Annotated in this window: 185 protein-coding genes, 1 tRNA gene, 2 pseudogenes and 4 riboswitches (1 of these 192 only partly in view); of the genes and pseudogenes, 135 read left to right on the plus strand and 53 right to left on the minus strand. The window is 39.2% G+C overall.

Annotated features, from left to right (window positions below; translation table 11 throughout):
• Together V7108_RS15635 and V7108_RS15640 are read left to right on the plus strand one after the other, a co-directional pair.
• A protein-coding gene (locus V7108_RS15635) for an ABC transporter ATP-binding protein (RefSeq protein WP_335568765.1) crosses the window boundary here: on the plus strand, positions 1 to 198 show its 3' portion. It extends 1557 nt beyond the left edge of the window; only the last 198 of its 1755 coding nucleotides appear in the window; the start codon falls outside the window, past its left edge; its stop codon occupies positions 196 to 198.
• 8 nt (positions 199 to 206) lie between these two features.
• A complete protein-coding gene (locus tag V7108_RS15640; protein WP_335568766.1) occupies positions 207 to 2027 on the plus strand; it encodes an ABC transporter ATP-binding protein in 1821 nt (606 codons plus the stop codon).
• A 141-nt stretch (positions 2028 to 2168) separates the two neighbouring features.
• Here V7108_RS15640 and V7108_RS15645 read toward each other — a convergent pair whose 3' ends face one another.
• Positions 2169 to 3227 (minus strand): sialidase family protein, encoded by a 1059-nt coding sequence (locus V7108_RS15645; protein WP_335568767.1) that lies wholly within the window; start codon positions 3225 to 3227, stop codon positions 2169 to 2171.
• Between the two features lie 108 nt (positions 3228 to 3335).
• Here V7108_RS15645 and V7108_RS26990 point away from each other — a divergent pair.
• From V7108_RS26990 to V7108_RS15720, 16 genes and pseudogenes are all read left to right on the plus strand, one after another.
• Positions 3336 to 3440, plus strand: a pseudogene (locus V7108_RS26990) (YitT family protein); the annotation flags it as partial.
• Between the two features lie 330 nt (positions 3441 to 3770).
• Positions 3771 to 6680: an extracellular solute-binding protein gene (locus tag V7108_RS15650; protein ID WP_335568768.1), complete on the plus strand. Its 2910-nt coding sequence runs from the start codon at positions 3771 to 3773 to the stop codon at positions 6678 to 6680.
• Positions 6655 to 7665 (plus strand): carbohydrate ABC transporter permease, encoded by a 1011-nt coding sequence (locus V7108_RS15655; RefSeq protein WP_335568769.1) that lies wholly within the window; start codon positions 6655 to 6657, stop codon positions 7663 to 7665. Before V7108_RS15650 ends, V7108_RS15655 begins: the two co-directional genes overlap by 26 nt.
• Entirely contained in the window at positions 7665 to 8525 is an 861-nt protein-coding gene (locus V7108_RS15660) for a carbohydrate ABC transporter permease (protein ID WP_335568770.1), read from the plus strand. The genes V7108_RS15655 and V7108_RS15660 overlap by 1 nt, the downstream gene beginning before the upstream one ends.
• 15 nt (positions 8526 to 8540) lie before the next feature.
• Complete coding sequence (locus tag V7108_RS15665; protein WP_335568771.1) at positions 8541 to 10025, plus strand: NHL repeat-containing protein; 1485 nt, start codon at positions 8541 to 8543, stop codon at positions 10023 to 10025.
• Entirely contained in the window at positions 10009 to 10635 is a 627-nt protein-coding gene (locus V7108_RS15670; protein WP_335568772.1) for a YIP1 family protein, read from the plus strand. Before V7108_RS15665 ends, V7108_RS15670 begins: the two co-directional genes overlap by 17 nt.
• A 13-nt stretch (positions 10636 to 10648) precedes the next feature.
• Positions 10649 to 13159: a DUF5696 domain-containing protein gene (locus tag V7108_RS15675; RefSeq protein WP_335568773.1), complete on the plus strand. Its 2511-nt coding sequence runs from the start codon at positions 10649 to 10651 to the stop codon at positions 13157 to 13159.
• The gene (locus V7108_RS15680) at positions 13152 to 14117 is read left to right on the plus strand and encodes a carbohydrate ABC transporter permease (protein WP_335568774.1); all 966 of its coding nucleotides are present in this window, start codon (positions 13152 to 13154) and stop codon (positions 14115 to 14117) included. Before V7108_RS15675 ends, V7108_RS15680 begins: the two co-directional genes overlap by 8 nt.
• A gap of 18 nt (positions 14118 to 14135) precedes the next feature.
• Positions 14136 to 15104, plus strand: coding sequence for a carbohydrate ABC transporter permease (locus tag V7108_RS15685; protein ID WP_335568775.1), 969 nt, complete (start codon positions 14136 to 14138; stop codon positions 15102 to 15104).
• Between the two features lie 375 nt (positions 15105 to 15479).
• A complete protein-coding gene (locus tag V7108_RS15690) occupies positions 15480 to 16970 on the plus strand; it encodes an ABC transporter substrate-binding protein (RefSeq protein WP_335568776.1) in 1491 nt (496 codons plus the stop codon).
• 66 nt (positions 16971 to 17036) lie between these two features.
• Positions 17037 to 17735, plus strand: coding sequence for a DUF624 domain-containing protein (locus V7108_RS15695; protein WP_335568777.1), 699 nt, complete (start codon positions 17037 to 17039; stop codon positions 17733 to 17735).
• A gap of 26 nt (positions 17736 to 17761) precedes the next feature.
• Positions 17762 to 18703, plus strand: a complete 942-nt coding sequence (locus tag V7108_RS15700) for an ABC transporter ATP-binding protein (protein ID WP_335568778.1) — start codon at positions 17762 to 17764, stop codon at positions 18701 to 18703.
• 2 nt (positions 18704 to 18705) lie between these two features.
• Positions 18706 to 19575, plus strand: a complete 870-nt coding sequence (locus V7108_RS15705; protein WP_335568779.1) for an ABC transporter permease — start codon at positions 18706 to 18708, stop codon at positions 19573 to 19575.
• 15 nt (positions 19576 to 19590) lie between these two features.
• Positions 19591 to 21021 (plus strand): GldG family protein, encoded by a 1431-nt coding sequence (locus V7108_RS15710; protein WP_335568780.1) that lies wholly within the window; start codon positions 19591 to 19593, stop codon positions 21019 to 21021.
• A 12-nt stretch (positions 21022 to 21033) separates the two neighbouring features.
• Positions 21034 to 22368 (plus strand): DUF4340 domain-containing protein, encoded by a 1335-nt coding sequence (locus V7108_RS15715; RefSeq protein ID WP_335568781.1) that lies wholly within the window; start codon positions 21034 to 21036, stop codon positions 22366 to 22368.
• Between the two features lie 34 nt (positions 22369 to 22402).
• Positions 22403 to 22759: a glyoxalase superfamily protein gene (locus V7108_RS15720; RefSeq protein ID WP_420489195.1), complete on the plus strand. Its 357-nt coding sequence runs from the start codon at positions 22403 to 22405 to the stop codon at positions 22757 to 22759.
• Positions 22760 to 22801: 42 nt separating this feature from the next.
• Here V7108_RS15720 and V7108_RS15725 read toward each other — a convergent pair whose 3' ends face one another.
• Positions 22802 to 25024: an AraC family transcriptional regulator gene (locus tag V7108_RS15725; RefSeq protein ID WP_335568783.1), complete on the minus strand. Its 2223-nt coding sequence runs from the start codon at positions 25022 to 25024 to the stop codon at positions 22802 to 22804.
• A 229-nt stretch (positions 25025 to 25253) separates the two neighbouring features.
• Between V7108_RS15725 and V7108_RS15730 the strand changes: the two genes are divergently transcribed.
• The 15 genes from V7108_RS15730 (at position 25254) to manA (ending at position 48734) form a co-directional block, all read left to right on the plus strand.
• Positions 25254 to 26834, plus strand: coding sequence for an extracellular solute-binding protein (locus tag V7108_RS15730; RefSeq protein ID WP_335568784.1), 1581 nt, complete (start codon positions 25254 to 25256; stop codon positions 26832 to 26834).
• Between the two features lie 82 nt (positions 26835 to 26916).
• Positions 26917 to 28296: a sulfatase gene (locus V7108_RS15735; RefSeq protein ID WP_335568785.1), complete on the plus strand. Its 1380-nt coding sequence runs from the start codon at positions 26917 to 26919 to the stop codon at positions 28294 to 28296.
• A gap of 280 nt (positions 28297 to 28576) precedes the next feature.
• Complete coding sequence (locus V7108_RS15740) at positions 28577 to 29560, plus strand: Gfo/Idh/MocA family protein (protein WP_335568786.1); 984 nt, start codon at positions 28577 to 28579, stop codon at positions 29558 to 29560.
• Between the two features lie 315 nt (positions 29561 to 29875).
• A complete protein-coding gene (locus V7108_RS15745) occupies positions 29876 to 30730 on the plus strand; it encodes a sugar phosphate isomerase/epimerase family protein (RefSeq protein ID WP_335568787.1) in 855 nt (284 codons plus the stop codon).
• Positions 30731 to 31143: 413 nt separating this feature from the next.
• Positions 31144 to 32421 carry an alpha-L-fucosidase gene (locus tag V7108_RS15750; protein ID WP_335568788.1) on the plus strand — a complete coding sequence of 426 codons (1278 nt, stop codon included), beginning with the start codon at positions 31144 to 31146 and terminating at the stop codon, positions 32419 to 32421.
• A 21-nt stretch (positions 32422 to 32442) separates the two neighbouring features.
• Entirely contained in the window at positions 32443 to 33522 is a 1080-nt protein-coding gene (locus tag V7108_RS15755; protein ID WP_335568789.1) for a Gfo/Idh/MocA family protein, read from the plus strand.
• A gap of 136 nt (positions 33523 to 33658) precedes the next feature.
• The gene (locus V7108_RS15760) at positions 33659 to 36754 is read left to right on the plus strand and encodes a beta-galactosidase (RefSeq protein ID WP_335568790.1); all 3096 of its coding nucleotides are present in this window, start codon (positions 33659 to 33661) and stop codon (positions 36752 to 36754) included.
• A 1-nt stretch (position 36755) separates the two neighbouring features.
• Entirely contained in the window at positions 36756 to 37649 is an 894-nt protein-coding gene (locus V7108_RS15765; protein WP_335568791.1) for a sugar phosphate isomerase/epimerase family protein, read from the plus strand.
• Entirely contained in the window at positions 37633 to 38511 is an 879-nt protein-coding gene (locus V7108_RS15770) for a sugar phosphate isomerase/epimerase family protein (protein WP_335568792.1), read from the plus strand. Before V7108_RS15765 ends, V7108_RS15770 begins: the two co-directional genes overlap by 17 nt.
• Positions 38512 to 38651: 140 nt before the next feature.
• Positions 38652 to 41345: an alpha-mannosidase gene (locus V7108_RS15775; RefSeq protein WP_335568793.1), complete on the plus strand. Its 2694-nt coding sequence runs from the start codon at positions 38652 to 38654 to the stop codon at positions 41343 to 41345.
• A gap of 17 nt (positions 41346 to 41362) precedes the next feature.
• Positions 41363 to 42697 carry a glycoside hydrolase family 125 protein gene (locus tag V7108_RS15780; RefSeq protein ID WP_335568794.1) on the plus strand — a complete coding sequence of 445 codons (1335 nt, stop codon included), beginning with the start codon at positions 41363 to 41365 and terminating at the stop codon, positions 42695 to 42697.
• Between the two features lie 85 nt (positions 42698 to 42782).
• Positions 42783 to 43646, plus strand: coding sequence for an ROK family protein (locus V7108_RS15785; RefSeq protein WP_335568795.1), 864 nt, complete (start codon positions 42783 to 42785; stop codon positions 43644 to 43646).
• A gap of 279 nt (positions 43647 to 43925) precedes the next feature.
• Positions 43926 to 47090, plus strand: coding sequence for a beta-galactosidase subunit alpha (ebgA, locus tag V7108_RS15790; protein WP_335568796.1), 3165 nt, complete (start codon positions 43926 to 43928; stop codon positions 47088 to 47090).
• Positions 47091 to 47241: 151 nt separating this feature from the next.
• The gene (locus V7108_RS15795; protein ID WP_335568797.1) at positions 47242 to 47769 is read left to right on the plus strand and encodes an NUDIX hydrolase; all 528 of its coding nucleotides are present in this window, start codon (positions 47242 to 47244) and stop codon (positions 47767 to 47769) included.
• 20 nt (positions 47770 to 47789) lie between these two features.
• Entirely contained in the window at positions 47790 to 48734 is a 945-nt protein-coding gene (gene manA, locus V7108_RS15800) for a mannose-6-phosphate isomerase, class I (protein ID WP_335568798.1), read from the plus strand.
• A 226-nt stretch (positions 48735 to 48960) separates the two neighbouring features.
• Here manA and V7108_RS15805 read toward each other — a convergent pair whose 3' ends face one another.
• Genes V7108_RS15805 through V7108_RS15820 form a run of 4 tightly spaced genes read right to left on the minus strand, consistent with a single transcriptional unit; the run spans position 48961 to position 52746 of the window.
• Entirely contained in the window at positions 48961 to 50169 is a 1209-nt protein-coding gene (locus V7108_RS15805; protein WP_335568799.1) for a M20 family metallopeptidase, read from the minus strand.
• A gap of 57 nt (positions 50170 to 50226) precedes the next feature.
• The gene (locus tag V7108_RS15810; protein WP_335568800.1) at positions 50227 to 51057 is read right to left on the minus strand and encodes a MetQ/NlpA family ABC transporter substrate-binding protein; all 831 of its coding nucleotides are present in this window, start codon (positions 51055 to 51057) and stop codon (positions 50227 to 50229) included.
• Between the two features lie 17 nt (positions 51058 to 51074).
• Positions 51075 to 51725 carry a methionine ABC transporter permease gene (locus V7108_RS15815; protein WP_335568801.1) on the minus strand — a complete coding sequence of 217 codons (651 nt, stop codon included), beginning with the start codon at positions 51723 to 51725 and terminating at the stop codon, positions 51075 to 51077.
• Entirely contained in the window at positions 51715 to 52746 is a 1032-nt protein-coding gene (locus V7108_RS15820) for a methionine ABC transporter ATP-binding protein (RefSeq protein WP_335568802.1), read from the minus strand. Before V7108_RS15820 ends, V7108_RS15815 begins: the two co-directional genes overlap by 11 nt.
• Before the next feature lie 88 nt (positions 52747 to 52834).
• Positions 52835 to 52937, minus strand: a riboswitch (SAM riboswitch).
• A 75-nt stretch (positions 52938 to 53012) separates the two neighbouring features.
• A riboswitch (SAM riboswitch) is annotated at positions 53013 to 53114 on the minus strand.
• A gap of 218 nt (positions 53115 to 53332) precedes the next feature.
• On the opposite strand from V7108_RS15820, the gene V7108_RS15825 reads away from it, so the two are divergent.
• Positions 53333 to 54214: a DMT family transporter gene (locus V7108_RS15825; RefSeq protein ID WP_335515520.1), complete on the plus strand. Its 882-nt coding sequence runs from the start codon at positions 53333 to 53335 to the stop codon at positions 54212 to 54214.
• Between the two features lie 36 nt (positions 54215 to 54250).
• On the opposite strand, the gene V7108_RS15830 is transcribed toward V7108_RS15825, so the two are convergent.
• The 3 genes from V7108_RS15830 to V7108_RS15840 all read right to left on the minus strand — a co-directional run bounded on the left by V7108_RS15830 (position 54251) and on the right by V7108_RS15840 (position 57003).
• Positions 54251 to 54445 carry a hypothetical protein gene (locus tag V7108_RS15830; protein WP_335568803.1) on the minus strand — a complete coding sequence of 65 codons (195 nt, stop codon included), beginning with the start codon at positions 54443 to 54445 and terminating at the stop codon, positions 54251 to 54253.
• A gap of 126 nt (positions 54446 to 54571) precedes the next feature.
• Complete coding sequence (locus V7108_RS15835; RefSeq protein WP_335568804.1) at positions 54572 to 55603, minus strand: alpha/beta hydrolase; 1032 nt, start codon at positions 55601 to 55603, stop codon at positions 54572 to 54574.
• A 101-nt stretch (positions 55604 to 55704) separates the two neighbouring features.
• On the minus strand, positions 55705 to 57003 hold the full coding sequence (locus V7108_RS15840) for an MFS transporter (protein WP_335568805.1): 1299 nt from the start codon (positions 57001 to 57003) through the stop codon (positions 55705 to 55707).
• A 175-nt stretch (positions 57004 to 57178) separates the two neighbouring features.
• Here V7108_RS15840 and V7108_RS15845 point away from each other — a divergent pair, with 175 nt between their 5' ends.
• Positions 57179 to 58393 carry a helix-turn-helix domain-containing protein gene (locus tag V7108_RS15845; RefSeq protein ID WP_335568806.1) on the plus strand — a complete coding sequence of 405 codons (1215 nt, stop codon included), beginning with the start codon at positions 57179 to 57181 and terminating at the stop codon, positions 58391 to 58393.
• Between the two features lie 245 nt (positions 58394 to 58638).
• The gene (locus V7108_RS15850; protein WP_335568807.1) at positions 58639 to 62754 is read left to right on the plus strand and encodes a phosphodiester glycosidase family protein; all 4116 of its coding nucleotides are present in this window, start codon (positions 58639 to 58641) and stop codon (positions 62752 to 62754) included.
• Positions 62755 to 62803: 49 nt separating this feature from the next.
• Here V7108_RS15850 and V7108_RS15855 read toward each other — a convergent pair whose 3' ends face one another.
• The gene (locus V7108_RS15855; protein ID WP_335568808.1) at positions 62804 to 64948 is read right to left on the minus strand and encodes an ABC transporter permease subunit; all 2145 of its coding nucleotides are present in this window, start codon (positions 64946 to 64948) and stop codon (positions 62804 to 62806) included.
• A gap of 219 nt (positions 64949 to 65167) precedes the next feature.
• On the opposite strand from V7108_RS15855, the gene galE reads away from it, so the two are divergent.
• Positions 65168 to 66139, plus strand: a complete 972-nt coding sequence (galE, locus tag V7108_RS15860; protein WP_335568809.1) for a UDP-glucose 4-epimerase GalE — start codon at positions 65168 to 65170, stop codon at positions 66137 to 66139.
• A gap of 214 nt (positions 66140 to 66353) precedes the next feature.
• Positions 66354 to 68459 carry a sensor domain-containing protein gene (locus V7108_RS15865; protein ID WP_335568810.1) on the plus strand — a complete coding sequence of 702 codons (2106 nt, stop codon included), beginning with the start codon at positions 66354 to 66356 and terminating at the stop codon, positions 68457 to 68459.
• Positions 68460 to 68496: 37 nt separating this feature from the next.
• On the opposite strand, the gene V7108_RS15870 is transcribed toward V7108_RS15865, so the two are convergent.
• The gene (locus tag V7108_RS15870) at positions 68497 to 68976 is read right to left on the minus strand and encodes a GNAT family N-acetyltransferase (RefSeq protein WP_335518125.1); all 480 of its coding nucleotides are present in this window, start codon (positions 68974 to 68976) and stop codon (positions 68497 to 68499) included.
• A gap of 66 nt (positions 68977 to 69042) precedes the next feature.
• The gene (locus V7108_RS15875; RefSeq protein ID WP_335568811.1) at positions 69043 to 69762 is read right to left on the minus strand and encodes a metallophosphoesterase family protein; all 720 of its coding nucleotides are present in this window, start codon (positions 69760 to 69762) and stop codon (positions 69043 to 69045) included.
• Between the two features lie 140 nt (positions 69763 to 69902).
• Between V7108_RS15875 and purU the strand changes: the two genes are divergently transcribed.
• Positions 69903 to 70802, plus strand: a complete 900-nt coding sequence (gene purU / locus V7108_RS15880; RefSeq protein WP_335568812.1) for a formyltetrahydrofolate deformylase — start codon at positions 69903 to 69905, stop codon at positions 70800 to 70802.
• Between the two features lie 60 nt (positions 70803 to 70862).
• Here the strand turns inward: purU and V7108_RS15885 are convergent, their stop codons facing one another.
• A complete protein-coding gene (locus V7108_RS15885) occupies positions 70863 to 71639 on the minus strand; it encodes a CPBP family intramembrane glutamic endopeptidase (protein WP_335568813.1) in 777 nt (258 codons plus the stop codon).
• A 188-nt stretch (positions 71640 to 71827) separates the two neighbouring features.
• On the opposite strand from V7108_RS15885, the gene V7108_RS15890 reads away from it, so the two are divergent.
• Both V7108_RS15890 and V7108_RS15895 read left to right on the plus strand, forming a co-directional pair.
• Entirely contained in the window at positions 71828 to 73012 is a 1185-nt protein-coding gene (locus V7108_RS15890; protein WP_335568814.1) for a sensor histidine kinase, read from the plus strand.
• A gap of 1 nt (position 73013) precedes the next feature.
• Positions 73014 to 73670, plus strand: a complete 657-nt coding sequence (locus tag V7108_RS15895) for a response regulator transcription factor (protein ID WP_335568815.1) — start codon at positions 73014 to 73016, stop codon at positions 73668 to 73670.
• Between the two features lie 155 nt (positions 73671 to 73825).
• Here V7108_RS15895 and V7108_RS15900 read toward each other — a convergent pair whose 3' ends face one another.
• From V7108_RS15900 to V7108_RS15915, 4 genes are all read right to left on the minus strand, one after another.
• Positions 73826 to 74821: an NAD-dependent epimerase gene (locus V7108_RS15900; RefSeq protein ID WP_335568816.1), complete on the minus strand. Its 996-nt coding sequence runs from the start codon at positions 74819 to 74821 to the stop codon at positions 73826 to 73828.
• Complete coding sequence (locus V7108_RS15905; protein ID WP_335568817.1) at positions 74818 to 76266, minus strand: hypothetical protein; 1449 nt, start codon at positions 76264 to 76266, stop codon at positions 74818 to 74820. The genes V7108_RS15900 and V7108_RS15905 overlap by 4 nt, the downstream gene beginning before the upstream one ends.
• Entirely contained in the window at positions 76263 to 77327 is a 1065-nt protein-coding gene (locus V7108_RS15910) for a glycosyltransferase (protein WP_335568818.1), read from the minus strand. The genes V7108_RS15905 and V7108_RS15910 overlap by 4 nt, the downstream gene beginning before the upstream one ends.
• Before the next feature lie 166 nt (positions 77328 to 77493).
• The gene (locus tag V7108_RS15915) at positions 77494 to 78093 is read right to left on the minus strand and encodes an NADPH-dependent FMN reductase (protein ID WP_335514723.1); all 600 of its coding nucleotides are present in this window, start codon (positions 78091 to 78093) and stop codon (positions 77494 to 77496) included.
• Positions 78094 to 78358: 265 nt separating this feature from the next.
• Between V7108_RS15915 and V7108_RS15920 the strand changes: the two genes are divergently transcribed.
• Both V7108_RS15920 and V7108_RS15925 read left to right on the plus strand, forming a co-directional pair.
• A complete protein-coding gene (locus V7108_RS15920; protein ID WP_335568819.1) occupies positions 78359 to 78529 on the plus strand; it encodes a hypothetical protein in 171 nt (56 codons plus the stop codon).
• A 135-nt stretch (positions 78530 to 78664) separates the two neighbouring features.
• Positions 78665 to 79000 carry a zinc ribbon domain-containing protein YjdM gene (locus V7108_RS15925; protein ID WP_335516561.1) on the plus strand — a complete coding sequence of 112 codons (336 nt, stop codon included), beginning with the start codon at positions 78665 to 78667 and terminating at the stop codon, positions 78998 to 79000.
• Positions 79001 to 79064: 64 nt separating this feature from the next.
• On the opposite strand, the gene V7108_RS15930 is transcribed toward V7108_RS15925, so the two are convergent.
• The 11 genes from V7108_RS15930 to V7108_RS15980 all read right to left on the minus strand — a co-directional run bounded on the left by V7108_RS15930 (position 79065) and on the right by V7108_RS15980 (position 90288).
• Positions 79065 to 80045 carry a glycerophosphodiester phosphodiesterase family protein gene (locus tag V7108_RS15930; RefSeq protein ID WP_335516558.1) on the minus strand — a complete coding sequence of 327 codons (981 nt, stop codon included), beginning with the start codon at positions 80043 to 80045 and terminating at the stop codon, positions 79065 to 79067.
• A gap of 182 nt (positions 80046 to 80227) precedes the next feature.
• Positions 80228 to 80458 carry a hypothetical protein gene (locus V7108_RS15935; RefSeq protein WP_335516555.1) on the minus strand — a complete coding sequence of 77 codons (231 nt, stop codon included), beginning with the start codon at positions 80456 to 80458 and terminating at the stop codon, positions 80228 to 80230.
• A 163-nt stretch (positions 80459 to 80621) separates the two neighbouring features.
• On the minus strand, positions 80622 to 83012 hold the full coding sequence (locus tag V7108_RS15940) for a DUF4084 domain-containing protein (RefSeq protein WP_335516552.1): 2391 nt from the start codon (positions 83010 to 83012) through the stop codon (positions 80622 to 80624).
• A 286-nt stretch (positions 83013 to 83298) separates the two neighbouring features.
• Positions 83299 to 83952 (minus strand): MOSC domain-containing protein, encoded by a 654-nt coding sequence (locus V7108_RS15945; protein WP_335516548.1) that lies wholly within the window; start codon positions 83950 to 83952, stop codon positions 83299 to 83301.
• An 89-nt stretch (positions 83953 to 84041) separates the two neighbouring features.
• Entirely contained in the window at positions 84042 to 85271 is a 1230-nt protein-coding gene (locus V7108_RS15950) for an ATP-binding protein (RefSeq protein WP_335516545.1), read from the minus strand.
• A 130-nt stretch (positions 85272 to 85401) separates the two neighbouring features.
• Positions 85402 to 86196: an SPOR domain-containing protein gene (locus V7108_RS15955; protein ID WP_335516543.1), complete on the minus strand. Its 795-nt coding sequence runs from the start codon at positions 86194 to 86196 to the stop codon at positions 85402 to 85404.
• A 118-nt stretch (positions 86197 to 86314) separates the two neighbouring features.
• Entirely contained in the window at positions 86315 to 87223 is a 909-nt protein-coding gene (locus V7108_RS15960; RefSeq protein ID WP_335516541.1) for a DMT family transporter, read from the minus strand.
• Positions 87224 to 87343: 120 nt separating this feature from the next.
• Entirely contained in the window at positions 87344 to 88555 is a 1212-nt protein-coding gene (locus V7108_RS15965; RefSeq protein ID WP_335516538.1) for an aminotransferase, read from the minus strand.
• Positions 88552 to 89055: an Lrp/AsnC family transcriptional regulator gene (locus V7108_RS15970; RefSeq protein WP_335516535.1), complete on the minus strand. Its 504-nt coding sequence runs from the start codon at positions 89053 to 89055 to the stop codon at positions 88552 to 88554. The genes V7108_RS15965 and V7108_RS15970 overlap by 4 nt, the downstream gene beginning before the upstream one ends.
• Before the next feature lie 172 nt (positions 89056 to 89227).
• Positions 89228 to 89794 carry an NUDIX hydrolase gene (locus tag V7108_RS15975; RefSeq protein WP_335568820.1) on the minus strand — a complete coding sequence of 189 codons (567 nt, stop codon included), beginning with the start codon at positions 89792 to 89794 and terminating at the stop codon, positions 89228 to 89230.
• Positions 89795 to 89859: 65 nt separating this feature from the next.
• The gene (locus V7108_RS15980; protein WP_335568821.1) at positions 89860 to 90288 is read right to left on the minus strand and encodes a VanZ family protein; all 429 of its coding nucleotides are present in this window, start codon (positions 90286 to 90288) and stop codon (positions 89860 to 89862) included.
• A gap of 147 nt (positions 90289 to 90435) precedes the next feature.
• On the opposite strand from V7108_RS15980, the gene V7108_RS15985 reads away from it, so the two are divergent.
• The 3 genes from V7108_RS15985 to V7108_RS15995 all read left to right on the plus strand — a co-directional run bounded on the left by V7108_RS15985 (position 90436) and on the right by V7108_RS15995 (position 92244).
• Positions 90436 to 90825 (plus strand): VOC family protein, encoded by a 390-nt coding sequence (locus V7108_RS15985; RefSeq protein WP_335568822.1) that lies wholly within the window; start codon positions 90436 to 90438, stop codon positions 90823 to 90825.
• Positions 90826 to 90875: 50 nt separating this feature from the next.
• On the plus strand, positions 90876 to 91769 hold the full coding sequence (locus V7108_RS15990; protein ID WP_335568823.1) for a GNAT family N-acetyltransferase: 894 nt from the start codon (positions 90876 to 90878) through the stop codon (positions 91767 to 91769).
• Between the two features lie 181 nt (positions 91770 to 91950).
• Positions 91951 to 92244 (plus strand): hypothetical protein, encoded by a 294-nt coding sequence (locus V7108_RS15995; RefSeq protein WP_335568824.1) that lies wholly within the window; start codon positions 91951 to 91953, stop codon positions 92242 to 92244.
• A gap of 69 nt (positions 92245 to 92313) precedes the next feature.
• Here V7108_RS15995 and V7108_RS16000 read toward each other — a convergent pair whose 3' ends face one another.
• Positions 92314 to 92538, minus strand: a complete 225-nt coding sequence (locus tag V7108_RS16000) for a hypothetical protein (protein ID WP_335568825.1) — start codon at positions 92536 to 92538, stop codon at positions 92314 to 92316.
• A gap of 15 nt (positions 92539 to 92553) precedes the next feature.
• Positions 92554 to 92742: a hypothetical protein gene (locus V7108_RS16005; protein ID WP_335568826.1), complete on the minus strand. Its 189-nt coding sequence runs from the start codon at positions 92740 to 92742 to the stop codon at positions 92554 to 92556.
• A 320-nt stretch (positions 92743 to 93062) separates the two neighbouring features.
• Between V7108_RS16005 and V7108_RS26930 the strand changes: the two genes are divergently transcribed.
• The 3 genes from V7108_RS26930 to V7108_RS16015 all read left to right on the plus strand — a co-directional run bounded on the left by V7108_RS26930 (position 93063) and on the right by V7108_RS16015 (position 94722).
• Complete coding sequence (locus V7108_RS26930; protein WP_420489196.1) at positions 93063 to 93353, plus strand: DUF5658 family protein; 291 nt, start codon at positions 93063 to 93065, stop codon at positions 93351 to 93353.
• Positions 93354 to 93546: 193 nt separating this feature from the next.
• The gene (locus V7108_RS16010; RefSeq protein ID WP_335568827.1) at positions 93547 to 94068 is read left to right on the plus strand and encodes a DUF6241 domain-containing protein; all 522 of its coding nucleotides are present in this window, start codon (positions 93547 to 93549) and stop codon (positions 94066 to 94068) included.
• Positions 94069 to 94251: 183 nt separating this feature from the next.
• Positions 94252 to 94722 (plus strand): hypothetical protein, encoded by a 471-nt coding sequence (locus tag V7108_RS16015; RefSeq protein WP_335568828.1) that lies wholly within the window; start codon positions 94252 to 94254, stop codon positions 94720 to 94722.
• 119 nt (positions 94723 to 94841) lie between these two features.
• Here the strand turns inward: V7108_RS16015 and V7108_RS16020 are convergent, their stop codons facing one another.
• Positions 94842 to 96884, minus strand: a complete 2043-nt coding sequence (locus V7108_RS16020; protein WP_335568829.1) for a molybdopterin-containing oxidoreductase family protein — start codon at positions 96882 to 96884, stop codon at positions 94842 to 94844.
• A gap of 559 nt (positions 96885 to 97443) precedes the next feature.
• A riboswitch (TPP riboswitch) is annotated at positions 97444 to 97542 on the plus strand.
• Positions 97543 to 97629: 87 nt separating this feature from the next.
• On the opposite strand from V7108_RS16020, the gene V7108_RS16025 reads away from it, so the two are divergent.
• From V7108_RS16025 to V7108_RS16040, 4 genes are read left to right on the plus strand one after another with little or no spacing between them, the layout of a single operon-like run.
• Entirely contained in the window at positions 97630 to 98229 is a 600-nt protein-coding gene (locus tag V7108_RS16025) for a YkoF family thiamine/hydroxymethylpyrimidine-binding protein (protein ID WP_335568830.1), read from the plus strand.
• On the plus strand, positions 98230 to 98811 hold the full coding sequence (locus V7108_RS16030; RefSeq protein ID WP_335509330.1) for an ECF transporter S component: 582 nt from the start codon (positions 98230 to 98232) through the stop codon (positions 98809 to 98811).
• Positions 98798 to 100417 carry an ABC transporter ATP-binding protein gene (locus V7108_RS16035; RefSeq protein ID WP_335568831.1) on the plus strand — a complete coding sequence of 540 codons (1620 nt, stop codon included), beginning with the start codon at positions 98798 to 98800 and terminating at the stop codon, positions 100415 to 100417. Before V7108_RS16030 ends, V7108_RS16035 begins: the two co-directional genes overlap by 14 nt.
• Positions 100404 to 101183: an energy-coupling factor transporter transmembrane component T family protein gene (locus tag V7108_RS16040; protein ID WP_335568832.1), complete on the plus strand. Its 780-nt coding sequence runs from the start codon at positions 100404 to 100406 to the stop codon at positions 101181 to 101183. The genes V7108_RS16035 and V7108_RS16040 overlap by 14 nt, the downstream gene beginning before the upstream one ends.
• Positions 101184 to 101263: 80 nt before the next feature.
• Here the strand turns inward: V7108_RS16040 and V7108_RS16045 are convergent, their stop codons facing one another.
• From V7108_RS16045 to V7108_RS16055, 3 genes are all read right to left on the minus strand, one after another.
• On the minus strand, positions 101264 to 101545 hold the full coding sequence (locus V7108_RS16045) for a DUF3221 domain-containing protein (RefSeq protein WP_335509324.1): 282 nt from the start codon (positions 101543 to 101545) through the stop codon (positions 101264 to 101266).
• 31 nt (positions 101546 to 101576) lie between these two features.
• A complete protein-coding gene (locus tag V7108_RS16050) occupies positions 101577 to 101993 on the minus strand; it encodes a DUF6376 family protein (protein ID WP_335568833.1) in 417 nt (138 codons plus the stop codon).
• A gap of 151 nt (positions 101994 to 102144) precedes the next feature.
• Positions 102145 to 102579, minus strand: a complete 435-nt coding sequence (locus V7108_RS16055; RefSeq protein ID WP_335568834.1) for a helix-turn-helix domain-containing protein — start codon at positions 102577 to 102579, stop codon at positions 102145 to 102147.
• A gap of 193 nt (positions 102580 to 102772) precedes the next feature.
• Here V7108_RS16055 and V7108_RS16060 point away from each other — a divergent pair, with 193 nt between their 5' ends.
• The 4 genes and pseudogenes from V7108_RS16060 (at position 102773) to V7108_RS16075 (ending at position 104861) form a co-directional block, all read left to right on the plus strand.
• Positions 102773 to 103387, plus strand: a complete 615-nt coding sequence (locus V7108_RS16060; protein WP_335568835.1) for a transposase — start codon at positions 102773 to 102775, stop codon at positions 103385 to 103387.
• The gene (locus V7108_RS16065; protein WP_335568836.1) at positions 103372 to 103941 is read left to right on the plus strand and encodes a magnesium chelatase domain-containing protein; all 570 of its coding nucleotides are present in this window, start codon (positions 103372 to 103374) and stop codon (positions 103939 to 103941) included. Before V7108_RS16060 ends, V7108_RS16065 begins: the two co-directional genes overlap by 16 nt.
• A gap of 50 nt (positions 103942 to 103991) precedes the next feature.
• Positions 103992 to 104485, plus strand: a pseudogene (locus tag V7108_RS16070) (ATP-binding protein); the annotation flags it as partial.
• 181 nt (positions 104486 to 104666) lie between these two features.
• Complete coding sequence (locus tag V7108_RS16075) at positions 104667 to 104861, plus strand: hypothetical protein (RefSeq protein ID WP_335568837.1); 195 nt, start codon at positions 104667 to 104669, stop codon at positions 104859 to 104861.
• A gap of 135 nt (positions 104862 to 104996) precedes the next feature.
• Here the strand turns inward: V7108_RS16075 and V7108_RS16080 are convergent, their stop codons facing one another.
• The 6 genes from V7108_RS16080 to V7108_RS16105 form a co-directional block, all read right to left on the minus strand.
• Positions 104997 to 106601, minus strand: a complete 1605-nt coding sequence (locus V7108_RS16080; RefSeq protein ID WP_335568838.1) for an aminotransferase class V-fold PLP-dependent enzyme — start codon at positions 106599 to 106601, stop codon at positions 104997 to 104999.
• Positions 106594 to 107160, minus strand: a complete 567-nt coding sequence (locus tag V7108_RS16085; protein WP_335509311.1) for a glycerol-3-phosphate acyltransferase — start codon at positions 107158 to 107160, stop codon at positions 106594 to 106596. The genes V7108_RS16080 and V7108_RS16085 overlap by 8 nt, the downstream gene beginning before the upstream one ends.
• A 207-nt stretch (positions 107161 to 107367) precedes the next feature.
• Positions 107368 to 107565: a hypothetical protein gene (locus tag V7108_RS16090; RefSeq protein ID WP_335568839.1), complete on the minus strand. Its 198-nt coding sequence runs from the start codon at positions 107563 to 107565 to the stop codon at positions 107368 to 107370.
• Positions 107566 to 107756: 191 nt separating this feature from the next.
• Complete coding sequence (locus tag V7108_RS16095; protein WP_335509307.1) at positions 107757 to 109151, minus strand: S1C family serine protease; 1395 nt, start codon at positions 109149 to 109151, stop codon at positions 107757 to 107759.
• A 241-nt stretch (positions 109152 to 109392) separates the two neighbouring features.
• Positions 109393 to 110205 (minus strand): zinc transporter ZupT, encoded by an 813-nt coding sequence (gene zupT, locus V7108_RS16100; protein WP_335509305.1) that lies wholly within the window; start codon positions 110203 to 110205, stop codon positions 109393 to 109395.
• Positions 110206 to 110402: 197 nt separating this feature from the next.
• Positions 110403 to 110768: a hypothetical protein gene (locus V7108_RS16105; RefSeq protein ID WP_335568840.1), complete on the minus strand. Its 366-nt coding sequence runs from the start codon at positions 110766 to 110768 to the stop codon at positions 110403 to 110405.
• Between the two features lie 374 nt (positions 110769 to 111142).
• On the opposite strand from V7108_RS16105, the gene V7108_RS16110 reads away from it, so the two are divergent.
• Complete coding sequence (locus V7108_RS16110; protein ID WP_335509301.1) at positions 111143 to 111799, plus strand: 5-bromo-4-chloroindolyl phosphate hydrolysis family protein; 657 nt, start codon at positions 111143 to 111145, stop codon at positions 111797 to 111799.
• Entirely contained in the window at positions 111796 to 112983 is a 1188-nt protein-coding gene (locus tag V7108_RS16115) for a toxic anion resistance protein (RefSeq protein WP_335509299.1), read from the plus strand. The genes V7108_RS16110 and V7108_RS16115 overlap by 4 nt, the downstream gene beginning before the upstream one ends.
• A gap of 208 nt (positions 112984 to 113191) precedes the next feature.
• Positions 113192 to 113276, plus strand: a riboswitch (cyclic di-GMP riboswitch).
• 539 nt (positions 113277 to 113815) lie between these two features.
• On the opposite strand, the gene V7108_RS16120 is transcribed toward V7108_RS16115, so the two are convergent.
• Positions 113816 to 114865 (minus strand): multicopper oxidase domain-containing protein, encoded by a 1050-nt coding sequence (locus V7108_RS16120; protein WP_335568841.1) that lies wholly within the window; start codon positions 114863 to 114865, stop codon positions 113816 to 113818.
• 211 nt (positions 114866 to 115076) lie between these two features.
• Here V7108_RS16120 and V7108_RS16125 point away from each other — a divergent pair, with 211 nt between their 5' ends.
• Complete coding sequence (locus tag V7108_RS16125; RefSeq protein WP_335568842.1) at positions 115077 to 115754, plus strand: copper homeostasis protein CutC; 678 nt, start codon at positions 115077 to 115079, stop codon at positions 115752 to 115754.
• 39 nt (positions 115755 to 115793) lie between these two features.
• Entirely contained in the window at positions 115794 to 115931 is a 138-nt protein-coding gene (locus V7108_RS16130) for a hypothetical protein (protein ID WP_335568843.1), read from the plus strand.
• 99 nt (positions 115932 to 116030) lie between these two features.
• On the opposite strand, the gene V7108_RS16135 is transcribed toward V7108_RS16130, so the two are convergent.
• Both V7108_RS16135 and V7108_RS16140 read right to left on the minus strand, forming a co-directional pair.
• Positions 116031 to 117737 (minus strand): hypothetical protein, encoded by a 1707-nt coding sequence (locus V7108_RS16135; RefSeq protein ID WP_335568844.1) that lies wholly within the window; start codon positions 117735 to 117737, stop codon positions 116031 to 116033.
• Positions 117738 to 117780: 43 nt separating this feature from the next.
• A complete protein-coding gene (locus V7108_RS16140) occupies positions 117781 to 118083 on the minus strand; it encodes a hypothetical protein (RefSeq protein WP_335515990.1) in 303 nt (100 codons plus the stop codon).
• Positions 118084 to 118344: 261 nt separating this feature from the next.
• Between V7108_RS16140 and wecB the strand changes: the two genes are divergently transcribed.
• The 4 genes from wecB (at position 118345) to V7108_RS16160 (ending at position 126127) form a co-directional block, all read left to right on the plus strand.
• Positions 118345 to 119493 (plus strand): non-hydrolyzing UDP-N-acetylglucosamine 2-epimerase, encoded by a 1149-nt coding sequence (wecB, locus tag V7108_RS16145; protein ID WP_335568845.1) that lies wholly within the window; start codon positions 118345 to 118347, stop codon positions 119491 to 119493.
• 85 nt (positions 119494 to 119578) lie between these two features.
• On the plus strand, positions 119579 to 120451 hold the full coding sequence (gene galU, locus V7108_RS16150; protein WP_335515996.1) for a UTP--glucose-1-phosphate uridylyltransferase GalU: 873 nt from the start codon (positions 119579 to 119581) through the stop codon (positions 120449 to 120451).
• Positions 120452 to 120749: 298 nt separating this feature from the next.
• Positions 120750 to 123566, plus strand: a complete 2817-nt coding sequence (locus tag V7108_RS16155; protein ID WP_335568846.1) for an SH3 domain-containing protein — start codon at positions 120750 to 120752, stop codon at positions 123564 to 123566.
• Positions 123567 to 123724: 158 nt separating this feature from the next.
• Positions 123725 to 126127, plus strand: coding sequence for an N-acetylmuramoyl-L-alanine amidase (locus V7108_RS16160; protein ID WP_335568889.1), 2403 nt, complete (start codon positions 123725 to 123727; stop codon positions 126125 to 126127).
• A 25-nt stretch (positions 126128 to 126152) separates the two neighbouring features.
• Here V7108_RS16160 and V7108_RS16165 read toward each other — a convergent pair whose 3' ends face one another.
• The gene (locus V7108_RS16165; protein WP_335568847.1) at positions 126153 to 127631 is read right to left on the minus strand and encodes an ArnT family glycosyltransferase; all 1479 of its coding nucleotides are present in this window, start codon (positions 127629 to 127631) and stop codon (positions 126153 to 126155) included.
• Positions 127632 to 127891: 260 nt separating this feature from the next.
• On the opposite strand from V7108_RS16165, the gene V7108_RS16170 reads away from it, so the two are divergent.
• The 3 genes from V7108_RS16170 (at position 127892) to V7108_RS16180 (ending at position 131867) form a co-directional block, all read left to right on the plus strand.
• Positions 127892 to 129265 (plus strand): oligosaccharide flippase family protein, encoded by a 1374-nt coding sequence (locus V7108_RS16170; RefSeq protein ID WP_335568848.1) that lies wholly within the window; start codon positions 127892 to 127894, stop codon positions 129263 to 129265.
• A 34-nt stretch (positions 129266 to 129299) separates the two neighbouring features.
• The gene (locus V7108_RS16175; protein WP_335520323.1) at positions 129300 to 130292 is read left to right on the plus strand and encodes a glycosyltransferase family 2 protein; all 993 of its coding nucleotides are present in this window, start codon (positions 129300 to 129302) and stop codon (positions 130290 to 130292) included.
• 306 nt (positions 130293 to 130598) lie between these two features.
• Entirely contained in the window at positions 130599 to 131867 is a 1269-nt protein-coding gene (locus tag V7108_RS16180) for a hypothetical protein (protein ID WP_335520320.1), read from the plus strand.
• A 51-nt stretch (positions 131868 to 131918) separates the two neighbouring features.
• On the opposite strand, the gene V7108_RS16185 is transcribed toward V7108_RS16180, so the two are convergent.
• Positions 131919 to 132314 (minus strand): GtrA family protein, encoded by a 396-nt coding sequence (locus V7108_RS16185; protein WP_335520317.1) that lies wholly within the window; start codon positions 132312 to 132314, stop codon positions 131919 to 131921.
• A gap of 148 nt (positions 132315 to 132462) precedes the next feature.
• Complete coding sequence (locus V7108_RS16190; protein ID WP_335568849.1) at positions 132463 to 133455, minus strand: LCP family glycopolymer transferase; 993 nt, start codon at positions 133453 to 133455, stop codon at positions 132463 to 132465.
• A gap of 350 nt (positions 133456 to 133805) precedes the next feature.
• On the opposite strand from V7108_RS16190, the gene V7108_RS16195 reads away from it, so the two are divergent.
• From V7108_RS16195 to V7108_RS16250, 12 genes are all read left to right on the plus strand, one after another.
• Positions 133806 to 134942 carry an SDR family NAD(P)-dependent oxidoreductase gene (locus V7108_RS16195; RefSeq protein WP_335513778.1) on the plus strand — a complete coding sequence of 379 codons (1137 nt, stop codon included), beginning with the start codon at positions 133806 to 133808 and terminating at the stop codon, positions 134940 to 134942.
• Between the two features lie 89 nt (positions 134943 to 135031).
• A complete protein-coding gene (locus tag V7108_RS16200; RefSeq protein WP_335513776.1) occupies positions 135032 to 135994 on the plus strand; it encodes a lipopolysaccharide biosynthesis protein in 963 nt (320 codons plus the stop codon).
• Positions 135991 to 136707 (plus strand): glycosyltransferase family 2 protein, encoded by a 717-nt coding sequence (locus tag V7108_RS16205; protein ID WP_335513774.1) that lies wholly within the window; start codon positions 135991 to 135993, stop codon positions 136705 to 136707. The genes V7108_RS16200 and V7108_RS16205 overlap by 4 nt, the downstream gene beginning before the upstream one ends.
• A 252-nt stretch (positions 136708 to 136959) precedes the next feature.
• The gene (locus V7108_RS16210; protein WP_335513772.1) at positions 136960 to 138015 is read left to right on the plus strand and encodes an acyltransferase family protein; all 1056 of its coding nucleotides are present in this window, start codon (positions 136960 to 136962) and stop codon (positions 138013 to 138015) included.
• An 84-nt stretch (positions 138016 to 138099) separates the two neighbouring features.
• On the plus strand, positions 138100 to 139464 hold the full coding sequence (locus V7108_RS16215) for an O-antigen ligase family protein (protein WP_335568850.1): 1365 nt from the start codon (positions 138100 to 138102) through the stop codon (positions 139462 to 139464).
• Entirely contained in the window at positions 139461 to 140297 is an 837-nt protein-coding gene (locus V7108_RS16220) for a glycosyltransferase (RefSeq protein WP_335568851.1), read from the plus strand. The genes V7108_RS16215 and V7108_RS16220 overlap by 4 nt, the downstream gene beginning before the upstream one ends.
• 262 nt (positions 140298 to 140559) lie before the next feature.
• On the plus strand, positions 140560 to 141432 hold the full coding sequence (gene rfbA, locus V7108_RS16225; RefSeq protein WP_335513765.1) for a glucose-1-phosphate thymidylyltransferase RfbA: 873 nt from the start codon (positions 140560 to 140562) through the stop codon (positions 141430 to 141432).
• A 19-nt stretch (positions 141433 to 141451) separates the two neighbouring features.
• The gene (rfbC, locus tag V7108_RS16230) at positions 141452 to 142012 is read left to right on the plus strand and encodes a dTDP-4-dehydrorhamnose 3,5-epimerase (protein WP_335568852.1); all 561 of its coding nucleotides are present in this window, start codon (positions 141452 to 141454) and stop codon (positions 142010 to 142012) included.
• Positions 142013 to 142023: 11 nt separating this feature from the next.
• Positions 142024 to 143046 (plus strand): dTDP-glucose 4,6-dehydratase, encoded by a 1023-nt coding sequence (gene rfbB, locus V7108_RS16235; protein WP_335513760.1) that lies wholly within the window; start codon positions 142024 to 142026, stop codon positions 143044 to 143046.
• Positions 143046 to 143891 (plus strand): dTDP-4-dehydrorhamnose reductase, encoded by an 846-nt coding sequence (rfbD, locus tag V7108_RS16240; RefSeq protein WP_335568853.1) that lies wholly within the window; start codon positions 143046 to 143048, stop codon positions 143889 to 143891. The genes rfbB and rfbD overlap by 1 nt, the downstream gene beginning before the upstream one ends.
• Before the next feature lie 396 nt (positions 143892 to 144287).
• On the plus strand, positions 144288 to 145361 hold the full coding sequence (locus tag V7108_RS16245; RefSeq protein WP_335568854.1) for a glycosyltransferase family 4 protein: 1074 nt from the start codon (positions 144288 to 144290) through the stop codon (positions 145359 to 145361).
• A gap of 129 nt (positions 145362 to 145490) precedes the next feature.
• Complete coding sequence (locus tag V7108_RS16250; protein ID WP_335520652.1) at positions 145491 to 146555, plus strand: glycosyltransferase family 4 protein; 1065 nt, start codon at positions 145491 to 145493, stop codon at positions 146553 to 146555.
• A gap of 55 nt (positions 146556 to 146610) precedes the next feature.
• On the opposite strand, the gene V7108_RS16255 is transcribed toward V7108_RS16250, so the two are convergent.
• Positions 146611 to 147246 carry a YigZ family protein gene (locus V7108_RS16255; RefSeq protein WP_335520649.1) on the minus strand — a complete coding sequence of 212 codons (636 nt, stop codon included), beginning with the start codon at positions 147244 to 147246 and terminating at the stop codon, positions 146611 to 146613.
• Between the two features lie 262 nt (positions 147247 to 147508).
• On the opposite strand from V7108_RS16255, the gene V7108_RS16260 reads away from it, so the two are divergent.
• The 6 genes from V7108_RS16260 (at position 147509) to V7108_RS16285 (ending at position 154045) form a co-directional block, all read left to right on the plus strand.
• On the plus strand, positions 147509 to 148654 hold the full coding sequence (locus V7108_RS16260) for a sensor histidine kinase (protein WP_335517289.1): 1146 nt from the start codon (positions 147509 to 147511) through the stop codon (positions 148652 to 148654).
• Between the two features lie 35 nt (positions 148655 to 148689).
• Positions 148690 to 149373, plus strand: coding sequence for a response regulator transcription factor (locus tag V7108_RS16265; RefSeq protein WP_335517295.1), 684 nt, complete (start codon positions 148690 to 148692; stop codon positions 149371 to 149373).
• Positions 149374 to 149687: 314 nt separating this feature from the next.
• Positions 149688 to 150527, plus strand: coding sequence for a DegV family protein (locus V7108_RS16270; RefSeq protein WP_335568890.1), 840 nt, complete (start codon positions 149688 to 149690; stop codon positions 150525 to 150527).
• A 193-nt stretch (positions 150528 to 150720) separates the two neighbouring features.
• Entirely contained in the window at positions 150721 to 151689 is a 969-nt protein-coding gene (locus V7108_RS16275; RefSeq protein WP_335568855.1) for an N-acetylmuramoyl-L-alanine amidase, read from the plus strand.
• Between the two features lie 170 nt (positions 151690 to 151859).
• Entirely contained in the window at positions 151860 to 153341 is a 1482-nt protein-coding gene (locus tag V7108_RS16280) for a DEAD/DEAH box helicase (protein ID WP_335568856.1), read from the plus strand.
• A complete protein-coding gene (locus V7108_RS16285; RefSeq protein ID WP_335568857.1) occupies positions 153338 to 154045 on the plus strand; it encodes a ComF family protein in 708 nt (235 codons plus the stop codon). Before V7108_RS16280 ends, V7108_RS16285 begins: the two co-directional genes overlap by 4 nt.
• A gap of 11 nt (positions 154046 to 154056) precedes the next feature.
• Here V7108_RS16285 and V7108_RS16290 read toward each other — a convergent pair whose 3' ends face one another.
• The gene (locus V7108_RS16290) at positions 154057 to 154560 is read right to left on the minus strand and encodes a spore coat protein (RefSeq protein ID WP_335568858.1); all 504 of its coding nucleotides are present in this window, start codon (positions 154558 to 154560) and stop codon (positions 154057 to 154059) included.
• A 253-nt stretch (positions 154561 to 154813) separates the two neighbouring features.
• On the opposite strand from V7108_RS16290, the gene hpf reads away from it, so the two are divergent.
• The 4 genes from hpf (at position 154814) to V7108_RS16310 (ending at position 159108) form a co-directional block, all read left to right on the plus strand.
• Positions 154814 to 155362, plus strand: coding sequence for a ribosome hibernation-promoting factor, HPF/YfiA family (hpf, locus tag V7108_RS16295; RefSeq protein ID WP_335510980.1), 549 nt, complete (start codon positions 154814 to 154816; stop codon positions 155360 to 155362).
• Between the two features lie 70 nt (positions 155363 to 155432).
• Complete coding sequence (locus tag V7108_RS16300; protein WP_335568859.1) at positions 155433 to 156275, plus strand: DUF1028 domain-containing protein; 843 nt, start codon at positions 155433 to 155435, stop codon at positions 156273 to 156275.
• Between the two features lie 315 nt (positions 156276 to 156590).
• The gene (locus tag V7108_RS16305; RefSeq protein ID WP_335510975.1) at positions 156591 to 156992 is read left to right on the plus strand and encodes a cbb3-type cytochrome c oxidase subunit I; all 402 of its coding nucleotides are present in this window, start codon (positions 156591 to 156593) and stop codon (positions 156990 to 156992) included.
• 166 nt (positions 156993 to 157158) lie between these two features.
• Positions 157159 to 159108 (plus strand): SEC-C metal-binding domain-containing protein, encoded by a 1950-nt coding sequence (locus V7108_RS16310; RefSeq protein ID WP_335568860.1) that lies wholly within the window; start codon positions 157159 to 157161, stop codon positions 159106 to 159108.
• A gap of 113 nt (positions 159109 to 159221) precedes the next feature.
• On the opposite strand, the gene V7108_RS16315 is transcribed toward V7108_RS16310, so the two are convergent.
• Both V7108_RS16315 and secA read right to left on the minus strand, forming a co-directional pair.
• Complete coding sequence (locus V7108_RS16315; protein ID WP_335568861.1) at positions 159222 to 159353, minus strand: hypothetical protein; 132 nt, start codon at positions 159351 to 159353, stop codon at positions 159222 to 159224.
• A gap of 172 nt (positions 159354 to 159525) precedes the next feature.
• Entirely contained in the window at positions 159526 to 162039 is a 2514-nt protein-coding gene (secA, locus tag V7108_RS16320) for a preprotein translocase subunit SecA (RefSeq protein ID WP_335568862.1), read from the minus strand.
• A 508-nt stretch (positions 162040 to 162547) separates the two neighbouring features.
• On the opposite strand from secA, the gene V7108_RS16325 reads away from it, so the two are divergent.
• The 24 genes from V7108_RS16325 to V7108_RS16440 all read left to right on the plus strand — a co-directional run bounded on the left by V7108_RS16325 (position 162548) and on the right by V7108_RS16440 (position 190987).
• Positions 162548 to 163927: a NapC/NirT family cytochrome c gene (locus V7108_RS16325; protein ID WP_335568863.1), complete on the plus strand. Its 1380-nt coding sequence runs from the start codon at positions 162548 to 162550 to the stop codon at positions 163925 to 163927.
• A 26-nt stretch (positions 163928 to 163953) separates the two neighbouring features.
• Positions 163954 to 165111 (plus strand): cytochrome c3 family protein, encoded by a 1158-nt coding sequence (locus tag V7108_RS16330; RefSeq protein WP_335568864.1) that lies wholly within the window; start codon positions 163954 to 163956, stop codon positions 165109 to 165111.
• Between the two features lie 138 nt (positions 165112 to 165249).
• Positions 165250 to 165951 carry a tetratricopeptide repeat protein gene (locus V7108_RS16335; RefSeq protein WP_335510965.1) on the plus strand — a complete coding sequence of 234 codons (702 nt, stop codon included), beginning with the start codon at positions 165250 to 165252 and terminating at the stop codon, positions 165949 to 165951.
• 16 nt (positions 165952 to 165967) lie between these two features.
• Positions 165968 to 166936, plus strand: coding sequence for a 6-bladed beta-propeller (locus V7108_RS16340; RefSeq protein ID WP_335568865.1), 969 nt, complete (start codon positions 165968 to 165970; stop codon positions 166934 to 166936).
• 245 nt (positions 166937 to 167181) lie between these two features.
• On the plus strand, positions 167182 to 168297 hold the full coding sequence (locus V7108_RS16345; RefSeq protein ID WP_335568866.1) for a cytochrome c3 family protein: 1116 nt from the start codon (positions 167182 to 167184) through the stop codon (positions 168295 to 168297).
• Between the two features lie 189 nt (positions 168298 to 168486).
• Positions 168487 to 169518 carry a cytochrome c3 family protein gene (locus tag V7108_RS16350; RefSeq protein ID WP_335568867.1) on the plus strand — a complete coding sequence of 344 codons (1032 nt, stop codon included), beginning with the start codon at positions 168487 to 168489 and terminating at the stop codon, positions 169516 to 169518.
• Between the two features lie 229 nt (positions 169519 to 169747).
• Entirely contained in the window at positions 169748 to 171511 is a 1764-nt protein-coding gene (locus tag V7108_RS16355; protein ID WP_335568868.1) for a hypothetical protein, read from the plus strand.
• A gap of 343 nt (positions 171512 to 171854) precedes the next feature.
• A protein-coding gene (prfB, locus tag V7108_RS16360) for a peptide chain release factor 2 (RefSeq protein ID WP_335568869.1) occupies positions 171855 to 172956 on the plus strand; the annotation gives its coding sequence in 2 pieces (ribosomal slippage) (positions 171855 to 171926 and positions 171928 to 172956; 1101 coding nt in all).
• Between the two features lie 267 nt (positions 172957 to 173223).
• Positions 173224 to 174087: a YitT family protein gene (locus tag V7108_RS16365; protein WP_335568870.1), complete on the plus strand. Its 864-nt coding sequence runs from the start codon at positions 173224 to 173226 to the stop codon at positions 174085 to 174087.
• Between the two features lie 52 nt (positions 174088 to 174139).
• On the plus strand, positions 174140 to 174463 hold the full coding sequence (cccB, locus tag V7108_RS16370; protein ID WP_335518149.1) for a cytochrome c551: 324 nt from the start codon (positions 174140 to 174142) through the stop codon (positions 174461 to 174463).
• Positions 174464 to 174759: 296 nt separating this feature from the next.
• Complete coding sequence (ftsE, locus tag V7108_RS16375) at positions 174760 to 175446, plus strand: cell division ATP-binding protein FtsE (protein WP_335514042.1); 687 nt, start codon at positions 174760 to 174762, stop codon at positions 175444 to 175446.
• Positions 175436 to 176329: a permease-like cell division protein FtsX gene (gene ftsX / locus V7108_RS16380; RefSeq protein ID WP_335514044.1), complete on the plus strand. Its 894-nt coding sequence runs from the start codon at positions 175436 to 175438 to the stop codon at positions 176327 to 176329. Before ftsE ends, ftsX begins: the two co-directional genes overlap by 11 nt.
• Before the next feature lie 104 nt (positions 176330 to 176433).
• Positions 176434 to 177750, plus strand: a complete 1317-nt coding sequence (locus V7108_RS16385; RefSeq protein WP_335514047.1) for a murein hydrolase activator EnvC family protein — start codon at positions 176434 to 176436, stop codon at positions 177748 to 177750.
• Positions 177751 to 177923: 173 nt separating this feature from the next.
• Positions 177924 to 179378: a S41 family peptidase gene (locus V7108_RS16390; protein ID WP_335514048.1), complete on the plus strand. Its 1455-nt coding sequence runs from the start codon at positions 177924 to 177926 to the stop codon at positions 179376 to 179378.
• Between the two features lie 252 nt (positions 179379 to 179630).
• Complete coding sequence (locus V7108_RS16395; protein WP_335514051.1) at positions 179631 to 180824, plus strand: PDZ domain-containing protein; 1194 nt, start codon at positions 179631 to 179633, stop codon at positions 180822 to 180824.
• Between the two features lie 122 nt (positions 180825 to 180946).
• A complete protein-coding gene (locus V7108_RS16400; RefSeq protein WP_335568871.1) occupies positions 180947 to 181528 on the plus strand; it encodes a putative ABC transporter permease in 582 nt (193 codons plus the stop codon).
• A 124-nt stretch (positions 181529 to 181652) separates the two neighbouring features.
• Positions 181653 to 182021 carry an ArsR/SmtB family transcription factor gene (locus tag V7108_RS16405; protein WP_335514079.1) on the plus strand — a complete coding sequence of 123 codons (369 nt, stop codon included), beginning with the start codon at positions 181653 to 181655 and terminating at the stop codon, positions 182019 to 182021.
• Between the two features lie 279 nt (positions 182022 to 182300).
• Positions 182301 to 183248, plus strand: coding sequence for a cation diffusion facilitator family transporter (locus tag V7108_RS16410; protein WP_335568872.1), 948 nt, complete (start codon positions 182301 to 182303; stop codon positions 183246 to 183248).
• 273 nt (positions 183249 to 183521) lie between these two features.
• Complete coding sequence (locus V7108_RS16415) at positions 183522 to 183761, plus strand: CsbA family protein (RefSeq protein WP_335516771.1); 240 nt, start codon at positions 183522 to 183524, stop codon at positions 183759 to 183761.
• A gap of 233 nt (positions 183762 to 183994) precedes the next feature.
• Complete coding sequence (uvrB, locus tag V7108_RS16420; RefSeq protein WP_335516769.1) at positions 183995 to 185974, plus strand: excinuclease ABC subunit UvrB; 1980 nt, start codon at positions 183995 to 183997, stop codon at positions 185972 to 185974.
• A 7-nt stretch (positions 185975 to 185981) separates the two neighbouring features.
• The gene (gene uvrA, locus V7108_RS16425; protein WP_335568873.1) at positions 185982 to 188852 is read left to right on the plus strand and encodes an excinuclease ABC subunit UvrA; all 2871 of its coding nucleotides are present in this window, start codon (positions 185982 to 185984) and stop codon (positions 188850 to 188852) included.
• A gap of 101 nt (positions 188853 to 188953) precedes the next feature.
• On the plus strand, positions 188954 to 189271 hold the full coding sequence (locus V7108_RS16430) for a DUF4870 domain-containing protein (protein WP_335516426.1): 318 nt from the start codon (positions 188954 to 188956) through the stop codon (positions 189269 to 189271).
• Positions 189272 to 189496: 225 nt separating this feature from the next.
• On the plus strand, positions 189497 to 190612 hold the full coding sequence (locus V7108_RS16435; RefSeq protein WP_335568874.1) for a DUF4097 family beta strand repeat-containing protein: 1116 nt from the start codon (positions 189497 to 189499) through the stop codon (positions 190610 to 190612).
• Positions 190613 to 190627: 15 nt separating this feature from the next.
• Positions 190628 to 190987, plus strand: coding sequence for a phage holin family protein (locus V7108_RS16440; protein ID WP_335516420.1), 360 nt, complete (start codon positions 190628 to 190630; stop codon positions 190985 to 190987).
• Positions 190988 to 191054: 67 nt separating this feature from the next.
• Here the strand turns inward: V7108_RS16440 and V7108_RS16445 are convergent, their stop codons facing one another.
• Together V7108_RS16445 and nagB are read right to left on the minus strand one after the other, a co-directional pair.
• On the minus strand, positions 191055 to 191777 hold the full coding sequence (locus V7108_RS16445; RefSeq protein WP_335568875.1) for a GntR family transcriptional regulator: 723 nt from the start codon (positions 191775 to 191777) through the stop codon (positions 191055 to 191057).
• A gap of 24 nt (positions 191778 to 191801) precedes the next feature.
• Complete coding sequence (nagB, locus tag V7108_RS16450; RefSeq protein ID WP_335516416.1) at positions 191802 to 192527, minus strand: glucosamine-6-phosphate deaminase; 726 nt, start codon at positions 192525 to 192527, stop codon at positions 191802 to 191804.
• A gap of 369 nt (positions 192528 to 192896) precedes the next feature.
• On the opposite strand from nagB, the gene hprK reads away from it, so the two are divergent.
• From hprK to V7108_RS16550, 20 genes are all read left to right on the plus strand, one after another.
• Positions 192897 to 193829 carry an HPr(Ser) kinase/phosphatase gene (hprK, locus tag V7108_RS16455; protein WP_335516413.1) on the plus strand — a complete coding sequence of 311 codons (933 nt, stop codon included), beginning with the start codon at positions 192897 to 192899 and terminating at the stop codon, positions 193827 to 193829.
• A gap of 181 nt (positions 193830 to 194010) precedes the next feature.
• Positions 194011 to 194841, plus strand: coding sequence for a prolipoprotein diacylglyceryl transferase (gene lgt / locus V7108_RS16460; RefSeq protein WP_335516410.1), 831 nt, complete (start codon positions 194011 to 194013; stop codon positions 194839 to 194841).
• Positions 194842 to 195047: 206 nt separating this feature from the next.
• On the plus strand, positions 195048 to 196001 hold the full coding sequence (locus V7108_RS16465) for a nucleoside recognition domain-containing protein (protein ID WP_335516406.1): 954 nt from the start codon (positions 195048 to 195050) through the stop codon (positions 195999 to 196001).
• Positions 195991 to 196638, plus strand: a complete 648-nt coding sequence (gene ppaX, locus V7108_RS16470) for a pyrophosphatase PpaX (protein WP_335516404.1) — start codon at positions 195991 to 195993, stop codon at positions 196636 to 196638. The genes V7108_RS16465 and ppaX overlap by 11 nt, the downstream gene beginning before the upstream one ends.
• 2 nt (positions 196639 to 196640) lie before the next feature.
• Positions 196641 to 197168, plus strand: a complete 528-nt coding sequence (locus V7108_RS16475) for an acyltransferase (RefSeq protein ID WP_335568876.1) — start codon at positions 196641 to 196643, stop codon at positions 197166 to 197168.
• A gap of 151 nt (positions 197169 to 197319) precedes the next feature.
• Positions 197320 to 198489, plus strand: coding sequence for an ATP phosphoribosyltransferase regulatory subunit (locus V7108_RS16480; RefSeq protein ID WP_335568877.1), 1170 nt, complete (start codon positions 197320 to 197322; stop codon positions 198487 to 198489).
• Positions 198486 to 199124: an ATP phosphoribosyltransferase gene (gene hisG, locus V7108_RS16485; protein WP_335516395.1), complete on the plus strand. Its 639-nt coding sequence runs from the start codon at positions 198486 to 198488 to the stop codon at positions 199122 to 199124. Before V7108_RS16480 ends, hisG begins: the two co-directional genes overlap by 4 nt.
• A gap of 1 nt (position 199125) precedes the next feature.
• A complete protein-coding gene (hisD, locus tag V7108_RS16490) occupies positions 199126 to 200397 on the plus strand; it encodes a histidinol dehydrogenase (RefSeq protein WP_335568878.1) in 1272 nt (423 codons plus the stop codon).
• Between the two features lie 213 nt (positions 200398 to 200610).
• Positions 200611 to 201198, plus strand: a complete 588-nt coding sequence (gene hisB, locus V7108_RS16495) for an imidazoleglycerol-phosphate dehydratase HisB (protein WP_335516389.1) — start codon at positions 200611 to 200613, stop codon at positions 201196 to 201198.
• Positions 201199 to 201825, plus strand: a complete 627-nt coding sequence (gene hisH, locus V7108_RS16500) for an imidazole glycerol phosphate synthase subunit HisH (RefSeq protein WP_335568879.1) — start codon at positions 201199 to 201201, stop codon at positions 201823 to 201825. It begins immediately after the preceding gene.
• Positions 201822 to 202550 (plus strand): 1-(5-phosphoribosyl)-5-[(5-phosphoribosylamino)methylideneamino]imidazole-4-carboxamide isomerase, encoded by a 729-nt coding sequence (gene hisA, locus V7108_RS16505; protein WP_335568880.1) that lies wholly within the window; start codon positions 201822 to 201824, stop codon positions 202548 to 202550. The genes hisH and hisA overlap by 4 nt, the downstream gene beginning before the upstream one ends.
• Complete coding sequence (gene hisF / locus V7108_RS16510) at positions 202547 to 203308, plus strand: imidazole glycerol phosphate synthase subunit HisF (protein ID WP_335568881.1); 762 nt, start codon at positions 202547 to 202549, stop codon at positions 203306 to 203308. Before hisA ends, hisF begins: the two co-directional genes overlap by 4 nt.
• Positions 203305 to 203916: a bifunctional phosphoribosyl-AMP cyclohydrolase/phosphoribosyl-ATP diphosphatase HisIE gene (gene hisIE / locus V7108_RS16515; RefSeq protein WP_335568882.1), complete on the plus strand. Its 612-nt coding sequence runs from the start codon at positions 203305 to 203307 to the stop codon at positions 203914 to 203916. The genes hisF and hisIE overlap by 4 nt, the downstream gene beginning before the upstream one ends.
• Positions 203917 to 204099: 183 nt before the next feature.
• Entirely contained in the window at positions 204100 to 205614 is a 1515-nt protein-coding gene (locus V7108_RS16520) for a tetratricopeptide repeat protein (RefSeq protein ID WP_335568883.1), read from the plus strand.
• Between the two features lie 346 nt (positions 205615 to 205960).
• Positions 205961 to 206911: a thioredoxin-disulfide reductase gene (gene trxB, locus V7108_RS16525; RefSeq protein WP_335568891.1), complete on the plus strand. Its 951-nt coding sequence runs from the start codon at positions 205961 to 205963 to the stop codon at positions 206909 to 206911.
• Between the two features lie 267 nt (positions 206912 to 207178).
• Positions 207179 to 207637, plus strand: coding sequence for an NUDIX hydrolase (locus V7108_RS16530; RefSeq protein ID WP_335568884.1), 459 nt, complete (start codon positions 207179 to 207181; stop codon positions 207635 to 207637).
• A 13-nt stretch (positions 207638 to 207650) separates the two neighbouring features.
• Positions 207651 to 208544 carry an RNase adapter RapZ gene (rapZ, locus tag V7108_RS16535; protein ID WP_335512503.1) on the plus strand — a complete coding sequence of 298 codons (894 nt, stop codon included), beginning with the start codon at positions 207651 to 207653 and terminating at the stop codon, positions 208542 to 208544.
• Complete coding sequence (locus V7108_RS16540) at positions 208541 to 209524, plus strand: gluconeogenesis factor YvcK family protein (RefSeq protein ID WP_335512505.1); 984 nt, start codon at positions 208541 to 208543, stop codon at positions 209522 to 209524. The genes rapZ and V7108_RS16540 overlap by 4 nt, the downstream gene beginning before the upstream one ends.
• A gap of 29 nt (positions 209525 to 209553) precedes the next feature.
• Positions 209554 to 210504, plus strand: coding sequence for a DNA-binding protein WhiA (gene whiA / locus V7108_RS16545; protein WP_335512506.1), 951 nt, complete (start codon positions 209554 to 209556; stop codon positions 210502 to 210504).
• Positions 210505 to 210528: 24 nt separating this feature from the next.
• Positions 210529 to 210786, plus strand: a complete 258-nt coding sequence (locus V7108_RS16550) for an HPr family phosphocarrier protein (protein ID WP_335512509.1) — start codon at positions 210529 to 210531, stop codon at positions 210784 to 210786.
• 583 nt (positions 210787 to 211369) lie between these two features.
• Here the strand turns inward: V7108_RS16550 and clpP are convergent.
• Positions 211370 to 211975, minus strand: a complete 606-nt coding sequence (gene clpP, locus V7108_RS16555; protein ID WP_335512511.1) for an ATP-dependent Clp endopeptidase proteolytic subunit ClpP — start codon at positions 211973 to 211975, stop codon at positions 211370 to 211372.
• A 200-nt stretch (positions 211976 to 212175) separates the two neighbouring features.
• Here clpP and V7108_RS16560 point away from each other — a divergent pair.
• Positions 212176 to 212247 (plus strand) — tRNA-Arg (locus V7108_RS16560).
• Positions 212248 to 212351 lie beyond the last annotated feature (104 nt).

Consider the following 212351-nt stretch of genomic DNA (forward strand, 5'->3'; position numbering starts at 1 on the left):
AAGGGGAGAACAACCTTTATTATTGCGCACCGAATCTCGTCGTTAAAACATGCCGATGAAATTTTAGTGCTGGAAGACGGAAAAATTGCTGAACGTGGAACACATGAACAGTTGGTAAACAACCATGGCTTGTACGAAAGAATTTATCATATTCAATATCAAGATCATGCAGCGATAATGGAAAAGGCAGTAAGGTAGGTGGAAATATGGAAGAAAAGCGTAAGAAACAATTAATATTAGAGCGGTTCCACTATTCAAATGAGCAAGTGATTGATAAAGCGTTTAACTGGCAGCAAATAGGGCGGTTATTGCAGTATGTAAAACCTTATGCGAAAACGTATCTGGCGCTTTCGTTTCTGGCTGTTATCCTATCAACGGCAATCCGGTTAATCATTCCGATTTTGATCGGTGTCTATACACTTGACCGGGCGATTATTGAAAAAGATACCGGACTGCTATTAAAATTAGTTTTCATCATTTCAGGATTATATTTACTGTCATATTTGGTCAATGCCTTAAGAATTCGCTGGATGAATAAGCTTGGGCAAAATGTCATTTATGATTTACGCAAGCATTTATTTACCCATGTTCAGTCATTATCCCATCGATTCTTTGACCAGCGCTCGGCCGGGTCGATTCTGGTACGGATTATGAATGACATTAACTCGCTTCAGGAGCTGTTCACGAATGGTGTTATTAATCTATTAACTGATTTTCTGCTGTTGTTGGCGGTCATTTTTATCTTATTCTCGTTGAATGCTAAACTCACGATTGCAATTATGGTTATATTACCAATCATGTTTTTCATATCAACAAGTCTGCGAAAAAAGATCCGATTATCGTGGCAGATGGTCCGGCTGAAGCAATCAAAAATTAACTCCCATTTGAATGAAAGCATTCAAGGGATTCGAGTCACACAGGTATATACCCAAGAAGATGAGAACATTCAATTTTTTAAGGGACTCAACCAAGAAAACTTTGACACATGGCAGGAAGCAGTCAAGAAAAATGCGATGTTTGGTCCATTTGTGGAAATGACGAATGCGATTGGAACGGCGATTCTGATTTGGTATGGTGCTTTTCTCGTGATGAACGGCGAAAGTACCATTGGGGAATTTGTTTCGTTTGCCTTTTATTTAGGGATGTTCTGGGAGCCGATTTCCCGTCTTGGTCAATTATATAACCAGCTCTTGATTGGAATGGCATCTTCCGAGCGGATATTTGAGTTTTTAGATGAACGGCCGCTTGTGGCAGAAGCCCCAAATGCTGTCGTGCTTCCTTCAATGAAGGGCAGGATTGAGTTTGAGGATGTAAAGTTTTCCTATGACGGAAAAAGAACGGCATTAAATGGCATTTCTTTATCGGTTCAGGCAGGTGAGACTGCCGCGCTTGTCGGGCACACTGGGTCAGGGAAGACAACAATTGCTAACTTGATAAGCAGATTTTATGATGCAACGGAAGGCGAGGTTAAAATCGATGGCCATTCGATTCAAGATCTTTCGATTGCCAGTTTGCGTTCGCAAATTAGTGTTGTTCTGCAAGACACATTTATTTTTTCAGGTACAATCATGGAAAACATCCGCTTTGGCAACCCAAGTGCGAGCGATGAGGAAGTAGTTGCGGCAGCGAAAGCTGTAGGTGCTGATTCTTTCATTACGAAACTTTCAAATGGGTACCATACAGAAGTGGAAGAGCGGGGTAATGTTTTGTCTGTTGGAGAACGCCAGCTTCTTTCTTTCGCAAGAGCACTTCTCGCTGATCCCAAAATTCTTATTCTCGATGAGGCAACCGCTAGTATTGATACAGAGACTGAAGTAAAGATTCAACAGGCATTAAAAACAATATTAAAAGGAAGAACAGCGATTATTATTGCACATAGGCTTTCGACAATCAGAGAGGCTGACAAGATTATTGTCCTCGATCATGGAAATATTCTTGAGCAAGGAAACCATGAGATATTGATGGCTAAACAAGGGGTTTACTACGAATTGGTAAAAGCACAATACAAAATGCTAGGTGTGGGTTGAATATTCAAAAGGGGCTGTGCCATATTGTCGTTTAAATGACTTTCTGGCACAGCCTTTTTATTTTTTGAGTGTAGAATAGCAATCTGTTTTTCTACATTCTGGATATGATACTTTTATATTTTTATTACTTTGATTTCCTTACTATTTTGTCTTGAATAGGAAATCGTCTTCCCGTACTGCATAACCGCGAATATATGCTTTCGGTGCATCATCAACAATGTAATTAACGATATAAATTTCCCCATCGTCAAACTGTATCCAATCAGAGTAACCAGTATCGGAAACAAGACTTCTATCAAAGTCGATTGGCAAAATTCTAGACCATTGTTCATTTCGATTTTCCGCCTTAGCAGAATCTTCATCTGTCAATGCTGCAAACAAGTTTTGTGTCCAGTAACCTAACCAACCTTTTCCACCTTGCATGAAACGATATGTAATCAACACGTTCCCATTTTGAAGTCTGCCTGCAACAGGACGGTGGCACCCTGGTAATGGTACACGATATGGCCCATCCCATGTTTCACCATAATCTTTTGAAATTGCTTTAAAACCATCCCACCCTTCACCCGAGTTTTCTCTTAAATAAGCTACGAGTGTTCCATCGGATAATGTTAGAATTGAGGCCTCACATAAATGCAGTCCTTCTTTACTTGCAACTGTAATTGGTCCAATCCAATCTGTACCTTGATTGTCGGAATACCATAATTGTTGTTCTAGGAATTCATGTTGTTTACTTTTTTTGTGGGTTGTTATTATCCACCTACCAGAATTTAACTCTAATAGATTATCAGGAACAATCCCAGTAACAGGCGTTTTTATTGGACCAACCCAATTATTACCTTCCACATCTCCAAAGTATAAGACATTTTCGGATTGATTGTAATTACCTTGAGCAAATCCTTCACTATGATTACTCATATTTACAACAACTACTAACCTGCCGTCATTAAGCCTTGTAAGTCCTACGCAGTCATAGTAGTAATTCAATCCTTCTGTTGACTCGGTTAATGGAAGTTTCTCGCCCCAAGTCCTGCCACGGTCTGTACTAATTGTATAGACGATACGAGTATAAGATCGATCACCATGGTGATTGCACTCAGTAAAGGCACAAATCAGGTTGCCAGCTGCTGTCAGAGCAACTCTAGGAAAAGCTTCGTAGACATTATTGTCTTTACTTATAGTGAATTTCTCAATTGCCATTTATTTTCCCTCCCTCAATTTAACCTAACCATACATAACTCTCCTGTAGTTTATATAGTCACAACTATTCATGTATATATGTCATTTTTGACAGGTATGTAGTGTTAAGTAATAAAACAGAAACTCATTGTTCAAGCAACAGATCCAAGTGCATTCATCGATATCCACGATGTTCGAGATGTGTTTGGAAAAGGATTTATTGATATTTCAAAAATTAATAGTGTAAAAAACGGGGAGCCCAAATTCAATAGGGCTCCCCGCTTTTTAATAGATAGGTATTGTTCCGCAATATGTGGATTTTGATATCCAGCCGTTTTTGTGTATCGACAATTTGACAAATTACCCTTTTGTTTCCAACCCTGATAAGGAAAAATATTGTGATATGCAATCTGCTGGAAATATACGTTTTGTAAGCATTTGCAAAACTGACACATGCAGAATAACCCACATATCCAAAAGTCTATATAAGGGGTGTTATGATCAATTTATCGAAAATTATGACGCTTTATGTTTCGAATCCTGTCGTGAAAGTGAGGTAGTAATGTGGCAAAAAAAATGGTCCGAAAGCTTTTCATCCTTCCCATTATCTTAGCACTTATCCTTTCGACCTATCTTCCTTTTCATAAAGGTAGTGCAGCTGAGAAGAAACCTACCGAGAAGGAAACGATCACAAATAGTTATGAAGAATATTTAGGGAAAGTAAAAGACAAGCGCCCAGACGAAACGATTGTGATTGAATATCAAAACCTATTGAATCGTGAAAACTATGAAAGTCTTGAATCCTATGAGGGACGTGATGGCATCTCGGTTGTGAGTCCCGAGGAAGGTACCATGAAATGGGAGTTCGATGTCGAAGAAGCCGGACTCTATAATGTGGAGATCGAGTATTACCCTTATAAAGGAAAAGGAATGAATATTGAAAGAGAATTGAAAATAAATGGGGAAATCCCGTTTCGAAATGCTCAATATTTATCGTTTTCCAGGGTGTGGAGAGACGCAACGAAGATCGAACAAGACGCAAACGAAAATGACATCCGTCCTTCTCAAGTGGAAGAGCCTAAATGGCAGACCACTTACTTCAATGATTATTTAGGTTATGAACAGGAGCCCTTCCGCTTTCACTTTGAAAAAGGAAAAAACACGATTGAGCTGACTTCGATTCAGGATACGATGTTAATTCGTTCACTTGTTCTAAAACAGCATGAGGAAATCCCGACGTACCAAGAATTGAAAGCGCATTACAAAAAGAACAATTATCAAAAAGTGAAGCTTGATCAAGAAATCAAAATCCAGGCGGAACAGGCAGCCTTTAAATCGGATCCGATGCTCTATCCGACCTTTGATCGCTCCACTCCAGCTACGGAACCAAGTGATCCAACGAAGATGCGCTTAAATACCATCGGCGGGGACACATGGAAAAGGGTTGGCCAATGGCTTATTTGGGAAGTTGAAGTTCCGGAATCCGGGCTTTATGAAATGGGATTGAAATATTGGCAAAACCTGAAAAGCGGTTCCTATGCAGCAAGAACATTAAAAATTGATGGAAAAATCCCATTTAAAGAAATGAAAAATATTTCATTTAATTATGACGCCGAATGGCAAGTCAATAAGCTTGAGGGCGATGAACCATTTTTCTTTTATTTAGAAAAAGGAAAACACGAGATCCAGCTAGAGGTTTCCCTTGGTGCTTTAGCCGAAACGATTAGCACCGTTGAAACCGACTTAATCAATCTAAACCAAGCTTACCGAGAGCTGTTGATGATTATCGGAAGTACCCCAGATTTATTTAGGGATTATCAGTTGGAAAAAAGAACGCCTGAAGCACTGAAAAAATTAAAAGGTGCCAAAGAGAGTTTAGAAAAGGTTTCCGCTGATTTAACGAAAAAAACCTCAAGGAAAGGTATGTCAACGGCGACATTGGATACGTTGGTTGTCCAATTAGGACAAATGGTTCAAGACCCAAGGACGATTCCAGAACGCTGGACCTCATTTCAAAATAACATATCCTCGCTTGGGGCATGGGTGTTAACGATGCAGGAAAATCCATTACAGCTTGATTATTTGTTTATCACTTCCAGCAATTTAGAAACACCTTCATCGACAGCGAATTTTATTAAAAGCGGCTGGTTTTCGACCCAATCCTTTTTCGGCTCATTCTTTGAGGATTACTCCAGTCTTGGTGGGACAAGCGGTAAGGATAGTATTACGGTTTGGGTGGCAAGCCGAGACCATGGTAATATTTTGAACTCGCTAGTTAAGAACTATTTTGAGGACCAATCTGGTATCGATGTTAACGTAGAGATTGTTGATGCTGCAACACTGCTGCCAGCAACCTTAGCAGGTCAAGGACCGGATGTAGCCCTAGGCGTTCCGATTGCCTCTCCTGTAAACTATGCGATTCGTGATGCGATTGTAGATATCAGTCAATTCCCAGATTATCAAGATATTGAAAAAAGGTTTTCACCGAGTGCGGTGGTTCCCTATGAATTGAACGGGGGAGTCTATGCGGTACCGGAAACACAAACATTTCCAATGATGTTTTATCGAAAAGATATTTTTGAAGAATTAGGAATTAAAAAGCCCGAAACATGGTCGGATTTATATGAAATCATGCCTTATATTCAGAAGAATCAAATGAATATCGGGATTCCGATAAATGGGGTGACAGGCACCGGTGCAGTAGCAGGAATTGAGTCGACGCTAAGTTCGTATACGATGTTCCTTTATCAAAATGGAGGACGTTTATATTCGGACAATGGAGAGGTCACGAAGTTGGATTCACCGGAAGCTGTTAAAGCCTTCCAGGATTGGACTTCATTATTTGTAGATTACTCGATACCAGTTCTCTATGATTTTGCCAACCGTTTTCGAACGGGTGAAATGCCGATTGGTATTGCCGATTACTCTACATTTAACTATCTGTCAGTCTTTGCCCCTGAATTAAAAGGTTTGTGGGAAATGGTACCGGTTCCGGGGACAAGGAAGTCTGATGGCACCATTGACCGTTCTGCCAGCAGTTCTGGTACAGCAACGATCCTCTTAAAAGCCTCGAAAAAGCAGGCAGAGGCGTGGGAGTTTATGAAATGGTGGACGTCTGCAGAGATACAGGCCAAGTTTGGTAAAGAGTTGGAGAGTATTATTGGTGTTGCTGCTAGATATGCGACTGCAAACCAGGAAGCGGTTGAAATCTTAGGATGGCCGTCAGCTGTCTACCGCAATCTTGAATCGCAATGGAAATGGGTGAAGGGAAATCCGGAGGTTCCAGGTGCCTACTTCACACCAAGGCATATCGAGAATGCCTTCCGCCGCGTTTACAACGACTTGGATGACTCGAGAGAAACGATTCTGGATTATAAACAAATCATTGATCGTGAGATTACCAATAAAAGAAAAGAGTTTGGCCTAGAAACCAATGAGGGGGGATCACATGAGGAACGGAACGCAATTGAATAAAGCCGAGTATGTCCATACCAATGAAGGAATCCATCATCCGAGCCTAGGTATCTCTCAAAAAGAAACACCCATTGGGATGTTGAAGGAAAGAATGAAAATTCTGGGCAAAAAAATAAAAAAGAATAAAATCTCCTATTTTTTTCTTGCACCTTTTGCCCTTATTTTCTTTGTGTTTTATGTCTTGCCTGTCGTCATTTCCATTGGGCTGAGCTTCACTTACTACAATATTTTAGAACCGCCTAAATTTATCGGCTGGCAAAACTATTTGAATCTGTTTGTATCGGATGATTTGTTCTTAAAGTCAATCAAAACAACCTTTTTGTTTGCCCTAATCACCGGTCCGATTGGATATATTGGTTCGTTTTTATTTGCCTGGTTTATTAATGAACTGCCGAGAAAGATTAGAACAATTTTGGTTGTCGTATTTTACGCTCCTTCGTTATCGGGGCAGGTGTTTGTTATTTGGGGAATCATTTTCAGTGGTGACCAGTACGGCTATATCAATGGTTTTCTGATGGAGCTTGGAATCATTAAGGAACCGATTCAATGGTTTACGAACCCAGACTATATCATGCCAGCTTTATTTATTGTTATTTTATGGACTAGTGTTGGAGCCGGGTTTTTGGCATTCGTTGCCGGACTTCAGACACTGGACAAAAGCTTGTTTGAAGCCGGCTATATTGATGGGGTAAGCAACAGATGGCAGGAATTATGGTTTATCACCTTGCCTCAGATGAGACCGCAACTCATGTTTGGCGCCATCTTAACCATTACCGGATCGTTTGCGATACACGATGTGATTGTTCCGCTGGCTGGTTTTCCTTCGATTGATTATGCAGCCCATACGATTGTTTCCCATTTAGTCGATTACGGTACAATCCGTTTTGAAATGGGCTATGCGTCAGCAATTGCAACCTTATTATTTATTGTGATGATTAGTTGTAATATTGTGATTCAAAAGATTTTGAAAAGGGTGGGGACATAATGGCCATTAAAATCAAAAAAAGAACCCCAAACCGTTCCTTATATGGTGATGTACTGAATGTTTTAGCGTTAATTGCTGTAGCTTCGTTTATGGCCTTGCCACTTGTCTATGCTGTCAATAATGCGTTCAAGCCGTTGGAAGAGCTTTTTCAATTCCCGCCAAAGTTTTTTGTCAGGAATCCAACCATGGATAATATTAGGGATTTATTTACATTAATGAATTCATCCTGGGTCCCTTTTACACGCTATATTTTTAACACTGTTTTTATCACTGTAGTTGGCTCATTGCTGCATCTAATCGTCGCTTCGTTAGCGGCGTTTGTTCTGGCAAAGCATAAATTTCCGGGACAAAAGCTTTTCTTTAGCATGGTCATCCTGGCCTTAATGTTTTCGCCGCATGTAACTGCGATTCCTAACTATTTGATCATGGCGAAAATCGGCTGGATAGACAGCTATCTTTCGTTAATTGTACCAGCTATTGCTGCACCACTTGGGATCTTTTTAATGAAGCAGTTTATGGAGCAAATCCCTGTTTCGTTACTGGAATCAGCAAGGCTGGATGGGGCCAGCGAATTTTATGTGTTTTGGAAAGTGGCGATGCCGCTCGTTAAACCGGCATGGCTAACCTTGCTAATCTTTTCGTTTCAAGCGCTATGGAGTTTAAATGGCGGTGCGTTTATTTATAATGAAGCACTGAAAACACTGCCAACAGCGTTAAATCAAATTGTTGCAACAGGTTTCTCCCGGGCAGGGGCGGCTTCAGCGATTGCCTTGTTTATGATGGTGGTTCCATTATCAGTCTTTATCGTTTCTCAAAGTAATGTTATTGAAACGATGTCGACTTCAGGGATTAAGGATTAAGGGGGTGTAGCTTAAATGTTAAGAAGGCTCTTGAAATATACGATGGTCGTACTACTTGTGATTCCCTTTTCAGGATTATTTAGTCAAATCGCAGCAGCAGATGCTCCTTATGAAAGCTACACCTATAACTTCTGGTTAGAACCGGTAAAAAGCCCAAGCCCTTATCTGCCTATATCAGAAATGAATGGAAAAGCGCTTGGTGCAGGTGAATTGAATGAACCAAGTGATTTGTTTATCACGAAGGATGGCACCATTTACGTTGTGGACTCTAAAAATAATCGTATTATTTCCTTTACTGAAGATCTTGAGTTTATCGGTGAAATTAAATCCTTCGATCATGGTGACAGCTTTAATCAGCCGCAAGGAATTTTTGTTACCAGTGAAGGCCATAAATACGTTGCGGATACGGAAAATCAAAGGATCGTCGAATTTGATCAAGACAACCAGTATGTCCGCAGTATTGAGAGACCGGAAACCCATTTGATATCCGATAAGACAGGATTTAGACCGATAAAAGTAGTGGTGGATGGTGCAGGAAGGATTTTTGCGATAGCGATTGGCGTAAACTCCGGGGTAATCGAGCTGAATCCGGATGGTTCCTTTCAAGGCTTCATGGGAGCATCGGAGGTTTCGGTTGACCCGCTGAAATATTTGTGGACCCGATATGTTGCGACAGAAGAACAAATTAAGAGAATGAAGCTGATTATTCCGACGGAATACAATAATCTCTTTCTTGATGAAAACGAGTTTTTATACGTCACCCTTGGAAACGTCAGCAAGAAGGACCAAGGGAAGGATGTGATCCGCCGTTTGAATCCTTCAGGCGTCAATGTTCTGCGTGATTTTGGCTATGGTCCCCCAATCGGTGATTATTACATGGCTAGTGCCAAGGATATTACTCAGTTCAGAGATATTTCCGTAACCGATTATCAAGTGTACAGCGCCTTAGACAGCAAAGATGGAAAAATCTTCACGTACGATTATGACGGAAATCTATTGTATGTATTTGGTTCAAACGGAAATCGATTAGGGAATTTCATGAATCCGGTTTCTATCGGTCAGTTCAAAGATAAGCTGTATGTTTTGGATAATAAGAAGAATGCCATTATTACCTTTGAACTAACAACGTACGGTAAGACAGTTAATGAGGCAATCAAGGCTCATTTCGAAGGCAACTATCAAGAGTCGGAAAAGAAATGGGAGGAAGTGCTTGCGTTAAATGCGAATTCTGATGTCGCTTATACCGGGCTTGGCAAAGTGTTCCTGCGCAATGAAGAAAATAAGCAGGCCATGGAATATTTTAAACTTGCAGATAACCGAAAGTACTATTCTAAAGCCTTTAGTAACTACCGGAGAGAGTATTTAGGCGAGAACTTTGGAGCGATAATGACCACTGTTCTTTCTGTAATCATCGGTATCTTGGTCATTAAGACCATCTTTAAGTCGAGGTGGATGTTCAAAAAGGTAAGGAAGGAGGCAGGAAATGAGTACCTATCTTAATGCATTAACCTATAGCTTACACCTCATCTTCCGTCCTTTTGATGGATTTTGGGATTTGAAACGGGAAAAAAGAGGCTCTCTTCCTGCTGCATTAACAATCACGTTCTTTGTCGTAGTTATATTTATGCTCCAGCGGCAATATACAGCCTTCCTGTTTAATTTTAATAATTTAAAAGAAATCAATATCTATTTAGAAATCACCAGTGTGTTAATCCCATTTATCTTATTTTGTACGGCCAATTGGTGTTTAACCTCGCTTGCTGATGGAGAAGGGACATTTAAGGATATTGTAATTGCAACCTCTTATTCGTTGACACCGATTATTCTTATCAATGCCCCATTAGTCGTTCTTTCGTATGTGATTAATTTTGAGGAAGGAGCTTTCTATTATTTCTTTCTTACACTTTCCTTGCTTTGGACGGCTGCATTGATTTTCTTTGGAACCATGGTTACACATCAGTATTCATTAAAAAGGACGTTATTAACGATTATTGGAATTATCATTGGCATGGGTTTAATGGTGTTTATCGCCTTGCTATTTATGAGCGTCATTCAACAAATCATTGGCTTTTTCTATATAATCTACAAAGAAATTCGATTCCGGGTGTAAAGGAGGGATGACATTGCAAAAATACATGATTCTGATACTGGTGTTGGTTCTATCTCTTGCGGCTGCCATCCCGCCCTCTGAAGCTGAAGCATCCGCGACCTCAATACATGAGGCAGCACTGAAGAAACAAGAAATGGTGTTAGTCAGTGAAAATGATGATTTGCAGTTTTATATGAACAAAAAAACAGCTGAGTTTGCGATTGTCACGAAAAAAGCCGATCAAATTTGGTATTCGAACCCCGTCAATGCGGAGTCAGATCCAGTTGCCACCTTAGAAAATAAAGAAAAACTGCGTGCACAACTATCAGTTAGATATCTTAATAAAAAGGTTCAAGAAGGGTTCTTAAACTCGTATACCGATGCAGTGAAAAATAATCAAGTCGAAATAAAGGAAATTGAAAATGGTGTCCGGGTGACATACACGTTGGGGAAAGAAATCGATGGGAATGTCATTCCGAAAAAAATTACTTATGAGCGAATGGAAAAATTCATCTCAAAAATGGATGAAAGGGATCAAAAGGAAGTCCTTCGGTTGTATCAGGAAGATGCTGAAGCGAATGTCTATATTCTACGTTCAAAAGCGCCGAGTTTTAAACAAAAGGCTGCAGAGCCATTATTTGCAGAAGCAGGATATACAACTGACGAATACAACAAGGATATTGAAGAGCATCAGGTAGAAGAAGCAGGAGGCGCCTTTTTTACGGTTCCCGTTGAATATACGCTCGATAAAGATTCCTTTAAAGCTGCGATTGACGGAAGTGGAATTGTCAATGGTGAATCAACTACCTTAACGGATATTAAGCTGCTAGAGTACTTTGGAGCGGCAGACACAAATGAATCTGGCTATGTATTTGTTCCAGATGGTTCTGGTTCACTGATCCATTTTAATAACGGCAAAAACAATGCTACAAGCTATATTGCAAACGTGTTTGGCAAGGATGAGACCCTTCATTATGATACGGACTCTGCCATCAATCACGATCTTGCGATACGCATGCCGGTGTTTGGCGTAAAAAAAGAAAATCAAGCGATGTTTGGTGTCATTAATCAAGGCTCCTCACATGCAAAAATCTATGGAGATGTGGCTGGGAAAACGAACTCCTACAATATAGCTCATGCTGAGTTCACGATTGTTCCTAATGGCAAAAGTACGCTGCAAAACCGGACAGGCAGCGGCGCATTGCAGCTTTATCAAAAAGAGCTCTATAAAGGGAAGTATCAGGTCCAATACTTTTTCCTAGATAGCGATCAAGCTGACTATTCCGGAATGGCACGCCAATATCAAACCTATTTAGAAGAAAATGGTGTATTGAAAAAGACAGAGCAGAAAAAGGATATCCCATTCTATGTAGAAGCATTAGGCGGCATCAATGTCCGGAAGACGTTACTCGGTATTCCATATAACGGGACAGAAGTTTTGACGACCTACGCACAGGTTGAAGAAATGATCAGTAAGGTAAAAGCCAATGATGTTGATAATATCAAATTGATTATGAATGGCTGGTTTAATGGCGGCATTCATCATGAGTTTCCGTCAGAAATCAATGAATTGAAGGGATTAAGCGAGAATAACTTTACCCGCCAATCATTGATTGACTATACAAAGAAGGAAAATATTCCGCTCTATTTCGAAGTAGACTTTGGTCATGTTTACCATGATAAGATGTTTGACGGATTTTCTAAGGATAGCCAAGCAGCAAGGTATTTTGATAATACGATTGCTGCGTTAAAAAGACAGAGTTTGGTGAAGGATGGGCTTGTTCAGCGAAAAAGTTCACTTCATCCTGAACAATACGTTCTAAATTCAGCTGACACGAAGGAGTTAATGAGTGAGTTCCTTCGAAGTGATAAAAACAATACGATTGAGAACGTATCACTTCGAACGATGGTCAATCATCTTTCTTCTAACTTTTCGTCCAATCATCTGATAGACCGGGAAGAAAGCTTGAACCATTATCATTCCGCTTTCGAATACTTAAAAAAACAAAAGCTTGATTTGTTAGGAAGAAATGCGAATAGTTATTCCTTTGGTTATTTAGATGACGTTGTTGAAGCTCCTATGTACTCCAATGAATATACGATTTTGGATGAAACCGTACCATTCTATCAAATGGTACTAAATGGATACGTTGAATATGCCGGAAATCCAATCAATTTAACCGATGATTTTCAAACCAATTATTTGAAGGCTGTAGAGACGGGTGCAGGCCTGTACTTTACTTGGATTTATAACGATAACCATAGGCTGAAGAACACTGGATTTGCTGATTATCATTCCGTTAACTTTGATGCCTGGTTTAATGTGGCAATGGAAAAGTACAAAGAAATGAATGAGAAATTAGCAAATACCCAGAATCAAAGAATCCTTCATCATGATCAGATTTTGGATGATGTTTTTAAAACAAGCTATGAAAATGGTGTCGATGTTTATGTGAATTATCGTGATCAAGCTGTTGAATTAGCCAATGGAGTTAAAGTAGAAGCAAAGGATTTTGCAGTGAAAGGCGGTGGAAGCGGTGAGTAAATCAAATTTGGTTGTTAGTACAAAGACTCAAATAAAGGTAATGAAAAAAAAGAAAAAAAGCTTAACATTAACGCAGCAAAGAGCACTATTTGGCTATTTATTTATTGCACCGTTTTTCGTCGGATTCATTTTGTTGTTCTTAACTCCGTTAATTCAATCATTAACCTTTAGTTTGAGCAAGTTAAGCGTGACTTCTTCCGGCTATCACTTAACCTATATTGGTCTTGAAAACTATGAAAAAGTGCTGAAGGTCAATCCGAACTTTGTACCGTCCTTACTGGCCAATGTGACGGAAATCATTTCACAGGTTCCGGTCATCATTATTTTTAGCTTTTTTGCAGCTAGTTTATTGAATCAAAAATTTAAAGGGAGAGCCTTTGCCCGAGCCATTTTCTTCTTGCCTGTTATTTTAACCTCGGGGATTGTTCTGGCGATTGAAAGTACTGATTTGCTTGTCAATTCTACCCAAGGGGCATCGAAAGAGGAAATTGAAAAATCAACAACGGCTTTGAAATTTCTTCAGTTTAAGCAGTTTCTGTATGCGATTAATATCCCAGGGCCGATTGTCGGCTTTCTGGTGGCAGCCGTGGATCAAATCTACGAAATTGTCATTGCTTCGGGCGTGCAAATCTTAATTTTTTTAGCTGGCTTGCAATCGGTTCCAAAATCATTATATGAAGCCTCCACTATGGACGGAGCCACCGGCTGGGAAAATTTTTGGAAGATTACCTTCCCGATGGTTAGTCCGTTAATAATTGTTAACCTGGTTTATACAATCATTAATACCTTTACAAGTGCTGACAATCAGATTATGTCGCTTGTCCGCCATACAATTTTCAGTCAATCAGAATTTGGAATTGGGTCAGCGATGGCTTGGGTTTATTTAGGTACAGTTGCGATTATTTTAACTGTCTTATCACTCATTGTTCTGAAGTTAACTTCAAGATATAAAACTTGATTTGGAGGTTAAATAGCCATGCAGCTGCAAGCAGTAAGTAAGCATTCCTATGAGGAACGAAAATACTTTTTCAAGAAACAAGTTGGCCGATATTTATGGGCCATCATCAGAGCGGTTATTATTTTTGGGATTTGTTTTATTATTTTACAGCCGCTCCTAACAAAAATCAGTGTGTCTTTTATGTCAGAGAGTGACCTTTACGATGCATCTGTTGTCTATATCTCAAGGGATTTCACTCTGGCAAACTATCAAAATGTGTTTGCGGCAATGGAATATGGAACTGTTTTTTTCCGGACGCTCGGACTGGCCTTACTAACCAGTATTCTGCAACTGATTTCTTGTACGATTGTTGGTTATGGATTTGCCCGTTTTAAATTTCCATTTAAAAATACGTTGTTTATGATTGTCATATTTTGTTTGTTGATTCCGCCACAGACCTTAATGCTTCCGTTGTTCTTCCATTTTCGTTTCTTTGATTTCTTTGGACTTTTTGGATGGATAACAGGAAAAGACGGTATTAATTTACTTGATACTTTATGGCCGTTTATTTTAACCTCTGTTACCGCTCAAGGTTTCAAGAATGGATTATACATCTTCTTAATGAGGCAGTATTTCAGCGGTATGCCGAATGAATTAGAGGAAGCGGCGTATATGGATGGATGTGGTGTGTTTAAAACCTTTTATAAAATCATGCTTCCAAGCGCAGTGCCGATGATGGTAACGATTCTCTTATTCGGATTTGTCTGGCAGTGGACAGATAACTTCTACTCCAATTTATATTTATCCGATTTCAAAGTAATGGCCACCTCGCTTGGAACACTGGCAAGCAAGTCATTTGCGACAGATTTAAGCTTTGTCAGTCCGGCGCTCGTTTCGATGGTGAATAACACAGGAACGATTTTAGTTGTCATCCCGCTATTCATTCTTTATTTCCTTGCACAGCGATATTTTGTCGAGAGTATCGAACGTTCCGGGATTGTTGGCTAAGAAGAATACGACTTTGAGAATTGTCTAGCTTCAGCGCCTAGGGGCTCGGGTCATAAGCTTGTCTAGTTGCGGCTCCTTGGGACTCGAGGAATAAGCCACCCCATGAAGAAGGCAAAAAGCGCCTTCTTGCATGGTTCGTCTTATTCCTTCGTCCCAGGACAGTCGCCTCCACATTTCTGACAATCCGTCGAGAAGGTTAAAGAGCAACCTTCACGCCGGCTCGTCTTATGCCTGTCGCCCCTGGGAAAAAATGAACTGATTTTTTCCTTGGTCAAGGCGCTTCAACTTTTCTATTAAGGGGGTGATTGCCAAGACAGCTAGATGTTTTTTCAGACAAGTTTTTTTATTAATTGACATTTGAAATGGGGGAAAAGTATGAAAAAGTTTGGTCGAGTATTGGCAGGTGCTTCTTTGGCATTGTTATTAGCGGCATGTTCGAGCGAAACAAGCAGTGAGCCGAACAAAGTGGAGAAGAAAGAGGCAGAGAAGCCGAAAGTAGAAGAAAAATATAACAAAGTGGTACCTGTTGAGGAGCTGGAGGATCGTGACTATGGCGGCTTAACCTTTAAATGGGCAGGACCAATGAGAACGATTGACCCTAACGCCAGCGAAGTAAAGGAAAAATGGCTGGAGAGAATTCAAGCACTTGAAAAGAAGTGGAATTTTAAATTTGAATCTGTCGAAATTCCTTATGATAGCATGGTTGGAGATTATATTCGTACGACATTAGCTGGTGACCCTGTTGGGGATATCGTGTATGTTCACGCTTTTAATTACTACCCTGCCTTCCCTGAAAATGGTATCGCATATCCTGTCAGTGATTTAAATGTTGTTGATTTTGATGATCCAAAATGGGTCCAATCAGCAAGAAAAACAAGTGAATATAAAGGGAAAACATATTCCGTTAGACCTGGAACAATGGAAACGGTAATCGTCCGTGATGGTATTTGGTGGAATAAAACACAATTTAAAAATCTAGGTTTGCCAAATCTATATGAAGTATACGAAAGCGGCGAGTGGACTTGGGACAAAATGTTTGAAATTGCTGAAGCAGCAACCAAAGATTTAGATAATGATGGTAAAGTTGATGTGTACGGACTAGGTGCCGACCGTCTTGCCTTCGATTTAATCTATAACAATGGTGCCGAAGCGATAAACAAGACAAAAGACGGTGTTGACGTTAATTTAAATGATCCGAAAATTGTTGAAGCATTAGAGTACTTCCAAAAGGTTCACAAAGACCATAAACGAGTATTCCTGCAGCCGAAAGAAGAAGGCGGTCAGGCAAGTGTCAGAAATGATTTTCGTGATGGAAGAGTTTTAATGGTTGCCCAAGACTGGTGGGTATCAACGAGTGATTTAAATGGCGGCAGAATGAAAGACGAGTATGGGTTTATTCCGTTCCCTGCAGGACCGTCAAATGAAAATCCGGAACAGCCAGTATCAGTAGGTCATGATGATTCAATGGAAATCATGCTGGGTACAGTGGAGAAACCAAAGGAAAAACTAGAAATTTGGGATGAAATCACGAACATCGGTACAGCAGAAGATTGGGAGCGTTGGACAAGAGAAGAGTATGAGACAGGAGCAAATGATGCTGAGTCTGTTGAGTACGCGATGCTGATGCACCAAAACGTTAAAACCAATTTAATTTACGGTTTTGGAGAGCTTAACGGAATTGTCAACAAATTATTCACAGACATTGCTTCAGGGGCTACAACCGTACAAACAGGCCTAGAAGCCGTTGACCCGCAAATCCAGGCAGCATTGAAGGATTTCCGTGATAACGGTGTAGACTTAGGTGTTACAGAAGAAGAAATTGAGCAAACAAAAGAAGAATTGAAGAAAGCAAAAGAAGGCCAGTAATTGACTATTTTAAGCGCCATACACCTCCCTAATGGGGTGTATGGCACTAAGTTAGGGGGCGTTATTATGAATGAAACGAATTATCTGCAGTTCTTTGACGGTAAGCTTTTCAAGGTGATGAACTATATTTACTGGATTTTTATGACCAGTACACTGTTTCTGCTAACGAATATCCTGCTAATCTTTTCCACTTATGCTTTGGTGATGGCAAGTAAGGAAATGCCAATTTCGATTTTCCATTTGATCATTATAGGCATCTTTACCATTCCTGTAGGACCGTCGCTCGCTGCCATGTATGATGTGATGAATAAGATTATACAAAACCAAGAAGTTTCCGTAATCAAGGACTTCTTCAAGGGATATCGCCGTCATTTTCGCCAATCGGTGGGTCTATCTTGTATTCTTGTCTTTTTAACCATCATCACTGTCATGAATTATTTTATTCTTCAGCAATCGCAAGATATGGGCTTTATGCTGCTGCCGCTGCTTGCTGTCATATCGCTGATAATGTGTGTCAGCTTATATACGTTTCAATTTGTTTCGTTAAAAAAATTTACCATGAAAGAGATTGGTAAGCTGTCGTTGTATTTTTCAATCAAGGAGTTTAAAACGACCATAATGATGCTCATCAGTGCAGCTCTATGTATCTATTTGATGCTATTGATCCCAACAGTCACCATCTTTCTGTTTCCAGGAATCTATTGTTTCGTCTCAACCTTTCTTTTGCAAAAAGTAAATAAAAAAATTGTTTCGTCCACCATCTGAAGATTTGATAGGAGAGAGGTAGAACTATGCTTGTGCTAAGAAATGTTTCTAAAGTCTATAAAGGAAAAATTGCGTTACATAATCTATCGCTTTCGATTAATAAAGGTGAGATTGTCGGTATTCTTGGAAGTAATGGTGCCGGTAAATCGACACTCATGAACATCATTACCGGCTATATTTCGATGTCAAGTGGAGATGTATTCATTGATGGGATGAATATCCTTGAAGAGTCTGATTTGATTAAAGAGAAAATTGGCTATTTGCCGGATACGCCCCCGCTCTATGAAGAGATGACCGTAAATGAGTATTTACAATTTGTTGCGAAAATAAAAAAACTTAAAAAAGTAACAAGAGAACACGAAATTAAAACAAAAATAGAAAAATTACATTTAGCCGATGTCCAAAATCGATTGATCAAGAATCTATCTAAAGGATACAAACAAAGAGTGGGTATCGCTCAAGCGATTCTCGGCAACCCGCCATTAATTGTTTTAGATGAGCCCACAGTTGGTCTTGACCCAACAGAATTAATCAATATTCGCAAGGTAATCAAAGAGTTGAGTGAAACATCCTTGGTGTTAATCAGTTCGCACATCTTAAGCGAAATTCATTCCGTCGCCAGCTACCTCGTCGTGATTGAAAATGGAGAAATGGTGAAGGCGGGTCCGATGAATTTACAATCCGGGGAAAGTCACCATCAACGATTGTATATCAGGATCAAAGGTGAGAACGCTGAAATTCAATCGATCCTTCAGAAAGTCGAAGGAATCCTATCGATAGAAGTACAGCCTGAGTCTGAAAAAGAATGCTGTGATTACAGCATATTATATAACCCAACAATTGATATTCGTGAAAAACTTTTTTTGCAGCTGGCAAACTATAGGCTGCCGATTTTAGAAATGAGAACGCAAGAAAACTCGCTTGAGGATTTATTTATGGAATTAATCCTCGAGAAAAAAGGGGTATAGGCATGACCATCATTTTAACGAAAGAATTAAAGGGCTTTTTCATGACTGGGTATGGGACAATGTTTATGGCCATCTATTTGTTTATCTTCGGATTATATTTCACCTTTATGAATGTTTTTCCAAATCCAAACAGTGTCCTAAGCTCGACCATCAACAATATGATTTTTATATTTATCCTAATCTTTCCAATGATTACGATGCGAAGCTTTGCCGAAGAGAAGAAAAACAAAACTGAGCCGCTTATTTTTACTTCGCCCATCCCTTTAAGGAATGTGGTGCTCGGTAAATACTTTGCGGTCATCGTGTTATTCCTGCTGACGATAACGATTACAGGCATTCATGCCGTTACACTTGGTTTCTTTACTGAAAATATCGATGTGAATTCCATCCTCACGTCTTATATCGGTTTTATTCTATTAGGCTCATCCTTTATCGCGATTGGAATTTTCATTTCCATAGTATCGGAAAATCAAATTGTTGCCGGTATTAGCTCATTAGGAGTCAGCATCATTTTATTCACCGTCTCTAGTGTTTCGGAGTTCATTCCAAGAGATTCGTTATCAGGCATGTTTTTCGTTGTCGTTTGTATTCTTGTTTTGAGTGGTATTATCTATTGGCTGCTAAAAAATATTTGGATCACACTGGTTACATTCGTACTTTTACTTGGGGGAACGATGGCGGTTTTCTTTTCACGAAAAATTCTTTTTGAAGGAATCATTCAAAAAACAATTAAACTGCTTTCAGTGACCAACTACAGTAATGAGTATTTTATTGGTGTGATTAGCTTATCTAGTATGGTTTACTATTTATCGATAATTTTCCTCTTTCTATTTTTTTCTTATGTCATTTTAGAAAGAAGAAGATGGAGTTAGGAAGGATGATATGTTGTGATTGCAGATAAAAAAATAGCAGAGCAATTTCATAAACGAAATTTAAAATATGGGAGTCTATCATTAGCGTTTATCGTAGTGGTTATTGCCATCGTAGTCATCGTCAATCTTTTTGCGATTAAGTATGATAAAAAATTCGATTTCACCAATAATAAAGTATTTACTTTATCCGCTGAAACGAAAATGATTTTAAAAGATTTAGAGGACGAAATCACCATCATTGTCCTTGAAAAGGCAGGAAGCGAGCACAGTACGACGGCAAGAATTGTTGAGAAATATCAGGATGCCTCAGGGAACATTACCGTCCAATACATCGATCCAGAGTTAAATCCGAATGTCCTTTATCAGTATGGTGACGATAGTAATCTGACGTTTGGTTCCATCATCGTCGAAAATGGCGGAAAGGTGAAAACGTTAAGTCCGATTGACCTTGTTTCGTTATCAGAGGATCAAAGTAAGGTGAAAGAAATTGCAACAGAGTCAAAAATAACAAGCGCAATCTTAAGTGTGAGTACAGATGGAGAAAGGATCATCTATACTACCGTTGGCCATGGGGAAGGACTATTGAATCATGAGGTTACAACCGCATTAGAAAATGAAAACTATACAATTGAGAAAATTAATTTATTAACCGATTCGCTCGAAGCTTCAGCGGAAAGCATTTTAATGATTCATAGTTTGAAAAAGGATATATCACAAGAAGAAGCAGTGAAAATCAAGGACTATATGAATGCAGGTGGAAAACTCCTTGTGATTGATGATTTGTATGATGCCGACCGAAGTAATTATGAAAATCTACTAAAGCTTAATGGAATTAACATCAATCGTTCAATCGCTTTTGAGAATGAAATGACCCACCGTTTGAATTCTGATAAATACTTGATGATTCCTGCGTTAGGGGAGCATCAAATTGTTGACTCGCTAAAAGCATCAAATTATAAAGCGATCGTTGCTTATGGTCAGCCGATCGAAGTATTAAAGGTAAAAAAAGATGATTTACTGATATCTCCTTTGCTCACCTCATCGAAGGAATCGTACAGTAAGTATCCGGATGTCATTAAAGAAAAACGTAATTTTGACCAGGAAGCAATGGATCCAACCGGTCCTTTTCATCTAGGAGCAGCCATTAGTAAAAAGGAAAATGCAGTAGAGAAGCCATCTATGGTTGTTTATTCCAGTTCGTTCTTCTTAAATGAAAATTTGTTGAAAAGCAGTAATAATGCAAATCTGGACTTGTTTGTGAATAGTGTCAATTGGCTTCAGGAAGGTAGTGAACAAATGCTCATCCGGCCAAAAGATGTTTCAAGCAGTCCGCTGGTCATGAATAATTTTCAGCAAATCATCATATCGATTATGTCTATTTTCTTCCTTCCAATTATCATTGCGATTCCAGGATTCTATTACTGGTATCGAAGACAACGGGCCTAAGGGGTGCGAACGATGAAAAAAAGAAAAATTGCCATTCTATTTTTACTTGCTGCTTGTTTTGGATTAAGTGCGGCCTTTCTCCTGTTATCGAATAACAATGATAATACGAAGCTAGTAGAGGCGAAACAACCGGCCACAATTGAACTTGCAAATCCTGAATCAATCACTGAATTTGCGATTCAGAATGCTAATGGTGTGTTTCAATTTACGAAAAAAGAAGAGCTGCTTTGGGCTGTAAACGGTGAAAGCTTACTAGATAACAAGGCAGATCAAATGCTGGAATGGCTTACAAAAGTAGAAATAAAAAGAACCATCGAGAACAAGAGCGGGGCTTTGGCTGAATTTGGTTTAAACGATGCCAAGACCCAAGTGACAATTTTGACGAAGGACCAGAAAGAAATCACGATTTTTATCGGAAACGAAACCGCAACGAAGGAAGGATATTATTTTAAGAAAGCAGGGGAGGATACGATTTATATTGTTTCTAACGAGGCAGCTCAAATCGTCAGCTTTTCCAATGATACATCCCCACAACAGACATTCTTTCAAGTTAGTTTAGTAAATATTGAGAAGCTGGAATACAGCTCGAAAAGCCAGCAATTTACGATTGCCCGCTTTGGGGAAAAGAAGGATAAAAACTTTAGTGATTACTATATTGAGCAGCCGTTTAAAACGAAACCGCAATTGGATATTTCAGTTCCTGAGTTTCCTGCTTTCATTGAATTTGTGAACGGTGCCATTCCTCTTACCGAAACAGAGGTAAAGAAGGAATTTGGTTTCGCTCAGCCCAACTTAGATGTATGGATCCAAACCATTGATGGCGAAGCAAAACGGATTATTGTCGGGGATGAGGTTGCTGAGGGCAGTAATCGTTATTTTATGAAATTCAACACTTCTAATCATGTATATGAAATGGAGATTGAACAACCTGATCAAATCTTCGGTCTTGATCCTGCTAAGCTGGCGATTCAGGCCCCGGTCTATGCGTTTATCAATAAGATAAAAAAGATTGAAATTGAGCACCAGGATAAGCGGTATGCTTTGAACCTTGAAGATATCAATCAGTATTATGTAAATAACCGAAAAGCAGATAAACAACTCATTAAAGATTTGTACTTGTCTCTATTAGAACTAAAGGCGGATACAAATATTGAGGAAAGAACAACTGGCGATTCCATCTTAACCGTGTCCGTCACCTATGCGGACAATGATGTGACCATGTTGAGCTATCAGGATTTTGATGAGCTTTTTTATTCCATTAGCCAAGATGGTCATACAGAATTTGTCATAGCAAAAGACAAATTCAACCGGGTTTTTGAATTATTGTCTAAGATTCAAATGGAATAATGGAGGTATTTCAGTGGAAAAAACAAATATTCATATGAAAAGTGTAACGCCGATTTTACGCATTTTTGATGTCGAGTTTGCAAAAGATTTTTATTTGAACTTTCTAGGGTTTTCAATAGACTGGGAGCATCGATATGGAGAAAACTTCCCGCTCTATTGTCAGGTGTCCAAAGGAAATTGTATCTTACATTTATCAGAACACTTTGGTGATGCCAGCCCGGGAACGACGCTTAGAATCGAAGTCGAAGGCATTGAACATTTTCATAAAACATTAATTTCGAAAGATTACAAGTATGCCAAACCTGGTCTTGAGATGGCTGATTGGGGCGACGCAGAATTACGTTTAGGCGACCCGTTTGGGAATAAGCTTGTATTCTATGAAAAAAAGTGAAGACGAAGAAGGCTGTCTCCGTTGGGACAGCCTCCTGTTTTATTAAGCTTCGGTTTTAACTTTTCGATATTCACCTGGTGTGATTCCAACGGTCGTTTTAAATTTTCTCGTGAAATTCGGGACATCGATATAGCCGACCTCTGAAATAATATCCTTTACTGGCAGCTTTGTTTCAATTAATTGTTTCTTCACTTCATTTAGCCGTAACTCCCATACATATTGAGAAAAGGTGATATTCGTTTCTTCTTTTATAAAGCGGCTCAAATAAGAAGTGGAAAGATTAAATTCGTTAGCGAGATTCTCCAAGCTTAAATCATATTGATTAAAATGTTCAGTGATATATTTAAAAATATTGGATTGAAGTACATTTTTTTGATTTTCTTTATTTTTATTTATTTCAATGCAGATTTCGTCGGTAAATTGGGCCAGTTTTTCTTCTAGTAGGTCGAGCGAATCGATATCGGTTAAATAATAGATTTTTTCAAGGTTAAAATTAATGTCTGCTTCGGTAACGGTTTTCAAAATCGTATTAATAATATCGTATTTCATGTGCCTGAATAAAAGTATGGATGAATGATGCTGCTTTAACCATTGAAAAAGAGATTTCGTCGATTCTTTAGCAATTTCGGCATTTCCTTGTTTATAGCTATGTGATAATTTTAGCAGATGCTCCTTAGGCAGCCATAGAGATGCTTGGGATTCTTTCATGGCCGAGAAGGAGGTAATACCTTGTTTTTCAGTCACCTTCCCACTCTCATGGGCGGCTGACGCCTCGATAAAGGATCGATTGATCTGTTCCTTTCCTTTATAGGTTTCTCCAACCCCAATGATGGCAGAAGGTTCTAGCTCCAACAGCATTTGCTCAAATTTGTCTAAAAACTGCTGCTTATCAGCTAAATGATTATTTTTCGATTTAACAATGAAAGCCAATACATTATCGTTGATTAACTCTACTTCATAAACATTTGTATCTGTCAGTAGCTGGTTTGCCATACACTCTAATTCTTCCAAATGGATGTCGCTTAAATGTAATTTTGGCAATGAAGCCGTCATGACAAAAAAGTAACCGTTATCAAAGTTCAACTGAAATGATTCAAATAATTCCTTTGCATGGTCGACCGCCTTCATCTGGCCTTGAAGAAGCATAATCAGACATTGGTCACGGATTAACGGTTCCTGTTTGGCAAATTTATCATGTAAAACCTCATGATTGATAAAGACGTTCTCAATTGATTTTTGTAAACTATCAAATTCGTTCTTATTTGTTGCTTGATAGTCAGTATCTTTTCCTTGGACAAAATCGATCAGTTTTTTAATCGGACCATATTGTCTAAAAGAAATATAGATTGAAATAATCGAAGTAGCAATGACAATGAAAGCAATCACTAATAAAATAAATGTTTTGAACTCTGAGACCTTGATAAAAAACTGTTCCGTCGGTATGACCGTAACGAAAGACCAGCTGCTCGTTTCAGATTTAACGGTTGCAATTGAATAGTTCACATTATTAATCTTAATTTCACTGATACCTGATTGATTCTTTACTATCTTTTCAATATCGGCACTATCTAAGCTTGAGTCTTTGCCATTTGCGTAAGTCTCAATCATTTCATTGTTTTGGTTAAGAATAAATACATTTCCTTCAAAGCTGCCTAGGCTGTTTCGAAGCATATCTTCAAAAAACGTCTCATCCAATTGTAATAGTAATGTCCCATTAGAATTACCTGATCCGGAGGTAAGCGGATACAAAAATACTGGCTGATGGGAAAATAATTTAAGATTGGCAGAGACTTGTGGAAAGTCGGCGTTCATGATCTCATTTGCTAATAAAGCTTGATCGGGATTTTGGAAACTAGACCGATATTTGAGAAAAATCTCTTTTGTCATTAACCCCTTTGATGAATACACTAATTGATGATTTTGATAAAAAAGATATAATTCCCTGATAATCGAACTGGTTTCTTTATACTTTTCCAGTTGCTTAATCGCATCTGATTGAAATTCGTTTTTCTCAATCATATATGGTGCTAATTTAGGATTATATGATATGAGAGATGCAGTCTTTTCCAGCTCTTTTAATCGGTTATCCGTGAGGGTTTTAATGTTTTTTAAATTATTGATGTTAGAAAGTTCAATTTCATCTCTTAAGCTGCTCACGGAATTTTGGTAAAAAATGAATGCCATTATAGAAAATGGAATAAGAAAAATTAACATATAGGAGAGTATGTATTTCAGCTGCAATCTGGATGGAACCTTGAACAACAATTATTCGCCTTCCCTTCTAAAACTAAGATACTATCATTATAAATAAAAATGATTAGTTAATGGAAAGATATGATAAAAATTTTTTTGTGAATAATAGGAATATTTTAATATATATTGGTAATTAAGGTAAATCTATTAAAAAAAATGCTATTCTTTGAGGAAGGATGTTTTGCAGGAAGAATTGAAAGGGTTTACATTTATTCGATAAACGTTAAAAGAGGAGAAGGAAATGAAAAAACGATTATTGGTATTATTAATTCTTTTACTACTAATAAGTGTATTATCAGCCTGCACAAATCAACGAGAACAAAATCAACAAAGTGAAGGAAGTCCCAAGCGACAGATTAACATCAATAAACAAGGATTTCCCATCGTAAATGATAAGATAACGCTTACGATGTTTGCTCCTAATATTGGGGTGTCCAAATGGGAAAACATGAAGTATTTCAAAGAAATGGAAAAGAAAACGAATATTCATTTTACCTTTCATACTCCGCCGCTGGAAAGCTTCGAAACTCGGAAAAAGCTCCTTTTTGCAAGTAATGAGCTGCCAGATATTCTTTATGCATCATCACTAAGCAATAGTGAAATTACGAAATATAGTGAACAAGGCTTATTAATCCCGTTGGAAGATTTAATCGAACAATACGCACCAAATATCCAAAAGATGTTTGAGCTGCTTCCAGATGTAAAAAAATCAATCACTGCTTTAGATGGTCATATCTATGCCTTGCCATCTGTTGATCAATCACTGCTATGGGGTCAGAGTCCGCTCTGGTATAACGGATCATTCTTAAGTGCATTAGGTGTAAGTAAACTTCCCGAGACTACTGATGAATTGTATGCATTATTAATAAGAATGAAAAATGAAGATCCCAATCAAAATGGGCAAAAAGATGAAATCCCAATTACTGCTTTGGAAATGTCGCACATTAATCAATGGTTTATGGGGTTCTTTGGTATTGTTTCTAATGCCCATGGAGTATATAACGGTCAAGTCAAATATGGTGCCATTCAGCCGGAGTATAAAGCTTATTTAGAATATATGCACCGATTATGGGCAGAGGGACTGCTTGACAATGAAACATTTTCGCAGTCGAATGAGCAAATGTTTTCAAAAGGAAATGATAATCGAGTTGGTCTATATGCGGGCTGGGGTCCGGGGGCTTTTTTAGGAAAGAATGATAGTGCCGAAAATCCAATGATGCAGCCTGTCAAAGCTGCAAACATCGAGAAGCCTGTGATTCCGATCAGCAGTGGTCAAAAAAGCGGCCAATTTGCGATTACCAATGTCAATCCTTCTCCTGAAGCCTCGATCCGCTGGATTGATTATTCCTATACCAGTGAAGGTTCCGCCTTCCTGCATTCCTTAGAAGAGGGAGATGTTTGGGAGTGGGCAAACAAAGAAAGAACGATACGAAAATACATTTCCGGACTGCCAAGGAATCATCGTGGAACGTTAACACCGAATTATGGAATTGCTGTACCGCAATGGACACGGACTTATTTTGCGAAATCGTTTAAAAATGAATTTTCGGAGTTCAATTATCGGGAAACCAAAACCAAAATTATGGCCAACGGACAGGTCCCATTTCCGAATTTATTCTTGCAGCCAGAAGAGCTTGATCGGGTGATGGGAATTTCTACGGTTTTAGATGATTATGTAAAGCAAATGGAAGAGAAATTTATTACCGGAGAAGAACCTTTGTCCAATTGGGGTTTATATGTTCAGACACTAAAGGATTTTGGTGTCGATCAACTGGTTGCAGTTTATCAAACCGCTTATGATCGATTTGTGAATGCCGAATAATTAAATATCATTTTGTATGCCTTTTCATCCTGCTGTGATGTAGAGGAAAAGATTATTAATCTAAAAGGTGGTTGTGCATTTCATGAGAATTCTCTATTTAGATTTAGACTCACTGCGTCCTGATCATTTAGGCTGCTATGGATACCATCGAAATACTTCGCCAAATATTGATGAGATTGCAAAGGATGGAGTGATATTTTCCAATTATTATTGTTCTGATGCGCCCTGTTTACCATCACGTTCAGCTTTAATGTCAGGGAAATTTGGTATTCATAATGGGGTGGTCGGTCATGGCGGAACTGCAGCTGATATGAGGCGTGAAGGACCAAGCCGCGGCTTTAGCGATCGATTAGCCAGAGAAAGTCTTCCAGGCTCACTGCGTCAGCTTGGTTTTAAAACGGCTACCATTAGCACATTTGCTGAAAGACATTCTGCCTGGACGTTCAATGCAGGTTTTAATGAAGTATTAAATATCGGCAGAAATGGCGGGGAATCCGCTGAACAAGTTCTCCCCGTTGCACTTAAATGGCTCGAGGATAATGGGGAAGCAGATAATTGGTTTTTACATTTGAATTTCTGGGATCCGCATACACCATATCGAACACCTGAGGATTTTGGCAATCCATTTGCCAATGAACCGATGCCTGAATGGTTAACGGAAGATGTCTTTAAGCTTCACCAACAGAAGGAGAATCAACACAGTATTAACCATATGAATGAGCTTGCAAAGACACATTATTACAGATGGCCGCGACATGGCAAGCAGATTGCAGCCTACGATGATCTACGAATGATTATTGACAACTATGATTGTGCCATCCGCTATATGGATGAACATGTCGGACAGGTACTGCGGAAGTTAGAAGAATTAGGTGTGATGGAAGATACGGCGATCCTGATTAGCGCTGATCATGGGGAAAATATGGGTGAGTTAGGTATTTACTCTGAGCATGGAACCGCTGACCAAGGAACATGTCGTATTCCCATGATTATCCGTTGGCCAAATGGCTTGAAGGGTACAGTCGATGAGGGATTACACTATCATCTAGATCTTGCCCCTACACTTGCAAGTTTACTAGGAGCACCAAAGGTTGAATCCTGGGATGGACAAAGCTATTCTGACAGTATTGTAAACGGCGGGCCTACAGGTAGAGAATATTTGGTTCTATCACAATGTGCACATGTTTGTCAGCGAAGTGTGCGATTTGGTGATTGGTTATATATCCGCTCGTATCATGATGGATATAATGGTTTCCCAAAAGAGATGTTGTTTAATTTAACCGAAGATCCGTATGAACAAGTAAATCTTGCCAAGGAAAGGCGCGATATATGTAAGGAAGCAGTTTATATCCTTAACGAATGGCATGATGAAATGATGTCTTCGATGGAATATGACGTTGACCCATTATGGACCGTGATGAAAGAAGGCGGGCCATTGCATGCAAGGGAATATAAAAAATAATTTGCAGAGAAACAGGATTAGGACATTGTTACAGTCCCAATCTACTAAATTTGAGAAGTTCAAGCTCTAATGTAAGAAACAACATACTGTACAAGAATTACATATCATTCTACAATGCCTTGCTGTCCGCTTGATTGCATAAGACAACCGCGGCAAATCCTACATATTTACCTTCGATGACAGTAGGCAGTAAGCTAGAGAAAATCTTGTAATTCTAAAAAGGGATTACTATAAAGAAATTGCAGGAAAAACATTTTAGTTCAGGCGAGGAGGAAGACGTTTGAGTAAAGTTCGTGTTGGATTTGTAGGGGCTGGTGGAATTGCTAATGTCCACCTGCAGCATGTTAGTAAAAATGAAATGGCCATGGTGACGGCGATTTGTGACATACATGAAGAAACGGTACTAGATAAAGTAAAGCAATATGGAGGGATCGCTTACACAAATGTGGATGAGATGCTTGAAAAAGAAGCGTTAGATGCATTATTTATTTCTGTACCGCCATTTGCTCATGGGGAAATGGAAGAAAAAGCTGCAAAAAAAGGTATTCACTTAATGGTGGAAAAACCATTGGGCCTTGACTATCAAACGGTTGCCAAAAAGGCAGAAGTTATCAAACAATCAGGAATTATCAACGGGGCAGGATATTGCCTGCGTTACTGGGAAACGGTTGCGAAGGCGAAGGAATACCTAAAGGATAAGAAACCCGCCATGGTCCGGGGCCATTATTTATCATCATTTGTCCCGACACCTTGGTACATTGAATGGGAGAAATCCGGAGGTCAGCTTGTTGAGCAATCGACACACATCGTTGATTTAGCGAGATATTTAGGCGGCGAGATTGAACAAGTCTATGCCAATATGAGCCTGCAGGTCCATAATGATGTCCCCAATATTAATATCCCAGATGTGACCTCCATGAATTTCGTGTATGACTCTGGAGCAGTTGGCCATATCGACAGTACCTTTGCTCAATTTGACCATCGGACAGGAATAGAAGTATTGGGAGAAGATTTTCGGGTTGTTATCGATGGCGGTAATTTGACAATCCTCGAAAAAGGGGCTGCACCTTTAAACTTCAAGGCAGAGTTGGATGTCTATGGAGTCCAAGACGACTTATTTATCGAGGCTATTATCAAAGGAGATCAGAATTTAATTTTATCCTCCTACGAGGAAGGCTTAAAGACACTAGCCGTAACGTTAGCAGCCAATCAGTCATATGAAACAGGACTGCCGGTGAAAGTTTCTACTATTACAAATTTTTAAGTTGTGTTAAAGGTTATTGTTGATTTTATTAATTCTAAGAATCTAATAGACGGAGAAATTTCGCTTATTTAATAATTATGATTAAAAATGGCTTAAATAGACGGAGAGATTCCGCCTATTGCCTCGATATACGTGAAAATGGAGGGTTTTTCTTTGCATAGACGGAAAAACTCCCCTTATTTACCCCGAAACAGGCTCCATTTTGAATTTAGCCGGAAAGTCTCCGCTTATTTTACTTTTGCTGGTTCGGGAGCGTAAATCAACAGCCTTATTTAACATAGCCAATATTTAAGAAAATTTGGGAGGTTAAATGAAATGAAACTTGGTATCAGTTCGTACAGCTTACAAGGCGCAATCAATTCGAAAGAAATGAGTATATTAGATGTCGTTCAATGGGTCGCTGACCATGGCGGAGAGCATGTGGAAATTGTACCGATTGGTTTTAGTTTGACTGATGATTTGTCATTGGCAGATTCAGTCCGTCAAAAAGCGGAAGAAGTGGGAATTGAAATTTCTAACTATGCCATCGGAGCAAACTTCCTGACCGACAATTTTGAAAAAGAAATTGAGCGGGTAAAAAAGGAAGTCGATATCGCTCATCGCCTTGGTGTAAAGCTGATGAGACATGATGTCGCGTGGAAGGCGCCAAACGAAATCTCGATTCGTGATTTTGAAAAAGATCTGCCAAAAATGACCGAAGCTTGCAGAGTCATTGCTGATTATGCTGCACAATTTGATATTGTGACAAGCGTGGAGAATCATGGTTACTATGTTCAAGCAAGTGATCGGGTGCAGCGTCTGATTCATGCGGTCGATAAGGAAAACTTTAAGACCACTTTAGATACTGGGAATTTCCTTTGCGTTGACGAAGACCCAGTAGCGGCAGTAAAGAAAAATATCTCATACGCATCCATGGTTCATGTGAAAGATTTTTATCAAAGATCGTCTTCGCTTGGCCTGGGAGAAGGCTGGTTCCCATCAAGCACCGGCAAGTATTTAAGAGGGGCGATCACAGGGCACGGGGATATCAATCTGCCTGAAGTCTTAAAGGTTATCAAACAATCGGGCTATGACGGCTATATTTCTATCGAATTCGAAGGAATGGAAGAATGCAAAAAAGCCGCAAAAATTAGCTTAGACAATGTGAAAACCATTTGGGAAGCAGTTTAAATCAGATTTTAGATTCATAGTGCCCCAAATCGGGATAAAGTTAGGGTTTCGGTCACTATGAAAGGTTCATAGTGACCCAAATCAAAAGAAAAACTTGGTTTCGGTCACTATGGAAGGATCATAGTGACCCAAATCGAGTGAAAACCTAGGTTTCGGTCACTATAAAAGGTTCATAGTGCCCCAAATCGAGTGAAAACCTAGGTTTCGGTCACTATGGAAGGTTCATAGTGCCCCAAATCGAAAGAAAAGCAAGGTTTTGGTCACTATAAAAGGTTCATAGTGCCCCAAATCGAAAAAAACTAGGTTTCGGTCACTATAAAAGGTTCATAGTGCCCCAAATCGAAAGAAAAACTAGGTTTCAGGCATTATAAAAGATTCATAATGCCCATTTCAAAAAAACGGTGGTGTTAACAATGAACGCAAGGGAAGAACGAGTAAAGTGGTTCATGGAGGATCGTTTTGGTTTGTTTATTCATTGGGGGCTGTATTCGATTCCGGCGAGAGGAGAATGGCTCCGTACCAATGAACGGTTAACCATTGAGGAATATCAACATTTTTTTGAGGAATTTAATCCTACCTACTATAATCCGCGTGAATGGGCTAAAGCAGCTAAAGCAGCAGGACAGAAATATGCTGTGTTAACCGCCAAGCACCATGATGGTTTCTGTCTGTTTGATAGTCAATTAACTGAATACAAGACAACCAATACACCAGCCGGCCGTGACTTAGTTAAGGAATATATTGAGGCATTTCGAGCGGAAGGAATAAAAGTAGGGCTATATTATTCCATTATTGACTGGCATCATCCGCATTTCCCTAAGTACGGGGACCGCTATCATCCGATGCGTGACAATGAGGAATATAAAGAGGAAGAAGTAGATTTTTCAAGATATCTTGCCTATTTCCATGGACAGGTTAAAGAATTATTAACGAACTATGGGAAAATTGATATTTTATGGTTCGACTTTTCCTATGATGATATGACAGGGGAAAAATGGGAAGCAACCAAGCTTATGGAAATGATACGGGAGTTGCAGCCGGAAATTCTGATAGATAACCGTTTGGGCGGCAATATTAAGTTAGCCCAGCCTGAAATCTATGCGGGGGATTTTTACTCTCCTGAACAAATTATCCCTGTTGGCGGGATCGTCAATCTGGATCATAAGCCGATTCCCTGGGAAGCCTGTATCACCTTGAATGATCATTGGGGTTATCATGCGAAGGATTTGAATTACAAATCTCCGAAACAAGTAATTCGCACATTGGTCGAGTGTGTCAGTAAGGGCGGTAATCTATTGCTAAATGTCGGTCCGAATGCCAAAGGGGAGATTCCTGAACACTCTTTGGAAATTTTACAGGTGGTCGGAAAGTGGATGAGGCAGAATGGGGAAAGCATTTATGGATGTAACGCTGCTGATTTACCGAAGCCAGAGTGGGGAAGGTATACCCGAAAAGGGAACTATTTATATGCCCATGTATTTGACCGTGGGATTGGTCCCATTTATTTTCAAGGATTAAAAGGCAGGATTAAAAAAGCCAGACTCCTTGCTGACGGAAGTGAACTGAAGGTGGAGGTTCCGTGGATGGCGGAGCAGTATTCAGATATTGAAAATGGTGCTTTTATTCATTTATCAGGAGCACAGCTGCCGGATGAAATGGATACCGTTATTGAACTTGAATTAATAGATTGATTGATTAGGAGGATGAAAAGGATGGGTAAATTAAAAATTGGTGTAATCGGGGCAGGTTCGATTTCAGATATGCATTTTCAGTCCTATGCAAAAAATGAACAGGTTGAAATCCATGCCATTTGTGATTTGAATGAAGAAAGGGCAGAGGAAAAAAAGAAAAAATACAATGCCGAAGTCATTTATACAAACTATGAAGACTTACTGAAGAACCCTCAAATTGATGCAGTGAGTATCTGTACATGGAATAATTCTCATGCGGAAATTGCGATTGCTGCTTTGAATGCAGGCAAACATGTATTAGTGGAAAAACCATTATGTAAAACGGTAGAGGAAGCGCTAAGGGTAGAGGAAGCGGTAAAGAAAAGTGGAAAAGTTCTTCAGGTAGGCTTTGTCCGCCGATTTGGAACCAATACAAAGGTTTTAAAATCCTTTATTGATTCTGGGGACCTTGGTGAAATTTATTATGCAAAAGCTTCAATTTTGAGACGTTTAGGAAACCCTGGCGGATGGTTTGCTGACAAGGAAAGATCGGGCGGCGGGCCGCTTATCGATATCGGTGTACACATCATTGATTTGTGCTGGTATTTAATGGGGAAACCAAAAGTAAAATCCATTAGCGGAAACACTTATTCGAAGCTTGGAAACCGGGCAAATATTGAAAACCTATCTTTCTATCAAGCAGCGGATTATGATCCAAGCATCAATAAAGTAGAAGACCTCGCCAATGCCCTGATCCGTTTTGAAAATGGTGCTTCCTTAATGATTGACGTCAGCTTTACCCTTCACCTTAAGAAGGATGAAACATCCATTAAGATCTTTGGCGATAAAGGCGGAGCAGAAATTGAACCTGAACTCGTTATTATAACAGAAAAAAATAATACGATATTAAATGCCCAGCCACAAATTGATTCGCTGTCCTTTGATTTCAACCAAGCATTCCAAAATGAAATTAACCATTTTGTTACGTGCTGCCAAGGTGAAGGACAAACGATCAGCCCAGTGGAAGACGGCGTGGAATTAATGAAAATATTATGCGGTATCTATGAATCAAGTGAAACAGGTAAGGAAATCTCTTTTGAACCATCCAATGTAACCGTTTAAACAAAAATAATAATTCCCCTTAATAAAAAAGGAGCAAAGAGGGAAAAAGCCGAAAATGAATCTTTTTCCTTCTCTTTGTACGATCCAACATTGGATGCAAAAAATACATATCCTGCAATAAAAAGGAGTTTGAATCTTGGTCTCAAATGTTGTGATTTTTTATGACGAAACCTTCCCTTTTGATGGTCAAAGGCCAACGAAAGAAATGATAAAGAAACTAAAAGAACATGCTTCTGTCATCAATGCGGCTGAGTTAAAGAATGCTTTTCAGACTAAAATAGACTGCTTTATTCATTTACACGGTTCCTATTTCCCAAAAAACGCATGGGGGTCTTTGACTGCTTATTTAAAAGAGGGGAAAGGGTTTGTTGGAATAGGCGGTGCCCCTTTCAGAAAGCCATGTAATCAAGTAAACGGTGAATGGATTCCGGAGCGGGAGCAAACCGCTTACCATGCTGAGCTAAATATCCATGAAGTATTAAAAGTTGATCGAAAGCCAATCGAGAAGTTGATTCATCATAACGATTTTCCGATTTTTAAAGATTATGAGGATCTATTTACCGTTCAGGATACAGCCAATTTTATACTTCATCCAACGAAGTCTTCGTCGATTGAACATGAAATGGGATCAGTTGGCCCGATAGATGCGCGAATATTTCCTTTATTGAAGGGCGTATCCAAGAGCGGACGGGAGGTATGTGCCCCGGCGGTTTTAATCGAAAACTATAAGGGTGTGTTTACCGGAGGAAGATGGGTTTTTATTAACCAGTTCGTATCAAGTGAGTTCTGGAATGATAAGGGCTGCCGTTTCTTAATGAATTTGGCTGATTATGCTGCAAGCGGCGTGATAGAACTTTGGTTGAAAACCAATTATGCCTCGTATGAGCACCATGAGGTCCCAATTATTACTTTTCAAGCTCAGTCCCTGCTAAAAGAGCATTTGAATTGGAGTTTAGAGCTTACCCTAACGAAAGACGGTAACATACTCGAGAAACAATCCTTATTGGTAGCGATTACAAAAGAGCTTCATATTCAGAAGGTCTATTTAAATAAGAAGGAATTTGATCCTGGCTATTATGAACTTACCTGCCGATTAACTAGTGATTTAGGTGAAGAAAGGGTTCTTCATCAAGGTTTTTGGTTTAGGGATCAAGAACTGCTAGAAAGCGGAGAGCCGCTTGTCTGCGGCAGAGATTACTTTTTGAAAAATAATCAGCCTTTCCCGGTGGTAGGTATGACATATATGACTTCCGATGTCGCCCGGTATTTTCTGTTCTTGCCAAATCCAAATGTCTGGAATAAAGATTTTGCTGCGATGAAAGCAGCAGGCATCAATTATGTCAGGACGGGGATTTGGACAGCGTGGCGCAACATGATGTTTGTTGACGGCCATATGGAAGAGAGTATTTTAAGAGCCATCGATGCCTTTATTCTAACGGCTAAACAACATGACATCGAATTAACCTTTAACTTTTTCTCGTTTACACCGGAGGAATGGGAAGGGAAAAACCCTTATCTTGATCCAAGAAGTGTCGAGGCACAAAAGCGATTCATCACAGCAATTGTTACGAGGCACCAGACAACAACGAATGTTCAGTGGGATTTAATCAATGAACCGTCTTTATTTGACCCGAATCAAACGTTTGCTGGACCAAGGACGCTTCAAGACCGCTTCGATGCGAGTGAGTATCGGGAATGGTTAAAGGCAAGACATGGTGAAATTGCTAAGCTTCAAGAACGCTGGAATCTGACACCGAATGAACTGCCGTCATTCGATCACGTAATGCCGCCGCAGACCAGGGAAATTAATACCCATATTCAAGATATGGCTGCGGGCAAAAGAGGATTGAAATGGTTAGATTACACGTTGTATACGATGGATAAGCATAATGAGTGGATTGGCAGGCTTTCCGGGACAATCAAGAAACTGGCAAAGGATCAACTAGTCACTGTCGGACAGGATGAAGCATTAATGGCGCAGCGTCCTTCACCATTTTTTTATGGCAAAGCCGTCGATTACACGACAAATCACACCTGGTGGTCAATGGACAATTTACTTTGGGATGGCATCTTTGCCAAGACGATTGATAAACCAAATTTGATTTCGGAAACCGGAATTATGTATGTGGAAAAACCGAATAACCAAGCAAAGCGTTCCGAGGAGGAGCTCCGCAATATTCTCGAAAGAAAGTATGCCTATGCCTTTGCTTCAGGGAGTGCGGGTGCGGTTCAATGGCTCTGGAATACCAATTATTTCATGAATAATATTAATGAATCGAATATTGGGGCGCTTCGTGCTGATGGGACTGAAAAGCCAGAAGCCAATGTTTCCTATGATTTTGGCCGCTTTATTAATAAAGTGGGATATTTATTTGAAAATCGGAAGCTGGAAGAGATTGTTGTGATTTTCCCATATTCCAATGACTTTTCCAATCGTAGATTTGCCTTTGATGCGACAACGAAATTAACGAGGGTACTAGCTTATGAGCTTAACCAGCCATTCCGGGCATTAAGTGAGTATGATGTATCGAGCTTAGCGGAAGAACCTCCAAAGGTAATCATGGTTCCGAGTCCACATAATTTCCGTTCGGAGACTTTAAAGGAAATACTGGATTTTGTGAAAACTTGCGATGTCACCCTGCTTTTTACGGGTCCTATGAGTCTTGATGAATACTGGAACGAAAGTGATCGGATGAAAGAAATAGCGGGTCCGACCCAACTTGTCAATGTCCTTCGTGAAGAAATGCTAGTCGTTGATCACAAAACACTTCCTTTTTCATTTGGTGATAAACGGATTGCGGAAGTCGTCAAGGAAATCTCCGAAGCAGGTATTTTAGAAGTGAAGGAGTATGACTTTGGAAAAGGAAAAATTATCTGGTCTCCGCTTCCAGTTGAATTAAATGAACGGAATGAGTCGATTTACGGATTATATCAATATAGTTTAAATCGTGCCGGTGTGTCGAAGCATTTAATTTGGCATGAAGGGGATTCTCCAGGTGTTTACGGCCGGAAACTAGATTTTGAAAATGGAAATCTGTTTATCTTTGTTTCTGAGTTCGGGGTAGATACAAAGGTAAAAATAACTGACCCTGAAACAGACCAAACATATGAATTTTTACTAGAATCGGAAAGAAGTGTTTTATTCGCTGCAGCCAAAACGGGAGAAATTATTGGTACATACCGTGAGGATGAAGTGAAGATAGAAAATATGCAGGTAAAAGGAGTGTTTTAAAATGAAAGTTGGAATCAGTTCTTATAGTCTTTTGAAGGATATTAATGCCGGGAAGCTGGATATTTTAGGTGTTGTACAGTGGGTAGCCGATAACGGCGGCGAGCACCTAGAGCTAGTACCTTATGGCTTCACGGTTGTCGATCAGCCAGAATTGGCCAACCAAATCAGGGAAAAAGCAAAAGCAGTCGGAATCGAACTATCTGCGTATTCTTTGCCAGCTAATTTCATTCAGCCAACAGAGGAAGCGTTTTATGCGGAAGTGGAGCGACTTAAGCAGCATATAGACATCGTAAATCGGATGGGAATCAAAATTATGCGTCATGACGTTACTGCGTTTCGTCTTGAACCAGATGAAATGACAATTCATCATTTTGAAAAGCATTTTGAACAAATGGTGCGAGGCAGTCAATTGCTTGCTGATTATGCCGCCCAATTTGGCATCACGACAACAATTGAAAACCACGGATTCAATGTGCAATCGAGCGACCGGGTGCAGCGGGTTATCCACGCCGTTAACCGAGCTAATTTTAAAAGTACAGTGGATGTCGGCAATTTCCTCTGTGCTGATGAAGATCCGCTTGTTGGCGTTAAGAAAAATATTGGCTATGCTGCTACCGTTCATTTTAAGGATTTTTATATTCGTCCTTATTATGAAAATCCAGGTGGCGGGGAATGGTTCCGTACGGTAAATGGCAATTACATGCGCGGCGCGATTGTTGGACATGGAGATTTAAATATTCGTGAACTCGTCAAGCTTGTAAAGGGATCCGGATATGACGGCTATCTTACGGTCGAATTTGAAGGCATGGAAGATTGTCAGGTTGGGACGAAGATCGGAATGGAAAATGTAAAAAGACTTTGGGATGAGGTGAAAGTTTATGAAACTGTCAAATAAAATCGGAATTATTGTGGACAGCCTCCGCTTGCCGCTTCGTGAAGGTTTAAAGACAGCTAAGGAGATGGGTGCAGATGGCGTTCAAATTTATGCCGTGGATGGAGAAATGGCTCCGGAAAATTTAACTTCTGGTGCTCGAAAGGAATTAAAGGATTACATCTCTTCATTAGGGTTAGAAATCTCTGCTCTTTGCGGTGATCTCGGGGGGCATGGATTTCAGGATTCAGAAATGAATCCGCAAAAAATTGAAAAATCAAAGAGAATCCTAGATTTAGCCGTTGAATTAGGAACGGATATTGTTACAACTCATATTGGGATTATTCCTGATGATCCTGCCACTCGTGTGTATGAGTCGATGCAAAAGGCATGTGAGGAATTAGGGGTATACGCAAAAAGCTTAAATGCTTATTTTGCGATTGAAACAGGCCCGGAAACTTCTTTAAGGCTGAAGACATTCTTGGATACTCTTAGCACAAATGGTGTTTCCGTCAATTTTGATCCGGCGAATATGGTCATGGTAACCGGAGACGATCCTGTTGAAGGAGTTAAGCTTTTGAAGGATTACATCGTTCATACTCATGTGAAGGATGGAGTCCGTAATAAACCGGTAGACCCTCGTGATGTTTATGGTGCACTTGGTTATGGCGGCGGAGTGGACCATGAACAAATTGCGAAGATGGTGACCGAAGGAGAATATTTCCGCGAGCTTCCGTTAGGTGAAGGGAAGGTTAACTTCCCAAGCTATTTCGCTGCTCTACAAGAAATCGGTTATCAAGGATACTTAACCATTGAACGAGAAGTAGGAACCAATCCACTTCATGATATCAGCGAAGCCATTTCCTTTATTAGTAGATTTAAATAATAGGGAAAAGTAATTACAGTAATACAGCAAGTTGTTTGATGAAAAGCGAAAATGGATGGATTGACTATACCATTTTCGCTTTTCGTTTTTTCTAAGTTTCCTTGGGACTATTACTGAATAAATAGAGGAGGGGGAGTGTCGTGAAGAAGACTGCCCATATTATCTCCCATTCACATTGGGACAGAGAGTGGTATTTGCCTTTTGAAAAACATCGCTATTACTTTATTAAGCTTATGAATGAACTGATTAATCAGTTTGAAAAGGAAGGAAATGCATTTCAAACCTTTCATCTAGATGGCCAAACCGTTCTTCTAGAGGATTATTTCGCGGTTCACCCGGAAAAACGTGACATCATTAAACAATTAATCGAAGAGAAAAAGCTCTTTATTGGACCGTGGTATGTATTGCAGGATGCTTTTTTAACCAGCTCTGAAGCCAACGTCCGGAACTTACTCATTGGCCTGAATGAAACAAAAGCCTATGGGCATGCTTCAAAAATTGGTTATTTCCCCGATACTTTTGGTATATACGGACAGGCGCCACAGCTTTTAAAGCAAGCGGGTATTGATACAGCGGCCTTCGGAAGAGGAGTCAAACCGACGGGCTTTAATAATACAGTTTCAGACTCCCCCGGATTTGAATCACCATTTTCCGAAATGATCTGGAAATCGCCGGATGGATCAAGTGTATTAGGAATATTATTTGCCAATTGGTATTCAAACGGCAATGAAATTCCTGTTGATGATGAGGAGGCGAAAGCGTTCTGGGATCGAAAGCTTCAAGATGCTGAAAAATATGCATCTACCAATCAATTGTTATTCATGAATGGCTGTGATCACCAGCCGCTGCAAAAAACAATTCCAGCGGCAATCGAAAAAGCCGCTGCCCTTTATCCAGATTACAACTTTAAACATTCCAGCTTTGACGAATATACAGAAGCACTAAAACAGAATCTGCCTGATAAGCTGCAGGTCATTGAGGGAGAATTACGGAATCAGCGGACGGACGGCTGGTCCACTCTCGTTAATACGGCGTCAGCACGTATTTACTTAAAGCAATGGAATCATCGCTGTCAAACATTATTGGAAAAAATTGCAGAACCGCTTGCGGCATTTGGCTTCTTATCAAAGGGTACGTATCCGCGGGAATATATTCGGTTTATGTGGAAATCACTGATGAAAAATCATCCGCATGACAGTATCTGTGGCTGCAGTGTCGATGAGGTTCATCGTGAAATGGTGACACGCTTTGAAAGTGTCATTCATATGGGTGAAGTATTTGTAAAAGAACAAGCAGCAGAGCTTGCAGCTGCGGTTGATACCTCTAAGACTCCGGATGGAGGAATTCCGCTTATCGTTATGAATACAACAGGATGGAACAAAAACGAGGTTGTCACGAAAATGGTTGATCTTGAAAAAGTATATTTTTCAGAAATGCCTTTAGGCAAAATTCCAACCTATTTAGAAGAAAAAGAACTGCCTGGATACAAGCTAATCGATGATCAAGGGAAAGTTTGCGAATTTCAGCTCGAGAGCACGAAGGTAGAATTTGGTTACGATTTACCAAATGATAAATTCCGCCAGCCTTTTTATGCGAAAAGAGCGATTCTATCATTCTATGCGGAAGATATTCCTGCCTTCGGATATAAGACCTTCTATTTCGTTCCTGATGAGCAGGCGTCAGAACAGCCAAATGTGCAGTCTCAGGCTGAAGCTGTTGAAATGGGAAATGAATTTGTCCATCTATTGTTTCATGAGGATGGTACTTATGATTTGACTTCTAAGGAATCGGGTCAAACCTTCCAAGGTCTCGGAATTTACGAGGATACAGGGGATATTGGCAACGAATATATGTTCAAGGAAGCAGCTGGGCTTGCGACAATCACGACAAAAGGTGTTCCAGCGGAATTTACATTCGTGGAAAGAAGTGCACTGCGAACCGTTCTAGAGTTTGAGCATAGGTTAAAGATTCCGGTTTCCGCGGACGACCGTTTAGCCATCGAACGCCATAAAATGATTTGGTATACGAACAGACAAGCGGGCAGATCAAGTGAAACAATCACGATTTCTCTAAAGACCATCGTTACGCTTGAAAAAGGTATGAAGGGACCAGCCTTCAAGCTTAATATTGACAATCAAGCAACGGATCACCGGCTCCGTGTCCTTTTCCCAACGGGGTTAAAAACAGGAACTCATCAAGCAGACAGTGTTTTTGAAATTGTGAATCGTCCAAATACACCGGAAAAGGAATGGAAGAATCCTAGTTTTTGTCACCATCTGCAGCGATTTGCCAGCTTAGCAGATGAAAAGGCGGGGCTGACTGTTGCAACCGATGGTCTGCAGGAATATGAAATTTTGCCAGAGGACGGAACAATCGCAATAACGGTACTCCGTTCGGTTGCTGAACTTGGGGACTGGGGATACTTCCCGACTCCGGAAGCGCAATGCTTAGGAAACCAGACTGCAGAATGGCTTGTTTTGCCTCATGAAAAGGATGTTATTACGTCAAAGGCCTTCGCCCCGGCGTATCAATATAAAGTTCCTCTCTATACAGTACAAACCGACTGTCATGGAGGAACGCTGCCAACTGCCCATCAGTTTGTTACTTTGGAGCAGGGAGGACTTGTATGGTCGTCGATGAAGGTTGCAGAGGAGCAGGATGATGTGATGATCCGCTGGTTTAATCCGTCTGGAAAAGGCGAGGTCCTGAAGGCTTCGATTCCTATGAATCACACATCCTATAAAAGTACGATTCTTGAGGAAAAAATGGAAGAATCACAGGAGCGATATGAGGTAGACGGTCACGAAATTATTACACTTGGATTTCAAAAATAGTGATTGGAGTGAAAAAAATGACAGTTACAATCCCGCAATCTTTAATCAAGCTAATTAATCATGTAAAAGAATTCTTTCCTAATGACGAAAAACTGCAGCAAATGTTCGAACAATGCTTTGTTAATACGTATGAAACAACATTGAAAAAACAAGAAGATGGAAAAACGTTCGTGATTACGGGTGACATTCCAGCGATGTGGTTACGAGACTCAGCAGCACAGGTAAGACCTTATTTGCTTGCAGCCGAAGAGGATGAAGAAATCGCTGATTTACTGGAAGGGGTTATTCGTCAGCAATTTGCTTTTATCTTACATGATCCTTATGCCAATGCCTTCAATGAAAGTGCAAATGGCCGCGGATATCAAACCGACCTTACGGAGATGACACCACATATTTGGGAGCGGAAATACGAGATTGACTCTCTTTGCTATCCTGTTCAGTTAGCTTATTTATTCTGGAAATCGACAGGACGTAACTCCCATTTTGATGAAACATTCCAAAATGTCATTGAAACGATTATCCGAGTTTGGCGGACTGAGCAGGATCATGAAAAACTATCTCCTTATCGCTTCGAGCGTTCTGATTGCCGTCAGTCCGATACGTTAATCCGCGATGGTAAAGGAGGTCGTGTTGTACCAACGGGAATGACATGGAGTGCATTCCGTCCGAGTGACGATGCCTGCACCTATGGCTACCTCGTACCTGCAAATATGTTTGCGGTTGTCGTTTTAGGTTATGCAGCAGAAATATGCGAGGAAGTTCTTCACAATACATCATTAAAAGAGGAATGCGTAAAGCTCCGTGATGAGATTCAAAAAGGGGTTGAACAATATGCGAGGTTTGACCACCCAATTTACGGTGATATGTATGTCTATGAAACAGATGGCGAAGGGCGGGTCAATTTAATGGATGACGCCAATGTTCCAAGCCTCTTGGCGGCGCCATATTTAGGATATCTCCCATTTGATGATTCGACGTATGTAAATACTCGTTCATTCCTTTTAAGCAGGGATAATCCGTATTATTATGAAGGGAAATATGCGAAGGGAATCGGCAGTCCGCATACCCCTGATCATTACATTTGGCATATTGCCCTTGCGATCCAAGGTATGACAACAACTGATGCAACGGAGCAGCAAAAGATCCTGTCATATTTTAAAAATACAGACGGCGGTACTAAATTTATGCACGAAGGATTTAATGCTGATTCTCCCGAAGAATTTACGAGGGATTGGTTTGCATGGGCAAACACGATGTTCAGCGAATTTGTGTTAAGTCTTACAGGGAAAGCGGTTAAAGGAAGCCCACTTTATTATCATGAACTGAAACATAAAGCCGTTGAAAAACATTAAACATCGCAGTCGGAGCTTGCCAATTTGATAATGAGGCAAACTTAATTGGGGCATTGTTACAGTTTTTGAAGGGAGGTTATCAAAAATGTTAGGAGCAATTGAAGCTGGTGGTACAAAGTTTGTTTGTGCCGTGGGGAATGAAGCAGGAGAAATCTTTGCACGTGAACAGATTCCTACTACTATTCCTCAGGAAACCATACCAAAAGTAATCGAGTTTTTTAAGCAATATCCTGTCAATGCGATTGGAATTGGATCCTTTGGTCCGATTAATGTAAATCGCGATAGTCCTACTTATGGATTTATCACTTCTACACCAAAACCAGGCTGGAGAGATTATCCATTTGTACAAACCATTAAGGATACTTTTGAAGTTCCTGTTGGTTTTAATACGGATGTAAATGCAGCTGCTCTTGGTGAGGCTGCTTTAGGAGCGGCCAAGGGGCTGGATAGCTGCTTGTATATAACGGTTGGAACAGGAATTGGAGCAGGAGCGCTTGTTCAGGGGCAGCTGCTTCAAGGACTGTCTCATCCTGAAATGGGGCATATTCTGGTAAGACGTCATCCAGAAGATCAATATCAAGGAAAATGTCCTTACCACAGTGATTGTTTAGAAGGTCTGGCAGCTGGCCCAGCAATTGAAGAGCGCTGGGGAACTAAGGGTGTCGACCTTGTTGACCGAAAGGAAGTTTGGGAAATGGAAGGCTATTATCTTGCCCAGGCTCTTATGCAATATGTACTCATCCTCTCACCAAAGAAGATTATCCTCGGCGGCGGTGTTATGCATCAAAAGCAAGTATACGATTCTATCTACAAAAATTTGAAAGAGTTATTGAATGATTACGTTACCTTACCTGGACTAGAGAATTATATTGTAAGTCCTAGTTTGGGTGATAATGCAGGAATTACAGGCTCTTTATTACTTGCCCGACAGGCTTTAATTGAAGCGTAACGATGACGTGGCGGATACGTTCATGTTAGAACTCGCCAGAGTTCTATTATTCTTAATAGGGTTTTGAATTGATAAAAAATTTAAAATAATATTATCGATAACAAAAAAGAATAAGACTTTTTTAGTGAATAATAGAAATATTTTAATAAGAGCTGAAAATCCAATAAATCTATCGAAATATGATGCTATTCTTTGGAGGAGTAGTTGTAAGGGTTTTCAATGGGGTTGTGAAAGAAAATATCACAATTCAAAAAAAGAAACTTTTTGGAGGTATTTTGAATGATTAAGAGAAATGATTGGGAAAACATTTCAGTTCTGCAAAAAGGAAGATTGCCTGAACGGGCGTACTTTCTATCGTTTCCCGACGACCATTCTGCTTTAACATATGAAAGAGGAAATTCCCAAGGATTTAAATTGTTAAATGGAAGCTGGAAGTTTCATTATGCTGAAAGTCCAGCCCTCGCTCCCGAGCATTTTTATCAAGATGATTTTGATGTGAGTGAATGGGATGAGCTCGTTGTTCCTTCTCATTGGCAGATGAATGGGTATGGAAAGCCGCATTATACCAATGTTCAGTACCCGTTTCCGGTGAATCCGCCGTATGTACCGACAGAAAACCCAACTGGATCGTACCGAAGAAGTTTTTACATCCCAACTGAATGGCTGACACAAAAAATCATCCTACGTTTCGAAGGCGTGGACAGTGCTTTCCATTTGTGGATCAATGGCGTGGAAGTCGGATATAGCCAGGGTAGCCGGATTCCGTCTGAATTTGATATCTCTGCTTATATTCATGAAGGCGAAAATACATTAGCCGTTAGAGTCTATCAATGGTCAGATGGCACCTATCTAGAGGATCAGGATATGTGGTGGTTAAGCGGGATTTTTAGGGATGTGTATTTACTAGCAAAACCTAAGGTTCATATTCAAGACTTTTTCGTCACCACCAACCTGGATGATCAGTATAAAAATGCCACTCTTTCCATTGACACGATGATTGAGAATGGCACCTATCAAGCATTGGAAAATTATCAGCTTGACTACCGCTTGCTTGATCAAGAAGGAAACTTGGTTGCAGTAAACTCAAAGCAGGTATTTCTGCCGAACGAGCAACAGGTTCATGTAAACATCGACATTCCGGTAGAAAATCCTGAAAAATGGTCAGCGGAACATCCGTATTTGTACCATTTATTGATTACCTTAAAGGACGTTGCTGGAAATACGATCGAGGTGATTCCGAATAAAACCGGATTCCGTTCGATAGAATTAAAGGATGGTGTTTTCCTCATAAATGGTGAAGCCATTAAATTCAAGGGTGTCAACCGCCATGACTCTCATCCAGATCTAGGACGGGCGGTGCCGCTCGATGCAATGGAGAAGGATGTCATCCTGATGAAACAGCATAATATCAATGCCGTTAGGACTGCTCATTATCCAAATGATCCAAGATTCTATGACCTCTGTGATGTTTATGGTCTTTATGTTATCGATGAAGCCGACTTAGAAACCCATGGCTTTGAACGTGCCGGCAATCGCGAGCAGTTAAGTGATGATCCCGTGTGGGAAGAAGCTTATTTAGATCGAGCAAAGCGAATGGTCGCACGCGATAAAAATCATCCATCAATCGTCATGTGGTCTTTAGGAAATGAGTCTGGTTATGGATGTAACCATGATGCGATGGCCAAATGGATGAAAGAAAATGATCCAACTCGCCTGGTTCATTATGAAGGTGAAACAAGGAGCATTATGGAAAAAGATGAGGATAACCCAAAAAGGGACCCACAAGCTTCCGATGTACATACTACGATGTACACCTCCATTGATATTATGGAACAGCTGGGGAAAAGAACAGATCTAAGCAAACCGCATATTCTTTGTGAATATATTCATGCGATGGGGAATGGCCCTGGCGGAATTAAGGAGTATTGGGACCTCTTTTACCAATACAAACGTTTACAGGGCGGTTTTGTCTGGGAATGGTGTGATCATGGAATCCGTCAATTTACCGAAGAGGGCGAAGAATACTTTGCTTACGGCGGCGATTTCGGTGATACCCCGAATGATTATAATTTTGTCATTGATGGGCTGGTAATGCCTGATCGAGAACCGTCACCAGGGTTAATTGAGTATAAAAAAGTGATTGAACCGGTTCATATAGAGGCCGTGGATTTGGCAGCGGGGAAGGTAAGCATCACGAACCGCTATGATTTTATTTCTTTACGTCATCTGAACCTGTCATGGTCGGTCGAGGCAGATGGCAGGGTTGTTGATAAAGGCATGCTGCCAGCTCCGGCTGCTGCACCAGGTGAAACAGTGACATTGGATATTCCGTTCAAGCTTCCTGAAACCATAAAGCCAGATACGGATTATTGGTTAAACCTTCAATTTACCCTAGCCGCTGATGCGCTATGGGCAAAAACGGGGCATGAAATTGCTTGGGCGCAGTTTGAATTGCCTGTTACAAGCAGTGTTGGAAGAAAGGAGATTCCGTCATTCTATCAACCGCTGACATGTCAAGAGAAGAATAATAAGCTGCTGGTACAGGGAGAAGAGTTCCGAGTAGAGTTTGATCTCGTTTATGGAACACTCGCTAAGTGGTCTTATCAAGGGATTGATCTTTTGGAGGAAGGACCGAAACTTCAATTATGGCGCGCGCTAATTGACAATGATCACCGTTCAGCGGCTGAATGGAAGCAATATGGCTTACATTGGCTTCAGCATCGTGTCGATGGTGTCAAGTGGCAGCAAGAGGCGGGCGATAAGCTTGTAATTACTGCAAACGTTCGGATTGCTCCACCAATTTTATTCTGGGGAATTACTGTCACCTACACGTATACGATTTATCGTAATGGCGAATTATCCATCAATGTAAAAGGCTGTCCAGAAGGAAATGGACCAAGTACCTTCCCGCGTCTTGGTTTACAAATGAAGCTGCCAGTTTATTTGGATGATGTATCTTGGTATGGACAAGGACCTGGTGAAGCCTACAGCGACAGCAGGCAAGCCAATCGAGTTGGCGTTTACGCTAAAAAAGTAGAAGAGCTGTATACTCCATACATTTATCCGCAGGAAAATGGTAATCGCCATGAAGTTCGCTGGGTATCGTTAACGAACACCAGCGGTATGGGTTTTGTCGCTGCAGGTGAGCCAACACTTGATTTCAGTGCTCACTATTATACAACGGAAAACCTAGATCAGGCACAGCATACGTATGATTTGAAAAAGCAGGATTTTATTACGTTTAATCTGGACCATCAGCAGCATGGTCTTGGATCTGCCAGCTGCGGGCCAGATGTGACGGAACCATATCGTTTAGTGAATAAAGAGTTCCAATTTGCTGTTCACTTAAAGCCATTTTCCACAAACGAGACTTCACAAGTGGAAATTAGCAAGTCGTTACGAGCAAAGCATAGCAAGAAGGAAAGCAGTATTCCTGTAGTATAAAGATTAGACGCAGCTTGTTTGTTAGAAGAACAAGCTGCGTTTTGTCATGATTTTTAAGGGGGGCAGACCCTTTGAAACAAGTACTTATAAGTCACCCACAGAGCGTTGATAGTGGCATATAGCATTTTTAAAAACATGGAGTGATTTGGAAATGAATTGGAGAATTATTAATTCTATTAAGGAAAAGACGGACCGGTTTGAGATTTCGATTGACAAGGTTGTTCTTCCAAATGGGGAGGAAAAGACATTTTCCTTTTTAGATTTTGCCAAGGGTGTCTGTATTCTTCCGATTACGAACAATCATGAGGTCGTTTCTTTGAAACAATATCGTCATGCTCTAAAAAGCTGGCAATGGGAATTACCTGCCGGGATGATTGATAGTGATGGAATATCTCCGATTGAAGTCGCTAAAAAAGAGCTTGAGGAAGAGACGGGCTATTTGGCAGAGCATTGGCTTGATTTAGGAAGCTTCTATCCGTCTCCTGGCTCGACGAAGGAGGAAATTTTTTTGTTTGCTGCTGCTGGCTTAACTCCCTCAGAACAAAAATTAGAAAACAGCGAACAAATTGAATTGCATACCATCACGATGCAGGAATTAAAAGAGCTGATAAGTAATGGAGATTTCAAGCATGGGGCAGGACTTGCGGCTGTTTTACGATATAAGTTTATGACGGATTAGTTTAATGGGAGGTTACTGATTTGCAACCGTTATTTTTAAAACCAGTTTTTAAGGAAAGAATCTGGGGCGGCACCGCTTTAAAGGATGAATTTGGCTATGAGATTCCAACGGATCATACAGGTGAGTGCTGGGCAATTTCAGCTCATCCAAAGGGTCCTTCAGTGATTGAAAAGGGGCAGTTTGCGGGTACGACGTTAAACAATCTATGGAAGGAACATCCTGAGCTTTTTGCGAATCCGAAGGAAGAGGTTTTTCCATTGTTGATTAAGTTGTTGGACGCGAACATGGATTTATCTGTACAAGTTCATCCGGACGATATGTATGCCAAGGTCCATGAAAACGGTGAGCTTGGGAAAACGGAATGCTGGTATATTATTGATTGTAAAGATGATGCGGATATGATTTTCGGACACAATGCCCGATCGAAGGAAGAATTGGTTGCGCAAATGAATGAGGGGAAATGGGATGAACTTCTGCGCCGTGTGAACATTAAACCTGGTGATTTTTTCTATGTTCCAAGCGGGACCATTCATGCCTTATGTGAGGGAACACTTGTGTTGGAAACGCAGCAAAGCTCGGACACCACCTACCGGGTATACGATTTTGACCGCCGGGATGCAGAAGGAAATTTGCGTGATTTGCATTTGGAAAAGGCGATTGACGTCATTACTTTTCCACATCTAGACGCAAAATACACGCCGCGGGTTAATGAACAGGCTGAGATAACGATTACCACTTTTGTGGAATCTGAGTTTTTCTCTGTTTTCAAATGGGATGTTCGAGGAAAAGCAGCGTTCCCTGCGCATGAACAGTTTTTACTGCTAAGTGTTATCAAGGGTGACGGGGTGCTTCTTCATAGAGACGAGCGGTACGAATTAAAAAAAGGGACAAATTTCATCATTCCAGTCGGGTTTGGCGCGTTTGAACTAGAAGGGCAATGTGAATTGATTGTGTCACATACGTAAGGTTGAGTAAAGCAAGGGTGAGTAATATTGACCTTTGATCTTCGGATACCTGCTGGTTGGACCGCTTTGGCTTGGGATTTTAGCTATCATCCTACTAATAGGTTAGAGATTTTAGTTGCAATAACAGGATTTTCTTGAGCTTGAAAAAGGAAGGGGGAATCCCCTTCCTTTTTAGTCCATTCATTACCTAGCAGCGACAATTTACTCCGATGGGCATTTTTATTATTTATTTTGATTCTGCAGCTTTTCTCTCTTTGAACTCTGCTTTGATTTGTGCCAATGTATCATCGTCCGTAATCAGTTTCAAAGCAGTTAGTGCCAATGCTTTTGCGCCTGTAATAAGGGCTTGATCGCCTCTTTGTGAAGCTGCGGCTTCTCTAAAAGGTACGGTATGTGCAACAAGGTCACTTGCTCCAATTTTAATATATGGATGAATCGTTGGGACGACTTGGCTGATGTTACCTGCGTCTGTTGAACCGATGCCTTTGTCCCCTTCAACAATCACGGTTTCGCCTAATTCTTCGACGACTTCCTTGAAAACGGCATCATAAGTTCTATTTAATAGAAGATTATCGACTTCATTTTGAAAAGCAATGACATTCAATTTAGCACCAGTAGCTAATGCCGCACCTTCTGCCACAGCTTTTACACGTCGTGTCACTTCGTTCAAACCAGAACGAGTGGCAGCACGAATGTAAAATCTTGCTTTTGCATATTCAGGGATAATGTTCGGTGCGTCGCCGCCATGTGTAATTATTCCATGGATGCGTACATCATCTTTCAGTTGCTGTCTTAAGGCATTAATGCCATTAAATAGCTGAATCACCGCATCTAAAGCATTAATTCCTTCGTGCGGGGAAGCGGCGGCATGTGCCGGCTTTCCGATAAATTCAAAGTCCAGTGGATCAACAGCAAGTGAGGTGCTGGTTAAACGTGTCTCACCATTTGGGTGAATCATGATGGCTGCGTCTATTCCTTCTACTAATCCATGTTTGACAAAGCTTCCTTTGGCACTGCCGTTTGGACCGCCTTCTTCAGCAGGGGTGCCAAACACAACTGCTTCTCCTCCAGTTTCTGCTAAAACCTTGCTTAATGCAATCGCTGCAGCCACGCTTGTTGTACCAATAATATTATGACCGCATGCATGTCCCAAACCTGGCAGGGCATCATATTCTGCTAGGAAAGCGATGGAGGGACCTGGTTTATCAGACTTTTTTCGAGCTACAAAAGACGTTTCATGTCCGGCAACCGCCTTTTCAACCTCAAAACCTTCTTTTAAAAGAATATCGGTCAGCAAGGCAGAAGCAAAAAATTCTTCGTTTCCGATCTCAGGCTTTTCATGGATTTGATGGCTTGTTGAAAGATAAAGCTCTTTATTTTCCTCTATATTTTGAATAATCGCTTCTTTTAATGAAGTTACTGTTTTTATTGTCATCGTCCTCTGCCTCCTATGTATAGAGGTTTTTACTGTGAGCAAAAACCTCCATGAAAATTACCATCCTATGTTGCTTAATGGTACGAATGTTGGGATCATATTGCCTTTGTACTCTTGGTTAATAAATTCTGCTGTATCTTCAGATTGGTAAAGTTCTGCTATTCTCTTATATGTTTTGTTGTCTTTGTCTTTCCCTTGGACCGCAATGATATTAAGGTAAGGTGTTGCAGTTTCACTTTCATGGAAAATCGCATCTTCTAATGGGCTAAGACCTGCATCATTCGCAATCCCATTATTGATTAAAGAAGCGGCAACGTCTGGCAATGCTCTTGGTGTTTGTGCTGGTACCATTGGGATAAATTCAATGTTTTTCGGGTTATCTTTAATTTGATTAAGATCACCATTTGCATCAAAATCTTTAGGTAATTTGATGAGCCCAGCTTCTTGAAGAAGTAGTAATGCACGGCCTTGGTTGGATGCATCGTTTGGAAGGGCAATTTTTGCCCCATCCGGAATGTCTTTAACATCTTTATATTTTTCAGAGTAAATTCCCATTGGTGCAAGAACAGTTGTCGCGATAGGCACTAGGTCCAGTTTGTGTTCTTTAATAAAAACATCAAAATAAGCAACGGTTTGGAATGAATTTAAATCGAGTTCGCCTTCAGCTAGAGCTGTATTCGGAGCAACGTAATCAGAGAATGAAACAATTTCGATATTGATTCCCTCTTTTTCAGCCTTTTTAGCTACAAAATCCCAAACACGCGTATCGGTTCCACTAACTCCAAGTTTAACAGTAGTTGATTCTTTACCTTCTGATGTTTTCTCAGCGCAGCCAGCGCCAATAATCACTAATGCAAGTACTATGATGGATAGTAAAAGTTTTTTCATGTTGATTTCCTCCTAAGTTATCTTCGTCTGATTTTTTTTGCTGCTATATTTCCTAATGACTGCAGGCCTTGAACCATTACAATCAGAATTAATACGGTAATAATCATCGTGACGGTGTCAAAACGCTGGTAGCCATAGGTGATGGCTAAATCCCCAATCCCGCCGCCTCCGACAGCACCTGCCATCGCCGAGGCTCCGACTAAACCGATGGTGGCAATCGTAAGAGCTAAAACGAGTGAACTGAGTGCTTCAGGAATGAGAAATTTGAAAATGATTTGCCCTGGGGTTGCCCCCATTGCTTCTGCAGCTTCGATGACGCCTGGATCCACTTCTAACAATGAATTTTCTACCAATCTTGCAATATAGGGACCGCAATAGAATACCAGTGGGACTACTGCTGCCGCTGTTCCAATCGATGTACCGACAATTAGCCTTGTGACTGGGATCATCGCTACTAGTAAAATAATGAACGGTACAGATCTGAAAACATTGATAATCCCATTCATGACGGTAAAGAACGGCAAATTTTGAAGCAGATGGCCTTTCCGTGTTACTACTAGTAAAATCCCCAGCGGCAAACCAAGAATAGTAGAGAACAAGAGCGAGAAGGCGACCATTTGAATGGTTTCAATTAAGGCTGAAATAATTTGCTCTGAATTAACTAGCATGTGCTGCCACTTCCTTTATGCTGATATTCTTCTCGTTGATATACGTTAACGCACGGATGACTTCTTTGTCAGAACCGATAAACTCAACAATTAGGTTTCCGAATGGAGTTCCTTGAAGCTCGGTAATATTACCGAACAAGACATTGATATGAATATCAAACTGTTTAGCCAGTTCGGATAATAACGGCTGACCTGCTGTACTGCCGACAAAATTAATTCGGAAAACTCTCTGCATTCCATCGTGCTTTTGGATAATTTCCTTTATGGAATCAGGCAGCTGGTCATTCATGACCGTGCTGACAAAATTCTTTGCTGTCGGTGTTTTCGGTGCAGAAAAGACATCAAACACTGAGCCTTTTTCAATGATTTTCCCAGCTTCGATTACAGCAACTCGGTCACAGATTTCTCTAATCACTGCCATCTCGTGCGTGATAATTAAAATGGTAATGTTGTACTCTTTATTGACTTTTTTGAGCAGCTGCAAGATCGAGCTGGTTGTTTGCGGATCAAGAGCAGAGGTTGCCTCATCACAAAGCAGGATCGATGGCTGAGTTGCCAATGCTCTAGCGATTCCGACACGCTGCTTTTGTCCCCCTGAAAGCTGGTCTGGATAATAGTCAGCTTTGTCAGCCAATCCGACAAATTTAAGTAATTCCTGAACCCGTTTTTTGATGGCGTCCTTGGGAAGTTTGGCTAGCGTGAGTGGCATTGCCACGTTTGCAAAAACTGTTTTTGAGTTTAGTAGATTAAAATGCTGAAAGATCATCCCGATATTTTTCTTAATCTCACGAACCTCTTTCACGGATAGAGAGGTGAGATCATGACCGTCAACAATGACCTTACCAGATGTGGGACGCTCTAATAGGTTTACACAGCGGATCAGAGAGCTTTTACCTGCACCGCTGAATCCGATCACTCCGAAAATCTCGCCCTTATTTATTTTCAAATCAATTCCATTCAACGCAGCAACCTGCTGGCCGCCACTTTCATAAACCTTTTGAAGATTTTGAAATTCGATCATGGTTTACCTCTCCTTTGTTAGAATATAAAAAACCCTCTTCTTGGAAATAAGAAGAGGGCATGCCAATGCAAAGCAAAGCTAGCAGCTCTTCTTATCTATCAAGTCACACTTGCTGGATTTGGCACAGTCACCATATAGGTTCCGCTGCCGAGGTGTCATAGGGCCAGTCCCTCAACCTCTCTTGATAAGAAAAATTATTATTCAGTTAAAAATAAAACCCTCTTCTAGAAATAGAAGAGGGCGAATTGATAAATTCATCAGTCCTCTTCTTATCTATCAAGTCATACTTGCTGGATTTGGCACAGTATCCATTTGGATCTGCTGCCGAGGTGTCGTAGGGCCAGTCCCTCAACCTCTCTTGATAAGAAGGTGTTTCATATATTCGTTTTTTAATATGTGTATTAATTTACCCCTAATAGATATATATGTCAACTGTTTTATTAAAATAATTTTTATTTTTAGGTAAATTGATATTTTAAAAAAGTATATGTTGATAGTTAGTTTTTAAAAAACAAACAATGAAAGTATTTACCATTCGTAAAACTATAACTATAATAATCCTATTGACTAACAGGGACGTGATTACATGCAGAAATATATGGGAGAGCTAGCCCTTACGGTTACTGCGATCATATGGGGAAGTGGATTTGTTGCCAGTGCGATAGCATTGGACCATTTTACCCCTTATCAAATTTTGGCGATAAGATTTATGATTGGTGCCATCATTTTAAGCGTGATCTTTCATAAAAGATTGAAAAATATTAATAAAGCCACCTTGATCCAAGGTGCTATTATTGGAGTCTTTTTATATGTAGCCTTCGCACTTCAAATCGTGGGACTTCAATATACGACTCCTTCCAAAAATGCCTTCTTAACGGCTGTGAATGTCGTGATTGTTCCGTTTATCGCATTTGTTATGTATAAGCGAAAAATCGATATGTATGAACTAATGGGCGCCGTTTTAGCAATGCTGGGTGTTGGGTTATTATCACTGAAGCTTTCCGCTGGGGTTAATATCGGGGATTTGCTGACACTAGGCTGCGCTTTTGGATTTGCGTTTCATATTTTTTATACGGCCAAATATGTAAAAGATTCGGACCCTGTCCTATTGACACTAATCCAAATGATGACCGCTGCAGCAATCGGAATCATTGTTGTACTTTTCAAGGGAGAAACCTCTTTTGCTTTTCAAAAAGAAGGTGTATTCTCAATTGTATATCTCGGTGTCTTTTCCACAACGATTGCTTATTTATTACAAACACTTGCACAGAAAATGATCACAGAAACAAAAGCTGCCATCATTCTTTCGACTGAATCATTCTGGGGTATGGTATTTTCGGTTGCGATTTTAGATGAAGCGATGACGCTAAAAATGGTGCTTGGTGCGATCCTCATACTTGTTGCCATCATCGTATCAGAAACAAAAATGCCTTTTTTAAAAAAGAAAAAGAAATTACTTAACTATTAATGAAAAAGAGAGCGAAAAATCGCTCTCTTTCTAAAACTATCTTCTTTTTGCTAAACGCAGGACCCCATGAATGATAAGAACCAAAGAGAATAAAAGGATAGCTAAGACACCAATGAGAACCACTAACGGACTTAACGGTGCAAGAAACCCTGTAAGCGGTACTCTTAATAAAGCGAAACCAGCGATGATACAGGATAAATATAAAAAAGGACTGCGATCCAACACACTCATGGCACACTCTCCTTTCTTGGGGTTACTTAATCGTATTCTGGGAGGAAGTTATTTATTTACCAGAATAGTAAATTAGGGCAAACTTACTATAATTTTGGAACTTTATTCCTGCTAGGTTAGTCATATTTATTTTATAAAAGTATCGGACATCCATTCATGAAATTTTTCCTTTTCTTCAAATTGTGGATAATGAGCGGATTGCTCAAAAGCAATAAATTCTTTTTTATTGGCTTTAATCCTATCAAAATATTTTTTTGCCGCATTAGATGAAGTCATATAATCATATTTACCCATGATAAAATAGAATGGTAATTCAAGCTCTGTTACTTTAGAAGGTAAAGGATTTTCTAATAGGTCATTTAACAACATCTTTTGAGAATAGCCCATCCCAACGTTATAACGAATTACATCTAATAAGTTATACTCAGTGCTGAGTAAAACACTTATGTTATCATCACCGAGGTCATCAATCATTCTTGAACTCCCGCCATATTTACTAACATAATTTCGTGGGACAACTGTATCGCCATCTTTGATATTCTCCGTCAATCCTTGCAGATATAAAACATCATCCGTATTTCCTGCCTTTTGAGCCTGTTCAATACTGTAGTTCAAACTATCAATCTCACTTTCTCTTATATCACTCATCTGCCCAATGCCAACATATGCTTCATACTTTTCAGGAGCTATATAGGCGGCTTGGGCTGCAATATAAGTGCCAAAAGAATGGCCTATCAATATAACCTTTTCTTTACCAAAACGGTCTGATATATAATCCGTTATCGCTAATAAGTCTTTTACCAATAAATCTGTTGAAAGATTAGAATAGTCCTCAAAAAAGTGATAGGATTTCCCGCTTGCTCTTTGATCGTAATGAACAACCGTAAAATTGGTTTCCAATAAGTCTTGATATTGATCGGCATACGGCATTTCTGGAGTTCCAGGCCCTCCATGTACAACCATTATAACTGGATTATCCTTATCATTGCCGCGTATCATCATTTCGTGATTACTTCCATTTATCTCTACTTGTTCCAATACACTAATACTGTTCTCACCTTTTATGTGCTGCGTCCATGTGGGAGAAAAAAGTCCTATCATTAGTATTAGTAAAATAACTACTCCGATAAATTTTATTGATTTTCTTATCCTTTTCATATAACACCCTTCTACTTTTATTTTAGCCAGAGGATGATGGCTGCGTGACTGAATTTTCTAGAATTACCGAAAAACCAGCCACATAGACACTCCCAATCCATCTAAAACGCTTCCGCTCTTTTCTTCACTACCTTTTCTTCCGCAAGTTCGGGATGAACTTTACGAATAACCGAGGGTCTTGCAAGAATAAGGACTACGGCTATAAATAATCCAGATGACAGGAGCAGAACCCATTGGGCGGGAAAGACATCGTATAATAATCCATACAATACCATTCCCAATGGAGACAATGCCATCGCAACTGTTTCAATGATGGAAAAAACCCGCCCCTTATATTCGTCCGCTATTTGTTTTTGCATCATCACTTGGGTTGGCGTATTGATGAAAACAATGCATGCCCCTAAACTTAATCCAAGAAGGATGTAGAAGCCAAACATTAGGTTGTAAGGCATGGCAATGAGTAAAGGTAAGATGGTACCTCCAATGATGATCCCTGTTAATATAAGCCCCTTTTTTGCTGCCAGCAGCGGATATTTTATCTCTTTACGGAGTGAGAGGTAAATCGATAGAAGGAGCATACCTGCTGCAAATGCGCCTTCTGCAAAACCAAAATGCTGAGATACCATTTTTAATTTTTCAATCAGGATATAGGAATAGCCAACCTGATAAGCACTCATAAGGAAATTAACCAATAATGCAATCCCTATAATGGTCATCAACAGCGGCTGCAATTTTAAGTATGCTACACCAGCCTTCATTCCTTGCCACATCGATTCTTTTGGTTTCTCAACTGTCACTGCCTGATGGGCTGTGAACAAAGTGAAATTCATCGTCGCTTCGAGAATAATGGCTATGGCCGAAGCTGCCATATAGAAAATGAGGAACACCGGCATCGAAATTACTCCATACAATAGTCCTCCAACTGCAGGGGAGGCAATGGCTGCAAAGGAAATCGACATCTGGTTTAATGACATGGCTTTTTGAATTCTTGCTTCGTCCACAAGACCGGTGATGGATGAGGTGAATGCTACGCTGGAGAATGTGGAAGTGAGTGCGACAATACTCGTCGTGATGTAAATAGCTGGCAGCGATAATCCTGTGGTGGCACTAACGACGAATAATCCGCCAATGGCTAAGGTGGTTGCGATTTGTGCGATAATGGCAATTCTTTTTCGAGGGTACTTATCAACGATATAACCGGCAAATGGCGAAACAATCGTACGAGGCAGAACATTACAAATAAGGTTTAGCGCAAAACTCTTGGCGGAGCCCGTTGCTTGTAAAATATAAAAACTAATGGCAAAGGAATAAACTTGTGAGCCAAAGGATGAAATCAATTTGCTAATGGTAAAGGTCCAAAGATGATAAGTTGCTTTTCTTAGCATCATCATGCTATCCATACTATCTCCTCTTTTCAGTGAAAAGTTTAATTTAATTAAACAAAGCATAACATGAAGTATTTTCCAAATCAAGAAAAAGTTTAATTAAATTAAACAAATGGGTTTGTGTCTTCCTAAACATGGTTATGTTTAATATAATTAAACAAATGTCAGTTTTGGAGGAGGTGCCCAAAATATGTTGGGAGACCGAATACGAAAAATTAGAAAACAGAAAAAGATGACGCTTGAAGCACTTGCAGGAGAAGGGCTGACGAAGGGGATGCTTAGCTTAATCGAGAACAATAAAGCGAAGCCTTCGATGGAAAGCTTGGCGTATATTGCAGAGAGACTGGAAGTGGAAGTAACCGATTTATTGGAGGAAATCAGCACACAGGAGTTAAGGGCCATTCTTGAAAAAGCAGAAAAGCTATATAATCAAAAGCTTACTGTTCCCTACAAGGAACTATTAACGCTGATTGAACCCTATATAGAGAAACTTACACAAGGTTACGAATCGTCCCGCCTGTTAGATATCTATGCACGCAGTCTCTACGAAGAAAAGTTGTCTGGCTGGGAGGAATATGCTGACCGGGCTGCGAACATGTATGACAAGATGAATGTAACAGCCAACCGTGCACAAATAGCGATTTTTCGTGCTATGGTGAAATTCATTCAACATGAGTATTTAAAGGCATTGGAGATTTTGGTAAGGGAACGAACAGACATTGAACTAAACCATGTCTACATGGATCCGATGACACGCGTAGATCTTGACTACCACGAAGCCATTTTACATTTTGCTATTGGTAACAATAAGACAGCAGGTGATGTGATGGAAAGCGCCATTGCTTTTTCAAAAGAACACCGAATCTTTTATCGGATTAATGATTTGTACAGACTTGGCGCGGGGCAGGCACTCATGTTTAAAGAGGAAGAGCAGCTAGAAGTTTATTTACAGAAGCTAAAACAATACGGGGAGTTTGCGGAGGATTTACCCTCCATTCTTATTCATGATTTAATCGTTGTCATGTCTCTGATTACTGTAAAACAGGAGTATGCTAAGGCACTTGCAATTATCGATTCTTATTTAGCCAACCCTGTCATGGAGGAGGTGGTGGAGGACTTGTATCAAATAGAAAAAGGAAAAGCCCTTTACGGCCTTAGGCAATTTTCGGAAGCCATTTCTTATTTCGATGCAGTAGAAACATCTACTACCACACACCATCCGTTTGATTTATCACTTTATTATGTTCGTTATTCTTATAAAGCATTATGCCACCGCGAACTTGGAGAGATAGAAAAAGCTCTGCAAGCGGCCCAGCTGGGGGTTAAAAATTTTGCAGGCCTTCCTGTTACCCCTTTTAAGGAATTTGCTATCATGACCCTTGAGACAATTAAAATGGATTCATGAAGCCTAAAACAGCAATAGAGCGACAGAGATTGAAGATTTAAACCAATTAATAATTGAAACACAGATGTAAGCCTAAACTTAAGGGCTTACATCTTTTTATTTTGCTTTTTGCAAAACCAGCCATAGGTCCTTTATCCCATTTTTTATTTTTTGCGTAATTCTTAATATTAAATAAATAGTAAATTAACAATCTTTAAATATCATAATATGAACGTGTTTTTTCAAACAAAAAAAGGAGGCGCATTATGAGGCAATTTTGGAAAAAGAGGGTTTTACCTATTACCCTATCTTTCGCTTTGGCAAGTAGTATTGTTTCACCAGTTTTTACATCCGCTTTAGGTACATTTGATTTAACTTCTTCCGTTGTTCAAACACCCATTAACATGTATCAAGCAGAGCTTGCACCTGGTGTGAAGGAAAAGCATTATAGTTTTGAAGGGAAAGACGGAAAAAAGATTGAGAGTTTTGTAGTAGATGTTGATGTACATAATCCTAGTGTTTCAATCGAAGCAGGTACTCCGAATGACGGAACCTCCTATGGACTTCAGCCCGTTAGGAAGCAAGCAGAAGCTGCAAATGGGGACAACCATAATGTCGTCGCTGCGGTAAACGCAGATTTTTATAATATGGCAACAGGTGAACCGAATGGGATCGTCTATAAAGACGGACAAGCTGTAAAATCTCAGAATGGGACCTGGCGATTCTTTGGAATGACCAAATCAGGTGAAGCTGTGATTGGTTCCTCAGCTGAATATGATGTATTGAAAGATCAATTACAAGAAGCTTTAGGCGGAAATGCCATCCTTGTGAAAAGTGGACAAATCTATCAAACTCCACAAACGGGCGCAGATAAAGAGCCGCGGACCGCTGTTGGAATCAAAGCAGACGGTGATGTATTTTTTGTGGTGATTGACGGAAGACAAGAACCGTATTCTACTGGTATTTCAATGCCTGATTTGGCGCAGTTAATGATTGATTTAGGAGCAGTCGATGCCTTAAACCTTGACGGCGGCGGTTCTTCTACTTTCCTTACTCGTGAACTTGGCGGTGATCAATTCGAATTAGACAACAAACCATCAGACCGTTCGGAACGTAGTGTAGCGAACTCTTGGCTGATTGTTACAAAAGAGCCATCTGATCATGTTTTTCAATCTGCACATATTGAACCCTATGATCAATCCTATACCCCTGGCTCTACGATTCAATTCACTGCAAAGGGAAGAGACAAATCAATGGCCTCAGCTGCTCTGCCTGCTTCCGGTCTATCTTGGGAGTTATCGGATTCCTCCTTCGGCAGCATTGATGAGAATGGAGTATTTACTTCAAACGGCAAAACAGGTCAATTCCATATTCTCTTGAGCTATCAAAATACGGAAGTTGGCAAAAGCATCATCGAAATAGCCAAGCCTGATGAACTGTCATTTTCCTCATCGGAATTGACCGTCGCTCGAAATAGTGAAACCAACTTAAACTTACTAGCAAAATTTCAAAAAAGAAATATAGACTGGAGTTTACAAGATATTACGTTTGAAATCCCTGAAGGAATGGGAACCATTGATGAATTGGGTGTGCTTCACACAGGAGATAAAAATGTTTCAGGTTCGATTATCGCTCACTTAAATGATTCTACTCTGTCAGCCCAAATAAAGGTGACCGTTGGGAAACTGCCTGAAGTCCTATTTGATTTTGAAAAGGATCTTGGAACCTGGAAAACATCAAGCGCTAACCGTGGAGAAAAAGTCTCACTTAGTCTAGCAAAATATCCAGCACCAGTTCGGTTTGGCAGTCAATCATTGAAAATGGATTTTGATTTAACAAATGCACAAACAGGTACCACCCTTGGAGCTTATGCAGGGCCTGGAACAAATACCCCAATTAATGATAGCCCGTCCAGCATCGGAATGTGGGTGTATGGAACGCCGGAAGCACAAGGCTATTGGCTGCGAATGATGATTGTCGATGGTAATGGCAAAAATCAGAGCATTAATCTTACCGGAGAAAAGCCGGGTATTGATTGGACAGGCTGGAAATACATCGAGGCTGAAATTCCTGCCAGCTTTACAGGTCCATTCAAGTTACATGCGACACAAGCAGTTCGACTAATGTCTACGAAATCAGGAATCACTGGTCCAATGACCAAAGGATCAATCTATATTGATAATATAAGAGCCGTATATGGAGAAAAATTCGATGATTTAAATCCTCCTGTCATTCAATCGCTCAACGTAGACGGTCAAGAATTCACTACAAATGTTGTCAATATTAGAGCAAACGTAAATGAATATGAAGATGATCCTTTTAAAACAGGAATCGACTGGGATAAAATTAGTATTTTCATAGATGGAAAGGATTTTTCAAAAACAGAAGGTCATTTTTCTTACGATATGGATGGTTCTGTCTCATTAAGCGGACTTAAATTTGCTGACGGGACTCATAAAGTAACGCTCATGGTTCCTGATAAATTTGGAAACCAAGCAATTAAAACCACCTATTTTACCGTGAACACTGGTTCAGTAAAGGTTGAAATCGCTAATAAACAAGAGCAAGCCTTGCTCGGTGATGTGTTTGAGCTTGTAGTGAAAGCGACGAATCCCGCGGAAATCACTGAATCTGTCATTAAATTACAGCTCGACAACAACTATCCGGTCGATGATGTTACTTTTTCAAGTGGGTTTAACTCTAGTACTTCAAGCTATGATGCCCTAACAGGGATTCTTACATTGAAGCTTGTGAATAGCAGTGAAACAGGCACTGCAGCAGATGCGGCAACCATTCAGGTCCGAATTCCTGAAACGACACAAGAAGGCAGCAAGTTGACTTACGAAATTGCAGAAGCTAATTTAAGCTATCGAACACCAAAAGAAGCAAGTTTTGTCTCCACTTTTTCAATGGAACCAGCGAGCGTGGAAGTTAAAGGTGCATTCGATATTGTCGCAGAACCTATTTTAATTGGGAAACCAGCTGTTATAACGGTAAAAAATAACCAATTCATCAGTGGTGCAGAGGTCTTCGCAATCATCGATGGCAGCAAACAGTCTGTTCCACTAGGAAAGACGGATGAAAAAGGTTCTCTTCGTGTTGATTCAATCACCACTGAAGTGAAGAAAATTGCTTTGTATGTAGTAAAAGATGGCAAGTATTCCTTTAAATTGAATACACAGACCTACCCTTCACTTGCTGCAGCAAAGGAAATCAAAAATGTGATTTCAACACCAACAGGTGACCCATATAAAGGAAAAGGCCTCACATGGATGTCGAGTCCACTTGCAAAGGACAAAGCAGTCATTCAATTTGCGAGAAAGAAGGATTATGAGAAGAAAGGTGACACTTCACTAGAAACAGTCACTGGTTCCACTAGTAACCAGGTATTCTCTGGTGAGCAGGAAATTACGAAAAACGGAATCGTTCGAGTGAATGAAGTAACCTTAACAAAATTACAACAAGGTACTACATATGTATATCGTGTTGGCGACGGGGAAAACTGGACAGAATTACAAGAATTCAACACGTTGAAAAGAAAGCAAACGTTCGAATTTGCTGTTTTAGGTGACACCCAATCCCCTGCTGATTTAAGTTTTTTCAATCAAATCCTTGGTGATTTAAATAAAAAAGACTTAGCGTTCATGATTCATGTCGGGGACCTGATTGATGAATCGGCGAAATTTGAGCAATGGGATGATACATTAGGAATCATGAGCGAATACAGCAAGATTCGTTCAACCGATCTTGTCGCAGCGCTAGGAAATCATGAATACATGGGAGACGCCGATGGACATTTAGCGAAGTCGATTTTTAACTCTCCTGAAAATGGACCGGAAGCTGACAAAGGCGGAACGTATTCGGTTGACTACAATAACATCCATATTAGTGTATTAGGCTTCACAAGCGATGCCGAGACTCTGAACCAGCAGCTCGAGTGGTTGAAAGAGGATGTGAAAAATTCCGACAAACCGTGGAAAATCCTTGTGACACACAAGCCACCTTACTACACAAATCCGTTTGGCGGAAATGAACTTATCAAGGAAAAGCTGCCGCCGGTTGTGGATGAATTAGGAATTGACATCGTCTTCTCTGGTCATGACCATTCGTATGGGAGAACGAAGAAATTAAAGGACGGCAAAGAAGACCCGAACGGTACGGTCTATGTAGTTGCTGGTACTACCGGTAAAAAACACTATGATGCAGTGGCAGATGAGAAATTCGACTTCGTCAACATGGAAAACATCGCTGTTTCCATGCAGGCAAAAGTAGACAAAGATCAAATCACCTTCTCCACCATCACCTCAGAAGGTGAAACCATCGATGAATTTACCGTCATAAACGAAGACTACTTCGATGAAGGCCAGATAGTCTCAGAGTAAAATATAAAAATATTCCCCGTACAGAAATGAGTGTACGGGGCATTTTTTTCTACATCCCTTGTTCAAAACCTCGTTTAAACCGTGGTTTTTTCCCTCGGTCAATCCTCCGAGCAACATCAGGTTCATCAAGACCTTCATTGTTTCCAATTACTTTAAAACTATCCTTCGAAATTTGATAGGAAGGAACTTCACTTGTGTTTATAGCCTTTTTCTTACGAGCTTTTGGAAGTTTATATAACACGCCAACCTTCACTTGCTGCATTTCTTTCACTCCCTGGATAATCAGTTGCATCGCAAAGATCGCCAGCATGAAGGCAGCTAAAATCCATAGGTACCAGTAACGGCCTGAAGCGATGGTAGTTCTCCCTAATTCACCAATTAATCCTGACCATTCATGGGTTATCGAAGTGGGCGGATCTGCCCCCATCGGGTCATAGCTAAGCTTTGTCCCGCCAAAGAAAAATTTAAAAATCCCTAAATGAATAAAGATTAATAATACTTGGATAAATTGAGTTCCCAATAAAATCGTTAACCGCGCCCCGATATGCGGGAAGATATGGCGCCAGAAGAGATGAAATTTGCTGCCGCCTAAAACACGCGCACTGGCGATAAATTCATAGTCTAGTACTCGCTTGATCTCTTTACCTAGTAAAACGGTTGTTAACGGAACGACCAATATAGTTAAGATAAACATCTCTAGTAAAATACGTTCGGTAAGGGTATAGGTGAATTCATAGCCAAAACCGGTAAATGCCGGCATTAATATTGGTGCAAGTAAGATGTAAGCAACCAAACTAAGCGGCAGAAAATGGATAGAATCTACGAGCTTTCCAAGCCATTGCTGCGTGCGGGGACCTAGGTGAAACGCATAAAAGATTCCAAACAAAAGGCCTCCAAGAACCCGCAATAAGGCAATTAACAAAGCAAAAATCAACGTATACTTCGCACCAATCACTAACTGGTCAAAGAGGCTGAACCCTAATTTGTCAGAACCAAAGAAAAAAGGCTTTGTTGGTGCATGCGGTGCCGCACCAAGTAGTTTTACGCCGTCTTCTGAGTAATAAAGCCGGACTTGATCCACATGATTATCGGTCGTAACCGAATAAATCAGACTATAGCTGATGGCTACTATAAAAAATAAGGCTCCAAGGGCAAACTTCCAATTTTTCATGTGTCTGGTAAATAAAAAGAGGAACAGCATGACCGGACGAAATGGTGATATTTTTCGAAGATTAATTGTTTTAAAAGAATATGCAATATTTCCAGTGGTTCTCTTTGTCCATGCCAGCACATTTTGCAATCGCCAATTTTTCCACCAGGAGGTTCGTCGTGTCTCATAGGATAACGGTTGTTCTTCATTTTGCCACATATCAATCAATTGAAATAAGAAGTAGAATGGTGTAAAAATAAGGGCAAGTGTAACGAATACAGTGATTGGTTGGAAGTTATCAAGTAAGTAATGCGTCAGTCCGTGGACATTGAATACTCGTTCGATAATAAATTGACTAGAAAGGGTTCCCCAAATAATAATCTTCATGTGGTGAAATGAAATGGGCATGATATTTTTTATTATATGCCTTACTAAAATATTAAACTTGTCTATTCCTTTACTTTTTGCGAAGGTGACATACACCTTTAAAAACTCTTCCTCAATCATGAGCAGCAGAAGTTTAAACATGGATACAAGGGGCAGGATCGACAATGTAACAATAGGTGCAAAATAAGCTTTTTCTTTAAAACTGGCCACGCTAAATAAATCAACGCCAAATGACTTAAAGATAAAAATAGATAATACTTGTAAAAGGGTGGCGACAATTAAGTCTGGTACTGACTCCAATACATCAAGCAGCTTTTTAATCGGATTCAACACCATGTTTGGCAGGAAGGGGGATCCTAGTGCCAGGAGTATCGCTACGATAAAACCTAATGACAGGGCACCTACTAAAATTTGCATCGAGTAAATAAATGCCGGCCCCATAATCTCCATCATGGGAGCACCGCCTGATTTTGAAACTTCCATTTTATAGATCCATGATTCAGGCTTAAACAAGTCTTTGCCGAATGAGAGTAATTGTTCGAAGTATCCTGGCGAATCTGGAACTTCTCTTGTAGAAAAATATTGTGGAAAAATACTTACGCAAAAGATGGAAAGAATCCCTAGTAAGTAATATGTAATTAAGTTAAGAATCCTCATAATCTCCCCCTGTTTAATTTCTCTTTAGATTACTACATTTATATAATAGAAAAGTGCCGATTAAAAGAAATTATATTCTAAATATTCCTCCCTTTCAACTTGCTATTTTCCAATTTTTTCTATGCGTAGATTCGACGTAATTGAGGTTTCTTACGTTTCAATAAATTTGTGATAAAATAAAAAGAGCGAAAAATTTTTCTGACATAAGGAGTAATGAATATGATTCTTGTCGTTGGCGGTGCTGGTTATATCGGCAGTCATCTTGTGATGGAGTTAGTGGATAAGGAAGACGTTATTGTATTAGATAATTTAACGACGGGTCATCGTGAAGCGATTGATGATAGGGCGATTTTTGTTAAGGGTGATCTTGGAAACGAAGAAGACCTGCAAATGATTTTCTCCAGCTATCCGATCAAGGCTGTTATGCATTTTGCTGCTTTCAGTTTGGTTGGAGAATCAGTGGTTGACCCACTCAAATATTATCAAAATAATGTAGCAGCGACTTTAACTCTATTAAGGGTGATGATGAAAAACAATGTAAAAAACTTTATTTTCTCATCTACTGCTGCAACATATGGAATACCAAATGTTGAGATTATCGATGAACAAACGGTAACATCACCGATTAACCCGTATGGCCATTCTAAATTGATGATTGAACAAATGCTTGCTGACTTTTCAAAAGCTTATGGTTTGCGCTATGTGGTTCTTCGTTATTTTAATGCGGCAGGTGCCCATAAATCTTCTAGGATTGGGGAAAGCCATGATCCAGAAACGCATTTAATTCCGATTATCCTGCAGCAGCTGTTGGGGCAGCGTGAAAAGGTAAGTGTTTTCGGATCAGATTATGATACACCAGATGGAACATGTATCCGGGATTACATCCATGTTACGGATTTAGCCAGCGCGCATATCCTTGCGCTGGATGCATTATTAACTGAGAAGAAAAATACAGAAATCTATAATTTAGGAAATGGACTTGGTTACTCGGTAAAAGAGGTCATAGAGACGTGTGAGAGAGTAACTGGGGTGAATGCAAAGGTTGAAATGGCCGACCGTCGTGCAGGGGATCCGGCTAGGCTCGTCGCTTCATCGCAAAAGATCTATAGCGAATTGGGCTGGAAAGCGGAGCGAAACTTAGAACAAATTATTGCTGATGCATGGAAATGGCATAAAAATCAACAGTATTAATTGAAAACCTTGTCTACAGAAGTAGGCAGGGTTTTTGACTATTATTCAAATTCTTTTTAAAAAATATGGCGAATTATTCATTGAACAAACCGAAAAAAATGTCTGATTTTGTTGATATCTATCACAGCTAATTCTTTGAATTTAGTATATGGTCACCTTAGTAGGAAAGATGGAAAAGTGGTTGAATCTCAGTGTCCTGGAAAGGAGTTTTCTTTTGAGAAATGAGATCAAAAAATCAGACTTAAATTCTTTTATTAAGGTTTGTAAGCCTTTACTTTTTGGCGTTCCATATCCTTGTTATGTAATGGATTTGGAGGGTAGTATTGTTTATTCGAATGAAGCAGTTCAAGAATTAACAGGTTATAAAAGACATCGTAATGATCATCGGAATTTTGTCTCGGTTTTAGAAGAAGAGGAGATTGATCGGACGATTAGGCATATTAATGCTGTTCTTAAAGGAGAAAGGTTGAGCTTCCAAACGAAGCTAAGACATCGTAACGGTCATAAATTGGCGGTAGATATTCTATCCATTCCTATTGAAGTAGATGGAATGATTCTTGGTATATGCGGCTATATTACAGATGTAAATCATGAAAATCCTCTAATATCTCCGCCCATGCGCAGTAATTGGGACAATATCTTTACGAGTATCGAAATCTGCTTGTGGTCTCTGGATGCGAAAACCATGGAGACGATTACGATGTCACCCGTTTGTGAGACCATTTTTGGCTACCACGAAGAGGAGTTTTTAAGAGAACCAGGTTTGTGGGAAGCACTTATCCTGCCGGATGATAAAAAAGGTGCATGCAAGCATATGGAGCTGGCCAGGAAAGGAAAGTCCTCGCTGCATGAGTACCGCATTGTTACCAAGAGCGGTGAGCAAAAATGGATGTCTGATTTTATTGTTCCGATTATTTCTGATTATTCCTATGAACCTTTTAGAATGGACCGGATTATCGTAGATATTACGAAGCGGAAAAAGGCAGAGGAAAAGTTAACGTATCTAGCTTTTCACGACTCCTTAACCGGTCTGCCAAACAGACGGAAGCTGGATCATGAGCTCCAAAAAGCGTTGACTGATGCAAAGGAAAACCAAAAACTGGTAGGAGTCATATTCTTGGATCTTGATCGATTTAAATATATCAATGACTCCCTTGGTCATAAAATGGGAGATAAGGTGTTACAGGTTATCGCAGAACGGTTGAGGGGCAGTGTGAGGAATGATGATGTTATTTCACGTCAAGGCGGGGATGAGTTTGTCATTTTGCTTAAAAATCTGGCAACGAAAGAGGCACTTCAGGAGACCGCGGCGAGAATTAACGGAGTCATCGCTAAACCTATTATGCTGCTCGGAAATGAATATGTACTGAGTGCAAGTATTGGGATGAGCATTTTCCCTGATCATGGATATGACGCAGAAGGATTAGTTCAGAAGGCGGACCATGCTATGTATCTTGCAAAAGAAAGCGGCGTGGGAATTCAGCCCTATGAAACGGGAATGACCACCAGTCTTTCACGTAAGCTGTTACTTGAACAATATCTTCATAAAGCTATAGAAAAGAATGAATTATACTTAGATTACCAACCGATTGTCGATGTTTACGGTAAACAAGTGATTGGGTTGGAAGCACTCCTTCGCTGGAAACATCCTGTTTTGGGGGCCATACCACCAGGAGAATTTATTCAAATTGCAGAAGAGTCCGATCTCATCATTAAATTAGGCAATTGGGTGTTGGAAACTGCATGTAAGCAGCGTAAACAATGGCTGGATATGAATTTGCCTCCTTTTTATGTATCAATAAATGTGCCCGCCAGGCAAATTAATCTTGAGTCTTTCTTAGATAGTGTTAAAGACGCGTTGGAGCGCTATCAGCTGCCGCCTAATCTACTAAAGATTGAAATTACAGAAAGAACGGCCATGACCAATGTCCAGAAAACCTTAAATACGATAAAAGAATTACAGGATATAGGCGTTGATCTCATTCTTGATGATTTTGGTGTCGGCTATTCTTCGATTAGTTACCTTGTTCAGTATCCGTTTAATACCATTAAAATTGATAAATCCTTTATTGACGGATTAAATAATAAAAATCAGCGATCGATATGCCGAACATTAGTGGCAATGGGAAAAAATCTAGGGATGAATGTGGTGGCTGAGGGCGTGGAAGAAATCGAGCAATATCAGTTTTTATGCAGTATTGGCTGTCATAATATGCAAGGCTACTATTTTAGCAGGCCGACGAGTGTTGAGTTAATAAAAACATTGTTTAATCAAGAACAGGAGGAGCTGCAAGGGAAATTTCAGTACTTGCTCGTATAAAAAAATGGCCGTTAACAGAATTGTCGACGGCCATTCCTTATGCTGTGAAATTTTTAACCATTGTAATAAAAGGGGTTGACCCTCTAGTAAACTTCACTTTTTTTATAAATCCAAGTTTTGTATAAAGATGAATAGCCCGTTTGTTAAATGATGCGACGGTTAAACGCAGGGATTCATCTTTAAAGGTTTCTTGAATATAGGAAAGAATAAACGTGAAGAATTCAGCACCAAAACCTTGACCAGTTAGGGCAGGATTCATGCCGATTCCAATATCATTCATATCCTCCAAATAGGCACCTACTGTGGAGCCGTATGGCACTCGGGCAGCACTTCCAACACAAAAGAAGCCAACCAATTCATTGCATTGATTTACCACGGCATAATAAGGGGCATCTAGTAATTCTTTAAGAGATTCAGCGCTTTCCTCATTATTATAAAAATCATAAGGTGCTTCATACTTCCACGTTAAGATTTGCTTTGCATATTCCTCATTCATATTCTTTACAAGTAACTTCATTTTTCCATTCTCCTATTAAGTAAAGTCAAAGCAAACACCTGCAATTATAGTCAGCAGCGTTTTTCCCTAAATTCTTGCACTTCGAATCACGTTACTCATCATTTCGGCATTTGGGTAATTACCTTCGTTATAGAGTGTGATGACACGTTCGCGGTCATAACTGACCCTTCTAATCGATGTCGTTACATGACCATCCGCGATTTCCACTAGTCCATAGGATGACTTTGTTAGTCCATCAAATGGCAACCCTACACTGCCGATATTCATAATTATTTTGCCATTTAGATACCGAATATAGGGCTTGTGGATATGTGCATAAACATAGATTTGGGCATTGGCTTCCTGCATTAAACTCGTTTCAATTTGGTTGTCATCTGCGTTGGGCGTTATAACATCAAATAAACTTGTTGGAGTTGCGTGGAAGGCAGAGATTTCAACGTCCTCAATGGTAAAGTTTAAGTGAGTGGGCAAATTCTCTAAATAACGAATGTCAGCTGGTTCTAGCTTCTGAACAATCCATTCTCGTTCAAGGTTCATTAATGCCAATGCTTTATCGGGGACTTCCCCCTCACGAACACCGCGCACTACCCATTCATCGGCATTTCCTTTAATTACCTCTGTATGTAAAGAGCGGACTAAATCAAGGGAGCGTTTCGGCTCCGGCCCACGGTAACAAATATCTCCTAGCACATAAATCTTATCAATCCCTAGATTTTCGATATCTTTGAGAACACCCTCCAGTGCAATGGCATTGCCATGAATATCAGAAATGAAAGCAATCTTCATATCGCAAAACCTCCTTATTAAAAAAAATTTTACCATTATTCTCTTGTGAAATCGAATTTGTGAAATTTTTTGAAAAGTCTTCGCTTAAATGGGCTGTCTGCTGTATAATCTTTTCTAATAATAATAGAGGAGATAGAACAATGAATTCATATATAAAGGACCAAATACAATCTTTTCAGCAGGTAAATCAAAACCGCGGCCGTCTGCTTGTGAGCTGCCCAGACCAGCCTGGTATTGTTTCAGCCATCTCAAACTTTTTGTTTTCTTATCAAGCGAATATCATTGAATCCAGCCAGTATTCAACCAACCCAGAAGGTGGAATATTTTTTATCCGGATTGAATTTGAATGCCCGGGATTAAAGGAAAAGGCGAAGGATATGGAAGGGCAGTTTGCGGCTATTGCTGAGCAGTTCTCGATGGTTTGGAAATTAACTCATGTGTATCAAGTGAAAAAGGCTGCTATCTTTGTATCAAAGGAACTTCACTGTCTGCTCGAGCTGTTATGGGAATGGCAAAGCGGGGATTTAATGGCGGATATTGCCCTTGTAATCAGTAATCATGAGGAAGCAAGAGATGCCGTTGAAAGCTTGAACATTCCGTTTTATTATATTCCAGCAAATAAAGATATTCGTGCCCAGGTAGAAGCCCAGCAGCTTCAATTATTAAAAGACTATGAGATTGATTTGGTGATATTGGCCCGCTATATGCAAATTTTAACGTCTGATTTTGTGGCTGCGAATCCAAACAAAATCATTAATATTCATCATTCCTTTTTACCTGCTTTTGTCGGGGCAAGACCCTATGAACGAGCACATGCCCGTGGTGTAAAACTAATTGGGGCAACCTCCCATTATGTAACCAATGACCTTGATGAAGGTCCGATTATTGAACAGGATATTGCCCGCGTTGGTCATCATGATGATGTTGACAATTTGAAAAAAATTGGACGCAGAATAGAAAGAAGTGTTTTGGCACGGGCAGTAAAGTGGCATATTGAAGATCGGATTATTGTCCACGAAAATAAAACAATTGTTTTCTAATAATTGGTTTGTTTAAAGAAGAGGATGACTCCATTTTTGAGTCATCCTCTTTCTTATAGACTACCTAGTCGATGTGCTGGCAAATTTAATCTGGTGCTGGTTTGTTTTTGACGTTTTTAATAAATATAGCGAGTATAGGAAAAATACTAAGTTGAGTAAAAGGAAAATACTTAACCATTGAATTGAATATTCTGTGCTATGCACGCCGTATGCTCCTGTTGCCCCATACTCTATCGCATCCAAAACAAAGTGGAAGGCGATGGCCGGGAGTAAGCTTTTATTTGCTAAAACCATTGCTGTTAATGCCATACCAGCGAAAAATGTCCATCCAAATTGGAATAGTCCGTATGTTAGATCACCGCCGACAAAGATATTACCAAGGTGTGAAATTCCAAATAATAGCGATGGAACAATGACCGCGAATGCCTTTCCAAATGGTAAAATAGTTCGGAGTAGAATTCCTCTGAATAGTATTTCTTCATTAACCGCAACGCCTGTAGCTGCAATAAGTAAGAGTGGAATATGCCCCAAGGTAGAATTAAAGCCCAAATAGAATGCCAATGTAATTGGGATAATTAGAGTTGGTAACCAAACATACCAATCTTTAAGAGAAGATGGCTTGGTTAAACCAATCTCTTTGTAAATTTTTACCCATTTCACTACCAAGATAACGCAAGTTGCATAAATCAGCATGATTAACCAGCCTAAATCCTTCTCGATTGTAAGTGCTGGATTAATAGATTGAATCCCCTTTACTGCAAACATTCCGATTAATCCTCTGCCAATCATAACTACAAGAAACAGCACCAAACCATGTCGATATAAAAAATTCTTCATTTTTATTTCCCCTTTTTTCTTCAATTTGTATCCTCATTATCTACGAGAAGCGGTCATACCTAAAAGTGAACTTCGTCATAAGGGGGTCATATGACTTTTTATGACCTCAGGATTTATTGCAAAAGGTGAAAGGGAATTGTGTGTGGAATATAGTATAGATAAAATTCATAAAAATGAAGGTGCTCTATATGCTGCCAATTCGAAATGAAACTCATTGGGTATATAAAACGGCGCAAATTACAAGAATCGGCTGGTTCGTTTTTCATTTATTGTTCATGGCTATATTTCTAGCCTCGCGGCCGTTCTTTTGGCTGATTCTGCCTTTGTTTTTTGCAGCGTTCCTTATTCCACAGTGGTCTGGATATAAGGTGGATAGTTTAGCTGTTAAAAACTATCCTTTACTAGAATTAATATTTAGCGGATTGTTCTTAATTGTCGGCTGCTATTTATTAGGAGAGTATTCATCTTTCTTGGCCTATCCTGCACTCTGTGCCGGAATTTACAGCAAGCCTGGTTCGGTGCGATGGCTTCTTTGGTCGGGATTTTCCGTTGTTCCATTTCTGGCCGTACTGGCAGTCGGATTAGATCATTTAGGTTTGGGTGTTATTGATGGATTCTTCTTTTTTGGTATCGGTATTTCTGTAGCGAAAGTCATTGAAGCGGAGAAGAAAACTCAGTTACTTCTAGAAGAAAACCGGAGGCAAAATCAACTTTTAGAGGAATATGCCAAGCAGATTGAAAAAGTCACTTTATTGGAGGAAAGAAACCGGCTGGCACGAGATCTTCATGATACGGTTGGGCACACCTTTACCTCCGTCATTATGGGGCTTGATGCCGCATCGTTTTTAATGAAAACATCCCCGGAACAAGCGCAGGAACAAGTGAATATGTTAAGCGATGTGATGAGAAAATCATTAGGAGAAATTAGAACGCAAATTCATCAGATTTCGCCGAGTGAAGATAGAGAGGAATTATCTTCCCAGTTGAAAAAGATTGCCGATGATTTTGCGCTTCATACGAAAACAGTGATTCATTTTGAGCATTCAGGACCAAAAGAAATGAGTATATCCTCTCAAGGAACTATTACCCTGATTCGCTGTCTTCAAGAGTCATTAACCAATGCTATTCGTCATGGGCATGCAAATGAAATTGTGATAACGCTAAAGGAAGAGCCCGAAAAGGTAATCCTGACAATTAAAGATAATGGCAAGGGAATGAGTGATATAAAATATGGATTTGGTCTTAGCGGAATGAAAGAGCGCCTGGAATCGCTCCAAGGAAATATACACATAAAGTCGAGTACAAATGAGGGGACGGTTGTGAGTTGTTTTTTACCTGTAATGGTAAACCGTTTGAGGGAGGAGCTTACTTAGGATGATAAAAGTGTTAATTGTGGATGACCAAGAGCTGATTACCGCGAGCCTTGCTATTGTACTCGGTGGGGAAGCAGACTTTGAGATCGTCGGTACAGCTGAAAACGGAAAAAGAGCCATTGATTCAACGGAAATGCTTTCTCCTGATGTAGTGCTGATGGATATACATATGCCGCTCATGAATGGAGTAGAGGCAACGGCTTATATAAAAAGGGAATTTCCTAGTGTTAAGGTGATGATTTTAACAACATTTGAGGAATTAGGGTATGTCAGAGAGGCGTTGGCTGCGGGAGCAGAGGGATATTTATTAAAAGCCATTCATCCTAAGGATCTTGCAGCAGGAATTAGACTTGTTCATCACGGTGGAACACTGATTACCCAGGAGATTGCCAAGCAATTGATAACCCAGTGGATTCAACCCTCTGGAAAAGAAGTAGAGTATAAAAGTAAAAAGAACCATTTTGGACTTACGGAAAGAGAAATTGAGGTTTTAAACGAACTTTCCAATGGTTTATCCAACCGTGAGATAGCAAGGAAGTTTTTCTTAACGGAAGGGACAGTGAAGAATTATATTTCCAATATTTATTCTAAATTAGATGTGACGGGAAGGCATAAAGCAGTGTTTAAGGCAAAAGAGCAAGGAATTATAAAACCTTAAAGTACCTTTCCAAAGAGGAATTCTAGCGAAACAGTTAAGGGCATTTAGAATTTTTTCTATGTGCCCGAACTTTTGTGAAGAAACAATTCGGGTGAAGTAGAAGCCAGCCACTTGCCCGAAACAAAAATCCCCTCTAACAAAGAGGGGATTGCTTTTTAAGAGTTATACTTTTTATACCATTCTACGAACTGACCTAACCCTTTTTCTAATGGGGTTGCAGGAGAGAACCCTGTTGCCTTCTGCAGATCGGTTATATCCGCGTAGGTCTCTTTTACGTCCCCCGGCTGCATTGGAAGGAAGTCAATTTTAGCTTTTTTGCCTATTAGATTCTCTAACGTATTAATAAAATCCATTAATCTAACGGGGTTATGGTTGCCGATATTGTAGATTTTGAAGGGAGCATGACTCGTACTAGGGTCGGGGATTCTGTTTGTGTCAGGTACTGGAGGATGATCGAGCAGTTTGATGATACCTTCGACAATATCATCAATATACGTGAAATCTCTCCGCAAATCGCCATTGTTATAAACGTTAATTGTGTTTCCTTCAATAATATCTTTTGTAAAGGAATAGTAGGCCATATCGGGTCTTCCCCACGGGCCATAGACCGTAAAAAAGCGAAGACCGGTGGTGGGAAGATTGAATAAGTGGCTGTATGTGTGTGCCATTAACTCATTCGACTTTTTTGTAGCTGCATAAATACTTACCGGATGGTCCACAGAGTCTAGGGTAGAGAAGGGGGTTTTTGTATTAGCTCCATAAACGGAACTGGACGATGCGTAGAGTAAGTGCTTCACTTGATGATGTCTGCATGCCTCAAGAATATTTACAAAACCAGCTAAGTTTGAATGAACATAAGATTGTGGATGGGTAAGACTGTACCGGACTCCAGCTTGAGCTGCTAAATGAATCACTATCGGGATTGATTGATTCTTAAAAAGTTTTGCTAATGAATCGTAATCAGCCAAATCAATTTTGTGAAATTGGAACTTTTCATTCCCCTCTACCAATTGTAAACGGCTTTTCTTTAACTCAACATCATAATATTCATTTAGGTTGTCCACACCAATGACATGATAATTGAGATCCAATAACCGTTTGGTAAGATGAAACCCAATGAAACCTGCCGCACCTGTCACTAGAATGTTCATTTTCTCTTACCGGATCCTTTTTTACGGTCGTTCTCATTACCATGCTCTTTGTTTTGTTTGCGATTCTTTTTATCATCGTCTTTTTTGCCGCGGTGGTCCTGATCACGATCCTGCCCTTTTTTATGGTTACGATCCTTCCCATTGTCCTTCCCTTTTTTGCGATCACGATCTTTGTTGCGGTCACGTCCCTTCTTACGATCATATCCCTTTTTATGCTCACGCCCTTTTTTATGGTTTGGCTCTGCTTTTCCTTCAATGTTGATGATTTCTAATTGAGCTTCTTCATCTGTGAGTGGGATCGGTGTTTTTGTCCATTCTGCATGTGTGGCAGGATCAAGAACCTTTACTTGCTCTAGGAAGGCATCAAGGAACCCTCTTTCGTGTAGATTTTGAAATAGCTCTAATGGTCGATTTTGTATTCGAGAGTATGAGTATACATGGTCAACCATTTTAAATCCGCTTTTGGTTACAAACACATGCCGTAATGGCGCATCAATTTGTTTGAATCCTGATTGTTTTTGGGATGTTAAAATCTTTAGTAAAAGTTGTGTCACAACAGGTGGAAGGGTAGTTTGTTTTTTTAGAAAGGTATTTAGGTCAGGTCCGCTTAAATATTCCATGACCACATAATTTTCTCCTGTTTCATAGACCTTTGGAATAAAGGAAAGTTTTTGATGAGATAGGAGAACATCTTTTTCTTGTTTGCAATGCTGCGGTTTCGGATAGATTTTCACGCACCGATTCTCTGAAACCCGATAGACTGCCCCTTGGTGACCTGCTCCAATTAAGGTTTGTGAGATGGCGCTGTCTACTTTTACTCCCTCACCATCTCCTCCCGGATCGACCGGAATATTTCGATAATCCATTTTGTTTTCATTAAAATACCTCTGCCACATTTCATAGGTCTCTGGTTCAAGCTTTTTAACCCAGGATAGGAAGGATTCCTTTAGCAGCATCATATTTAAATCTCGCAATAATTTTAACGGAACGGGGTGAATTCGCTTGAAGGCATTCACGTGGTCAATTAGTTTTAGGTCTTCATTTTTAAGAACAAAAATATGCCTTAGCGGGGCATCAACCATCGTGAATTTTGCTTTTTTCATTTCGCCTAAAATGTGTAAGAGTTTCCTTGCAATAGATTCCGGCATATGGGTGCAATTCCGGAGATATTCCTTTAAGGTAGGAGCATTAAAGTAGTCAATGACGTTATAATTTTCCCCATATTCATAAAGCCGCGGGAAAAAAGGTAAGCTCTTTCCTGCGTTCAATGCTTCCATTTCCATTTTGGCTTGAAGCGGATTGGTGTATATTTTTACACAACGATCCTCTGAAAGTTTAAAGACGGCTCCTTGTGCACCCATTCCGATTAAAGGATAGCTAGTGGGGTTAACAATCTCTAAGGTTTTGATTCCCTTGGTTACTTGAATGGATCTAAAATCTGTCATTTTGATCCCCCTAACAACTCATCATAATAATTGGCTTGAAGTAAGAGCTGCTTTTTCTGGTCAAAGTTCTGCTCTACTTTTTGGCGTGCAGAAAGGACATAGCTTTCCCATTTGTTGCGATTCAGTAACATAAATTCTAATGCCTGCGCTAGATGGTCAACATCGTTTTCCCTTACTAAAATTCCGTCTTTGTTATTGGTGATAATTTCCGGAATACCAGCATGGTTGGTGGTGAGGACGGGAATACCCGTTGCCATCGCCTCTTTTATTGTATTTGGAATTCCTTCCACATCCCCATTTGAAGAAGTTAAGCTGGGTGCACAGAAAAGGTCAGCTTGTGCCATTAATTCAGGGATTTGGCTTTTTGGAACGCGATTTAATAACTGAAAGGACGTGCCTAAATTTAAGTGTGCGGCAAACGATTTAAGCAGACCTTCTAATTCACCGCCGCCAATAATGGTCAATGTGGCCTTTGGAAATTTAGCTTTAATCTTTTTAAATGCCTGCATAAGAACATGGTGACCTTTCTTTTCTACTAATCTTCCAATGGAAATGATGTTTTGTGTGCCTTGGGATGTTCGTGGTTTAAATGGAAAAAGGTCAAGGTCGACACCGCCATATAGAACTCTGATTTTATCAGCTGGACATCCCCAAAGATTAATTCGCTGTGCTAAATACTGACACACAGGGAAAAATTGTTCTCCTTGTTCAAAAAGCATTTTCATGCCGTCTAAATAGCCTAAGGGCTGATTGGCAAGGGTTGCATCTCGTCCGCGGAAACTGGTGACGAGCGGCAGGTTGGTTTCTTCTTTAAAGGGTAGAAGTAAAAGACCTAATTGACCATGGTGTGCGTGGATAAGAGAGACATCATTCTTTCGTACATATTCTTTTGGTGAAAATATTTCACTATAATAGTGAACCTTCTCATTGAGAAGAGGCAGATTAACCATATACTTAGGCTGTCTGACCAAATGGATATAATCATAGCCCGGAATATCGCGAATCTGAGGAATATACTGAGTCGGGTCAACTCTTAAATTCATATGGATAACTTTTGACAATTGCCATTCTCCTTTCAAAAACTTATTATCCTTTAAAAATAAAATATGCAAGTAGAAAGGAGAGGCTTGGACAAATTGGAAAAAACAAAAGAACGCCAGAGTCTGATTTAGACTTTGGCGTTCTTTTGGAAAACCCCTGACTAATATAGCCGAGGGTCAAATTGTTTTATCGGATTGTTTTTAATGCGCCGCTCCAAGCGTTTACTTCGTCAAGCATTGCAGTCATATTTGTTTGGTGTAAATCTGCTGGTTTGAAGACAGATCCGTTTTCAAAGTCTGTGAATAATGACAATGTTGGATGTGTACGAACGTCAGCAACCTTTAACTCACCAAGGATTCCACGTAAGTGTTCAGCGGCACGAGCTCCACCAGTTGAACCATAGCTTACGATACCAGCAGCTTTGTCATTCCAAGCTTCACGTGCGAAATCTAAAGCATTCTTTAATGCACCTGTAATGCTGTGGTTGTATTCTTGAACAACGAATACGAATCCGTCTAAGCTTGCAAGTTTTTGATTCCAAGCAGCGATTCCTGGTTCTGAGCCATCTGTGGTACCTAAGAATGGTAGTTTGTAATCTGCGATATCTACGATTTCATAATCTGCATCTCCGCGTTGGTCAGCGATTCCTTTTACCCATTCGCCTACTTGTGGACTTACACGTCCATCACGTGTGCTTCCTAAAATAATACCGATTTTTAATTTAGTGTTTGTCATTGTTTCTTCCTCCTTAGTTGTTGTACCAAATAATTTGTTTAAAAAACCCATGCTGTGCACCCCTTGTTGTTTTTTATAAATCTATATAGGATTTTTTATTTCCAATTGTTTTGAATTAAAACATCATCAAATAATATATTTTTAATTCGAGATAAATATAATACATATTTCACTTATTGTCAACAAATTGAATTCAGTTTTTTGATTTCGTATGAAAGCTTCATCATTATGTTCATGAGAACCAATATTTATAAAGTGGTCACCATGAAGCCCAAAACATGATGGAGTGGGAGAATGTGGTCCTCATGGGAGGTTCATGAAGCCCAAAAATGGAAGAATGAGAGAATATGGTCCTCATGAGAGGTTCATGAAGCCCAAAAATGGAAGAATGAGAGAATATGGTCCTCATGGGAGGTTTATGAAGCCCAAAAATGGAAGAATGAGAGAATATGGTCCTCATGAGAGGTTCATGAAGCCCAAAAATTGAAAGAGTAAGAGTAAATGGTCTTCATGAATCCATGCTTTTGTCCGAACTGGTGGAACAATACTGTAATAGGTGGAATCTTTATGGGAAATCCACTATACTTGGATGAGATATTTAGGATAGAGGAGGAAAAACAACATGTCTAATTTGCCAAATTGTCCAAAATGTAATTCTGAATATACATATGAAGATGGAAGTCTCTTGATCTGTCCGGAATGCGGTCATGAGTGGAGTTTAGAAGCTGTTGCTGAAGAAGAAGAAAGAGTTATTAAAGATGCAAATGGTAATGTATTAAGCGATGGAGATACGGTAACGGTTATCAAGGACCTTAAAGTAAAGGGAAGCTCATCGACACTAAAACAAGGTACGAAGGTAAAAAATATTCGGCTTGTGGATGGGGATCACAATATTGACTGTAAAATTGATGGTTTTGGTGCCATGAGTTTAAAGTCCGAGTATGTGAAAAAATTATAAAAAAATGGCGCTCCTTTAATAAAGGAGCGCTTTTTAATAGTAAGTACCGAGCACTTCACAGATCTTATTTAAAATTGGGTGCAATTTCATCAATCCGATTGGTCCAAATCCCGCCGTTATAGTCGGCAGGTAGTCTTTCTAAATCCTCTGGTGTATCAAAGCCCTCTGACCAACCGCCATCACCAGCAACCACAATCACTCTCGTATCGACACTGTCCATTCGATTTAAGAATTTATCTGACCAGCCCCATAACCATGGTCCATATTTTTCTGGAATATGCAATTGTGTTTTCTCGCAGGCGGATGGGATATATCCAGTCCAGCCAACAGCGATATAAGGGAGAAGACAGCTTTTTAGTGCCGCCTTCGACATGACGCGGAGGTCTGGAAGTTCTTCTTTTATCGCGGCAATCGGCTGGTCACCACCATAAACAGTGATTTGACTTAATCGGTCTTCTGGCAGTTTAGCGAGTACATCAGCAAGCTGGATTCCTTCCTCAGGGTCATCACTTTTAATATGAATGAGTAATGATTCATCTGGAAAATGGGTTAATACTTCATCCAGTGATGGCATGAGACCCACACCCTTACCGCGAAAAGGATAGGTCTTTCCGTTATCTGCTGTATAACCATAGCCAATATCGAGCTGCTTTAATTCTGCCATCGTGTATTCCTTCGTCGTTCCTTCGGCATTTGTCCGGCATTCCAGCGTCCAGTCATGAAAAACAGCAAATTGCCCATCTTTTGTCGGTTTAATATCCAATTCCACGACATCCGCGCCATTTTCAAAAGCTGCCTCCATGGAAGGAATGGTATTTTCCAGATAAGGATGCTCAGGCGGGTATATTCGCTCTGCTGTACATGTTTCTCCCGTAATGCCCTCCATACTAAACGTTTGTCCAAGTCCGCGGTGTGCGAGAAGCAAAGGATCCCCTTTACGATCCTTTGCAAAAATGGAACTGTTGTTAAGAAAAATAAATAAAGACAGCAAGAGTAGAAATATAAATATTCGTTTAAGTATTTTTTTCAGTTTCGTTTCCTCCATTAGTGAATATTCAAGAAAAATGGCTAATCTAACTGGACTTAAAAAGGCTAACGGGCAGATATCTGCGAGAATCCAAATATATCTGTGTTAAATGAAATATATCTGTTTATATTCAAATATATCTGCGGAAGGCTAAAATATCAAAAAAAATGCTGACTGGAGATACCAATCAGCATTAAAAATTATATTCTCTTTTTTACATCTTCTCGAATAGATTCGATAAGTGTATCTGATAAATTTGCCGGAAGCGATGTTTCTTCCTCAAATACCCAGGAATTAATGATTTCAAGGTCCGCCTTTTTAAACGTAATGCTGTAATCCTTAAAATCGCAGGTAAACTCAGCGGTCACGTATTCCTCACTATCAAAATCATCATCAATGATCATGTTTGTTATTTCATATGTATTCACCATTTAGTCTCCTTTTAACATGCTTTAAAAATAGAGTTTACGAAAAAGAGTGGTTTATACATATTTATGGAAAGTAAATGTCTACCTGTTCTTTTTTGTTCCTTAGTGTGTAGTAGTTTGAAAAGTCTTAGTTTATGTAAGCATTTGGATATTGCTTTTCTTAACGTTAAGAGGTCGTTGTTATTTTGTTATTTTCAACGATGGCACTTAATTGGGTTACGGTTAGCGGTTTGCTATATAGGTCGCCCTGTACCACATCACATTGGAGTTCTTTTAGATAGTGCCACTGTTCAATTGTCTCAATTCCTTCCGCGACCACCGTTAACTCGAGACTATGTGCCAAACGAATAATTGTTTCTACAAAAGCCTTATCCTTTGGGGTTTTAATGATATCCTGATTAAATGGTTTAGGGATTTTCAAAGTGTTAATTGGAAATCTTTTTAGATAAACTAATGAGGAATATCCTGTGCCGAAGTCATCAATGGATATTCTTACCCCTAAATCTCTTAAAGCCTGCATTTTTTTTATGGCTGCTTCTGCATCCGTAAAAGCAACGCCCTCCGTAATTTCCAATTCCAAAAAGCTTGGATTAAATTCTGTTTTCTTTAAAGCATTTACTACCATTCCAACCAGGTCATCATGAAGGAATTGTACAGGGGATAGATTGACAGCAATCTTTAAATGAGTATGTCCTGAATCATGCCATGCTTTTCCCTGCATACAAGCTTGATTGAGTACCCATTCCCCTATTGGGATGATAAGACCGGATTCTTCTGCAACAGGTATAAAATGATTTGGTGAAATCAGTCCTGCTTCCATCGTATTCCACCGTATTAAAGTTTCAACCCCAACTATTTCCCCAGTAATTAAACTTACCTGCGGTTGATAATATAAAACAAATTCATCATTTTTAAGTGCTTTTCGCAGACCATTTTCTAATGCCATTTTTCTTGATATGGTTTTATTCATATCAATAGAAAAGAATTTGTAATTATCCCTTCCTTCTTCCTTCGCACGATACATGGCCATATCCGCATTTTTCATTAACTCTTCTGTATTTTTTCCGTCATTCGGATAAAATGCCACACCGATACTCATTGAGACATGTAATTCCTGCCCCGCTATAGTGATAGGCTTAGCAACAATCGACCGAATGCGTTCAATCAAAGGGATAATATCCTCCTCCGCCCGGATACGATTTAGGAGAATGGTAAATTCATCCCCGCCTTGCCGAGAAATCGTATCAATCTTGCGTACGCTCTTAGCCATTTGAGTAGAAACATGTTTTAAAAGTAAATCGCCAAATTCATGACCAAGTGTATCATTAATGTTTTTAAAACGGTCTAAATCAATGAAGATAACGGCTAGTTTAAAATGATTCCGTTTGGCCTCATCCATTGCCGTTACCAATCGTTCCAAAAACATTCTTCTATTTGGGAGACCGCTTAACACATCGTGGTAGGCCATATGTTTCATTCTTCGGACTGCTGAAAGCAGCTGTCGATTTTTAGAACTAAGTTCCTCCGTTCTTTCCCCGATTTTCAGCTCCAATTCCTCCGTCAAGTCATGGTACTTAGATAACAATGATTGATTTTCTATAGAGGTAGATACATGTCGTACGATTACGAGCAGGATGGCGACAGCTGAACCAATAATTAATCCTTTTGTCTCCTTATTTTGAAAAATCATTACCATAAATAAAAGAAGCACACTTATATAAGGCAATAGTAATGGTAAAGTAATCGATTCTGTTAAAGTATATATCTTATTTTTGTGGGGGGCAGGTTGTTCGCTCCGTTTACTATCCCCAACCGCAAGCGTGCCAGCAATGCCCATTAATAAAAGGGAAAGTGACCATATAGGTTGTAATAGAATTTCAGAAAAAGGTATATTCATTGTGTTTAAATAAAGAAGCATAGAATCCGCTATTACTTGAATGAATAAGCTTAATAGAATAAAAGCAGTAACCTTCATCGGGAAAAAGTTTTTCGAACCTAAATAGAAAATGATTCCACCAAAAAATAGAATCAAATCTCCGATAGGATAGCCTGTAGCTGCAATACTGGAAAAAGTAATTTGAGCGAGAATATCATGAATAATGAAATGCCAGCTAAAAGTAATCGCAACAGTCATAATAATAAAGGTATCCATGATAAGTTTTACAAGGTGCAGGTTTTCATTTTTTAACCGGATTTTGTAAATAAAGGAGAGCAGGTAAAATCCGATTTGGAACATGTAAAGGAGATCAGACCATCCTGGAAATGGTGCCTGATTATGTAAAACATATTCATAATAGCAGCTAGTCAAACCAGCCAATAAATTGCTGAACATACCAAGTGAGAACAAAAGCCAAACAATCTTTTCACGGGATTTCAAACTTTTGTATACGAAATATACAATGATTGATGCAGTGAGTGGGGCTGCTAGTAAAAATATATTCTCGCCAATTGTTTTCACAGCTTGGTCTTTGTGTGGGGAGTAGAGCCATACATAATATCCCAGAGTATGAAAAAGTGTAAAATAAATCATGAACTTTTTTCTGACTAACCAATCCATCCAAGACACTCCTATGATCAATAGATTATCGTCTTATCTCTAATTAACTCGAATAAAGTAAGACTATATTACCATATTATGTATTGAGTAATTGTCGAAAATTGTTATGAATGAGGTATTTTATCCTGAGTTTCCATAAATATCGGTTACAGTGAGGAGAAGAGGGGGTCTTTTTAGGGAATGGTAAAGAAGCTTCTCGACAAAATTTCCTGGAAAATATGAAATAAGTCGAAAACGGCTAGTATATTTCCTAACCGTTTTCGACTTATTTTCTAATAGACCTTCTTCACTTCTGGTGTTTCTCTTTTAAATCAAGGAGGTATTCTTTCCAACTAAATGCTAACTCATCCACACTCAATATTTTTTCGATTTTTTCCATAGAAGGTGGAGATTCATGGAAGTAGAGGTGGTGGATGGAGGAAACGGTGATTTGCTGAGGGTGTGAAACCAGCTTTTTTATCTGGGAATTAGACGTTATTTTTCCTTCCTCCAGTACTCTTAAAAAATACCCAGTATAGCCTGTTTTAATAATCTTTTTTAATAGAAGGTTGTTGTTATTGCGTTTATTAATGGTGGAGCAGGGATACCGACCTTGAGAGACCTGAAGAACAGCCTCACCTATTTGAAAGACATCTCCAATACAAACTTGGTCCTCCATCATACCAGCGACGGTTAGATTTTCTCCGAATGCAGAAGGAGTTAAGGCCTCACCCAATTCACTTTCCCAGTGTGAATAATGTTCAAAAGGGTACACGCAGACGACACGATCAGAACCACCGTGATACTCAGGGTTTGCAACCTGATCGCCATTTATTTCATTATAGGCGACAATAAGCTCATTACAAGGTAATTTCCAGATGCCAGAAACATAGGCTTCATTTTTATAAACTTTGTTATTAGGCAGCCCCTTACTTAAATAAACAATTTCTCTCGAATTCAATTGTTACTTCCCCTCCTTGGTGTTTATTTTACTACAAATCGCTGTAAAAAAAGAAGAAACCCTCTTTTCAAGAAGGCTCCTTCAATTTATTATATAAGGCTAAATACTGGCTGGGTGATCGTTGGCAAAATGATTTCAATGGTGGTGCCCTGATTTATTTCACTAGAAATCATTAATTGACCATTATGGCTTTCAATAATTTTATAACAGGTCATTAGGCCGAGGCCTGTGCCTTTTTCCTTTGTGGTATAAAAGGGTTCACCTAGTGTCGGAATTCGTTCCTTTGGGATACCAATTCCCTGATCGCTAATCTGAATGGAAATCTTTCCTTCGGCCTTTGCCTTTACCTTCACATCTATGTTCCCGCCGTCCGGCATGGCATCGATTGCATTTTTTAAAAGATTTAAAAAGACCTGCTTTAATTGATTTACCTCACAGCTTATTTTGGGCAAGTCACATTCGAATTCAACGAAAATTTGTACATTGTTTAAAATCGACTGAGAATTAATTAAGATGACAACATCTTTGATTAATTCTTTCACATCGCTTTCGGTAAAAACCGCCGCGGTAGGTTTGGCAAGAACAAGAAATTCCCCTACGATGTCATTGATTCGGTCAAGCTCTGACAGCACAATATCATAGTATTCATCTTGATGTTTTTCTGTTTTGAATAATTGAACGAAGCCTTTAATGGAGGTGAGCGGATTACGAATTTCATGTGCGATCCCTGCAGCCATTTGACCGAGAAGAGCTAATTTTTCCGATTTTTGCAGTAATTGTTCGGTCTGTTTTTTTCTTTCTGTGATATCTTTTCCAATTGAAAGGATAGCTTCCCTTCCGCCAAATGTAATGTACATTGAAGAACCTTCATAAATAAATGTAGAACCATCCACTCGTTTAAATTTGTATTCAATATTGGTTAAGGGAAGTTTTTCCTTTTTTACTTGTTTTAGACGTTCGATCAGTCGGTCCTTATATTCTGGAAAAAGATAGTTATAAATAGTGGTTCCAATTAATTCTTCCTTCTGATTTGCCCCTATCATAGTTACGGCTTCCTTATTCACATAGATTACCTTGTTATCTTGGTGAATAATAACGGCCCTTGGCAGTGAATCAATTAGTTGCTTATAACTGTCTTCACTCGCACGGGCTTGTTTCTCATAGAACCGTGCTCGATCGATTTGCCAGCCAACCATCCAAGCAATCCCAGTGAAAATAAGAAAGTCGATTGTAAAAAAACGATCATGTTTCACCAAGGTTTGAAAAGCTGAAAATGAAACAGATATTAATACAAGAGTGATTTGTCCCGATTTATTCATCATTTTCCCTCGTAGTTTTAAGGATTTGCTATTATCATAACACGAAGTTACTGGAAATTAGTAGAAGATTGGCATAATAATAGATAAAAAACAAAGGACAAATGCCCTTTGCTTATTAATCATCTCGGTATTAGGATTCAGCCATTCTTTTATATATGTGTAAGATTGATTGACCATAGGTGGTGCCGGGTACAGCCCATTTTCCGTTTAAAGATGTCCATGTTGGTGCAGATCCTCTATTAACTAAATGAAAGCGTGGATCTGCCAATGGGTATCGGTTTGGCAAGGCTGCTGTTGTTGCGTAAGCATATAAATGCTGAAGATGTGCTCGAACACCTTCCTCTGGCGTAGAGAAGCTAGCACCACGTTCTCCTCTGCCGGTTGCTCCGATTCCAGCAAAATTGTTTTGCCCATTTCTTACGTCACCTGTAAACCGAAAATAGTCTGTTTCAAGCATTGCTTGTGCAAAGGCAACATCACCTCTAATACCGTAATACTCTCCGAAACTTTTATAATACTCTCCTAGCAAAGGGGCATTGGGATTAATACTTCTGACAAAAGCGTTCATTTTTTCAGCAGAGAGTTGGACAGGACCTACTATTGAGGATGGATTTAGGTCAATGGATTGTGGGGCTGTGCTTGGATTTAAGATTGTGCTGCTATTGCTTATGCTAGTACTCGGGATTGTGCTGCTTACAGTATCACTTGTAATAAACGCATTTATTCCTGTTTTAGCCCTAATTTCTGCTACTCTTGCTTCTGCGTTTTCCCTTGTGGAAAAAGCGCCTGCCTGTACTCGAAACCAGGTCGCATCTTGGATATTTGTTGCTGCGATAAAGGATTGGATTTCCTTTGAACGAAGGAAGGCTACTCGTTCCTGGGCATTGTCTCTGGTTTTGAAAGATCCAGCAAATACTTTGTACATCTTCATCTCCTCCATTAATAAGATTTTTCTTTTTATCGTATGAAAAGAAGCGGGAGTGTGTTCGGGAGGATGGTCTAATGCCTGTATATGGAAAGAAAACCCCAGATGGAGGTTTTCTTTATGTCCCACTTTTAACAGTACTCCTAATATGAATCCTTCTTTGCTGCTGCATTAAAAAGAAGAAGACGCCGAGGAGAACGAGCATACCGCCTGCGATTTGCCAGCTGACAAGGTGCTCATCCAGCAAGATAACCGCCAAAATGGTTGCACCAACAGGTTCCCCTAGTATACTCATCGAAATGGTAGTAGCATTCACATAGTTTAACAGCCAGTTATTAATCACATGACTAATAGTCGGAACGGTTGCAAGCAGAAGGAAGATGCCCCACTCCTTGGCCGGGTAGCCGGTGAAAGCAACTGAGGTACTAAGGTTATAAATTGATAGAACAACAGCTGCTATGAAAAACACGCAAAAACTATAAATCCAGTGGGATACTTTTTTCACAATACTTTGGCCAATCAGCAAATAGCCAACGACGGCTATTACACTTAAAAAGGAGAGAATATCCCCAAGGATGGCGTCCGGGCTTAACGCTAAGTCACCCCAGCCAATCATCATTGCGCCAATAATGGCGATTCCCATTGTCATCAAAGCGGCAGCTGTTGTTCGTTCCTTAAATAGGAAGTAACCGCCTAGTAATGAGACAATCGGCTGCAGTGCAAGAATGATTGTCGAACTGGCAACGGTTGTTAATTTTAACGAGCCGAACCAAAGGACAAAATGTAAGGCTAAGAATAGACCAGAAAAAAATAAATACAACCAATCTGTGCTTGTAATTTTTTTAAACTCATCACGGTATTTCCAGACGATGGGCAGCATTAAAAGGCTGGCAAATATCATCCGGTACATGCTTAAAATCGAAGCAGGTGCATCGGACCATTTTACAAAAATGGCTGAAAAGGATATGGCAATAATTGAAATAATAAGCGGCAGGACAATCGATTTGGAATGATCTTGTTGTAGCATCTTTCTTTATCCTCTTTTCTCGGTGAAGTTTCCATGAATGATTTTACCACAATTATTGGTTTGTGGTTAGCAATGAAAAAAACGCCAACCCATGTATGTGAGGGGGTTGACGTTTTTTTGTTACTTTTTTGTATAAAGTTCTTCATTAGGAATTCCACTTTTTTCTAATGATTCTAGGAACCGTTGAATTCGTTTCACTGCTTCTTGGAGTTGTTCTAGAGAAGTGGCGTAGGAGCATCTTATATATCCTTCGCCGCTCTCGCCAAATGCACTTCCTGGTACGACTGCCACTTTTTCAGCAATCAGCAGCTGTTCTGCAAATTGTTCTGATGTCAGGCCTGTTTTTTTAATAGAAGGAAAGACATAGAAGGCACCGCCTGGAGTGTGACAGTCCAAACCAATATTGTTCAACGACTGTACAATGTAATTTCTTCTTCTGCGGTAACTTCTTCGCATGCTTTCCACTTCATGATAGGTATTTCGTAAAGCCTCAATGGCACCATGCTGCAGCATATGCGGTGCACACATGGTCGTATATTGTAAAATTTTCACCATTTGTTCTGTGAATGGCTGCGGGGCGGCTAAGAAACCTAATCGCCAGCCAGTCATGGCAAAACCTTTGGAAAAACCGTTGATTAAGATCGTTCGTTCGTACATGCCTTCAATTGAGGCAAAGCTAGTATATTCGTCATCATAGGTCAATTCTGCATAGATTTCATCGGACACGACAAGCAGGTCGTGTTTTTCAACCACAGCTGCAATGTTTGTAAGTTCTTCCTTGTTTAAATAAGTTCCCGTTGGGTTATTCGGTGAACATAACAATATGGCCTTTGTACGGCTGGTAATCGCATTTTCAATTTGTTCTGCTGTCAGTTTAAAGCCATTGCTTGGGTGTGTGGAGACAGGTATTGGCTTACCGCCAGCTAACGTGACTAATGGTGCATAGGAAACGAAAGCTGGTTCAATAATTAATACTTCGTCACCCGGATTTAGAATCGCACGGAAAGTAAGGTCAATCGCCTGGCTGGCACCAGCTGTCACAATCACTTGGTCAACCGGATTATACTGGACGCCAAATCGCTTGTTTAAATAGGTTGAAATTTCCTGTCTTAGTTCAAGTAATCCTGGATTTGCCGTATAAGATGTAAAGCCCTCTTCTAAAGATAGAATGGCGGCTTCGCGTATGCTCCACGGGGTGATAAAGTCTGGCTCGCCGACACCAAGGGAAATGACTCCTTTCATGGAGGCTGCCAGGTCAAAAAACTTTCTGATTCCAGATGGTTTTAACTCTTTCACCATTTCAGACAAATAATGTTGGTGTTCGTTTCTCATGGTGAAACCACCATTCGTCGATCACGATCATTGTTTTCGCCAAAAATAACGCCATCATGTTTATATTTTTTTAACATAAAGTGTGTGGTTGTAGAAATGACATTGTCGATAGTCGATAGCTTTTCCGATACAAAGCTTGCGATCTCACTCATGGTTTTGCCTTCAATGGTAATCGACAAGTCGTAGGCACCGGACATGAGATAAAGCGAAGTAACCTCAGGAAAACGATAGATTCTTTCCGCTACTTCATCAAAACCCACTCCGCGTTTCGGTGTCACCTTTACTTCAATCATCGCAACAATACTATCCTTGCCAGCTACCTTGCTCCAATCAATCAAAGCAGAATAACTCACAATCACCTTCTCATCCTCAAGCCTCTTAATAATTGCATTAACATCCTCAACACTCGAATTCACCATCAAAGCAATATCCTCAACAGGAATCTTATGATTCTCCTCCAAAATCGAAAGAATCTCCAGCTCCTCACCAGTTAACTTCATCTAACATCCCTCACATTCCTAAACTAATAATACATATCATACATCTTTTTTTGAATAAATAAAATATGCTGCGGTGCAGCTGCGGAGTTGTGGTGCCATTGTGGTGCCATTGTGGTGCCTGTCACCGCTCGTGGACACTGTCCACCCCAGACGGACAGTAAAGATTAACTCTCTACTTTTTTGATTTGGTTTCATGTTCTTTTTTGATCATATACCGTAAGACGGCGGCAAGTCCGGCTCCGTGTTTGAATTGCCCGCTATTTATTAACTGGTTTAGCTCAGTCATTTCAATTGCATGCAGGTCAATTTGTTCTGTGGCTTCTAGTCTTTGCTCTTTTTGAATTAGGTTGGTTGCAGCAAAAAGAAATATTTGTTCACTTGTTGACCCGGGTGAGGGGAAGACACTGCCTAGGTCTATCCAGTTAGCTGCCTGAAAGCCTGTTTCTTCCTCTAGCTCTCTTTTGGCTGCAGAGAGTGGGTCTTTGTCGTCGTGGTCAATGGCTCCTGCAGGTAATTCCCATTGCCATTCCTTCACAGCATGACGGTATTGTCGGATACAAATAACCCTTCCATCGTCCGTAATTGGTAATATACAAACACCATTTGAGAAATTCACATAAGAAAAGTGCATATCTGTACGATTAGGCAACGTTACATCTTCCTGTATGATTTCAAAACGATCAACTTGGACGTTCTGAACTTTGTTAATTTTCCACTCCACTACCAGCACCTCAGTCATTCTATTTTTCTCTATTTTTGCTTAAGTATGGAGGAAACTCAAGGGAAAAACGAGAGGAAATTGGATTAGTAAAATGGTTTTTTATTTACATTGAATGGTTTCGATTGATTATTCCAGAAAAGACTTGCCATCCCTATTGCAATAAAAACACCAACTAAATCAAAGCCGATATCAAAAATCCGGCCGCCTCTCGTGAAATATAGTTGAAGAACCTCGGTTAAAGCTGCAAAGGAAGCGGAAATAATCAATGCGGTTGATTTTGATTTGAACTTTATTAACAAAAGATGGGTAAGAATTTGAAAGACTACCGAATGTCCCAACTTTTGTAACAGCAAACGTCCGTTAAGATGGTAAGGTACTAAAAACTCAGAAAAACGAGGATGACCATCCCAATGAAACCTTACCACACCAGAAGAAATCAACTCATGAAAACTCGCAGTACAAGTAAAAATAAAAATAGCCATCATCCATACGAAAATTACCATACTCCTCATCGTTCAACCCACTCCTTATAAACCAAGTCTGAACGGGTAAAAGAGGTTTCATTCATAAATGGATGAATAAATGGATGAATAAATGGTACAATTTGCATAAATGGTGACAGGCACCCAAAACGACTGCACCAATAGGGAGGTTTTTTTATGGCGATTAGAAAGTTGGAGCATGTTGGTGTTATGGTGAGTGATTTGGAGAATTCTATTGATTTTTATCAAAATGTTTTAGGTTTGGATTTACTGGATAAGTTTGCAGCAAGTCCTGCTGTGGATTTGGCGTTTTTAGGTGACCGTGAAAGTGGTCAGGTTATTGTGGAACTTATTGCAGGAGAAAACAATGCCTTTCCTGATGAAGGGAAGGTTCATCATATAGCCTTTACGGTTGACTCTATTGAAGAAGAGATCGAACGTCTTAAAGGGTTAAAGGTCCCGTTCAGTAACGATGAAATCTCTACCTTGGCAAATGGAAGCAAGTATATATTCTTTAAAGGTCCTGATGGTGAAACTCTCGAGCTTTTTCAGCCGACAGCACAGTAATCTTACTGAATTGATAGGGACGATCCACTAAATATGGGAGTGTGCAATATATGAAAGTAACGGGGTTAGAAAAAGAGAGAGTTTGTGACTTTGTTGCTTATTGCAAGAAGCACCGAAAGGAATTGGATGATTCCTATTTATATGATAGTGATTTAGAGGAGTTTGAGGTGACGCTTGAAAATCCTACATATGTTCTTATAAATGAGCAGGAGGAAATTATTGGAGCTGCCTCGTTCGTGTTAGATGATTATCATAAACGGGGAAAAAGGGCGCGTTTTCGAATTTTCCATTCGGAAATGGAGAATATTCAATTTTATCAAGAAATGCTGCAGGCACTTTTAACACATACAACAGACTTGGAAAAGATATTTATCTTTATACCAGTTACAAATAAAAAATTGATAGAGATGATCGAAGGATTGAAGTTTTCTGTTGAAAGATTTTCTTTCCTCCTTGTAAGAGAAGATTTAGAAGTACCTCATGTTCATTTGCCTGATGGATATGAGCTTCGAGCTTTTCGCCCGGGAGAGGATGAAGAAAATTGGCGCCAAGTTCGGAATGCAGCTTTTGCAACCCTTAAAGGCAGTGAAACACCGATTACCATCGAAGGTGTTGCAGAATTGCTAACCCATCAAGACTACCTTGAAGGCGGCATGATGCTCCTTTTCCATCAGGGAAATCCTGTAGGGGTTATTAGAGGTGCCGATGATGAATATGAGGATGCTCCTATTATGAACATTGGGCCAGTCGCAATCCTACCTGCGTATCAAGGCAGCGGTTTAGGTCGAATATTGCTAAGGGCGGCTTTGGAATTTGCCAAGGAAAGTGGCTATAGACGTACCATTCTTAGTGTAAATGGAGAGAATGAACGGGCAAAAGCACTCTATATTCAGGAAGGTTTTAAACAGGTAGAGGCTGTTGCCTGTTATCATTATTTTGTTTAAAGGCCGCCGTGTTTTAAATCAGCGTTTTTCTATTTTTTTAGAGAAAGGCGCTTATTCGTTTTTCCAACCCTGTTTTGAGTTTACTATGATCGTCAGTTTATTCCTCATAATTTTTATTTATTTTTTTACGTTCCATTATCCCGTTAAGTTCCATATGCTTTATTAATAAGGGGTGAATGTAATGAAAAATGATCAATTTGACACAGAGACGTTAAAGCACATTCGGAGCCGGCTTGATACCATTTATTCGATAGCCAAGAAAAATTACAACGACAACCCTGAATTAATGGATACGATTGAAGGTTTAGCTCAAGTAGCTCTTATGTTTGCAAACATTAAACTACAGGAAGTAACCGATCTCGAAGAGACAAAAAGCCCTCAGGGATACATCCTGGCAAAGCTTTCTAACTCGTACTCTAGAATGACAGAGTATGAAAAACACAAGGTTAAAGACTTTCCAAAGTGGAAACTGTAATGAATCCAATACGTAGGGAAAAAAAACAGGAACTATCCTTTTATTCGGACAGTTCCTGTTTTTTTAACATTAGTAAACCGTATGAGTGTTTTTGCTTAGAGCCCCTAATTCACAAAGAATCGCGGCGTCACTATTTTCACACCAAGGCTCTTTCACTTTTCCTTCTTCAAAAATAAAGATCATAATTCCCGTTTCTTTTACCCGCTGGTTCGCTGAAGGGATATTGAACCATCCACCTTTATACGTCATCCAGCCTGTATACCGAACCACTAATTTATTTCCCTGCTCAATCATATCATTGATTTCCCATTAATCCTCTTGAAAAACAGAACGATACCAACTCATGAAATCCTTCATTTTTTCTCTTGAATTATCGCCATTTCTAGATTGATTCACAAAGTCAGGTGTGGTTAGTTCATCTATCACACGTAGATTACCCTCAGTAAAGTATTCATGAAACCATCTTTCCACGGTTGTCTTTTTTTCAATACTGACCATAATTTCTCCTCCGGACTTAACCATTTTTTTAAAATTTTAGCAAAAATACTATGAATAGGGATTATGGGCGATCATTTTCAGATTGCTTTTCGAGGTAAGAAAAATCGAGTTTTCTTTTTTTACCCGATGTAGTCAACACCATTTCAAGGCTTTACACATTCTTAATAGAGTATATGTATTGGGTAAGTTGTGAATAAGGAAATTAATGGAGAAAATTGTCTAACGATTATCACCATTGGCAGGCAGGAAATAACACCACCAAAAAGGAAATTATAACTTGTTCGTAATTAGGAACGATTTGAGGTGATAGTATATTGGTTTTGCTCTTTCATTATTTATCTATCTTAAATATTTTTGACGCCTTCATCACTTACTTTGGCTTAGAGAACTCTTACATACAAGAAATGAACCCATTGATGAGTAGAATCTATGAAGCAGACCCGGCACTGTTTATCATTTTAAAGCTGGCCTTTTCGCTGTGTCTTTACTTGTTTATTTTTTTAAAAAAGGTACCATCATCATCGCTTATTAAGGGACTAACAGTATTTGCTACAAGTTTCTATACATTGATTTTTTTCCTGCATTGCTACTGGCTCATTGTCCTAATTTAGGTGCCTCGCTTTTATAAGAAGGCACTTTTTCTATTGGGGGTCGCTGATTAATCATTTTCCATGTTTCTTATGTACCTTAATCCATTTCCAAATGAACGATATAGTATGTTAACCTAGCATAATTATGTATAATAAAAAGAAATTGGGGTTTGCATAATACGAGATACATAGAAAATATTAAGAGGAGAGAGCCATGAAGAAGTTTAGAGTGGCGGGTTCTATCATTGGAATTCTAGCATGTATAATAGGAGTTTATTTTTATTTAAATGATGATGGCGGGCTAAAATTGAATGTAAAGAAAAATGACCCCGTTACGACGAAAGAGGCTGAAACTAAAATTGAAAAGGGTTTTGAAGCACCTCTGTCTAGTAAAGTAGTGGAGGAATATGAATCGATGAGTGAAGGGAAATTAATCCAAGAGGTCCACAATATGACCCACCAAAAGGTGAAGGCCGACAAAAAATGGGGAGCATCTGAAATAACCGCTGAAAAAGTCGAGAAACTCTATGAAGTCATTAAAAACAAAGACTTTAAAAAAAGCAGTAACAAACAAATGCTGCTGGACATCTTGGAACCTTGGAGAATAAAAGACTTCACCAACGCCGTAAGCGCTCACAACCGCATATGGAACTATCAAAACGGAAACATCGGAAAAGCCACCCGGCTCCTCACCCCGAAAGAAGAACTAAAATATATAGAAGATGAATTTAGATAAAAGTGATATTGACGATGACAGTGGGTGGTGGCAGTTAATGGTGACAGTTAATGGTGACAGGCACCGCTCGTGGACACTGTCCGTCTGAGGTGGACAGTGCGAATTACAAGGAACTTCGTTAATATTCGGTAGAAGCTGGACATAGCCTTTAGTAATGGGAGTCTTTATTTAAAGGAGAAACAGATGTCTAGAAAATCGCTGAAGTTAAAAGGGCTTGTAATGGGAGTGGCGCTGCTTGTATTTATGGTTATAATTTTTATGTTAATCAAGGGAGCTGTGATGACGCCGGATAAACAGGCGGCAGCTGTTATTGAGAAGTTTTACATGTATGAACAAGAAGGGGAATTTTCCTCGTCCTGGAACCTTTTTCATTCAACGATGAAGGAAAGGTTCGGCAAAGGAGCTTACATTCAAGACCGAGCGCATGTTTTCATGAATCATTTTGGTGTGGAGACCTTCGCCTTTTCTAGGGGTGAACCTGAACATATCAAAGAATGGAAAATGTCCAAAACAGGACCTGCCATGAAAAATGTCTACAAAATTATCGTCACCCAAACCTATAAAGGAAAATACGGAAACTTCAATCTGGAGCAGGAAGTCTTTGCAGTTATGGAAAAAGAGGAATGGAAGATTGCTTGGGATTATAATCAGTAAATTGCTGTGACAAATTGCAGTGACAATTACGTTGTCAAATAAGGTGACAGGCACCGCCGTTGGCGGTGCCTGTCACCTTTTATGCACTTTTCTAGCTTTATGCATATTTAAATGTATATTCACTTTTGCGTTGCTGTATATTTTTCCACGCTGACCCGGCCCGAGAAGAAGGTGGCTCCTCCGCCCATGTCGGCGATTCGGTCTGGTGTGAGGGTGTTTACCTGTTGTTTTGTGCCTTCTAAATCTGCCCAGAGTCCTTGGGTGACGACTACCCCTGGAAGGACATTTTCTCCTACACTCACCTTTAGCAGGCATTCACCGCGCTGGTTCCAAACACGGACCTGTTCACCATCCTCTATACCTGACGCCTCGGCATCCCTCCGATTCATATGCAATCGAGGTTCTTTTTCAAGGTCGATGTGCTTTTGAATATTTGAGAAAGTTGAGTTTAAGAAATTATGATTTGGAGCTGGAACAAAATGATAAGGATGATCTCCATCATGAACGATTGGGATATAGGTTGGCAGTGGAGGATGTCCATTTGCCTTCATCCGCGTTGAATACAACTCTATTTTCCCGCATGGTGTTCGCAGCTTGCCAGGAAACAAGGGTGTCACCTTTGCTTTTACAAACTGCTTTTCCAGTAAGGTTTCATAATCTACTTCACCCAAATATGGGCTAGGCGCTCGCTCGACGGCTTGCTTAATCATTTCGCTTTCAGTTTCCTCAAATGCTGCCTCTTCAAATCCCATTCCTTTTGCCAGCAGGCGGAAAACATCGACATTCGATTTTGACTCTCCATATGGTTCTATGACTGGCTGCTGAATTTGTATAAAATGATGCCAGTAGGACGTATAAATGTCCATATTCTCAAAAGACGATGTTGCAGGTAATACGATATCAGCATATTTTGCAGTTTCGGTTAAAAATAAATCATGAGCAACCACGAATAAATCCTCGCGTTCGAGACCTTTTCTCACTTTTTGGCCTTCTGGTGCAACCACTGCAGGGTTACTGCTGTAAACAAAAAGTGATTTTACTGGAGGATCCAATGTCAGCAGAGCCTCCCCAAGCTGATTCATGTTAATTGTCCGTGTCTGTTTATTTTTCAATAATCTTGGCAGCTGCAATTTTAACGAGTTAATAGTAAGATATCCTGAATTGCCTTTAATCGCCCCGCCGCCTTTGATAAGCCATTGACCTGTTAATGCCGGAAGACAAGAAACCGTTCGGACAAACATGCCGCCATTGTCATGATGCTGCGGCCCGTTACCAATTCGAATAAATGAGGGGGAGGTTTGACCATACATTCTAGCAAGTTTATAAATATCCTCAACGGGAACCCCGGTTATCTCTGAAACTGTCATAGGATCGTACTGAATGACATGCTCGCGCAGTTCTTCATAACCGACAGTATATTGCTGGAGGAAGGAAACATCCACCATGTTTTCAGCAAATAAAATATGCATAATTCCAAGAGCTAGAGCACTATCGGTACCCGGTAAAATAGGAATAAACCAATCTGCCAATCTGCCAGTTTGATTTTTATGAACGTCAATCACGACAATTTTGGCGCCATTTTCCTTCCGTGCTTTTTGAGCTAATACCATTTGGTGCATATTGGTGCTTGCAGCATTAATCCCCCAAAATAAGATGAGCTTCGAATGAATCGTATCTTCTGGATCGGTTCCAAAACTGCCACCCATCGTATATTGATAGCCGACAGCGCCGGCAGATGAACAAATACTCCGGTCAAGCTGTGACGCACCCAAACGGTTGAAGAATCGACGGTCCATTCCTTCTGCATTCAGTCGGCCCATGTTTCCATAAAAGCTATAAGGAAGGATGCTTTCAGGTCCGTCCGTTTCGATTAGCTTTTTCCACTTGGAGGTTATCGTTTCAATCGCTTCCTCCCAGCTAATCCGTTCAAATCTACCTTCCCCCTTTGCTTCTATTCGCCTCATCGGATATCTTAATCTGTTTTCATCATAAATCCGTTCCGTCATATTACGAACCTTATTACAGATATTCCCCTTGGTCACAGGATGCTCCGGGTCGCCCTCCACCTTAACCACTTTTCCATCAACCTTTTGTAAGAGCAATCCACATTGATCCGGACAATCCAACGGGCAGACAGATTTGAAAATTCCATCCTGCTTCATCCTCACAAAACCCCTCTTTCACGGTGCCTGTCACCAAAGTTGAAACGCAGTTTCAACCATTTATACATCATTGTATATTTTTTTATCATATGACAGCTTATTAGGTTAGGCAAGTGAATATAATCTTGGATAGAATAAATAGATTTAGAGTGTTATTGGCAAATAATTATTTCCGAATAAATTCATAAGAAATGAATTGTTGTGCTTTTATAGAACAGTTAAAGGTAAAATACCAACCATTATTTTATGACTCTATATGCTCTCCGTTCAGCATATTCGGAACAAGGAATACAAACCTTAATAACCTTCCCGTTATCATCAATATAACTCCTTAAAGGTCTAACCTTCCGCTTACAGAACACACATCTATTGAAAAAAATATCCCAAAAAGCCATCGATCTTCCCCCATATAAAAAGTCCTGTATTATATTATTCTAGTGGAATCTCTGAAGTGTCCGCCTGGGGTGGACAATGTCCACGGGCGGTGCCTGTCACCATATCTCTTTACAAGTTGAAAGATTTATCTTAAGATTATGGCAACAATGAAAATTGCATAAGGTTTTTGCACTAGGGGAGCTTTTTGGCTGAGAGGATGTTTGTCCGACCCTTATGACCCGATCTAGATAATACTAGCGTGGGGAAGTGCAGGAGAAGCTTATCATGAACTTTTAATGATGATATGATTCGACTGCATCCCCATGGGGTGCAGTTTTTTTGTTGCCAAAAAATGAATGGGGGAATAAGTATGTCTAATTTTTGCGGTACGAGTGAAATTACGGGAGCACGGTTTTCAATTTATCCAATGTCTGATAGGTTTGTAAATATTATTTTATTAGCACTTAAAGAAGTAGATACATCAAAGGTTTGGATGGAAACGGACGATGTAAGCACATGTGTGCGCGGAAGATCTGAGCACGTATTTGATGTGGTAAAAGCTATTTTCCTAGAATCATCAAAAAACGGCGATCATGTTGTTCTTCAAGCAACTTTTTCAAATGGCTGTCCAGGGGATTCAGCGGGTGATGTTTATCTTTCGGAAAGCCCTGAACGTTTAAACGAAGAAAAATCACTACATATCCAACAAGAAGTCGCGGTCCAATTTGCACTCTATCCAATGGGGATCCCTACCTACATGAATGTCATCATGGATGCAGTAAAACTTGGCCAAGAACAAGGTACTTTCACTAAAGGTGTTCACTACGCATCAAGACTTGATGGTAATGCAAACAAAGTATTTAAAACGCTGGAGGATGCTTTTCAAGTTGCACACGAAAGTGATTCAACCCATATTGTAATGACGGTTGCGATGTCGGCCAACAGTCCATCCAAAAAGGGGGATAAATAAATGCTCGCAAAATGGAAATTACGTGAAGTCATCGTTTTATCCGTACTTGCTGTTGTTTTTGCAGTCGTTTATCTTTTGTTCCTCCAGCTCGGAAATGTCCTATTCGGACTTTTCGGATTGATTGGCTATGACATGATTTTCGGAATTTGGTTCATCGTCTCGATTATTGCTGCCTATATTATCCGTAAGCCTGGAGCAGCGTTCCTCTCAGAAACCGTTGCGGCAACCGTTGAAGTCATGCTAGGAAATGCCGTAGGACCGCAGTTAATCGTTTCCGGCATGATCCAAGGTTTAGGTGCCGAAGCAGTCTTTGCAGCAACGAAATGGAAGAACTATTCCACTTGGGTTTTAATGGCAGCAGGAATGGGCTCGTCGGTGTTTAGCTTTGCTTGGGGCTTTTATGTATCAGGATTTGCGGCACTTTCGCCAGGTTATGTCACAGCCATGTTCTTTGTTCGCCTATTGAGTGGAGCATTACTGGCAGGGTTACTTGGCAAGTATCTAAGTGAAGGGCTGGCAAAAACAGGTGCCTTAAACAGTTTTCCGTTAGGAAAGGAATACAAACGCAATGTCACCATTTAGGCATCAAATTGAAGCTGAGGGGTTGGGATTCAGCTATGAAGACCGTGAAATTTTCACAGATCTAACGTTTTCAGTCGAAAAAAATCAAGCTCTTTTACTCCTAGGTCCAAGCGGCTCTGGAAAAAGTACGCTTGCCTTCTGCCTCAATAAGTTGTACCCAGAAGCTGTTGATGGTGTATTGAAGGGGAGCCTAACGTTTGAAGGAAAAAAGCTGGATGAGTTTAAACCAGGTGAACTGAACCAAAAAATAGGAATTGTGTTTCAAGACCCGGAAAGCCAATTCTGTATGCTGACGGTGGAAGAGGAAGTGGCGTTTGGCTTGGAGAACTTCCATGTGCCGCGCCAAGAAATGGAAGCAAAGATTCACTATGCCCTGGCTCTGGTGGGGTTGCAGGATGAGAAAAAAACGGTTATCCATACACTTTCGGGAGGGCAAAAGCAGAAACTTGCACTTGCCTGCGTGTTGGCCCTCCAACCGGAGGTCATTATTCTTGATGAGCCGACGGCGAACCTAGATCCGCTGTCGAGCACGGAACTGGTTGAGACAATCACTATGTTAAGGAACGAGCATCCGTTTACACTGATTGTCATTGAACACAAATTGGATGATTGGGTAGAGATGATGGACCGCTGTCTCGTCATTGATTCAAGTGGAATGGTGCTTTTCGATGGAACGCCAGCAGAATGTTTTGGTGAATTCACACCATATTTACAAAAAGAAGGCATTTGGCTGCCAAAAGTAGTGGAAGCAGCGATGGCAGCTAAAAAGGCTGGTATTTTTAAAGGGGAAAGACTTCCGCTCCGAAAGCAAGAATTAATAGCGGGGCTTAAGAATTCGGCTGATTTTCTTAAAAAATCAAACCCTGCCACTGTTAAAGATGAACCACTCCTTGAAGTCAAGGGTCTCTTTGCCCGCGGGTACTTAAAAAATATTCATTTAAGTATACGTAAAGGAGAGCTGACTGCACTTGTTGGTGCGAATGGTTCTGGAAAGACGACGTTATCAAAATGTTTAGCAGGACTCATTCCGCTTACGCAAGGAGAAATCCACTTTTGCGACGTTCCACTCTCCAAATGGAGGGAGAAGGAATTATATAAAAAGCTGGGATATGTGTTTCAAAATCCGGAGCATCAGTTTATTACCGATAGTGTTTATGAGGAAATTGCCTTTGGCTTGGAAGACCCCGCAGCCGTGAAATCCATTCTTGAAAAAATGGGGCTGCTTAAACACGCAGGCGCCCATCCTTTTACCCTTAGTCAAGGCCAGAAGCGGCGGTTAAGCGTCGCAACCATGCTCATTCATGAACAGGAACTGCTTATCCTTGATGAACCAACATTTGGGCAGGATGCTAACACCGCTCATGAAATCATGGAAATCCTTGAAGAAAAAGTTGGCGCAGTGTTCATGATTACCCATGATATGGAGTTGGTTGACCAGTATGCTGACACCGTCCATGTGTTAGATGGGGGAGAGATAATTTTCTCCGGTACACCTGAATCGTTGTGGGAAAATCATGAAGTCGTAGACCGGGCTAGGTTAAAGCTTCCGTTTCGGAAACAACTGGAAAATGAACTGGTAAGGAGCGAGATGCATGTTACTACATGAGATGAATCCAAGTATAAAGGCATTTGCTGTCGTCATTTCCATCCTGATTCTATCAGTGTTTTTTGATCCCATAACACCACTTATTATTATCCTTTTAACTGTGACGGCAACCTTTCTGTTAGCTACCGTTTCTTTTAAAAAATGGCTGCTGTTATTTGCTCCGTTTTTATTTATCGCATTCATTTATGTATGGTCAACCATGTTGTTCCCGCGGCTTCAGGAAGGGGATAACGTCATCTGGGAATGGGGATTTTTGACGATGACAGCAGAAGGCTTCCGAAGAGGAGTTTCCCTTGGACTTAGGGTGTTAAGCTTTGCTACGTTATCAATCATGTTTACGTTAACGACAAAGCCAACCGATTTTCTCCTAAGTTTAATGCAGCAATGCAAGCTTCCGCCTAAGCTTGCCTATGGAATCATGGCAGGATACCGATTTCTGCCGTTAATAAAGGAAGAATTCCAGACCCTGCAGAATGCTCACCGAGTCAGGGGAGTCGCCAAAGCACGTACCATTTCGGAAAAAGTAAAGCAGCTAAAAAGATATGTAATTCCGCTCCTTGCGGGAGCGATTCGAAAAGCAGAGCGTACGGCACTTGCGATGGAATCAAAAGGCTTTACTGGAGAAAAAAATCGGATATTCTACCGCGAGATTACAGTTACCAAAATCGACTGGCTCTTTTTCGTTCTCATGATTAGCGCCGTCCTTCTAAGTGCCTTTATTTCTTGGAAACTAGGATATTTACAATTTTATAATGGTGAACTATGAATACAAATAAGGAATACATCAATGCTTGATTGTTGGTTTATCAACAGAAGAAAACAGGCTGAAAGCTCAGCCTGTTTTTATTATTTCAAGATTTCAATCCTTAAAGATTTACCTTGTAATGGATAGGATTCTCTCAATTTTCCATCTGTCCAAACGGCAACAGTTTGCCCTTTTTCAAAGGTATTAGTCTCGCTTTCTTTAGGGAGCGAAAGCCAGATTAATCCTACTTTCTCATCCTCTACTAAAATCCTGCTGCTTTCTACATCTATAACCGTTCCTTTAATATCGTATTCTCCTTTTATATTGCAGCCCGTTAGTACCATGAAAAATAAAATGAGTGTAAGGATTAGGTGTTTTTTCATGGCGTTTTACCTCCCCTTGTTTGGAGTTGATCTATTCACCACTTAGCTGTTGAATCTGGTCAATAATGCTGGTGATGTCTTGTACAGACTGGAATAGTTCGGTATTTTCAAGAATAGCAGGATCAAGGAGACCATCTTTGAAATTAGTCAAATAGGTTTCGATTTCAGTAAGAATGGCGCTGTTTCGTTCAACAATTTGCTGGTGGAGCTCAGCAGCTATATCGGGAGCCTGCAGGTCACTAAACGATTCGACCGTTTGCTGCATATCTTGAAGCAGAGCTTGTAGATCTTCTGCTGCTTGAATGTCACTAACAGCTTGTTGCGCAAGTGCAGGAGCTTCATTCGCAAAATCAGTAGCAGCAGATAAATAATCAGTAGCTTCATTTATATAAGAAAGTGTATCCTGTGCGTCATTAAGAAACGAACATCCCCCAAGCAGCAACAACATGCTGGCAGAAAATACAATCAGTAAATTCTTCAGAGTAAATCCTCCTTTTGATTATGCGTTTTTATGGTGCCTCTATGGTGCCTGTCACCGCCCGTGGACAAAAGTACCGTTTTGTCCGTGTGGAGTGGACAGTTGGGATTGAAGCTTTATTTTATTTAGGTATAATGTCGTATTTAATACAGAGCTTCCGAATTGAGGTTGTTGGTCCATTCTCAATGGTGTTTATTTTCGCTTTAAATGGATGTTTGGTAATCTTATTTTTGAAGTTATGTGTTTTTTTCTTTTGTAGAACCAGTTTTCTTTGTTTGTCTCTCTGCTTCGCTAATTCATATTTCTTATTAACCCTATTAAAATAATCTATATTTTCCTTATGAATTTCATCTATTAATTCAGAAGCTTCCATTTTAAATACCTTAGCCAAATAAAAAAAGACTCCGAGACCTATATCTGGATACATATTAGCTTCCAGTTCTCGAATAAACTCGACGTCCTCGTCAATAAGTTCAGCAACATCTTCAATTGAAAGCTGTCTTTCGATTCTTAATCTTTGTATTACTTTGCCAGTCTCAAATTCTCCTAAATCCATTCGTATTACCCCTTCCTAACTCAATTATACAGATATCTTCCTTTTAAGTGAAATGAATGAAATTTCTTTATCAAAAGGAAGAGGATTTTTGGGAAGGATGTCGAATGATATAATTTATTCTAACTATCTTCCTCGTTTTTCAACTTTACCAATTTCCTATCAACTCAAATCCAATTAAATAGGAGTGACCGTAATGGGTCGAAAACGCCGCACATGGTTTCAAGGTGCAAAATACCATATTACAAGTAGAGGTAATCGGAAATCTTCACTTTTTTATGATGATGAGGACCACACAAAGTACCTAAGTCTTTTAAAAGAAACGAAAAACACCTTTTCCTTTACCCTTCATGCCTTCTGCTTAATGACCAATCACACACATCTCCAGCTTGAAACCTCAGACACTTCTCCAACCATTATCATGAGCCATCTCAATACCAAATACGCCAAATACTTTAATAAAAAATACGACTACAGTGGACATGTATTTGAAAAGCGTTACGGAGCTGAATTACTTGATTCCCTTGATTATGAATTTGATGTAAGCAAATATATCCATCTAAATCCATTGAAGGCAGGACTTGTCGATGAACTGGAGGATTACCCTTGGAGCAGTTACAACGCATATGTTAATGGAGAGGCATCCCGACTCGTTGACACCAAACATCTGCTTTCCTATTTTCCATCACCCGCAACGCAACATTACGAGGAATATGTTAAAACTCCTCTAATGGATCTTTTTTTACTCGATAATGGAAAAGTCATGATGATACCAAGAAAGACGGAGGAAAATCCATGTGTGCAAAAGTAACAAGTATTGGTCTTAAAGGCATGGAAGGTTATCGTGTAAATGTGGAAGTGAAGACGTTTGTTGGAAATGATTCTATTCGAATTGTAGGTCTGCCGGATGCCGCAGTTAAGGAATCGAAAGAAAGGATTATTGTCGCACTAAGGTCATTAGGATATTCTGTTCATGGTCAAAAAATTATCATTAATCTTTCGCCTTCTGAACAAAAGAAAAGCGGCCCAATGTTTGACCTGCCTATTGCAATTGGTGTGCTAGTAAGTCTGAATGAACTAGTGATTTCGATACCTGAGAATTCTGGATTCATCGGAGCGTTATCATTAGACGGAGCAATTGTGCCTATTGAAGGAATGCTTCCTGCCGTGTTAGCTGCTAAAAAGGCAGGATTACAAAGGCTTTACATGCCGTATGACGAAAAGCTACTATACCTGGATTTTCATGATTTAGAAATTACTTATATTAGTTCACTGAATGATGTGATAGATAACTTAGAGGGAAGAGGGGAGATATTTATAAGATCCCCAAAATTGATAAAATTGAACAACATTTCAATAACCTGATTGACTTTAAACAAATCATTGGACATCGAGATATCAAAAGGGCGTTAGAAGTGACAGCAGCAGGGGAACATCATGTCTTGATGACAGGACCGCCTGGCTGTGGTAAAAGTATACTTGCAGAAAGCTTTCCCTCTATTTTACCCCCATTGTAAAAGAAGCCCAACTTGAAATAATCGCACTGCATCAATTAAGCGGCACCCACTATCCTAACTCCAAAACACCGCCATTCCGAAATCCTCATCATTCTGCCTCTGGAATCTCCATTATTGGCGGTGGGACTTATCCAAAACCCGGTGAGATTTCTTTAGCCCATCGCGGTGTTTTATTCCTTGATGAAATTGCTGAGTTTCCGAAAAAAACACTTGATATGCTCCGCCAGCCATTTGAAAATGGAAAAATTACCATCAGCCGTACACATGCCACACTTACTTATCCAGCTTCTTTTATTTTAATTGCAGCCATGAATCCATGCCCGTGCGGCTATGCTGGTTCCAATACCCATTACTGTACCTGTACACCTAGGCAGACACTTTCCTATCAAAATAAAATATCGGGTCCGCTCCGGGACCGATTTGATATTCATCTTAAAAGCAACCATGTTGACCTAGAAAGTAAGATGGAAGGAGGAGGGATTTCTTCAGAATATGTTCGAGGCAAAGGTGAGGAAACTAGGAATCGTCAATACGAACGGTATGGGAAAAAACTATGCAATAGCAGAGTTAGTTATGATACCCTGCAAAAAAACAAGCCCATTAACACTAGAGCAGGAAAGGGTCCTTCACCAACTTGCAGCCAAGAAAAACTGGAGCAATCGTACCCAAATCAAAATCATCCGCCTGGCTCGAACCATTTCTGATCTGGAGGGAAACAGTGAAATAACCGACCAAAGTATTTGGGAGGCTGTAAAACTTCGAAGGTGAAACGAAAGGAAAAAAAGGTGACAGGCACCGCTCGTGGACACTTTCCACCCCAGGTGGACACTTTCCACCCCAGGTGGACACTTGCCCCCTAAGAAAGTCACCACCTTAAAAATGGTAGTGACTTTGCCTCTATTTTTAGATTTTAATAGTTTTTTGTTGGGCGGCTGTTTTTTCGTAAGTGATGACGCGGTTTAAGAGGCTGGTCATTTTTTCAAGATCAACTGTTTCGTAGTGGTCGATGCAAGCAATCTGAATCCAGTTTCTACGCTGAAGATAGTCACTTTCATAGTGCAGCTGATAGCCATGATTGTATAATATATCTCCAATCACAACAGAAGAAAATGAAGGCGGTACCTCAATCGTAAGAATGATAGGTGAGCTGTGCTCTTCACTAACGATGGTAAAGTCCAATTGTTTAAGTTGCTTCTTTAAAAAGGAGTGTGTTTCCACCACTTTTTCAAATGTTTCACTCGTAATATCCTCTAATGCAGCTAGAAGAGCTTCTAAAAGGTTAGAGGAGTGCGAAAAAGGAATACTTTCCTTAGCCATATACGTTCCTAAATCAAGATATTTCGGAAGTGTGGATGACGGCTGCACCTCGTGGTGATGGAAGACAAACGAAAGTCCTGATAGAGCACGGATTGCTTTACCACTAACACCCGTTGCCAAATAAACTCCTTTTAAATCGATTTCCATTGCTCCTAAAGAGCTAATACAATCAAGACAAAGCTTCAGTTGGTGCCGAGCAGAGATTTCCTTCAACATACCAAGATCATTAAGCATTCCAGAGGATGTTTCGCTGTGCACTGCCCATATCCAAGTCGTTTCCTGGGATACTTTTTCCAGTACTTCAAAACGGGTAAAAGGTTCTCCCCAGTCTTTTTGAAGCACGTCAAAATGGAGTCCAAATCTACTAGCCTGCTCTACTAATCGGCTGCCAAATTCACCATTCGTTAAAATAAGCCCCCGGCCGCTTTCTAAAGAAAGTTGACCCGCCACTACATCATTGGCAAGTGTTCCAGACCCTAGGAAAATTTGAACATATCTACTTTTCACAAGTTGGCCAAGTTTGGTCTTCGCTTTATCGATTTTTTCCTTATAAAGGTCTGACCGATGAGAAATCGGGGTTTTCCCTAATGCGGTCATGACTTTTTCAGAAACTTGAACGGGACCAGGCAAGAAGGGGATCGTCGGTGGAAGGATTCTGCCGGCAATCGACCCGTCAAACGTTTTCTTCGTTAAATACATGGGCTGGAAAAGTGCCTCTGCAGTTCCTGTTAATTTAGCAAAGGGCTGAAATCCTAATTGGCCGTAAAGCTTCAATTGGCGAACTGTCCCTGAAATGAGCGCAATATCGTAGCCCTTTTTTATGCAATATTTGATTAAAAACTGTGTGAGACCTAAAAAGACTCTTCCATTACGAAATTCCTTTTTGACTGATAAAAGTCTAACTTCACAAGGTGAATTTATTGAAAATGGGAGTGACTGTTCTACAGGACCGATTTTTTTATCAAGTGAAAATGGTCGGTTATTGCGTACTGCAGCCATACCAATTACTTCATTTTCTTTTATACAAATAATATATGTATTTTCAGCATGAAATTGATCCACTAATTTTTGCTCTTCATTTTTTTGATGCTGCGGAATTTCCTCTGAAAAAGTTTGATAATTTAAGCGATGAATTTGTTCAAATTCATCACGAGAGGTTGCAATTTTGAAAAAAAACTCGTGCTTACTCATTAGGTTTCAGCCTTTCCTTGAGATTTTCTGCATGTGCGGCGTAAAGCATAGCGATTATACCTAATGCTATCGTGCAACTTGGCCAATCATTATTTTTTATAAATAGTACCACTGGGATAAATAGAAATGCTCCTAAACCTGCTAACGTAAAGCTTTTCAAAAAAGTGTAGAAGATTGAAAATCCCAGGATAATTACTGGAACCATAATGGGATCAAAGGTAATGATACCACCGATGAAGGTTGAAATCCCTTTACCGCCTTTGAATTTTAGGGTAACTGGTTTGATATGACCAATAATGGCAAGTGCTAACCCTAATAGTTGAATAGTTTCTGAGAATTGTAAGTAACGGGCCGCTAGGATCACAAGTGCACCTTTTAGGGCATCCCCAAGGAAAATGAGAACAAAGGCCGTTTTGCCGTGTTGGCGTCCAGCATTTCTTGCTCCGACATTACCACTTCCCTGTACCCTGATATCCTTATGATAAAAAATCTTTGTGATTAGAAAACCAAACATAACACTTCCTATAAAATAGGAAAGAACTAAGTACAGCCATATCATTTAAAACACACCCTTTAAGAGTTCTGGGTCAGGCATAAATTATGAATTTATTACCATCCATTATAATATGATTTTGGAATTATTCACATACCTTGTTCATACATCCTTCAAAAAGAACAAATATAAGACTGCAGCTCCTTAATCGATTGGAGGAATCGGCTAGACATATGAAAAGAAAAACATCCTCCAACTTGAGGATGCTTTCAATTAGTCTCCGCCGCCCCCGCCTGAGTCTCCGCCGCCTGAGTCGCTATCAGAGCTATAGGCGTGATCATGGCTATAGTCATTGTCATTGTCATTTTCATAGTTATAATGGCGGCTTTTGCTGCTACTACGATTTGGAAAAATTAAAAAGGCTAAAATAATAGACAAAACACCAAAAAATACCTGTTCAGAAAATATCAAATACACCCCAAAAATAAAAATGAGGAAACCTACCAATCGTAAAAACCCTCTCAGAAGACATTCCCCCCAAAAAAAGATACATATATAAATAGATATTATCTACTATCGCTTTTTATACGTTTTAATTTGAGGGGTGCCTGTCACCATTTATTCATATTACTTCAATTATACATCGATTTATGCAGCCAGATTTATTCTTCGTCTTTTTTCTGTTGTTTCTTTTGCTGTTCTTGCAGTGCTAGGATGATGTCCTGGACGTCGATTTTCCCATCGTTGTTTAGGTCTGGGATTGTGTTTTCTGGTAAAGTTGAAGTAGGCGGGGCAGATGGTGTCTGCGGTGCTGCAGTCACAGCCGCAGCGGCAGTGGCAGCTCTGTTTTTCGGCTTAAAGACAAAGGTAAACACTAATAGCAGAATAACTAATAATGTTGCAACTCCATCTAAGATATAGAAAATGGTTTTATAATCGGACCATAATATTTTGCTGTCGTCCGTTCTTTGCTCGGAATTCGTGATGAACTTTTTGATTTCGGAGTGGTTTGGATAAAGTCTTTGAACTGCTTCAAATTTTTCAAGAGCGTTCTCATAATAGCCGCCCCAATAAAGCTCCAACCCTTCCTTATAAAGTTTATCGGTGTTGCTAGATGTATTCTTTGCTCCTGCTTGGTTTGTAAATTCCTTTACGGTATTTACTGGAACGGAGAAGTTAAAACCTTGAACCTCTTGACCATTTACCGTGTCGCCTCTAAAGGTAAGAAGGCCAATAATTTCTCCTTTTTCATTGATAACGGGTCCACCGCTATTTCCATGTGTGGCAGCTGCGTTAATTTGAATAACAGGGCTTCCTTGCTCTGTTTTCTTATCAGTAGCAGAAATTTGCCCGGCATTCATGGAAGATACAAGAGAGGAATCAGGTGATAATAAATCAGAATCTGCAGCAGCAGGGTAGCCGCTTACCCAAATATTATCTTGGTTTTGAATATTATCAGAGTTTCCAAGCTTTAAAGTAGGAAGGTTTTTCCCTTCAATCTTGAGTACAGCAACATCTTTCCCTTCATTGATTGGTGCACCATAACTTTTCACTTCACCGTCAAGTATGTCACCGCCTGGTAAAATGACTTTAATAACTTTTTGGACCTGAGTATATTGCGTGTAGGTTAACATGTATTCATAAGCCGTGTCATAGCTTACCTGAAAATAGTCTGCGATGATGGTCACAAGCTGATTAAATGCTGCATTGGCAATATCATCATCTTCCATTTGTGCTGCTTCTACCACATGAGCATTGGTAACAATATATCCATCAGAGCTAATGATTGCCCCTGAACCAGAACCACCCACAACGGATTGGTAGTTTAATTGATTCAAAATAGCTTCTACTTCAGGATCATTTGGATTGTTAAACTGCCATCCCACAACAGAGTACCCAAGAATTCGAACAACCGCTGGCTTCGAGTATTCTGCAAGCTTCTGTGCTTGAGAAATAGTCGAAGAGTTTGGTTTAATACCCATTAGAACAAAAGAAGCCACAATCACTCCAATAAGTATCAAACTAAGCGGAATTGTAAATAGGGCCCTTTTCAACAAATAAATTCACCTCTTCTATAAAATTGGAAAATTCCATGTAGTATATGCCCTCAAGCGAATAACGAAACTTTGTACCTAAAAATAAATATTTTGGTGCCTGTATGGGTGCCTGTCACCAAGGTGACACCTAAAAGGTGTTCACCACTCGTGGATACTCTCACCCCATCAGCTGGACTGTTGACGGCTATTCAAAAACAAAAAGCCAGCAAGCGCTGGCTTTTGATTTTGAATAAGCTGTTGTTTAGATGAACAGTAAAAGGCTGATTGCCATGACGGCCATACCTGCAATCAGTCCGTAGATAGATAGGTGGGTTTCGTCATATCTTTTTGCTGCAGGTAATAATTCATCAAGGGAGATGAACACCATTATTCCTGCAACGGCTGCGAAGATAATCCCAAACATAACATCATTCAGGAAAGGCATTAAGAAAAGATAAGCTACTACCGCACCAATAGGTTCAGATAAACCAGACAAGAATGATAGTTTAAAAGCTTTTTTCTTATCTCCGGTAGCAAAGTAGACAGGTACGGAAACGGCAATCCCCTCTGGGATGTTATGAATGGCTATCGCAACAGCGATGGCAATCCCGAGTGCAGGGTCCTGTAGGGCAGAAGTGAAGGTCGCGATCCCCTCTGGAAAGTTATGAATACCAATAGCAAGTGCTGTAAATGTCCCCATCTTTAATAAGTCAGGCTTCTTTCCATCGCTAATATTTGGCTGATTCATGTCTTCAACCGTTTTTAATTCATGTGGGTTTGATTGTTTTGGGATAAATTTATCAATGGCGGCGATCAGAAGCATACCTCCGAAAAATCCTCCAACGGTTAACCAGTTCCCTGGGACAACACCCAGTGAGTCCACAAGCGCGACCTTTGCTTTTACAAAGATTTCTACCATGGACACATAAATCATTACACCGGCCGAAAATCCAAGGGTAACAGATAAAAATTTTGTATTTGTATGTGATGTGAAAAACGCAAGCAGACTTCCTATGCCTGTTGCAAGGCCAGCAAATAATGTCAGCCCAAATGCTAATAGCAGATTCTCTGTCATAGTTCTCTTCTCCCTTTATTTAAAGTAATAATTTTAAAGTTTGGAATAGTAATATATATGCATAAACACTAAAATGTTTCCTTTGAGAAACATTTTACACCTACCGAAACAAAAAAACAGTAAAAATTTTTGGAAAATAGAAAAAAGCGTGAGGGTTCTTGAATATTATCAAGCCCATCACGCTTTGCTTATCTATATTAGTAGAATCCGCCGCCATACCCGCCTCCGTAACCACTCATGCCAGGGCCATACCCTGAACCATACATGCCATACCCTGGCCCATATCCTCCAGGATAACCACCTGGGTTTCCATATCCACCATACCCGCCATATCCACCTAGACTTGATCCTAAATAACCTAATCCAAGTCCGAGCAGTCCAGCACCAACATTACCTAAATTAAATCCACCATGATGTCCGCCGCCATGATGTCCACCGCCATGATGTCCGCCGCCATGATGTCCACCACCATGGTGTCCACCGCCATGATGTCCATCGCCATGGTGTCCACCGCCATGATGTCCAAATCGAAAGTTAACAGGCATTTCAAATGGTTGATACATTTGATTATCTCGCTCCTCTATCTATAAATTTTTATTGTGATACCTTAATATCCTATGTATAACTGGGTATTCCTCTTGGACTAAGGCCCAGCTTATACATAACAGCTGAAACGAAAGAACACTGTCCGTCTGAGGTGGACAGTGTCCACGAGCGGTGCCTGTCACCCATGTCACCGCCATCACAAAAAAACATCAAAATACGTCTTAGGTCTTAGTCTTTTTTACGTTTGTGGTCTATGGAAAGCAGGAGTTTTATGGTGTATTGTTGAAGTAATGGAAGGTTTGTTACTTTTCTAGCATTTAGTATTTATTGAAACATTTCCGTTGTTCATTCGTATGTAAATAAAGGATTTATTAGTCAGGAGTCGATTATGATGAACCGATTTTTATCGTTTCTTGTTCAGAGTGTAGTCACTGTTCCAACCGCAGCCATTGCATGGTTTACCAGCTATTTTGCTTTCAATCAGACATTTTTGCTTTCATCAGCGATCGCATTAGGAGGCGGGGTCATCGTCTACAATATTACCTCCGCCGTTATGACGTCCCGCTTTTTGAAAAAACATCAGCTCACTAGAAAAGAATATCGTTATATAAAGAAGAATTTGGATGAAGCCAAACAAAAAATTAATCGTCTAAACAAATCGTTATTTACAATTCGTGATCTTTCAACAGTAAAACAGAGACTGGACGTACTCCGTATTACGAGGAAAATACAAAATATGACAAAGTCAGAGCCAAGGCGATTTTATAAAGCCGAGAAATTTTACTTTTCTCATTTAGATTCAGTCGTTGAGCTAACAGAGAAATATCGTTTCTTATCCCAACAGCCGAAGAAAAGCCATGAGATTGATGTTTCCTTATATGAGACGCGTCAAACCTTAACAGACCTAACTAAGGCACTAGAAGAGGATCTCTATCATGTCATTTCAGACGATGTGGATTCCCTGAATTTTGAAATTGATGTGGCGAAACATTCCATCAAAAAAATAAACGATACTAAAACTATAGATGAAAGCAGGAGGTTAAAATGAGCGGAAATAACTCACCTCAGTTCAATAAAAATGGAAATTTATTAGATGATATTCTAGCCAACCCGTTCGGTGACACCGAGCTTGTCCCACAACAAGAAGCACAGCAGGTCTCCCAGCTTCAGGAAGCAAAGCCAACAAAACTTATTGATGTGATCCCTGAGGAAAATCGGGCAAAAGCCTATCAGCTCGCTGAACAAATTGACCCGAGAAACCATCAGGCAATGATTACCTACGGTTCCCAGGCACAAGGTAAGCTATTAAGCTTTTCGCACACCATGCTCGAGCATGTGCAGAAAAAGGATATTGGTGAGGTAGGCGAAATCATCAGCGATCTAATGAAGAGATTGGATGAGGTTAATCCAGATGAGTTAAAGGATGGAAAGCCATCCTTTTTCGGGCGTTTGTTTGGAAAAATTTCTAACTCCATGCAAGAAGTGCTGTCAAAATATCAAAAGACCGGTGCACAGATTGACCGTATTAGTGTGAAACTTGATCGCAGCAAGAACGTGCTGTTATCAGACATTAAATTATTGGAACAGCTATATGAAACAAATAAAGAATATTTCCATGCCTTAAATGTCTATATTGCAGCGGGCGAAATTAAGCTGGAAGAGCTCCATCAAAAAACCATTCCTGAAATGAAACGGGCCGCAGAGGCAACAAGTGATCAAATGAAGTTCCAAGAAGTTAACGATATGATTCAGTTTGCAGACCGTTTGGATAAACGCTTATACGATTTAAAATTGAGCCGTGAAATCACCATTCAGAGTGCTCCACAAATCCGCTTAATACAAAACACGAACCAGGCGCTTGTGGAAAAAATACAATCTTCCATTATGACAGCGATTCCGCTTTGGAAAAATCAAGTTGCCATTGCACTTACTCTTATTCGTCAGCGTCATGCAGTCGAAGCTCAGAAAAAAGTATCGCAGACTACAAATGAGTTATTATTAAAAAACGCTGAAATGCTGAAGACGAACACGATTGAGACGGCAAAAGAAAATGAACGCGGTCTCGTTGATATTGAAACACTTAAGAAGACTCAGGAAAACTTAATCACTACGCTTGAAGAAACCATGCGCATTCAAGAAGAAGGGCGTCACAAACGCCGTCTAGCTGAACAAGAGCTAGCTAATATGGAAAACGATTTGAGAGTAAAACTATTAGAAATAAAGGGTAATTAAAGTAGGCTCTTATCGTAAAGATTGTAGTTAAATAAAGAAGATTTTAACGTGGAATTGTTATTTTGGGCTTTTAGATTTAGTTTCTAACGTATTTATAAAAATTAGGCAGAGCAGCATACCAAAAAAATAGAAAACGCACACAAAGTAGTGCGAAGGTCTCTTTATTATATTGAGCTTGTATAATATAGTTCTTATTAACAACATAAATCGTACGAAACGGCAAAACTATTGAAAAATGGTGACGCAAAACTATAGGGGCTAATGTTTTAGGACGATGCCAGCCAGTTACCGAACACGATCCTCTGCGATTTATGTAAATCAATTGAGGAGGTTTTCTTTGTGCTGTTAAAAAATGTATTTTTAAGGGGTAAATATTACTATCATCTTTTTCAATATCATCACATTGAAATGCTAAAAAATGATTGTTTAATTGATGAGCTTAAATGCGAACTAAAAGTGAAATCCTTATACCATAATAGTAAAGCCATTGAACTTGGTGCAAGAATATAAACGTGTAGCCCGGGGAATTCCCTGGGCTATCTTTCTGTTTTCAAGAATTAGTTGTGGATAATGCAGTGGATAACTGTGGGTAACTGGATAACTACTGTGTATAACTATTGTCGGTTTGGGGATATTTTTTAATCTGACGTGGATAACCTCTTAATAACTATAACAAAAGTGTTTTATCTGTGGGTAATTTCCCTGAAGCTGTTGATAACTACTATTTGATTAGAATTCCAGCATTTTATAAAAAGTGAGAAGCACCGGAAATGTCCTGCACCGATGCTTTCTGTCCGTCTTTCTAGCTCCAGCGCGCTTACGCTTTTCTTTGTTAGTGTGACATACCCTGACTGCCATCATCAAGGCCGTCTTTTGTAACTTTGATAATTCCAACCGCCCCTTTGGTTGCGTGGTTGAATTGGTGGGTAACAATGGGATAACTGCCTTCTTTGGTAACAGTGAATTCAACAACAGCACCTCCACTGGCCGGAAGCATTACCGTCTGCAAGCCTTTCATGAGATTAAATGGATTCCCATCGATATAAACGTTGTCAAAGACGGTGCCGACAACGTGGAAGCTGCTAACTTCATTTGGCCCCACATTGTTAACGTAAATCCTAATTTTGTCGCCAACCTTGGCTAGGAGTGGAGTGTCGACCAACGCACCAACTGTACCGTTTGTATTCAAATCGCCCTCTGTTAAAGCTTTAGCTGAAAATACAACATTACTAGGGACACCATTGGTAAAATCCTCAAGGTCATTGTACTTATACCATTCATTTTGTACAATCACAAATTCGCGGTCAATTTCACTATCAGTTGGGTAGCCATTTTTAGGCTTAACAATAATGGTACCATGCATTCCGTTTGCGATATGAGATAAAACAGGCTTCGTTCCACAATGATACATGAAAACTCCGGGATTATTAGCTGGGTAGGTAAAGCTGCCAGATTCATTTGGCATTACATCAATAAAATCCTTTGAAGGAGAGGCGTGAACTGCATGAAAGTCCATACTATGCGGGATGGCCGGATCCATATTTTTTAAGGTAAAGTTAATGGTATCTCCTTCATTTACCACAATTACTGGTCCAGGGGCTTCGCCATTAAATGTCCATGCTTTATATATAAAATCCTTGGTAATTTCGATGTCGGTAATCTGTGCGGTCATTTCAACATTAACTTCGTGTTCACCAACACGTTCTATGCTGAGTGGAATGGGTGTTTGGTTGAGATTTTTATGAGGTTCAATAACTTGTGAGGAGGTATTCGTTTTCGCATTCGCAACTTGATGTTCCAATGGATCTTTTCCTGCATTACAAGCACCTAAAAATAAAACAGAACTGAACATAATCGCTGCAAATTTTACGATTTTTCTCATTTAGATCCTACCCCTTTTATATAATTTGTTTACACTTTCATTGTAAATTTTGTAAAAATTATCCTAGTGATTCCAATCACTGATTTTTCTGAATATAGTGAACAAATTGTGAAATGTTGAGCAATTAAAAGTACCGATAAGTTATTTATGTTAATTAAGCTGTTAAAGAAACTTTTTGCTAAAATGGATAATGAAACAGGAGGGATTAAACATGATGATTGAATACATAGCAGTAACAGTGGAGGATGCAAAATTCATTGAGAAATCCGGGGCAGACCGTATTGAATTGGTTTCGGGATTAACGGAGGGAGGTCTAACCCCAAGCTACGGGTTAATCGACAAGGTGGTCAAAAGTGTCAGAATTCCAGTAAACGTTATGGTGAGACCACATGGACAATCGTTTTGTTACTCAGAAGATGACATTGCAATTATGAAAAATGATATCCGTATGATTCAATCATTAGGGGCAAATGGTGTTGTCTTCGGTATGTTGGATAAGGAAGGGAATGTTGACTTCCGCCAGCTAGAAGAGTTATTAACGGAAGCAGGAACAATGGAGGTAACCTTTCATAGAGCCATCGACAGTTCCAGTAACATAGTGGAAAACGCTGAAAAATTGGATCGCTATAATGAAATCACTACCATCTTAACTTCAGGTGGTTATGGTGAGTGGAATTCACGAATCGAAACCTTGTTAAACATGAAAGCGGTTTGCAGAAACACGGATATTCTAATAGGAAGCGGGCTTTCAAAGGAGAATATCCGAGAGGTTCATGAGCAGGTGGGGACCAATTGTTACCACTTTGGCACAGCGATAAGAGAGGACCAAAGCATATTAAAAAACGTTTCCTTAGAAAAAGCGCTTGAGATCGTTCATACCTTGAAATAATTGGGCATATTAAAAACAACCTATTATTTGGAGGACACCATGAATAAAGAAAAAGGCAAAACCAGCGAAGGCCTCAACCAAATCTTCGAAATCATCAATGCCAAAGGTGATGACGGAGAACTAAAACAAATCGTCCAAAACAACGATAGCAAACAGCAGACCGGAAAAAATGCATAAAAGAGTGCATAAATAGGAATAAATGAATAAATGGTGCCTGTCACCGTCCGTGGACAGTGGACACGGACGGTGACAGGCACCCATTCATTGGCATCCCATCTATTGTTTTACAAATTGTTGGTTTATGTATGCGTACTTTTCTGATTGACCTTGGTCGCCGATAAGTTCTAGTATATTTTCTATTAACTTAGGAGTAGACATCCCTTTTACTGTTATGTCTGTTCGGAGACTTATGTTACCATTTTCAGAAATTGGACTGTACACCCATACAAACGATTCAAATGTTTGGCTGAGTGCCATAATGACAATTTCAGGGTTGCCACTATTATCAAAATCGTATGCTGCATGATAAAGGGAATAGCCTTCTTTTAAGGACCCGTTTTCATCAAATGGTGAAACCTCAGATTCAATTATCAGATCAAAGCTGGTTTCAACAGTTTGGCTATCCTTTAATACTAGGCTTTTACCTCCGTTTGGATTTCCTTGCCCAAACGTTAATTGCTGTTGTTGTCCATCTGCAGTAAATACAAAGGGGCTCTCACTATCCCATCGTATAAAAGGCTCTAATGGCGGTTCTGGTAATGATGACTTCTTTTGCTCATTTACTCCAGCGGTACCTGTGTTAGAGGCAGCTGCCTTTTCCTTATTATCTGTAAGCAGGTCATACACAAGGTACAGACCACTTCCAGCAACAAGGGTAAAGCAGAGGACAAACGATAAATGAATACCACGCTTCTTAAAAAACTTAATGGCTGGATTTGCGGTTTCATTCTGTACTTCGGTTATCAACTTTCTAAAGCTGCCAGTTGAAATCTGTTGAAGTTCTTCCCTAGCACCTTTATTCTTCCAAATCGATCTTGGGTGAGATTTTAAGTAAACCTTCAAAGCTCGATAGTAGTGATGATCCAATTGAAGGCTTTTGGCTGTCCACTTAATAAACGATATCAGTTGTTCCTCATCTGCATTTTTACTCAAATACGCAAATAATTGCGGGTACTGATAACTTCCTTCCTCATTAGCAAACGCAGCGAGTATATGCTGGAAGTATTCAGTAGAAAGATTGCACCGCAGCACATTTCTTATTACTGCTTGCAACTCCTCCCGAAGAGAAGGGGTTACCTCCTGAAGCAGCAAAGCCGCGGAAATTCCTGGTGTGTGAAATAGATGCTGTAGTACCATCATGCTTTTGTATTTATGGAGGATGCGTTTATCCTTAAGCTCATGCTCGTTAAGCTTCCCGGATGTTACCTCTCTAAAAGCAGCAATTTCCTTGAGCGTAATTTTCTGTAAATCAAGTTTGTCCAGTAAGGCAATTTCTGAATAAACCATCATTTTATCTTTTATTTTAGTGAAATCAACTTCAGGATTGTTCAACGTAAAGGCCTTCACCCTGCTGGCTGCTATAAAAATATCAGGAGAATCGCCGACAGCATTAGCCGTTTTTTGGATCGCAAGTATTTGAAAGTACACATTCTTAAGAAAATAGGGGTATGTTTCAAGTAGGTTCGTAATTTTGTTTAAAATCTCTTCGACACTAGTAAGGTTGATCTTCTCATCAAGGTAACCCTTCAAAAGATCGGTGTAATCACGGTTTTGATTTATAAACAGTATTACTGACTTGTGGATAACAGGATGATTCTCAATCATTCCCCAAAATTTAAGGAAAGTTGGATGGCTGTGGTAATATTCAAGGGTGTTTAGAATCAAAGCAAGCTCAATATCTGTAAGGGACATTTTGTTAGATTCGAGCACGTCTTTAAATGATTCAATGTTATACTCTGAGTTTTTTTTCTCATAGAAGCTCACTTTCCCCGTCTCCTTTTTCAGTTTCTACTATTAATATAGTAAATTACATTTCTTTTTTAGAAATGGGTATAAATTTATTAAAGATTCCGATACACGTTATCTGACCTAAGCCAATTTCGGTAAAATCTGTTTTATAGACTGATAAAATGAAGTAATCTGAATGTGTTGTTCCCATATCAAAAACCTTTTCCCCTGCGAATGAAAGAATACCCTTCTCTACAATAGTAGAAGATTGATCCATTGCTTCATGAGTAATCCACTCTAAGTAAGTTGAACGTTCAGGGTTTGTTTCTGTTAATACAAATACAATCACTATCAATAGAATAATAGAAATGATCCGTTTCACCTTTTAACCCCTATTCTAATATTTTCAAATTCTTCCATAAATTTAGTATAAATCTCAAAAATTTGAATGTAAATATAATTTGGAAGAGAATTCCTTAGTTCTACTTCGCAGTATTAGGTGAAATGGCAGAAACGAAAAAATCATTGAAGACGCCAGTTTTGATGAAGTAGTCAGTTATAGTGCTTTTAGTCATCTATTTTGTTATTATTTAGATGGTTGTAACATTTTGTCAAAGTAATGATCATCCATGTGGAGGTTTTTATGAAGAATCAGTTAAAAGTGATGACTGTTTTTGGGACGAGACCAGAAGCGATTAAAATGGCTCCCCTTGTAAAAGAATTAGCGAACTATAATGAAAAAATCGATTCAATTGTAACCGTTACGGCGCAACATAGAGAAATGCTTGATCAAGTCTTAAACATTTTTGATATTAAACCAGATTATGACTTAAATATCATGAAAGACCGCCAATCCTTAATTGATGTAACGACCCGATGCTTAGAAGGATTGAACAAAGTATTTCAAGAGGTTAAACCTGATATCGTGTTGGTCCATGGTGATACCTCAACTACGTTTGTCGCAAGTTTGGCTGCCTTTTATAACTCTATTCCAATTGGGCATGTCGAGGCTGGCCTGCGGACAAGGAATAAATACTCTCCTTACCCTGAAGAAATGAACCGTCAGCTTACAGGAGTATTAGCCGATTTGCATTTTTCACCAACAACTCAATCGAAAGAAAACCTATTGGTTGAAAATAAGCGGGAAGACTCAATTTTTGTTACAGGAAATACTGCCATTGATGCGTTAAAAACTACTGTAAAAGACCATTATTCCCATCCCGTATTAGATAATCTTGGCAGTGATCGGTTAGTATTGATGACCGCACATCGTAGAGAAAATCTAGGGAAACCAATGGAAAATATGTTTAATGCCATCAGAAGATTGGTTGAAAAGCACGAAGATATTCAGGTGGTATATCCAGTTCATATGAACCCCGTTGTACGAGAAATCGCGAATAGAGTGCTGGGTGAAAATAATCGTATCCACCTAATTGAGCCATTAGATGTCATCGATTTTCATAATTTTGCTTCCAGGGCCTATTTGATTCTAACCGATTCTGGCGGTGTCCAAGAAGAAGCACCTTCCTTAGGAGTTCCGGTGCTTGTTTTAAGAGATACAACGGAGCGGCCGGAAGGAGTTACGGCAGGTACACTAAAGCTTGCTGGTACAGATGAAGAGACCATTTACCAGCTTGCGGATGAACTGCTGTCCGATAAAGAAGCGCACGACATAATGAGCAAAGCGTCTAATCCATATGGTGATGGACAGGCTTCCGAAAGAATTGTGAAGGCAATACTCTATCATTTTAATCTGACGAATGAAAAGCCGGTAGACTTTGGAGATTTCTAAAAAAAGAAAGAAAACCAATTGTATTCGGGAATAATGGTAATAGGCGCTTTATATTAAAATGAGGAAAGGAAGGGGAAAGATAACCATGCAAAAGGTGAGAAAGGCTATTATCCCAGCTGCAGGTCTTGGAACACGTTTCTTACCAGCTACAAAAGCAATGCCAAAAGAAATGTTGCCCATTGTAGATAAGCCAACGATCCAATACATAGTAGAGGAAGCAATTGAATCTGGAATTGAAGATATCATAATCGTAACAGGAAAAGGGAAAAGATCCATTGAAGATCATTTTGATTATGCCTTTGAACTTGAACAAACTTTGCTTAGCAAAGGAAAGCTCGAACTTTTAGAAAAAGTACAAGAACCATCAAGGATGGTGGATATACACTATATTAGACAAAAGGAACCTAAAGGGCTCGGACATGCGGTATGGTGTGCTCGTAATTTTATTGGCAATGAACCATTTGCTGTTTTACTAGGAGATGATATTGTTCAAGCAGATACCCCATGTTTGAAACAACTAATAAATGAGCACGATCGAACACATTCTTCTGTTATCGGGGTAAAAAAGGTACCGGAAAATGAAACAAACCGTTATGGGATTATTGACCCTATCCATCAAGATGGACGTTCCTTCCAAGTTCAAAATTTTGTAGAAAAGCCAAAATTAGGAACTGCGCCATCGAATTTAGCGATTATTGGAAGGTATATTTTTACCCCTGAAATTTTTATGTTCTTAGAAAAACAGGAAATCGGGGCCGGGGGCGAAATTCAGCTGACAGATGCTATCCAAAATCTAAATCATATTCAACGTGTTTTTGCCTATGAATTTGAAGGTGAAAGATATGATGTAGGAGAAAAGCTGGGCTTTATTGAAACCACAATTGAATTTGCTCTTCAAAAGGAAGAATTGAGGGAAGATTTAATAAAGTTTATGGCGAAAAAACTTGAAACTTTATAAACGATAAAAAATAACTCTCCGGTCTAATCAGGAGGGTTATTTTTTATTCTGGAGAAATGACTGAAAATATCAATTAATTTCTACTATATTGATGGTGAAAAATACTAATTACAAATATTGATAATTTATTACAAAAAATGACTAGGTATGATATTATTCTACCTAGAAAGAGAGTATTATAGTTTCTTGCGCTATTTATTATGCTAGACTAATAGTATGTATGAAAATATGAAGCTTGTCGATTTAAGTTATTATTCATATTTTTATGTATAAAATATTTTTTATAGGAGTATGATACATGCGAGGAAAGTTGGTTCTAACAGGTATGCTGTTTGTGGGTTCTACTATTCTTTCAGATGGATCAATTGCTTTTGCCAATAATAATGCGAATTCATTTATTGTTGAAGAAGTAAAACCTGGAATAGTTAATGAACAAAGTACAGTCGTATCTGAAAGCAAAGATGGTACTTTAATAGAAAAAGAAGAATCAATTGGAGAAAGTGGCAGTCCAACTGAGGAAGTTTCTTCCAAAGACAACTTAACAATTACTGAGGAAGAAACCAACCCAGTAATAAAAGAAGGTACTTCAGAGTCAATACAAACTTTTTCAACTCAGTCGATACAAAATCCCTCAGTTAAATACTCAACTCATGTTGAAAATATCGGTTGGTTAGGAAATGTGTCTGATGGAAAAATGTCAGGTACAGCAGGCAAGTCATTGCGATTGGAAGGTATAAAGATATCATTAGGTAATGCACCCTATTCCGGAGGTATCACTTACAAGACACATGTTCAAGATTATGGCTGGTTAAATAATGTATCCGACGGAGCATTATCTGGAACAACTGGTGAAGCTAAACGTTTAGAAGCGATCCAAATTAATTTGACCGGTGAAATGGCAAAGCATTACGATATTTATTACCGTGTCCATGCAGAAACCTATGGTTGGCTCGATTGGGCTAAAAACGGGGCATCTGCTGGTACACAAGGATTAACGAAACGCTTGGAAGCCATTGAGATTGTCTTAGTGGCAAAAGGTGGAGCTGCACCAGGTGCGACAAATAGACCATTAATTATTGATCCATCTGTCGTTTATTCTACTCATGTTCAAGATTATGGGTGGTTAGCGGGTGTATCTAATGGAAAAATGTCCGGAACACAAGGACAAGCAAAACGAATGGAAGCCATTAAGATTTCATTGAAAAATTCTCCTTACTTTGGAAGTATTACTTATAATACCCATGTTCAAGATTATGGCTGGTTAAGAAATGCATCAAATGGAGCCATATCTGGAACATCAGGTGAAGCTAAACGTCTAGAAGCGATTCAAATTAATTTGACTGGCGAAATGGCGCAGCATTACGATATTTATTACCGTGTCCATGCAGAAACTTATGGTTGGCTTGATTGGGCTAAAAATGGGGCATCTGCTGGTACACAAGGACTATCGAAGCGCTTGGAAGCCATTGAGGTTGTCCTAGTAGCGAAAGGTGGAGCAGCACCAGGTTCTACCAAAAATCCATTTATTATGGATCCATCTGTTGTTTATACTACCCATGTTCAAGATTACGGTTGGTTAGCGAATGTATCTGATGGAGAAATGTCAGGAACACAAGGCCAGGCAAAACGAATGGAGGCCATAAAGATTTCATTAAAGAATACTCCATATATTGGAGGTATTTCTTATAGGACCCATGTTCAAGACTATGGCTGGTTAACGAATGTAACGAATGGAGCATTATCTGGAACATCTGGTAAAAGTAAACGTTTAGAAGCGATCGAAATGCAATTGACTGGCGAAATGGCACAACATTACGATATTTATTACCGTGTCCATGCAGAAACCTATGGTTGGCTCGACTGGGCTAAAAATGGGGCATCTGCTGGTACAAAAGGGCTCTCGAAGCGCTTGGAAGCCATTGAGATTGTTCTAGTGGCAAAAGGTGGAGGAGCACCAGGTGCAACTAATAAACCGTTTATTGAGCCAGCTTTAACTTATGTAACGAATAACTATAATATGACGTTAAATAATGCACTAAATATGCAAATGAAGGTTACTCCACAGACTGATAAATATAGAGATGCTCCTGCTTATGTTAGCAGTCAATACATCAATGTATTCAATGCTGGTAAGATAAGTGGAAGCAGTGTAAACCTTAGAACCTCTCCAGATACGGTTAGTAAAATCGCTGCAAACGTTGGTAATGGGACGATTTTCAAACTACTGGATAATAATGTGACGGGTGAACAGGTTTCAGGTAGTACAAAATGGTATAAAATTGAATACAACGGGGAAATTTTGTACGTGCATAGTAGTCTTGCCACAGCTAATTTAAGAATGGGTCAGGTAACAGAGGGTCCACTTAATATTAGAGCTGATAAGAGTGCAACTAGTCATATTTACAGTTCAGTAAAAGCAGGCACTCTATTAACTATTTTGGAAGAAGATAAGAGTGGCTGGTATAGAGTAAGCTGGGGTAGTTGGCGTAACGCAAAATCCGCAGATGTGCTGCCTTATTTGGACCCAACTAAGTTTATTAACGATGAAAAGCAAAGATTCCAATTTATGAGCCTTACAAAAACTAGCGGGGTATCAAAAGAGACGTTAAATAAATACCTTGTCGGAAAAGGAATTTTAGAAGGTCAGGGGCAGGCATTCATTGATGCGGGAATTAAATATGGAATTAATGAAGTATATTTAATGGCACATACTTTGTTAGAAACAGGACATGGTACTTCTACTCTTGCAAAAGGAATAGAATATCAGGGTAAGAAGGTTTATAACATGTACGGTGTTGGAGCACTTGATCATTGTCCAGATGAATGTGGAGCTGAAACAGCTTTTGAAAAAGGTTGGTTTAGCCCTTACGATGCAATCGTGGGTGGTGCTTTCTTTATTGACAATGGTTATTTGGGTGGTAATAACTACTATGGCGTAGTCCAAAATACAATATATGAAATGCGTTGGAATCCAGAAGTAATGGCTACTCTAGGTAGTGCTGGACATCAATATGCAACAGATATTGGCTGGGCTTATAAACAAGTTTCAGCGATGTATGATGTTTATAAAATACAACCATATAACATTACTTTAGAAATACCAGTATATAAATAAGACAATATCTGTAAAGAGCTGTCCTCAAAAGTTGAGGGCAGTTTTTTTTATTTCTAAAAATTCTTAAACAAAATTCAACAAATTTTTTAGATTAATACCCAAAATAATACAAAAAACCTATATAATAGTTTAGAAGGAGGGGAAATATTGTTGTGTTAATGAAAAAGTACATAGTGTTTATTCTTTTTTGTCTTGTAATGTCATCTCTTTATTCTCCTAATCTAGCATTCTCACAGGAGTTTAATTCAGGTGACATTAATGCTGAATATGTTGAAACAATCGAAAAGACAAACATATTTAACATAGATGAAAAAATAGTAGGAGAATTCGAACCTGCTACTCAGGTAAGAATCGATACGATACAGGATGGAAAAGTTTACTTTCAGTGGGATGGAGAATTGGCCTATATTGAAGAAAACTCGACCAAAGTTGTCACTTTCGAAAATATTCAATCAGTAGGAAATCAAGATAATATTGTTAAATCAGGAGACGAAGAATTACCAAGTCCAAGTATCGAACAAAGCAAAACTTCATTGCAGAAAAGTAATATCGTTCCTGAACCTGCACCTTCACTTTTAGCAGTTGAAAGTCCTTCGATTAGTTATACCTCTCATGTACAAGACTTCGGCTGGCAAAACAAAGTTTCTGATGGAAATATGTCAGGTACAGAAGGACAAGCAAAACGATTAGAAAGTATTAAAATTTCAGTTGGTAATGTACAAGATTTGGGTGTGAAATACTCTACGCATGTAGAAGACTATGGTTGGTTAGGGTATGTTTCTAATGGAGAAAAAAGCGGAACTACAGGAGAAAGCAAACGATTAGAAGCTATAAAAATCGAACTAACTGGATCAAAGGCTAAAAATTATGATATTTATTATCGCGTTCATGCAGAAAAATATGGCTGGATGAAATGGGTGAAGAACGGTGAGATGGCAGGAACTAGTGGTGAAGCAAAGCGTTTGGAAGCTATTAAAATTATAATTGTAGAAAAGGGTTCCTTACCACCTGGTATCGATTCTAATACTCCAGAAGCACCTGTCAAATTAATCCCCTCAGTCGTATATAAGACCCATGTACAAGATAAAGGTTGGTTGGATCCTGTAACAGATGGGAAAGTAAGTGGAACACAAGGGCAGGCAAAACGTTTAGAAGCAATCACTATAAATTTGCAAAATTCACCTTATAGCGGTGATATTAAATATTCAACTCAAATACAAGATAATGTCTGGGGAAGTCCTGTTCTAAATGGTGGAGTATCTGGAACAATTGGACAAAGCAAACGAATAGAAGCTATAAAAATTGAGTTGACTGGTGAAATTGCAATTTACTATGATGTTTACTATCGCGTTCACTCTGAGACGTTTGGCTGGTTAGGCTGGGCAAAAAATGGTAAAGCTGCAGGCACCAATTTGCTATCAAAACGCTTGGAAGCCATTCAGATAGTTCTAGTTGAAAAGAATGGAGAGGCACCTAGCACATCAGTTGCGCCGTTTTTAACAAGACCATCAGTTGTTTATTCATCGCATGTTGAAACATATAGTTGGTTGGATTATGTATCAGATGGTGCGATGAGTGGGACTCAAGGTAAAGCGAAACGATTAGAAGCAATTGTCATTAATTTAAAAAATAATCCATATCGTGGAGGAATTACCTACTCAACCCATGTTCAAGACTATGGCTGGATGGAAACCGTATCCAATGGGCAAGTTTCCGGTACATTGGGACAAAGTAAACGGGTAGAAGCCATTAAAATGGAGTTAACGGGTGATTTAGCAAATGACTTTGATATTTACTACCGTGTTCACTCACAAGATTATGGCTGGCTAGGCTGGGCAAGAAATGGGATGAAAGCTGGCACTGAAGGTTTGGCAAAACGATTAGAAGCCGTAGAAATTAAGTTAGTTCCTAAGGGAAAAGGTGCACCAGTTAGTGAAAAAGAGTCATTCAAGCAACTTAGGCAGTCAATTAAAGTATTTTTAGACCCTGGTCATGGTGGATATGATCCCGGGGCAGTTTATGGCCCTTATCATGAAGCAGACTTGAATTTAGCTGTTGCGAAAAAGGTCGAATCCATATTATCGACCCGCGGCTATCAAGTATATATGTCTCGTCATAACGATACCGCTTTAGGATTGCTGGATCGTCCGCAAATGGCTAATGATTTAGCTGCAGATATTTTCGTTAGTATTCATACAAATGCAACAGCTGGTGGACCAACTTCTGTTACTGGTATTGAGTCTTATTACTATGAATTTGACCCTGATTACCCTTCAAAAATAAATCAAGATATGCATGATAATTCTGAAAGAATTGCAAGAAGTGTTACACTAACTACATTAATACAAGATAACATGGTTAGTTATACAGGGGCTGTTGATCGTGGAATAGATGGTAATACATTAGCCGTTATACGTGAATCTGCTATGCCTGCAACTTTAGTAGAAATGGGTTTCATTAATAACTCAAGCGACCGTCAAAAATTATTTACTGATTCTTATCAAAACAAATTAGCACAGGCAATTGCAGACGGAATAGTTGAGTACTTTAAAATTTATTAATTTCAGGGACTAGAAATCAATATTTCTAGTCCCTTTTTTCTTTAATGGGCTGTAAATATCCTATGGAACTTAAAATTATTAGCACAGGTGTCAGACTGACAATATATCGCGATCGTGTTTCCCAAAGAAGAAAGAAAAAGAAAAACCCGATTAACGATATCATGGCAAAAGTGAAAAAATCATTGTTTCTTCTTTCTGTTTTCCAATGGAAAAAGGAAAAAAATAGTACCCCGCCCAACAGGAGTAAATGCTGTATGCGTGCATACCCTAGCAATAAAATTCCGGACTTTCCGTCTGTAAGCGCCTGAAAGTTGCTTGGTATTATTGGATTGCGGCTTAGCTTGTTTAAAGAGAAATAGGTACCATCGGCCCAAGTACTTGTTAATTTCTTCGAGATAAAAGACACATTTCCCATTAAACCTCGACTCTTAATCCGTTTTTTCGATTCTGTCACGTGAAACTTAATGAGTTCCTCCCTCGGTTTTTCCTGGATATTATTTAGTGTATATCTAAAATCAGTATCGTTGAACATGCCGTGGCTTTGGTCATTTTGACCCATTAAAAACCAGTGGGTTATAGGGAATCTATATTTATCTACATTATTTTTATCCAAGATATTGCTATCAAATATCCAGCTATTAAATAATGTTTTTACGACAAAAAATAGTAAGATTGGCAGGATAGCAAGGGATTTTTTCCAGTTTTTCATGTGGATAAAAAGTGTAATGCTTAAAGCAATCATAAAAACAATCATTGATCCTTTTAAAAGGACACCGAAAGACATGATAACCGAAGAAAGAATTAGCAGAATGACATTATAACGAAATGAATGATTCTTTTTCATAGCTAGTATGAGCATTGGAACAAGCAAAAAGGGCAATGAAATTGTATCCGTATAAACGATAGGTGAGTAAAAAATGTAGGGAAAAAAGAATATCCCTAAAATAAATCCATAAAGTCCAATTTCCTTGCTCCCAACCTTTGTTCCAAGCAGGTAAATCATGTACTGGCTAATCGTAATGAGAATGAGATTGATCACTTGATAAACTAGTAAATTGGGCGAGAAAATTTTACCTAAAAACGCCATCAAACAAACAGCAAAAACATTATTGGGATAGAATTCAAAATACGATACAAGCTTTCCTGTTTGAAGAAGATGTTTTGATTCATCAACCAATATACCAAAATCCCAGCTTGGATTAATATTTAAATACTTTAACACCAATATTTGTAGAACGATACTAGTAAGTAAGAGGGGAATGACGATTTTCTTAGTATTTATATTGCGAAGGGTCCGAGTGAGTAGTTTCCTTAACAGGAATAAAAATAGAATCAGCGTTATAGACAAAATAATAGTATAGGTATTAAAATACTTTGGTGCCTGGAAACTTAAAGTATCGAAGCTAGAACTATTAAGTATGTTCAGTATCATAATAATTAGGATTAAAAAAGCAAAAATTGTATATATGAACTTCTCCAGCCATAATGTCACTTTGTTTAGCACATTCGTTACTCCTTCAATAAGTTATTATTGTGGGAAGGTTTTTAATCTTGCAATATAGACCATTATAGTATTGTCAATAGTTTTTGACGATATATGTATACCCTGAAAATATAATTAAGGAAATAATATAGGATATTAATATTAAATAAAAAGTTCCTGGGGGAAATATTGAATTTGTTGCATGATTTTAATGGTATAATATTAAACGTTGATTTTCTTTGGTTTGTCATGGGATTCTCAGAATACTTTATTAGAAAGATGTGATTCAAATACTAAAGAATGGTTTTTGGAACTTATTTGGTACAGTGTTTATTATTCTTAGCGGAGCAATTTTAACATTGGTAGCACCAAAAATTCTAACTGTAGAACAATTCGGGTTATGGAGGATGTTTATTCTTTATTCCACATATGCGGGAATTCTTCATTTAGGTGTAGCAGATGGATATCTGTTAAATAATGTTTCTAAGTCAATTTCCAATGCTTTTAACAGTCTTAGGCGGAGCATGCCATTTTTAATTGTTCAGCAAATTCTTATATCAGCAATTATCTATTTCATCCTTTTACTATACATAAATGATAAGCAGCTGCTTTTTATTGCAGCTAGTGTGTTGATTTTTTCTATTACAATTAATCTGAGAACCCTCGTTGATAATTTTTTGATTATCAGTAAGGATTTTAGAAGGTCAAACATTGTAAAAATAATGGAGAAGGCGTTATTTCTTTTAGTATTATTCGCCTTTTTGACTTTCGGGAAGATTAGTTATCAGTTATTAATAGGTTTATTTATTTTTGCTTCACTTAGTGCATTGATTTTCCTCATTATATTGGTTAAACCTAAAATAGAACTATCAAAAGGAATTGTAAAGGATAATATTTCAGATATTAAAATAGGAAGTCAGCTTTTATCTAGCAATATTTTGATTATCTTGTTATTTAACATAGATAGTGTTTTTGTAAATATGTACTTGGGTATTAAGTCATTTGCAATTTTCTCATTCGCTATAACAATTATAATGCTAATTAACCAGTTTGCAGAATCGATATCACAAGTCCTTTTTCCGTATTTAGCTACTGATTTGCGAAATAAATTATTTAGTGCAAACATTATGGTTGTCAGTGGTATGTTTGGTTTATGGGTATTAATTTTACAGTTTTCTTTTTTATTTCTACCATTAATAAATATTGTTTTTCCTGAATATGCAGAGAGCGAAATGATTATCTTTATTTATTTAATTACCTCGTTATTTACATTAATTATTCGTATTTCGCAAAATAATTTATTTAAAGTACTCAATGCTCAAATTGTTTTTGTAAGAATCGAGGTTATAGTACTTTTATTATTAATCGTACTTTTATTTATTTTCAATTCCAACATGAGTACCACGGTGATTTCAATATTAATTTTAATTACACGATTTGTTTGGTTTTTAATGAACGAAATTTATCTTAAAAGTGACAAAAGGTTTTTATTAAAGATTGTCACTGGTTTTTTATTGTATGGTGGAATCTATGTAAGTATTTATTTTTATGTAGAAAATATATACTTGAGGTTCATCTTATTTACTATTATTGCATTGCCGCTCTATATTGTAGGTTTTAAAAATTTTTACAAAAAAAGAAAATTATCGCAATAAAATAGAGCTTATTAAAACTAGGAGTGAAAAAATGATTAACTTACCGAAATTAACAATCGTTGTTCCTTGTTACAATGAAGAAGCTACTTTAGAGGAAACTACTAAAGAACTTACAAGGGTTATGGACGAATTAGTCGAGGGGAATAAAGTAAATAAAGAAAGTATTATCTTTTATGTTGATGATGGGAGTTCAGATAATACATGGGGGATTATTGAAGAAAAAACTGAAAAAAATCCTTATGTTCAGGGATTAAAGTTGAGCAGGAATTTTGGTCATCAAGGAGCACTCATTGCTGGGTTAGAAACCGCAAGAAAGTTTTCAGATTGTGTGATTTCTATAGATGCTGACCTGCAAGATGATGTTGATGTTATTAAAGAGTTTGTTGGAAAGTATCAAGAAGGTTATGAAATTGTATATGGTGTAAGAGATAAAAGGGATACGGATACACCATTTAAAAGAAATACTGCTTTATGGTTTTACAGTTTAATGGAAAAATTGGGTGTCAAATTAGTGCCCAATCATGCAGATTATCGTTTGATGAGTAAAACAGCGTTAGATGAATTTGTTAAATATCAGGAAGAAAATTTATTTATTCGGGGAATTATCCCTCTTCTAGGTTTTAAAACAGCAAAAGTCTATTACAATCGAAAAGAAAGATTTGCGGGTGAATCTAAGTATCCATTAAAGAAAATGATCGCTTTCGCATTAGAAGGAATCACATCCTTTAGTGTAGCCCCAATACGAGCTGTCTCTTTCCTAGGGTTGATAATGGTTTTAATTGGATTTGGAATTGCTGTTTATACTTTATTTTCAAAGATTTTTTCCTATACAGTAAGTGGTTGGACTTCTTTAATGTTATCTATATGGATTGTCGGTGGAGTCCAGTTAATAGCTCTGGGGATTATCGGAGAATATATTGGGAAAATATTCAAAGAAGCGAAAAGAAGGCCGAGATATACAATCGAACATAATAGTTATTATGAGAAACAAAAAGTAACACCAATGGATCGTATGAAAAGTAAGTAAGTATTTTGAAGGGAAGTCTTACGATTAATGCTCAACATGCAAAGGAATAATAAACGATTTTTTGAACAACCATATCTTTTTTTTCTTATCTACTCTATTTTTATAATGTTATTTTTTACCCATTCTTCTCCTCTTTTTGCGATGCATTATTGGGTTGATTCTAATTCATTTTTTACTGTTGGAAAAGGGATGGTGAATGGGTTAGTTCCTTATCGCGATCTTTTTGAACAAAAGGGACCGTTTTTATACGGATTACATGCTATAGCTTCTTTAATTTCTGATACTAGCTTTTTGGGAGTATACCTTTTGGAAGCAATTGTGATGTTTTTAAATCTTAGTATGGCATATAAAATATCACGACTTTACTTAAATTGGCTGCCGTCCGTGGTTGTTGCTCTTTTTCTCCCAATTTTCCTGTTAAATCAAGGCTCATTTGCATTTGGTGATAGTGCAGAGGAGTTTTCAATTCCATTTTTAATGACATTTCTATATATTATTTTAAAACATTTTAAACTTCAATCTGATACACCATTTTCATGGAAGGTCTTTTTCATTAATGGTCTGCTGATTGGCTGTGTTTTCTGGATCAAATATACTCTTGTCGGAATTTGGATAGGTTTTTACCTGGCAGTTTTAATTATTTGTATCAGTAAAAAGAGCTGGAGAGAATTGTTAAACGCAGTAGTTTTTACTTTTTTTGGACTTGTGATTGCTACCCTTCCATGGTTCGTCTATTTTGGAATCAATCATGCGATAAAAGATGTTATTGATGTTTATATCAAATTTAATCTCTTTACTTATTCTTCAGAGTTAGGAACACTAGGGAAATTACTAAATTCTGCAGTCATATTTGGAAGGGCATTTAATGGTAATATTGAGGGGAAAATCCTAATGCTCATTGGGATGACGGCCTTTATATTTACAAAAAAGTATCTTGTGAATGCAAACCAGAAGTGGTTTTTCTATTGTTCTGTTGTATTTACAATTGTAGGAGTTTATTTTGGAGGCAGATCATACCCCTATTATTTCTTAATCATAACTCCTTTTTCTTTATTTGGGTTGATTGCAATTGCTGATTTTATTCAAAATAAACTTAAACCAGAGATTGAAGGGCTAAATAAAGGTCGATGGTTTTCGCTATCCATTGTTGCGCTGACGGCGTTTTACCTGTGCTTTGGAGTGAATGCCAACATCGAATATTCTAAGTTTTATATGAAGGATCCGCTGCCACAACAAACTTTTGCGAATATCATGCGGCAGGAACCTAACCCGACATTGCTAAATTACGGGGCCTTAGATGGTGGTTTTTACTTAGCGGCCGATATTACACCGAATATCCGCTATTTCCAAAGTCAAAATATTGATCATGCGCTTTATCCGGAAAATATGGACGAGCAGCATCGATATATTAAAGAAGGACTCGTTCAATTTGTTGTCGTTCGATTGTTTGGGCTGACACCTCCAGAACAAGTTGATATTCCTCACCTTGCAGATCGATATGAGTTGGTAAGCCAACAAGACCAATTGCTAGGAGGTACACAGTTCAGGTACCTGCTTTATAAGAAAGTTAAATAATAAATGTTAGGAAGGGGCCAGCACAGTTTGTGCTGGCCCTCTTTATTGGTGTCAATTATTAAACGTCCAGATTTTGTTTAAAAAATAATTGTAAAAAACATTAAAAAACGTCACGACTACTTGAGCGAAAAATTCTGATATATCAAAAATATCTACTAAACAATAAAGTAACAATAAATTAATTAGCAGTGATGAAAGGTAAACACCTATAAATTTTAAGGCTTGATTTACATTTCTCTTCTGTTTAAAAACAAAAGCAGAACTGAGAATATATCCATTTAAGAGCCCTGCACAATAGGCAATGGTGCTAGCAAGTAAGTAGTGAATACCAAGCTTTAACAAAAGGTAATATACAACCAATGAAATGGTCGTGTTTGTTACCCCAACTATACAAAATTTTAAAAACTGTCCGTACTTTTGAAGAGACACATTAATATTATTCAACATAGAATCCTTCCGTTTCTTTCTCTATTATTAATTTAATAATGTAAATTTGAAAAAAGACCTCAATTTTAATATTACCCAATAAAACTGCTTTATTTTGTCCATAGAATGAAAAACTCCTTTATTCTGAATATAAAGGAGTTTTGCTTGTTTAATTGTTATTTAAGATTGCAACAATTGTTTCTTCTGGTAATCCTAAGTGTGCACGCAATTCATTTGATAACATTTGTCTTGTATCTTCTGTTACCATGTAATACCAAACACTATTAATTATCTTTCCAGAGCCTTCAATTTCAAGTTTATCCATTGTTTCAGCTGCTGGCTTATAGGAAGACTGCATGCGAATGATTTCATTTAAGGTTAAGTTTGTTTTAATATTATTCTCAAGCGCATCTAGGATATCTGTATAATTAGTTAAGGTAGAGAGTGACTTCCCTTTATCAATAATCTTAGAGATTACCTCACGCTGGCGTTCGCCCCGGCCAATATCACCTCGAGGGTCTTCTTTTCTCATTCGAGCATAAGATAATGCTTCTATTCCATCTAAATGCTGAGGACCTTCTTCCAAGGTTACTCCATCAAGTTCAAAGGCATATTGATTATCAACATCAATTCCGCCAACTGCATCCACAATATCCTTAAAGCCCTGCATGTTTACTTCAATATAATAATCTATTGGGATATTTAAAAAGTTTTCAACGGTATCAATACTCATCTCGATACCGCCAAAAGCATAGGCGTGGTTAATTTTGTCGATTCGATCTTTCTTTGTTTTCGTCTTATCTATTAATTGTGTACGTGTATCCCTAGGAATACTTAATATTTTAGTAGTTTTTGTTTCAGGATTAACCGTAATGACTAACATTGAATCGGTCCGGCCGTTGTCACCTTCACGTTCATCGACACCAACCATTAAGATTGAAATTGGATCTTTTTCTTGGACTTCAATCTTCTCCTCCCGCTTTTCAGAAACTTCTCTTGAAATGGGATTATTCATTTTATCAACAGCACTAGCTACATCTGAATATACATTATAAAAATATAAACCACTGCCTGCTAACATGAAGAAAATAATTAAAAGAGTGACTCTGAACCAATTACCTTTCTTTTTCTTCTGTTTTCTCACCGCTCTAGTAATGTTCATATATAGTATTCTCCTTAATTAAAGGGGTTATTTTTTTGTAAAAATCAACCATTAAGCATAAAATAAATTATAACCCCGAAATTAAAGAAGTTCAACTGGAAATAAAAATCCGAAGGAAAAAAGTACAATATCTGACAGGATTCTGTTATAATTTTGTTTTGTTACGTTAACGGCCCGAAAATACCTTGACGAAGATTGTAGAATATTTCGGGAAAATGAATGAATAGTAAGGCGTTGTTAAGAATAATCACAAATAGCTGCAGGAAATTTTTTGTTCCATACATATAGACGTTAAAGTTAAAAAGTTGTTACATGTCTTAAAGAATAAAACAGGAAAGAAGGAAGCTATAATGTTAAAAAATGTTTTAATTACCGGCGGGGCAGGATTCATTGGCAGTAGTTTAGCCTTAAGATTATTAGAAAGAGGATATGAGGTAACAGTTCTCGATAATTTATCGCCGCAAATTCATGGTGAAGATGGTACCTCATCAGAACTTTTTTTGAAAATTAGAGATAAAGTCAACTTTATAAAAGGGGACGTTGTAAATAGCGATGACTGGAGAAAAGCATTAAAGGGACAAGATGTTGTGGTTCATTTAGCAGCCGAAACAGGTACTGGTCAATCTATGTATGAAATTAATAAATATATTGAAGTAAATGTTAAAGGAACTTCAAATTTATTAGATATATTAACAAATGAAGAACATCAAATAAAAAAAATTGTGGTAGCAGCTTCAAGGGCGATTTACGGAGAAGGAATGTACCATTGCACAGAGCATGGAACAGTATACCCTGTTGAAAGAATAGAAGCAGATATGAGTAAGGGTGATTTTGAAGTAAAATGCCCAATCTGTAATCGGAACGTTGAAGTAATGGCCACCACAGAAGAGACTAAAATTCATCCAACTTCTGTTTATGGAATTACCAAACAAATGCAGGAACAAATGTGTATGGTGGTCGGAAAATCTTTAAATATTCCCGTTGTAGGATATCGTTATCAAAATGTTTACGGCCCTGGGCAATCATTAAAGAATCCATATACAGGAATTCTTTCCATTTTCTCAACGATTATTAAAAACAACAATAATATTAACATTTTTGAAGATGGTTTAGAATCTAGAGACTTTGTTTTTATTGACGATATTGTAGATGCGACTATTTTGGGTATTGAAAAAGAAGAGGCAAACTTTGAAAGCTTTAATGTAGGTACTGGTGTTGCTACAACTGTAATCGAAGTCGCGAATGTCTTGAAGGAAAAATACCAGTCGGATACAGAAATTAATATTAGCGGCAATTTCCGCCTAGGTGATATTAGACATAATTATGCTGATTTGACTAAAGTACATGAAAAATTAGGTTTTGTTCCTAAAGTTAGCTTTGAAGAAGGTATTAGTAAATTTGTTGAGTGGGTTAACCAACAAGAAGTTGTTGAGGACCGTTATCAAAAATCAATAGAAGAAATGAAGAAAAAAGGGTTATATAAATAATGAAAGCTGAGCTAAAAAATAAAAAGATTTTGTTTTTATGTCCTTTATTTTTTAATTATCATAAAAAATTGATGCGGGCGATGGAATCTATGGGTGCTCAAGTCGATTATTTCGATGAGCGCCCATCCAATACGTTTCTTTCAAAAGCATTATTAAGATTAAATCGGAATTTTGTAACCGTACAAATTAACAAATATTACGAAGAAATTACATCAAAAATCAAAGATAAACAATATGATTACGTGTTTATTTGTCAGGCTGAAGCAACACCGAAATCTTTTTTGCAAGATGTGAGGCAAATGAATCCCGATGCACGATTAATGCTCATGCTATGGGATTCAGTAGCTAATAAAGTAAATACGCTTGAAAAATTAGACCTTTTTGATGAAGTCTTTTCATTTGATAAAAAGGATTGCGATCAATTTGGGTTAACCTTTCGTCCCTTGTTTTTTGATAAGGAATATGAAGAGCTTGCAAAGGATGAAACTGAGCTTGTCTACGATTTGTTTTTTGTTGGTACCGTCCATAGTGACCGGTATTTGATATTAAACGAAGTTAGAAAACAATTTGCAACTAATAACTTAAATGTTTTCTACTATCTCTATATTCCAAGTAAAATTATGTATTACCAACGAAAATTATTTACAAATGAATTAAAAGGCAGCCAGATATCAGATTTTTCTTATGAAGGGCTGCCAAGTGAACAATTAACGGCTAAATTAAAGCAATCTAAGGCAGTTGTGGATATTCAACATCCAAAACAAACAGGTTTAACCATGAGGACGATTGAAATGTTGGGTGCAAATAAAAAGATTATCACCACGAATACGGATATTCAAAATTATGATTTCTATCACCCGAATAATATTTGTGTGGTCGATCGAAATCATGTAGTGGTACCCAGCGAATTTATGACCACTCCATTTGTACCAGTGGATGAAAAAATTAAAGAGCGTTACACGATTAATTATTTTGTTTTAGATGTACTAGGGTTAACGGAAGAAAAGCAACATGGTTTTTATCTCGAGAGAAGTGGTGGGGGAAAGCAATGAAGGTTTCTGTAGCAATGGCCACTTATAATGGAGAAAAATATTTACAGCAGCAAGTGGATAGTATCCTTTCACAATTAAGCAGTGAGGATGAGTTGATTATATCTGATGATCATTCTTCAGATGGTACGCTTTCGATTATTGAGAAATATATGAAAGAAGATTCAAGGGTGAAGTTGTTCTTTAATGAAGAAAAAGGGGTAACTTCAAATTTTGAAAATGCGATCAAACGCACATCGAATGATATTATCTTTTTAAGTGACCAAGACGATATTTGGAAGCCAGAAAAGGTAAAAACTGTACTATCTTACTACGAAAAAAATCCTAAAGTTCAGATGATTATGTCTGATATAACCGTAGTTGATGATGAACTCAATCCAACAATTGATTCTTTTTATGCATTTAGAGGAAGTCGATCAGGTGTTATTAAAAACATCATAAAAAATAGTTATATTGGCTGTGCCATGTCTTTTAGGAAGGAACTAAAGGCTAAAATCCTGCCAATTCCAAGAAACGTCCCTATGCATGATATGTGGATTGGGTTGGTTGCTGATATGAATAAATCTGCATTACTGATACCTGAAAAATTAATTTATTATCGAAGACATGAGTCGACAGTAACAAGTGTTGAAAACAAATCTTCTTTGAAGGAAAAAATTCTGTGGAGATTTCAAATTTCATCCTTATTATTAAATGCATTTATTAAAAATAACTAGGAAATTACTGTAGAAAAGCGGGATCATTCTCATGAATGGTTCCTTATTTTTTACTAACCAACCTTATGGAAAAATAAGTGATACAAATTCCAATGAGTTAATGCTATAATCTTTTTTGTGTTTATATTAAATATTTTTGTCGGATTTTGGAAAATTAATTTTACATTTGGATTCATTACACAGAAGTTTTGCTCTTTAAATAATTCGCATTATATTTACACCCTAAGATAAAAATAAAGGGGATGGTAAAGCTTGATATCACGTAAAAATATTGAACAATGCATAGATGAAAGAAAAAACAATCTAGATATTATTCGATTTTTCGCCGCTACTTTAGTTATTCTCTCACATGCTTATCCACTTACCACTGGTAACAATGCATCTGAGCCCTTTGCAATTTGGACAAATGGAGGAATGACTTTTGGAGAGCTAGCGGTTGCAATCTTTTTTGTTATTAGTGGATTTCTTATTACTCAAAGCTTCGACCGTTCAAAGAATCCAATAAATTACTTTAAAGCTAGAACTTTGAGGATTTTCCCTGGACTTATATTTGTAGTGTTATTATCGGTTTTTGTCCTTGGTCCAATTATGACAGAAGTCAGTTTAATGAACTACTTTAAGGACCGAGACACCTTCGAGTATTTGCAAACAATCTCTTTATACTGGATGCAATACGACCTGCCGGGTGTTTTTGAGAAAAATATATGGCCGGCAGCGGTAAATGGTTCCTTATGGACGTTATGGTATGAGTTTTTCTTTTATATTGTCGTTGCTGTTCTTGGTGTGACAAGGCTTCTCGATAGAAGAGTTGTTTTGCTTGGGTTTATTCTTAGTACTGTTCTATATTTCTTAGGAAAAGGCGGTTTTTATACCGATTTATTCCGCTATTTTAGTGCGGGTATGGTTGTTTATCTTTTTCGCAAACAAATCTATTTAAACGGCTGGTTCGCCTTGTTATCTTTTATATTAATGATTATTTCAGCAATAGTAGGTTATTTTGAATATGCGTTTTCTATTTTTGGAACATATCTCATTTTTTATGTGGCTTTTGATTCAGCAGTAAAATTCCATAACTTTGGGAAATTTGGAGATTTTTCCTACGGCATTTATATTTATGCATTTCCAATCCAACAAGTTATGACTCACATTTTTAATAATCAGCTGACACCAATAGAAAACTTTTTATTATCTTTCCCAGTAACGCTGGTGTTTGCAATCATTTCTTGGTACTTAGTTGAGAAGAGGGCGTTAAAGTATAAAAAGGTTTCAATTAAATCACTGCTAGAAAAAAGGAAAGTGTATGTTTAATATCTGATTTACACATAGAGAATTTATATAGGAGGCCATCCTTACACGTTTAGAGGTGCCGATAGGAATAGGAGAGGTTTGATTATGAATAGGTTTGAGAAAATATTACTAACGGTTTTTTTCGTAGAGCTATTCGTTGGCGGTGGTGGAAGGCTGATTGATTTTGGTGTGTTATCGATTCGGCAAGTTCTATTCATACTGTTAATAGTAACGTTTATATTCCGGATTGTGAAAGAGAAGGCATGGTTTAATACACGTATTAACACCTTTTTTCGAATCAATCCAGTTACAATTGGGGTATATACCTTAATAGTTTGGTTTGCAGCAAGTGCAGTAATAGGACTTGTAAATGGTCATCCGCTATCGATTGTAATGATGGACTTTCTAAGGGTAGCTTTCTTCGGTTTATATTTTCCATTAGCATATTATATCTCGAATGAACGTTTTACCTTAAACCGTATTATTAGATTATTGAAGTATAGTGCGCTCGTGGTTGCCATCTTTACAATCACGGTGTCACTATTGGGGAAAACAGTTTTTGCAGCCAATTTTAAGCCGTTTTATGATTTTATGAACTGGATGATGAATGATGATCTATTTTTCCGTCCAAGCAATAGTGTTTTTTATAAGAGTCATCTTTTTGTTTTAATCGGTCTTATTCTTTCGTTTAATGATTTATTGAACAAAAACTATCGTAAACTTGAAATTGCAATTGTTATTCTGGGTTCAATTTCTGTTCTTTGGTCGGAAACTAGAGGATTTTTGCTCGCCTTTATGTTAAGTGTTCTAATGATTATTGTTTTGGATGTTAAGGTGATTGTGGATCCGATTAAAGGATTATCAAACAAGATTAAGAAAATGATTCAATCCAAACAATTTATTAGAAAATTTACGATTTCCCTTCTAGTATTGGTGGCTGTTCCGTTTTTGTTTGAATACATGACGCTTGAACGATTTGAAGTAGTAACTGTTGAGGATACATCAGAGTATCAAGAGGGTGAGGCAAATGGAACTACATCTGGTAAAACGAAAACACAAGTGAACGATGTCAGTGTAAATGCACGGATGGAATTTATTGTTGCATCCAAAGAAATACTAGCCAATCCTAAAAACCTTATTCTTGGCTTAGGTTATGGGTCTGCAGTTGCCGGAAGAGAAGATGGATTGGAAATGAGTTTTCTCGATATTTTATTGGAACAAGGTTTAATTGGTTTCGCTATTTGGTGCTACTTATTTTTAATCATTTACATTAATTATTATAAGGCGTACAAACAGGATTATAAGATTTCTGCATTGGATATTTCATTATTGTCTGCATTTATGGGATTACTGCTATTAACAAACATTAATCCTTTCATTAATAATCCAATTGGTATTTGTTTCTTTTTAATTATGCTCGTTGTATCGCAATCAAAGAAAGAATTGAGCGCAAATGAGGGGTTCAAATGAAACTAACAATGGTATTAGTCTTGTACAAGCTTAAGCCAGAGGAAAGTAAAACGTTTCAAACGTTAAAGCAAATTCTGGGGTCAAAAAATAATACCCTCAAAAATATCGAGTTAATTTTATATGATAATAGTCCGTCAAAGCAGGACTTTACCCCCCTTAGTCATGAGGGGATACATACTACTTATTACCATGATCCCCGTAATTTGGGGATTGCTGCAGCTTATAATTATGCTTGGGCAGCTGCAAAACAAAATAATAGCCAGTGGCTGCTGCTGCTCGACCATGATACAGAATTAACTTATGATTATTTTAATTCAATTTTAAACTTATCCGAAGTCCCTGAAAAAGTAGTCGCGGTTGTTCCAAAAATTAATAGTGAAAATATTATGATTTCTCCCGTTTATAGTAACTCACTCCGTCCGTTAAAACAGGAACGGCCCTCTCCTGGTGTTCAGGAGCAGCCAGTCATGGCAATAAATTCAGGTGCATTAATTGCAGTCAATTTTTTAAATGAAATAAATGGTTTTAATGAAGACTTTCCACTTGATTACTTAGATCATTGGTTATTTTTCAAGATTTATGAAAAGGGACGGAAGGTTTTTTTGATCAACGTTTCATTAGAGCATGAGTTATCGGTATTAGATTATACAAGAGTTTCATTACAACGTTATCAAAGTATTTTGGAATCGGAAGTCAATTTCTATAAAAACTTTAAAAAAGATTTATTGCCTAAATATCGAATTCAATTGGCAAAGCGCTTCCTCAAACAACTACTAACTGTAAGGGATAAGGAAGTTGCTTTAAAAACCTTTAAAAAGTTATTTTCTCTTTAGTAAGTCAAACGGATCCTTTTTTAATTTGATTTCTTTGTATAAAAGAGGTCCTTTTTCTATGTGTAAACATATTTTAATGATCTTATGGGAATATTTAAAAAAACGTCAGTATTCCCGCAATGTTTATGTTAAAATTATAACTTTTTTCTAACAATCATGTTAATAATTGTCTTTATTAGATAACCTTCTTTATAATGGGGAATGGAAAACATGTCAGTTTTTGTAGAAAAATCATATAAAGTATGAAATTGGAGGGGTTTACGTGAAAGGTATTATTCTAGCAGGCGGCAGTGGAACTAGACTTTATCCTTTAACAAAGGTAGTTTCAAAGCAATTATTACCTGTTTATGACAAACCAATGATCTATTATCCACTATCAGTTTTAATGTTAGCAGGAATAAAGGATATATTGATTATATCTACACCAGAAGATACAGCACGTTTTGAACAAATCTTAGGTGATGGTTCTGATTTAGGCATGAACTTTACATATAAAATTCAGCCAGAACCGGGTGGATTAGCACAAGCCTTCATTTTAGGCGATGAGTTTATCGGAGACGATAACGTAGCACTGGTGCTTGGAGATAATATTTTCTATGGTCATGGCTTAACAGAATTATTAAAAAGAGCTGCAGCCCGGGAAACTGGAGCAACCGTCTTTGGATATTATGTGAACGATCCAGAGCGTTTCGGTGTTGTAGAATTTGATAAAGATGGAAAAGCGATTTCGATTGAAGAGAAGCCTGATGTACCTAAGTCTAATTATGCTGTCACAGGTTTATATTTTTATGATAATCGTGTCGTTGACATTGCAAAAAGTATTGCACCGTCACCTCGTGGTGAATTGGAAATTACCGATATAAACAAAGCCTATCTTGAGATGGGTGAACTAAAAGTTGAACTTCTTGGACGCGGGTATGCTTGGTTAGATACTGGTACACATGCTTCCTTGCTTGAAGCCTCTCAATTTATTGAAACAGTAGAGAAAAGACAATCCTTAAAAATTGCTTGTCTGGAAGAAATTGCTTTCAAGATGGGCTATATTACAAAAGAGAAGTTGATAGAGTTAGCAGAGCCATTAAAGAAAAATCAATATGGTCAATACTTAATTAAAGTTGCGAACCAAGGACGATAATGAATAGGTGGGTATACACATGAAAATTATTAAAACAAAAATACCTGACTTGAAAATTTTGGAACCAAAGGTTTTTGGTGATCACCGCGGGTATTTTATGGAGAGTTATAATAAAGACTTATTTGAATCATTAGGATTACATTATGATTTTGTTCAAGATAATCAATCGTTATCTGCTGCAGTTGGAACACTCCGCGGATTACATTTTCAATTGAATCCTAAAGCACAAACAAAGGTCGTTCGCTGCGTAACAGGTGCGATCTATGACGTTGCTGTTGATATTCGCCAGGGTTCCCCTACATATGGACAATGGGTGGGTGTAATTTTAAGCGAGTACAATAAGCGTCAGCTTGTTGTTCCGAAGGGATTTGCACATGGATTTTGTACAATCGTACCGGATACCACTGTTGCTTATAAGGTGGATGAATATTATTCTCCTGAGCATGATGGCGGTATTCTTTGGAATGATCCAGAGTTAGGAATCGATTGGCCGACAGAGAATCCGATTTTATCTGATAAGGATACCAAGCACCCAACATTGAGTGCAGCAACTCATCTAAATTTTGTGTACGAGAAATAGGAGGCATTGCAATGAAGTTATTAGTTACAGGCGGAGCGGGCTTTATTGGCAGCAATTTTGTCCGTTATATGGTAAATAAATACCCTGAATATAATATCGTTAACCTAGATTTGTTAACGTATGCTGGAAATCTTGAAAATCTAAAAGATATTGAAAATGCAGCTAACTATAAATTCGTTCGTGGGGATATTGCAGACCGTGAATTTATCAATGGTCTTTTTAAAGAAGAGAAGTTCGATTATGTGTTGAACTTTGCTGCTGAATCCCATGTTGACCGTAGTATCACGGATCCAGGAATCTTTGTACAGACCAATATTCAAGGAACTTTGGCGTTACTTGATGCTGCAAAGACTTTTGGTGTGACAAAATACCTTCAAGTATCAACAGATGAAGTATATGGTACTTTAGGTGAGACAGGCTATTTCACAGAAGAAACTCCTTTAGCGGCAAACAGCCCGTATAGTGCTAGTAAAGCTGGTGCAGACCTGCTCGTTCGTGCATACCATGAGACATTTGGTCTGCCTGTGAATATTACACGCTGTTCGAATAACTACGGACCGTTCCATTTCCCTGAAAAGCTTATACCGCTAATGATCATCAATGCTCTACATGATAAGGAACTTCCAATCTATGGAGATGGATTGAACATTCGTGATTGGCTTCACGTTGAAGACCATTGCCAGGCAATTGATCTTGTCCTTCACAAAGGACGTAATGGAGAAGTGTACAATGTCGGCGGCAATAATGAACGTACAAACATCGAAATTGTAAAAACTATACTAAACCATCTTAATAAGCCAGAGTCTCTAATGAAGTTTGTTACGGACCGCCCGGGTCATGACCGCCGTTATGCGATTGATGCGACAAAGCTTCGTACCGAACTTGGCTGGTCACCAAAGTATAATTTTGAAACAGGAATCGAACAAACGATCAACTGGTATTTAAATAACCGTGAGTGGTGGGAAAATATTATTTCTGGTGAATATCAGGACTATGTGAAATCCCAATATGGCGACAGATTAGAGGTAGAATAATGAAGGTTGTTGTAACAGGTGCAGCTGGTCAATTGGGTCAGGATGTTCTTTTGGAGTTGGAGCGAAAGAATCATCAAGCGTTCGGTGCCGACCGGCTGCAATTAGATATTACCAAAGAAGAGGATGTTCTTGCTTATATAAGTGAAGTAAAGCCAGACGTGATTCTTCACTGTGCGGCTTACACGAATGTGGATGCTGCTGAGGAAAACGAAGATGCGGCTTATCAAGTTAATGCTGCTGGTACAGAATACCTAGCGAAAGCGGCTAAACAGGTTGGTGCAAAACTTCTTTATGTTAGCACTGATTATGTCTTTGATGGCACAGCATCTAAACCCTACGAGGTTGATGAACCAACAAAACCGCTAGGTGCCTATGGAAGAACAAAATTAGCGGGTGAGCAGCTTTTACAAAAGCACCTAGATGAATTTTTCATTGTTCGTACCGCATGGGTATTTGGTGTTTATGGAAATAATTTTGTTAAAACCATGATCCGTCTAGGCAAAGAACGAGGAGAAGTCGGTGTCGTTCATGATCAAGTTGGCTCACCAACCTATACCGCTGATTTAGCCCAGTTCATGGTCGAATTAATGGAGACAGACAAATATGGAATTTATCATGCAACGAACAGTGGAATTTGTTCTTGGTATGAATTTGCAGTGGAAATATTTAAGCAGGCAGATTTGAAAGTCACAGTTAATCCATTAACGAGTGATCAATTTCCACGACCTGCTGCACGTCCGAAATATTCGGTTTTAAGCAAGAAGATGATTGAAAAGCAAGGTCTAAGACCGCTTCGTGATTGGAAAGAAGCACTTGCTGCCTATTTAGCTGAATCTAGATTTTAAGATTTTGGGCTTACAGTTAAAAACCCCTTTCGCACTGAAGGGGGTTTTTCATTAGATAAAACTTACTTAGAAATTTTGAAATTAAAGGTGAAACTTTTTCAGAAGGTAATCGTCTATATAATGTGTAACATACTTCAACAAAAATTTAATAAATAGAAGTAATTTGTCGGAATTGTGAAATAGTTCATTTGAGACAAATCCGTTTTCATCGTTGATATCACTGGTTTTATTGTACTTTTGTAATATTTTTATTAAAAGTAAAGAGAAAGAAATATAGCTTATCCTAGTTTATTTCTGTAAATTACTGTGCTATAATCCTTTAGGATATGTTTGTTAGATTAATAAGGTATGACTATCAAAATATAAAAATAGAGATACGTAAATCTTGGAGGGCATATGTTATATATAACTCTAGTTATCTGTTTTATTGCATCCATATTACTCACCCCACTGGTTAAGAAACTAGCATTTAAAATTGGAGCTACAGATAAACCAAATCAAAGAAAAGTTCATTCACGTATCATGCCTCGACTCGGAGGATTGGCTATATTTCTTAGCTTTATCATTGGAACGCTTATTAGTAAGCCCTCTACATTAATGTATGGGGAATTTCACTTATCAATCGTTATTGGCGCTACAATCATCATCTTAACAGGCATGGTGGATGATGTTAAGGAAATATCGCCTAAAGTCAAACTACTTGGTCAAATTGCTGCCGCCGCTGTTGTCGTGATTTATGGCGGTCTAAAGGTAGAATTTATCAATCTTCCTTTCGGTGGTATTATTGATTTTGGTTACTTAAGTATTCCAATTACAATGATTTGGATTATCGGCATTACCAATGCCATCAATCTCATTGATGGTTTAGATGGATTAGCTGGCGGTGTTTCTACCATTGGATTGTTTGCAATTGCAGGAATGTCCATGGTAATGGGGAACCAATATGTAACAATTATGGCGCTAATTGTAGCGGCAAGCACGATAGGTTTTCTTTTCTATAACTTTCACCCTGCAAAGATATTTATGGGAGATACGGGTGCCCTATTCTTAGGCTATATTATCGCAGTATTGTCATTATTAGGTTATAAAAACGTAACATTTATCTCATTAGTTATCCCTATTATCATTCTCGGTGTGCCAATTTCTGATACATTCTTTGCGATTATTCGTCGTTTAGTAAACAAACAGCCGTTGTCAGCACCAGACAAATCACACCTTCATCACTGCTTGTTGAAAATAGGGTTTACTCACCGGCAAACAGTCTTATTGATCTATGCAATGGCTGCTCTGTTTGGTTTGGCTGCGTTTGTTTTTTCACAATCGACCGTTTGGGGTTCCATTATCGTCATATTAACGCTTTTAATTACCATAGAGTTAGTTGTTGAGAGTATAGGGCTCGTTCGAGAGGACTATAAACCGCTATTAAAGTTTCTTAAAGGGCTCAAGCCTGTGAATTTAAAAAATAGATAATGATATATTCATAGAAAGGTCTAAAACAAAGTTTTAGGCTTTTTTTTTGGTATAATTTCCTGTTTTTACTACATATAGAGTGTTTTCGAAAATGCTTTTATGGACAAGATACTATCGAGGAGGGTCACTATGCTGTTTTTCACCTTGATAGTATGTTTTATTATTTCCATTCTTATTACTCCACTCATAAAAAAGTTAGCTGTCTATATAGGAGCAACTGACAAGCCAAATCAGCGTAAGGTCCATCAAGCGACGATGCCAAGGCTTGGCGGTTTATCCATTTTTATTAGCTTTATTGCTGGTATTTTCATTTTGCAGCCAATAAATCCAGCCTCAATAGCCATTATAATAGGCAGTTTAATCATTGTAATTACTGGAATTTGTGATGATATATTCGAATTATCGGCTAAGTACAAGCTTCTTGGCCAATTAGCAGCTGCTTTGACTGTTGTTTTTTTAGGCGACCTTCAGGTTATTTTCATTAATCTCCCCTTTGGAGGACATTTAGAATTCGGATACCTCAGTATTCCGTTTACAATTCTTTGGATCGTTGGGATTACCAACGCCATCAACTTAATTGACGGTTTGGATGGTCTTGCAGCAGGTGTGTCCTCGATAGCCTTAGTTACCATTTCAGGTATGGCACTCATTCAGGGCAACTTGTTTGTTGTTGCTGTGGGCACGATCGTCTTAATGGGCACGCTAGGTTTTCTTTTTTATAACTTCCATCCAGCAACTATATTCATGGGCGACACCGGAGCTTTGTTTTTGGGGTTTATTATTTCAGTACTCTCTTTGTTAGGATTTAAAAATGTAACTTTTATTTCTTTTATTATCCCTGTAATCATCCTTGGAGTTCCAATTTCAGATACCTTTTTTGCCATCATGCGAAGGATCATAAATAATCAGCCATTGTCAGCCCCAGATAAATCTCATTTACACCATTGTTTATTGAGGCTTGGCTATTCTCATCGCCAAACAGTTTTAATGATATATGCAATGTCGGCATTTTTTGGTGTGGTGGCTGTAATTTATTCTCATGCAAGAATTGGTGTCTCTATCCTTCTAATCGGAGCACTTGTCTTATTAATGGAGCTAATCGCTGAAAAGATCGGTTTGTTGGGGAATAACTTTCATCCATTACTAAAGATTTTGCGTATGTTTGGTATTACTACGGCAAAAAATCGATCATAAAGTGACGGACTCAAAATGGCACTTGCTGTGGCAGTTGAGTCAGTCACTTTTTTTTTTATAGTTCAACCTCTAAATACGCTGTTTGCCCTTTTTCAATGCCAGCCTGGCCGTTTGTTAATTCGGTTATCCATTCATGAAACAAATTTACTTTGTCTTCATCTACATAAACGTCCAATTTAACAATGTCGAGATAATGAATTTCCTTCAGGATATAATCAGAATCCCGAAGTTCCTTTTCAACTTTCCCAAGCCAAGTATAATCAACTGTCACGTGAATCACTTGAACGAGCCTTCTCTCCACAATTCCAGCTGTACCCAGCCCTTCTGAGGTCGCCTTCCCATAGGCGCGGATAAGCCCGCCAGCACCTAATTTTATCCCTCCGAAGTAACGGGTAATCACGACGACAGTATCTTTAAGCTTCTTTTTTTTCAATACCTCAAGAATAGGAACGCCTGCAGTTCCGCTAGGCTCTCCGTCATCATTTGCTTTTTGAATTTGGTCATTTTCACCTATCATGTAAGCCGAGCAATTATGGGTCGCGTCCCAATATTTTTTCTTACAAATTTGGATAAATTCCTGAGCATCACTTTCAGTTTCTACTCTTTTGATATGAGAAATAAAACGTGACTTTTGAATGACAATTTCATGTTGACCAATTTCCTGCTTAACCGTAAAATACCTTGATAGCATAGTAATCTCCTCCCATCATATCTTTCGAATAATATAAAAAAAATATTGGTGTAATATAACTTTAACATTGAAGTCATTTTCCCGTGTTATAATAAATAATGGTTAAATAGTGTTAACTGTATTTTTTTAAAATAGTAGATTTGCTACAAAACATTATACTACTTATGCACTAAGAAGTTGGGAAAATTTTTAGTTTAATGCATAGAGATAGTAAAATATTACAATTAGCGTTAAACTAGAAAAAAGGTCTCTGGAGGAAAGCATGGCGAAAATTCAGAAGATTAATGTAAAATCGATTGATGAAATCCGTGAAGAGATGATTGAAACCGTCACCAGCAGTAAAAGCGATATATTTCAAATTAGTGAGCAATGTCGAAAAGACTATGAAAATATGACGGATGAACTAAAAACGATTAAAGACATGATGATCAAACTTATAGCGGAAGAGGAAAGACTTGAAGAACAGGTACTTAGGGCGAGACTAACGTTATCAGAGCTTAGTATGAATTTTAAAGCCTATTCTGAGGCTGAGGTCAGGGAGGCATATGAAAAAGCTCACCAGCTGCAAATGGACCTGTCGATAAATTGGCAATATAAACAGCAGCTGTTAGACAAACGAGCTGATCTTGAGCGCAGACTATTGGGATTGGATGAAACGATTGACCGGGCAGACCAGCTTATTTCCCAAATATCAGTAGTCATGAATTACCTGATGAGTGATTTAAAACTGATGGGTCAAGAATTGCAGAATGCAAAAGCAAAACAGGACTTTGGCTTGAAAATTATTGAAGCTCAGGAAGAAGAGAGGAAACGGCTTTCTAGAGAGATACATGACGGTCCAGCGCAAATGCTGGCAAATGTTATCATGCGATCGGATTTAGTGGACCGTGTTTATAAGGAACAAGGACCTGAGGAAGCTTTTAAAGAGATTGGAAGCTTTAAAAAGATGGTCCGTGCCGCACTTTATGAGGTCAGGAGAATTATTTATGACCTTCGCCCGATGGCGCTTGATGATTTAGGCCTAGTGCCTACCCTCAGAAAGTATTTACAAACCATCGAAGAATATCATAACAGTTCTAGTATTGATTTTATTCATATTGGATTAGAGAGCAGGCTTCCTACGAAGTATGAAGTTGCCTTATTCCGGTTGATACAAGAATCGGTACAAAATGCCTTAAAGCATGCCAATGCATGTGAAATAAAAGTAAGGCTGGAAATGACAAAGAAGGAAATTACCGTTCTAATTAAGGACAATGGCTCTGGTTTTGATATGAATCAAAAAAAGCCAGAGTCCTTTGGAATGATTGGGATGAGAGAACGAGTAGAGCTCTTAGATGGAAGTATCACATTTGAATCTAAAAAAGGAAAAGGAACAGCAGTCTTTATCGTGGTTCCGATACCGTCTTAAAAACATAAGCGAATAAATGGAGCAGGAGGGAAAAAATTATGACGAAGATTGCGATTATCGATGATCATCAACTTTTTAGAGAAGGGGTTAAACGAATCCTAGAATTTGAAAAGGCATTCCAAGTGGTTGCTGAGGGTGATGACGGAAGTGATGCAATAAACATCGTAAACGCCTATAATCCTGATGTAGTCATCATGGATATTAATATGCCTCAAGTGAACGGAATTGAAGCAACACGTGAGCTATCGGAAAAATTTCCAGATACAAAAATTATTATCTTATCCATCCATGATGATGAGAACTATGTTACTCATGCACTCCAAACAGGAGCAAGAGGATACTTATTAAAAGAGATGGATGCGGATGCACTGATTGAGGCCGTTCGTGTTGTCGCTGATGGAGGATGTTACTTGCATCCTAAGGTAACGCATAATTTAGTAAATGAATACCGCAAACTGACAGCTGGACGCACTGGCGGAGGTGCCTTTGTTCAAACCCTGGAACTGCGTCGTCCGCTTCATCTTCTAACACGACGTGAATGTGAAGTACTGCAAATGCTGGCAGATGGTAAAAGTAACCGTGGAATTGGGGAAGCTTTATTTATTAGTGAAAAAACGGTAAAGAATCATGTGAGCAACATTTTACAAAAAATGAATGTTAATGACCGTACTCAGGCAGTGGTATCAGCGATTAAGAATGGCTGGGTCGAAGTGAGATAAGTTATTTAAGAGGCATGCTCTATTACGGAGCGTGCCTTTTCACTTGAAAGATAAGAAAGTATAAGTTTTTAAACTTAGGTTACTGTCCAGCTCCAGCGCCCTAGCGGCTAGTGTCCTTCGGTCTCCGCGAGTAAAAATCCCTTCAGGATTTTTACCTACCTACGATAAGTCAACATCGAATCGCCTCCGGCTCTTCGTGTTTCCTTTATCTCAGTTGGAGCCCTCCAGGCCATACGCCGCTGACCAGGGCGCTTGCGCTTTTCTTAGTTTCATATAAAATAGTAACAAACATGACATTAAGGATGGAATTTATGATGAAAACGGCAGTTGTTACGGATAGTACCGCTTACATACCAAAAGAAATACGCGATAAATGGAATATACATATGATCCCTTTAAATGTTATCTTCGGAAACAAGGTGTATCGTGAGGAAGTTGATATTACAGCGGGTGAGTTTTTTCAACTAGTGAAGGAGAAGGAACTGCCAACCACTTCTCAGCCTCCAATCGGGCAGTTTGTAGAGCTGTTTGAAGTATTAGCTAAGGATTATGAAGCCGTCATCAGCGTCCATCTCTCAAGCGGAATTAGCGGTACCTATGCCGGTTCTGTCACAGCCAGTACGATGGTGGAGGGTTTGAAGGTATACCCATTCGATTCGGAGATTAGCTGCATGCCCCAGGGTTTCTACGCCATTGAGGCGGCAAAAATGGCTTTAAACGGGGAAGATGCCGAAACGATCATCTTACGCCTAGAGGAATTGAAGAAAACGGCTAAAGCCTACTTCATGGCAGATGACCTATCTCATCTACAGCGTGGCGGCCGCCTTTCAGGTGCTCAAGCGTTTATTGGTAGTTTACTTCAAGTAAAGCCACTTCTCCACTTTGAGAATAAAGTGATTGTCCCATTTGAAAAAATACGCACACGAAAAAAAGCGATGAAACGGATTGCTAACCTGCTAGGGGAAGACGCTGCAAGCGGCGCAAACTTTCAGGCCGCCATCATCCATGCAAACCGCAAGGACGAAGCCCAGGAATGGAAGTCAGAGCTAGAAGCACTGTATCCCAATGTTGAATTCTTCATCAGTTACTTTGGTCCAGTCATTGGAACCCACTTGGGAGAAGGTGCGATGGGACTCGGATGGATCAGAAGATAATGTATGAGATGGCCGGGCAGAAGCCCGGCTTATGTTGGCTTTAAGGGGTAGTTAATTCTCTTGAAAAGGTTATTGAAAAATTATAAATCTTTGATAAAGGTTAGGGTAATTAATAGGGAAATATCTAATTTTTGAAAATATCCGAACCAAATTTAATTTATTTTCATTAACTAGTTTTAGGGAGATGATATTAATGGTTAAAATTATGTTAGATCCTGGACATGACATAAACACGCCTGGAAAACGTGCTTTAGATAACAGTATGAGAGAATTTGAGTTTAATAAAGGTACTGCCCTCCATGTAGCCAATTTACTTTCGGATTATCATGATGTAGAGACATTCTTTACTCACGATTTAAATGATAGTATTGATACAAGCCTAACAGCACGTGCAAACTTAGCCAACCAGTTGCGAGTGGATTGTGTGGTGAGTATCCATGCAAATGCAGGAGCGAGCCCAGCGCGCGGAATTGAAACCTATATTCACACAAATGCAACTGCCAGAAACTATAATCTGGCAAGAATGGTTCACGATCATACCATAATCGCTACAGGCATGGTCAATCGCGGGGTGAAGCGTGCCGACTTTGCTATTTTACGTGAAACCAACATGGATGCTTTGCTCATCGAATGTGGATTTATGACCAATTCAGAGGATTTAAGACTGCTCAAGTCAGATGATTACCGAATAAAATGTGCGCAGGGGATCGTCAATGGATTGGTGCAATTTTACGGATTGAATAAAAAAGCAGCACCAGTAACATCACTATCACTATCACCATCTGTCGTTTATGAAGCACATATTGAAGATATCGGCTGGCAGGGAGTAAAAAGAGATGGTGAAACCGCAGGAACAACCGGACAATCACGAAGATTAGAAGCATTAACTGTTAGACTAGAAAACACTAATGCTCGATTGCAAATGCAAGGACATATCGAGGATTTAGGCTGGACGAACGAACGTTCCAATGGGGAAGTTTTAGGAACTATCGGTGTAGCGTTAAGACTTGAAGCCATCAAAATAAAAGCTGATGGATTAAACATTATGTATCGTGTACACATTGAAAACGTCGGATGGACCGATTGGAAGGAAAACGGTGAAGAAGCTGGAACCACAGGTCAAGCAAAGCGGATCGAAGCCATTGAAATAAAGTTAGGTTAATAATAATAAAGAAGCCCTTACTCGATTTGAGTTTGCGGCCTCTTTACTGTCAATAATTTTATTTTATTAATCATCGACAATAAACAGGTTTTTGACAACACTTGTTGAATTCTTAACAGTAATGAAGGAGTGATACTTCAAAAAAACTAAATAAGAAGGGTGCTGTTTTCGTGCGTTTCCTTGTAAAGGAGAATTATTTATTCCCTCAAAAGAGTACTGACTCACTTCCCATCTCACAAATACCAACCATTCCACAACCACCATTAAACTTTAATTTCCCCTACAACTCTAAACTACAGCTGCTTCTTACAGGCAAACAACTCCTGCTCGATGACCTTCCATTCCCATTTGAAGAAATCCATAACCACTATGAAAATGGCTATATTACCTACCGAAAGGGAATTGAGTATTATAGGAATAAGCGTTTTTGCTCCCGCTGTGGCAATAAAGAAATACAGTGGTTTGCAGAGTTTCCATGTTCAAGGTGCGGGGAAATATGCCTTTATTGCCGTAAATGCCTGATGATGGGGAGAATCAGTGCATGTACACCATTAATAGGATGGAATGGGCCTGGTCCTCGGAACCATTTACCGGAAAAAAAACTGGAGTGGAAAGGACGGTTATCGGATGGGCAGCAGGCCGCATCTAATAAAGTACTTGAGGCAGTAAAGAGCAAGACTGAACTCCTAGTTTGGGCGGTTTGCGGAGCAGGAAAAACCGAGGTTCTGTTTGCCGGAATAGAAGCGGCTCTTGCTGCCCAAGAAAGAGTTTGCATTGCAACACCGCGCACAGATGTTGTCCTCGAACTAACCCCGAGATTAAAAGCAGCATTTCCAGGAATCACCGTTGCTTCCCTGTATGGGGGGAGCGAAGATCGCCATCTCTTTGCTCCGCTTACCATTGCTACCACACATCAACTGCTCCGTTTTTACCACGCTTTCGATACCGTCATTTTGGACGAGGTTGACGCCTTTCCATATACAGTAGAGGAATCGCTCCAATATGGTGCTGTTCAAGCTAGAAAGTTAGATTCATCAATGATTTACCTGACAGCGACACCGAACGAAAAATGGCAGCAGGAGTGCCGTACAGATAAAAGAGCGTTCACTACAATCCCAGCTAGATTCCACCGTCATCCTCTTCCAGTACCTCACTTTACATGGTGTGGTAATTGGCAAAGACAATTAAAAAAAGATAAACTTCCTGCCAATGTGATGCAATGGGTAAAAAAACGCCTTGATAGTGGAAAGCAAGCGTTACTTTTTTTCCCGCATATCGGTTTAATGGAAAAAGCTCTCCCAATCCTTTGCCAATTAACGCCTGACATCGAGGCAGTCCATGCAGAGGATCCCCTTCGCAAAGAAAAGGTCCAAAAAATGCGAAACAAAACGATCCCATTATTACTGACAACCACCATTTTAGAACGAGGTGTGACATTTCCCAATATTGATGTTGCTGTTATCGGTGCTGAGGACGATATCTTTACTGAAAGTGCCCTTGTCCAAATTGCCGGTCGGGCGGGAAGGAGCAAGGATTATCCTGATGGTGTGGTTACCTTCTTTCATTATGGAAAAACTGAACCTATGCTCAAGGCACGAAAACAAATCATTGCTATGAATATGGAAGGTGTCAAAAGGGGGCTTCTTGATTGACGAATACCCACTGTTTAATATGCCATGACATAATCCAGCCTTTAATCGGATGGATCTCTATTTTTTCAAAAGAAAAAGAACTACTAATCTGCTCGATATGTGAGGGGAAGTTGGAAAAGGTTGAAGGCGAAACATGCAGAATATGCAGCCGGCCATTTCAGTTTTTAGATGAAAGGTTTAAACATGACGACTTGTGTCATGATTGCAAGCGCTGGGAGGAGGATATCGACTGGAATGGGTATCTTACCTTCAATCACTCGATATTCACTTATAACGAATTTTTAAAGGAAATTATCGCAACATATAAATTCCGCGGAGACTATGTACTTTCTAGAATTTTTGCACCCTATTTAATAAATTATGTTAATAAAATAAATCCAGACCTTCTCGTTCCCATTCCATTAAGTGAGGAGCGGTTATACGAGCGGGGATTTAATCAGGCTGAGGCTCTGATTATCGAGTCAGGTTTAATCTCCAGCAGGCTCCTTACCAGGACACATGCAGAAAAACAATCTAAAAAGTCAAGATCGGAACGGATTCATATTCCCCAGGTTTTTAAGCTGGACCAGGAAATGGATGTAAAAGGAAAGTCCATCCTGTTAATCGATGATATTTATACGACTGGTTCGACCCTTAGGCATGCTGCTAAATTAATTAAAGGTTCAGGAGCGCAAAGGGTACATTCCTTCACGCTTGCCCGGTAATTAACCTAATTCTATTTATATTTCATTTTTAAGGCTTTTTGAGCATTTTCAAAATCATGCCCTAGTAAGCGTCCTAAATCGTAGGAAGGATAAAGCCCGTGTTTATGCATATAATTAAAAATACGTTCATGTCCTTTAATCGCTGTGGTGATTTGCTTGGTTAGAACATTTCTCAAAGCTGGTGTTGCGGTCTCCGTAATCGCAATACTTAAATTACGGACTAACGATTTAGAAAGACCGAGAAGGTCACCGGCATAAAACCCAACATCCTCGCGATAGTCATCGTCGTCATCCCTGCCTTGGTAGCCTGGGGCGGAAGGATAAAATTTAAGCAATTCAGTCAGGTTATGTTCTAATTCGTGAATGCATTTGTTGTAAATCTCTTTTAGCTCGGCATCAGGTACCTTTTTATAAGACAGTTTTAATTTCATTAAGCCATCAGATTGAAAAGCAACGAGTTCATGCAATTCTAACGTTTCATGCCAAGCGAGAGTTCTTCTTTCATGCTGTTCCATTTTTAATTCCCCCAGTCACGTTTCATCCTCAGTACCTTATTCACAAGACTTAAAAGTGGTAAATTGTCCCTGGAAATAATAGACTAAATGTGTAAACACATTTCTGAATAGCCATTTAGTTATAAAATGGTTCTCACTATTTACCCGTTGTTTTTGTCAAAATTTCGACAAAATTTATATTAGGATTTAGCAGGAGAATGAAGGGGTAAAATAGAAATGTATTTACATAGGAATATAAAGGAGGAGTCCACAAATGAATTATAACGTTCGTGGTGAAAACATTGAGGTAACTCCAGCAATTAGAGATTACGTTGAAAAGAAGATTTCAAAATTAGAACGATATTTCACAGAAGCACCTGAAGCAACGGTACATGTGAATTTAAGATTCAATCAAGATAAAACTTCAAAAGTGGAGGTAACCATTCCTCTGCCAAACCTAGTCCTTCGTGCAGAAGAAACAAATGTAGATATGTATGCAGGGATTGACTTGATTTCAGACAAGCTGGAGCGTCAAATCCGCAAGCACAAAACAAAGGTTAATCGTAAATTCCGTGAAAAAGGTGATATCCCGATTACGTTTGCTATATCTGAAAACTCAGAAGTCCAAGAACAAGATGAAGATGATTTAGAACTTGTTCGTACGAAACGCTTCGATCTGAAGCCAATGGACAGTGAAGAAGCGATTCTTCAAATGAACCTATTAGGACACAGCTTCTACGTCTTCAACAACTCTGAGACAAACCGTACGAACGTCGTTTATAAGCGTAAAGATGGACGCTATGGCTTGATTGAAACACATTAATACGTATGAACGCAGTCCTGAGCAATCGGGGCTGCTTTTTAAATTACGATAAATTTAGGGGGATTATCATATGACCTTTTCCATCGTAGGCTATGACCCAATCGAAAAGGAATGGGGGATTGCCGTTCAATCAAAGTTTCTTGGGGTAGGTGCAGTGGTGCCTTGGGCAAAGGCAGGTGTTGGAGCTGTTGCAACCCAATCCTATGCGAATACATCCTATGGGCCAAAAGCACTGGAATTAATGGAACAGGGAAAGACTGCCCAAGAAACACTCGATATCCTGCTTGAGGAGGATCCGGATAAAGAAATGCGCCAGGTCGGTCTGATTGATTCCAATGGTTCACCTGCAACTTTCACAGGATATGCTTGCTATACTTGGGCTGGCGGGGTGACAGGCACCCATTTTGCTGCCCAAGGGAATATTTTAGTCGATGAAAAAACAGTTGAAGCAATTGCGCAAGTGTTTGTAGAGACCCATGGTACCCTGGCAAACCGACTCCTTACTGCTTTAGACGCTGGGCAGGAGGCTGGAGGCGATAGCAGGGGTAAGCAGTCTGCTGCACTCTATATCGTAAAGGAAAAGGGTGGCTATGGTGGTTTCAACGACCGCTATATAGATCTAAGAGTTGATGACCATCCAGACCCCATTAAAGAATTGATTCGAATTTATCATCTTCAACAGCTCTATTTTGCACCTTCAAAGGCTGAGAGAATTGCTGCGATTGAAGGAGAAATCAAAGAGGAGCTCATTCATCATTTAACCAGATTGTCGTATCTAAGCAGTACTTCACAAAGCAATGAGGAAGTATTTAAAGCCCTAACAGCCTATATTCATACTGAAAACTTTGAAATGAGAGGACAGAGCTCTGGTTTTATCGACCTGGAGGTCCTCGAATTTATGAAGCGATCATAATTTCCCTCCTATATTACTAGGAGGTTTTTTTTGGTAAGGCTGTTTTTCGTATGATTGTTGTTAAAATCCTAAAGCCGATTTTAACGTGGAAATATGTATTTTGAGCTTTAGAATTTAGTTTGCAGGCTCTTTTCTTATTATATTTATTGATTTTTCTGCGGGAAATTTAGCACAATCATTAAAGTTTATTCGAAAAAGCAACAAGTTTAAGAAAAGAGCCTTCGGTAAAAATACTATTGCCATAATTGGAATATTGGTATTTAAATGTAATATAGTATAATAGTTACAGAAATGAGAAAAGGAGGTAGGTACAAAGTGGGAAAAGCGTATTTAAAGGTAGCAACAGTTTATTTTACAATTGGGGTTTTGGCAGGTCTGACCATGGGAATTATTCATGATTTCCGTTTTACATCCGTCCACGCCCATGTTAATTTGTTGGGCTGGGTAACGATGGCGTTGTTTGGAATTATTTATCACTTATATCCAAATGCAGCGAATTCAAAATTGGCAAAAACGCAGTTCTGGTTTCACAATATTGGGGTACCGGTTATGTTAGGCGGGATTGCACTGCAAATAATGGGTGTTTCCGCAGCCCTTGCACCGACTATCATCGGTTCAATCGTTGTGGTGTTAGGAGTCATTTTATTTATGGTGAATGTCTTTAAACATGTTGGGAATGATTCAAACATCAAATCTGATAAAAATGTATCGCTATAATATACTGTGCATACATGATTTCAATTGTGAAATCATGTATGCATTTTTTTTGACCATCTTTAAAAGTTGAAGTATATTTCCTATCAAGCTGGCAAAAATGGTACTATTTTAATTGGAATAATAATAGATACCTAAAGATAGTAGAGGGATTAAGGGGCGAGTAATGATGAAAGAGAGTATAGGCCGGAATGAACCTTGTCCATGCGGGAGCGGAAAAAAGTATAAAAAATGCTGTGGTGCGAGGGAGGCTGTATCAATTACCCATGTGCTTGAAGGTGAGATTGACGATTTACAAAAGCGTCTCCTTCACTTTGCACTTGATCATTATGAAGAGGAAATACTCAAGGGATTTGATGAATATCATGAATACTTTGACATAGAAGAGGAAGAGCGTCAGTTTTTCGAATTTGTCTATACGATTTGGTATTCGCTGTTTTATAAATTGGAAAATGGGGAAACCATTTTAGAAAACTTCATACCCTTAGAGGCTCGAAAACTTAAACGGCCAAAATTGAAACAAATCTTGCAATCTTGGACAAATGCGAGGGCAATTGCGGGTGAAATTACCCATGTTGAAAACAATATTCTAACTGTTACTGATGGTCTTTCATCGGAAGAATTTATGGCCATGGTAACAAATTTACAACAACCATTTGAAAAGGGAACATTTTTTATTGGATTTCTCCTTCCGTTTGAACAAATGTATGTCTTTTTCCCAGCGCCATTTGATTTGCATGATTTACCGCTTCATCAAGCGATTGATTTTATTAAACAAAAAAGTGATATGGCAGGCTACGGTTCACCGCAGGAGTTTTTTACCGATTTCTTTATGGAAATCATGAAGGACCTTCCGGGGATTGGCGGGATGATAGATGTAGATGGCATGGAGTGGCAGTCACCGGTTTATCAGGAAGTGGCGGAAATTTTAAAGCAGAAGCTTGAGTCGTTAGGTGAAATACCGCCAATTGTGGATTTAGGGGTCATTCTCTGGTTCCAATACTGTGAGAAAACGCAAAAGAGGATAAAAAATCCGAATCTCTATGCAGCATCTCTGCATTATTTAATCTCAACGTTTAACCATTTGAAATCACCTCTAACTCAAAAGGAACTGTCCAAGATGTATGGGGTACCTGTGGGCTCCCTTTCGTCTACCTATAGACAAATGGATGACGAATTGGAAGAGGAGATAAGAAGTATTATTGAGATTTCAATGGAAGAGTCGACTGAGCTTGATTCTACTAGGCCGCTTAATTTAGTTCAAGGGCCAATGCCTACAGAACAAATCATGCAGGAAGTATTGGAGGAGATCCAAGGTCACAATTTTGAGACCATGGAAGAAATAAATGAATTTTTGAATAAGAAGCTTGCTGCTCCTGCCCCTAAAAAGGCACCAAAAACGAATAAAGGGCGTGCCCAGCAACTGGTTTATGACGCCATGGAAGCACGTGGACACCAGCGAAGTGATCTTGCGCGGCAGGCTCTTAAGCTAGATCCCAAGTGCGTTGATGCCTATGTTATATTAGCTGAAGCCGCAGATTCTGATGAGGAAGCAATGATATATGCAAAAAAAGGCATGGAAATTGGGGAAAAGGAACTCGGGAAAGCCTTTTTCAAAGAGAACAAAGGTCATTTCTGGGGCTTACTCGAAACAAGACCATATATGCGTGCGAAGGCATCGTATGCAAATGCCGTTCATCAATTAGGACAAACTATGGTTGCGATACGTGAATACGAGCAGCTTCTAGAATTAAACCCAAATGATAACCAAGGTATCCGATATATCCTGTTTGGCGCTTACCTTGAAGAAGGATTATTGGAAAGTGCAGAACGGTTGTTGAAGCAGTATGAGGAGTCGACTGCACATGGTTTATATAACAAGCTTTTGCTTGAATTATATAAAAATGGTTTTTCTGCAAATGCTGCTAAATTACTGAAAGAGGCTAAAAAAGTTAACCCACATGTTATTCCATTCTTATCGGGTAAAAAGAAAATCCCTATGTTCCTTCCAAGTGGATATCAATTAGGGGACGAGAGCGAGGCTATTATGTATGTAGACGATCATTTTCAATTATGGAAAAAGATCGAGGGGCTGCAGAAATGGCTGAAGAAACAGTGAAATTGAGAGGGGAACCTCTCTTTTTTTTATGGGCGAATGCGTAAGCTAAAATTTTGAGGAGCTGGAGTGCCCGGTAGCTGATTTTATATCCTGGATTACCGCTAAGCGTCATTTTAGCAGTTGAAGGGAATCAAACCCCATCTTTGATTACCGCTAAGCCCCATTTTCGCATTTGAAGGGAACCAAAGCCCATCTTTGATTACCGTTAAGCCCCATTTTCGCAGTTGAAGGTAATCAAAACCCATCTTTGATTACCTCTAAGCGTCATTTTCGCAGTTGAAGGGAACCAAAGCCCATCTTTGATTACCGCCAAGCAGCAGAATCCCCAATTAAGGGAATCAAGTCCTCGACTAGTTATCTCAATAGCCTACAATTAGTAAAATAAAAAGGACTGACAATTTGCCAGCCCTTTACCTTCTATTTCCCTGCCCCGTGGCAGTTCTTATATTTCTTCCCGCTGCCACAATAACATGGATCGTTGCGGCCGATGTTGATTTGGTTTACTTTTGGTTTTTTCTTAACTGCTTCTCCGTCTTCCTTCGGATTGACAGCCTGTCCTTTAGCGACTTCTTGACGCTCAAGGTTGTTGCGGATTTCCGCCTTCATGATATACATAGAAGCTTCTTCCTCGATCGATAAAACCATTGCCTCAAACATTGCGAAGCCTTCATGCTGGTATTCGCGAAGCGGGTCAATTTGTCCGTACGCGCGAAGGTGAATACCCTGGCGCAGCTGGTCCATTTGGTCAATATGGTCAATCCACTTACTATCCACAGCACGAAGTGTAACCACTTTTTCAAATTCACGCATTTGTTCATCAGAAAGGATTTGTTCCTTTTCATCGTAACGTTCCTTCACCTTAGCAAAAATCGCCTCTGTCATTTCCTCTGGGGCTTTACCGCGTAATTGCTCAATGGTAATGTCACCTTCATGCAGCAGGTTAGCATTTACGAAGTCAATAATGCCCTGCAGGTTCCATTCTTCCTCATCCTCATGCTTATTTGCATGTGCTTCAACGTTACGCTGAATGGTAGAAAGAATCATTTTTTCAATAATTTCACGCAGGTTTTCTGATTCTAGCACTTCATCACGCTGCGTGTAGATGATTTCACGCTGCTGACGAAGAACATCGTCATATTGTAAAAGCTGCTTACGAGCATCGAAGTTGTTGCCCTCTACGCGTTTTTGCGCAGATTCAACAGCTTTAGAAACCATCTTACTTTGAATTGGCTGCGTATCGTCCATTCCAAGCCGTTCCATCATCGCTTTCATGTTGTCAGAACCGAATCGACGCATCAATTCATCTTCCATCGATAAATAGAACTGGGTTACCCCAGGGTCTCCTTGACGTCCAGAACGTCCACGAAGCTGGTTATCAATTCGTCGGCTTTCATGACGCTCAGTACCGAGAACGGCGAGACCGCCTAATTCAACAACGCCTTCACCAAGTTTAATATCTGTACCACGGCCGGCCATGTTTGTAGCAATTGTAACAGAGCCTTTATGACCTGCTTCCGCAATAATTTCTGCTTCGCGCTCATGGTTTTTCGCGTTCAAAACATTGTGTTTAATTCCCTTTTTTAATAAATATCTAGAAATTAATTCGGATGTTTCAATGGCTACTGTACCAACAAGGACAGGCTGACCCTTTTGATTGCGTTCAGCAATATCCTCGACGACTGCACGGAATTTTCCATCCATGGAAGCATAAATTAAATCCGGGCGGTCATCACGTGCGATTGGTCTATTCGTTGGAATCACGATAACGTTCATATTATAAATGTTACGGAATTCTTCTTCTTCCGTTTTCGCTGTACCTGTCATACCCGCAAGCTTTTCATACATACGGAAGTAGTTTTGGAAGGTGATTGTTGCCATGGTCATGCTTTCGTTCTGAACTTCCAAGCCTTCCTTTGCCTCAATCGCCTGATGCAAACCTTCGCTATAGCGGCGGCCCTTCATCAAACGGCCAGTAAACTGGTCAACAATAATGATTTCACCATCTTGGACAACATAATCCACATCAAGGTGCATACTGACATTTGCTTTTAATGCCTGGTTAATATGATGGTTTAAGGTTACATGGGAAATATCAAAAAGATTTTCGATCCCGAATGCACGCTCTGCTTTGCTGATTCCTTCATCAGTCAGCATTACGCCTTTGGTTTTTTCATCATACGTAAAATCAGTATCCCTAGTAAGTGTGCGTACAAAAGCATTAGCTTGAATATAAAGAATAGCAGACTTTTGGGCAGAACCAGAAATAATCAATGGTGTACGTGCTTCATCAATTAGAATCGAGTCAACCTCGTCAATAACCGCATAATAAAGCGGCTTCTGTACTTTTTGCTCTTTATAAAGGACCATGTTATCACGCAAATAATCAAAGCCAAATTCATTGTTAGTTCCATATGTAATGTCACAGGCATATGCTTCTTGCTTTTCTTCCTTTGACATACTGTTTAAGTTCAAACCGACTGTTAAACCTAAGAATTGGTATAACTGACCCATTTCGTTTGCGTCACGGCTTGCCAGATATTCATTGACAGTAATAACGTGTACTCCTTTACCTGAAAGGGCATTTAAATAAACAGGCATGGTAGCGGTTAAGGTTTTACCTTCACCCGTCTTCATTTCCGAAATATTCCCTTCATGAAGAGAAATACCCCCCATTAGCTGAACATGATATGGATATAAACCAAGCACCCGCTTAGCTCCCTCACGAACAACCGCGAAGGCTTCAATTAATAGGTCATCCAGTGTTTCACCTTTTTGATAGCGAAGCTTAAACTCTTCCGTTTTTTCTCGGAGCTGATCGTCACTAAGTTTTTCAGTATCTGCAGCCAGTGCGTCAATTTGCTTTGCCAGTTTGTCCAGCCGCTTCAGCTCACGCTTATTTAGGTCGAACACTTTATTTAAAATCCCCATCATATGATGAAACGCTCCTTTATATCTGAATTTAACCTTCTAAAAATATGCTCATTTTCATCCGAAATTTTCGATAATTACCCTTTTTATCTTACCACTTCCGATTTAGAGTGACAACATTGTTACCGTTATAGCCACATTTAGAAAAAAATGACCTTCGAAACTATTATTAGCTAAAAAATCCAAGCATTTCAAAATTGTCTAACTTTTGTATGCAGCCAACCCAGTATTTAGTCTATTTTATCTGCAATTATTTTTAGTTTTTAGTCAAGTTATTGTATAAAAATACATAAAGTTACAGGTTTACAACTTGGCTATATTGTTAACCTAACCCTTTGTTTATCAGTGTTTACATGTTGTTTTTAGGAGAAAGGTCATGTTACTTACCTATGAAAAATTATTCACAAATTGTACATTGGAAAATACTTTTACAATGTTAGATACTACCAATAGAGAGGTTAACTTAGAAATTATATAGAGAGAAAAATAAGAAATGGGAAGGGTGAGTAGAGTGGCCTTTTGGGGGAAGAAAAATAAAGAAAAACCTGAAACGAGTGAAAATAAAAAGAAAACAGGCCCTATACGCAGACTTATGTCTAAAGTCAAAAATATAAATTGGAAGGATCCTGTTAATCGATGGAAATTATTATTTGCATCGATTGTTGCATTTATCGTCATTTTTGGCGGGGGATATGGTGTCATATCTTTCACAAATTCGCCATCATTCTGTGCCAGTTGTCATGAAATGGCACCAGAGTATACAACATTTACAGCAAGTTCACATAGTGAAATCTCCTGTGTACAGTGTCATATAAAACCTGGATTCGTCAACATGATGACACATAAGGTAATTTCATTAAAGGAAGTTTATCATCACGTAATGGGCATACCTGAACAGATTGTTCAAACCGAGCATGAGGCTGTGTCAGATGAAAACTGTCTGCAATGTCACTCGAAAAATCGACTTGTTTCGGCTTCCGGTGACTTAATCGTTAACCACAAAGGACATATTGAAGAAGGTGTCCCTTGTATCAGCTGTCATGCCGGAATTGCACACGCGAAGATAGCGGCCCGCGGTATCAACACCGAGGAAGTCCGCGGTCACTGGACAGAAGAAGTTGCACAGCAAATGATGGAAAAGAAATACTTGGCTCCAAATATGGGAACGTGTATTGACTGTCACGATAAAGTGAATAACGGTGAAAAGCCATGGACAGATGTCGCGTATCTTGTACCACCTAATCCAGAACACCTTGAAGAAGCAGCAAAGAAAACTTCAAACGCAGTAAAACATGAAGCAGCTACCGAAGAAGAAGCGAAAGAAGCCGTTGCACAGCATGACGAAAAAACACAAAAACTAATACTAGAAGCACTTGGAAAACAGCAGAAGGACGTTAAGCTTTCAATGGCATGTGAAACTTGTCATGAACAAGTGAACATTCCGGAAGACCACAAAGTTGCGGATTGGAATAATAATCACGGAGGAACTGCTCTTAATCAACTTGATCAATGTGTGGATTGTCACCAGGATTCTAAGTGGTTTAGAGATATTCCGGAAGAAGATCTTATCTCTCTTTTAAAAATGGCTGAAGTAGAGGAAGAAGATAAAGATCATAAATATAAACCGAACATTACTATTGTCAGAGAGCAGTCAAGAATCAATAAATTCTGTAGTGCCTGTCACTCTGAACGCCCAGCAAGTCACGGTGAAAGTGATCAATACTTAACATCACATGCCAGTAAAGCTACCACGGCAGATCTAAAGGCAGAATGTTTTGTCTGCCATGATCGTGAAGAGCCAAAAGCAGATTCACAGGATGTAAAAGCACCAACAGATGTTTACTGTCAATATTGCCATAGAACTGGCTTTAAAGATGATGTGAAAAACTAAGAAAAATACTCTGGAGGGACGCTTTTATGGATGAAGAACAAAAACAGCTGTCGAACCCTCCCCGTTCCCGCTTAAGATTATATAAATTTATGACACTAACTGTGTTGTTTCTAGCCCTTTTCTTCTCTCTCGGGGTGTTCGGGCTAGAGGCAACTTCAAGCTCTAAGTTCTGCGCCTCATGTCATGAGATGCAACCTGAATACTTTACGTGGAAGGCTTCCTCGCATAGTGAAGTGGATTGTGTTAATTGTCATATCGAACCAGGGATTAAGCAGACAGCTAAGGATAAAATTGGGTTAATCACTAAGGCCGTAAATAAAAGTGATGATCAAAATGTAGCACCAATACGAATGCCTGACGAGATTCCAGATAGTACATGTGAAAGCTGTCACAATGTGGTGCAGAGAGAATTTACAGTTTCTGGAGATATCATCATCCCACATGATAAGCATAAAGAAGAAGACGTTACATGTATTCAATGTCATAGCGGAGTCGCCCACGGTGAAATTGCCGATAGAGAAATGACCTTTAAGACAGATTATGATAAATGGGATAGTGATTTAGGAGTTGCGGCAATGGCTGATTTGAAATGGACACGCCCAACAATGGATACATGTATGGATTGTCATGAATCTAGACAAGTCACAACTGAATGCAGTGCCTGTCATACTACCGGTATGATTCCAAAGAGCCATGAAGAAACAAATTTTAAAACCAAAACACACGGAAAACAGGCAAAGGAAGAATTGAAGGATTGTAATTCCTGTCATCGATATATGTCCTCTGTAGACCTTGAAGGTTATGAAGGTGCTTCAGTTCTGGACAAATATATACAGACTGACAGCGGAAAATCTCCTAAAACAGAAAGAACGTATGCAAAAGAAAACACTTATTGTCAGGATTGCCACAAAATTCGACCAGAGAGTCATGCAGATTCGTTCTTTGGTAACCACGGCTCCAAAGCAAGCAATAACGAAGAAACCTGCTATACATGCCATGAGCCAAATCGATCAAACACATCAAGCAGTAATACAGTGAATTGTTCATCCTGTCATCAGATGAAGCATTTAAATAAGTGGCGTGATAATCATCCTGTTGCAGTGGGAAATGTTAATAATCCGCAAGAAAGCTGTTATACCTGCCATGTCAAAAAGACGTGCAGTTCCTGTCACAAAAAAGAATAAGCTGGGCGCAAGTCAGCTTGGGCTTTCCGATATTTTTATAACAGTGCAATTTGAGTTTTAGCTTTTGTAGGTTTCAATCTTCAAAACGGATTGATAATATCCAACAGAAAATAATGATGAAGTATGAGGAGGATTCTTATGGAGGCCCATGAACTCCCAATAAAAGAAAATCCGGAAACAAACAAGGATACGGTGATTAAGAAAAAAAATGACCGCTTCACTAAATTACAGGGAATATCCTTAATTATTGCGACACTTCTTATCAGCTTGGTTGGCGGCTATATGATCAGCGACAAATTTATTTGGAGTAAGCAGAATCAGGATCGAATTGTACAGCAAGTAAACTATTATGAAGGTTTGGTTAGCAAAGAACCAAATAAACCAGAGCATCGTGTAAATCTTGGCTATTCCTATCATTTAAATGGTGAGAATGAAGAAGCTATTAAACAGTTACAAATGGCTATCGACTTAGATAAAAAGAATGTTTCGGCGTATTTTAATCTTGGGCTGGTCTATAACGATGAAGAACGCTATGATGATGCACTTAAGCAATCTAATAAGGCAGTTGAGTTAGCTCCAAGAGATTATAAAGGTCATTTATTAGAGGGTATGATTTATCGTAAACTCAAAATGTATGAGAAAGCATTAGCTTCTCTTCAGGAAGCAGATAAATTAATGCCTGTTAATAATGATATTATTTTCGAGATTGGCAGAGTAGCAGAGGATCAAGGTAATGTACAAGATGCTGAGGAACTGTACAAAAAGGCATTAAGCTATGACCCTCTTTATAAGCCTGCTTCTGAAGCATTAACTAGAATAGCAGGAAAAGACAGCAAATAAAAGGAGATGACTAGAATTGAAAAAGTCAACAACGTATATATGGATGAGTGCCATGGTTGTACTTTCTATAGCCCTATTCTCAGCCATCACCTTTATGGATTTGGGGCCAACGCTAAAGCCAATTGTGGCAGCAGCGAACCCTACTGATGGGGGAGAACCAGAATTTAGACAGTCTTTTTATGGCAGCTTTGAAGCGCCTTTAGACAAGCCAATGGATGTTGCGAAAATTGGAGAATTTATTTACGTTTCGGATACCAAAAATACTCAAGTGCAGGTTTTTGACCAGTCCGGTAATAATGTAAATGCATTCGGTAAAAAAGGTACGGAAAAAGGACAATTCCAATTCCCATACGGAATTGCCGGTGATAAAGATGAACAAGTTTATGTAGCTGATTTATATAATGGGAACATTTCCATTTTTACCTCTAAAGGGGAATTTATTAAATTCTTCCCAGACAACGATAAATTGATTCAATCACCTGGTGGATTACGTATCTACGACGAAAAGCTTTATGTCACGGATATTAAATCAAACAAGTTGTTCATTTTTGATTTACAAGGTAAAAAGCTAATGGAAATCGGCGGTGCCGGTCAGGATGAAGGGAAGTTCATCGCCCCTAATGCCGTTGCAGTCGACCGAGATAATCAAATTTATGTCACAGACTCTGGAAATAATAGAGTTCAAGTTTTTAATAAAGACGGAAAATTTATTAGAATCATAAACGGATCGGATGATGGTAAAGGAACTGCGCTATTCGTAAATCCCCGCGGAGTAGCTGTTGATTCAAAAGGAACCGTTTATGTAGTCAGTAATTTATCACATAACATCTATGCCTTTGACCAAGATGGAAAAAAAGTAAGGGAATTAGGTGGAATGGGGACAGACAATGGCCAGCTATATCTGCCAAACGGACTATTCATTGATGAATTTGGTGCCATATATGTAACAGATACCATCAATCAAAGAATTTCAGTGTTTTACTAAAGTAATGTCCTTTATTAAAGTAATTCACACAGAAATCTAGCAATAATGTTCACGAGACCTTAAAAAAACCTCCCTTTTTTATTCTACGTGATTTCTATATTTCTAGATAAAGATCCCTTCCTTTCGGTATATGGGGAATAGTGATCTCCTTAAAGGTGGTGATGCGAGGAAAAAGAGCTAACGTTTTAGAAGTCAAACATACTAGAGAGAAAAAAAGAGAGAAAGAAATTGGGAGGTTTTTAGAGATGAGCAAGGTGAAATTAGGATTTACAGCATTATTTACGCTTATTTTATTAAGCATGTTCGCTGCATTTGCTTCTGCAGAAGGAACGTTTGTTCCAACGCCTGGCAACCCAGCACCAGACATCCATGTTGGAACCATCGATAACAATGGTGAAGTAAACCAACACAGAACACATGGTAATTTCCAAAATAACACTAACTCTTGTGCAAACTGCCACAGCACGCACAATGGGGACAGTGCAACACTATTGAAGTTCGAAGAAACTGAAGCTGATCTTTGCTTGACATGTCATGATGGTACTTTAGGCTTCTATAACGTAAAAGGACAAGGTGCAGGTGCAGGTACTTTCAACACTACTCATGAAAGTTCCTCTATGCACAATGTAGGTACTGTTGCAATTGGAGCAGCTCCTGGTGCTCTTGATCAAAAAGCTAATGAAGAGCAATTACAATGTTCTAGCTGTCACAATCCACACGGATCTACTAATGACCGTTTATTAAAACAAACTGTTGCTGGTGTAACGTATTCTACAACACCAATTAAACTTGCTTTAACTGAAGACCCAGAATTTGCAGCGATCAACAGCAGCTCTACAAACTCTGGATTAAAGATTACAAAATCAGTTGGTCCTAAAGAATCTGCAGATAAAGTTAACTATGCTAACTTCTGTTCTACTTGTCATGATACTTATGACACTGGCAGCGGAAAGCAAACAGCTCTTGGTCACTACTCACATACTACAAACAGCTCTTCAGCTGGACGTAACTGTGCAAGCTGTCACTATGCTCACGGAACAGATATTACACTTCTAAAAGACGCTGCTGGTAAAACACTTGCAGATTATACTAAGCCAGTTGCAGATGGCGGTATGGGCTGGACAGATGCTGTTGCGAAAGAATACATGAAAGATGTAAGTGCTGGTGGTTCAAACAATAAAAAGTACACTAACATGTCTGTTTGTTGGACTTGTCATACATCAAGTCACCCGCTTGACACTCCAATGCCTGCACAAGTAGGAGATCCAAACGCTGGTACTGGTGAATTATGGAACTACGTATGGAGCACAAGATACAACAAGATGATTCCTACATTCAATGAAAAAGCTAATATTCGATAAAAAAAAGCCAACAAATAGCCCCACTATTTGTTAGCTCAATAAAAGTTCAAATGGAACAGGGTAGTAAATTGATCTTTACTACCTTGTTTTCTATCAATATTATTACAATTTGTCAAAAATTAAAACTGATAAGTTTTATGTAAAAAAGAGAGAGAAAGAGAGAGAGAGAAATTTGGGAGGTTTTTAAGAATGAGCAAGATTAAATTAGGCTTAACTGCTTTATTTACGTTGTTGTTGTTTAGCATGTTTGCTGCAATGGCTTCTGCTGAAGAACCGTTTGTTCCTACACCAAACAACCCAGCCCCTGGGATTAACGTTGGTACTATTGATAACAATGGAAATGTAGCATCTCACAGGACGCACGGAAATTTTCAAAACAACACAAACTCTTGTGGGAACTGTCACAGCACCCACAATGGGGATAGCGCAACACTATTAAAATTTGAAGAAACTGAATCAGACTTGTGTTTAACTTGCCACGATGGCACATTAGGCTTCTATAACGTAGAAAAGAATTCTGGCGCTGGTGTATTCAATAGCAGCCATGATAGTTCTTCTATGCACAATGTAGGTACGGTTGCAGTGGCTTCTGCACCCGGTGCACTAAATCCAACTGATGAAGAACTACAATGTTCCAGCTGTCACAATCCACACGGATCGGTAAACGATCGTTTATTAAAAACAACTGTTAACGGTAAAACTTATTCTACAAAAGCAATTGATCTTGAACTAGTTGAAGATCCTGCTTTTGCAGAATTCAATGCTAGTACTGGCCCAACTGGTTTAAAAATCTATCAATCTAAAGGTCCTGTATTTGTAAACCAAGATTTACCTGATGTTCCACAACGTGTTTATTCAAACTTCTGTTCTACATGTCACGAAGATTACTTAAAGTCAAGCGGTTCGGAACGTGTTGATGGCCACTATTCTCATACAACTAACAGCTATAAAGCTGGACGAAACTGTGCAAGCTGTCACTACGCACACGGTACTGACATTACATTATTAAAAGATACAGCTGGTAAAACAGTTGCTGACTATGTAAAGTCTGGCTGGACTCAAGAAAAAGCTGCAGAATATATGAAAGATGTCAGCGCTGGAGGCTCTGCTATCAAAAAATATACGAACATGACCGTATGTTGGGCATGTCACCAAACTACCTATAAACTTGACACACCTCCTGTAGCAGGCGGAAACTACTCAGGTAAACCAACAAGATAAAAAGGCTAACAAATAGCTCTGCTATTATTAACCTCAAATTTGGTTTTACAAATTAGTTAGTAAACAAGGTAGTAATAGAAATTATTACTGCCTTGTTTTATTAGTACAGCCTGTTGCCAAATTGTCAAAAAGAATACCTTAACGATGATAATTAATGTTAAATCAGTTGATATAATAAAAGAAAAAAGCGCTAAATGGCTTTTATTATGTACAGAAAAAGGTGGATATTATGAAGAGGACGAACTATAGACAAAGGTTATTTTCATATATTGTCATAACGAGCGTTTTCCTTAGTTCTTTCCTTTCTTATTCTCCTGCTGACATCGTTTTTTCTGCTCAAGGTGATCCTTATTTAGAGGTGAAAACTCCGAGTGAAGCCGCGGTGTTTGATGTTACAACGGTTGAATTTACAGGCAGTTTGTCAGATGATCGTACACCACCTGATCAGCTTTCACTAAAAATTTTTGAGAAACTTGATTCCGGTAGTGAGCCTATTGAAATTACGAATGATGGGCAGTTGAAGATTTCTGTTGATGGCCAAAACGGTAATTGGGCATTTACAAAGGAATTTACCGAAGGAAATCATTTACTTTCTTTTGTCCTTATGGATATGGACGGAAAGTCAGTCGAAAAAACCATGAATTTTACGGTTAAAGAGCCAGTTGTCGAAGTGAAGGAAACACTAACGGAAGAAACTATCATAGAGCCGGTGATTCTGACAACAGAAACTGTACAGACTGCGGTTGAAGATAACGTTCCAAGGCCATATATAGTAGATATGAAAATTATCCCGCCAGGTGTTACAAATGCAAGTGAGTACTTACCTGCTGAGGATATGACCCAAGTCCCTTTGGATTCAACAATCATGGTGGTTATCAGAGAAACTGGGGCATTACATTACACTCAACCTTTGTTTGTTTCATCAAGTAAAGGAGAAATCAAAAGTATAGAAGAATTAGACGGGAAAATCCCACAACGTAATGAAGATGGGGATTATGTTATTATGTTTACCCCTGCTGCACCGTTAGATTCAAGCACAACTTATTATGTTTATGTAAATCCTGCTATAACCAATGAATTTGGTCAAAGGATCTTTCCTAGATTCTTTAAATTTACTACTACCAATGTATATCATATAGGAGATATTCACGGAAACTACACGAATAATACCAATGCATGTGCATATTGTCATAGCACACATACCGGAAAAACTGCCACACTTGAAGGTGGAGAGTTTGGAGCTTCCGAAGATAATTTCTGTATGGTGTGTCATGATGGAACGAATGGATCACCAATGCCTGATAAATATAATAGTACAAACAAACATAATCAACACACAGACGCAGTATCCAAGAAATCTGAATCATGCACAAGCTGCCATAATCCACATGCTTCTTGGACAGCAGAAAATCCAGCTAGACTTCAAAGTGATCAAAAACCGGGGGCAAGTCACTTCCAAACCTTTACATATAAAAAGGCGGGAACAGCCACTGGTACTATCGAAGATTTTACCCTTTGCTTTAGCTGCCACGATGGCAGTAAAGCACCAAATATTAAACAATACTATGAGAGTGGAACTTTATTAGCAGAATCTGGTCATAACATTACTGCTGTCGATGGCAGTTCCCTTAATGGACAACTAGCCTGCGCAGATTGTCATGAAACACATGGTTCAAATAATATGATGTTACTGCGAGAAGAACTTGGTAATGTAAAAGTTGCAGATGCTGATAAATATAAGACAACCGGCACTGCATGGGATGCTGCCAATGAGCGTCAATTCTGTTTGAAATGTCATAATAATACAACCGAGGTTTATGGAAAGACTGGTAAATTAAAAGATAAGAATACTTCTGGTGAACCAATCTTAGGTCATCAATCAGCAGATATACAAAGCTGCTCTGCCTGCCATGGCGGTGCTAAAAAATCCTATATGGATGCAGCACATGCACCTAAAAAAGCCATTTACCTACCTGAACAAGCAAATCCTTAAAAACGAGAGCCCTCCTCTCGTTTTTTTGTTTGTGGATAAGTTAGCTAATCTACCTAAAGTAGTTAATAAATTGTAGATAAGTCCTGTGGATTTGTAGATATGTGGATAAATTATTTAAATTTTTGTAAAAGTCATGCAATTGGCTCTACTTATCCACAAACATTTTTGGGATTTACTAAACCTTCTGTTGATAAGTAGTAATCATGCTCAGGTGGGTTTCGTTGAATACTTCTTGTATTTATTTTTGTAATTCCCCCCATACTCAGTCTATAATGGAAAAGGAACATACGAACGATCATGTCATATGCTACAAACAGACGTAATTTTTATAGAGGTGAAGAAAATGGAATTAGCGGAAATTCGAAGTGAGCTTGAGAAAACAGCTAAACGTTTAGCGGACTTTAGGGGGTCTCTTTGACCTTGAAAATAAAGAAGCAAGAATAGCGGAACTTGATGATCAAATGCTTCATCCTGATTTCTGGAATGACCAAGAGAAAGCCCAGACTGTTATAAGTGAAGCAAACGCACTAAAAGATCAGGTAAATGAGTTTACGAATTTATTTGAAACATTTGAGAATCTTGAAGTCAGCTACGAGCTTGTAAAAGAAGAAAGTGACGAGGAATTACAGGCAGAGCTTGAGGAAGAGTTGGTTAAACTAACCTCAAGATTAAATGACTTTGAACTTCAGCTACTGCTGAGTGAAGAATACGATAAACATAATGCAATCCTCGAGTTACATCCAGGTGCGGGCGGAACCGAGTCACAGGACTGGGGCTCCTTACTTCTTCGGATGTATACACGCTGGGCTGAAAAGAAGGGCTTTAAGGTTGAAACGCTTGATTATCTTCCTGGTGATGAAGCTGGGATTAAAAGTGTAACCTTGGCTATTAGAGGGCATAACGCCTACGGTTATTTAAAAGCAGAAAAAGGTGTACATCGTTTGGTAAGGATATCACCGTTTGATGCCTCAGGACGCCGTCATACATCGTTTGTATCTTGTGAGGTAATGCCTGAATTTAATGATGAAATTCAAATCGATATTCGTACAGAGGATCTCAAAATTGATACGTATCGTGCCAGCGGTGCCGGCGGACAGCATATCAATACAACGGATTCTGCAGTAAGGATTACCCACACACCAACAGGGGTAGTGGTGACTTGTCAATCCGAGCGTTCACAAATTAAGAACCGTGATGCAGCAATGAAAATGCTGAAGGCTAAGCTTTATCAGCGCGAAATCGAACAACAAGAGAAAGAACTATTGGAAATTCGCGGTGAACAAAAGGAAATTGGCTGGGGAAGTCAAATCCGTTCCTATGTTTTCCACCCATATTCAATGGTAAAAGACCATCGAACTGGTGCCGAAAGCGGGAATGTTCAAGCTGTTATGGATGGAGAAATTGATCAGTTTATCGACGCTTACCTGCGTTCGAGAATTTCATAATATAAGTAAAGCCTTTGCCAATGAGTCGGCAAAGGCTTTACTATTGGGATTTCACTTACACCTTATCTTTTCCATAATCAACCCATTTTTGAACATAGACAATTAATAATCCCTCATAAAAACGATATGAATGACAAATACTAAATAAAATTTATCCCTTTAATGCGTTATCTCAATGCCATTTACAGCTAAATATTGCCATGCTATACTCACATCGGTTGAAATCAGAAATGATAGCATAATGGTAATATAGAGGGGAATCGTACGATGAATCGCAGAAAAAACAAAAAAACTATACCTAAATTTAATCCTATAGTAGAATACATAAACATTTTAATTGGTTCGGCTATAATCGCGCTCGCTTTTAATGTATTTCTGCTGCCTAATCAAATCGCTTCAGGCGGCGTTAGTGGAATCAGTACAATTTTATTAAGTGTTTTCGGGTGGGAGCCTGCCTATGTCCAATGGGCTTTCAATATCCCATTATTTATTGCCGGAGTTGTTTTATTAGGAAAACAATTTGGCATAAAAACTCTAGTGGGTACTGTTTTTCTGCCATTTATCGTTTTTTTAACAAAGAATATTGAGCCATGGACGAATGATGCTTTGCTCGGAGCATTGTTTGGTGGAATTGGCGTGGGGCTGGGCTTAGGAATTGTCTTTAGAGGAAATGCCTCTACTGGCGGAACAGACTTGGCAGCGCAAATTATTACGAAGTACACAGGGTTAACCCTAGGAACGAGTGTTGTCCTCATTGACGGGCTAATTGTTCTAACTGCAGCGTTAGTTTTTGATATAGAACGCGGTTTATATGCATTAATTGCTTTATATGTGACAAGTAAAACGATAGATTTAGTCCAAGTTGGTTTTGGCAGGTCGAAAACGGCGATGATTATTACAAATAAACAAGAAGAAGTGCGTGAAGGAATTCTGAATAAAATCGACCGGGGTGTCACAAAACTTTCAGCGTATGGAGGTTTTACCGATAACGAGAGGCCTGTCCTGATGTGTGTGGTTGATCAGCGCGAGTTCACAAAATTGAAACAATTGGTTAAAACCCTTGATCCATCTGCATTTATCGTCGTTATGGACGCCTCAGAAGTATTGGGAGAAGGTTTCAAAAGGGCTTAATAGGGGCTATAATAAGTTTCGTATGGAAAATTCTTCTGAAGGGGGAGTAGTTATGAAGAAAAAGCTACTAAAAATGTTATTTGGAACAGCTCTGGTTATAAGTCTTGCAGCTTGCGGCGGCGGGGATGACGAGGGTGGAGGCGACACAGCTTCTGCTGGGGATGCTGAAAAAATTTACTCGCAAAAATGCTCAAGCTGTCATGGCGGTGACCTAAAGGGTGGTATGGGACCTGACCTAACAGCAGTGGGAGCCAGCAAATCTAAGGATGAGATTGCTGCAATCATTAAGGATGGTACGAATGGCGGAATGCCAGGAGGACTTATCGAAGGTGATGACCTTGACAAGGTTGCGGATTGGCTCGCAGCTAAAAAGTAATATAGTTGTAAACGTTCTGTATTTGTGCAGAACGTTTTTTATTTTTATGATTCTTATATTACTTTATTAAGATACTGTTAACTTTTGTCGAAAAATATAGGATATATATAACAACTTATACAGGTATTGAAAAGAAACTGTAATAATTTTACCGGTTTTTTTACGTGTATAGAATGTTATAATGAATTTATGCGAAATCCTGCATATTTTGTCTAGGATTTTGTTTTTGTGCAAGAAAATAAGAGGTTATTGTCGAATCTTTTTGTTTCGAAACTAACTTATAAAGGTGATTCTATATGATAGAAATGCAAGATGTATTTAAAAAGTACCCAAATGGGGTTACTGCGATAAATGGGATTGATGTTCGGATTAACCAGGGGGAGTTTGTTTATGTGGTTGGTCCAAGTGGTGCTGGGAAATCTACCTTTATTAAAATGATGTATCGTGAGGAAGTACCAACATCAGGAACGATAACGATGAATGGCGTTAACTTGGCTAAGATAAAGAATAAGAAGGTACCGATTTTCCGCCGGAATCTTGGAGTGGTTTTTCAAGACTTTAAATTATTGCCAATGAAGACCGTTTATGAAAATGTTGCCTTTGCTTTAGAGGTTATTGAAGCGCAGCCGAAGTTTATCAAGAAGAGAGTGATGGAAGTCCTTGATCTTGTAAACCTTAAACATAAAGCCAGAATGCTTCCAACAGAGTTGTCTGGAGGGGAGCAGCAGCGTGTTTCCATCGCACGTTCGATTGTTAACTCTCCAAAGGTAGTAATTGCAGACGAGCCTACAGGTAACCTTGATCCCGAGACTTCATGGGAAATCATGAATATCTTTGAGGAAATTAATAATAGAGGAACTACGATTGTTATGGCGACACATAACAGAGAAATCGTGAACACGATTAAACATCGTGTTATTGCAATTGAATCCGGAAAAATTGCACGTGATGAACAAAGAGGTGATTACGGTTATGAAAATTAGAACTCTTGGCCGTCATGCGCAGGAAAGCTTTAAGAGTATTGGCAGAAATGGCTGGATGACGTTCGCCTCTGTCAGTGCGGTTACGGTAACACTCATTTTAGTAGGCGTCTTTTTCGTTATTATGATGAATCTAAATAAGGTTGCTCAAACCATAGAAGAGGACGTTCAAATTCGCGTTCACATCGATGTTGCTGCGAATGAACAGGACCAGCAAAATTTAAAAGGTGAGATTGAAAAGATATCAGAAGTGCAAAATGTGAAATTTTCATCCAAGGAGCAAGAGCTTCAAGAATTAATTAAGAGTATGGGTGAAGAAGGACAAGCATTTAAACTATTTGAACAAGACAACCCACTTAACGATGTGTTCATTGTAAAAACGAAAAACCCTAAAGATACCATGAAAGCAGCAGATAAAATTGAAAAGTTAGAGTATGTTACCAAAGCTGTTTACGGTAAGGGAACCGTCGAAAAACTATTTAACTTTATTGAAGCGAGCCGTAATGTCGGTATTGTATTAATTGCTGGTTTATTTTTCACGGCTATCTTCTTAATCTCCAATACGATTAAGATTACAATTATTGCAAGACGAAGAGAAATTAAGATTATGAGGCTTGTAGGAGCAACGAATAGCTTTATTAGGTGGCCATTTTTCTTAGAAGGGTTATGGCTTGGTATACTAGGCGCTATCCTGCCAATTATCTTAATTTCGATTGCTTACTATAATGCGTATGAATATCTTGCACCGAAGTTAGTAGGGAACTTTATTCAAATTCTTCCATATAATCCATTTATTTATCAAGTATCGGGAGTTCTTCTTTTAATGGGTGGATTAATTGGGATTTGGGGAAGTTTGATGTCAGTAAGGAAATTCTTGAAAGTTTAATTCTTTTGAGGAAGGACAGTAAGAATATGTCCTTCCTGATTAATGTTTGCCGTATGATTACGATATAACCGTACATAAATAAAGGCAGGAGGGAGAAAACACCTTTGAAAAAAACAATAGTAACTCTTGCGGTTGCAGGAGCGGTCGGATTAAGTGGTATTTTTGGGGGAGTTGTCGAGGCTGCGTCCATTTCTAGCTTAAAGGATCAGCAAAATCAAATTGAAAAGGAAAAATCTGAATTATCATCTACTATAAACGATGCTGACCAACAGATTAATGGTTTAATTGAACAGCAGTCTGAAGTGAAAAAAGAAATGACACGTATTGATTTTGCAATTGGTGACACTCATAAGAAAATTAGTGAAAAAACAGCTGAATTGGAGGAAACCAAGGCAGAAATTACTAGACTTCAAGAAGAAATTAGAGTTACAAAAGAACGAATAGAAAAGCGAAATGAACTCTTGAAGGAGCGCGCCCGCAATTATCAAGAAACAGGCGGAATGGTCAGTTACCTTGATGTGTTAATGGGTTCACATAACTTTAGCGACTTTATTGACCGTGCCAGTGCGGTAGCGACGATTATGAAAGCAGACCAGGATATTTTAAAGCAGCATGAAGCTGATAAAAAGAGTTTAGAGGAAAATCAGGCCAAGCTAGAAGAAGAGCTTGCGAGTGTTCAAACTATTCTAGCTGATTTAGAAAAAATGAATCAACAATTGAATGCGCAAAGAGCTGAGAAGGATCGGTTATTGGCTTCTCTAGAACAGCAAGAAGATGAGATACATGAGCACAAAATGGAACTACAGGAAGAGGCACAACTACTTGCTGCCCAATCAGCAGCCATCCAAAAAGCAATTGCGCTTGAACAAAAGCGCCAAGAGGAGGCAGCTGCGGCAGCAGCAGCTTCAGCGGCAGCCGCAGCTGCTTCAGCAGCAACAGCAGCAGCAAACAATAACTCTGGGTCAGGAAATGGTGGAGGGAATAGTACCCCGTCACAAACAACTGCACCTGTCTCTAGTGGGGCCTTCACCCTTCCAGCTAATGGAACATTTACATCAGGATTTGCTCCACGTTGGGGTTCGTTCCACTATGGAATTGATATAGCAAATAGAGCATCGGGTGTGCCAATATGGGCTGCTGCAGATGGTGTAGTCATTCAATCCTATTATTCTAGCAGTTATGGGAATGTTGTTTTTATTGCTCATTCAGTTAATGGACAAACATATACTACTGTTTCTGCTCATATGGAGGCGCGATTTGTCAGCTCTGGAGCAGTTGTTAAAAAGGGTCAGCAAATTGGAATTATGGGTAACACAGGAGACTCCACTGGAAAACATTTACATTTTGAGCTTCATAGAGGGGAATGGAATGGCAGCAAAAGTAATGCGATCAATCCAGTTGGAATTGTACCAATGCCATAATTATAAAAAAGGGAGAAGCCATGCTTCTTCCTTTTTTTTATGAAGAAAAATCCATACAAGGCACCTATCTACTTTTCTAGCATAACTCGTCCCTTCCTAACATAATAGTTAATAAACGGGCAGGGGATTAGGATATGAACATTCAATAGAAGCTGCACATGAGGGGGAGCAGGATGAAAAGTAAATGGATTGCCCTGATGGTGGTGGGTTCGCTTCTTACTGGAGCGGGGGGCACTTATGCAGGAATGCAATGGTTTGAACAAACAGAGGGGAACACAGCCCTTGAACAAACTTTTACCGAAGAAGAACAAATCGTTACGGGTCAGAGTGATACAGAAGAACTTTTAAAAGTGAATCAGGCATATGAATTAATCCAAAGCAAATATGTTGAAAAGGTAGATAATGAGAAGTTAGTTGAGGGAGCAATTCAAGGAATGTTAACTGCATTAGAGGATCCCTATTCAGTTTATATGAATAAGGAAACAGCAAAGCAGTTTAGTCAAGCTTTAGAATCATCATTTGAAGGGATTGGAGCTGAGGTGGGGATGGTTGATGGAAAGATCGTCATTATTTCTCCATTTAAAAATTCTCCAGCTGAAAAAGCAGGCATAAAGCCAAATGATGAGATTTTGAAGGTAGATGGGAAAAGTGTCGAGGGACTAGACCTTAATAAAGCTACTTTAAAAATACGTGGTAAAAAGGGAACTATTGTCTCTTTGGAAATATCTCGGAAGGGCTTAAAGGAACCTCTCACCATTAAAGTTACACGGGATGAAATTCCACTCGAGACCATACATGCTTCTGTAAAAAAGAAAGATGGGAAAAAGATCGGATATATTGAGATAACGTCCTTTTCTCAAGAGACAGCCTCAGATTTTAAGGAGGAGTTACGTTCGTTAGAGAAACAGGATATTGAGGGATTAATCATTGATGTCCGTGGAAACCCAGGTGGATTGCTGGTAAGTGTAGAAGATATCTTAAAGGAATTTGTTACAAAGGATAAGCCCTTTATTCAAATAGAGCAGCGAAATGGGGAAAAGGAACGGCACTTCTCTAATTTAGCAGAGAAAAAAGAATACCCTGTTGCTGTCTTAATCAATAAAGGCAGTGCATCGGCTTCAGAGATTTTAGCAGGAGCACTGAAAGAAGCCTCAGGTTATCAGTTGGTTGGAGAGCCGACGTTTGGGAAGGGGACCGTACAGCAGGCTGTTCCAATGGGAGACGGCAGCAACATTAAGTTAACTCTTTTCAAATGGCTTACACCAGATGGAAATTGGATTCATAAGGAAGGGATTAAGCCCGACATAGAAATCAAGCAGCCAGCTATTTTTAATACCCATCCACTCCAAATCGAGGAACCACTTAAAGAAGATATGAACAATGAGCAGGTAAAAAATGCGCAAGAAATATTAGCTGGTTTAGGATTTGCTCCGGGGAGAACGGATGGTTATTTTAGCGCTGAAACAAGTACTGCGGTCAAAGCCTTTCAACAAAATAACAACTTGCAGCCAACTGGAAAAATTGATGCCAAAACAGCTGCCAAGCTTGAAGAAGAAACCATAAAAGAAATGAAAAAGGAGAAAAATGATCTCCAGCTGCAAACTGCATTACGGCTAATTGCAAAATAATCAGGGAAACAGAGGCTTATGCCTCTGTTTTTGTATGTGACAAAATTATATAATTCCTTGGGGATGAAAGAGAATTTCCGTGGAAATATTGACGAAAAATCGTTGAATTTGGAAAATGACCGTAGTTGGCTGGAGAGAATTCGACAATTAATTTATTTTTCAAGAAACTAGCAATAGGTTTTATTCTTCCAATTTGGTAAAATAATCTTTAGGGCTAGACTAATAGATTTTATAATAAGGGTGGTGACTGAATTGGTGCAAATATGGCTTATTGAGTTGTTAAAAGGTACAGGAAAACTTTTTCTGCATCCTGTTTTTTACTATCTTATTTTCCTTTCCGGAATTCTGGGAGTGTCAAGAGTTAAACGGGAACGGAAAAATTTCCATAACAGGACGTTTGATGCTTACTATGAACTTCGACAATTGTTTCCATTAGGATTAATTCTAGGACTAGTGCTATCTGTAGCTGCTGTTTTGGCGGGTTTAACTGTTCCGTTTGCTGCCATCCTTCTCACCGCAGGCTTTACGTTTTTATGGAGTTTAACAACGAATATCCGGTTAATGTCGCCAGTCTATACAGTCGGTGCTGCCTTTTTCGGGATCATCATAATCGCAGAGTATAACTGGAGCATTCCAGTCTTCAAAGGGTTATTCAAGGATATAGATGAAAAAATCTATCCTTCTGTTGTCATCCTGTTGGCACTCTTATTACTTGCAGAAGGAATTCTTATTTTAAAAAATGGAACGAAAGGAACGTCTCCAAAACTGGTGAAAAGCAGGCGCGGTCAGAGCGTTGGTGCTCATGAAGTAAAACGATTCTGGTTATTGCCAATGTTCCTGCTAATTCCTGGGAAGGTATTGACAATGCCATTCGAGTGGTGGCCGGTCTTTCATATCGGTATGGAATCCTACTCTTTAATCCTAGTTCCGTTTGCTGTCGGATTTAGCCAGCAGATTCAAGGCATGCTGCCAAGGCAGGCGATTCAGCTGCATGGACGAAGAGTAATCACACTCGGAATCTTAGTGCTCATTTTAGCTGTTATTGGTTATTGGTATCCGCTTGTATCAATTATAGTTGCTGCTGTGGCAATTATCGGCCGTGAAATGATCTCCTTAACACTGCGGTTGAAGGATGATAATTTACCGTTTTATTTTTCAAAGAAAAACAACGGTTTAATGATTATTGGGATTATACCTGAATCACCAGCACACAAAATGGGGCTGCAAGTTGGGGAATTAATTTCAAAAATCAATGGTGTGAAAATTACTGACGAACAAGTTTTTTACGAAGCTCTGCAAAAAAATCGAGCTCATTGTAAGCTCGAGGTTTTGGATATCAATGGTGAAGTTCGATTCGTACAACGGGCATTGTATGAAGGTGACCATTATGAATTAGGTATCCTTTTTGTCCAGGATCAGAGAAAGTTTGTTGAAGAAATTAGCTAAGATAAAGTTGTGGGGAGGGGAGTCAGCTTGCTCTCTCCTTTTTGTCTTTACCGGTATATTTGTAACCACGAGTGCGAAACCTAACAGGGGAATTTATTATCCAAGAAAGGTGGTTTAGCCATATGATTAGTTTTTTAGACTTTAACTCTCCTGTGAATGTAAATTTTGATGGAATTTCCGAAGTTGTTTTTTATTTTACCATTTATTCGTTAATTGGCTGGCTATTGGAGAATACCTATAGCCTCGTCACAAAACGGAAATTTTTTAAACCGAATTTTTTTCTTGGACCTTTTAAGCCGATGTATGGTTTTGCCCCTGTTCTCTTGGTTTATTTAATCGGTCCGGAAACAAGTTGGCCAGTTATTTTGTTACTATGTTTTTTTATTCCTACCTTTATAGAGTACGTCAGCGGGGCACTACTACAGAAATGTTTCCAACGTCAATGGTGGGATTATTCTGATATGCCGCTGCAAGTTCAAGGTCATATCTGCCTGCCATTTTCTCTTTGTTGGATTCTGCTCTCTTTTGCCTGTATCAAATGGATTCATCCTGTCATTATTTCTGCTTATAAAGTCTCCGAATTACTATGGGCATGGATTTGGCCGGCAATTATATTGTATTTTATTGCAGAAGTTACATTATCCATTCGCAGACATTCAGTCCATGCTTTGGAAGAAGCAGAATCGCCCAATCCAATTCAATAAAGAAAAACTCTCCTTCTGTTTAATAAGAAGGAGTTTTTTTTGAAAAAATAAAAAAGATTGACATTCAAACTTTGATTTGAATATCATATAATCAAATAAAGATTTGAATGTATGAGGTGATGGAATGAAGGAACGTGATATTTGTGAGGTTACCTGTGTTGATACACACAAAACCACAAGACTGCAGCCTTTAGTTGAAAAAAGCAATATTGTTGAGGTCACAAAGCTTTTTAAAGCCTTATCAGATGAAACACGAATGAAAATCGCTTATGCACTTACCATGGAAAACGAGCTGTGTGTTTGTGATGTGGCTAATATTGTTGGAGCAACAACGGCGACAGCTTCCCACCATTTGCGCCACCTGAATGGCTTGGGGCTTGCAAAATACCGTAAAGAAGGGAAATTAGTCTATTACTCCCTTGATGATGATCATGTAAAACAATTAATTCATATTGCCTTCGAACATCAGGAAGAAGTATCCAGTCGAAGGTAGGAATGTATTACAAAGGCTATTTTCGTAAATATTGTTGTTAAAATCTTAAAGCCGATTTTAACTTTGTTAAAATCCTAAAACCGATTTTAACTTGGAAATAGCTATTTTGAGCTATAGAATTTAGTTTGCTGGCTCTTTTCTTATTAAATGCTGTTTTCTGCAGAAACTTCGCACAATCATAAAATTTTGTTCCAAAAAGGAACAGAGCTTAAGAAAAGAGCATTACAAAAAAGAGATAAGAAAAAACTAAGAGACAACTCTAGTTGGGAGAGGATATTTATGGGACATCATCATCACCATGGACACTCTCATGGGCATTCACATGGTCACGGACATGGACATGGGCATTCACATTCTAGTAATAAAAAAGCATTACTGAGTTCTTTTATTATAATTGCTGTTTTTATGGTGGTTGAGGTTATCGGCGGAATTCTAACAAATAGCTTAGCTTTATTATCGGACGCCGGTCACATGCTTAGCGATGCGGCAGCCCTAGGATTAAGCTATTTTGCAATTAAATTAGGAGAAAAACAAGTATCACAGGAAAAAACCTACGGTTACAAGCGTTTTGAAATCATTGCCGCTGCTTTAAACGGGCTCACTCTAATCATCATTTCCTTATATATCTTTTATGAAGCGGTTCAGCGCTTCTTTGCTCCGCCTGAGGTGCAAAGTACAGGGATGCTGATTGTATCCGTAACAGGTTTAGTGGTTAACATTATCGCAGCTTGGATTCTAATGAGTGGTGACAAGGATGATAACCTAAATGTTCGAAGTGCGTTTTTACATGTACTGGGAGACATGCTGGGCTCTGTTGGAGCTATAGTCGCAGCCTTGTTGATTATGTTCTTCGGCTGGACCATTGCTGACCCAATTGCCAGTGTGATTGTCGCGGTATTAATCATTATCAGCGGTTTTCGTGTTACCCGGGATTCCTTCCATATCCTAATGGAAGGTGCACCATCCCAAATTGACATTCAGCAGGTTAAACAAGCCCTCAGTAAAATCCCGCTTGTTAAGGAAGTTCATGATTTACACATCTGGACCATTACTTCTGGGTATCCGGTATTAAGCTGTCATATTACGATTTTAGATGAAGCCGTCCATGATGATATTCTGGCTCGTTCACAAAAGATTCTTCATGATGAATTTCATATCGAGCATAGTACTATTCAAGTCGAAAAAGCTGAAATTGGCTGCCCGAGCCCGCATGGAACTTGCAATTAATTTAATAAAGGCTGTGTTCGTAAAGATTGTTGTTAAAATCTTAAAGCCGATTTTAACGTGGTAATAGATATTTTGCACTTTAGAATATATTTTGCAGGCTCTTTTCTTATTAATTTACTCTATTTCTTGCACTAACTTAGTACAATTGTTAATTCTTGTTCCTAAAATCAACAAAGTTTAAGAAAAGAGCTTGAAAAATACAGCTAATTTATTGCAATTTTGTGAATAAATTTCTAAAATAGATAGACAGAGACAAATGAATGAGGTGTACCCATGGAAGAGGTTTTTAGATACTTGTCGGCGTTTATATTGCCAGGATTGCTCGTGCTGCTATTTACCCGGGTCACTTATAATCGCTACATTGGTCTTGCATTAACCGTTGGACTCATTGCTGCTTCTGTTTATAAAGGTTATACCAACACCTTTCCACTTATTGTAATAGATGCATTTTCCTTAACAGCTGGTTTCTGGCTCGCAGCTAAGATGAAACAAAGAGTCCTCAAAAAAACGTAGCTTCAATCAAAAATCAAAGTCTGTCAATAAAATGGCAGGCTTTTTTTGCTTTTAATATAAATAAACTTAAATATCTACAAGAAAATCGAATGTAGGTTCGCATATTGTTGGTTAGTTTTTAGGATATTGTGTTAGAATGATACTATTAGATGTAAGAGGAGCACTTTCCGGCACCATCCCGGACTTTTTACATGTTGAAAAGCCAGAAAGTGTGTGAATCGGGAGGGAATTTTGTGAAGGACCAATTTGAATTAGTTTCGAAATACTCGCCCCAAGGTGATCAACCGGAAGCGATCCGTCAATTAGTTCAGGGAATTAATGAGGACAAGCGGTATCAGACGCTGCTTGGTGCCACCGGAACGGGAAAGACTTTTACTGTTTCAAATGTAATTAAAGAAGTAAATAAGCCGACACTTGTGATCGCTCATAATAAAACATTAGCGGGGCAGCTTTATAGCGAATTCAAGGAGTTTTTCCCAAATAATGCTGTTGAGTATTTTGTCAGTTACTATGATTACTTTCAGCCTGAAGCCTACGTTCCATCGACAGATACATTTATTGAAAAAGATGCGAGTATAAACGATGAAATTGATAAGCTTCGTCACTCGGCGACTTCCTCCTTGTTTGAGCGGAAAGATGTCATCATTATCGCTAGTGTATCGTGTATTTATGGTCTCGGTTCACCTGAAGAATACAAGGAGATGGTACTTTCTTTAAGAACAGGTATGGAAATTGAGCGTAACAAGCTGCTTCACCGTTTGGTGGATATTCAATATGAAAGAAACGATATTGATTTTAAGCGTGGTACGTTCCGTGTTCGCGGCGATATTGTGGAAATATTCCCTGTTTCGCGTGATGAGCATTGTGTCCGCGTAGAATTTTTTGGAGATGAAATTGATCGCATTCGCGAAGTAGATGCTTTAACAGGAGAAATCATTGGTGAGCGTGAGCATATCGCCATTTTCCCTGCATCCCACTTCGTCACTAGAGAAGAAAAAATGCGATTGGCGATTGAGAACATTGAAAAAGAACTCGAAGAACGTTTGGAAGAATTGCGTGATGAGAATAAATTGCTCGAAGCACAGCGGATTGAACAGCGGACTCGCTACGATCTCGAAATGATGCGTGAAATGGGTTTTTGTTCAGGTATTGAGAACTACTCACGCCATCTGACTCTGAGACCAGCAGGCTCCACGCCATATACGCTCCTCGATTATTTTCCAGAAGATTTTCTTCTCATTGTTGACGAATCGCATGTTACATTACCTCAAGTAAGGGGAATGTTCAATGGTGACCGAGCACGAAAACAGGTGCTTGTTGACTTCGGATTCCGTCTTCCGTCAGCGCTAGATAACCGGCCGTTGACTTTTGATGAATTTGAAAAGCATATTCACAATGCAATCTTTGTTTCGGCAACACCAGGACCATTTGAGCTTGAGCATACTCCAGAAATGGTTCAGCAAATCATTCGTCCTACAGGTTTATTGGATCCAACCATTGAAGTGCGCCCTATTGAGGGACAAATTGACGACATCATTGGTGAAATTCAGGAGCGAATCAAGAAGAATGAACGTGTATTGATTACGACTTTAACAAAGAAAATGTCAGAGGACTTAACGGATTATCTGAAAGAAATCGGTATTAAAGTTCAATATTTGCATTCTGAAGTCAAAACACTTGAACGTATTGAAATCATTCGTGAGCTGCGGCTCGGTAAATACGATGTTCTTGTCGGGATTAACCTTCTAAGAGAAGGTCTCGATATTCCAGAGGTTTCTCTCATTACCATTTTGGATGCCGATAAAGAAGGGTTCCTCCGTTCGGAACGTTCATTAATCCAAACTATTGGCCGTGCGGCTCGTAACGCCAATGGCCATGTCATCCTGTATGCGGATAAAATGACAAATTCGATGGAAATAGCAATTAATGTAACAAGAGAGCGTCGGAGAATTCAAGAAGAATATAATAAAAAGCACGGCATTACGCCAATGACCATTCAAAAGGGAATTCGGGAGTCGATTCGAGCCACTCATGCTGCCGAAGAACAGGAAGACTACAAACCATCCGCAGCCTTTGGTAAGATGTCGAAGAAAGAAAAAGATAAGCTAATAGCCACGATGGAAAAGGAAATGAAAACAGAAGCAAAGGCGCTTAATTTTGAGCGAGCGGCCGAACTTCGTGATTTATTATTAGAGTTAAAAGCGGAAGGATGACGTAACCATGGCGATGGATAAATTAATTGTAAAAGGCGCCAGAGCCCATAATTTAAAAAATGTAGATGTCGCCATTCCGAGGGATAAGCTTGTTGTATTAACAGGACTTTCTGGTTCAGGAAAGTCCTCTTTGGCTTTTGATACGATTTATGCAGAAGGACAACGGCGCTACGTAGAATCACTCTCGGCTTATGCACGGCAATTCCTGGGACAAATGGATAAACCGGACGTCGATTCCATTGAAGGACTATCTCCAGCGATTTCAATAGATCAAAAAACAACAAGCAAGAACCCTCGTTCAACCGTAGGAACGGTGACGGAAATTTATGATTACTTGCGATTACTTTTTGCCCGTGTTGGAAGACCGACCTGTCCAATCCACAACATTGAAATTTCTTCGCAAACGATTGAGCAAATGGTCGACCGTATTTTGGAGTATCCAGAACGAACAAAAATGCAGATCCTTGCTCCAATTATATCGGGTCGAAAAGGGATGCATGTTAAAGTATTAGAAGATATAAAAAAACAAGGCTTTGTGCGTGTTCGTATAGATGGAGAAATGCTCGACCTTGGAGATGAGATTGAATTAGATAAAAATAAAAAACATTCGATTGAGGTTGTTGTTGACCGGATCGTCGTCAAAGAGGGCATGTCCGCTAGGATTGCAGATTCTCTTGAATCGGCCTTACGCCTTGGTGAAGGTAAAGTGCTCGTTGATGTCATTGGTGAAGAGGAACTCCTTTTCAGCGAAAACCATGCCTGTCCTCACTGTGGTTTTTCAATTGGGGAATTAGAACCTCGGATGTTTTCGTTCAATAGTCCTTTTGGTGCCTGCTCAGAGTGTGACGGACTTGGTTCCAAGCTCGAGGTAGATGTTGACCTAGTGATACCCAATAAGGATTTATCTTTGAAACAGCATGCAATTGCCCCATGGGAGCCGACGAGTTCACAGTATTATCCGCAGCTGCTCGAAGCTGTTTGTAACCATTATGGTGTTGATATGGATATACCGTTCAAGGACATCCCAAATCATCTTATAGAAAAAGTTCTTTATGGAGTAAAAGGTGATAAAATTTATTTCCGTTATGAGAATGATTGGGGACAAGTTCGTGAAGGGCATATTGAATTTGAGGGCGTCATCCGTAATGTAGAGCGCCGTTACAAGGAGACAAGCTCTGATTATATTCGTGAGCAAATGGAGAAATACATGGGTGAACAGCCGTGTCCGACCTGTAAAGGCAATCGGTTGAAAAAAGAGAGCTTAGCTGTGTTAATCTCTGGACGTCATATTTCTCAACTAACACATTTATCAATTGAAGAAACCTATGATTTTTTTAAAAGCATATCCTTATCGGAAAAAGAAATGCAGATAGGCAAGCTGATATTTAATGAGATTCATGAGCGCCTAGGATTCCTCATGAATGTAGGACTCGATTACTTAAGTCTTGGCCGTGCATCAGGGACTCTCTCTGGAGGAGAAGCGCAGCGTATTCGTTTGGCAACCCAAATTGGTTCAAAGTTAACAGGCGTACTCTACATTTTAGACGAGCCTTCGATTGGTCTTCATCAGCGTGATAATGACCGCCTAATTGAAACGTTAAAGCATATGCGTGATATCGGAAATACCTTGATTGTTGTTGAACATGATGAAGATACCATGATGGCTGCTGATTACTTAATTGATATCGGGCCAGGTGCAGGGGTCCATGGCGGTCAAATTATATCTGCGGGCACACCTGCTGAAGTTTTAGCCGACCCGAATTCGTTAACTGGGCAGTATCTATCCGGCAAGAAGTTTATTCCATTGCCACTCGAGCGACGCAAATCAGATGGAAGATATATCGAAATTAAAGGGGCTTCAGAAAATAATTTACGTAATGTAAATGTCAAGATACCTTTAGGTATGTTTATCGCTGTCACGGGTGTGTCTGGTTCCGGGAAAAGTACACTGATTAATGAAGTCCTTCATAAATCACTCGCACAGAAACTAAATCGCGCAAAAACAAAGCCTGGTGAGCATAAAGAGATTATCGGTATGAATTATTTAGAAAAAGTCATCGATATTGACCAATCACCAATTGGCAGGACACCACGCTCCAATCCTGCAACCTATACAGGTGTATTTGATGATATCCGAGATTTGTTTGCAACAACGAATGAAGCGAAAGTCCGCGGTTATAAAAAAGGACGTTTTAGCTTTAATGTTAAAGGTGGACGCTGTGAGGCATGTAAGGGAGATGGAATCCTCAAAATCGAGATGCACTTCCTGCCGGACGTCTATGTTCCATGCGAGGTATGTCATGGAAAACGCTATAACCGTGAAACGCTCGAAGTGAGATATAAGGGAAAGAATATTGCGGAAATTCTAGAAATGACGGTCGAGACAGCTGTACAGTTTTTCGAAAATGTCCCAAAAATCAGCCGCAAGCTGCAGACGATTTATGATGTTGGTCTTGGATATATAAAATTAGGTCAACCTGGAACAACTCTTTCTGGCGGAGAGGCACAGCGTGTAAAGCTTGCTTCTGAACTTCACCGCCGTTCAAATGGAAAAACCTTTTACATTTTGGATGAACCAACGACTGGTCTTCATGTTGATGATATTTCAAGGTTGTTAGTCGTTCTCCAGCGCTTAGTTGAGACTGGCGATACTGTCTTGGTGATTGAGCATAATTTAGATGTCATCAAAGCCACAGACTATATTATCGATCTCGGTCCTGAAGGCGGGGACAAGGGAGGGACCATTGTCGCTTCAGGGACCCCTGAAAAAGTCGCAGAGGTACCAGGTTCGTATACAGGCAAATACTTAAAGCCTATACTAGAGCGTGACCGGTTACGAATGAAGGAACAAATCAAAGAAAAAGAAACGATTGGATAGAGCTAAGACCTTTGGGTTTTAGCTTTTTTGTATAGAGGAACCATTTTTTTGAAACCTTCATCCTTTCCCATCCGTAATATACGGTAAGGGGAGTGATGGATATGGAAACAAGGAAGGTCCTTTCTGGCTTATGTTACTTTAGTATTTTTTTTGCTGGGATTCTTTTTCCGCTTGTCGTGATGTTCGCCTCAGGAGATGATGTCACAAAAAGCCATGCTAAAAAGGCATTTTTATCTCACTTAATTCCACTAATACCAGTTCCACTGCTAATATTCGCTATATTTAATGATTTGAATGCTATAAATAATGAAGCTATTCCTGTTTTTACACTGGTCACTGCAGGAATAATAATCTTAGTTAGTCTGATTGTCACGATATGGAATGTGATAAAAGGCGTAAAAGCCTTCATGATGGAATAGATTTTATAGAAAGGCTGTTTTCATAGATATTGTTGTTAAAATCTTAAAGCCGATATTAACGTGGAAATAGTTACTTTGCGACTTTGAATTTAGTTTGCAAGCTCTTTTCTTGTTAAATTTATACTGTTTTCTGTGAAGACACAGCAGGATCATTAATTTTCGTTATAAATAGCAACATAGTTTAAGAAAAGAGCCTAAAGAATACTTTTATTGGAGTGGATGATGATGAAGGAAGAACGAAAAAGGATTTTAAAGATGGTAGAAGAAGGAAAACTAAATGTCGATGAAGCATTAACCTTATTAGAAGAACTTGAAAAACCAGGGCAAACTATGGAACAAAAGCAGGAGCAAATTGCTAAGGAGATATCAACAGCTTTTCAGTTTGAAGAAGCAAAGAAAGAAGAGGGTGCTCATAGTAAAGTTCATTCAGCGAAAGAAAAAATCTTTCATTTTGTTGACACAGCATTGAAAAAAGTGAAAGACCTTGACCTTGATTTGAACTTCGGTCAGTCCGTAGAAATCTCACATATCTTCCATCAAGGCGATGTTTACTTACGAGATATGGATATTGATCTTGCTAATGGCTCCCTTAAGCTTGTACCTTGGGATCAAAACGATGTCAGGATTGAATGTAATGCAAAGGTGTACCGTGTAGATAACTCCGATCAGGCACGGGAGAACTTTTTAAAAGATGTTTTATTTGCGATTGATGGGCAAAAATTGCGGTTCATGACCCAGCAGAAATGGATGAAGGTGGATGCGGTAGTTTATGTTCCTCAAGCTGAATATGAACGGGTTCGTGTAAGGCTATTCAATGGTCCAATTTCAGGAGAAGAATTATTCATAAGTGATTTACGGATGAAAACGGCCAATGGAAAAATTGAACTAACACGATTAAATGGGAAAAAGGCCGAAGTTGAAACCGCAAATGGTCATATTACACTAAATACAAGCACCATAGATAATCTTGAAGTAGAAACCATTAACGGAGCGATTAAGCTTGATGGCGATTTTGGAAAAGTTGAGACACAAACATTAAACGGGAATACCACCTATAATTTAACCGGAAACCGTTGTGAATTAATTTCGGCGAAAGCGACGACAGGCGGTATTGATTTGTATATTCCTGATGGAGTGGCTGCCAGCGGAGAGTTAAAGACTAATCTAGGCGGTTTTAATATTAAACTTGATGGAATCCAGGTTCTTGAAGAAAAGAGTGAAATGATTCAAAAAATGCTTCGCTTCCAATCGGTCAATCATCCAGACCGGATGTTAAAGATATTTGTCGATACGAAAACAGGGTCCATTACGCTTCATAAATCGGCAGAGGCAAGCAGTTAATAGGAGATTTGATAAATGAAATGGTTGATTGGGATATTAATAAATGCAGTTCTGTTTATGGCAATTGCAGGCTATTTTTCTGAAAGCTTCGTGCTTGATGGCTTTGCCGCTGCACTAGGAGCAAGCTTCTTATTATCAATTATAAATATCATTGTGCGGCCAATTCTCGTTATTCTAACTTTACCTGCCACCATTTTAACATTAGGTTTTTTTCTGTTTGTCATTAATGCGATAACGCTTGAAATCACCGATTATTTAATGGGTGATGCCTTTGAGATTTCAGGTTTTGGGATGGCGTTACTTGCTGCCATCATTATGTCAATCATAACTCTGGTTTTAGATAAAACGATACTTAAATCATCAAAAGAAAAATAAAGGCTGTTCTAAGAAAAGGAGCCTAAAAAAAGAAGCAATTGGCGGGAGGGCTAATTGCTTCTTTTTTTTATCGTTTCATGGTATGAATAAAGCGATAGCGGTCGGCACGAAAAGTGGATTTAACCAATTCAAAAGGTGTTCCATTGGCTAAATAAGAAATACGTTCGATTAAAAGGATAGGGTCACCTTCCTGAATCGCCAATCCTTCTGAGACATGACGATCTGCAATCGACGCTTCTATTTCCTGGGTAGCTTCACTAATAGAAAGTAAGAGATTCTCCTCAATGTATTGGTAGAGGGAGAGGTTGCTATTCTCTTCTGTTAATCCGGGAACGATTTCAATTGGAATATAGGCAGTTTCAAGTGCCAATGGAGTACCGTCCGCTAAACGAATCCGCTTGATTTTATATACAGCAGAATTTTCATTTATCCTTAGCTTTTGGGCTACTTTGTTGACAGCAGGGATGATTTGAAAGGATAAAAGGTTACTGCTTGACTGCATTCCCCTCGAAAGCATGTCCTCCGTAAAACTCGTCATTCCTAGAAGCTCTTGTTCCACCTTTTTCTTATTAACAAACGTTCCTCTGCCTTTTTGCCTCTTTAAATAACCTTCGGAAACCAAATTATTGATTGCCTGTCTTACAGTCATGCGGCTTATGTGAAACGTTTGTGCATATTCCCGCTCGGAGGGAATGAGTGCTTCTTCCTCTAGTGAACCATTATTGATTTGTTGTTTAATGATTTCTTCTAGTTGGTGATAGATTGGAATGGGTGAATTTTTATTAATCATCCTGAAAACTCCTTGCCCAGAACGCTAGATAAATTTACATGCGGCCCTATCTGCAATCACAGTGACTTGATGATGATTTTTTAAGGCAGACGCTGGGAAATCTTCGCTTATTTCTCCGTTCATGAACTTTAAAAGTGCTTCTGCTTTATTTTCTCCTGAAATGAGGAGAAGAATTTCCTTACTTTCGAGTATGGTAGCGATCCCCATGGTTATTGCATGTGTTGGCACTTCGTTAATGGAGTTAAAAAATCTTGAATTGGCCTCCCTTGTATCTTGTGCAAGAGTGACGATATGTGTCCGGCTGGAGAAGGGAGTTCCTGGTTCATTAAAACCAATATGCCCGTTCTGACCAATACCGAGTATTTGGAGGTCGACTCCGCCTAGATCCTTAATCAGTTGTTCGTATCGCTGACATTCTAGCTTCAAGTCAGGAGCTGTTCCGTTTGGAATATGAGTAAGATCTTCGCTTATTTCAAGATGTTGGAATAAATTTTCTCTCATAAAATAATGATAGCTATTAGAATCTTCAGCAGGGAGGCCAATATATTCATCTAAATTAACCGTTTTGACCTCTCTATAGGAGGTGCCATTTGACTTATGGTCATGGATTAAATAATCATAAGTACCTTTTGGGGTGCTTCCTGTAGCCATCCCTAACGTTATAGCAGGATTAGAGCGGATTTTTTCTACAATTATTTTTCCTGCTTCTAAGCTCATTTCTGTATAATCTTCTGTACGTATTAGTTTCAACTTCATTACCCCTTTTTAAATGCCGTTTCCTCACGGCAAAATGTCAATTAAACTTGATGGACTTGATGTCCCCAATAAAAATCGAAAAATCAGATTCTTTTCCTAATAGAAAGGCAAAACTTGATCACCATAAAATAAGTACACATGCGTTTATTATAATCTCTAGTGGTTTAGTTGTCTATACCAGCTGTGGATTGTCTTCTTATTTATTTTACCAATAAATGAGGAATGTAGTATTCGAATAACTTCCATGTTGGTATGAAATATAAATAGTGCTAAAATAAGAGGAAATTGAAATAAAATAAACATTGATTACTGTCTAGCAGCAGCGCCCAAGCGCTTCCGCTTTTCGAATAAGGAGGAAATCATTTGCCAAAGGTACGTACAAAAGATATTTACGAGAGATTTCATCTAGAACTTATTAGCGGTGAAGAAGGAATAAATCGTCCGATTACTATGAGTGATATTTCAAGACCAGGAATTGAATTGGCAGGATACTTTGAATATTATCCAGCTGAACGAATCCAATTATTAGGTAAAACAGAGCTGTCCTTCTTTGCGGAATTGTCTGACCATGAACGTGTGTCCAGAATGGAACGGTTATGCACCGATATCACTCCTGCGATTATTATTACAAGAGGATTAGATGTGCCGGAAGAGCTAATTGAAGCTGCAGAACGTGAATCTGTCCCAGTGCTGCGTACGAATATGAAAACAACGCGTTTTTCAAGCAGGCTCACAAACTTTTTAGAAAGCAGGTTAGCTCCAACTACGGCTGTCCATGGAGTATTGGTGGATATTTATGGGATTGGTGTCTTAATAACGGGAAAAAGTGGTGTGGGTAAAAGTGAAACGGCGTTGGAATTAGTTAAACGTGGACATCGGCTTGTAGCGGATGATTGTGTGGAAATTCGTCAGGAAGACGAGGACACACTTGTTGGAACCTCACCAGATTTAATCGAGCATTTATTAGAAATTCGCGGGCTAGGCATTATTAATGTCATGACCCTTTTTGGAGCTGGAGCTGTTCGCAGTAATAAACGAATTACTATGGTGATTAACCTAGAGATTTGGGATGCTGCGAAGCAATATGACCGCCTAGGACTAGATGAAGAAAAAATGAAAATCATTGATACTGAAGTTACAAAAATTACCGTTCCAGTTCGTCCTGGACGAAACCTGGCCGTCATCATTGAAGTAGCAGCCATGAATTACCGTCTAAAACGAATGGGTGTGAATGCAGCACAGCAATTTACTGAACGCCTATCGGATGTCATTGAAGATGGAGACCACGAGGATTAAATAAATAAAGGCTGTTTTCGGATAGATTGTTTTTAAAACTTTAAAGCCGATTTTAACGTGGAAATAGTTGTTTTACCCATAAGAATATTGTTTGCAGGCTCTTTTCTTAATAAGTATTGTTCATAAAAGCAGCAATGGTTAAGATAAGAGCCCTTAAAAAAGAGGAGAAGGGAGAAATGGTATGAATTCATCGATACAACCTCTGGATCCAGTTGCTTTTGCATTAGGACCTGTTCAAGTCCATTGGTACGGGCTGATTATTGGTTCCGGTTTAGCGCTGGCGTTATTTCTAGCGATTAGGGAAGGGGATAAGAGAGGGCTGCCGAAGGATACATTTGCCGATTTAATGCTTTGGGCAATCCCGATTGCGATCCTTTCAGCACGATTATATTATGTTATCTTTGAGTGGGGCTATTATGCTGAGCACCCAGAACAGATCATTCAAATTTGGAATGGCGGTATTGCCATCCATGGGGCCTTAATTGGTTCCGTCGTTACTGCATATGTTTTTGCTAAAAAACGAGCTATCTCATTCTGGAAGATTGCTGATATTGCAGCACCAAGTATAATTTTAGGTCAAGCTATCGGACGCTGGGGGAATTTCATGAATCAGGAAGCTCACGGCGGCGAAGTCACAAGGTCGTTCCTTGAAAACATGCAGCTGCCTGAGTTCATCATTAATCAAATGTATATAAATGGTGCCTACTATCATCCAACTTTCCTATATGAATCAATCTGGAATATCGTTGGGTTTATTCTGTTAATTTTACTGCGCCGTGTGAACCTGCGCCGTGGGGAGCTATTCCTGTCGTATGTAATTTGGTACTCTGTAGGGCGATTCTTTATAGAAGGTTTACGAACGGATAGTTTAATGATTGGCGGCCTTCGGATGGCACAAACGATTTCTATCGTTTTGATTATTGGTGCTGTTATTATTCTGGCTTACCGCAGGAAAAAGAATCTAGCAAAAGATCGATACTTAGACAAAAACAATCAAGCACTTACGCACTAATAAAAGGCTGTTTTCGTAAAGATTGTTGTTAAAATCTTAAAGCCGATTTTAACGTAAAAATATCTATTTTGAGCTTTTGAATTAAGTTTGCAGGCTCTTTTCTTATTAAATTTTTGCTGTTTTCTACGGATTTTTGCGCAATCATAAAATTTGGTTCCAAAAAGCAACAAAGTAAAGAAAAGAGCTTTAAAGGAGAAATTGGAGAAATGATTAACTCAATAAAAAAGGGCTTGCAGGTGGGGATAAAAACAACTTGGACCTTAGGTAAAGTTATTTTTCCAGTAACCCTGATTGTGGCTGTGCTCCAGTATACTCCCGTCTTGCCTTGGATCATTGAGAAAATTGCACCCATGATGAACCTGATTGGCTTATCAGGAGACGCAGCAATTCCACTCGTGATAGGGAATTTTCTCAATCTTTATGCGGCCATTGGAGCCATTTTAACACTCGACCTTACAGTAAAAGAAGTTTTTATTTTAGCGGTTATGCTCTCATTTTCTCATAATTTAATTGTTGAATCGAGCGTAGCCATGAAAGTTGGTATTAAGCTTTGGCTTGTCCTGGTTACGCGGCTGGGACTTGCGTTTGTATCTGCAATCGTCATTAATCTTGTTTGGCAAGGAGGCGGCGAAACTGCGCAATATGGCCTGATTCAAGCAAAAAGTGATGAGCAAGTATCCGGAATAGGATCCATAATCCTTTCAGCGCTTGAAAAAGCCGGACTAGGAATCCTGCAGTTAGCGTTGATTGTCATCCCGCTGATGATTGTGATTCAAATTTTAAAGGATCTGCAATGGTTAAAGAAGTTTTCACAGGGAATGTCCCCTGTTACGAGGAGTTTAGGAATGAATGAAAATACTTCTACTACTATGGCAGCAGGATTATTATTTGGACTGGCCTATGGTGCAGGAGTAGTGATTCAGGCTGTGGAGGAAGATGGAGTCAGTAAAAAGGATTTAACTCTTGCCTTTATTTTTCTCATGTCCTGCCATGCAGTAATAGAAGATACGCTTATCTTTATTCCGCTTGGAATACCGGTCTGGCCGCTCTTTTTGATTCGTCTGGGTGTCGCCATTGCTTTAACTCTGATAGTCGGATTCTTCTGGAGACGTTCAGGTAACCTAGGTAGAAAAGGAGCAGAACCAAATTATGAAAAGTAATATAAATACAATTTTATTCGATTTAGATGGAACGTTGATTGATACAAATGAGTTAATAATTTCAACCTATTTACACACACTTGAAAAGTACTACCCAAGTAAGTTTAAACGAGAGGACGTTCTGCCATTCTTAGGTCCAACCCTTCATGAGGTTTTTGGGAACATGGATCCTGAACGCGTGGAGGAAATGGTACTAGAATATCGGGCATACAATATCGCAAACCATGATGTGATGGTCAAGGAATTTGCTGGGGTTGTTGAAACTCTCGAGATTTTAAAGGAGAAAGGCTACAAACTAGGTATTGTTACCACCAAGCGTCACGATGTTGCGCTTAAAGGCATCCACTTAATGGGACTTGATAAATATTTCGATGTTATTATTGCTTACGACCATGTCAAAAAGGTAAAGCCTGACCCGGAACCTATTTACTTAGCGCTTGAACAGTTAGATTCAAAACCTGATGAAGCCATGATGGTAGGAGATAATTATCACGATGTGCTTGCTGGTAAAAATGCAGGGACAAAAACGGCTGGTGTTGCTTGGACTATCAAGGGCAGGGATTACTTAGCAAAATATGAACCAGATTACATGTTGGAGAACATGGAAGACCTCTTAGCGATTCTCGGAGAGAGGTAAGGATGAGAAGGACAACCCGTTACCCTGTCGAAGGAGCCAATTCCTTATGGCATGTATACAAAACCGTACCTTTCTGGAAAGTTGTCAAAAACTTCATGGTTATTCAACTTGCCCGTTATACCCCATTTCTCGGAGTGAAAAATTGGCTTTACAGGACTTTCTTAGGACTAAAGGTCGGCGAGCAGACATCCTTTGCCTTGATGGTGATGTTGGATGTGATGTTCCCTGAGAAAATCAGCGTAGGACGAAACACAGTTATTGGTTACAACACAACCATTCTAGCCCATGAATATTTAATAAAAGAATATCGACTCGGTCCAGTGGATATCGGGAGTGAAGTGATGATTGGTGCCAATTCTACCATCCTTCCGGGGGTAACGATTGGTGATGGGGCCATTGTCTCTGCTGGAACGCTTGTTCATAAAGACGTACCACCTGGAGCCTTTGTCGGAGGCAATCCCATGCGGGTTATCTATACAAAAGAAGAAATGGATAAACGCTGGGCTGAAGATCCGATTTATAGCAAATAAGAAAAATTGAATGGCAGCCTGGTTTTTAGAACCGGGCTCTTTTTTACATAATAAATGATATTTCGATTGACGAATATTCCACAAACAGGTAAACTTTAATTTATTAGTACATTAGCGAACTAAAGGATTCTGAAAATAAAGGATGATTTGGATGAGCCGTTTATTTATGTTTGAAAAGCCTTTAGGCATGAGAGATACGCTTCCAGAGTTATATGAAAAAAAGCACCATGTCAGGACCTTGATGGAAGAGTCAATCAAACAGTGGGGATATCAATTTATTGATACACCTACACTGGAATATTATGAAACCGTTGGAACCGCATCTGCCATCTTAGACGCAGAGCTGTTCAAATTACTTGATAAGGATGGGCATACTCTCGTCCTTCGTCCGGATATGACTGCACCGATTGCCAGGGTAGCAGCTGCAAGGCTTTTGGATAATGATACTCCACTGCGATTGGCGTATTCCGGTAATGTATACCGCGCACAACAGCGGGAAGGCGGCAGACCTGCAGAGTTCGAGCAAATCGGTGTGGAGTATATTAACGATGATACCGTTTCAAGTGATGGCGAGGTAATCGCATTGCTCGTATCTTCGTTACAAAAAGCCGGGTTGAGTCAATTTCAAGTTTCTGTTGGTCATATCGGTTTTGCACAGGAATTATTTATACAAATTCTAGGAACCAATGGACGGGCAACTGCCCTGAGACGGTTTTTATATGAAAAAAATTATGTTGGTTACCGTGAGCAAGTAAACTCTTATTCTCTATCTTCCATTGATAAACAGCGGCTGCTTCAGCTTCTAGAATTAAGAGGCGGTGAAGAGATCATTGGCAAAGCACTTGATATCATCGAGGATGGCTATGGTAAACAATCCCTTATTCAGCTTAAGGAATTGTGGGAAGTAATTAGCGACTACGGGCTTGAGGAATATGTGAAATTTGATTTTACGATTATGAGCCATATGAGTTATTACTCAGGAATCTTATTTGAAGCGTACGCTGGAAATGTAGGTTTTCCAATCGGAAATGGCGGACGCTATGGCTTGATTGAAAAATTCGGAAAAGATGCGAGTGCCACTGGTTTTGCAGTTCGATTGGATAGACTTTTAGAGGCGCTGGGCTCACAAGACGTTCTCACAACAGTAGAATGTATTTTTTTCAGTCAGGAAAGAAGAAAAGAAGCCTTTCAATTGGCAGAAACACTGAAGGCTGAAGGGAAAAAGGTTGTCCTGCAGGATATTAATGGTGTTAAAAATCTTGATGCCTTTACGAAGAAATTTGCCAATACCACCTTTTTAATCGGAGGTGCTAACCAATGAATTCAAGACTAACGATTGCGATGCCAAAAGGCAGGATTTTTGAAGAGGCTTTAGTATTACTGCGTCATGCAGGCTACAAACTTCCGCCCGAATTCGATGATTCACGAAAATTAATTATTGATGTCGAAGCAGAAAATATGCGTTTTATCCTGGCAAAACCAATGGATGTGGCTACATATGTCGAGCATGGTGTTGCGGATGTCGGGATTGCTGGCAAGGATGTATTACTTGAAGAAGAACGAGATGTATACGAACTCCTTGATTTACAAATCAGTGCCTGTTATTTGGCCGTAGCCGGACTTCCAGGGACACCGATGAATGACGTCGCACCTAAAGTAGCAACCAAATACCCGAATGTTGCCGCAGCTTATTTTCGCGAACAGGGCGAACAAGTTGAAATTATCAAATTAAATGGCTCCATCGAGCTTGCACCATTGATTGGATTAGCGGACAGGATTGTTGATATTGTATCAACGGGAAGAACCTTAGTCGAAAATGGACTTGTGGAATATGAAAGAATTAAAGATGTGACATCAAGGCTGATCGTCAACCCGGTTAGCTACAGAATTAAAGACGAACGAATCAATGAATTAGTAAAAAGGTTAAGCGGTGTTGTCTCGTTGGAGGAAAAATAACATGAAAATTGTTAGAGTGAATGATCTTATCTCTATTAAACGTTCAATTGAATCCGGAACAACCGAGCAATTAGCGGTAGTTAAAAATATTATTTCAGACATTCGCAGCCATGGTGATAAGGCATTACGCGAATACACAGAAAAATTCGATCGCGTAATGGTTGAAACCTTCCTTGTAAAGGAAAAGGAAATAGATGAAGCCTATGAGAAAGTTGATTCCGAGTTTATTTCCATTGTTCAAGAGGCTGCAGCTAATATTAGAAGCTTCCATGAAAAACAATTGCGTCCTTCTTGGATGACAACAGAAGAAAATGGAAGTATTCTTGGTCAAAAAATCACACCGCTGGATTCAGTAGGGGTTTATGTGCCAGGCGGAACTGCAGCGTATCCTTCCTCTGTGCTTATGAATGTGATTCCGGCGAAAGTAGCTGGAGTTAAAAGAATTGTGATGGTTTCACCTCCTGACTCTGATGGGAAACTGCCTGCAGCCGTTCTAGTTGCGGCTAAGGAAGCTGGAGTAGAAGAAATCTATAAAGTTGGCGGAGCTCAAGCCATTGCTGCATTGGCATATGGGACCGAGTCCATCGCTTCTGTTGATAAGATTACCGGTCCAGGTAATATCTTCGTAGCTTTGGCAAAGCGAGAGGTTTTCGGAGATGTTGATATTGATATGATTGCAGGACCGAGTGAAATCGCGATCATTGCCGATGAAAGTGCACGGGCCGATGAGATTGCAGCTGATTTATTATCACAGGCAGAACACGATCCGCGTGCCTGCAGTGTCCTTGTTACTCCATCGCAGCAATTGGCTGAAGAAGTGGCTGCAGAAGTAGAGAGACAATTAGCAGAATTGCCTCGCAGGGATATCGCTTCAAAGTCCATCGCTGATTATGGTGTAATCTATGTGACTTCATCCATAGAGGAAGCAGTTGAAACGGTGAACCAGCTGGCTCCAGAGCACCTAGAAATCTTAACTGAAAATGGGGTTGAGCTGCTTGGGAAGATTCGCCATGCAGGTGCCATTTTTATCGGGCGTTATAGTTCTGAGCCTGTGGGTGACTATTTTGCCGGACCCAACCATGTACTGCCAACCAATGGTACGGCTCGGTTTTCTAGCCCGCTAAATGTGGACGATTTTCAAAAAAAATCAAGTGTGATTATATATAGTGAAAAAGCTTTAAAGGATAATGGGGAAAAAATTGCAAAATTTGCCCGTATGGAGGGTCTTGAAGCCCATGCGCGTGCAGTAGAATTACGGCTTAAGAATCAATAAGGCTGTTTTCGCAACGATTATTGTTAAAATCTTAAAGCCGATTTTAACGTGGCAATAGCTATTTCGCGGCTTTGAATTCAGTTTGCAAGCTCTTTTCTTATAAAATTTTTACTGTTTTCTGCGAAAACACAGCACAATCATTAATTTTCGTTATAAAACACAACAAAGTTTAAGAAAAGAGCCATCAATAATTATTTGCTAGGGGGCCCTTTCATGGAAAGATATGCAAGCATTGAACGAAAAACAAATGAAACGCAAATTAGTTTATCACTTGATATTGACGGCGAAGGAAAATCTGAACTTGAAACTGGAGTTCCATTCATGAGCCATATGCTCGATTTATTCGCGAAACATGGACAATTTAACCTCACTGTCGACGCAAAAGGGGATATTGAGATAGATGATCATCATACCACAGAAGATATCGGAATTGTTTTAGGACAGGCATTGCGCGAGGCCCTTGGCGATAAAAGAGGGATTAAACGCTATGGAAATGCCTTTGTTCCAATGGATGAAGCATTAGCACAGGTTGTGGTTGACCTTAGTAATCGCCCGCATCTTGAAATGAGAGCTGAGTTTCCAAATGCTAAGGTAGGTACCTTTGATACGGAGCTTGTCCATGAGTTTTTATGGAAACTTGCCCTAGAGGCACGCATGAATCTTCATGTCATTGTCCATTATGGACATAATACCCATCACATGATTGAGGCTGTTTTCAAAGCTCTCGGTCGCGCGCTTGACGAGGCGACAACCATAGACCCACGCATAAAAGGAGTTCCGTCAACGAAAGGGATGTTATAAATGATTGGTATTGTCGATTATGGTATGGGCAATCTCTTTAGCGTTAGTAAAGCATTAGAGAGGTTGAATGCTGATTATTTTATTTCAGGCGACCGGGAAGAGTTGTTAAGCGCCGAGGCCTTGCTGCTTCCAGGGGTTGGCTCTTTCCGGGATGCGATGGAAGTATTGCAAGCAGACACCATTAAGGAGTTTGCAGCAAGCGGGAAACCGCTGCTTGGCATTTGCCTTGGCATGCAGCTTTTGTTCGAGGATAGCGACGAAAATGGTTTGACGAAAGGTCTCGGTTTATTACCTGGCAAGGTTCGCCGTTTTCCGGGAAAGACAGCAGATGGGGAAATATATAAAGTTCCTCATATGGGTTGGAATAAACTTGAATTTGTCCAGTCTTCGCCATTATTGGAAGGATTAGATGAAGACTATGTATATTTTGTTCATTCTTATTATGTAAGTGCGGAAAACTCTGAAGTATTATTGGCAAAGGCAGATTACCATGAAGAGGTTTCTGCTGTTGTCGGCAAGGATAATATTTTTGGAATGCAATTTCACCCTGAAAAAAGCAGTAAGCTGGGGATGGCACTGCTAAATAATTTTCTAAAATTAGTGGAAGAAAGGAAGGCGTTACGATGACTATCACAATATATCCAGCCATTGATATGCGCGGCGGGAATTGCGTACGCCTTCTTCAAGGTGATTATGATAAGGAAACCATATATGGTGATTCTCCTTTTGATATGGCAAAAACTTTTGCTGCAAATGGTGCGGAATGGATTCATATGGTTGACCTTGATGGGGCAAAGGATGGAAAAAGGGTTAATGATTCTTTTGTGATTGAAGCAGCCAAACAGCTGCCGGTAAAAGTCCAGATAGGCGGGGGGATTCGTTCTGAAGAAGATATCCTTCATTATTTGGAAAATGGCGTTACGCGAGTGATCATTGGCAGTATTGCTGTTTCTAATCCAAAGTTTGCGATTGAAATGATTCAGAAATACGGCAAACAAATTGTCGTAGGAATTGATGCGAAAAATGGCTATGTGGCAACTCATGGCTGGATTACCACTTCCGAAGTGAAAGCAGTTGAATTAAGTAAACGATTTGCGGACGCTGGTGCAGAGACGTTTATTTTTACCGATATTGCAACGGATGGTACACTTTCTGGTCCTAATATTTCAGCTGTATGTGAAATGGCTGAAGTAACAGGGAAGAATGTCATTGCCTCAGGCGGAGTAAGCAGTTTAGCAGATTTGCAGGCTCTTAATGCTGAGGGTGTTAAAGGGGCAATTGTGGGGAAAGCCCTATATGAGAATCGCTTTACGTTGAAGGAAGCTCTAGCAATCGGTGAGGTGAAAAAATGACGTTGACCAAACGAATCATTCCATGTTTGGATGTAAAAGAAGGAAGAGTGGTCAAGGGGATTCAATTTGTGCAGCTTCGGGATGCCGGAGATCCGGTTGAATTAGCCAGATTTTATGATGAACAGGGAGCAGATGAACTTGTTTTCCTTGATATATCTGCATCTGTTGAAGGACGAAAAACAATGGTTGAAGTCGTGAAAGCTGTTGCCTCGGAGCTTGCCATTCCCTTTACAGTCGGAGGCGGGATCAATTCATTAGAGGATATGAAACGTATTCTCCGTGCGGGTGCGGATAAGGTATCATTAAATACGGCAGCCGTTTTGAATCCTGCGGTAATTTCTGAGGGAGCAGACTTCTTTGGAACACAATGCATTGTCGTTGCCATTGACGCAAAGTATGATGAAGAGCTCGGAACCTGGCGTGTTTATACACATGGCGGCCGGACGCCAACAGAGCGGACTGTAATTGAATGGGCAAAAGAAGCGGCAGAGCTGGGTGCTGGTGAAATTTTACTAACAAGTATGGATAGTGATGGCGAGAAAAATGGCTTTGACCTGGAGTTGACAAAAGCGGTAAGTGAAGCTGTGACCATTCCGGTTATAGCTTCAGGCGGTGCTGGAAACGCCGGCCACTTTGAAGAGGCATTTGTAAACGGAAAAGCAGATGCAGCGCTGGCTGCCTCTATTTTTCATTATAAAGAAACATCTGTACATGAGGTAAAAAGCTATTTGCATGAGAAGGGAGTGAGTGTCCGATGAATATTCGTTTTGATGAAAAAGGCCTAGTACCTGCGATTGTTCAGGATGCCGAAACGAAAGAAGTATTAACATTAGCTTATATGAATCAGGAGTCTCTAACCAAAACACTTGAAACGGGAGAAACATGGTTTTTCAGCCGCTCCCGACAAGAATTATGGCACAAAGGAGCTACCAGCGGCAACACGCAGACAGTCGTGAGTGTGAAATACGATTGTGATCAGGATGCGGTGCTTGTGCTCGTACAGCCAAAAGGTCCGGCTTGCCATACAGGAGCGGTAAGCTGTTTCTCAGAAGGCATTACCGAAAGAAGCAATAGTCTGGCAGACTATCAAATCTTACAAACACTAGAAAAGCTTATTACCGAGCGAGAAAAAGACCGTCCAGAAGGGGCCTATACCACCTATTTATTCGAAAAAGGCGTCGATAAAATTTTGAAAAAAGTCGGTGAGGAAGCTTCCGAAGTCATCATCGCAGCCAAAAACCGCGACAAAGAAGAACTAAAATGGGAAGCCGCCGACCTTCTATACCACCTGCAAGTACTACTAGTCGAACAAGGACTGCCATTCAAAGAAGTACTGCAGACATTAGAAGAAAGACATAAGAGATGATGCTGGTGATTTCACCAATGGTGAAATCACCCTGGTGCCTGTCACCATTTATTCAAAAAACGCTGTTTATGCAGCGTTTTTTTGCATGATTTATCCATAGTGTGAATTGTGGTGGATTTCTTCTCGGACCGGCTGCAGTTGTGTTATACTACATAAGTTAGTATTTTTTAGATGGAGGTCCCCATGATAAAAGACAAGAAGGCAAGAAGCCAAAAGGGAAAGATCCTGTCGTTTGTTCCGACTGGGGAATATTATTTCACAAAAGGTATCAAGGTATACCATCGCCGAGATTTCAAAAAGGCAAAAAAGTATCTTCAACGGGCGATGCAGCTGGAGCCTGGTGAACCAATGATAACCTGTCAGCTTGCCATTGTGTTAACAGAACTTGGTGAGTATGAAAATTCAAATCGACTTTTGCATATAGTACTTAATGAACTTGATCAAGATATGAGTGAATGTCATTATTTTTTAGCCAATAATTATGCCCATATGGGTTTCTTCAAAGATGCTTATCACCATGCGAATATGTATCTGACGTTGGAACCAAATGGTGATTTCAGAGAAGATACAGAAGAACTTCTAGAGATTCTTATGTTAGAAACGGATGGTTTAGAAGAGCCTCCTTATGAACAGGACGATCTTATCCTGAAGCAGGAGCAGGCTCGTGAATTATTAGAATCAGGATATTTTCCGAAAGCTATAGAGTTGTTAAAGGATGTTGTGGAAGAATATCCAGAATATTGGTCAGCTTATAACAATTTAGCTCTCGCTTATTTTTATTTAGGTAAAACAAAAAAAGCAGAATCGATACTCGATGATGTTTTAGATAGAAATCCAGGGAATCTTCATGCTTTGTGTAATCGAATGGTATTTGCTCATTATCAAGGTAAAAAGAAGGTAGTTGCCCAGTTAACGGAATCCTTAAAGAAAATCCAGCCGATTCTAATTGAACATCAATATAAATTAGGGGCAACCTTTGCCATGGTTGGTGAATATCAAGCAGCGTACTACTGGTTGAAAAAATTATATAATATTCGTTTTGATGGTGACGGTCCATTCTATTATTGGCTCGCATATTCAGCGTATTATTCAGGCTATGTTGAATTTGCAGAAACGATATGGAAAATTGCACTTGAGCATTCCCCTGATAAAAAGGGTATGGAACCATGGGTTTTAAAAAGACCTATTAATAGTGAATTTGAAGATTACTCTGGTTCAATTTATCAAAAATTAGAAAGTGATTTTATTGAGGAGCGTTTATTTGCAATATTCTTGGCTTCTATTACAGGAAAAGCAGGAGAAATTTTAATTTCTGAGCGTTTTTATGAAAATCAAAAGCTCACGACAATAGAAAAGAATTATGCTTCGTACCTAAAGACCGGAACACCCTCTGAGTTAAAAGCTGCGCAGGAAATTGCTGAGTTACTTTATAAAAATCATAACCCCTTTGAAACGGTCGAGTCAGGTTTATTCCTTAAGTGGTTTTCTGTTTTTGTTGAAATTTCAAAAACAGGGATGAACTTGAATAACAGACATGCGTGGGCTGGGGCAATAGAATATGTCTGGTATAAGGAAAGCAATGAAAAAGTTTCCCAACAAGAAGTTGCGACCACTTATGATATATCACCAGCAACCATAGGAAAATATGTGAAGCTGCTAAATGATTATATGTGTCCAGCTCCGCTTTTCGCCGATTAATAAGCAGATAAATGGACTTCAATACAATTGTTTTATACGATTAAGTAGGGAATACTATACTTAATCGTATTTTTTATATATTATATCTAGCTGCAGCGCCGAGGGGATCGGGGTCATAAGCTTGTCTAGTTGCGGCTCCTTGGGACTCGAGGAATAAGCCACCTCATGAAGAAGGCAAAAAACGCCTTCTTGCATGGTTCGTCTTATTCCTTCGTCCCAGGGCAGTCGCCTCCACATTTCTGACAATCCGTCAAGTAGGTTAAAGGGAGCAACCTTTATGCCAGCTCGTCTTATGCCTCTCGTCCCTGACCAAGGCGCTTCCGCTTTAAATGGAGGATTGATCCTGATGTCTGAGGAAAAAATTTATGATGTAATTATTGCAGGTGCTGGTCCAGCAGGGATGACAGCTGCTGTTTATACTTCTCGTGCCAATCTTTCAACACTTATGATTGAACGCGGGATGCCTGGCGGTCAAATGGCGAACACGGAGGATGTTGAAAACTATCCTGGATTTGAAAGTATCCTAGGCCCGGATTTGTCGACAAAAATGTTTGAACATGCGAAAAAATTCGGTGCCGAATATGCGTATGGTGATATCAAAGAAATCATCGACAATGGAGATGTAAAAACGGTCGTTGCAGGATCAAAAAAATATAAAGCCTATTCTGTTATTATTTCGGCAGGAGCCGAATATAAGAAGGTAGGGGTACCAGGCGAAAAGGAACTTAGCGGACGCGGTGTATCGTATTGTGCGGTATGTGACGGGGCATTTTTTAAACAAAAAGAATTATATGTTATTGGCGGTGGGGATTCGGCAGTTGAAGAAGGTGTTTATTTAACACGCTTCGCTTCTAAAGTAACAATTGTGCACCGACGTGATGAGCTTCGTGCCCAAAAAATACTCCAAGACCGTGCTTTTGCGAATGAAAAAATTGATTTTATTTGGAATCATACCATTAAGTCCATTAACGATAAGGATGGAAAAGTTGGCAGCGTAACACTTGTTTCAACACAAAATGGAGAGGAACAAGAACTTCCAGCTGATGGCGTATTTATTTATATTGGGATGATTCCACTTTCTAAACCATTTGCCGACCTCGGAATCACCAATGAAAATGGCTATATTGAAACGAATGAGCGGATGGAAACAAAAGTAAAAGGTATTTTTGCCGCTGGTGATATTCGTGAGAAAACATTAAGACAAATTGTTACTGCAACAGGTGATGGCAGTATCGCAGCACAAAGTGCACAACACTATGTAGAAGAAATAAAAGAGGAACTAAAAATAAGACAATAAATTTACAAAATTTTCATAAACGTAATCCTCTTTTAACTCTTCTGTAACAGTGGTGAAATAATAATAAGGTAGAATAAAAATTAAGAATTGACCCCCTTTAAAATATTCACTTGGTGCACAGGCTCAGGGAGCCTGTGCTATTTTTTTTACAAAAATTTTTTTACAAATTTTTAACATGATTGATTTCATTGTGACCGCTTACCAAAAGGAGTATAATGAATAAAATAAATATACGTTATTTAGCTTGTTATATAGAGGGTGAATGTTGTGCAGCGAGTCACCAATTGTGTATTAATTAGAGATAATCAAGTGTTAATGTTAAAGAAACCGCGCCGTGGATGGTGGGTAGCGCCAGGAGGAAAAATGGAGCCTGGTGAATCTGTTCGAGACTCCTGCATACGGGAGTACCGGGAAGAAACCGGAATCTATTTGAAAAACCCAAAATTGAAGGGCATTTTTACATTCATTATCAAAGAAAATGATCAAGTCTTATCTGAATGGATGATGTTTACCTTTTTTGCAACAGACTCTGATGGAATGGGATTAGATGAATCTGAAGAGGGTAAGCTTGAATGGCAGCCGCTCGATCAGGTGAAAAATCTGCCAATGGCGGCGGGAGATTATCATATTATTGATTATATGATTCATGGAAAAGGGATCATTTACGGTACATTTACCTATACAAAAGATTTTCAACTTATTAGTTATCGGTTAGACCCTAGTTGAGGAGGAATAAACGATGAGTACAGGTTCAGCCAGTGAAACTCAAATGGTCATTATTACAGGGATGTCTGGTGCTGGAAAAACAGTTGCCATCCAAAGTTTAGAAGATCTGGGATTTTTCTGCGTAGATAATTTGCCTCCAACATTGCTTCCAAAATTTCTCGAACTTATGAAGGAATCTGGGAATAAAATGAATAAAGTAGCATTAGTAATGGATTTAAGGGGAAGAGAGTTCTTTGACCATTTGTTTAAAGCACTCGATGAACTCGCAGAAACCTCATGGGTTACTCCGCAAATTCTGTTCTTAGATGCAGATGACGCTACTTTAGTGCGAAGATATAAAGAAACTCGAAGATTTCATCCACTGGCACAATCTGGTTTGCCGTTAGAAGGTATCAAATTGGAGAGAGAGCTGCTTGATGAGTTAAAGGGGAGAGCCCAGCTTATTTATAACACTTCGCAAATGAAACCGCGTGAATTACGAGAAAAGATTATTACTGAGTTTACAACAAATAAAAAATCAATTTTTACTGTCAATGTCATGTCTTTTGGATTTAAGCATGGAATTCCAATTGATGCTGATCTTGTATTTGATGTACGTTTCTTGCCGAATCCCCATTATATTGATCATATGAGGCCGAAAACAGGATTAGATGAAGAGGTTTCTAGTTATGTGTTGAAATGGAATGAAACGCATAAATTCCTAGAAAAAGTTACAGATTTGCTTAGCTTTATGCTTCCGCATTATAAGCGGGAAGGAAAAGCCCAGCTGGTTATCGCCATAGGGTGTACGGGCGGTCAGCATCGGTCCGTAACTCTTGCAGAATATCTTGCTAAATTCTTTAGTAATGATTACAAGACCTTAGTTTCACACCGTGACATTGAGAGGAGAAAGGACCAGACCACATGAGAGAGTTGGGACAGCCGAGAATCGTCATCATTGGCGGTGGAACAGGATTGCCGGTTTTATTGCGGGGGTTAAAACAATATCCAGTCGATATTACCGCTATTGTTACAGTTGCGGATGATGGCGGCAGTTCAGGAAGACTCCGTGATGACCTGCAAATTCCGCCTCCAGGAGATATCCGTAATGTGTTAGCTGCTTTATCCGATGTTGAACCCTTAGTAGAAGAAATGTTTCAACATCGTTTTAAAACCTCCAATGAATTATCCGGTCATTCGCTGGGGAACTTGATTTTGGCGGCCATGACATCGATAACAGGGAACTTTGTTCATGCTATTCAAGAAATGAGTAAGGTATTAAATGTGCGAGGGAAGGTTCTGCCTGCAGCCAACCAAAGTGTTGTCCTTCATGCAGAAATGGAGGATGGGACAGTCGTATCCGGTGAATCTAAAATTCCTTATTCCGGAAAGAAAATAAAAAAAGTTTTTTTAACACCAGAAGTGATCACGCCGCTGCCGGAATCAATACAGGCCATAAGACAGGCGGATTTAATCATTTTAGGTCCGGGGAGTTTGTATACAAGTATTTTACCTAACTTACTTGTACCAAGATTAGGAGAAGAAGTCTGCCGTTCGCATGCTAAAAAGGTGTATATTTGCAATTTAATGACACAGGCAGGAGAAACACACGGATTTACAGCTAGTGACCATGTGAAGGCTATTTATGATCATATGGCATGTGCCTTTATGGATACAATTCTGGTTAACAACAAAGAAATTCCTGAGGATATTCAGCTCCGGTACAATGAAGAACTTGCAAATCCTGTTTATTATGATTTGAACACCATTATGGAACTTGGTCTAGAGGTGGTTCACGCAGATATAGCCATACAGGAAAACGGGGCCCTTAGACACGATCCAAAAAAGGTTGCAAAAATATTGTATAATATCCTTATAAGTGAAACCAAAAGGCGTTATGAAGCGTAATACTATTTGGGATAAAAGGGGGTGAAGGGATGTCTTTCGCTTCGGAAACGAAAAAAGAATTAACGAATTTGGAAATAAAGCCATGTTGTATTCAAGCAGAGCTTTCTGCCCTCATACGAATGAATGGGTCTATGTCCTTTTCTAACCGTAAGTTAATTGTTGATATTCAGACCGAAAATGCTGCGATTGCTAGAAGGATTTATACATTAATAAAAAAGAGCTATGATGTACCTGTAGAACTATTGGTTCGGAAAAAAATGCGTTTAAAAAAGAACAATGTCTACATTGTCCGTCTATCACAGCGTGCGAAGGAAATACTAGAGGATATGAGGATCCTTGGTGAAGGATTTACCTTCATCCATGATATATCCGATGATCTAGTAAAAAAGAAATGCTGTAAACGTTCTTATTTACGCGGTGCATTTCTTGCTGGCGGTTCCGTTAATAATCCGGAGACTTCTTCTTATCATTTGGAAATTGCTTCGCTATATAAGGAACATAACGATTCCTTGTGCGAATTAATGAATAAATTTGGTCTTAATAGTAAAACGCTTGAGCGAAAAAAAGGTTATATTACTTACTTAAAAGAAGCAGAAAAAATTACTGAGTGTTTAAATATCATTGGTGCAGTCAATGCTCTTCTTCGCTTTGAAGATATACGGATTGTACGGGATATGAGAAATTCAGTTAATAGGCTCGTTAATTGTGAAACTGCGAACTTAAATAAGACCATTGGTGCGTCCATTCGTCAAGTTGAGAATATACGATATATTAACAATACGGTTGGATTGCATATTTTACCTGAAAAGTTAAGAGAAATAGCAGAACTCCGGCTCCATTATACGGATGTAACTCTTAAAGAATTAGGAGAAATGGTTAGCGGAGGTACAATTAGTAAATCAGGAATTAATCATCGGTTAAGAAAGATAGATGAAATCGCTGATAAGTTACGCTTAGGCGAAATGGCTTCAAGAAATTAGAGAACAAACGAGGAGGATTTAAAAATGGTAGAGAAACAAGTAGAAGTAAAATTGAAAACAGGTCTTCAAGCACGACCAGCAGCATTATTTGTGCAGGAAGCAAACAGATTTTCATCTGATATCTTTTTAGAGAAAGATGGTAAAAAGGTAAATGCAAAAAGCATTATGGGGCTTATGAGTTTAGCTGTTGGTTCAGGCGTGGCTGTAAATATTGTCGCTGAAGGCGATGATGAAGAAAAAGCAGTTGAAGCATTATCTCTTTTTGTTCAGAATGAACAATAAACCTTGAAAGAGTTTGACCTAAAATTGGTCAAACTCTTTTCCTATATATGGGTAGGGGAACTATGTGGTTCATAGTGCCCGAGATGTAAATTTGGATGAATCTGTGTAACTATGGGGGGGTCATAGTGACCGAGATATAAAATTTAGATGGATCTGTGTAACTATGGGGGGTTCATAGTAACCAAGAAATAAAATTTGGATGGGTCTGGGTAACTATGAGGGGTTCATAGTTACCGAGATGTAAAGTTTGGATGGATCTGGGTTACTATGAGGGGGTTCATAGTGACCGAGATGTAAAGTTTGGATGGATCTGGGTAACTATGGGGGGTTCATAGTGACCGAGATATAAAATTTGGATGGGTCTGGGTAACTATGAGTGTTCATAGTTACCGAGATGTAAAGCTTGGATGGATCTGGGGAACTATGAAGGTTCATAGTGACCTAAAGAGATTCACTAAATGAGTTTGGGTCACTCGAGCAGCTCTGCAATGCCCGAGAACTTATCCAAGCAACAGTCCGGTCACTCCACCTCAGGCAATAGGCACAAAAAAACAGCCGTCATAAACCAACGGCTGCTCCACTTTTACTTATCTTTCTTTTCTTCTGTAATGCTTCTAGTGATAATATGGTCAACAAGACCGTATTCTTTTGCTCTTTCAGCAGTCATAAAGTTATCGCGGTCTGTATCCTTTTGGATGACCTCTAAAGGCTGACCAGTACGATCGGCTAAGATACCGTTTAATTTTTCACGAAGGAATAAAATACGTTTAGCAGCTATTTCAATTTCAGTCGCTTGACCTTGTGCACCGCCTAGTGGCTGGTGGATCATTACTTCTGCATTTGGTAACGCATAGCGCTTGCCTTTTGTTCCTGCTGCAAGTAGGAAGGCACCCATTGATGCAGCCATACCGATACAAATCGTTTGTACATCCGGCTTAATGAACTGCATTGTGTCATAAATTGCCATACCAGCAGTAATACTTCCGCCAGGGCTGTTAATATAAATGGATATATCCTTCTCAGGGTTTTCAGCTTCAAGGAAAAGTAATTGTGCGACAATGCTGTTCGCAACATGATCGTCAATACCACTGCCAAGCATAATAATACGGTCTTTTAACAGACGAGAATAAATATCGTATGCTCTTTCACCACGGTTTGTTTGTTCAATAACTGTAGGAATCAAATTCATTTTTCTTCCTCCTTTAAGTATGAAAAATATTTACTTATGTATTGTAATCATACACTGATGGTCAATTAAGGTCAAACAATTCGTCTTTAAAATGTTCGACAACTTTCACTACTACAGCATAACCACTGAAAGACAATTTTAACCCTAATCTGTCTTGCAAAATTTCTTTAAATGGCATATAATATATAAGTCGCACATATGCGCTCGTGGTGCAACGGATAGCACGTAAGATTCCGGTTCTTAAAATGGGGGTTCGATTCCCTCCGAGCGCGTCATAAACTTTGTTAATTAAAAAAGAGGCTGGGACATAACTAGCTTCAAATAGTGAAAAAGGTGAAATTGAGTGTGCTCAATTTCACCTTTTTCTGTTTTTACT

The organism is Neobacillus vireti (assembly GCF_036962345.1).
GTDB classification, from domain to species: Bacteria; Bacillota; Bacilli; order Bacillales; family Cytobacillaceae; genus Neobacillus; species Neobacillus vireti_A.

What these genes read in the sequence shown, in the direction of transcription:
- V7108_RS16045 (WP_335509324.1), bottom strand. Translation starts at nt 101,545, where the DNA reads ATGAAAAAACACCTAATCCTTACACTCATTTTATTTTTCATGGTACTA.
- V7108_RS15670 (WP_335568772.1), top strand. Translation starts at nt 10,009, where the DNA reads ATGAGTACCTATCTTAATGCATTAACCTATAGCTTACACCTCATCTTC.
- V7108_RS15750 (WP_335568788.1), top strand. Translation starts at nt 31,144, where the DNA reads ATGAACGCAAGGGAAGAACGAGTAAAGTGGTTCATGGAGGATCGTTTT.
- V7108_RS15810 (WP_335568800.1), bottom strand. Translation starts at nt 51,057, where the DNA reads ATGAAAAAACTTTTACTATCCATCATAGTACTTGCATTAGTGATTATT.
- V7108_RS16415 (WP_335516771.1), top strand. Translation starts at nt 183,522, where the DNA reads ATGGAAGAGGTTTTTAGATACTTGTCGGCGTTTATATTGCCAGGATTG.
- V7108_RS16185 (WP_335520317.1), bottom strand. Translation starts at nt 132,314, where the DNA reads ATGTTGAATAATATTAATGTGTCTCTTCAAAAGTACGGACAGTTTTTA.
- V7108_RS15805 (WP_335568799.1), bottom strand. Translation starts at nt 50,169, where the DNA reads ATGACAATAAAAACAGTAACTTCATTAAAAGAAGCGATTATTCAAAAT.
- V7108_RS15905 (WP_335568817.1), bottom strand. Translation starts at nt 76,266, where the DNA reads ATGACAGATTTTAGATCCATTCAAGTAACCAAGGGAATCAAAACCTTA.
- ppaX (WP_335516404.1), top strand. Translation starts at nt 195,991, where the DNA reads ATGAAAAGTAATATAAATACAATTTTATTCGATTTAGATGGAACGTTG.
- V7108_RS16155 (WP_335568846.1), top strand. Translation starts at nt 120,750, where the DNA reads ATGCGAGGAAAGTTGGTTCTAACAGGTATGCTGTTTGTGGGTTCTACT.
- V7108_RS15850 (WP_335568807.1), top strand. Translation starts at nt 58,639, where the DNA reads ATGAGGCAATTTTGGAAAAAGAGGGTTTTACCTATTACCCTATCTTTC.
- V7108_RS16060 (WP_335568835.1), top strand. Translation starts at nt 102,773, where the DNA reads ATGGGTCGAAAACGCCGCACATGGTTTCAAGGTGCAAAATACCATATT.
- V7108_RS16010 (WP_335568827.1), top strand. Translation starts at nt 93,547, where the DNA reads ATGAAGAAGTTTAGAGTGGCGGGTTCTATCATTGGAATTCTAGCATGT.
- V7108_RS15940 (WP_335516552.1), bottom strand. Translation starts at nt 83,012, where the DNA reads ATGGATTGGTTAGTCAGAAAAAAGTTCATGATTTATTTTACACTTTTT.
- hisA (WP_335568880.1), top strand. Translation starts at nt 201,822, where the DNA reads ATGACTATCACAATATATCCAGCCATTGATATGCGCGGCGGGAATTGC.
- V7108_RS15915 (WP_335514723.1), bottom strand. Translation starts at nt 78,093, where the DNA reads ATGGGTTTTTTAAACAAATTATTTGGTACAACAACTAAGGAGGAAGAA.
- hisH (WP_335568879.1), top strand. Translation starts at nt 201,199, where the DNA reads ATGATTGGTATTGTCGATTATGGTATGGGCAATCTCTTTAGCGTTAGT.
- V7108_RS16350 (WP_335568867.1), top strand. Translation starts at nt 168,487, where the DNA reads ATGAGCAAGATTAAATTAGGCTTAACTGCTTTATTTACGTTGTTGTTG.
- hisIE (WP_335568882.1), top strand. Translation starts at nt 203,305, where the DNA reads ATGAATATTCGTTTTGATGAAAAAGGCCTAGTACCTGCGATTGTTCAG.
- V7108_RS16365 (WP_335568870.1), top strand. Translation starts at nt 173,224, where the DNA reads ATGAATCGCAGAAAAAACAAAAAAACTATACCTAAATTTAATCCTATA.
- V7108_RS16315 (WP_335568861.1), bottom strand. Translation starts at nt 159,353, where the DNA reads ATGGGTTTTGATTACCTTCAACTGCGAAAATGGGGCTTAACGGTAATC.
- V7108_RS16540 (WP_335512505.1), top strand. Translation starts at nt 208,541, where the DNA reads ATGAGAGAGTTGGGACAGCCGAGAATCGTCATCATTGGCGGTGGAACA.
- uvrA (WP_335568873.1), top strand. Translation starts at nt 185,982, where the DNA reads ATGGCGATGGATAAATTAATTGTAAAAGGCGCCAGAGCCCATAATTTA.
- V7108_RS16030 (WP_335509330.1), top strand. Translation starts at nt 98,230, where the DNA reads ATGCTCGCAAAATGGAAATTACGTGAAGTCATCGTTTTATCCGTACTT.
- V7108_RS15955 (WP_335516543.1), bottom strand. Translation starts at nt 86,196, where the DNA reads ATGTACAAAGTATTTGCTGGATCTTTCAAAACCAGAGACAATGCCCAG.
- V7108_RS16085 (WP_335509311.1), bottom strand. Translation starts at nt 107,160, where the DNA reads ATGATATGGCTGTACTTAGTTCTTTCCTATTTTATAGGAAGTGTTATG.
- V7108_RS15770 (WP_335568792.1), top strand. Translation starts at nt 37,633, where the DNA reads ATGAAACTGTCAAATAAAATCGGAATTATTGTGGACAGCCTCCGCTTG.
- V7108_RS16005 (WP_335568826.1), bottom strand. Translation starts at nt 92,742, where the DNA reads ATGGTCAGTATTGAAAAAAAGACAACCGTGGAAAGATGGTTTCATGAA.
- V7108_RS16330 (WP_335568864.1), top strand. Translation starts at nt 163,954, where the DNA reads ATGGATGAAGAACAAAAACAGCTGTCGAACCCTCCCCGTTCCCGCTTA.
- trxB (WP_335568891.1), top strand. Translation starts at nt 205,961, where the DNA reads ATGTCTGAGGAAAAAATTTATGATGTAATTATTGCAGGTGCTGGTCCA.
- V7108_RS15985 (WP_335568822.1), top strand. Translation starts at nt 90,436, where the DNA reads ATGGCGATTAGAAAGTTGGAGCATGTTGGTGTTATGGTGAGTGATTTG.
- V7108_RS15700 (WP_335568778.1), top strand. Translation starts at nt 17,762, where the DNA reads ATGCTTGTGCTAAGAAATGTTTCTAAAGTCTATAAAGGAAAAATTGCG.
- galE (WP_335568809.1), top strand. Translation starts at nt 65,168, where the DNA reads ATGATTCTTGTCGTTGGCGGTGCTGGTTATATCGGCAGTCATCTTGTG.
- V7108_RS16205 (WP_335513774.1), top strand. Translation starts at nt 135,991, where the DNA reads ATGAAGGTTTCTGTAGCAATGGCCACTTATAATGGAGAAAAATATTTA.
- V7108_RS15655 (WP_335568769.1), top strand. Translation starts at nt 6,655, where the DNA reads ATGAGGAACGGAACGCAATTGAATAAAGCCGAGTATGTCCATACCAAT.
- V7108_RS16055 (WP_335568834.1), bottom strand. Translation starts at nt 102,579, where the DNA reads ATGGATTTAGGAGAATTTGAGACTGGCAAAGTAATACAAAGATTAAGA.
- V7108_RS15825 (WP_335515520.1), top strand. Translation starts at nt 53,333, where the DNA reads ATGCAGAAATATATGGGAGAGCTAGCCCTTACGGTTACTGCGATCATA.
- V7108_RS15690 (WP_335568776.1), top strand. Translation starts at nt 15,480, where the DNA reads ATGAAAAAGTTTGGTCGAGTATTGGCAGGTGCTTCTTTGGCATTGTTA.
- V7108_RS15895 (WP_335568815.1), top strand. Translation starts at nt 73,014, where the DNA reads ATGATAAAAGTGTTAATTGTGGATGACCAAGAGCTGATTACCGCGAGC.
- V7108_RS15975 (WP_335568820.1), bottom strand. Translation starts at nt 89,794, where the DNA reads ATGACTGAGGTGCTGGTAGTGGAGTGGAAAATTAACAAAGTTCAGAAC.
- V7108_RS15765 (WP_335568791.1), top strand. Translation starts at nt 36,756, where the DNA reads ATGAAAGTTGGAATCAGTTCTTATAGTCTTTTGAAGGATATTAATGCC.
- V7108_RS16075 (WP_335568837.1), top strand. Translation starts at nt 104,667, where the DNA reads ATGATACCCTGCAAAAAAACAAGCCCATTAACACTAGAGCAGGAAAGG.
- V7108_RS15855 (WP_335568808.1), bottom strand. Translation starts at nt 64,948, where the DNA reads ATGAGGATTCTTAACTTAATTACATATTACTTACTAGGGATTCTTTCC.
- V7108_RS15720 (WP_420489195.1), top strand. Translation starts at nt 22,403, where the DNA reads ATGAAAAGTGTAACGCCGATTTTACGCATTTTTGATGTCGAGTTTGCA.
- V7108_RS16000 (WP_335568825.1), bottom strand. Translation starts at nt 92,538, where the DNA reads ATGATTGAGCAGGGAAATAAATTAGTGGTTCGGTATACAGGCTGGATG.
- V7108_RS16040 (WP_335568832.1), top strand. Translation starts at nt 100,404, where the DNA reads ATGTTACTACATGAGATGAATCCAAGTATAAAGGCATTTGCTGTCGTC.
- hpf (WP_335510980.1), top strand. Translation starts at nt 154,814, where the DNA reads ATGAATTATAACGTTCGTGGTGAAAACATTGAGGTAACTCCAGCAATT.
- V7108_RS16260 (WP_335517289.1), top strand. Translation starts at nt 147,509, where the DNA reads ATGGCGAAAATTCAGAAGATTAATGTAAAATCGATTGATGAAATCCGT.
- V7108_RS16245 (WP_335568854.1), top strand. Translation starts at nt 144,288, where the DNA reads ATGTTATATATAACTCTAGTTATCTGTTTTATTGCATCCATATTACTC.
- V7108_RS16480 (WP_335568877.1), top strand. Translation starts at nt 197,320, where the DNA reads ATGAGCCGTTTATTTATGTTTGAAAAGCCTTTAGGCATGAGAGATACG.
- V7108_RS16520 (WP_335568883.1), top strand. Translation starts at nt 204,100, where the DNA reads ATGATAAAAGACAAGAAGGCAAGAAGCCAAAAGGGAAAGATCCTGTCG.
- V7108_RS15830 (WP_335568803.1), bottom strand. Translation starts at nt 54,445, where the DNA reads ATGAGTGTGTTGGATCGCAGTCCTTTTTTATATTTATCCTGTATCATC.
- V7108_RS16345 (WP_335568866.1), top strand. Translation starts at nt 167,182, where the DNA reads ATGAGCAAGGTGAAATTAGGATTTACAGCATTATTTACGCTTATTTTA.
- V7108_RS16275 (WP_335568855.1), top strand. Translation starts at nt 150,721, where the DNA reads ATGGTTAAAATTATGTTAGATCCTGGACATGACATAAACACGCCTGGA.
- V7108_RS15665 (WP_335568771.1), top strand. Translation starts at nt 8,541, where the DNA reads ATGTTAAGAAGGCTCTTGAAATATACGATGGTCGTACTACTTGTGATT.
- V7108_RS16435 (WP_335568874.1), top strand. Translation starts at nt 189,497, where the DNA reads ATGAAGGAAGAACGAAAAAGGATTTTAAAGATGGTAGAAGAAGGAAAA.
- V7108_RS16445 (WP_335568875.1), bottom strand. Translation starts at nt 191,777, where the DNA reads ATGATTAATAAAAATTCACCCATTCCAATCTATCACCAACTAGAAGAA.
- clpP (WP_335512511.1), bottom strand. Translation starts at nt 211,975, where the DNA reads ATGAATTTGATTCCTACAGTTATTGAACAAACAAACCGTGGTGAAAGA.
- V7108_RS15835 (WP_335568804.1), bottom strand. Translation starts at nt 55,603, where the DNA reads ATGAAAAGGATAAGAAAATCAATAAAATTTATCGGAGTAGTTATTTTA.
- V7108_RS16430 (WP_335516426.1), top strand. Translation starts at nt 188,954, where the DNA reads ATGGAAACAAGGAAGGTCCTTTCTGGCTTATGTTACTTTAGTATTTTT.
- rfbD (WP_335568853.1), top strand. Translation starts at nt 143,046, where the DNA reads ATGAAGGTTGTTGTAACAGGTGCAGCTGGTCAATTGGGTCAGGATGTT.
- ftsE (WP_335514042.1), top strand. Translation starts at nt 174,760, where the DNA reads ATGATAGAAATGCAAGATGTATTTAAAAAGTACCCAAATGGGGTTACT.
- hisB (WP_335516389.1), top strand. Translation starts at nt 200,611, where the DNA reads ATGGAAAGATATGCAAGCATTGAACGAAAAACAAATGAAACGCAAATT.
- V7108_RS15990 (WP_335568823.1), top strand. Translation starts at nt 90,876, where the DNA reads ATGAAAGTAACGGGGTTAGAAAAAGAGAGAGTTTGTGACTTTGTTGCT.
- V7108_RS15875 (WP_335568811.1), bottom strand. Translation starts at nt 69,762, where the DNA reads ATGAAGATTGCTTTCATTTCTGATATTCATGGCAATGCCATTGCACTG.
- V7108_RS15795 (WP_335568797.1), top strand. Translation starts at nt 47,242, where the DNA reads ATGAATTGGAGAATTATTAATTCTATTAAGGAAAAGACGGACCGGTTT.
- V7108_RS16190 (WP_335568849.1), bottom strand. Translation starts at nt 133,455, where the DNA reads ATGAACATTACTAGAGCGGTGAGAAAACAGAAGAAAAAGAAAGGTAAT.
- V7108_RS15645 (WP_335568767.1), bottom strand. Translation starts at nt 3,227, where the DNA reads ATGGCAATTGAGAAATTCACTATAAGTAAAGACAATAATGTCTACGAA.
- V7108_RS15640 (WP_335568766.1), top strand. Translation starts at nt 207, where the DNA reads ATGGAAGAAAAGCGTAAGAAACAATTAATATTAGAGCGGTTCCACTAT.
- V7108_RS15660 (WP_335568770.1), top strand. Translation starts at nt 7,665, where the DNA reads ATGGCCATTAAAATCAAAAAAAGAACCCCAAACCGTTCCTTATATGGT.
- V7108_RS15925 (WP_335516561.1), top strand. Translation starts at nt 78,665, where the DNA reads ATGTCTAATTTGCCAAATTGTCCAAAATGTAATTCTGAATATACATAT.
- V7108_RS16035 (WP_335568831.1), top strand. Translation starts at nt 98,798, where the DNA reads ATGTCACCATTTAGGCATCAAATTGAAGCTGAGGGGTTGGGATTCAGC.
- V7108_RS15960 (WP_335516541.1), bottom strand. Translation starts at nt 87,223, where the DNA reads ATGCTACAACAAGATCATTCCAAATCGATTGTCCTGCCGCTTATTATT.
- V7108_RS15785 (WP_335568795.1), top strand. Translation starts at nt 42,783, where the DNA reads ATGTTAGGAGCAATTGAAGCTGGTGGTACAAAGTTTGTTTGTGCCGTG.
- V7108_RS15840 (WP_335568805.1), bottom strand. Translation starts at nt 57,003, where the DNA reads ATGGATAGCATGATGATGCTAAGAAAAGCAACTTATCATCTTTGGACC.
- V7108_RS16255 (WP_335520649.1), bottom strand. Translation starts at nt 147,246, where the DNA reads ATGCTATCAAGGTATTTTACGGTTAAGCAGGAAATTGGTCAACATGAA.
- V7108_RS16355 (WP_335568868.1), top strand. Translation starts at nt 169,748, where the DNA reads ATGAAGAGGACGAACTATAGACAAAGGTTATTTTCATATATTGTCATA.
- V7108_RS15890 (WP_335568814.1), top strand. Translation starts at nt 71,828, where the DNA reads ATGCTGCCAATTCGAAATGAAACTCATTGGGTATATAAAACGGCGCAA.
- V7108_RS15970 (WP_335516535.1), bottom strand. Translation starts at nt 89,055, where the DNA reads ATGAAGTTAACTGGTGAGGAGCTGGAGATTCTTTCGATTTTGGAGGAG.
- secA (WP_335568862.1), bottom strand. Translation starts at nt 162,039, where the DNA reads ATGATGGGGATTTTAAATAAAGTGTTCGACCTAAATAAGCGTGAGCTG.
- V7108_RS15685 (WP_335568775.1), top strand. Translation starts at nt 14,136, where the DNA reads ATGCAGCTGCAAGCAGTAAGTAAGCATTCCTATGAGGAACGAAAATAC.
- V7108_RS16080 (WP_335568838.1), bottom strand. Translation starts at nt 106,601, where the DNA reads ATGAGTAAGCACGAGTTTTTTTTCAAAATTGCAACCTCTCGTGATGAA.
- V7108_RS16195 (WP_335513778.1), top strand. Translation starts at nt 133,806, where the DNA reads ATGTTAAAAAATGTTTTAATTACCGGCGGGGCAGGATTCATTGGCAGT.
- V7108_RS15705 (WP_335568779.1), top strand. Translation starts at nt 18,706, where the DNA reads ATGACCATCATTTTAACGAAAGAATTAAAGGGCTTTTTCATGACTGGG.
- V7108_RS16440 (WP_335516420.1), top strand. Translation starts at nt 190,628, where the DNA reads ATGAAATGGTTGATTGGGATATTAATAAATGCAGTTCTGTTTATGGCA.
- V7108_RS16405 (WP_335514079.1), top strand. Translation starts at nt 181,653, where the DNA reads ATGAAGGAACGTGATATTTGTGAGGTTACCTGTGTTGATACACACAAA.
- V7108_RS16025 (WP_335568830.1), top strand. Translation starts at nt 97,630, where the DNA reads ATGTCTAATTTTTGCGGTACGAGTGAAATTACGGGAGCACGGTTTTCA.
- V7108_RS16550 (WP_335512509.1), top strand. Translation starts at nt 210,529, where the DNA reads ATGGTAGAGAAACAAGTAGAAGTAAAATTGAAAACAGGTCTTCAAGCA.
- V7108_RS15730 (WP_335568784.1), top strand. Translation starts at nt 25,254, where the DNA reads ATGAAAAAACGATTATTGGTATTATTAATTCTTTTACTACTAATAAGT.
- ftsX (WP_335514044.1), top strand. Translation starts at nt 175,436, where the DNA reads ATGAAAATTAGAACTCTTGGCCGTCATGCGCAGGAAAGCTTTAAGAGT.
- V7108_RS16050 (WP_335568833.1), bottom strand. Translation starts at nt 101,993, where the DNA reads ATGTTGTTGCTGCTTGGGGGATGTTCGTTTCTTAATGACGCACAGGAT.
- V7108_RS16270 (WP_335568890.1), top strand. Translation starts at nt 149,688, where the DNA reads ATGAAAACGGCAGTTGTTACGGATAGTACCGCTTACATACCAAAAGAA.
- V7108_RS16465 (WP_335516406.1), top strand. Translation starts at nt 195,048, where the DNA reads ATGATTAACTCAATAAAAAAGGGCTTGCAGGTGGGGATAAAAACAACT.
- V7108_RS15755 (WP_335568789.1), top strand. Translation starts at nt 32,443, where the DNA reads ATGGGTAAATTAAAAATTGGTGTAATCGGGGCAGGTTCGATTTCAGAT.
- hisF (WP_335568881.1), top strand. Translation starts at nt 202,547, where the DNA reads ATGACGTTGACCAAACGAATCATTCCATGTTTGGATGTAAAAGAAGGA.
- lgt (WP_335516410.1), top strand. Translation starts at nt 194,011, where the DNA reads ATGAATTCATCGATACAACCTCTGGATCCAGTTGCTTTTGCATTAGGA.
- V7108_RS16335 (WP_335510965.1), top strand. Translation starts at nt 165,250, where the DNA reads ATGGAGGCCCATGAACTCCCAATAAAAGAAAATCCGGAAACAAACAAG.
- rfbC (WP_335568852.1), top strand. Translation starts at nt 141,452, where the DNA reads ATGAAAATTATTAAAACAAAAATACCTGACTTGAAAATTTTGGAACCA.
- V7108_RS16160 (WP_335568889.1), top strand. Translation starts at nt 123,725, where the DNA reads ATGAAAAAGTACATAGTGTTTATTCTTTTTTGTCTTGTAATGTCATCT.
- zupT (WP_335509305.1), bottom strand. Translation starts at nt 110,205, where the DNA reads ATGACAGAGAATCTGCTATTAGCATTTGGGCTGACATTATTTGCTGGC.
- whiA (WP_335512506.1), top strand. Translation starts at nt 209,554, where the DNA reads ATGTCTTTCGCTTCGGAAACGAAAAAAGAATTAACGAATTTGGAAATA.
- V7108_RS15735 (WP_335568785.1), top strand. Translation starts at nt 26,917, where the DNA reads ATGAGAATTCTCTATTTAGATTTAGACTCACTGCGTCCTGATCATTTA.
- V7108_RS16130 (WP_335568843.1), top strand. Translation starts at nt 115,794, where the DNA reads ATGAATAAAGAAAAAGGCAAAACCAGCGAAGGCCTCAACCAAATCTTC.
- V7108_RS15885 (WP_335568813.1), bottom strand. Translation starts at nt 71,639, where the DNA reads ATGAAGAATTTTTTATATCGACATGGTTTGGTGCTGTTTCTTGTAGTT.
- V7108_RS15920 (WP_335568819.1), top strand. Translation starts at nt 78,359, where the DNA reads ATGAAGCCCAAAAATGGAAGAATGAGAGAATATGGTCCTCATGAGAGG.
- V7108_RS15965 (WP_335516538.1), bottom strand. Translation starts at nt 88,555, where the DNA reads ATGAGAAACGAACACCAACATTATTTGTCTGAAATGGTGAAAGAGTTA.
- V7108_RS15870 (WP_335518125.1), bottom strand. Translation starts at nt 68,976, where the DNA reads ATGAAGTTACTTGTAAAGAATATGAATGAGGAATATGCAAAGCAAATC.
- V7108_RS16110 (WP_335509301.1), top strand. Translation starts at nt 111,143, where the DNA reads ATGAACCGATTTTTATCGTTTCTTGTTCAGAGTGTAGTCACTGTTCCA.
- wecB (WP_335568845.1), top strand. Translation starts at nt 118,345, where the DNA reads ATGAAGAATCAGTTAAAAGTGATGACTGTTTTTGGGACGAGACCAGAA.
- V7108_RS16065 (WP_335568836.1), top strand. Translation starts at nt 103,372, where the DNA reads ATGTGTGCAAAAGTAACAAGTATTGGTCTTAAAGGCATGGAAGGTTAT.
- V7108_RS15715 (WP_335568781.1), top strand. Translation starts at nt 21,034, where the DNA reads ATGAAAAAAAGAAAAATTGCCATTCTATTTTTACTTGCTGCTTGTTTT.
- V7108_RS15935 (WP_335516555.1), bottom strand. Translation starts at nt 80,458, where the DNA reads ATGGTGAATACATATGAAATAACAAACATGATCATTGATGATGATTTT.
- V7108_RS16105 (WP_335568840.1), bottom strand. Translation starts at nt 110,768, where the DNA reads ATGTATCAACCATTTGAAATGCCTGTTAACTTTCGATTTGGACATCAT.
- V7108_RS16400 (WP_335568871.1), top strand. Translation starts at nt 180,947, where the DNA reads ATGATTAGTTTTTTAGACTTTAACTCTCCTGTGAATGTAAATTTTGAT.
- V7108_RS15900 (WP_335568816.1), bottom strand. Translation starts at nt 74,821, where the DNA reads ATGAACATTCTAGTGACAGGTGCGGCAGGTTTCATTGGGTTTCATCTT.
- rapZ (WP_335512503.1), top strand. Translation starts at nt 207,651, where the DNA reads ATGAGTACAGGTTCAGCCAGTGAAACTCAAATGGTCATTATTACAGGG.
- V7108_RS16390 (WP_335514048.1), top strand. Translation starts at nt 177,924, where the DNA reads ATGAAAAGTAAATGGATTGCCCTGATGGTGGTGGGTTCGCTTCTTACT.
- V7108_RS15695 (WP_335568777.1), top strand. Translation starts at nt 17,037, where the DNA reads ATGAATGAAACGAATTATCTGCAGTTCTTTGACGGTAAGCTTTTCAAG.
- rfbB (WP_335513760.1), top strand. Translation starts at nt 142,024, where the DNA reads ATGAAGTTATTAGTTACAGGCGGAGCGGGCTTTATTGGCAGCAATTTT.
- ebgA (WP_335568796.1), top strand. Translation starts at nt 43,926, where the DNA reads ATGATTAAGAGAAATGATTGGGAAAACATTTCAGTTCTGCAAAAAGGA.
- V7108_RS16310 (WP_335568860.1), top strand. Translation starts at nt 157,159, where the DNA reads ATGAAAGAGAGTATAGGCCGGAATGAACCTTGTCCATGCGGGAGCGGA.
- V7108_RS15780 (WP_335568794.1), top strand. Translation starts at nt 41,363, where the DNA reads ATGACAGTTACAATCCCGCAATCTTTAATCAAGCTAATTAATCATGTA.
- V7108_RS15815 (WP_335568801.1), bottom strand. Translation starts at nt 51,725, where the DNA reads ATGCTAGTTAATTCAGAGCAAATTATTTCAGCCTTAATTGAAACCATT.
- V7108_RS16215 (WP_335568850.1), top strand. Translation starts at nt 138,100, where the DNA reads ATGAATAGGTTTGAGAAAATATTACTAACGGTTTTTTTCGTAGAGCTA.
- V7108_RS16115 (WP_335509299.1), top strand. Translation starts at nt 111,796, where the DNA reads ATGAGCGGAAATAACTCACCTCAGTTCAATAAAAATGGAAATTTATTA.
- V7108_RS16290 (WP_335568858.1), bottom strand. Translation starts at nt 154,560, where the DNA reads ATGGAACAGCATGAAAGAAGAACTCTCGCTTGGCATGAAACGTTAGAA.
- V7108_RS16015 (WP_335568828.1), top strand. Translation starts at nt 94,252, where the DNA reads ATGTCTAGAAAATCGCTGAAGTTAAAAGGGCTTGTAATGGGAGTGGCG.
- hisG (WP_335516395.1), top strand. Translation starts at nt 198,486, where the DNA reads ATGAATTCAAGACTAACGATTGCGATGCCAAAAGGCAGGATTTTTGAA.
- cccB (WP_335518149.1), top strand. Translation starts at nt 174,140, where the DNA reads ATGAAGAAAAAGCTACTAAAAATGTTATTTGGAACAGCTCTGGTTATA.
- V7108_RS16300 (WP_335568859.1), top strand. Translation starts at nt 155,433, where the DNA reads ATGACCTTTTCCATCGTAGGCTATGACCCAATCGAAAAGGAATGGGGG.
- V7108_RS16125 (WP_335568842.1), top strand. Translation starts at nt 115,077, where the DNA reads ATGATGATTGAATACATAGCAGTAACAGTGGAGGATGCAAAATTCATT.
- V7108_RS16200 (WP_335513776.1), top strand. Translation starts at nt 135,032, where the DNA reads ATGGGTGCTCAAGTCGATTATTTCGATGAGCGCCCATCCAATACGTTT.
- V7108_RS16020 (WP_335568829.1), bottom strand. Translation starts at nt 96,884, where the DNA reads ATGAAGCAGGATGGAATTTTCAAATCTGTCTGCCCGTTGGATTGTCCG.
- V7108_RS15980 (WP_335568821.1), bottom strand. Translation starts at nt 90,288, where the DNA reads ATGAGGAGTATGGTAATTTTCGTATGGATGATGGCTATTTTTATTTTT.
- V7108_RS15845 (WP_335568806.1), top strand. Translation starts at nt 57,179, where the DNA reads ATGTTGGGAGACCGAATACGAAAAATTAGAAAACAGAAAAAGATGACG.
- V7108_RS16475 (WP_335568876.1), top strand. Translation starts at nt 196,641, where the DNA reads ATGAGAAGGACAACCCGTTACCCTGTCGAAGGAGCCAATTCCTTATGG.
- purU (WP_335568812.1), top strand. Translation starts at nt 69,903, where the DNA reads ATGAATTCATATATAAAGGACCAAATACAATCTTTTCAGCAGGTAAAT.
- galU (WP_335515996.1), top strand. Translation starts at nt 119,579, where the DNA reads ATGCAAAAGGTGAGAAAGGCTATTATCCCAGCTGCAGGTCTTGGAACA.
- V7108_RS15930 (WP_335516558.1), bottom strand. Translation starts at nt 80,045, where the DNA reads ATGGAGGAAACGAAACTGAAAAAAATACTTAAACGAATATTTATATTT.
- V7108_RS15950 (WP_335516545.1), bottom strand. Translation starts at nt 85,271, where the DNA reads ATGAATAAATCGGGACAAATCACTCTTGTATTAATATCTGTTTCATTT.
- V7108_RS16220 (WP_335568851.1), top strand. Translation starts at nt 139,461, where the DNA reads ATGAAACTAACAATGGTATTAGTCTTGTACAAGCTTAAGCCAGAGGAA.
- V7108_RS16410 (WP_335568872.1), top strand. Translation starts at nt 182,301, where the DNA reads ATGGGACATCATCATCACCATGGACACTCTCATGGGCATTCACATGGT.
- V7108_RS16120 (WP_335568841.1), bottom strand. Translation starts at nt 114,865, where the DNA reads ATGAGAAAAATCGTAAAATTTGCAGCGATTATGTTCAGTTCTGTTTTA.
- V7108_RS15820 (WP_335568802.1), bottom strand. Translation starts at nt 52,746, where the DNA reads ATGATCGAATTTCAAAATCTTCAAAAGGTTTATGAAAGTGGCGGCCAG.
- V7108_RS16250 (WP_335520652.1), top strand. Translation starts at nt 145,491, where the DNA reads ATGCTGTTTTTCACCTTGATAGTATGTTTTATTATTTCCATTCTTATT.
- hisD (WP_335568878.1), top strand. Translation starts at nt 199,126, where the DNA reads ATGAAAATTGTTAGAGTGAATGATCTTATCTCTATTAAACGTTCAATT.
- V7108_RS15745 (WP_335568787.1), top strand. Translation starts at nt 29,876, where the DNA reads ATGAAACTTGGTATCAGTTCGTACAGCTTACAAGGCGCAATCAATTCG.
- V7108_RS15995 (WP_335568824.1), top strand. Translation starts at nt 91,951, where the DNA reads ATGAAAAATGATCAATTTGACACAGAGACGTTAAAGCACATTCGGAGC.